Origin of the sequence: Nostoc sp. (assembly GCF_036916655.1) — a bacterium.
Taxonomy (GTDB): Bacteria; Cyanobacteriota; Cyanobacteriia; order Cyanobacteriales; family Nostocaceae; genus Nostoc.
In genome coordinates this window covers 1-168,960 of record NZ_JBALFY010000030.1, presented here as the reverse complement: position 1 = coordinate 168,960, position 168,960 = coordinate 1, and the positions used below count along the sequence as shown (strand labels likewise).

Sequence of the window (168,960 nt, the reverse complement as noted above, 5' to 3'; positions counted from 1 at the left end):
CACCCAAAAAGCTATTTCTAAGACAAAATTCAACATCTTCCAGACATCGCGCTTCCTTTGTTGGCAATGTGAAGAAATATTTCGCCAACAGCATCGTTTCTGGTACAGAAAACCAAGGCTTTTTGGTAGAGACATTTCGGGGAGTACAAGTCTTAAAAACTACCCAAGCTACACCCCAAGCCTGGGAAGAATATCAAGGAAATTTTGGTCGTCTGGCTAACTTGGGGTGGAGTACCATGCAGCTAGGACTTTACAGCAGCACTGTTACTAGTGTTCTTTCAACATTTATTAATATTGGTATTCTCTGGATTGGTAGCTATTTAGTAATTAATCGGACTTTAACAATCGGACAATTGATTGCCTATAACGGCATGAGTAGCAATTTTCTCGGCTTTTTGAGTTCTGCCATTGATTTAGCGGATGAGTTTATCACTTCTCAAATAGTTATTCAACGTCTGACAGAAGTTATTGATGCTACACCAGAAGATGAAAATGATGTTAAAAAGCAGTGGATAGAAATTCCTGGAAATATAGATATTACTTGCTCTGAAATTAATTTTCACCACACAGGGAGAGTTGATTTACTGCAAGATTTTTCCATAACTATTCCTGGGGGACAAGCAATTGCTCTAATTGGTAAATCTGGTTGTGGTAAAAGTACCCTAGCAAAATTGATTCCTGGTTTATATACAATTCAATCAGGCAATATTCGCTATGGTTTTTATAACCAGCAAGATATATCTTTGGAATGTTTGCGGCAACAAGTGGTTTTAATACCACAAGAAGCCCATTTTTGGAGTCGGTCTATTCTGGATAATTTCCAATTTAGTTATCCTCACCTTAGTTTTAGAGATATTATTATCGCCTGTCAAATCACTGGTGCTGACGAATTTATCAGCGAACTACCTGATAAATATCAAACTGTCTTAGGAGAATTTGGGGCTAATCTTTCTGGTGGACAAAAGCAAAGACTAGCTATAGCTAGAGCCATAGTTACTAACCCACCTATTTTAATTTTAGATGAGTCTACCAGCGCCCTCGATCCAGTGAGCGAAGCAGGAATACTAGATAGGCTTTTAGAGTATCGCCAGGGTAAAACTACTATTTTTATTAGTCATCGTCCTAGAGTGATTCAGCGTGCAGATTGGATTATTTGTTTAGAACAAGGACGGTTGAAAATTCAAGGGACAGTAGAAGATTTGCGACAAGTTAATGGGGAGCATTTAGACTTTTTGGATGATGTAACTTTGAGTCTTTCAGATGCGATAGATCGCGTCTCTATATGAGGATTTTGGGCTTACATGAACTGTATTGGCTAATATCTTCACCTGTTTTTCAATTTTGAAGTGTCTAACTATGGTTAACGTTCACAACACAGACTTTTTACAACCAATTCAAACAGATGAATTTCTGCCACCGATTAGTCGTTGGATTACCTTTGGTGGACTCTTTGTTTTCTGCGTTTTAGGACTAGCGATTCCCGTCGCCACAGTTGCCAAATATAAGGTGACAGTCAAAGGGCAAGCATCTGTCCGTCCATCTGGGGAATTGCAGATTGTGCAAGCGGCAACTGAAGGCCGAGTTATGCAGATTCATGTCAAAGAAAATCAAGTTGTCAAAGCCGGAGATGCGATCGCCATTATTGACGACTCCCGCTTACAAACGAAAAAAAGCCAACTGCAAACTAATATTGAGCAAGCTAAGTTACAGCTAGTGCAAATCAAGGCTCAAATTCACACTTTTAACAGTCAAATTGTCGCCGAAACTGCTAAAGTTAACCGAATTATCACTACTACTAAGGCTGCATTAAGCGCTAGCCAGCGCCAATATCAGGATAAAAAAATTACTACTGTGGCTGAATTCCAAGAATCTCAAGCTAATGTGCAAATAGCTCAACAAGAATTGCAGATTGGCAAAACACAGTTAGAAACAGCACAAGCTAATCTCTATTCTACTGAGGCCGCTTGGAATGCAGCGAAGTCAAAGCAAAATCGATATGAGAGTGTAGCGCAAGCAGGAGCATTGTCTAGGGATAAATTAGAGGAAGCGCGGTTAGCTACAAAACAGCAAGAACAAGCTGTAGCAGCACAAAAAGCAGTTGTGGAGGCGCAAAAGCAAACAATTGAGCGATCGCAACAAGCAATATATGCTGCGATCGCTAAAAATAAACGTGCGAAAGCCGCCTTAAATCCCAGTCATGCAGAAGTAGAAATTGCGACTGAGCAGATAGCGCGAGAAAAATACGCAGGTGAAAGTAACAAAGCCGCTTTAGAAAAAGAACGGCAAGGAATGATCAAGCAACAAATTGAAGTAGAACAACAGCTAAAGCGTGACAATAGGGAACTCAAGCAAGTGGAAAATGAACTTAATCACACCACTATCACTGCTACTGCTGATGGTATCATTTCTAAGATAAACTTGCATAATCCCGGTCAAACTGTGCGTCCTGGCGAAGAAGTCTTGCAGATTGTCCCCAGTCATGCAAAGCAGATTATCAAGGCAGTAGTGGCATCTGAAGATAAAAGTAAGCTCAAAATTGGTCAACAAGTTCAAATGCGGGTTAGTGCTTGTCCCTACCCAGATTATGGCACTCTCAAGGGTAAGGTCGAGGCGATTTCTCCAGATACCATGACTTCCCCAAACAATACAAATGGATCTCCTTCTTATGCCAATAGCACTCCGAAAGAGGCTGTCTCAGGTGCTTTTTATCACGTGACTATTGAGCCGGAAAGTCTGTTTTTAGGTAAAGGTAAAAATCTGTGTCCCATTCAGTTGGGAATGGAAGGTAGAGTAGATATTATTTCTCGTGAAGAAACGGTATTGCAATTTTTCTTGAGAAAAGCGAGGTTAATTGCAGATGTGTAATGCTAAACGAAATAATTACAATTTCAGGACTTGAAGTTTTTTATAAATTATTTCTCGTAAAATCTTTTGTTTTTCTCAGCGTTCTCTGCGCCTCTGCGGTTAAAAAGTAATTAATTTTAACCGCAGAGGCACAGAGAACACAGAGAGAAGAGGTTAAAATAATTCGTAACTGAATTTTTCACTACGAATTACGAATTACGAATTACGAATTAGTTAATACGGCCACTTCCAGTCACGAATTTCCGGCACATCATCGCCGTATTTCTGAATGTAATGCTTGTGTTCAATCAGCTTATCCTGCATCTGCTGTTTCACATAAGCTGCCCTAGATCCTAGTTTGGGGACGCGATCAATTACATCAATTACTAAATGGAAGCGATCTAAATCGTTGAGAACAACCATATCAAAGGGAGTGGTAGTGGTTCCCTCTTCCTTGTAGCCACGCACATGGATATTTTTGTGATTAGTGTGGCGGTAGGTTAGGCGATGAATCAGCCAGGGATAGCCATGAAAGGCAAAGATAACGGGTTTGTCGGTGGTGAAAAGTGTGTCAAAATCTTTTTCACTCAAACCGTGGGGATGTTCCGTTTTTGGCTGGAGTGTCATCAAATCGACTACGTTCACTACCCGCACTTTTAAATCTGCAAAGTGCTGACGCAAGATGTCTACAGCCGCTAAGGTTTCTAAGGTGGGAACATCCCCAGCGCAAGCCAGCACTACATCTGGATCGCCGCCTTCGTCGTTGCTTGCCCATTCCCAAATGCCGATGCCTTTGGTGCAGTGCTTGATGGCTGCATCTATGTTGAGATATTGCAATGCTGGCTGTTTTCCAGCAATGATGACGTTAACATAGTTGCGGCTTTTGAGACAATGGTCAGTTACCGATAGCAGAGTGTTGGCATCGGGGGGCAAATAGACGCGAACAATCTCGGCTTTTTTGTTAAGTACATGGTCGATAAAACCAGGGTCTTGGTGAGAGAAGCCGTTATGGTCTTGTCGCCAAACGTGAGAGGTGAGTAGGTAATTAAGAGAAGCAATCGGTCTGCGCCAGGGAATATGTTTGGTGGTTTTCAACCATTTGGCGTGTTGGTTGAACATTGAATCAATGATGTGGATGAATGCCTCGTAGCAAGTGAAAAATCCGTGACGACCTGTGAGGAGGTAGCCTTCTAACCATCCTTGGCAAGAAGTTTCGCTGAGAATTTCCATCACCCGACCATCGGACGAAAGGTGGTCATCTTCGGGGTAAATCTCGGCTTCCCAAACCCGGTCTGTAACTTCTAACACAGGGTCTAGGCGATTAGATGCTAATTCGTCAGGGGCGAAGATGCGGAAATTGCTACTTTCTTGGTTAAGTCGCATGATATCCCGCAGGAATTTGCCGGTCACTTTGGTAGCTTCTGCGATCGCTTTCCCTGGTTCAAGAACATCTACAGCATAGTCCTGAAAGTCCGGGATATTCAGGTCATGCAGCAAAATACCGCCGTTAGCGTGGGGATTGTCACCCATGCGTCGATGCTTTTTGGGGGCTAGTTCTGCTAGTTCGGGAATCAGTGTGCCGTTGCTGTCGAAGAGTTCTTCTGGTTTGTAACTCTTCATCCAATCTTCTAGGAGTCTCAGGTGGTCTGGCTGTTTGGCTATATTACCAAAGGGAACTTGGTGCGATCGCCAAGAACCTTCAGTTTTTTTGCCATCCACTTCTTTAGGCCCTGTCCAACCTTTGGGGGTTCGCATAACAATCATCGGCCACTGGGGACGTTCCGTGAAACCATGTACGCGGGCTTCCCTTTGGATACTTTGAATTTGGGCGATCGCTGTTTCTAGAGTTGCCGCCATCTGCTGATGGACATCTGCGGGATCGTCACCTTCTACAAAGTATGGTTTGTAGCCGTAACCTACAAATAAACTCTCCAACTCATCATGACTAATCCGTGCCAGTGTCGTTGGGTTAGCAATTTTATACCCATTCAGGTGCAGAATCGGCAGTACAGCACCATCACGTACAGGGTTAAGAAACTTGTTGGAATGCCAGCTAGTTGCTAAAGCACCTGTTTCGGCTTCGCCGTCACCGACAACAGCAGCAACAATTAAGTCAGGGTTATCAAAGGCAGCACCGAAAGCGTGGACAAGGGCATAACCTAATTCCCCACCTTCGTGGATCGAACCAGGAGTTTCGGGTGCAACGTGACTAGGAATACCACCGGGAAAAGAGAACTGTTTAAAAAGTTTCTTGATTCCCTCAGCATCCTGGGAAATATTGTGGTAATACTCAGTATAAGTGCCTTCTAAGTAAGTATTGGCTACTAGTCCAGGGCCTCCATGACCGGGGCCAGCAATGTAGATTGTGTTTAGGTCATATTTCTTAATCAGCCGATTCAGGTGAACATAGATAAAGTTCAGCCCTGGTGTTGTTCCCCAGTGCCCTAAAAGTCTGGGTTTAACGTGTTCCAGCTTTAGGGGTTCTCTCAGTAGCGGATTGTCCAGTAGATATATTTGCCCAACGGAAAGATAGTTAGCTGCACGCCAATAGGCGTTAATCTTCCGTAATTCTTCATCTGTTAAAGGCTTTGTTTGTGGAGTCGTTGCTAATGTCATTATCGACACTCCATTCCAAAAGGATTTTGATGGATTCATCCGTAAGTAATTATACTGCTTTTCCAGATGATGACCATCTACCCATGATAAATTTTTCCAGCCTTCTTGACTAAATTCTTTGGCTTTGGGCACAGGTTGGAAAGCGATGTCTACGATGGATTACACATCTCCTCGCATCAAACTGCGTCCTCTTGTTGAAGTTGAGATATATAATCAGTTAAAACGGATTCTGCAAAAGCTAAATCTTCATTAGCAAACTCAGTTTTCAATGCAGCAGCCTCAACATCAGAAATAGCATCCCAATGCTGAGTTAGTTTTTTTTTCTGGAGAGAGATAGCAAAATCTAATACTTCTTCTTGACTAGACTTGGGCAATTGGGACAATATTTCCAGTAGTTGGCTGTGAATAGTTGCTGTTGGTTTTTCTGGCATTGCCACACTTCCTAGATTAATAAATAAAGTATGTACTCTAATTTTCTCATGCTTCAAGCTTTGCTTTTCCTTGAACTATCCAGTACAGCAAAACTAGCTAGAGACAGATCAAGGAATAACCTAATTATTAATTTCCAATAATCCAGGCGGTGGCGTGATTTCAATACGATTAGATTTCAAGTCTACTATTGGGGCGATCGCTTCCACAAATGGAATCAAAACAGTCTTTTGCTTTTTGTCGCCAGCCAATGATTCATGCAACTTGACTTCTAACAAATCATTGCCGGCCGGGATGATATCTACCACCGTACCAACGAGTTCGCCAGATACCTGCATGAAGACTTCCAAGCCAATCAAATCGAGGACATGATATTCATCTTCGCCTAATTGGGGGCGAGCGCTAGCTGGCACCATTAATGTACAACCACGCAACGCCTCTGCCTGATCGCAATTTCCCACACCAGCTAATTTGATTACATACAAGTTTTTGTTACTGATATAACGTCCTGTCAATAATTCGATTGGTTGCGGTTCTGTATCATCTGAACGCAATAACCAACGTTTTCCTGGCACTTCAAATCTTTCGGGAAAGTCTGATATAGGATAAACCCGTAATTCTCCCGACAATCCTTGAGGGGAAACAATCTTACCAATTTCTAACCAATCGTCGAGATTGGGGGCTGGGGACTGGGGATTGGGGAAGGTGGGGCCTCCTCTGGGGATAAGGGGTAATGGGGATTGGGGACTGGGGATTGGGGATTGGGCATTTTGAATTTTTGAATTTTCTCCTACTCTCTTGCCCTTTCGCTTCTCTGCCCTTTTGCTTCTCTGCCCCTCTGCTTTTCTGCCTCCAATCTCTTTATTAGCTTCTTCGCGTTTCATTTCGATTTTTCCTACTAGTACAACACGGCGGAAATAAAGCACTCATTCCAAATCAATGAAACGCTGACGCTGTATTCATTTTTAATTTTTAATTTTTAATTCCGCCTTGCGGTACTAGGCAGTCACAGCTGCACGCTTATAAGCTTCTTCAGCTACTTTTGCTAAACGCTGCATAGCAGTGGCAATTTCCTCGTCGCTGCCGGTGAGGCTGATGCGGAAGCATTGGTGCTTGTGCGCCCACTCTTCCTCTAAACCGGGGAAGAAAGTACTTCCAGGGACAATAATCACACCCACTTGCTTTAATTGTTGGTAAAATTCCCAATCAGTGATGGGTAAATCCTCTAACCACAACCAAGCAAAAATTGCTCCTTCACCGCGATGGAGGAACCAAGGTAAATCCTTGGGCATCGCTTCTTCTAAGCTGGTTTCTAAAACGGTAAATTTATTTTGGTAAAAGGGACGGATGACAGTATGAGAAATTTCCACTAAGCGGCCAGAATTGATTGCATAAGCTGCGATCGCTTGGCCGTAACGTGAAGAATGGAGGCTCATATTTGCCTGAAAACACTCCAGCACTTCAATCCACTTTTCATCCCCAATCGCTATACCAATTCTTTCTCCTGGTAATCCGGCTTTCGATAAACTCAGGCAGTGGAGAATATTATCACCAAATACTGGTGTCATTTCGGTAAAGTTTAATGCTGGGAAGGGAGGCGCATAAGCGGAGTCAATTAACACAGGTAAATTGTAAGGTGCAGCGAGGGCGGCAATCTTTTTCACCTCATCATCGGTGAGGACGTTACCAGTAGGATTACAGGGGCGAGAGAAAAGGACACAACCAGTATTTTCTGTAATCGTAAGTTTGCTGAAGTCGGGGCGATATTTAAATCGGTGGGCAGCTGCATCAATATCGAGAGTTGGTTTGTAGGCAGTTAAGGCTTTTGGAACTAAGCAAATACCACCGTAACCTGTGTAATCAGGACTGAGGGGTAAAACGATTTGTTTTAACTCACCACTGGGGGTGTAGCCACCAAAGGTATTGGCAGCGTAGAAGTAGAGGGTTTGACTGCCGGGGGTGATTAAGATATTGCGATCGCTTAAGTTTAACCCGTAGCGTTTGTTAAAATCATTAGCGATCGCTTCAATCAATGGTGCATAGCCCTGACTTGAGCCGTAGCGGCAAACTACCTCACCATATTCTGGACTAGCAAGAAGTTGTGCAGTACAATCCCGCCATAATTGTTCTACCTCTGGCAAAATCAACGGATTACCAGCACTCAAATTAATAAACTGCCGCCCTGCACCCGCTCGTAATGTTTCGATAATATCCTTCATGATTGCTCTTACGCCAGTCAGGTTGGACATTTGAGCGCCGATTTGAGTTAGGGCAGGGTTCATAAGCTGTAATAAAATATATTAATTGAGGGGTGGACAAATTATTTAGGGTTTGCTGCTGACATCCAGTTTACATCGTTGTCAAAACAGCTGTTGCCGCCTTTAACCAATCTAGCTAGAGAATGATATTTTAACAAAGGTAATAATATTTATCGTTATAGCGGCGATCGTGCTGAGTAAATCCAATGAAGTAATACAAAAGTTTATCATGTGTTTAATATTTATGAGGGGACTGGATACTGGGTACTGGGGATGAGGCGGAGCAGGGAGAAGAATTTTCCCCTCCGCCCCCCGCACCCTGCCCCTCTGCCTCTTTTCAATACCCCATGCCCAATCACAAAGACAAAACGATACAGGAGCGCTGACATTGCAAGTTAAAGCAGCAGTAGCTTACAGTGCAGGTAAGCCGTTAACGATTGAAACCGTTCAACTATCGGGGCCACAAGCTGGCGAAGTGTTAGTTGAAGTGAAAGCAAGCGGGGTTTGTCATACCGACGCCTTTACGCTATCTGGTGATGATCCCGAAGGTTTGTTTCCGGCTATTTTGGGACATGAAGGTGCTGGTGTGGTAGTAGAGGTAGGCGCTGGTGTCACCAGTCTCAAACCAGGAGATCATGTGATTCCCCTCTACACTCCCGAATGTCGCCAGTGCGAATATTGTCTAAGTTTCAAAACTAATCTCTGTCAAGCCATTCGCTTAACTCAAGGACGCGGTGTGATGCCCGATGGCACTAGCCGTTTTAGTCTCGATGGACAAATGATTCATCATTACATGGGTACATCCACCTTTGCTAACTATACGGTGCTACCGGAAATCGCTTTGGCAAAAATTCGCGAAGATGCCCCATTTGATAAGGTTTGTTACATTGGCTGCGGTGTGACTACTGGTATTGGTGCAGTCATCAATACTGCTAAGGTGGAACCTGGAGCAAATGTTGTAGTTTTCGGGTTGGGTGGTATAGGCTTAAATGTCATCCAAGGGGCGCGGATGGTAGGGGCAAATATGATTGTCGGGGTAGATATTAATCCCAACAAACGCGCCTTGGCGGAAAAGTTTGGCATGACACACTTTGTTAATCCTCAAGAAGTAGAGGGTGATTTAGTTCCTTATCTGGTTGATTTAACAAAAGGCGGTGCTGATTACAGCTTTGAATGTATTGGTAATGTCAAATTGATGCGTCAAGCATTAGAATGCTGTCACAAAGGTTGGGGTGTCAGCGTGATTATCGGTGTTGCTGGTGCTGGACAGGAAATCAGTACTCGTCCTTTTCAACTAGTAACTGGGCGCGTTTGGAAAGGTTCAGCTTTTGGTGGCGCTAGAGGGCGTACAGATGTGCCAAAAATTGTTGATTGGTATATGGAAGGTAAGATAAATATTGATGATTTGATTACTCATATCATGCCCATTGAGCAAATTAATGATGCTTTTGAGTTGATGCACAAAGGTGAATCAATTCGCAGTGTGGTAACTTTTTAATTCGTAATTCGTACCTGATGCTTACGCAGAGAGTCCTGTTTCAGATAAGGTTTAAATGTCTATTTGAAACATAATTATGAATTATGATTTTTTAAATTATGTAGACATCACAAATCTGAAAAAAGGCAAAAAAACTGATGCCAAACTTTTATGATATAGACTTCTACACTTGGACTCAAGAACAGGCTAACCTTTTGCGTCATCACCAATGGAACCAGCTTGACCTACCTAATTTAATTGAGGAAATTGAATCTTTGGGAAGAAAGGAACGCCAAGAATTGAGAAATCGTCTTAGTGTGTTAATTGGACATTTGCTCAAATGGGAATATCAACCAAAGGAACGCAGCCGTAGTTGGGTAGCAACAATTAGAGTACAAAGACGGGAAATTATCAAGTTGCTGAACGAAAATCCTAGTCTGAAACCTTACCTTGAAGAGGCACTCCAGGAATCTTATGAAAATGGTAGGGATTTAGCATCAGGAGAAACAAATTTGCCACTCTCAACTTTTCCCCAGCAATGTTTATATCTTTTTGAGGAAATTTTGAGCGATCGCTTTTATCCCGGTGAGTCTACCACAGATGATTTAATGAATTGACACTCCTCAGTCAACTTGATAATACTCCATCAAAGTATCGATCAATTTCTGCTGTAAGTATTTCAAAGTCTACAGGCTTGGTTAAGTGGCATTTGAAACCGGCTTTCAGCGCAAGTTGCCGATCCTCCTGGCCACCGTAGCCGGTGAGTGCAATCAGAATTGAGCGATTAAATTTGGAGTCTTTACTTAGTTCCTGTGCAACGGCGAATCCATCCATTTCAGGAAGTCCGATGTCACAAATAATCACATGAGGCTCAAGCTTCCTGGCAATTTCTACCCCTAAAATTCCATTCTTGGCAATGGAAACTTCATGCCCAAAATACTCAAGTACTGCTTGTAATGATACGGCTGAATCCTCGTTGTCTTCGATGACTAAAATCTTCAACGATTTTTTAGCTGCTTCTGTAATCTCGATGTCGTTGTCTAAGGCTGTAATATCTTCGCATACAGGGAGAGTAACTTTGAATTCTGCTCCCAAATTTATCCCTCTACTTGAGGCTTGAACATTACCGCCATGAAGTTCCACGAGACTTTTTACTACCGAGAGTCCCAAACCTAGCCCGCCTCTTGAACGGTCTAAACTGCGATCGGCCTGGGTAAATGGCTCGAAAAGTTCTGGTAATATTGTTGGGTCTATTCCTATGCCTATATCTCTTACGGATAAGGCCGCCACACTACCTGAGCCATTCTCACTTGGAATAACTGAGAAATCAACCCAGATTGTTCCATCTGGCTGGGAGAATTTTAAGGCGTTATCAAGAAGGTTTCCAAAGATTTGGAAAAAGCGAGTGGAGTCAACATAAGCCCACACGGGCGTGTTTGGCAGGTCTTGGACTACGTTAAGATTCCATCTCTTGATTGCTTGTGCATGGTCGTTGAGACTCAGCCGAACCAATTCCACCAGATTAACTTTCTCAAGGTTTAATGAAATCTTCCCATAAGTGATAGACGATACGTCAAGTAACTCATCGATCAATTTCGAGAGGTGCTTAATCTGGTGCTGCATCATTAAAACTGTTTCCCCTACTGCACCAGTCTCACCCAGCTTTAACTTAAGTAGCTGAACGCCATTGGAAATAGGAGCAACAGGATTCCTCAACTCGTGAGCCAGCATGGCAATAAATTTGTCTTTTAGGGCGTTTTGGTTCGTAAGTTTCTGGAAAAGTTGCACGTTGGCGATCGCAACTGCTGTAGTATCTGTCAAAATCTCAAGGAGTCCGATTTCTTCGGGTGTGGCTAGGTGTCGTGTACTCCAGTAGGCTCCAATTGCACCCAATGGTTCGGAAACCCTGATCGGAACCATCACTAAACTCTTGACAAAAGTCACTTTGTACGCATCAATAGGAATTCGTGCATCTTGGTAAATGTCCTCAATTACGGCTGCTTGTTTATTGAGCATTGCCCAACCGGAGATGCAAGACTTGAGCGGAAAACGCATACCTTTCCACAGCGGCCCAATGGCGTTTTCGTCGACATAGTGGCAACATTCACCATCCCGCAGTACAAAAGTGACTCCATCCGCATTTGTGAGATCGCGAGCTGCTAAACGCACAATCTCAATAATTTCTTCTATAGTCCGCACACAAGCCAAATCCTTGACTACCGAAAGTAGCCTGTTGTAAGACGAAATGTTATAGCTTTGAGGTGAATTCTGTTCTTGAGAGATGGAGGTTTGTAATATATTTTTCATAAAAGACTCCGAACAAAAGGGATGTCTGTATAAAAACTCAGGTAAAGCGGGTAGGTTTCAGCAGATGCTTACTCTTAATCGTAATCTTAACTTTAGATATTGAGAGTACAATCTTTTAACGCATTTTTTCTCATAATGTAGTACAAATATTCTTAAGTGAATCAGTGAATATTCGGGAAATGCTCGTGTGTTCTAATGCAACCTCTGATGTTTGATGTACTGCGGTTACGTAGTTAGGAATAAGAATTAATGAAATACAATTTATGTCCCTGGTTTACCTCACCCTCAATCCCTCTCCAATATATCGGAGAGTGAAGCTAGAGACAGGATGAAATTCAATTAACTCTTGTGAGGTGGGCATCTTGCCCGCCCTATGGACTGGGCGGGCAAGATGCCCACCCCACAATATTGGATAATTTATTTCTTGGAGTTCCCTTATTTAGCGATCGCCAAATAATAATCAAATCGCTCCCGGAGTTGTTCAACCGTTAAATTTTGAGTCCAGTACTCTACTAGGGCGTGACCAAATGCCCAAGCGTTGCGATCGGGTGCAGCGGAGTTTTCTAGCAGTAACGGCCAAAGGGATAGCAATTCAAAGTTGCGCGAGTTGGAGTTGCCTGTATTCAAAAGCGAGAAAAGGTCATATCCCATTTGAAGTTTGCCAATCACAATCGGCAACTGTTCCACGGGAATTTGCTCTGCCAACATATATGCTAAAGCTGGAGATCCGGTTGAGAGCGTAGAAACAAACTGGAGGACGGGACTTTTGAGCAATGATGTTAGCCCTTGTGTTGTCGTCATTTGGAAGGTGTAATGGTCGATGATTTTGGCGGTGGCGACGATACGGGCTTCTAAGTTACGCAAAAAGCGGGCGAGACGGAGTTGCTTGGTAGGTGCGATCGCATCGATTAATCCCAACGATAGCGCCTCCACTCCCCAAGGAACTCGATTCGTTTTGCTGTCACCTGTAACCACAGGCAAAACTAGATTACAGAAGTTTCCCAGCAGTTTGGCACGATACTCAGTGGCTTCGCGAATGGCAATTTCTTTGGCGCGATCGCCCCATTCCCAATCATAAGGCGGTCGCCATTCGCGGATGGGACGCAGCCGATCTACTTGGGTAACGATCGCGATCGCAGGTAAATCTGCAACTTCGGTTTTGATATCTTGCAAAAAGTCCACATCCATTTGCAGGGCAGGATCGAGGGCAGGAGTAGCTAACAGCAGCAAATCTGCGTTGATCGCATAATCAAGCACCAAATTTCGGAGTTCGGCACGGTTCACCTGTTCGTAACCAGGTGTATCCCAAAGCGTTAGGGTTTCTCCACCTTGAGTTTGCCATTGATAATTTTGAATGCGATCGGTACTGGGTAAAACATCAACGGCTGCAAGATCCGCCTGAAATAACGTGTTAATCAGGCTACTTTTTCCCGATCCTGTGCGCCCTACCAGCAGAATATTAACGGGCTTTTGCCCAACCACCTCAGCTGGTTCAGCTTGAGTTAAGATTTCTCGGAGTGTTTGGGTTTTTGTCTGGGGTAAAGTTGGTATGGAAACTACGGTTGCTGAAACTGGGCTGCGTCCGTAAAGTGCGATCGCCTGCCGACATAAGTTTCTCAGGGCAGCTTCCCGGAATAACTGGCTCAAATTTCCCAACAATTGCTGAGTTGCTTGATTACTGGAACCCTGGCTAGCTTGTTTTGCCACCGCCGCCACCGGATTTAAAACCCACTGCGCCCAATTCCAAACACGCCAGAATTTTCGGGCTGATGGTTCCAACTTCCGGTAGACTTCATATCCTTGGTATGCTTGTCCCACCGTTACCTGATTGAGGATAGGGGATAACTTTTGCATCCACTGATCCATATCATCCACGGTTCCGCGAATCAGCCCGTAAGCTTGGGGGACATAGATATTCAGCAGAGGATATTGAATTTGAGGATTGTAAATATGAGCGATCGCCACGACTAAATCTTGGCAGCGCGTCCAAAAACTTTGCCAGTCTTCCCAAATGGGGCGATCGCTTTGTGCTGCTTGCAGAATTTCTTGGAGTGCGGTTTCTGCAAGCTTTGTAGTATCACTTCCCACTGGTTGTACTGTATCTTCTGCCGTCGATTCCAGTTCTTCACGGACTTGAGTTAATACAGCTTCTATTTGGTTAACAGCTGGTTGAGTCCATTTGACTAGCAGCCAACGCCAACCCACGAATAAAAGAGTAAACACACCCCAAATCCAATTAATGCCCCATGCGTGAATTTGCGAACCGGCGGATACCAGTAAAAAAATGATGATAAACGCGATCGGGATTGCTAATACAACCCACTGCCACGGTTTTAATCGCACCATTGCCCCATACCTGCTTTGGTTAGACTGCTTATATTGCTATTGTCGATCTAAATCTTGTGGTAAGTTCTGGATTACTGCATGTATTAAAGTGTAATAATAGCTCACGCTGGCTGCTCGTTCATCTGATGCGTTGTGGGAAAAGTGGAGATTTGACTACCTTTAAGATAAGATTTACGTGAATAAATCACCAAAAACTGACTTATGGGCGTTAAATTATGCTTGTAGATTTTACAGTCGAAAACTACCGTTCAATTAAAGAACCTGTAACCCTAAGTGCGGTTGCTCAAAAACAAAGCGATCGTCAGACAAGCCAAAGCAGCAAACGCAAACGGGTAAAGTCAGATCATGAAATTGCACCTGGATACCATGTTGAAGGGTGGGACATTGAGCTTTTACCTGTTCTGGCAATTTTTGGAGCTAATGCTTCAGGTAAGAGTAATGTTATCCAAGCTTTGGATTATTTATTGCTTATGATGTCTAAAGGAATTCAGGAAGCAGTCACATTCCAGAAATTATTTAAATCGGCAAAACTAGATCCTTTCAGGTTAGATATGATCTCTGCTCAAAAACCTACAAAATTTGAATTGAGAACTTTATTTAATAATAATATTTACACCTATTCCTTAGTAATTAATGAAAATAATATAATTTCAGAAAGCTTAGACTATGCCTTAAATACAACTAAGCGTACTCGTCGTTTATTTCATCGCCAATGGGATGAAACCAATAAAAACTTTATATGGAAGACTGGTGAGCATTTTGCTGGCTACCATAATCAACTCCAGGATAATATTAGAGAAAATGAGTTATTTTTTAGCATATTAGTAAAGCTAAAAGTAGATGTAATTGAGTCTATTGTCCGCTGGTTAAAAATTCGCTGGATTGGAATTAATTGGGAAAATCCAAAGTACGATAATATTACATTGATTAAATCACTACAAGGTACTGAAAATTCCATCTCAAATGAAATTATTGAAGAAGTCTTGACTATTTTACAAAAATTCGATACGGGACTGTCAAGAATCGATATGGTAAAGAAGTATGATGATCCAAATGACTACAATATATTTGCTGTACATAACACCGATGACGGTGGTTCAGTTGCTTGGCTTTTTGATGAAGAATCTCTTGGAACACAACGCTTATTTAATTTAGCATTTCGGATAGTAGTAGTAAGGAAAACAGGAGGATTGATAATTTTTGATGAATTAGGCACAAATATTCATCCAAATATTCTAAAACGTATTATCGAAATATTTCAAAATCCTAAAACCAATCCAAGAAGCGCTCAACTGATTTTAACTAGTCATGATAACACGTTACCAAGAAACAACTTGTTACGACGTGATCAAATTTGGTTTACACAAAAGCGCTCTGATCAAAGCACTGAGTTGTATCCCTTAACTGATTTCCATGTGCGAAATGATTTGGCTATTGACAAAGCTTATTTAGATGGTCATTTTGGAGCTGTTCCGTTTCTCCCATCTGAAGAGGAAATGATTTTACAGGATGATGAGCAGTGCCAAGAAAGTTAAATCGCCGCCCACCTAGCAGAAATATTGCTCAGAAAATACTAATTGCTTGTGAAGGAAGTAAAACAGAACCAATTTATTTCAATAGTATCCGCAATGAATTACGTTCGCCAACTTTAGATATTATTGTATTGCCTCATCAAAACAAAACTGATCCACGTAGCATTATTGAAAGACTCATCGAAGAGCGACAGCAGAGAAAAGATAACCAGCAGTGGAGTAAAGAAGATGAGGCTTGGGCTGTTTTTGATGGAGATGAGCATATTGAAAAAAGTCTGGCAAATTGGCAAAGTGCAATAAATCGAGCTACAAGCCAAAAGATTAATCTGGCAATTACCAATCCGTGTTTTGAACTCTGGTATCTAATTCACTTTCAAGACCATTTTGCACAAATCACTCGTGATAGGTTAGTTAATTTGCTTGAAAAGCATATACCCGACTACGACAAATCAATGTGCTTGTATCCAAAACCATTGAAATCGTTAACTGAACAAGCGATTCAACGTGCTGAGAAGATAGCAAAGCAGCTAGAACGTAATGAATTATCTGAGCATTCAAATCCCTGCTGTAGTGGGTTGCCCAAACTGATTAGTAGTTTATTAAGTTTAGAGAATAGTTAGAGAAAGCATTCTGAATCACTTCTTGTAGATCAATACTTTTCCACAGGTATAATCACTAATGAAATTCAGCTGAAAATAAATAATTAAAAAAGGCTTGCGATCAATCCGGTTTCGGCTGAAGCATAATTTAGATCAAATGTTCCAGCCTCCCATAAAAATGTTTTTTGTTGCCGATGAAATTTCCATCAGAAGCTTGGGAATAATAAATCGTGCTAGAGAAACATTTGCAATGAATCTCAGCAGATTAAGTGTGTTTACCATCGGCAATTAAAGGAACAATTTGTTAATGAAAGTGAGTTCATCAGGGATTAAGCTAGGTTTTGCAGTTGTTAGCAGCAGTTGTTTAGCAGCAGTAGCGATCGCTTTCAGTAGCGCCAGTGCAATTGCTGCTCAATTCATCACAATTGAAAGTAGCGGTACTTTATCAGGAACAATCGAACTTCCCAGTAATAATCCCAATTTCAATAACAGTATTACTCGTATTGATACAGATGACACTGGAACTTATTACCGGAACTTAGGTACTAATAATAATCCTAATTATGTGCCTGTATACCAGTCAGACTATTTAAAGGTACAAACACGCTCTGATGGAAGTCTGCATTACTTTGTTGATTTTAAAGGTATTCCAATTGTCTCCTTTGATGGTGTTCTCACATCGCCAGTTCTTTCTGGTGGTCAGTTGACACCCTATAAATACCAGGGACAATTGGCAGGAACTACATTTCAAGGAGTAGTTCAGGATGAATTTAATCTCACAAAGGCTTTCTACACTGGCACTGTCACCGACCCAGACACCGGAAAGCAGTACCAAGGTACTTTTGAAGTGAGTGGATATGGGGAGCGATATAGTAACCCCAATGGTAGTTTAACTCCCACGGTCTTTGATTTTCAGTCCGATATTCCAGGTTTGCCAACCATAACATCTTTGACCATAACTAACGCTACCTTGGCAAATTTGAGAATTAAAGTACCTATAGATGAAACTTCTATTCCAGAACCCGCTAGCCTTCTTGGAACCTTGATGGTAGCTGGTTGTGGTATTCTTTTGAAAAGAAGAAAAGACATCGAACCTAAGAAGATGTTTTGAAACTAAGAGGCTGTTATGAAGAGTGCTGAGTTACATCTATTGTCAGGTAAATAAACCACGCGGTAGGGGCACAGCATTGCTCATTGGTGTCAACTTAACGTGAAAGCAAGCCTAGAACCAGCTTTTAGATTGCCTCGTTCCCAGTCTCCGACTGGGAATGCTTGTCTTTGAGGCTCCGCCTCTCTTTACTGGCGGCAGAGCCACCAGGAGCAGAATTTCCAGCCGGAGGCTGGAAACTAGGTTTCAAAGGAGTTTCAGCTTAAGTTTACACCAGTACTGAGTACTGAACTTCAAAACTCAGTATGGGCTAAACCTTAGCTACCCGCTAACAGCACTGAGTATGGTAAAAGTCCGGCTGAATTGAATCAATCATCTATACGCAATAGTTTGCGGTAAAACGGTTGTGAAAAATCGGTTACGCGATAACGTTTATAGTTGTCCATAAGTTCAATTAAAAAATTAATAAACTCGAAACTAGCCATCATCAGTTCATAACTTAGGTCAGCGTTGCCATCAAACTGAATTCGGCAACGAGTTAAGTCTGAGGGTAGGGTGGCAACATTCCAGGAGGCGACAAAGGGGACATGTTCGCTGGCTTCTATCTTCCGATGTCCCTCCAAGACTCCTTTTTGATAAAGACTGATGGCATAGGGTAAGAAATTGCGCCTAGCGCCCTGAACGTAAGGTAAGTAAACACTGGCTTGTTGTTGAGTGGCAGGCTGAAGTTGCTCAATAGACATTATTAAATATTCCTCAAGTTAGTTTGCAACTGGGGATATTAGTGGCTGTTAGTAGTATTCCCAAAAGATGTGTCTAAAGCATATGGGAAATAGGGAGCAAGGAAGAAGAATTTCCCCCCCGCTCCCTGCCCCCCGCCCCTCTGCCTCTTTTCAATACCCAATAAATGAAGTTCCTGCTAAGAAATATTAAAATTTCGGTTACAATGATGCTGCATTAACTGTTATCGAAGCTGGGAACGGTAACACTAAAAATCCCGACTGTAAAGTGGTGGATAACGTTATTGCAGTTTCTCCCAACAAACAAGCTGCTGCTACCTTGCTATTACTTTGCCTAAACCGGAGTTCTCTTTGGAGAAAGTCCGACTCTACAAGCTTCCTGCCGAAGTGGCTATCAAAGGAATCAAGCCTCTGTCTAAGAGTAGCAAACGTGGTTAATGTCAAGTAATTACGCAGAGTGGCGGTGACAACAAAGGTAATCCCAGTGGCTTTTGGCTTAGGGATAGCGGGTATTGCAGTTTGCCCATTCCGATTAAGATCGGGAAAAGTAGCTTAGGGATATTTGTCCGTAAAATTACTAACTGTAGACAAATAGTGGTTTTTGAATCAAGCAACCTAACCTATGCCAGCGAATTCCTGGCCCGAAGAAGATTCTTATCAAGAGCTTGATCCGCTCAACTCCTTGTTATCTGACCTATCAGTAGATGAGGAGTCGGTGTTAGAGACAGATCCGGTGTCTCTACCATCCCGGTTTCAAGGTCGTAGAGGCAAAGCGGCTCTAGTCTTGACTATCGTCTGGAGTGGCACGATCGCTCTACATTTAGTTTCTTGGGCTTCCATTTTTATTCTAGGACTAACCACCATTCTAGGATTTCATGCTTTGGTGGTAGTGTTTACTAAATCCCGCCGCTATCCAAAAGAAATACAGGGAGATTTGCCTTCTGTTTCTGTGCTGGTGGCTGCGAAAAATGAGGAAGCGGTAATTGCTAAATTAGTCAAAAATCTTTGTAATCTGGAATATCCAGGTGGGCAGTACGAAATTTGGATAATTGACGATCACAGCAGTGATAGCACACCGCATTTACTAGCAGAACTCGAACAGAAACACAACCAACTGAAAGTACTAAGGCGTTCAGCAGAAGCTACTGGTGGCAAATCGGGGGCGTTGAATCAGGTATTGCCGCTGACAAAGGGCGATATCATAGCAGTATTTGATGCTGATGCTCAAGTGACACCAGATTTGCTGCAACAGGTAATACCTTTATTTCAGAGGGAAAATGTGGGGGCGGTGCAAGTGCGAAAAGCGATCGCCAACGCTAAAGACAACTTTTGGACTAAGGGTCAAATGGCAGAAATGGCCCTTGATACCTGGTTTCAGCAACAACGGACTGCCCTTGGTGGCATTGGCGAACTACGGGGTAATGGTCAATTTGTCCGGCGTTCCGCCTTGGAAAGCTGCGGTGGCTGGAATGAGGAAACCATTACCGATGATTTGGATTTGACAATCCGCTTACATTTGGATAAATGGGATATTGAGTGTGTTTTCCATCCAGCGGTGCAAGAAGAAGGTGTGACAAGTGCGATCGCACTCTGGCATCAGCGTAACCGTTGGGCGGAAGGTGGTTATCAGCGCTATCTGGATTATTGGGATTTAATTCTCAAAAACCGCATGGGAGTCCGCAAAAGCTGGGATTTGCTGATTTTTATGCTGATTATGTATATCTTACCAACAGCAGCAATACCAGATTTATTGATGGCGATCGCTCGTCATCGTCCACCAATATTAAGTCCCATCACAGGCTTGTCCATTTCTATGTCGATGGTAGGGATGTTTACAGGTCTGAAACGAATACGTCAAGATCAAAAATTCCCACTTTCCACATATTTTATAATGCTTGTGCAAACCCTGCGTGGCAGTTTATATATGTTGCACTGGTTAGTCGTTATGAGCAGTACTACTGCCCGGATGTCGGTAAGACCAAAGCGGCTAAAATGGGTGAAAACTTTGCATACTGGGCATGGAGAATAGCCCCTTTGGGGAATTAAAAATTAAAAATTAGAAATGCAAAATTACCAAAAATAATTTTGCATTTTTTTTAGGGACTAACAAAAAATAAATTATCCAAAATTATTTGTATGTTCATAGGGGCGCAAGACCTTGCACCCCTACAATGGGATATTTTTTAACTGAAAGTTTTTTATTCATCGTCCACGTCTGCTTCTTCTACCCATTCTGGTGTAGTTATGGAATCGGAGAATTCTGGGAAATCATCTGCAAAACGGATAATTTGTCCGTTGAAAAATTCTGCTATACGTTGAGCTGCGATCGCTACTTCGTCAGGTTCCCAATCAGGTGCGGGTGTTTGTTTTGGGGGTGGAGGCAAAGTTTGCGCCCCATTTCCATTTACCCCATTTTTATTTATGCTATTTCCGTTTATGCCGTTTCCATTTACGCCGTTTCCATTTGCCCCATTTCCATTTATGCTATTTCCATTTTTTGCTGCTGTCGATGCTGGTGGCGGAGTGGTTGGCTGTGGTACTGGCGCTGAAGACGGAACTTGCTGGTTGTAACTGGGTGTAGGTGGTTGCTGAGGGCGAGTAGAGTCTTTTGGTGGAGGATTTTTTTTGGCTGAGGTAGAGTTTGAAGAAATTCCTTTTTCTATATTTATCTGGATTTCACGCTGGAAAGTCTGCTGGAAAGCTGCCGTAATCATCGGTAGATAAGATTTTCCCTTGTCATACCATGCCTGTTTAATCGCAATTCGAGCCATAACACCGTCGAACTCTGTGAGTTGGCTCATTTGACGCAGCATTTCTTGCCTTGATTTTGGCTGGAGGTTAGCAAGCACCTGTTGCCAAACCTGAGTTAAATCAGAAGTTGCTTCCCCAACAACTTCTGAAGTTACTGGTTCAACGTTTGCAGGTGGCGCAGGAACGGATATCGGTTCTGGGGTTGGTGGTGAAACTGAGTTAGCAACAGAATTGTGATTTGTTTGCTGTTCAACTGGGGGAGATGAAGTGACGGGCTGATTTTGGGCAGCCACTTGATGATGGTTTGCAGAATTATGATTTGTTTGCGGTTCAGTTAGAGGTACAGAAGAGACAGGCTGATTTTGGGTAGCCGCTTGATGATGGTTTGCAGAATTATGATTTGTTTGCGGTTCAGCTAGAGGTACAGAAGAGACAGGCTGATTTTGGGCAACTGCTGGAAGATAATTTGGAGATACAGCAGGTGTATTAACTCGTGGCGCGACAATTGGGGCTTGTGGCTGAATATTCGTCGCACTGGGTAACAATCCTAGTAATGTTACCTCCAACCACAAACGCGGCTGGGTGGTATTTTTAATTTGCACTTCAGCTTCTCGCAAGTGTTTCTGTCCCGCCAAAATCCCGCTCATATCGAAGTATTGAGCAAATTCAACCAGCGCTATCCAGGTTTGCTGAGTACAAGCAACCAAATCGTGGCGGTTGGGTGCTGTTTTAGCTATGAGTAAATCGCGGTAAAAAGCAGCGAGATTTTGCAGAATAGTTAGGGGTTCTCGACCACGATCTAGAATGTAGTGAGTACAGTCTAGAACTGCTTCCGGTTTATCTTGAGCGATCGCATTTAAAAGACTCAGCAAGTCCTGTTCGCTCACTGTTCCAACTAAATCCCAAACTCGCTCTGGTGTGACAACACCTGCTAACAAACCCAATTGATCGAGTAGACTCTCAGCATCCCGTAACCCTCCCTGAGCAAGTTGGGCTACCAGGGTGACAGCATCGGGTGAAATATGAATGTTTTCAAAAGATGCGATCGCACTTAAATGCTTGACCATCGCCTCTAACTGAATGCGTCTAAAATCAAACCTTTGACAGCGTGAAATAATCGTTGGTAACACCCGTTGCGGGTCTGTTGTCGCCAATACAAAAACCACGTGTCTCGGTGGTTCCTCTAGTGTCTTGAGTAGCGCATTAAATGCCTGAGTACTGAGCATGTGGCATTCGTCGATAACATAAACCTTGTAGCGACACTGCACAGGGGCAAACTGGGCTTTTTCAATCAACTCGCGGATATTATCGACACCAGTATTACTAGCAGCATCTATTTCAATTACATCTAAGGCGTACCCCTTGGTAATCCCCTGACAAACTTCACACACACCACAAGGTTCAGCCGTGGGCTGATCACCTTTGAGACAATTAAGGGATTTAGCCAGAATCCGGGCACTAGAAGTTTTCCCCGTACCTCTTGGCCCAGTGAATAAGTAGGCGGGGGCGATTTTGGATGTGCCGATCGCGTTCGTGAGGGTGGTGGCGATCGCCTCTTGACCCACCAGTTCAGCAAAACTTTTGGGGCGATATTTGTGGTGCAGGGGTTCATAAGACATGGAAATATAGACTTCAATGCCTTTCAACGTTAATTAGTAGCACCGAGTCGAGTTTAGGATTCAATTATTTTAAACTCTCGTACCTGCTTTGTTTATCGATGTTGCCATAGGTCTTGCACTCAACTCATGCCGTATATTTTGGCACTCAGGAAAGCAAGAAACTAGAGCCGATCCTCTACTATGATTTCAACATCAATGTATGGGAATTATAGCATATCATTTAGTACATTTGTTCTATTTTAGATTGGGTGCAACAGTATGGCAATATCACTAACCATCATTCGATTGCCTGCAATTCGCTGTAAACCGCCTCTAACTCCTGGTGTCTACCACGCAGGATTTTAGAGAAAAGCGATCGCACTTTGCTTGTAATTAGCTATTAGTAGTGCTAATGCGATTATTTTTTTCCTAATAATAATAACTATTGCTGGTACTTTTCTGAGCATTACCAACTATGCCTAATATATTCAACCGAGAAATTTTCAGGTTATCTAAAGCTACTTTTAGGACTGAGGAATTTGTTTTGTGAATCCTGACCACGATCAAAAGCCCATCTGTGTGGGGTGCTATCAGACTAGCATCGGCTAATCCCACCAAGGGAGGGACATCATAAATCACTAGGTCAAAACTATTATGGAAATCTGTCATTAGTTGCTTCATTTTTTGAGAAGAGAGCAACTTTGCAGGATCGGGTGGTATCGGCCCAGCAGTGATTATAGATAATTGGCTCATAGAAGGTAGTTGTCGCGTTACTTCTCCCACTGGCAAGTTTGTAGAAATTAAATTACTTAATCCCCATAGATTATTTAAATTTGATAGGTGGTGAATTGTGGGTTTACGAAGATCGGCATCTACAAGTAGGACTCGTTGCCCCATTGCTGTAGCTATTTGAGCTAGATGAAGGGCAACCGTAGACTTCCCATCACCAGGCATAGCTGAACTAATAACTATGGAGCGAATCGGGCGATCGGAACTGAGTAGTTGAATATTTGTATAAAGTACCCGTAGGGCTTCTGAAAAATTGGAAGAAGAGTCACCATATTCTTGATCTGGTAAAACAGCCAAACTAGCAACTCCCTTAGAAAGAGAATTTGGTATACTTGCTAAGGGAATCTTTTTATTAGAAGTACGATTTTGCTTAGTTTGAACTTGCTTTTCAAAAGGAATATTTCCTAACAATGGCTGTCTGAGCTTTTTTTTAATTTCTTCAACAGTATGGTAGGTATTATCTAACTTTTCTACGAGTAAGACAATACCAACTCCTGAGAGGATACTTGCAACTAATCCCAGGATGAAATTACGTTTGGTTGTAACTGAAGAGATGGGAATATCTGGCGTAGTTGGGGCTTGAAGTAATTGCCAGCCAAGCTCTGTTTGGGATATTTGAATTTGGAGATTTTCGCGGGTTGATAGAAACCGATTTAAACTATCATTTGCAAATTGTAATTTACGCTGTAATTCAGTATATTGTCGTGTTAAAACTGGCATTTGATTGCGTCGTTGCCCAAGTTTATGCTCTATTTTAGTAAGTTCTTGGCTTTGTATTTCTAAGGTTTGAAGTTTCGTCGTTATTTCTGCGAACTTTACATTCAATAAGCGCTGTGTCTCTTGACGGAACAAAGGTAAAAGACTAGCTCGTTTCTCTTTCAATGTTTGGATGGTTGGATTATTTTCCTGCAAACGAGTTGATTCTGTAGCAATCTGAACATCAAAATCACGTATTTGAGTAATCAACTGCTGATATAAAGGAGTATTATTCAGTATTGCCGCCGCTCCATTTTTTTCTTTGAGGATAGCAAGATTAGCGCGAGTTTCAGCTAACTGTAGATCTATTGCTTGTCTTTTTTGCACTAATTCAATAGTTTGTGAAGAAATTTGCGCTACTTGGGTTTCGGGGTCATTAAAAGTGTACTTTTGTCGAAAAAGTTGCAACTGTTTTTGGAGTTGATCTACTCTATTCTGTGTATATGGTAGTTGTTTCTCAACAAACTGAAGCCCTTGACGTAACTTAGTTTGCCTCCTAATTTGGCTATAGTCTAAGTAATTTTCAGCAATTCGCTCTAGGACAAATTGAGTTTTTTTTGGATTCCTACTTTGATAACGAACTTGTATTATCTTTGTCTCACCTAACCGAGTAATTTTTAGATATGCTAGGAGAGAATCATAGCTAATTTCTGGATAGGAAGCTTGCAACTGTTTCAGAGTACTTCTCAGTAGTTCAGGACTCTTAAGAACCTGAATTTGGCTTTCATAGTCTAGATTAGACGTTCCTAAATTAGGGTCTTTGACAACATCCACAGCTTTAGTGTCATCATTTACAGGTTCCACTAAGAGTTGAAAACTACCTTCATATTCTGGAGGCTTCCGATTGACCACTAAGCTAATCACTACAATTGTCATCATAGCAATTGTTACACCAGCCATGACTAGCGCTCGTCGTTGTAAAACACTTAAAAATTCTTGAAAGCTTCTGTCGTCTCCTTTTTCCTCATCCCAGGACACAAGTTGGTTTTGGGGAAATGGAGGTACGGGATTATTACTGCGATCAAAACTGGAGGATTGGGAAGAAGAATTCTCCATCATCTATTTTATGTTTGATAATACACTGGACAGGATTAAATAGACTTATCCGTAAGTGGGAAATGCATACGGTAAAATAATTTCAGCAATTACTGTAGTCTAGGACAACTGCATCATGTCAATAAGAATAATGTATTGTCAATAGACCTAAAATATAGTCTCATTAATCCATACTTATTGACAAAAACTTTCGCGTAGACGTAGATCGTTGTAGACATCGCATTAGGTCTTGGAAAGTAAATCAAACGATAAATGCTGATTTTTTCGTTGGTTCTTAACCTTGGTTGCGATCGAGAGTAATTTAGATGTGTTTGCCCTGTATTGTAGGGGTATTTGTGTTAGTCTAGCTTTTTCTAGACATTGATAGAGTCGGTATTGCAAGAATAGTAGCTTTGAGTATAACTTATGGCTAAGTTATCACTATTATGGGACTACAATCAATTCGTGTTCACGAAGAATCTTACGTAATTCTTGATATTTCTGATTTAGTCTAAAGAGAATATTTTCTTGTATAAAAAAGTACGGTATTTAATAGTGTAAAACACTCACTAGTATAATTAAATATAGTTTTGTACTTAAGAATGCGAATTTTACTTACTAAATTACATTAAATTATTTTCTCATCAAAATAGTTTATAAGTAGGTCGGTAGAATAAAACCAAACTATATTAACAAAAATAAACGAGCTGAAACCCTCTTGCTTACTGCCTCCTGCCGATGCTTGCAGACTCGCTACCGTTACGTTATCCTGCCTTATCCCAACGACAAATATTGACGCCCACATACTTATTTCAATTCAATGTAAGTACAGGCAATAGCCAAGCAAGTAAAATCGAAAAATAGATATAAATTATACACGCGAATAAAAGATATCTGCGATAATCTTTCAACATTTAAGTCCTGATAGTCGAAAAAATGTTAGTTTTATAAAGATTTAAATTAGATATGTTTTTAAAATATAAATTTTTCATGAAGGAGTTGATTTTATATTTAAACGTGATATTGTAAAAATCGAATATTACATCTAACGAAAGGTAGAAATAAAAGTTCTATTAATAATGACCAAAGGTAAAAAACATTGCTCACAAAAAAACTTAAATAGAGTCCGATGCAAAAAACAGTGACTGCTCTAGTGTTATGTATTCAGTCTATGTAGCTGAGTAAATACAGACTAATAAAAAGAAAGATACTTTTGGAAAATTTTGGAAGTTGAAGCAAGTACTGTAGTAGTTTATATAGAAGTGCTTACTACAGCAAATTAATATCTCTACTTTCAAATAGTTTGTAGCGGTTTATTTGCCCCATCTGTGGTATCTTAATCTATACCCTTAGATAAGTATACATACAATTTAAAAAGGATAAATATTCTATAAGTTAGTAAGGCTAACTTATAGAATAAATATGCCTAATACATAAGCTTTATAAGTCTTTTACAAACGACTATTAAGCTTTATAGTCTAACTAACTAAAATACTAATTGGAAGCTAGGTAATGGCTTAACTTATTCCATTAAAGTATTTAAATAATAAGTTTATAAATAAAGACTTAGGATATAGCCAATGAGATTTAAAAAATGGATTAATCCAAATTTTTTACAATCCATTTCTACTCAATTAAATGCGAAGACTCAATCTTCTGCAAAAACTCAACAATCAATTAAATTATCTGTAATCACCCAATTTTTTCCTCCAGATTATGCCGCGACAGGGCAGTTGATTGAGGAACTAGTGAAACAGCTAGGAAAGCAAGGGGTGGATATAGAAGTTTTTACAAGTCAGCCAGGATATGCATTTCGTTCTGATACGGCGCCAGCAGTAGAATGGGCTGATCAAATCCGAATTCAGCGATCGCGTACTGCTCAACTTTGGCCGGGAAGAATTCGTGGTAAAGCTGTTAATGGAGTTTTATATACCTTACGTGCTACCCTCTATCTGCTTAAAGCTTGGCGTCGCAACAATATATTGTTACTAACTACAGCTCCCCCATTTTTGCCAGTGGTTGGATATCTGGCTTATATATTGTTCCGGTTGCCATATATCTGCGTACTATATGACTTATACCCTGATATTGCGATCGCATTAGGCGTAATTCCAAAGCGTAACTGGCTAGTGGGCTTATGGCGTGTAATCAACAAACAGGTTTGGTTAAACGCCAAAGGGATTATAGTACTTAGCCCCGCCATGAAACAGCAGGTAATAGTGCATTGTCCCGAAGTGGCTGAGAAAATTTCTGTAATTCACAGTTGGGCTAACCCAGAAGCGATCGTACCCATTGCCAAGCGAGAAAACTGGTTTGCTTGGAAGTATAACTTAGTTAATAAATTTACCGTACTCTATTCTGGCAATATGGGGCGCTGTCATGACATCGACACCATATTAGAAGCTGCAAAGCAATTACAAGATGAGCCAATTCAGTTTGTTTGCATTGGTGGGGGTGCCAAACGCGATGAATTAATCGTGGAAGTGGAGCGGTTAGGGCTGAAGAATTTTACATTTCTACCTTATCAAGATCAGCAAGTGCTTCCTTATTCCTTAACAGCTTGCGATCTATCACTAGTGAGTGTAGATGCAACTACAGAGGGTTTAGTTGTTCCCAGCAAACTATATTCAGCTTTAGCCTCTGGGCGACCAATAGCAGTCATTTGCTCCGAGACTTCATATCTTAGAGAACTGATGGCTGAAGCCAACTGTGGCGGGACATTTGACAATGGGGATGGCCAAGGTTTAGCGCAATTTATTCGCTTTCTCAATCGAGATCTACAAATAGGAGATCAGATGGGCAAAGCCGGTCGCCAATATTTGCGATCGCACTTCACGCCTAAAGTTATCTCTCAACAATACTTGCATGTTTTACAACAAGCACTATTTTCTGATGAGAGAATAACTGTGTCTCAAAGTGATGTAAAGTAAGTAAGAATATCAGGATTAATTGAATATTGTTGCTCTATTTTTTAGGAGTTGGACTTCGATGGTCTTATTGATCTCAGTCCCTCCAACATAGCCTTCCTTGCTCATAGTTTTTTGTCTATACAGGAGGTTAAATTGCAGAGAAGGTGTGATCGAAATCGGAAACGTTCCAAACGACGGGCTATTTATTGCCCCATTCATAGCTGCTATATCGATAGTGTCAGTCAGAAATATAAAATGTTTGCTGATCAAGCAGGTCAATTACAGCAACGAGGCATGAGTCGGCGGAATGCTTTGATGTTAGTAGCAAACCAAACCACAGTATCTATAGAAGGAGAATGGTTAGAAGCTTTTTGGTGTGAAGAATGTCAGCAAACAACTTGGTATCACATTCGGAAGTGTGGCGATCGTAGTTATGAAATTTCAGTAGCGCCAACAGAGCTTTGGCAGCAAGTCACAGGGGTGATTGACTCTCTAGGAAATCCTTCCGTTGGAGAGTTTACGCGTAAGAGCGCCAGACAGGTTGGTTATCAAGGTCTTAAAGGTTTCCAGTTTGTGAGTTAAGTGTTATTTAGTGCCATTTTATTAAAGATATTAATCTTCAATCAAGAACTATGAATAGTCCAAAAATTGTCTACCAACAGGAGTTAGTGATTGAAGCTGGACGCACAGAGCAACAGTATTGGAAAGATTTATGGCGCTATAGAGAATTATTCTATTTTCTTGCTTGGCGTGATATTTTGGTGCGGTACAAGCAAACTGCGATCGGCATTGCTTGGGCACTGATTCGTCCGTTTTTGACAATGGTAGTTTTTACAGTTGTATTTGGACAATTGGCAAAGTTGCCTTCACAAGGTGCGCCTTATCCAATTCTGGTATTCTCAGCAATGTTACCCTGGCAATTCTTTGCCAATTCCCTCTCTGAGTGCAGTAATAGTTTGATTGGCAATGCCAATTTAATATCAAAGGTATATTTTCCTCGTTTAATTGTACCGACAAGTGCAGTAGTAGTTAGCTTTGTAGACTTCCTCATATCAGGGATAATTTTATTGGGATTAATGGCTTGGTATAACTTTGTCCCCAGTTGGCGAATTCTCACACTACCAATATTTATCGCCATTGCTTTTGCTGCTTCAATGGGGGCAGGATTGTGGTTTGCCTCTTTAAATGTCAAGTATCGTGACTTCCGTTATATTGTACCGTTTATTGTGCAGTTTGGTCTGTATATCTCGCCTGTGGGATTTAGCAGTAGTGTTGTTCCAGAAAAATGGCAATTGCTATACTCTTTAAATCCAATAGTAGGAGTGATTGATGGCTTCCGTTGGGCGATTTTAGGGGGTGAATCGAAGTTATATTTACCGGGTTTTTTACTGTCTTTAGCACTAGTTTTTTTATTATTATTCAGTGGAATTTTGTATTTTAGAAAGACTGAACGGACATTTGCAGATGTGATTTAAAGGAATAAGATTGACTGAATTTAAAATTGCGATCACTGCTAACCATTTTTTATTCAACTAGATAAGCACAACATCTTTGTGACAAAATAAACAGCCAATGTCTGACACTGTTATTAGAGTTGAGAACCTGAGTAAAAAATATATTATCGGGTATCAGCAGCAAGAACGCTACACTACACTGCGCGATATAATTGCGAATGGTGCTAAAGGTTTACTTAAACCGTTTCAAAATAGAAAATCCGACATCCAAAACTCCCAAGAAGAGTTTTGGGCATTAAACGATGTGTCATTCGAGATTAAACAGGGTGACCGAGTTGGGATCATTGGGCGAAATGGTGCAGGGAAATCTACGCTTTTGAAAATTCTCAGTCGCATTACTGAACCTACACAAGGAAGTATCAAAATTCAGGGGAGAGTTGCTAGTTTGTTAGAGGTAGGTACAGGCTTTCATCCAGAGTTGACAGGTAGAGAAAATATCTATCTCAATGGTGCAATTCTGGGGATGAGTAAGGTAGATATTAAGCGTAAGTTCGATGAAATTGTGGCATTTGCAGAGGTGGAGAAATTTTTAGATACGCCTGTGAAACGGTATTCATCGGGAATGTATGTCAGGTTGGCCTTTGCGGTGGCAGCGCATTTAGAACCGGAGATTTTGATTGTAGATGAAGTGTTAGCAGTAGGTGATGTGCAGTTTCAGAAAAAGTGTTTGGGAAAAATGGAGGATGTCTCAAAAAACGAAGGACGAACAATACTATTTGTTAGTCACAACTTAGGAGTAGTTCAGACATTTTGCAGTCGTAGCATTTTGTTGGAGCAAGGAATGGTATTAGCTGATGATACGACAGATAAGGCAGTAGGCACTTACCTCAGAAATTTAGAAAAAGCATCATCACATAATCTTTTAGAACGGACAGATCGTAATGGTAATGGTAAAGCAAGACTTGTTCATATAGAAATTTCTACTGGTGGAAGTTATTCCTCAGTTACTTTAACAACAGGTTATTCTGCTACTTTTATTTTTTATATTACTGAAATTCATTCTGGATTGTCTTGTTCTTTTACAATCTATGACCAATATGGTCAGCCAGTTACATATTTTGACTCTATCATGTACTGTCAAGATGATATGACAAATGCAGGCAAAGAGGCAAAGTTTATTTGTGATGTTGATGAACTTTTACTAATCCCTGGTCGCTACAGGATCAATGCGGCACTCATGTGCAATAAAGAACTTTTTGACGATGTTAAAGGTGCGGCCTTTTTTGATATTGAAGAAGGGAAAATACGAAATCGTCCTGTATTAAAAGACCCTGGATTTGGTAATGTTCTCATACCACATCGATGGACAACACCAATATAAGTAAGTTTGAATAATTATATTTTTCCTATGAAGTAGCCAATTTTGCGGCTGGTTATAAGCGAAATTAATGTGTTGTTTGTACTTGGTACAATCTGCCAATTAGCCTCGAAAGTAGTGTTAGTCTTTGGCAGTCTCTAGTTCAGCTAACTGTTATTGAATACTTAAAAATAGCAAAAATGACGAGTGCAAGCAACTACTATCTATGACAATAATCAAGGAATTGAGTTATGAGAAAAATTCTAGTAGCAGGTTGGTTTAGTTTTGAAAACTGCGGCGTCACGGCCGGCGATGTCATGGCAAAAGATGTTGCCTGTCAATGGCTTGAAAGTGCTGGTTATGAATATGATGTGGCACTGGTTCCTCCTTTCGTTGGTGGTGTAGATTGGCGTTCAGTCGAAACTAATGATTATTCACACACTGTTTTCGTGTGTGGACCTTTTCTATACGCGAATCTATCTATTAATTTTTTAAAAAGGTTTGATTCCTGCCGTTTAATTGGACTTGATTTATCAATGTTCGATCCAATTAATGTTTGGAATCCTTTTGATGTACTTTTGGAAAGAGATAGTTCTGTCTGTTCCCGTCCTGATATTTCCTTACTATCACAGCAAGTAAAAGTTCCTGTTGTTGGTATTATTCTGGTAGAACCACAATACGAGTATCAAAACAAAGATAAATATCAACTTGCCAATGCAGCTGTTGAGCGATTGATTGCTTCGCAAGATATGGTTGCTGTTCCTATTGATACTCGTTTATTTCCTAACACTACTAATCTACGTAATGCTGCTGAGGTAGAATCTCTGATTGCACGTATGGATTTTGTCATCACAACCCGTTTACATGGGACTGTTTTAGCTATCAAAAATGGAGTTCCGCCGATTGTGATTGACGGAATTTCGGGAGGCGCTAAGGTTAGCCGCCAAGCAAAAACTTTGGGCTGGGATATTATATTTTCTGTGGACAATTTAAATGATGAGGAATTACAGAAAGCTTTTAATTATTGCCAGACAGAAGAAGCACGTTTCAAAGCAAGAGAATGTTGTAATCGCGCCATCAATGCGGTTGAAGAAATAGGTGATAAATTTATTAAAGCCTTAGATTCAGAAGGTTCAGCCAGTAGCAGGGTTTGGAATGAGGAAGCTATGAATAAATCTTTCTTAGAACCTATAAATGCCAACAGACTAACTATTCGTGGCTTGGTTATGAATAAAGTGAGAATTTTTAAGAACAGAACAATGACTACACTTAGAGTAGCTTTAGGCAAAAAGTAACAGATATATTACTCCCTTTATGGACTCTAATAAAAAATACAATAGTCTTATAAAGTGTATTCCTTATCTTTCTATAGATTGGATTTTGAGCTTTTGCAGTTTCCTATCAATCCTTAATTTTCAGGCTGTAGCATAACAAAAGCTTAGAACAAAAGTAACTTACAGATTCGCATTAGTATTAGGGAGTGTTTAGTAATGTATAAAATATCATTCAAAAAAATAGTAAAACAAATTTTACCAGATCCTATATATCGCCAATTTAAGGGTTTACCCCCTGCTAAAGGAATGGTCAATTTTGGCAGTTTCCGACGCTTAAAACCTATTAGTTCTTGCTATGGGTTTGATCGCGGACAGCCAATAGGTCGCTACTACGGCGAAAATTTTCTTGCCCGCCATGCTGATGATGTTAGAGGGCATGTGCTGGAAATTGGAGATTCCCCTTACACACGTAAATTTGGCGGTGATCGCGTCACTAAAAGTGATGTTCTGCATTTAGTAGAAGGTAATCCAGAAACAACCATTATTGGCGATCTAACAAACGCTCCACATATTCCTGATAATACCTTTGACTGTTTTATCTTATATCAGACACTCCAACTGATTTATGACTTACCAGCAGCTATCAAGACAACTTACCGTATTCTTAAACCTGGTGGAGTTGTATTGGTATCTATTCCAGGGATTATACAAATTGCAGATCCAAGTTGGAACGATTACTGGTGTTGGTCTTTTACAACAGCATCAGCACAACAGCTATTTGCCGAGGTTTTTCCAAAGGACAATATTACGATTGAGGCTTTTGGCAATGTACTGGCAGCAATCTCTGCGTTACAAGGAATGGCAGCAGAGGAACTGCGTCCAGAAGAACTAAATTATAAAGATCCTGCATATACAGTATCAATTACCGTTAGAGCAGTAAAGCCCAATACCATAATGTGAAGATTGCTAAGATTTGCAAATTACACTGAATATACAGCACCTTAATAGTCTAAACATTATAGAACCGTATTGAGTGCGATCGCTTTGGGAGCACATCGCGTTAACTGAGAAATTGGAACAATCAAATCTAGATGATCACAACTGTGAGTACCAGGTCTTAATTTAAGCTAGAGCCGTGAAATAGTGAAAGCAATGATTCTAAGCAGATTCAATAACAAAGTAAAACAAAAAGTCTCGCACTTAAAGAATAAAATTTTTCCTGGTGCTCTCATTTTAATGTATCACCGTGTAGCTGAAGTAGATTCAGATCCTTGGTCACTATGTGTTACACCCAAAAACTTCGCTGAACAATTAGAAGTTTTAAGAGAATACGGCTATCCATTGCATTTACAGCAATTGAAACAAAAGGTTAGCGACCGCCAACTACTAAATCGGTCGATTGTAGTCACATTTGATGATGGTTATGCCGATAACTTCTATAATGCCAAACCCTTATTAGAAAAATACGACATCCCCGCAACAGTTTTTGTTACTACTGGTGGTATTGACCAAAAGCAGGAATTTTGGTGGGATGAGCTAGATCGACTATTATTACAACCTGGCACCTTAGCTGACTTACTCCAGTTAAATATTAATGGTAGAATCCACCAATGGGAATTGAGAGAAGCGGTTCACTACAGTGAAGCAGATCGGCAGCGCGATCGCAATTGGCGGATGGAAAGAAAAGCAGAAGAAGATCCTACCGTGCGCCATACCCTCTATCGCTCACTGTATCAAATGTTGCAGTTTTTGCCTGTGTATGAGCGAAGTAAGCTGCTAGATGAACTAAGTCTCTGGGCAAATGCTAAACCTGTAAGTCGAGTAACCCATCGTTCCCTTTCCAACGAGGAGATGGTTGGATTAGAAGACGGGGGACTGATCGAAGTTGGTGCCCACACGGTAACACACCCATTTCTTTCTCAACTTCCAATTGCCTCCCAACGGGATGAAATTCAGCAAAGTAAAGACTATCTAGAAAAAATTTTAGGGCATCCAATAACGAGTTTTTCCTATCCCAATGGTAGTCATACAACCCTGACTACTTCCATTGTCCAGCAAGCAGGATTTACCTGCGCTTGTTCCAGCATAATTGGCAAAGTTAAGGGAGATAGTAACTTTTTTCTATTACCTCGTGTTGTAGTTGAAGATTGGGACGGCGAAACCTTTGCTCGGTGCTTGTCAAGATTGATATCTTCATAAATTATGATCAACAAATTTAAAACCATTATAGGAATTTATAAAAATATAAATTTGTTCAGCACCCTGTTAGTACGTGCAAAAATCCGGAATACTAACATCTCAATTTATCGCAATCTCCATTTATATCTGGCTAAAAACGCTACGCTCAATGTAATAGGCAAGCTAGAAATTGGATGCCAGTGGGAACATGGAAGGTATTATCCCTCTCAATTAGTTATTGTAAAAAACGCAAATTTAGAAGTCAGGGGCAGTTTTACTATACTTACTAATTGCAACATTTGGATCAACGAAAATGCTGTGTTAATCCTTGGTAGTGGATTTATCAACAATGGGTTAAATATGTCCTGTTTTAATAAGATTGAAATAGGTAATAATGTCGCCATTTCAGAAAATGTCACTATTAGAGACAGTGACGATCATTATATAAACTACAAAAATATAAATTCAGCACCAATCAAAATAGGAAATAATGTTTGGATTGGCATGAACGTCACAATTCTCAAAGGAGTTACTATTGGTGATGGATCTGTGATAGCTGCTGGTTCTGTTGTGAATAAAGATGTGCCTCCCAACACCCTAGCTGCTGGGATTCCAGCTTGTGTAAAAAAGACTGATGTCAGATGGCATTTGACTTCACCACAAAAGATTTAGATATCTTAGATTTCATTACTCAACATCTTCTCAATTAAAGATATGAATAAAAGAGACACATCTGATAAACAAAGGATATGAATAATAGTAAACCATTGGTCTCTTGCATCATCATATTTTTTAATGCTGGTGAGAAATTCTTTGTAGAAGCAATAGAAAGCGTATTTGCCCAAACTTACGAACGCTGGGAACTATTACTGGTAGATGATGGCTCTACTGATGGGAGTACAGAAATTGCCCTACACTACACACAAAAATATCCCGAAAAAGTCTATTACCTGGAACATGAAGGACATCAGAATCGCGGCATGAGTGCCACACGTAATTTGGGTATTCGTAATACTAAAGGTGAATATATTGCATTTTTAGATGCCGATGACATCTGGTTGCCAAATACCTTGGAGGAACAGACTGCTATCTTTGATTCTCATCCCGACGCTACTATGGTTTTTGGACCGATTCAGTGGTGGTATAGCTGGACGGGAAATCCTGAAGATCAACAACGTGATTATCTAGAACAACCTTATGAAGAACTGAAAAAGCTGGGTATAGAGACTGATACTGTAATCCAGCCGCCAACGCTATTTCTGCTTTTATTACAAGGAAAAATTAGCATATCAGGAATGCTGGTACGGTGGCAGGTAATAGAACAAGTCGGTAGTTTTGAAGACACATTCCGAGGTCTTTATGAAGATCAAGTTTTTTGTGCCAAGGTCTGTCTCCAATTGCCCGTGTTTGTTGCAAACAAGTGGTGGTATAAGTATAGACAACATCCAAATAGCTGTTGTGCGATTGCAGAAAAAAGTAAAAAAGAGTATTGGCACTTGCAACGTCCAGTTTTTTTGAACTGGTTAGAGCAATATTTATCTAAACAGGGGTACAAGTACACTGAAGCTTGGGAGGTAGTTCAAAAGCAGCTATGGTCATATCGCAACCCAGTCTTAAACTCTCTGTTAAACCATACTCACCACATTATGAGCCGGATTAAACAGAAACTGAAGCGCATAGCGTCACAAATATTACTTATCAAAGCAGAAAAATTTAGAATATGAAAAACTTTCTTTATGAATAAGAAACCTTTAGTTTCCTGCATTATCATCTTCTTTAATGCAGGTGAGAAGTTCTTTATCGAAGCAATAGAAAGCATATTCGCCCAAACTTACGACAAATGGGAACTTTTGCTAGCAGACGACGGTTCAAGTGACGAAAGTAGTGCCATTGCTTTACGATATGCCCAGCAATACCCCGAAAAAGTCCGCTATGTGGAACACGAGGGACACCAAAATCGTGGGATGAGCGCAACGCGGAATCTGGGTATTCGCCACGCGCAAGGAGATTATATAGCCTTTTTAGACGCTGATGATATTTGGGTGCCACACAAGCTAGAACAGCAAGTACCAATTTTAGAATTACATCCTGAAGCCGCAATGCTCTATGGAAGAACTCAATTTTGGTTCAGTTGGACAGAGAATAATCTCATAAGTTCGTGGAACCCCATAAATGAACAAGGCGACTTTATGACAATAACTAGCATCCAATTCGATCGGTTACTTAAACCGCCAACACAACTTCTTCTATTTTTACAAAACAAAGAAATTTATCCTTGCACATGCAGTATTTTGATACGTCGTCAGGTCTTTGATGATATTGGAACATTTGAAGAGAATTTTCGCAACGCCCATGAGGACATGGTTTTTCACTCCAAAGTCTTTCTGAAAGCGCCTGTGTATGTGTCTAGTGAGTGTTGGGATAAATACCGAATGCATCCAGATAGCTACTGGCGACGTGCAGATATGCAAGGAAAAGGAGTAGAGATACGCCGTATTGGACATATAAAATACCTCACTTGGCTAGAGAATTATCTATCTGAGAAAGAAATTAAAGACCCAGTGGTTTGGAAGGAGTTAAAAAAAGCACTATGGCCCTATCGATATCCTCTGTTGCACGGGATAGTTCATAGCCACGGCTTGATAAAAATCATCGGGCTAGGAAAGCGAATAGCAAGGTGGATGTTGCCCACTTCCATTCGACTGTAGCCAAAGAGCTATAGCGCTTCTGGGTTGAGTGCAATACAGACCTAAAATGAAGTAATGGAGAACTGTCATAATGCATTTTCTTGTCACTGGTGGGGCAGGTTTTATCGGCTCTCACCTGACAGAGCAACTGTTAAGAGAAGGCCACAGTGTCACTATAGTTGATAACCTCAGTACAGGCCAATTAGAAAACCTACCTGAACATCCTCGCCTCAAATTATTACTCAAAAATTTACTAGACTGTCAGCCAAAGGATTTTCTTCAGACCATTGATGGAATAGCTCATTTAGCAGCGACTCCATCAGTAACTCAATCTTGGGATGAACCATTAGAATCTCATCATAATAACCTTTCGGCGATGATTTCTGTTTTAATGCTTTGCCAAAATTTAAATATCCCTAGACTTGTATTTGCAAGTTCAGCAGCGGTGTATGGGGATAAAGCCTATTTACCCATTTCCGAAGAACAACTAACAAACCCGATTTCTCCTTACGGATTACAAAAGTTGGTAAGTGAACAATACGCAAATTTATTCGCTCAAAAATCAAATATATCTTTTATCGCACTACGGCTATTCAATGTATTTGGGCCTCGTCAAGACCTAAACTCACCATATTCTGGCGTAATTTCTATCTTTACTAAGGCTTTCCAAAAAGGTCTACCCATTACTATTTACGGAGATGGTAAACAGACAAGAGATTTTATTTTTGTTCAAGATGTAGCAACTGCTTTTACAAAAGCTCTAACTACTCACCTTTCTCCTGGTTCTTGTATAACTTGTAATGTTGGTACTGGTCAAGAAACTACCTTGCTGGAATTGGTTAATCACTTAAAAATTTATTTCCCTCAATGGAACTCAGAAATTCATTTTAAAAATTCCCAACCCGGAGATATTAAACATTCCCAAGCTGATATATCAAAAATATTGTTGTTGTTAAATTTTAAACCTCAATGGTCAGTTGCATCTGGCATTAGGATTTTATTAAATCATTCTCAAACAGTTATAAAATAATTTATATGAGTGAGCAACATCCTTATCGAGCTACTATTGTACCTGTTTCCAATGAAACACCGAGACCTTTATGGTCTGTAATGATTCCTACCTATAATTGTGCCAATTATCTGCGTGAAACACTGGCTAGTGTATTAGCACAAGATCCGGGAGCAGATGTCATGCAGATAGAGGTGATTGACGATTGCTCTACCAAAGATGATCCAAAAGCGGTTGTTGAAGAATTAGGTCGTGGTCGTGTTACTTTCTATCGCCAACCGGCGAACATTGGCTACATCAGAAATTTTGAGACTTGCTTACAGCGATCGCGTGGAAAATTGATTCATCTACTGCACGGTGATGATTGCATCAGAGATGGCTTTTATCGCAAAATGCAACGAGCTTTTGAGCAAAACCTGAATATTGGTGCTGCTTTTTGCCGTCATATCTTTATGGATCAAAATAGCCATTGGCAATTTCTTTCTCCGTTGGAGCAGCCTAAAAGTGACATTTTGAGCAATTGGTTAGAACAAATTGCTATGCAGCAGCGTATTCAAACACCGTCTATTGTAGTGCGGCGTAATGTATATGAACAACTTGGCGGGTTTGATCGTCGTTTTTCCTGCTGGTGTGAAGACTGGGAAATGTGGATTCGTATTGCTGCACACTATCCAGTGTGGTACGAAGTTGAGCCACTAGCTTTATACCGTAAAAGTTCCACTTCTTTAACGGGAGAATCTCTACGTACTGGTAAAAATATTCAAGATTTCCGCAAAGCATCTGAGATGGTACGAGAATATTTGCCAAAGCAGCGTGCCAATCAAATCACACAAAAAGCATTAAATTGTTATGCCTTTTTCGCTCTTGATTGTGCAACCGAATTAGCAGCTAAAGGTGATACATACGGTGCTATAAATCAGATGAAAGAAGCTTTAATGTGCAAATTGTCGTTTAAGCTTATTTTACTTATATTAAAATTAAGTATAAAATTAATATATCGAAACAGCCTAGATAAAATACGTAATTTTAATCTAAATTATATTTCTTAAATATTTTTTATATTCAAAATAGCAATCATGTCTGTGTAAAATAAATTAAAAACCTTATACCTATAATTGACTAATATCATATCACAAAATATAACCTAATAAATATATTATGAAACCAATAATTACTGTTATCACCTGCACCCACAATCCTCGAATTAATTATCTTGACAAAGTGCTAGCGGCACTAAAATCTCAAACTCTCCCACTAGATCAATGGGAATACTTATTAATCGACAATGCCAGCCAAAAATTACTTTATTCAAAAATTGACTTGAGTTGGCATCCCCAAGGTCGCCACATTCGAGAAGAACAATTGGGTTTAACTCATGCTCGATTACGAGGTATTAAAGAAGCAAGAGGTGAAACCCTAGTATTCGTGGATGACGATAATATTTTAGAAGCAGATTTTTTGGAAAAGGCATTGCAGATTGCAAAAGATTGGTCAATACTGGGAGCATGGGGAGGGCAAATCATACCATACTTTGAAGAACCACCTCCAGAGTGGACAAAGCCTTATTGGCCACTCTTAGCTATTCAGGAATTTGATCGAGATCGATGGTCAAACTTATTACATCAATATGAAATAGTTCCTTATGGAGCTGGTCTGTGTATACGTAAAATAGTTGCTGAAAAGTATGCCAAGTTATTGTACAACCAACCTGAACGAGCAAATATGGATCGTAAGGGTAAACTACTTATCTCTGGTGGAGACATTGATTTGGCGTTGACAGCATGTGATGTAGGTTTAGGTATAGGACAGTTTACATCTTTAAAGGTAACTCATTTAATTCCAAGTTTTCGTCTCCAAGAAGATTATTTATTAAGGTTAATGGAAGGGATAAATTACTCGTTAATTATGTTGAAGTATTTCCGAGGTCAAATGCCGAGTAAGATTTCTTGGCGAAAAAAGCTATTACAATATTATACCAGTTGGCAAATGAGTAGTAAAAACCGCCGCTTTTATAATGCTTCAATAAAAGGTGAAACTTTAGCTATTCAAGAAATTTATGCAATAAATATTGGTCATTAGCTAATAAATTTTGTACATAATAGACCAAAGCTTAGGAGAAAGATGAAAGAAAAACTTCAACAAATCAGGGATAATTTTTTCCCATTTTTTAGCAAATACTATTTGTATAAAATACTCAACTTTTTTTTGATGCCATTTTTTAGTTCATTTAGCCCTAAATGGCTGCTACGAAGTGCAATACAAAGAACTCAAATAAAATATTTAAATCTGGGAGGATATCGTTCAACAGAAAACTACTTGAATATTCAACTTTCTCCTGTTGAACTCTATGGAATTCCGACAACCCAACACACTACAGTGTCTTTACATTATGATGAAGTGCAAGGAATTGTAGTGCAGCAAATACGCAAACTAACCTCTCCCACTACCAGTCTACATTACAATATTCTTAAAGGCTTGCCATTAGATTCTGATTCTTTGTTAGGGATTAACATGAGTCATATTCTTGAACATTTCACTCGTGATGAGGGGTTAAAAGTCTTGAAAGAGTGTAACCGAATTTTAGTACCAGGAGGTGTATTGCGAGTTAGTTGCCCAGATTTGTTGATTTATGCCAAAGCTTATATTGCTCGTGATTCCAGTTTTTATAACAGCAGTGCAATTCGTATCGCTTGCTGCTATGAAGGTTTGAATACTTATGGAGATAAATTTATTAGTAAAGCTTACGATAATGAGAATGGTCATAAGTGGTTTTATGATGCAGAAAGTGCTATTGAATTATTGCAAATTGCAGGGTTTACAAAAATAGAACAACGTAAAATTTATGATAGTTCTTTACCGAGTATTGAAAACATAGAACCAGAGCATCGGCAAGCGGAAAGTTTTTATCTGGAAGCAATAAAATAATTTTACTTAAATTTGTTCAATTTATTTAGAAATCAATATGTCTAAAGTCTCGGTGATCATTCCTAACTACAATCGATCTGATTTGATTGGAATAACACTTGAGAATATGTTGTCCCAGACACTAAAACCAACAGAAATTATTGTTGTGGATGACGGTTCAACAGATAATTCAGTAGAAGTTATTCGCTCTTTTGGTTCCAAAATAACTTTAATTTGCCAAACCAATCAAGGGCCAGGAGCAGCTCGGAATGCAGGATTAAAGGTTGCAACTGGAGATTATATACAGTTTTTTGATAGTGACGATCTGTGTTCTTTGAATAAAATTGAGTGTCAAGTTAAGGCATTGGAAGCATCTAGTGCTGATATAGCTTACAGTCCTTGGGCTAAGGTTTACATAGACCATCAACAGATTAGTTTTGAAAATCATGTCTTACAACAGAGACAATTACCCTTGAGCAAAAACCCTATCATCTGGTTTTTACAAACTTGGAATATTGTTTTTCAAGCCTGTATGCTGAGACATTCATTTATTAAGCGAGTTGGTGCTTACAGAACTGACTTAATGCCTTCAGAAGATTCTGAATTTCTGTTTCGTTTGCTATTACACAAGGCAAAACTTGAATTTGTTCCTGACTGTCTTGTGCTTTATCGCCTGCATTCAATGGGTCAAATTACTGCTAGTGGTACAAGCCAAAATCATAGAATTGTAGATTGGAATAATTTTTTAAGTATCATCGAAGCTCAATTAAAAGAAAGTTATCTCCAAATTGACCCGCTTACTAAGCTGATATTTGAAGCTGGAATGTATCAATCTTTCAAATATTTGAGCAATGTTCCAGATATTTCTCAGGATATAGCTAAAAAAAAGCGTCTTCATTACTCTCCACTCAGAAAAACAGTATATGGAACACTCAATTTCTACAGGCGTATTGAGGCCGGTTTACGTGGTAGAGTAACTGGTTCGCGGTATTTATATCCATATCAAACTTCCTATCCTACTGAATTTCAGTATCAACTTATTCGGGATATGGGCTATGAATCTGTACTTAGCTAACAAAGATCAATCTCTAATAGATTAGATTTTAAAAAATTGCAAGGAGAGTAGTTTTGCCGTGAAGAATATTTTCTGGCAATCTACTTAATCCCTAACAAAAGTAACCACCTATTTTTTGGAAAGATTTTATGAAATTTGGTATTGTTGTAACTACTATTTATGGTGGTGAATTCATCAATGACTATTATGACCACTTCCTCGCTAATGGTGTTCTAGATAAAGTTAATTTCTACGTAGTGGGTGATTTATCAACTCCAACTAGTTGCCGAGAGCAAGTGGAGAAGTACACAAAGCAGGGGCTACCTTGGTATTACTTAGACCCAGAGGAGCAAAATGAGTTTCTCAAGCCTTTCCCGAAACTTGCTGCGGAAATTCCTTGGAAGACTGACAACCGACGCAATGTAGGGTTTCTGATGGCTTATCGCGATCGCTGTCATACAATTATTGCCATTGATGACGATAATTATCCCCTAAAGGATTGGTTTTTTTTAGCAGGACATTCTGCGGTTGGTCAAGAAGTTTCTCTATTGACAGCAGTAGGACATAACAACTGGTTCAATTTATGTTCCATGATGGAGGTTCAATGTCCTTCTTTAGGAAGTGGAGAAACAGTTTATGCCAGAGGTTTTCCTTATCAACGTCGTCAGCTTGCCTGTTCCCAAATTAATGCCGAAATTTCTACGGGAATTGTTGCTATCAATGCAGGTCTTTGGTCTGGCGATCCAGATGTTGACGCTGCAACTAGATTGGTAACTCGCTGTATTGCTAAAGAAAAATTTACCAGTGATTATTTACTGGCTCCAAATACTTTGATGCCCATAAACACCCAAAATACTGGAATTATTCGAGATGCTATCCCAGCTTACTATTATGTCAAAATGGGTCATCCAGTTGGGGGAATGAAACTAGACCGTTTTGGTGATATATTTAGCGGTTTTTTTGTGCAAAAGTGTGCCCAAGCAGTTGGGCATAGTATCAAAGTTGGCTCACCCGTTGTTGAGCATCGCCGCTCTCCTCATAACCTCTACAAAGACCTTTGGAATGAGTTAGCAGGTATGATCGTCATTGATGATATGTTGCCTTTACTAGAAAGTCCATTGTCTCCTTCTCAAAACTATAGTGATGCAACAGTTGAATTGGCAGAGCGAATTGAAGAATGGTCAGCAAAGCAAGAAGGATTTCTCTGGGATGATTCCTTAAAAAATTATTTCAAAAATGTGGCTGGTAATATGAAGCTATGGGTAGAGGTATGTCACCAGTTAAACTAACGTTTACACTCGTCACTACTGTATTAAATGACCGTGAAGGATGTGCAGCTTTCTTTAACCAAATGGAAGCACAGACTTATCTACCTGACGAAATTGTGATTGTCGATGGTGGATCAAAAGACGGTACTTGGGAATTTTTGCAAAACTATAAATCCAATCAACCTTACTCATTGCGTGTAATTCAAGATATTGGCTGTAATGTCGCTCGCGGTCGAAATTTAGCGATCGCCCAAGCAAAACATGACATAATTGTTTCTACAGACATTGGTTGCACTTGGGAAACTCAGTGGTTGGAAGAGCTAGCTAAACCCCTATTTGCGGATAGTCAATTAGAAGCAGTAATGGGCAGTTGGCAAGTTCGTCCTGAAGACCTAAAAAGTAAGTGGGCAAGGTCTGAATATACCTTACTCAAAGGACTAAAATTTATTGCTAATCCCACCTCTCATGCTTCTTCACGCTCAATTGCCTATCGCAAGTCTTTATGGGAGAAAATTGGTGGATATCCAGAAGATTTAACCTTAGCAGGGGATGACATGGTATTTGCTCTCCTGTTACATCGAACAACAAATCGTGTGACTGCTGCCCCCATCCCACGTTGTTACTGGGAGCGTCCTGTAACATTGAAATCTTTTTGTGAAGAAGCTCGCCGGAACTTTCGTGGTGGTGGAGAGGCAGGTATTTGGTTAGATTATGGACTTATGGTAGGTGGAAGGCTATTACTGGAACCTTTGCTACTGTTCATCGGTTTAGTCTGTTTACTTTTTGCTTTCCCAATTTGGATTGGGTCACTTTTTCTGATCGGTTTTCTCGTTAGTGTCGGACTACGATTAATGCGATTAGCATCAACTATATGGCGTTTTAAAGCATACGAAGATTCAGATATATGGTTGCGGATTTTTGTTTTTGAATACATGACTAAATTTTGGAGTGTAGTTGGGTATTGGGAAGGATTTTGGTCTGGATTGAAGCATTGCCAAGAATGCAGACAAAGACTTCATAGCGTAAAACTAAAAACGGTTGTCTGATGAAACTTCTCTACTACTCGCCAGCTAGTTATGGTGGTATTGCTGATTATGCCCATGAACAAGCTAATGCTTTAGTTGATTTGGGAGTCGATGTTATTTTACTGACTACTCCTAAATACCAAACCGATAGAGGAGAGAAATATAAAGTTGTTCCCCTCTTGCAGGAAATGGCTTTGACTCAACCACTACCTCATAAACTTTTAAAACCAATTTATTCTAGTACTGTAATTCTAAATAATTTTACTCAATTAGCTAATTTTATTGAGGAAAATAATTTTAAATATGTTGTACTTGGTTCTTATGTAGAATATTTGGCACCTTTATGGTCTGGTCGCTTGAGGCAGCTAGTAAAAAAAGGAGTTGTCTTTGCTGCTATTGTACATGATCCTGTACGTGATTTTGTTGTTGGCCCTCATTGGTGGCATCGTTGCTCGATTGCTTGTGGTTATTCGTTTCTTTCCCAAGCCTTTGTTCATGAATCTATTAAACTGGATACAGTTCGACCCATGCCTAAACTACAAACAACTGTGATTCCTCAGGGAATATATCACTTTGCTGATGCAAATAAGTCGCGGCAACAAATGCGAGTCAGTCTTGACTTGCCCCTTGATGCTAAAGTTATGCTAGCTTTTGGACATATCAGGGATAACAAAAATCTCGACCTCGTGATTCGGGCAATGGTTAATTTTCCTGATTTATACCTAGTTGTAGCAGGCAAAGAACAGTCATCAGCGCAACGACCTGTATATTTTTATCAGGAGTTAGCTAAAAAATTAGCAGTTGCAGAACGATGTCGTTGGGAAATACGATTTATTGCAGATACAGAAATCGGTAACTTTTTCATAGCTACCGATATTACTGTATTGACTTACAGTAGTATTTTTCATTCTGCCAGTGCTGTTTTGAATACTGCTACTAATTATCGTCAAACTTGTCTTGCCTCATCTGGTGAAGGTTCTTTACGCTCTGTAATTCAGAAGTATGATCTGGGAGTTTGGGTTGAGCCAGATGATGTAGATGCAATTGTAAAGGGGATTAAAAAAATATTAGAAAATCCTCCTAATCCTCAATGGGAGAGATACCTTCAGGAAAATTCTTGGTATCTGAATGCTAATATGGTTTTGAAATCATTTAAAATAAACGCATAATTATTAATTAATTTATAAGAGTAAATATTCAATATGTCCACAATTAATACTATTATTGAGTTAGGTAGTAACGCTAATAAGGGTGTGAACTTTAGAGATAAACTGGTTGCTTTTCTCGTGGCTGGTTTAACTGCAATGGGTTTTTACCGTGTCAAGTTACGCAAATGGTGGATCAAGTGGATCAATAATTTTGCAGAAAAAGATTTTGTTCAGATCCGATTGTATATCCAGAATAAATTAATATGTTTCTGTCTGCGCCAAGGTAATGAAGCAGATTACCTAATTGGTGGTGAATTAGTTAGGGGAGGTTATGAAGTCCCTAATTTTATACCTAAATTTATTATTGATGGCGGAGCTAATATTGGGATGTTTGCAGTTCATGCTGCCAGTTACTTTCCCGAAGCAAAGTTAATCTGCTACGAACCCGATACAACTAACTTTCAACTACTTCAAAAAAACTTGGCTTTAAATAACTTACTTGTGAGGATACATCCATTGGGTTTGTGGTCAAAGAACACTACCCTTTATTACCATGCTCAGTCTTCGCATACAGGCTTTATTAACGAAAAACCTCCAGGAGTTCCTATTCCTTGTACTCTACCTGAGATTGAATCTGATTGTTGGCTCAAGTTAGATATAGAAGGAGGTGAATATGAAGTACTACCAGCGATCCTAACCAAGGGTCAATATCCTCGTTGGATTAGCCTAGAAATTCACGAATTTGATACTAAAGGTGAGTCTCTAATTTCCTTGTTGCGTGAGCATGGTTATATTATTAAAGGTGGTGAAGATGCCACTGTTAACTGTACTGTTATTTCAGCATACCGAAATTAAGTCGCTTTCTCTGATACACTCTTGAACTTGAAAATTTTTGCTGGCAGCGTTTTAAGTTACAGCTATAATCATCTGATTGGAAACTTGCCATCCCGTAAAATCCGCATAACTTATCTAAAAAGTTATTTAGCAGCGGTGGGACAAGGTACTTCTGTACAAATGAGATGTCAGTTTCTCAACGGCAGAAAAATTTTTTTGGGCGATCGCAACGTCATTAATTTCGGCTGTCTGTTTGATGGCCGCCACTACCAGATTCGCACTGGCTGTGATGTCTCCATTGGCCCGGAAGCTTCAATTTTAACACTGGGACACGATCCGCACTCACCAGAATTTGCAGACAAAGGTGGGGATGTAATCATTGGCGATCGCGTCTGGATTGCTTACAGAGCAATAATTTTACCAGGAGTGATGATTGGCGAGGGAGCAGTTGTAGGTGCTGGTTCAGTAGTGACAAAGGATATAGAGCCATATACTGTAGTAGCTGGTAATCCAGCCCGATTTATCAAGAAGCGATCGCCCGATTTGCACTACACTTTAAACTACCAACCGTGGCTATTTTGAACATTCTAGGCATCTAAAATTTCAGGTAGTTTTATTAAAAATAAACTGAGTATTCAGCTACTGTAAGATATTTCATACCACTTCTGGCTAGATTTTTTAAATCTAAGTGTTAGTTTCTCGCCTCGTCCACTGAGCAATCTGTCGCTTTGGCATTGAATAGTATCAGAATTTTGAGGTAGTTTGACTTTCTTGTTAATACTGCCACCTGTCACTAATACTTCTTGTCCGTCTACATAACTACTAATACTCATGCCTATTGTTATAACTGCGCTGTTAGTGGTATTGCTTAACACTACTTCTTCACACTTTGGAGTGATAATATATGGTGTTTCTTGTCCCCACCATAAAATGTAAGATCCTTGAGTATCACATCTTTCCACATTGATATATTGATTATTTCTGAATAAAGGGCGCTCATTAGTAAGGTTAGCCGGTTGCTCAGGCGTACGACAATTTTTAAAAATATTATTTTCTATTACTATATTTGTTAAATCTGCATAATATAAAATACAGCCAACCATCGGAGCATTATTACTTCCCTGGTGGTAATTATTTTTGATTACTACATTAGATAATTTACCAAAAAGGTAAGCCGTAGTTACTGGAACTGTTTGCCCATAAATTTCATTTTGATAAAATTCAATATTTTTATTTATGCCACTAGTTAATAAGGCGTTCTTCACATCATAGAATTTGTTTGTTGTCACAACGAAATTGCTTGCCCCTCCAAAAGGACAAATACCTGAAGGAGAGTTATAAAAATTACAGTTAGTGATTGTTACTTTACGACCTAATGGAAACATACCTTGCGCTACAACTAAGCCATGACCTATAGAATCTTTAAATACACATTTATCAAAAGAATAAGACTTATTTGGTGAGATAGGTGCATTTTCAACCCAGGCAGTTGCTGTATTAACAAATTCACAATTAGTCACAGTTAGATTAGCATCTACACTCAGCATTGAACCATTGGAATTTGCTAATTTTGTATTTGATATGGTAAGTTTACCAAGCCAGAGTCCACCATTGTAAATTACCTCTCCTCTAAAGTCATGTACGTAAACAGAATCAATAGTAATATTGTCTAAGTGCTTATCGAAATCTAAACATATACCTTTATGAGTAATATCCCACCCATCTCCAGTTTTGGTGTTAGCAGGCCAGGCGTTATTACCAGTAAATCCCGTTGTACCTCCTTGTAATTCCAGATTTTTGATTGTAATGTTTTTCCTTGGGTAGAGGGAATTGTCAGTGCCTTTAATCATAATCCCATGACCCCTCACAACTTGTCTGTTAATAACAGACCAAGAACCCCTACTCTCAATAATAGTTTTGCCAATACCATCACCAAGTAACGTAATATTGTCATAGTTGATGACAATTGAAGATGGTGAATTAACTGTTAAATTTTCCGGTGTTACTTGGTAATAGCCCTTGGGTATATAGATAGTTCCTCCACCTTGCTGACCAACAGTATCAATGGCTTTTTGAATTGTTTTTGTATTAGCTGCAATAATATAAGCTTGGTTAGTCTTACCACTCACAAGGTTTCCAAATGCATAAACATTCACAAAGTAATTTGGTGGTGTTTGAACAAGTAAAATCTTATTGTTATTTGTGCTTTTCTGCGCTATTCCTGCTGATGTATTGGTCAGTAGTGTATTTAGTGTACTTACTACCGATCCAAAACCTGCATAAACCAAAAAACTACGACGATCCATATATTTAACTTCCTAATAATTTCAACAAAATTAAATTTGATGTTTTTGTGTTTATTCGTGTTTATAAATAATTATGTTTATACTTGTCTATAACTTTAATATTACCAAATTTGACAAGTGTTTTTCCCAAGTCAAAATTCTCTAAACAAGCATGTGACTTCTTATATATACACAAACAACTCACTTCTTTGCAAAGTGCTATCTATATTTAGATAGTTTAGTCAATAACACTAAATGCACACAATAATTGGCAAGCTTAATCTTAGACTTTTACTTCATTACCCTGCTAAACTCATTAATTCTTCAACATCATAATGCTGCCTTTAATTTTACTGTAAGAGGAATTTTACTGAAAACTTTAGCATAACTTAGAATTTTACAAAATAAATTAAGTAAATTTACGTCTATACACACTGATATTATAAAATTTCCTAATTTCATAGGAAGAATAAAATTTTTGCAGAGTCTAAATTAAACCCCGTCCATTTTGAAACCTGGAGTTTTTAAGGAGAGTATATTGTTCGGTCTTGGCTGGAGTTCTGAACTTTACCCTAATACCAAGAAACTAATATGACAGAATTGCAAAAACCAAAATTCCAAAAGCAAATCATATCTCTAAATCTCCGAAGCCTTGATGCCTTACGTGGCTTTTTGGCTATTTATGTATTAGCTGGACATTCTCGCTGGCTTCTCTGGATAGGAAATATTGGATGGTCTCAATATCCCCACTCTTGGTATGCAGAAATTCTGGTTTACGCTTCTGCAAGCTTACGATATGGGCACGAAGCTGTAATAATTTTCTTTGTTCTTAGCGGTTTTTTTATTCATTTAAGAGTATCTAAGCAGTTAGCTAAAAGTAAAACTTTTCAGCTAAATATCAGAAATTTCTTCCATCGTCGCTGCCACCGCTTAGTACCTCCCTACATACTTGCTCTTGCTTTAACAACTATTTTAGATTTAGTAGGTCGTTTTTTATATCCCATACTTTATACTTCTTTGACTGGCGATCTTTTACTCGATCAAAATTTTTTCAGAAAGGAATTTTCTGTTGCTTCTGTCCTTCCTGCACTATTCATGTTGCCTAGTAGCATGGGGAAAGACTTTGGTAGCAATGGCCCTCTTTGGTCTCTGGCTTATGAAGTTATCTACTATCTACTTTATCCTTTATGGTTGAAACTTCGTTATTTCGGAGCATTACCTGCTTATGGGACAGGAGTAATTGTTGCAGTTTTAGGACAATTATTCTTCATGCCAAGTTTTGCTACTCAAGTCCTAATTCATTATCCAATATGGTTAAGTGGTGCATTAATCGCAGAAATTATATCTCAAAAAAAATTTATATTTACAAAAACAAATATTTGGATTAGCGGATTATTGTTATTAGTCGCTTTGATCGCTACACACTTTACTCTAGCATCGCCATTACTAATTTTGGTTTATGCTGTACTAGGTTCTACTGTAGTTCTGTTAATCACAAATTTACCGTTATCAATTTGCCAACATCCTGTTCATAAATATTTCGAGATTATAGGCATAGAATCTTATACTATTTATATTTGTCATTTTCCTATTCTTACACTTATTAGTGCGTGGACATTTGAAGTTTTACATGGTCGTCCAGCACATGGATTCTTAGCCCTGGGGGGAGGATTATTTACTTTATTGGTTTGCCATATTTTATTCCTGTTATGTGAACGTTATTTTCTGCACTCCAGATTAAAGATAAACGACTAACCATTAAAGGTGTAATTACCGAAAAGGCAGGGGAGTAGAGGGCAGGGAGCAAGGTAAAAAGATACGCTCAGTTCTTCTGCCACAGGGGTTCCAGAGCTAATGAATTTATTTATGCCCAAAAATAAAAATATTTATTTCGAGATGCACAGCACGAAAAATAATACGTTCTTAGCTCAGAGCCAATACATTTATGTATGGGGTTCTCCCCCCTGCCCCCTCTCCTCTTCATTGACTTAAAAAATGTATTTTATATATGATTGAAAAATTTTCGTCTTGGATTTGCTGTCAACTGGGAGCGCGTGAGCATTATGCTATTCCCCGATCGCTACACAAGGCTGGACTATTAGCGCACTTCATCACAGACGTATGGATTCCGCCCCATTCTTTACTACATGGACTACCTAAACCTTTGTTAGTTAATCTACGGGAAAGATTCCACGCAGATTTAGCTTCATCTCCTGTTCACGCCTTTACTAGCTCGTTAATTAGCTTTGAAATAGCTCAAAGAATTCAAAAAATGACTGGATGGGAACTGATAATTGCACGCAATGATTGGTTCCAAGAAAATGCAACCCGCGCACTATACAAGCTTGACGACCATCTATCTAGTCTCAATTCTCGCCCAACGTTTTTTGCCTACAGTTACGCTGCTTTAAAACTATTCCGCTACGCCAAAGCTAAAGGCTGGCGCACTATCCTTGGTCAAATCGATCCAGGCCCATTGGAGGAAAAGTTGGTTATGGAAGAACATACCAGACATCCTACTTATCAATCGAACTGGCAACCAGCACCATCTCACTACTGGACTAGATGGCATCAAGAATGTTTGTTAGCTGACAGAATCGTAGTTAACTCGCTGTGGTCAAGTCAAGCCTTACAGCAAGTAGGTATACCTGAGCATAAAATTGACATCATTCCTCTTGCATATCAACCACCTGAACAAGCAGATGATTTTGTGCGAACTTACCCCGCTGTTTTCTCAAGTGAACGTCCCCTGCGGGTGCTCTTTCTGGGACAAGTAATTTTGCGAAAAGGTCTTGCTGCAATACTAGAAGCTGCTGAACTCCTGAATAACCAGCCTATAGAATTCTGGATGGTTGGTTCTCAAGGTATTTCTATATCCCAAGCATCTCATGGTAAATTACAGTGGATTGGTTCAGTTTCTAGAAGTGCTACAGCTATGTACTATCAGCAGACAGATGTTTTGCTGTTTCCGACTCTTTCTGATGGCTTTGGACTGACTCAATTAGAAGCTCAAGCTTGGAAAATGCCAATTATTACTTCTAGATTTTGTGGTGAGGTGGTAAAAAATCAAGTTAATGGATTGATTTTACCCGAAGTTAGTGGGCAAGCGATCGCTCAAGCTCTCGATTTTTGCTTAAATAATCCTTGGCAATTAGAAGCCTTCGCTAAAAAATCTACCGACACTTCAAGTTTTAGCCTGTCGCGATTGCAGCAATCTCTCCAAGCTCTGTCTTATGCCGTTGTTTGAATTTCCCGATTTAGCCTTCATCCAAATTGGACTAATCATTTTTAGTGGAATTTGGATGGTGTGGCGAAATGACGAAGTACCGCTGTTTATCACTAGTTTTCTATTTTACATTAGCTCTTACCGATATTGGGCAGTTATTAGCGGCTTTGGGAAGTGGGTTAGCCTTGGTAATTTAGGCGGCTTTAATTCAATTACAACAGAAGCAGCTCTCGTTGCCTTACATTACATGGCCTTTGGGGAAATTTGCCTAATAGCAACTTATATATTGTGCCAAAAACAATCTTTGCCAGTTATTATACCTGTTGGCGATCGCTCATTTTTATCGTGGCTGTCTCCTAAAGTCATCAATTTCGGCTTAATTTGCCTACCTGTAGTCTTGTACGTTCGCGTTCGCATAGCTACACAACTAGCAGCAGGACAATCCTTAGCTTTTGATGTTAGTGGCTACTTGTACTTGTTTCCGATGGTTTTAGTGGGAATTGCTACGTTAATCCTTTGTGTATGGAAATTTGGCGGGTTTTCGTCAATTCGCACTAAAGTTATGGCTTTTTCTATTCTGGCAGGTGTGTCTTATTACACCTTTAGCCCTACCAGTCGCTTCCAATTTTTGGGATGGATGCTTGCTAGTGCGATCGTTTTGTCATCTTCCTATCGACCAAAAACTCGTCTGATTATTTTCACTATTATTGCTGTCTTAACTCTTGGTATGTTTGCAGTGGCTGGTGCGATGCGAAGCACAACTTTAGCAGAAGATGCTATAAATCAGGCAGCTTTTGAGCGGGCATTTAGTGCTGAAGATGCTAATATGCTTGATGGTTTTGTCATGATACAGCAGGTCTATCCTGAACGTTTAGATTACTCTTGGGGTATGGAGCATTTAGAAATTGTGATGCGTCCGATTCCGAGAGCTTTGTGGCCAGGAAAACCAGTAGGTGGTTATATGAATAAGCTTAATATCACTACCAATAAAGGCAAAGGGACTTTAGGAATTTCACCATCATTAATAGGTTCATTTTATGCAGAAGGTGGAATTATAGGAATTACTTTCTTCTCAATTGTGTACGGAAAAATATTTGCTTCTATAGTCGTTTATAGTACAAAAATTCATCCCTTTGCTAGCATCTTGGTTCGGGCGATCTTATGTGCCTGTTTAATACCCCTTTTACGTGGCGGAGACTTACCTGGAATTTATGCTTGGTTTGGCATGGCTTTTTGGCCATGTTTTTTGCTTCTCTGGATGAAACGGAAATATTTTAGACAGAGTTATCTGTCAACACATCGTTTTTACTTAAACAACTCGAATTAAAAATTCTAAACACTACTAGCTATGCATATAGTTGTGATTTTCTACAATATAGGAGGTTATCACGCTGCACGATTGCGTGCTGCCTACACAGCCTGTCAGCAAAAAGGCTGGGAACTCAGTGCAATTCAAATTACAGACAATACTAAAGAACATCCTTGGGGTGATGTAGAGCGAGAAATTACATTCCCTCTAAAAACTTTGTTGCCAATAGCGACAACATCTTCCTTAACTCCTCGGACTCAAGAATCTACTATCCCCGCATCTTTATTACCCTCTTTTTTAGATGATTTAAAACCAGATATCCTTGCCATCCCTGGATGGGGATTTCCGATATCTCGTGCTGCACTTACCTGGTGTCAAAAACACAATGTTCCTACTATTGTAATGAGTGAGAGTAAATGGGATGACGAAAAGCGCCAGTGCTGGAAGGAGCAATTGAAATCTTGGCTTTATGTCAGAAAATATAATGCTGCTCTTGTGGGTGGTAAACTACACCGTGACTATTTAATTAAGTTAGGCTTTCCCCATGAGCGGATTTTTCTAGGTTACGATGCAGTTGACAATGATTATTTTACTCAGCAAGCAGAGACAGCAAGACTCGATCCTGTTAAAGCTAGACACAGACAGCCAAAAATTCCAGCTAAACCTTATTTTCTCGTTGTCACCCGTTTAATCAAACGCAAAAATGTATTTCGGCTTGTAGAAGCTTTCACTACTTATCGCCAACAAATCGGAGATGAACAAGCTTGGGATCTTGTAATTTGTGGTAGTGGGGAAGAAGAATCTTTTATCCACAATCTGATTGTTGAACAAAAATTATCAGATTGCATTCATTTGCCTGGTTTTATTACTTACCAAGCAATTGGAGATTGGTATGGCTTGGCTAACGCTTTTGTGCATCCTGCGTTGCAAGAGCAATGGGGCTTAGTGTTGAACGAAGCTTGTGCCGCTAGGTTGCCAGTTCTATGCAGCCGTACTGTGGGAGCTGGGTATGAACTTGTTGACAATGGCAAAAATGGTCTGTTATTCGATCCACAAAGTAGAGAAGATATGACTCGTGCTTTGTTAACTATCCATAAAATGGATTTAGATTTGAGAAGCAAAATGGGATACTTCAGCCAACAAATTGTAGCTAATTATGCTCCTAAAAAGTTTGCTGAGGGTCTTTTAAAAGCTGTTGATATAGTAATAATATCTAGATAAAATCCCAAAAATTTTTCTATTGATTAAGTTATGAAAATTTTATTTATTGCTCCTTATATTGGAGCAACTTATGGTGGAACATCTAAAATTGTCACAGAGCTAGTACAAGCAATTGGCCGTCTAGGTGTTACTGTTGATCTTGTCACAACACATGCTAATGGTTCCAATAATTTAGATGTACCACTGAATGAATGGATTAGTGAGAAATATTATCGAGTGCAGTATTTTAATTGCTGGTATCGAGATGATTTTATCATCAGTCTTTCTTTGATTAACTGGTTATTTAAAAATGTAAATAATTACGATATAGTCCATAGTCAAACAATTTTTGCCCCGATGATTTCAGTTGCCCACTCAATATGTAAATATTTCCAAATTCCATATATTGTAACTCCTCATGGGATGCTAGAACCTTGGGCGCTGTCTTACAAAGCATGGAAAAAAAGAATTTATTATAAAGTATTTGAAAACCCCGGCATCCAAAATTCTAGTGCCATCCAATCTACATCTAGTTTTGAACTAAAAAATATCAATTTTCTCAAATTTAACAACACTGTTTTTGTTCCTAATGGAATTCGCCACCAAGAGTTTGAAACACTCCCAAATCCAGAGCTTTTTTATCAGCAGTTTCCAGAAATTAGAGGTAAAACTCTGATTTTGTTTCTTGGTAGGATTGACCCTAAAAAGGGTCTAGATTTACTAGCTCCTGCTTTTGCCAAAGTTTATAATCAGTTTCCTCACACACATCTAGTTGTGGCAGGCCCAGATAATATCGGATTTATGGACAAAGCTCAGAACTATTTTTTACAGGCAGGTTGTCTAGATGCTGTTACCTTCACTGGTATGGTCAGTGGAGTATTAAAATATGCTGCTTTAGGTGCGGCTAATTTGTATGTTGCTCCTTCTTATTCAGAAGGTTTCAGTATATCCATCTTAGAAGGTATGGCTTCAGGATTACCATGTATAATTACAACTGCTTGCAATTTCCCGGAAGCTGCCAAGGCTAAAGCTGCCTATGTTGTTGAGATTAATATCAATGCTATTGCTAATGCTTTGATTGAGTGCTTAAGTAATCCTCAGCAGGCTACAGAAATGGGCGATCGCGCCCGTAAGTTTATTTTCCAAAACTATACCTGGGATCGTGCTGCTGACAAGTTGATTCAGGTTTATAAATCTGTGATTGACAAAAAACCTTTGCCGGAATTTCTAGGGTAGACTCAAGTGAAAAAATCTAGACTTCCAAAAGTATACCGTTTCATCTGTTTACTAAGTTTAAGTCTCATTTTAGTGCTGTTGAGTATTATACCTATACGTTTAGCGATCGCCATCAACCAAGCACCCCAACCTCAAGCTTTCTTTATTTTAGGCGGCGATCCAGCTAGAGAAAAATTCACTGCCGAACTAGCCGAGTGGTATCCATCCCTAGAAATCTGGGTATCTTCTCCTCCAGATCCTCAAAAAACATATCAAACTTTTCAAGCCGTAGGTATACCCAAGAGTCGTTTACATATCGACATTCAGGCAACAGATACTGTAACTAACTTTACTTCAGTTGTTACTGAGTTCAAACAACGGCAACTCCAACACCTATTTCTCATTACTTCAGATTTTCACATGCCCAGAGCCAAGGCGATCGCCACCTTCATCCTTGGTAGCCAAGGTATTGCCTTTACTCCCATGTCCGTATCATCCAAGCAAACTAACTCAGAATCCCTCCTGCGTATTATTCGTGATATTGTTCGTTCTCTCTTCTGGATTGCCACAGATCATGCAAGAGCCAACCTTTAACTAATTACTAATTCGTAATTCTTAGCAAAACCTTACGCGTAAGAGACTTCTAAAAAATAAATGATCCAAAACACGTGATTGCGTTCGCGTAGCGTCTCGTAGAGAACGAAGCGAAGCAATGACAATTGGGCATTTTTTTACGTGAAGTACTCTAATTGTCTATCTTGGTGGTATAAATCTTTAACTAATTAATAATTGCGAACTACTTTAACCTACTCTTGCTTACCTCCTTCCTATATGCGTCTAGATCAATATACTGTTAGCAACTATACTCCAGGCGCACCATACTGGAAGCAAATTCTTTGGTACTTTGCGGGGTCTCCCTTAGTTGAAAGTTATTGGCTCCCACTTTCAGCATTAAAAATTTGGATACTCCGCAGTTTTGGAGCTAAAATCGGCCAAGGTGTCCGCATTAAACCTGGAGTGCGGGTAAAGTTTCCTTGGCGGTTAAACATTGGTGATTTTGTTTGGATTGGGGAAGGTGCGTGGATAGATAACATCGCTCCTGTCACTATCGAAAGTCATGTTTGCTTGTCTCAAGGGGTATACCTCTGCACAGGAAATCATGACTGGAATCATCCCGATTTTAAATTGATTTATGCTCCAATCCATATTCAAGAGAGTAGTTGGATTGCTGCCAAGTCCGTAATTGGCCCAGGAGTTACTGTTGGTCGGGGAGCAATATTGACTTTAGGTGGCGTTGCGATGAAATCACTAGAGCCAATGACTATTTATGCGGGCAATCCGGCTCAACCCATTAAGCAGCGAAAGATTTGATATGCAATTTTTGTGATCGCATCCCATAGTTCCGTTTGCTACAAATTTGCTAAATAGTCTGAATTCCCCACCAAATTTTCTAGTCCCCATTTCCTTATTCAATTAGCAATCCAAGCTAGCTCGTATTTAAATTATTCTACAGCTTCCCACTTTCTCGCCCAGAGTCTTTAAATAATCTACGTCTAATTATCCAACCACTCTTACTATTTTGGTTTATTTATCCCTGGTTAAGTATTTTCCCTAATTCACACTTATTACTAGGATTCAATCATTTAATTGCTGCAATGAATCAATTTAAACCTGGTTATGCTTCTGGATAATTTAACTTATTTACTACTTGCTTATTCCGGAAAGTGACAGAAGAGGGATGTAGTATAAACACAATGTTTACGCAATTAGCTTCATGAAATCTTTATTTTATTGAACGCCCTTAGCTCCCCATCCCCTGTGGGCTAAGGTGTACACACAAGTCCTAAAAACCTTGTTTGATAGGACTTTCCTCAATATACCCTGACTACGATCGCCTATTTTAGAATACAGCGAGTTTGAAAACACGCTCTAGGCTTGTCTGCTAGCTAACAAAATCTTTGTGGGCAGTGACAAGCATCTGAGCTTGTCTTAAAACGTTTCCGAATAAATAAATAGGAATCTGCCAAGCTGCAACAGTAACTTCTTTGACAATATCCTGTACACTAATTGCAATTAGTTCATGCTCTGGTGGCTCACCCTCAATTGTGCCAGACCAAGTAAAAGCTAATAAAAAGTCATCGTCTCCAGGCAAGGATGCAATCAAACATTCCTCTGGTGTTGGCTGGCAAATAATTCCGTGATCGTTTGCAAGTTCTACTAGTCTTTGAAATTTGTTTACGTTCGTCATTTTTCTTTTAGATGTGATTCAATTTCAGTTTTAAAAGAAATCATGTTTTGAACTCCACAACTAAACTTAGTTGCTTCATACCATAAATTACGAATTACGAATTATTAAGGAGTTATTGGAGTTGGGTTAGGCTTAAGTTCAGAATCTTATCGCGATCGCCTGGTTTTATCAGCAACATTTGTTACTTTTTTAAAAAATCTCAACTACCTACTTTTTCGGGCTAGCCCATTTATATACACCTCTCTTTGTTAGCATTTCAATATGATTGATACTCTCATTTCACCCAAGCTGACGCAGTGTATTTAAAATTGCGATCGCTTTTGGCGGAACAGCTGTAAACCGAAGCAGAAAAAGATGCTCATCAATATTAGATTGTTGGATCACCTTGGCATAGATATATTCTTCTTCTATGGACATTTCTGCTTCAATCAATAACTTGAGTTTGAGATTGCTCAAAAGATGTAAAGAATGTGGCGATGTCTGCTGACAAGACGCTGGGCATCTACGCAGCTGCGCCCCTTTTTCTGAAAGGCTAATCAAGTTACCTATAAATACTGTTCCCACGGCATATTTACCCTGTAAAATGGTATATTCCACAGGCACTTCTTGATTGAGAATGACTATTTCTTGATCATCTTCAGGCAAGAAGAAATTATATTTACCGCCAATGCCACGAATTTCACAAATTGTCACAGGATGCTTTATCCCTTTAGGTTCTATTTGTAATTGTCCAGCAATTTGGAGGTCAATATTGGCATCTTTACAGGTATTTTCGGAAATTAAAATCTGTCCTCCCACTGTATAAGACTCAATTCGGGCAGCCAAATTAACATGGCTGCCAATAACTGTATATTGAGCGCGTTTTTGAGAACCTACATTTCCTGCCACAGCTTCACCTGTATTAATCCCAATTCCCATTTCGAGGATTGGAAAATTCATTTGCTGATTTTGTTTGTTTACTTGCTCCATTGCTAACTGCATAGCAATAGCACAGGCGATCGCTCGTTGAGAATCATCTTTGCGACTAATTGGTGCACCAAAAATCACAAAAATACCATCACCCATAAACTCATTAATTGTGCCTTTATACTGATTAATCACATCTGTCATTGTTCCCAAATAAAGATTCAAAATCTTTACTACTTCTTCCGGGGGCAATTGTTCAGAAATAGCTGAAAATCCTCTTAAATCCGATACGAGAACCGTAACTTTTCGCCGTTCTCCCCCTAGCTTTAAGCCAGAAGGAGTTTCGAGGATATTGGCGACGATTTCATCAGTGAGATAGCGACCGAGGGTTTTTCGCATCTCGGTAGCACTTTGAGCAATATACTGAGTGAGTGCGATCGCAGAACCGACAAATGCCAGCAATGAAGGTACAACAGGAATCCACCAACCAATAATAAACGCCAGAAAACTGCCGCCAACTAAACTACCACCTGCCAGAAAAACACTAAAAATTAGCGTTTTCTGGTTGCTACTGTGGCGTTGTAGCCAACACAAGCTAGCACCAATAATTGACCAAATCAAAATCAATAGCCATTCTAGTGGGTCAGGTAAACACTTGATTGGTGGGCGACCTTCTATTGCTGCACTTAAAATTTGACTAATCACATTACCATGAATTGTTACACCCGCCATTCGTTCCGGGTCAGTCAATACATTACTGCTGTAAGGCGTATAGAATAAATCCTTCAAACTCTCGGCGGTAGCACCAATTAATACCACCTTGTCTCGCATTAAATCGGGTGGGATGCGGTTCTCTTGCACTTCGGTAAGAGAGACTTTAGCAAACTGCTGTATCCGTCCTCGGTAGTTCAAAAGTACTTGATAACTCCCGGCATCTGCTCGGACATAACCACCATCATTAGGTTCAAAAATCGGGAAAACACCCCGATTTAACTGTAAGTAATTAGAGTTAGTTACTGATGGCTTTGCGGTAATACCTTCAGGTTTCAAGTACAACAATGCTAGTTTTAACCCAAAGCTTTCTAGAATCTCGTTATTATTTAAATTTACGTACAATAATGCTCGTCGAATTTTGCCATCTCCATCTATGGGTAAATCATTCGACCCAACTTGATGAAGTTTCTTGAGTTCTGGAGACGAATCAACCGCCGAACTATCAATAGTATCAGAGACTTTTTGGACTCCAATCAAATTAGGAGTAGATTTAAATACCTTAAGTAATTCTTGATGACCGGGATTGACAGGTAAATCACGATAAATATCTAAACCGATCGCTCTGGGTTTTTGTTGTTTGATTTTCTCTAACAAACTGGCAAGTTTTCCATCAGACATAGGCCACTGACCCTGCTTGCGGATATCTGCCTCATTAATCTCAACTATGACAATGCGGGTATCAGCCGACTCTTGTGGACGGAGGAGAAAAAATTGATCCAGTGCAGCCAATTCAAACAATTGCAGTAATCCAGTCAAGCGTATTGCAATTACCAGGGCTGTAATATTAGGAACAGCCAGTAAAACACCACGCCATTGCCAGATTCGCGGTTTCAGCTTTGCCCACATAATATTTAGTACTGAGTGCTGAGTTGGGAGTTGGGAATTTTCCCTCAGCCCAATGCCCTTATTTCCTAGATGTGCAACAATCGATCAATGGTTCGGAAGCGATCGCACTCAAACCAACTGACTTGAAAAATTGTCTCCAATCCAGCCTCGCCTTAAAATTATTCGGCTCGGTCTCGTGTAACTGCACTAAACTAGTCAGCGCTTCATGCCAAATCCCCGCTTCTGCATAGATGGTGGGCAACTTATGTAAATTTGCCTTTGCTAAAGCCTCCGACAAACCTAATTCTGGTTGAGTGCGTTCCACCCAACCATCTACAGTGGGGTTTTCACTAGAGTCTTGAGTATCACAAGCAATTGTTAGATACCAATGATAAGTTTTACCTACAGCGAGTGCAGGAGCAGTGTCAGGAAGTTTGAAGTTAATAATTCCGGGTTGATCTGGAAGTGTAAAAGATGTTTCATAAAATACGTTCTGGTCTTTATCCAAGAGCAGAAACTTGGCTGTTTTGACTGGAGATGGAGGTACATACCAGAAAAATGTTGGATGTTCAGCAAATGTCAACCCTAATTTATCTGGAGGGATTAAGGGAGTTATTAGTTTTTTACCTGTTAGACAAGAACTACCACGGGTAGAACCACCAGCACTTGCAGGAGGTTTTCCCCGCTGTGGCGGCTTAAATGTCTGACTAATTTGCCAAGTTTTATTGGGATGGTAGGACTGAGCCTGTACTTCTGCTGTTAAGGCAGAAAACAAAGACAAAGGCAAGGAAAAGGTTACAAAATATAATATATATGGTTTAATCCATTTCATATTAAAAATGTCTGGGTGCTAGATTATTCGAGATAAATAAAGTATTCCCAAAAGCAGAGCCAGATTTTTCACTACAGCATAGCTTAAGATTGGCAGGTATCTGAATCAACTGTTTGTCACTTGTAGAGAGCGTCATTTTGAATTGATTTCCCCCTGCTCCTTATCGCTCAAGATATGGGAATATATAAGGTTGTAGCTAACCGCCTACGTAGAGGTCTAAAGTGGATACCATTGCAATTCCTGCTCTAAATCGGCCAGTGGACGCCACGGTAGAAATTCCTGGTTCTAAAAGTCTTACCAATCGGGCGTTGCTTGTCGCTGCTTTAGCGCAAGGTGACTCCATTTTAGAAAATGCCTTATTTAGTGAAGACAGCGAGTATTTTGCTAAATGTTTAGAGCAATTGAGTATTCCCATAACTCTAAATCCTCATCTGGCTCAGATTCAGATTGTGGGAAGGGGAGGTGATATTCCAGCTAAACAGGCAGATTTATTTGTGGGTTTATCAGGTACTACAGCACGGTTTATTTCGGCGCTGGTAGCACTGGGTAATGGCGAATATCGGCTAGATGGCGTTCCTCGGATGCGAGAACGACCGATGGGTGACATGCTGACGGTGCTGCAAACAGGTGGAGCCACTGTTAACTTTGAGGGAAACTCTGGGTTTATGCCCTATACCCTCTATAGCCAGGGATTCGCTGGCGGAAATTTTCGCTTGAAAGCTAACCAAACAAGTCAGCAACTTTCGGCATTGCTGATGATTGCACCTTACGCTCAACAGGATACGATTTTTGAGGTTGAGGGTACACTGGTTTCTCAGTCTTATATCAAAATGACCTGTAGCCTCATGGCAGATTTTGGCGTAGAGGTGATTCAAATTGGCGAGAATCAATTTCAGATTAAAGCAGGTCAACGTTATCAAGCTCGACATTACACAATAGAACCTGATGCGTCAAATGCTTCTTACTTTTTTGCCGCCGCCGCCGTCACGGGTGGACGGGTGCGCGTCAAACATTTGACCAAACAATCCTGTCAGGGTGATATTCTCTGGCTGAATGTTTTAGAGCAGATGGGTTGCCAAATTAAGGATTCGGATGATTACACTGAAGTGACGGGGCCGAAGCAATTGCAAGGCATCGACATTGATATGAATGATATATCAGATTTGGTGCAAACATTAGCTGCGATCGCGCCCTTTGCTAGTTCACCAATTACTATTCGTAACGTAGAACATATTCGATATAAGGAAACCGATCGGATTCAAGCTGTTGTCACAGAATTGCGTCGGTTAGGGGTTAAAGTGGAAGAATTCGCCGATAAACTGAGAATTGAGCCTAGCCCTATTACTCCGGCGGCAATTGAAACCTATCACGATCATCGAATGGCGATGGCTTTTGCTGTCACAGGTTTGAAGGCTCCAGGGATTGTAATTAAAGATCCTGGTTGTACAGCGAAGACTTTTCCAGATTACTTTACCCGATTCTTCCAAATGTTAGAACAATAAGAGATTGACCAGTATTCTCTTAGGGTGTGTTATGCCGGAGGCTAACGCACCAACTGTTCTTACAGCCGCCATAACACTGAATCAACTCAAGTTACCTTTTTGCTTTATTTTGGGAATCCTAAATTAATGATAGTAGGGGCGTACATCTGTGCGTCTCTGTCTATATACCACGCAAGTCATTCGTTAATAAACTATGGCAATTATTGGAATTGGTGCAAAATATCAGATTTTTCCGGTTGAGCCAAAATATAAGTGAATAATTACTTTACATCGAATATGTATAGCTAAAACTCATGGATATACCCCAGCGCGTATCAGTCCGCTACAAAGACGCGTCCTTCAACAGTAATGAAATCCGCTTAAGAACTTTTCGGCTTGGGTTGCAAATATGGGATGAACAAACCAAACCTAGAAAAACAGAGCTTTATCAATTTATATCCTCTTGCTTGAAACAAGTTGACCGCCAAGATCGTTTTATGTTTTCTCTGCTATTCATAGAATTAACAGACCTCATACGCAATTCTGCGCTGGAAAGGGGAACAAAAGAGGTTCTGATTAAAACAGCTTTTAGAGAATTTGCTTGTGCGATAACAGACTTTGAAGACGTTGCCAAATAAGGTTGATGGGGGTGTAGGTATTGTTTAGGCGTAGCTCATCCCAAGCATTGCCCATAACTCAGCTAACCTAATCTAGTAGGATATCTATAGTAAACAGCTTTCCTATCGGATTAGTTTTTTTGGCTGAATGCGCGGATAGGTAGGTGTTGGAAATGGGGTAACTACAAAAATGCCTGAATTGCCCTATATGCAAGAATTTCAGAGCATTAGTATTTATAAAGCATCCGCGTACCTTATGTAGACTAGTTTTCAGGCATTTGCCTCTAGCCAAATCGCAACTCCTCGTGTTATGATTTTTCCATTCGCGCAACCGAACCTTGAAAACCAAATAAGACAAGGCTTTCAGAAGCCCGCAATTGCAATTAACTAAAATCCCTATTAGGGATTGAAACTTAGGTGGAAGAGTAGGAGGCTTGGGGGGAGGAGGAATTGCAATTAACTAAAATCCCTATTAGGGATTGAAACTCGCTCAAAACAAAGGGTTCCATAACGCGATCTCGAAGGAATTGCAATTAACTAAAATCCCTATTAGGGATTGAAACTTGCCTATGATTTGTAGGTATTAGCACCATAGAGTATTGCAATTAACTAAAATCCCTATTAGGGATTGAAACACTAGAGCAACTGTTGCAAAACATCAAGCAAGATCATTGCAATTAACTAAAATCCCTATTAGGGATTGAAACGGCTATGAGGCTGATGATATAGCAGCTACCTTTGTATTGCAATTAACTAAAATCCCTATTAGGGATTGAAACTAGCCAACCTGAACTTAGAAACCGTGATATGTCGTTATTGCAATTAACTAAAATCCCTATTAGGGATTGAAACTATTCTGATATAAACGGCTGCATATTTAATATGTAGATTGCAATTAACTAAAATCCCTATTAGGGATTGAAACACTCTTTAACGTCAGACGTTTATTAAGCTGCAACATTGCAATTAACTAAAATCCCTATTAGGGATTGAAACACGCTTGACCGACATGAAAAGTACCCGATATGCTATTGCAATTAACTAAAATCCCTATTAGGGATTGAAACGATACCCATGTTGATGTTCAGTTCCGCCAACTTATTGCAATTAACTAAAATCCCTATTAGGGATTGAAACTCCTTGTGGTGGGCGTTGCCGATGTAATAAGCTTCCATTGCAATTAACTAAAATCCCTATTAGGGATTGAAACATCACATGAGATGAGAACTCAAGAATTGATAAGTATTGCAATTAACTAAAATCCCTATTAGGGATTGAAACAGCGCTGACAGTTGGTGGCATCGATGAGAACTGGAATTGCAATTAACTAAAATCCCTATTAGGGATTGAAACGAGTGCTTGCCCAGCAGTACCCTTAGCAGTTGTAGCATTGCAATTAACTAAAATCCCTATTAGGGATTGAAACTTCAATTCCTCACAAACATAAGTAGTAAAGTGTATCATTGCAATTAACTAAAATCCCTATTAGGGATTGAAACTATCAAGTGGTGGGAGTGGTGGTACAAGTAGTGGTGGATTGCAATTAACTAAAATCCCTATTAGGGATTGAAACTCTGTAAAGCTGTAGCCATTGTGTTAGCTACGTCAAATTGCAATTAACTAAAATCCCTATTAGGGATTGAAACCATTTCAGTACAGATATCTCCATACATCCAGATTTATTGCAATTAACTAAAATCCCTATTAGGGATTGAAACAAAACTTAGAAGCATTAGTAATTAAATCTTTTCTATTGCAATTACCTAAAAACCATCTAAAAAGAAATTACTTTGCGATCGCGCAAAAACTTACCGCTTATATTGCGCGGAGCATCAGTAGCCAACCAGATTGCAGTGTCAGCACCTTCTTCTGGCGAACGGGGTGCTGATGAACCACCCATATCTGTTCTCACCCACCCCGGACAAATAGAATTGACGACGATCCCTTTGGAGTCTAAAGCTTGTGCCAACATAATTGTTGCGCCATTTAATGCCAGCTTCGATAGGCAGTAACTTGGGACATCGGCAGATAAGTCTGATAATGCTCCATATCCACTTGAAACGTTAACAACTCTGGCATCGGAGGATTTTTCCAATAGGGGTAAAAATGCCTGTACCATCCGAATTGGGCCAAAAGTGTTGGCATTGATTGTGGAATCAAGCAACTCACGAGAAATAGTCAGAATATTTATATCCTTGTCTGGATACACGCCAGCATTATTGATCAAAACATCTAACCGATCGATCTTTTGGTGCAGGATCTTGACTGCTTGATTGATAGAGCGATCGTCGGTGACATCCAATTCGATGGGAATTACCTTGCCTGGAAGTTTCTCAGCCGCAAGTTTGGCGTTATCGAGCGATCGCGAAGTGATAATTATTTCATAGTCTTTTGCCAGTAAACCTTGAGCGATCGCAAACCCAATCCCTCTGTTACCACCTGTAATTAATATCCGTTTGTCTGGCATGGATTTCATCTCAGTATTTTATGTCCAGTTATTTTTTGACTATTTTGCTAATTCTAGTTGTTCACAAAATACCATAGACGCGATGAATCGCCGTCTTGAAAATAATCCGTCTTTCGTCTTGACCGCGATTTATCGGATCTTTACGTATAATTTTCATTAAAAAAGCTTAACCGACCATGTTTAATTAGTATATTGTTTGACTGAAAAATATTTCAGCTATTTGTCATTCCTGTGACAAAAGTATGTCTTTATTTTGAAGATTTGTAAAATTGAAATTTTAAAGCTTTTATCAATCTTAAGTAAGATTTATGGTATATTCAGAGCAAGTTAGGTTGTTGATTAAATTAGAATTTTGAGTTAATCAATCTATTATGACTTAAATAATAAAAGCCTGATAAGTAATAATTTAAGTAGCCATTTTTTAGTTTTTGTAAATATCCATTTGGATATATATCAACTGAGATGATGGTTATTTTAGTGAATATTTGACATTTGGAAAAAATAATTAGCGATGCCTGCTCTGTCTCTAAACAACCAAAATTTACCATACCCTGACCCTCTACACCCTATCATTGTCCACTTTGTAATCGCGATGGTACTTTTTTCTTTTGTGTGCGATGTGCTGGGCTATTTCACACGTAACGTGCGTTTATTTGAGGTGAGTTTCTGGAATATGTTTGTGGCTTCAGCAGCTATCTTTTTAGCGGTGATTCTTGGTCAGTTTGAAGCAGGTTTGGCGAACATCTACCCAGCAGTTCAACCAACATTAAATTTTCATACAGTGATGGGTTGGTCGTTGGCGGCTATTGTTGTTGGCATTACAGCTTGGCGTTTCGTGATTCGCAAACGCACTCCACGGAAAGTACCGCCTGCTTATTTGGGTGCTGCAACGTTTTTAGTCTGCTTAGTATGCTTGCAAGTCTATCTAGGAAGCAAGCTAGTTTGGGTGTATGGGTTACACATTGAGCCAGTTGTGCAAGCGATGAAGCAGGGAGTTTCGCCGTGAACTGGCAACTTATTGAGCAGTTGAGGTTGAGGCTGAATGCTAACGGATTACCTTATGAGATTCCCATACATCCGCAACTGGTGCATTTAACATTGGGTTTGTTGATTATTGCCATTATTTTTGATATCGCAGGAGCGCTTTTTGCTTTAGAAAAACCAATCTTCAAATTTTTAGGTCTGCCTGCCCTGCGTTCTGGTTTCTTTGATGTCGGCTGGTATAACCTCATAGGAGCAGCTTTTATCAGCTTTTTCACAGTTGCAGCAGGTTTTTTCGAGCTACTGCTAGCAAATCCACCAGTCGATCAAAAGAGCGTTTGGGGGTTAACTGCTGGTTGGACGATGCTTTTGCATGGTTTGGGTGGCGTTTTGCTGTTGGGAGCGATCGCAGCCATGACAATATGGAGAGGTTTGCAACGCTATCGCTGGCGTAAGGATGCTTCCAGGCAAGTGCAGTGGAGTTACTTGTTAGCAGGTATTGCAATATTGGCAATATTATTCGTTCATGGAACTTTAGGGGCACAATTGGGAGAAGAGTTTGGAATTCATGTTACTGCTGCGAAGTTACTCCAAGAAGGTAGAAACCCAAATTTACTACTCAAATAATCAAGCAATAAGCACTCTTACATGAAATTATTATGTTTAGCGTTTTTGAATATGTACTAATAACATTTTATGTAGCAGTGCTGCTAATTGTCAGTCGGTGGATTGGACAACAGGCGTTTTCTTGGATGCCTCCCCAAGCGACAGCAGAAGCACAACGGGTAGATGATTTATTTAGCTTTTTAGTCTCAATTGGAGCATTTATCTTGCTAGGGCTGGTTGGTGTTATTGTATATGCGATCGCTTTCCATCGCGCCCCCCCGGAAGACTACACCGAGGGACACCCTTCTAGAGGTAATGGGAAGTTAGAAATATTGTGGACAGCTACCCCAACTCTGTTAGTAATATGGATTGCCTTTCAAAGCTTCAATATTTATCAGCAATTAAATATTCTGGGTTTAAACCAAATAGTGCATTTGCACACACCATTAGAATCTGCGCCTGCCTACGCCGCGAACGTCAGCGATATTCCCAAACCTGCATCTGAAACAATTGATGTTTTCGTTAGGCAATGGGATTGGTCTTTTCGCTATCCAAATAACCTTACCACTAAGGAATTACACTTGCCGCTCAATCGCAGCACTCGCTTAAAGATGCAGGCAGAGAAAGTAATCCACGGCTTCTACATTCCTGAGTTTCGCTTAAAGCAAGATATTGTTCCAGGGCGCAATATTGACATTGTGATTACACCCATTCGCTCAGGTAAATATCGACTGAAAGATTCTCAATTCAGTGGTGCTTATTTTGCCTTGATGGAGGCAGATGTATACGTTGAATCCCTTGATAAATATAATCAGTGGCTCGCGCAAACAATCTCTAGCGAAACTACAAACACTAAAAATCAGGCAGTTGCCGAAAACATCCAACCACCAAAGACATTATTTAAAAGCGGCTGGTACACCGTCGCACCTGCTCAACCTGCTATAGCGAATCAAAGGAAGATAGATAATGACACATGATTTAAGTGAAGCTATAGCCAACAATAGAGAACCTGAGAATAACTGGCGGGAATATTTCAGTTTCAGCACCGACCATAAGGTAATCGGTGTTCAGTACATGGTGATGACCTTCATTTTCTTTCTTCTCGGCGGGCTGTTGGCGATGATTATCCGGGCTGAGTTGCTTACCCCAGAAGCAAACTTAGTTGACCGCCCCCTCTACAATGGTTTATTCACCATGCACGGGACAATCATGATTTTTCTGTGGATTATACCCTTCAATGCAGGTCTTTCTAACTTCTTAGTACCACTGATGATTGGAGCGCGGGATATGGCTTTTCCCCTGCTCAACGCCATTTCTTTTTGGATTCTACCACCAGCCGGTCTGCTACTACTGTCTAGTTTCTTGCTACCTAACGGGACTGCACAAGCTGGCTGGTGGTCTTATCCGCCAGTTAGTCTGCAAGTTCCAGCAGGTCAGTTGATTAACGGTCAATTTATTTGGATAGTTAGCCTAGTGTTAATTGGCATCTCCTCAATTATGGGGGCTGTCAACTTTGTTACAACTATCTTTTGGATGCGATCGCCAGGGATGACATTTTTTCGGATGCCCGTCTTTGTGTGGTCAGTTTTTAGCGCCCAGTTATTGCAGCTGATTAACTTACCTTCTTTGACGGGTGCATTGATACTGCTGTTGCTTGACCTCTCCTTCGGTACACAATTTTTTAAACCGGAAGGAAGTGGCGATCCCATTATTTACCAACATTTATTCTGGTTCTATTCTCATCCAGCAGTGTATATCATGGCGCTACCAGCCTTCGGTATTATTGCGGAAGTTCTGCCAGCCTTTTCTCGCAATCCCCTATTTGGTTATCGGTCAGTGGCGATCGCAACTTTAGGTATCGCTGGGATTAGCATTTTCGTTTGGGTGCATCACATGTTCACCAGTGCAACCCCCGGCTGGATGCGGATGACCTTCATGGCCACTTCAATGTTAGTTGCTATACCCACAGGTGTGAAGGCATTCGCTTGGACTGCCACAATCTGGAGGAGCAAATTGCATCTAGAGACACCAATGTTATTTGCAATGGGAGGTGCAGCGATGTTTATTTTTGGTGGTGTCACTGGTGTAATGCTTGCTGCCACGCCATTTGATATCCACGTCAATAATACTTATTTTGTCGTCGGTCACTTCCACTACATCGTTTTTAATACCATTACGATGGCAATCTTCGCCGGAATTTACTATTGGTTTCCCAAAATAACTGGCAGGATGTACGCCGAGGGTTGGGGTAAACTGCATTTTTGGTTAACCTTTATTCCTGCCAATATCACCTTTTTCTCCATGCACCCATTAGGTTTGCAAGGAATGCTACGCCGAATTTCTTCCTACGATCCCCAGTATCAGGGATGGAATGTTATTGCTAGCCTGGGATCGTTCTTGCTGGGAGCATCTACGCTGCCCTTTATTGCTAACATTGTCGGTTCTTGGCTATATGGAGCGAAGGCAGTTGATAATCCTTGGCACGCTACAGGATTGGAATGGACAACTTCTTCACCACCTCCGCGAGATAACTTTGAAGAGATTCCTATTGTCAACAGGCCTCCTTACGACTACGGCGATCCAAAATATTCATTCGTGGAAAATTCTGATAATGATGAGTGATTTCGTTTCTTGATAAAGCTGCGCTAAATTTGAGCTTTTTTTTAACGCAAAGGTACGCGGAGGTTTTTTAAAGATAATTCGCTATGTCCGAAAAATCAGATGGAACCTGAATTTATTAATTACGAATTATGCAACATCGCAGCATCCATTTAGATGAAAGTCCGATCCGTTTCGACCGATGGCGGCGACGCTTACCGAATTGGTTACAGCGCTTTCTGCCGAGTGGTGGCGGGAGTCATGAAGATCATCACGGCAAAGGAATGTTTGGGTTTACTGTGTTCTTGTTGTCGGAAAGTATCATTTTTTTGAGTTTTATCTTTACTTATGTTGCTTTACGACTGAATACTAATAACTGGCTACCACCCGGTATTTCTGGGCCAGAATTGTCTAAGATCGTGATTATTAATACAGTAGTTTTACTTTCTAGTAGCTTTGTTATTCAACTAGCAGAAAATGCTCTCAAACGAAATCAACTCAGGAAATTTCGCTGGCTATGGCTAATCACGATCGCAATGGGAACCTACTTTCTAATTGGTCTGTTAATTGAGTGGAAAAATCTCGATTTTAAGCTCACTACAGGATTAGTTGGTTCCACATTCTACTTGCTGACAGGTTTCCACGGGTTACACGTTCTGGCGGGTGTTGTGCTTCAGATAATTATGCTGATTCGCTCATTCATTCCAGGCAATTATAAGAAAACTCACTTCGGTGCAAGTGCGACTACTCTCTTTTGGCACTTTGTTGATGTAGTTTGGGTCTTCCTATTCTCGCTTCTCTACCTTTGGCGAGCATAAAAAGTTCAGTTCACCAAGTATTCTCAGGAGTAATTAATTTTATGAATTTATTCATGCAAGAACTACCAACCTCAGAACTCGCCCCAAAAGCAGTTCAAGAAACTCCCACACCAGGTAAAGATCCACTCATTGCACAAGGTTTACAAAAAGAGCAATACATTGGCATTATTGGGCTAGCGATCGCTCTAATTGCAGCTGTAGGATTTTTTAGTCGCAGAGTCGAATATGCTATTGGTTTCGCTTTATTCCTCAGCATCTTCTTAATTGCGTTATTTTTATTCATATAGTTAGCGAATTAGTCATTTGTAAATACAAATAACTAATAGAGATATGAGTGAAAATGTCTGCCGCCTCCCTTGCTGGTGGCAGAACCGCATTGAGCAGCATTTCCCGATTCTGGCATAGTTATATTTGGGACTTTCTAGGTTTTTTGAACCCAATATTTTTAGCTTGCCGCGCTACTACAGATGTTATAAGTGTTTAAATTAAGCTGATATTAGTAGCGTACTACTGAATATCTTATCATACTTAAATATCTCTATACACACATAATTTTGCGAAATAATCTGTAGTTTTATGTACAAAATTAGATGCGCCTACCCTGGATATTTAATTAACTTCATCAGATATCTAAATTTATCAAAAAAGTTCTAATTTTCGACTCTTTATTTGCGGCTCTGCGTCAGACAAAAAAAATCTGAATTAAAATGTGTAACATACTAGCAAATTCCTGATTCTACAAGACTTTGGAGAATATTTTATGAACAGCCCAGTTTATCAAACTGTTATTGTCGGTGGTGGCTTCACCGGCTTATTTACAGCCTTAAATCTAGCTCACGAACATTATCCTCGCTCTGTAATTTTGATCGATCAAAATGAACGCTTTTGCTTTAAGCCGTTACTCTACGAATATTTCAGTAGCGAGATGGATGCTTTTCAAGTAGTACCGCGTTTTTCGGAATTACTTAAAGGTAGTGGTGTGATCTTTGTTCAAGATGCGGTGGAATCCATAGACTTACATGAACAACAAGTTAAATTAGCTTCGGGAAACTCCTATAACTACAGTAACTTAGTATTAGCTTTGGGTAGTGTCACTGGTTATCATCATCTTGAAGGTGCTAAAGAATACGCTTTCCCCTTTTGGACAGAAGCAGATGCGATCGCTCTCGATCAGCATTTAGGCGACTGTTTGCAAAAAGCAATCCAAACCGAAGATATAGAACAACGTCGTCAACTGTTAACAATAGTCGTAGTTGGTGGTGGTGCAAGTGGTATAGAAATGGCAGCAACATTAGCTGATTTAGTCCCACATTGGTATACCGCTTTGGGAGGAAATTCTAATGAAATTCGGGTGATACTGCTCAATCACGGTCAAGAAATCCTCAATGGTGATGTTAACGATCCTCTGCGCCCAATTGCTGAAAAAGAATTACAAAAACGCACGATTCCAATTGAAATTCTCAAAGGTGCAGAAGCCACTAAGATTCATGCTAACGCCATTGAATATAAGCACAATGAGCAAATTGAGACGTTGCCAACAAGTACCACAATCTGGACAGCTGGTACTTCTATTCATCCACTAATTAAAAATTTACCAATTTCTCAAGAACATCGAGATCGTCGCGATCGCCTTCTAGTTACTCCCACAATGCAACTACTCGACTTTCCAGAAGTCTTTGCCGGCGGGGATTGTGCAGCAGTTCCAGATAACTCACTACCGCCAACAGCCCAAGTTGCTTATCAACAAGGAGCCAATATTGCCCAAAATTTGAAAGCGATCGCTTTCGGCGAAGAACTTAAACCAGCAAAGGTCAATATCCGTGGAACTCTCTTGAAATTGGGGTTAAATAATGCTGCTGCTAACCTTTTCAATGTTTTTGAAGTTGCAGGCGAATCCGGGCATTTAATCCGCCAAGGCACTTATTTAACCCTATTACCGACACCATCTCATGATTTAAAAGCTGCTAGTGAATGGCTAGATGAAGAGATTTTTCACCATCACCTTGACCCCCATGATGTGGGCAAAAAAGTTGTCCAAGCAGTGGAAGTAGTTGGCGCAGGAGTTATGGGCGTTTTAGCTGCAAGAAAACTATTAAAAATGTTGGGGAATAAAAGCAGTGTAACCTAAGGTTGTTGCGTAAGTCCTAATATTGTGAAACCATAGCTTGTGACTTGCTAACACAACTGCAACTAGCCTATTTCTAGCTTAACCTAGAAACAAGTACTGGTACTGGTAACAATAATGACGCAATCCCCAAATTCAGGAAACAATCAGGAACCATCTAATCCTCGTCTATGGCTCCTGCTTTTACGACGTACCAGTTTAGCTGTGGGTGGGGTTTTGCTAATTGGCATTATAGTTGGTTTTTGGTGGGCGAGAAGTTATGTATATAAGGATTTAGCCCCGTTAGTACAGCAAAATCTCCAACAATTGTTGGGGCGTCCAGTCAAAGTTGGGGAAGTTGAACGTTTTTCGCTAACTAGTCTGAGATTTAGCTCTCTATCGATACCAGCAACTCCCACCGATCAAGATCGGGTGGTAGCAAAAGCCTTAGAGGTGCAGTTCTCGCCGTTACAGCTTATCCTTAGCCGAAAACTGGCTTTAAATGTCACGTTGGTTCAACCCAACGTCTACATTCAACAGGATAAAGATGGTCGTTGGGTAACAGCCAAAGTTAAGGCTGCGGAGGGACAAGGCTTTATTCAAACTGAGTTGGAGACACTGCAAATTCAAGATGGCAATGTTGAGTTGATGTCATTCGCCGCACCCACTAAACCGAAAGGCTCAGTAATATTAGATCGTGTTGGTGGTGTTGCCCGATTTTCAGACCAAAATCAAAGGATCGGTTATGACATTAATGCTCAACTCACCAGGGGAGGTGCTGTTAAAATTGTTGGCGAAACCCAAATAAAAGCTCAACAAACTAACCTCCAACTGCAAGCACAAAATTTACAAGCATCTGATATTAATCGATTAATTCAATTACCGATCGCTTTGCAAGGAGGATATTTAAACGCTGATTTAGGCGTTCAGATTCCTCCAAAACTCTCAGACGTAACGATTACAGGAACCGCGACAGCTAATCAAATCACTGCGAAAATTCCAAATATTCCTCAGCAAGTTTCTAATTTTAATGGGAAATTTCTATTTCAGGGTCAGACAGTTGCTTTAGATAATCTAAGTACGAATATTGGCAAAGTTCCCATTCTGGCTAATGGAACAATTAATTCTCAAACAGGTTTTAATGTTGCCGCTCAGATCAAACCAGTTAGTGCGAAAAATATCTTAGATACTCTAAAAGTCAATTCGTCAGTCCCAGCTAGTGGCGAAATTCAAGCAAATATTCAAGTATTAGGCGCACTTACACAACCTGTTCTCAGTGGTACAGTAAGCAACACCAAACCTATTCAAGTTGACCGCCTTCAATTTAAAAGCATCAATACTGATTTCCGGTTGAATGTCTCTCAAACTGCATCTCAACTTACTGTTTCCAATCTGAAAATAGTCCCCGTAGCTGGTGGTCAAATTATCGGCAGCGGTCAAGCTAATGTAGGAAGCAAAGATGGGGTAATATTTAATGCTCAAGCTGATGGGATCTCAGGAGATATACTAGCACGCAGCTATGGCGTTACTCTACCGATCGCAGTTGGCAATGTTTCTGCAAAAGCTCAAATTTCTGGCTCACTTAGCAAACAGCCCTTGAACCTTAATGTTTCCAATGTTCGGGTAACACCAGCCGCCGGAGGGCAAATCACAGCTAATGGTCAAATTCAACTAGCTCCCCAAGGTCAAGTAGGTGTAAATATACTAGCTCAAGGTATCCCAGGAAATGCGATCGCTCAAGCTTATGGTATTTCAACTCCCATTAATGTTGGTGGTATATCTGCGAACGCGAAAATTTCTGGTTCTCTGGGTACACCGTTAAACGTCAATATTTCTCGCGTTCAAGCAAATCCAGAGGTGGGAGGGCAAGTCACAGCTAGCGGACGAGTTCAGCTTGCACCCCAAGGTAGGGTATCGTTAAATGTGCAAGCAAAAAATATACCAGGGGATGCGATCGCACGAGCCTACAATTCCTCACCCTCCATCACCATTGGGAATGTCTCGGCAAATGCGAATATTTCCGGCACTCTGAGCAATCTGCAAACAGTAGCGCGAGTGCAAGCGCCCAACGCCACCTATCCTACTACCGGACGGGTTGTTGTTACCAAACAAGGAGAGAATATTCTTTTCCCCGATGCGGTTTTGAACGTCGCAGGTGGGACAATTCGGGCCAGAGGTGAAGTTGCTCAAGAACGTTGGCAAGGGGGTGTCCAAACTTCTCAAATTCAACTCAACCGATTCTCACCCCAACTACGAGGACGGCTCAATAGTAATATTCAGTTAGCAGGCACAACAAAATCTTTCCAGCTAGCCGATATTCGCGCCGCCGGACAAATCCGCCTATCCCAAGGAGTAGCATTGCTGGCAAAACCACTCACCGCTCAATTTCAGTGGAATGGACAGCAGATTATCGTTGAAAACGCAAGTACCCCAGGATTGAGTGCTAATGGTGCGATCGCTATTCAGTCTCCCCCAACTGGCGCACCCCAAATTGCCGGATTTAATTTAAATGTACTGGCGCAGAATTTCAACTTACAAAATACTGGCTTCAAAGTTCCTGGTGACGTTGCAATAGCAGGGCTACTGGATTTTAATGGAAAAGTTACAGGTACTCCAGATGTACCGCAAGCTAATGGCAATATCCGACTGCGGAATTTCAATGTAAGTAACTTGGCGTTTGACCCACTTTTAACCGGAAAGGTGAATTTTCAAGGGGGACAAGGGGCAACTTTGCGATTAGCTGGGAAACAAGACCGGATTGCGCTTAACTTAGGTGCAGATTATCGTCCCACTTCATTTTTAGTTAAACGCGATGAGGCAGTTACTACAGGTAGAACTGAGGGAGATAACTTATTTATCAATGCCCAACAGTTTCCCATCGCTCTGGTTGGCGGCTTTTTACCCAACAATCAATTGAAACCATTGGCGGGACAGCTATCGGGTAATTTAGTTGTCAATCTGAGTAATTATGCCATTGCGGGGGATGTAGCGATCGCAGGGCCTCGCGTTGCCAGAGTTGCAGCTGATGAATTTCGCGGCAGGATCAATTATGCCGATGGTACTGCTAGCTTGGCTAATGGTCTATTGCGGATTGGCGATAGCAACATCGCTCTCAGTGGCAATGTGCAAGCAGGGAATGACCCGAAATTTCAATTCCAAGCTAATTTTGCTCAAGCCAAAATCCAGAGACTTTTACAAGCGTTTAATATCTTCGACTTTCAAGACCTTAGTACCGGGTTGCAGCCTCCCACCTTAGCGGGAGCAGAAGCACTTAACACTGAGTCTATCAGTTTGCCCAATGCAGACTTGAAAACACAGCTAACATACTTCTCGAATATTACAACAGCCAATGCCAAACAACAGCAACTAGAAACAAAACAAACCCGATCTTTGCCCAGCCTTGCAGAATTAACAGGTGCTTTAAGTGGAGCAATTACAGCCAATGGCTCGTTAAAATCTGGGTTGAATGTCGGCTTTAATTTTCAAGGTGCAAACTGGCAATGGGGTGAATATTCCATCAATCAAGTGCTTGCTCAAGGCAATTTCGCCGATGGTATCGTTACACTTTCGCCCTTGAGTATTGGGATAAATCAAGGACTAGTGGCCTTTTCAGGACAGTTAGGAACTGAACAACTATCTGGAAAGTTGAATGTAGCAAGTTTACCCTTATCACTTTTAGAACCTTTTATCGAAAAATATCCCATAGATATCACTGGTAATGTCAATGCTGATGCCACCTTAGCGGGTAGTTTACAAGACCCTAGTGCCAAAGGCAAAGTAACTTTAGCGAATGCGACTCTTAACAAACAACCCGTGCAAACAGGAGAAGTGAACTTTGATTACAACAAAGCTCGTTTGAATTTTGATAGCACCTTACTAGTGACAGGAACGCAGCCAGTTGCAATTACAGGTAGCGTCCCGGCTCCCTTACCTTTTGCCAAAGTGCAACCAGATAGTAATCAAATCAACATCGATGCCAATGTGCAAAATGAAGGATTGGCATTGTTAAATCTGTTGACTAACAATCAAGTTGCTTGGGTAGACGGTCAAGGAAAAGTAGATTTAAATATTCAAGGTACTTTAAACGAACCAATTATTAACGGAAATGCCACACTTAATAATGCTACCTTTCGCGCTCAAGCCTTATCCGATCCCCTCACGAATGTGACTGGAACAGCGCAATTTAATGGTAGAACGGTAAGCGTTGAAAATATCCAAGGTAATTATAATCAAGGGCAAGTGACTGCATCAGGCATCCTGCCAATTTTTGATTCTCAGCAAACCGCAGCGAATCCTCTGACAGTATCAATCGCAGACAAACTCAATTTTAAGCTTGCAGGACTGTATGAAGGCGGCGTCGGCGGTGATATCGTCATTCGGGGAACAGCATTAAAACCTGTAATTGGTGGAGAGATTAAACTGAGTGATGGTCAGGTGATTATTGGCAACTCGGCTACTGATAATAAAAAATCAGCAGCGACAGCAGAGGCTAATACTAACGTCATAAATCTAAATAGAGAAGAGGTTAACCCTAACACTACACCGACAGCAGACGGAAGCGCTAACCCAGTGGCGACAACAGGCGGAAGCACTAACCCAGTGGCGACAACAGGCGGAAGCACTAACGCAGCAACTCCAGCCAATCTACCTATAAAATTTGCAGATTTAAAGTTGATTTTAGACAAGGATATTCGTGTTACCACTCAGTCTTTACTAAGCTTTGTACCAGGAGGAGCCGCATTCAGTCAGCCCCTATTGAGCTTTGACGCTAAAGGCGATTTGACCATTAATGGTACATTAGCCAAGCCGCTTCCTGAAGGAGTCATTCGTTTGACAGGAGGAAGAGTCAGCTTATTTTCTACTGAGTTCACCTTAGCGCGGGGCTACGAACAAACTGCGCGATTTATTCCAAGTCAAGGACTTGACCCGACTTTGGATGTCCGACTGACTGCAATTGTACCGGAAGCATCAGCAATAAACAGTCGAATTTTGGAATCACCACTGTCTGCGGAAATCAGCGATGCTTCTGTAAACAACTTTGGAACTTTACGTACCGTTACCGTTCAAGCTACTGTAAACGGGCCAGCTAGTGAATTGGGCAACAATTTAGAACTAACGAGTCAACCTAGCCGTAGTAAAGGAGAAATAGTTGCTCTGCTAGGTGGCTCAATTCTCGGTTCTTTCGGTCAAACAGATGCAGGCCAAGGGCTGACTAATTTCGCTAGTTCTACCATTTTAGGTAGTTTACAAGGAACTATTACTGCGATCGGACAGGCTGTTGGTTTTAGTGAATTTCGGATATTTCCGACTCCATCTACCAATGAAACAACAAGAACTTCAGTTCTTAATTTATCAGCAGAAGGTGTGTTTAACATCAATAGAAATTTCTCTGCCTCTTTATCACGCGCTCTTTCTAGTAACGACTCTTTCCGTTACAACGTGCTTTATCGACTCAATGACGAAATTCTCATGCGAGGCTCAACTAATTTGGGGGATGAAAATCAATTCCAAGTTGAGTATGAAAGCCGATTTTAGAGGATGTATGCCAACGGACAAGGAGGTTAGGACATTAACTGATGATAAAACCTATATACAAACACACTTTCAACCCAGTCCCCAGTCCCCTACTATATTACATAATTTTTAGTTTTCTCCTCGCAGGTGTCGATCAAAAAATCGTGTAAGTTGATGCCAAGCATCTTCCGCCGCCAAGGGATTGTAGTCGGATCGTTCGTGACAAAAGAAACCATGTCCCGCATCGGGATAAACTTTTAGGGTGTAGTCTTTGCCCAGTTCTTGAAACCGCAATTTTATTTGTTGAATGCGATCGCCTAAAATAAACTGATCGGTTCCACCGAAAAATAGATAGATAGGTACTGTAATATCTTTCACTGCATCAATCCACTCATCGGCGACCATACCGTAGAAGGGAGCCGCTGCGGCAATTTCCTTTGACAACTTACAAGCTGTGAAAAAGGTTAAACCGCCACCCAGACAGAATCCGGTTACGCCGATGCGATGGGGGTTGACTGCTGGGTGTGACTTTAAATAGGCTAATGCAGCTTGAATATCGTTTACCATTGGCTGGCCGAAATCCAAGCGCCACATCATGGCCATTGCCCGATCAACTTCGTCGTAGCCAAATTTGTTGTCGGGCAACTCGCGGTAATATAGATCGGGGATGATGACTACATATCCTTCTTGGGCGATTCGGGCTGCGACATCTTGGATATGTGACGTTAAGCCAAATGCCTCCATCAGCAGTAGAATGGCAGACTGAGGCTCAGGATGAGTTGGTGTAAACAAAACAGCGGGCATCTGTCCATCTGGTGTGGAAATTAACACCTCAGTTTGTTCAATTGGCATCTTCTTTCTCCGATAGAATCTGTTGTTAATAGCTTAAAAACTAGCAATTGAGGATTCTAGAAGAAAGTTGCGGGATTTTAGTATATTATTGCGATCGCACTTGTCGGAGTTGTGTTGGTGTGACACCAACCTGGCGTTTAAAGCATTTTGTCAAATGGCTTTGATCGGAAAAACCCGTTTGCGTCGCAATATCCGCAATGCTCAGATTGCTGTGCTGTAACAAATGTTTTGCCTTTTCAATTCGGCGTTGTAGGATATATTGGTGGGGTGTAATTCCCATCCGTTGCTTAAACAGACGTAGAAAATAGTAGGGACTGAGTTGTGCGATCGCACTCAATTCAATTAGCTTCAAGTCTTGATAGAGATACTCATGAATATAGTCTGTGATTTTTTGCAACGTTCCTTGAGATAATCCATCTGAATAACTAGAAAGCTTTGGTTGCGTGCTGCAATAGTTCCGTAAAAGGTGAATTGCTAATGTCGTTTTGAGACTGTCAATCAGCAAATCACCGCCAATTTTGCCTGACTCTAATTCATCTCTCAAACTTGAAAAAATTCCTTGAATCAGCACATCTTGCTGACTCATAAACCGAGGCGTGAGTTCAATGCTGCCACCAACAAAATCCTGACCCACCAATTGGAGAAGTGCAGGTTCAATTGCCAAAACCATAAACTCAACTGAAGTATTCCAGTTACAGCGATGGGAAATCCCCGCCGGAATTATTGCAATATCTCCATCTCTGCGCCTTTCTGGCTCCAGCTTTCCATCTAACCATCGCTCTCCTGATGCCATTTTGCGATCTTCTAGTTCTCCTGGTGAGCCAACAAGCCCACAAGCAATGACATGCATCGTATGTTGATGTTCAGCGATTTCAAATTTTGGCTGTTGGTAAACTTCTAGATGCAGGTGACTCCAGCCAGAACTTGAGAGAATAGAGGATTTCGGCAATAGTGAATTAGCAGCATTCTCTTGGCGGTAATCAATAACTGGCACTTTCATTTTATTGAAGGAGGCAGGAGGCAGGGCGCAGGGGGCAGGGAGCAGGGGGCAGGGGGAGCATTCGACCTTGGATAATGGCTATTGTGGGGTGGGCATCTTGCCCGCCCTATGGACTGGGCGGGCAAGATGCCCACCCCACAGGAGTTGATTGGATATTTTTTTATATGGAAGTCCCTAATCGCCTGGGCTTTTCAAACAACCTCTTAAACCCAGGCTCGATAATCAACTTTTTGAAGGAAATAAATGTTGCTTTACCACATCTAGGCGCGAACAGTTCCAATAATCGATATGGGAGACAATCAAACCATCAGAGTTAAGACCTAATTCACTCCAACCAGGAATAGAGATCCTTGGCTTCCAAGGGAGAGGAGTATTCCAACTGAGTGTCCACTCAGTTTTGATTGTGTCTCCTAAACGTTGAATATTATGTACATCCATCTTGGGATTTAAAAACCAAGTTTGGATAAAATTAATCATTTCTTTATAACGTTTAACACCACGAAATTTATTCAGAGGGTCTTGAAAATAAACATCTGGAGCATAAATATTATAAGTTTGATTGATTGGGAATCTTTGATAGTCTTCTTTGAGGATTTCAATGATATCCATGAGAAATAAATATATGTGTAAATTGGTTTAATATGAAAACTGAAAAATGGAAATTAACCCTCGTTCCATAAACGTTCTAACTGACGCCGCCAAGCATTTAAGACTTCTTCTCGCCCTTCTGAGGTTTGATTGATTTCACCCATCATTCCTTCTGCGTAAAAGCGTTCTAAGCTTTGCATAGTCGCTTGCAGAGATTGCCCTTGCTGTTTTGCTGCCTGAATAATTTGCCGGATGCGGCTTTCAATTAGTCGATTAAAGACATTATCTAATCTGGCTTGATAGAGAGATGCAAGTCGGTTAATTGCATTGGACAAATCTGCACTTACTAAAGTGCTACTGTGATGTTGAAATACCCCCCAAATTACCCCTTCATATAAAGCGTAACGTACTTCTTGAGTGTCATCGAAGTTAGCTTCTAGGAACTGTTCTAAAAATGGCTGGGCTTCTTGGATGGGCAAAATAGGCAGTAAAACTCGCAGCCAAGTATTATCTTCGGAAAGCAGCACCAATAGCCGAAAAGTAGAAGTGTCTACTTGCCACGATCCAGGAGCAATGACTACAAGAGCCGATGTGCCAAATAATTCTGTGAGCGTACCCGCAATTTCTTCAGGTGTCATAACCCTTTATCTATATATAGCCTCTAGATTAGCGCAGAGGTGCATCAGCTTATTCAATCGCTCCCATTAGTTTTAATAGTATATGCTGTACAGGTGTTAGACCTGTTACATCTGTGATATTCAACCCTGTACACAGTTTGTAATTGATTACCCGCAAACAGTCGCCAGTGCTTACATCCCAAATACGGATGGTTTCATCATCACTGCTACTGACAATGTGCTGACCATCGGGAGAAAACGCCACTGATAAAACCCCCTCTTCATGTCCAACAAATGGTTGACCAATAGGGTTACCATTCACATCCCATAACCGTACTTTGTTGTCATAACTGCCACTGACAATGCGCTGACTATCGGGAGAAAACGCCACTGATAAAACCCCCTCTTCATGCCCAACAAAGGGTTGACTAACAGGGTTGCTATTCATATCCCATAACCGTACTGTCTTGTCATAACTGCCACTGACAATGCACAGTCCGTCTGGGGAAAATACCACTGAATTAACCCCCTTTTCATGCCCAACAAAGGGTTGACCAATGGGGTTACCATTCACATCCCACAACCGTACTGTCTTGTCATAACTGCCACTGACAATGCGCTGACCGTCGGGGGAAAACGCCACTGAATTAACCCAATCTTCATGCCCAACAAAGGGTTGACCAATAGGGTTGCCATTTACATCCCACAACCGTACTGTCTTGTCATAACTGCCACTGACAATGCGCTGACCGTCGGGGGAAAACGCCACTGAATTAACCCCCTCTTCATGCCCCACGAAAGGTTGACCAATGGGATTACCATTCACATCGCGTAACCGTACTGTCTTGTCCTTACTGCCACTGGCAATGCGTTGACCGTCTGGGGAAAATGCTACGGAATATACCACAGAATCATGCCCCATAAAGGGTTGACCAAAAGGGTTGCCATTTACATCCCACAAACGTACTGTCTTGTCCCTACTGCCACTGATAATGCGTTGACCATCTGGGGAAAACGCTACTGAATCGACCGCAGAATCATGCCCAACGAAGGGTTGACCAATAGAGTTACCATTTACATCCCACAATCGTACTGTCTTGTCCCTACTGCTACTGACAATGAGCTGACCATCGGGGGAAAACGCTACTGAATCGACCGCAGAATCATGCCCAACGAAGGGTTGACCAATAGAGTTACCATTTACATCCCACAACCGTACTGTCTTGTCATAACTGCCACTGACAATGCGGTGACCATCGGGGGAAAATGCCACTGAATAGACCAGAGAATCATGCCCAACAAAGGGTTGACCAATAGAGTTACCATTTACATCCCACAACCGTACTGTCTTGTCTCTACTGCCACTAACAATTCGCTGACCATCTGGGGAAAATGCTACTGATGTAACCCAATCTTCATGCCCAACAAAGGGTTGACCAATAGAATTACCATTTACATCCCACAACCGTACTGTCTTGTCCCTACTGCCACTAACAATTCGCTGACCATCGGAGGAAAATGCCACGGAATAGACCCAATCTTCATGTCCCACGAAAGGTTGACCAATAGAGTTACCATTTACATCCCATAACCGTACTTTGTTGTCATGACTACTACTGACAATGCGTTGACCGTTAGGGGAAAACGCCACGGAACTGACCCAATCTTCATGCCCCACGAAGGGTTGACCAATGGGGTTACCATTCACATCCCACAATCTTACTGTCTTGTCAAAACTGCCTGTGACAATGTGCTGACCATCGGTGGAAAACACCACTGATGTAACCGCAGAGTCATGCCCTTGGAAGAATAATAAGACCCTAGCAGAGGATGCTTGCCAGACTTGTACAGTACCCTTACTATCTCCAATCACCAATTTTTTGCCATCTGGACTAAATGCCACCGACCAGACAGCTCCTAGAAGTGGCGAAAATAAGGAGTTTGTGAGATTTGCTCCCATCAAATTTATCCACCGCAAGCTGGCATTAGCAAAGTTTACGTCTGTAATAACAGTATGGCTGAGATCAGATTTTTCTAGACTATAAGGATTTCTTGCTAGTAGTAATTTCACTAGGTTGCCACCTATATAACCCACCTGAGTCTGGGTTTTGCCACGGGTTGACTGAATTAGTGCGAGCAACCGTTGTTTAAATACTTGCTCATCTAACATTGGCACAGCTAAATCCAGCACAGCTCTTGCCAAGGGAGCCGTACCACAATAATTAGATAATTTTTCTAAAGATACTTTGGCGAATGAATTTAGCGGTGCTACTGGGAGCGGTTGCCTATCTTCCCCACACTGTCGTTGAAAGTATTCTGACCAAGTGTAATCTTGTGGTGGAAGAGTATTGTCTAAATGAGACTGTGCTTGAGCCAGTTTTGTGAAGTCGGGAGCTAAAATTCCTAACTCTGCCACCAGCTTGTAGGCAGCAAAAAATTCCAATAACGAACGATGGGCAGGGCTGTAGTCTCCTTCCGCATTACGAATCAGCATTGTTTGCCCCATCATGTCGTAATGCCAGTGGTCTAAATCTTTTTCTTCTTGGACTACAGCAGGAAATAAACGCCGAATCCGGTCGGGGAATTCTTTGTAGTTCATGCTCATCTGGTCTGTTGAGAGCATTTCCCAGGACAACTCACACAAAAAATAGAGCTTATCTGCCAATGAGGTAAAGGTACGGTTGGTTTTAATATCTCTCTCCATCTTGTGCCGCACAGCATATAAATATACCCGTGATATATCAACTGGCTTGCCCGCCTCAATCTCTGGCAAAGCTTCTATAATTAGTTCCGTCATTACCGGACGACGTGCCAAATCCCGCAATGTCGGATTACTCATTATCTGTTCTACGGTTTCTGGTTCAGCACGAAACGCTAATACTTGCCGAATTTGCTCGTCATCAAATTTTTCTAATTCCAGCACTTCAAAGCGCGGTGTCTCTAGAGGCAAGTTAATTGTAGATGCTTGCAATTCTGCACTTAGCAAAGCCCTGCCTTCTTTAGCTTCGGGGAAATGTTCGGTGCGACAGGTGAGAATTACCTTTGCCCCTGGTACTACTACTTTGGCTAGTTCCCAGAAGTTGTTGATCATTTCTTGGCGATTGACTCTAGCTGCCATTTCATCAAAGCCATCAAAAATCAACAACACTTTACCCATGCGGTTGAGTTGCTCAAAGGCAGAATAACCAGGCAGTGGGATTTCATGCTTGCGGAAAAAGAATTCCGAAAATAGCGATTCTACACTGACTGCTTTGGCATAGTCCCGTAAAGGTATGACTAATGGCAGACGTGGGCGTTCTACTCCCCGGCGTTGAGCATCCCGATAGCGTTGCAGGGCAGTCCAGGCATAATGCAACCCAAACCAGGTTTTGCCAGTGCCAAATTCACCCAAAATAGAAAGGTGTTCTTTGGCAGGATCATCAAGCCATCGCTCAACATAACCATCAATCCAACCATCAGCTTGAGCGTAACGGCTCATGCCCATTTTCTGCTTTGAGGTGGGATCGAACTCCTCTTTGGTACAAGCTAGGGGTACATAAGTGTGGTCAATTCCCCGTTGCTTGATTTCATTTTCTAACCAGTTGAGGTAGACATTAAAATCGGCATCTCGATCTAGCAACTCATCAAGGGTGTAGCAAAATAAATGTTGATTTTCTTGCTTGTTTACCTCATCTTTAGCAGCGCGACTGACACGGCGATTGGTGATTAGCCAACCTATATCTGTTTTTCGAGCATTTACTGACTGTCGCAAGGCAGCAACATCTGCCATTCCGGCTTCTCCTGTAATGCCGCGCACCAAAACTCGGTTATACCCCTTTTTCTCTATAGGGTTATTGACATTAATAATCCACTCCAAATAATTTTCATTGCTAATTTCACCTTTTTCAAAGCCATAACGTAAGGCAGTGAACCAAGCCCGTAATTGCTCTGCTAATTTATCTGTCTGATTTGGTTGACTCGGAGTTTGTACAGTAGATTCAACAGGTTGTTTATTTGTTGTTTCTTTCCTAAAAAAGAGATTAATACACCCCAAATTGTTAGAAATGAATTTTTGGGGTGCTGCTTCTAATTCCTGCCGCAAGAATGTTACTAGTGTTTCGTTCGTGACCCATTGGTTAGATACATCAGCTAAGTCAAATCCGCGCAAAATAGCGCTAGTGAGTACGCTACTGGCTCCACTCACGTTTTCATGGGCTAGCTCAAATTCTCTAGAAGCGACAATAAAACAGCGATCGCGTGTATTTCCGCGATCGCCTGGATCGGCTTCTGTAAAATTGAGTAGTTCCCCACTGTAACAACAGTCCAACCAAATAATCTGCTGCCGTACTGGGCTTTCTTGCAATAACTCACGCAGCCACTTTAATTGCAGTCCCCAGTTCCCATCACAATCGGTATCACTGGTAGCTAGAAAACCTTCTTTAATGCGTCCTTTGCTGCGAAGACCATGCCCTGAGAAATAGAACAGGGCTGTATCTGGAACGCTTTTACCTTCAGGATAAAAGAGTTGTTCTAAAGCATTCTTTAAATCTGACACCTTGATTTCCTGGTTTGGTGATATGCGTGGTGCATCACCTTCAAACGGATCTAGGAATTGTGGCAATCGCTTGACATGAAAATTTCCAGCTTCACTGAGTCGCTTGGCGATCGCTTCGGCATCGTTAGCAGGCGATCGTAACGCTGACAATCCTGGGATATTATACTGATTAATGCCAACTACTAAAGCATCCTTACTCATTAATATGCGACTTTTTATAAAAGTTCTGGAAAATTTATCAATATCCTAGCTATTGTTTGATTTTAATTGTATTTTCACAGGCAAGAATCGAGTAAATATTTCTTACTAAATATTTACCCATGAGAGTCACTTTTCCTTTAGAGGCGTAAATATTGGTCTGTCGCCATCTAAACCTCGTAACAAATAGATTGTCAATTGCTGACCTAATTCTTTTTCTTGCTTCGGATTAATAGGTATTCGCCAACGAAGAGATTTGTAAAGTTCTAAGCGATACAAATCAAACGCAGATTCCAATAAGTTACAGTAGACACTTGCGGCATCAACTGCCCAGTAATAAGCAAAGATTGCTCCCAAAAAAGCGGCAGGGATAGCCCACCAAGCCCAAACAGTCCAAACGATAAACAGCAAACTCCACAGCCAAAAACGGGCTGCTGTATTCAGATTTGACCGTGCTTCCTGTAATTCTTTCTTCACTCCATCCGGTAATAGTAGCCAGAGGCGAGACCAGCAAATTACAGCATCTAAGCCATACTTATCAGAAGGGCGGCTTTCAGATGCTCTGAGAATATTACCTAACTTTGTAGGCATTAACCTATTAAGTTGAGATGGAAACTGCATAAGTTGTCCATCCAGCGTTACATATTCCTCTAATTCTTCGTCAGTTATTTGTTTATCTTTTTTATTAGCCAGCGTTTGCCAACGATTTTCTTTTCGTTTAAAGTCATGCTTTTTTTGCTGTATCATCCAGCCTCGTAAGAAAAGTAAGGGAGACAGCCAATTAGGCCAATAGCCTTCTAAAAATCTGAGAATAAATAAATCGAACCTTTGAACCACAAAACCTGAGACAGCAATAATCAGCAAACCACTTACCATCACAGCAATCAACAAAGATTCTGATTGCTGTTTAAGCCAGTCTTCCAAGGGTTTTCTACCAAAACGCCACACCCAAGCTAGTAATCCCCCAATCCAGAAAACAAAGGCTGGTGTTAGTATGTTCGCAGCCCAGTTTTCTGCCAGCTTTCCACCCAGACTTTCCAAAAATTTGGTTGGCATATTTTGTAACTAATCAGCAGGTATTAGTGGGACATTATGAGTCGGACAGTTTGGTATCTTTGCTCCGACAACGCGACGATACCAAGTATAATCGTCCCCTTCAGGACATCTATATTTTGAAGCGGATATTGGTTGACTTTTACCTGGAAGTTCTTCAAAACCTTTTGATACCTGTTTTGTACTGAGAAACTCAGCTATCCAGTTGCGAGTATCTGGATAACTTTTGAGCATTGCTAAAATCTGGTCATGAACTGGCTCCCCTGCTTTAGCTTGTACCAACAGTTCAGACAATTGGCGGTCTACTTGAACCGCATCATCTCCTAAAATTTCTGGAAGAAAGGGACGAATCGAGCGACTTCCCTCTAGAATATCTTCAGGTTCAAACACCACAATTTAAAACCTCATTATGTAAAATTAATGGCTAATTCTTTTACATATACACTGAAACAGATTACCATAATTAATTTTTGAGCATAGATAAAAGACAATTTTTAGTCTAAAAAGATAATGGGGCGCACAGTTAGCTGTACGCCCCCACGAATGAATGTATTCCACGGAATTGAAATATGTGATTTAAGTGATTGAATTGCTCAAAAACACGATGCCGATCGCACACAAAGCGAAGCCAGCAATACTCATTTTCCAGGATAAAGTTCGGTTGATTTCTCCCATACCCATTGCCATACCAATTTCTCTAGCACTCATGGCAACTGCAAACAGAGTTAAGGTAATACCTAGTATATATGCAACTACTGATATTATTTCTGTACCAACAATAGATTCAGCATTCGCGTAACCCTGAAATAAACCAGCACTAATACTTACCAGAGCAAGCACCATCAAGTTTAGTTGATTTGGCATCATCAGCATAGTACCAAAAACAATGGTAGAGAGAGCAATGGCTATTTCTGTGCCTGGTAAATCTAGCTGCAATAAATGAATTACAATGCCCAAAACTGTTGCGAAGATAAAACATCCAGCGATCGCACCGCCACGGACAAACACAGATGAGAGTAAGCCAATTGCAACAATACCAACTAAACAATTTAAGCTAATTACTGGATCTGCCAATCCCCAGAGAAAGCCTTCCCAGGCGTTAGAGATACTATGGTCAACTGGTGTACCACTCAATGAACTCAGTAAGCTAATTAAAATTAAAGCTGCGATCGCCCCAATATGGCGAGGCATTAACTTCGAGGTATGAAGTTCCTTTGAGACAGAGGATTCTGATAATTTAGTCTTGAACATCACTATAGGCCAAATTAGTTTTTTCGGTAATCTATACTACCCATCTACTCCAAAAAACTAACGTAGTAAAAAAAGTATTAGGCGACTGGAAGTCGCCCGATGAGTAATTAAGGGACTGACAAATAAAAAAATATTCAATTAACTCTTGTGGGGTGGGCATCTTGTCTGCCCTTCAAACAGACTCGATCAGAATCGGAATCTCAATGATGAACTCTGTGCCTTGAAGCGGTGCAGAAATACACTTGAGTTGACCACCATGTTTGTTAATAATTTGGTAGCTAATCGACATTCCTAAACCTGTACCTGAACCAACAGGTTTAGTTGTAAAAAACGGGTCAAAAATTTTTTGTTTTACTGCTTCTGTCATACCGCAGCCATTATCAGCAATCCGAATTATCACTTTATTCGTGTCTAAAACCTCAGTGCAAATGCGAATATGGGGATTGTTATTTATCAGTTCTTGGTTGCCAGTTGTTTTTACATTTACCGCTAACAAATTGCAACCAACGATTGATTCTCTCAAAGTATCAATAGAATTATTCAGGATATTCATAAATGCTTGATTGAGTTGTCCAGCATAGCACTCAACTTGAGGCAAATTGCCGTATTCTTTTATCACTTGAATATCTGGATGATTTCCTTCACCTTCCAAGCGATTTTGCAAAATTAAGAGAGTACTATCAAGACCTTTGTGGATATCAACTGCTTTTTTTTCTGCTTCATCTAACCGCGAGAAGTTACGCAAGGATAAAACTAGGTTGCAAATGCGCTGAGTTCCCATTTTCATGGAAGATAAAAGTTTTGGTAAGTCTTCTTTAATAAAACCAAAGTCAATTTGTTCAATATGAGTTTGAATTTCTGATTCTAAATGGCAATGACATTCTTGATAAAGCGTAATCAAATTGAGTAAATTTATAATATATTCATTGATAATAACGATATTACCGTCAATAAAATTCACAGGATTATTAATTTCATGGGCAATACCGGCAACTAATTGCCCCAATGAAGACATTTTTTCAGTTTGAATGAGTTGAGCTTGCGTATTTTCAAGTTCCTTTAAGGTCAGTTTGAGTTGGGAGTTAGCTACTTCTAGTTGTGCAGGACTCGGTAAAGCTATAGCTTGGGGAATGATGGGTAGCAGTGCGATCGCTGTATATAGTGAGATAATAGCCGTAATAAACTTGATGAAAGTAGATAACCAATAAGTTGGATGCCAAAGCGTCCATACATCCATTACATGGGTTGTACCACAAGAGACGATAAAAGCTCCAAATAATAAAAGTATCCATTTGAAGGGGAAATCTTTTCGCTTGTGGACAAAGTAAATCAGGATGATGGGGATAGAATAATATACCAAAGCAATCAGAGAATCTGAGATGATATTTAGCCACACTAAACTCGGCTTCCAGAGATAACAATGTCCATGTGGAATAAATGAACTCTCATTCAAAAAATTTTGCAAAAGTTCTAGCATACACAGCCAAACGAGGTAACTTGTCATTTAATAGTTGACAGATTATACACGTTGGATAACAAATTGTCCTTAATGTTAAAGGCTGTACTAGTACAAGAAGGCAGAATTGAAGAAGAATTCAGAATTCAGGAGTCAGAATGAAGACCACCAAATTTAAAATTTAGTGGGGGTCTTAAACCCAATTATTTATCCGCCATTCATACAGAAAAAATTGTTGAACTTTGGCTCCTGACTCCTGAATTCTGTTCGATAAACTACCCATTTCAAATTAATGAAACGCTTAGGCTGTATTCATTTTAATTTTTTAATTTTTAATTCCGCCTTGCGGTACTAGTGTAGTAATTCTTCAACTTGATGTTGGCTCCACAAAGTTCTATATAAACCCTGTTGTTTTACAAGTTCTAAGTGATTCCCTATCTGTACAATTTTTCCCTTTTCCATCACAAAAATTCGGTCAGCAATTGCTGCTGCTGATAATTGATGTGTGATAAAAATTACCGTTTTTCTTTCAGTCCCATCGGAGAGGTTTTTGAGGATTTGCGCGGCTGTTTGATTATCTACACTAGATAGGGCATCATCCAAAATTAACACTGGAGCATTGACCAGCATAGCCCTAGCTAAAGCAGTACGTTGTCGTTGACCACCAGAAAGAGTAATACCGCGTTCACCAACAATAGTTTCATATTGCTGGGGAAAATTGTGAATTTCTGATTCAATTTGGGCAAGTTTAGCAACAGATTCTACTTGCTCTTGTTCGCTAACTGGATCGCCGTAGCGGATATTATTTTTGATTGTAGTACTAAATAGAAAGCTATCTTGAGGAACGTAGGCGATCGCACCTCGTAAATCTGCCAAAGCAATCTTAGTAATATCCACCCCATCTAAAAACAATTGTCCTGATTCAATATCTAACAAGCGGGGCAAAGCATTGGCCAAAGTTGATTTCCCCGAACCAATTGACCCAACAATAGCCACAGTTTCTCCAGCCGCAATGGTAAAGTTCACATTTGCTAAAGCTGGAGTCGTTGAACTAGGGTAATTGTAAGTGAGATTTTTCGCTGTCAATTCCCCTTTCAGTTCAGCCACCGACAGATGTATGGCATCGGCTGCATCTTTAATTTTCGGTGTGACAGAAAGAATAGATTCCAGCCTATCAATACTAACTTCACCCCGTTGGTAGGCAGTAATTGTGAATCCTAAAATGGCCGTGGGGAAGGCCAAACGCTCTACATAAATTAACAGTGCTAAAAAGTCGCCAACCTGAAGCGTCCCAGAAGACATCCGCGCCGTCCCTAGCCAGATGATGATCAGTGAACTGATATTAGCTAGCCCGCCAATTAGCGGAAACAATGTATTTCGGATTTTTGCCAGTTCTAGATTAGCAGTCAATAGCTGCTGATTTTTCTTGGCAAAAGCTCGACGCTCGTTTGCTTCTTGGGCATAGATTTTAATTAAGGCAATGCCACTGATATCCTCCTGAATGAGTTCGCTGATGTCAGAGAGTTGCTCTTGGACTGTTGCTTGTTGTTTGCGTAAGCGAGTGCTAAACAGACTCACCAACAAGAACATAAAAGGGTACACTGCCAGGGAGGCTAGTGTGAGATCCACACTAATCGCTAGCATTACTGGCAGTGTTAGGGCATAAGCAAAGGCTGTATTTGCTAAACTCAAGACCGCAAAACCCAACAACCGTTTGATATTGTCTACATCACTGGTAGCCCGACTAATCAAATCGCCAGCAGTATTACTAGCAAAATAAGCAGGCTCCAGCTTGAGTAAGTGTTCAAAAATCCGTTGTTTCAGGTCAAATTCCACTTGACGCCCCACCCCAAATAGCCAAATGCGTGAGGCCATCCGCATTAGCCACATCGCCGAACTGAGTAAGACAATAATTACTACATAATGTAATATTTGGTTCCAGTTGAAGGTTGTTGAGAGCTTATCAACACCAGCACGAATTAACCAAGGGATATAAACGCCCAGTGCATTGACAGACAACAAAGCGAGAATGCCTAAGGACGCCTCCTGCCAATGGGGTCGTAAGTAAGCACTGAGTTTAGCGAGTCGTCGAGATTTTGCCATTAAAGCAATTTTGCAACTTTATCATCCTAGATTAACTGCTAGTCCAAGAAGGCAGCTATGTAGGGGATTGGGGATAAGGGGTAATGGGGATTGGGAAAGAATGGGGTCTGAATCCCTATTTAAATTTTCTCAATCCCCCAGTCTTTAGTTTAGTGAAACCCTTACAAATTCGTAATTCCGAATTTCGGGTAGCGTTACTAAAGCGTGGCATTGCGGTCTTTTTAGTATTTCTTTTTTACTTTATGACCGCTGAACACGCAAGAACCTGTAAATTTCAACGAGATAACTTTCCCAAGTTCTGGTTGTCAATTGCAACGTTTCTGCATTTGGTACAAAATCTTCAAGTCGTAAACCCCGTGTGCGAATATCTTGAGGATTTCCTTGTAAGAGGTAGGGCGGCACTTTCAAATTATAAGAAAGAATGCTATCTCCCATCACATCTGAGATATTCGCTGTGGTGCTTGGTTGCCCTAACGCCACTAGTGTCCCAGATGTGGGTGTAGCAGCTGCTACATAATTTTGATTTGCCATTGCCAGAGGTGCGCGATAAAGGAAATAGGCGACTGCTGGTGTACTTGCCAACAGCAAAATCGTCAGTGCCCAACCGAGCAAAACTCCTCCTGGTTTCTCTATCCCACCTCCTTTGATTTTCTGAGCAGCAAAAATCATCAGTAAAACAGAGGCTCCTAGAGGCTTAAGTGGAAAAGATAGCATCCTCCATAACGACGCCACAGCTGGTTCACTGGGGTTAAGAAATGATAGGGCTACGATTACCAAGATAACGACTAAGATTAATCGCCCAACAAAAGTTCCAGAGGGATAAAATCGCTGGAACAGAGAATATACGATAGTGCCAATCAGCAGCCACAGCAGTACCCGGCTTAGCAATAGAAACATAGATTAACTCTCAAATTTTCTGGTGCGGTGAGCCAGTGTGGTGATGAGGCAGCCCGTTTTGTTCGGGGTTTCCACGCTAGTTCTTCAACGGAGGGAACCCCGGTAATGAACGTAGTGGCTCCCCAGTTGGGACTGCCGTGCATGATTTCCCTGGATAAAACAACTGGCGACTTCTTAGCCATAGCAACGCTAGCAGCGTCACCCGTAAAGGTCAACCTAGAGGTTTCGGGAAATGGATTTATTTGATTGTCAAATTGTAATCGCACTGTTTGACTTAAAATATTTCAAACCTCACACCCAAAGACTACCGTCGTAGTGATTTTAGTGCAATTTTTTGACACTGCGTCTATTATTTATAATTTTCCAGAAGAGTAATCTGGTACCGGTAAACTAAATTAATTGAATAACTTACTCAAAAGGAAAAACTATGCCGCCTGGAAAGCCTACCATTTTGGTAACGGGGGGAGCTGGATATATTGGTTCTCATACGGTGCTTGCTTTGAAGCAAGCGGGTTATAACGTTGTCATCCTTGATAATCTGGTCTATGGGCATCGCGACCTGGTAGAAAGGGTTTTACAGGTAGAACTGATCGTAGGGGATACGGGCGATCGCGCCTTACTCGATCGCCTATTTAAAACCCATGATATTGCCGCTGTGATGCATTTTTCTGCTTATGCCTACGTAGGAGAATCGGTAACTGACCCAGCGAAATATTACAACAATAATGTCCTTGGTACTTTGACCTTGTTAGAAGCGATGCTGACGGCATCTGTAAAGAAATTTGTCTTTTCTTCTACCTGTGCCACTTACGGCGTACCAGAATTCGTGCCCATTCCCGAAAACCATCCCCAAAATCCGATTAATCCTTATGGTGCTACAAAGCTGATGGTAGAACGGATTCTCTCTGATTTTGATGTCGCTTACGGTTTGCAATCAGTGCGTTTCCGCTATTTTAATGCGGCTGGTGCTAATCCCAGTGGCTTACTCGGTGAGGATCATAATCCAGAAACCCATTTGATTCCCTTGGTGCTGATGACAGCTTTAGGCAAACGAGAATCCATCTCAATTTTCGGTACCGATTACCCCACGCCCGATGGTACTTGTATTCGTGATTATATTCATGTTAACGATTTAGCAGATGCCCATATTTTGGGATTGGAATATTTATTAAAAGGTAGTGATAGCGAAGTTTTTAATTTAGGTAATGGCAGCGGTTTCTCTGTGAGAGAAGTCATTGCCGCCGCCGAAGAAGTGACAGGAATTTCCATACCAGTAGAAGAACGCGATCGCCGTCCTGGCGATCCCCCAATTCTCATTGGCACTAGCGAGAAAGCCAGAACAATCTTAGGCTGGCAACCGAATTATCCATCCATCCAAGATATTGTCGCTCATGCGTGGCAGTGGCATCAAAAGCGACACAAGTAATGAGGGCATTGGGCATTGGGCAAAACAGTTCCTCTTTTCCGAGTTCCGTTAGCGGATAGCTAACAGCACTCCTGAAGGGCATTGGGCATTGCATTAATTATTCTTTCTTCCCCTGCCTCCCCTGCCCCTCTGCCCCTCTGCCCCTCTGCCTCCTCCCTACTCCCCACTCCCCCCTCTCGTCCCTCGTAGTGCAACAACTAAGATGGCAATGAATCCGAAGATTGGCAGTGCGATCGCCCAAGTTGGTAATTTCTGAGAATCTCCCTCGGCTAAATCACCATTGACATCTCGTATGTTTCGTGTACTCTCTTGTGTAGATCCACCGGCTACAGTAACTTCAAATTTGAACTCAAAGGGTTTGAATCTTGCCCCAGAGATCGGTTTACCATTCAGTTGCAACTCATAAATACCTGGCTTGGGAAAAACAACTTCTGCACCTGGAATGCCTTGATAGCGTTCGGCTGACACAGGTTTTAACTCTGGTTCTAGCAGTGCAGGCTCTCCGGCTGCATAAGGTTCGGCATAAACAGCCAACTGACAATTACACTGTGATAGGGGAATTACCCTTCCACCTCTGCGGGTAAGTGCAAACCAGGCTTGGCTCGGTTCTCCAGCACGGGGATTATCATTTGGTTCAATATGGATAGTGGCACCGACATCTCCAGCTACTTCCACTTTATGAGCAGATGCAGGGTAAAGATTAGTCATTGATATAACTAAGCAACTCAGGAATAATAAAGTATTTATTGTTCCTTGATTCTGCCAGGAAATGCCTTTGAGTAGGTAATGCCTCTGTTTTTGACTTGTTGGGATGAAGCCAGAAAATAAGGATGATTTACCGTGATTTGGTTGGGGGAACATAAAACTTTTCTACGGCTAACTTTGACCAAAAAAAGCGCGAACGGATTAGCAAGACACTGAGAGTAAAAAATACCAACAGTACTGCCGCTAGTTTATTTCCCCAAGTTGATTGCAAAGAACCCAGGTAATGGGAACCAATCAACACAGTATGGATGGTACTCAAGAGCAAGGCTGGCACACCCAAGAGATGAATCTGTCGCCAACGCTTACCCCAAGATTTCTGCAAAGATTCCCAACTTGTGAAAGCGGCGGGGGACATTAATACCAATGCTACAGCACCCGCAGCCATACCCCACTGAAATTCTCGCGGCATAAAATCAAAGGCGGCAAAATTCCATTGCAATGAGTGTTCTATCATGTGGGCGGTGTGAACCACAGAAAGCACAAAAGATCCCACTCCCAAGCCCCGGCGGTAACGCAGTGGTGAAGCCCACAAGCCACTAATGGGACGCGCAATTAGCGTCAAAATTAAGCAGATTAAGGCAGCGTGTCCGGTGTAATCTACCATTGTGTCACCAGTCCGTAACAAGGTGATAGCGCCAATGGTAAGCGTCACCCAACCGCCTAATCGAAACAACTGACTGCGCCTGTCTTTACTTACCAAAGATGTGGAAACGCCTACACCTAGCATCGTCGGCAGGGTTCCTAAGCCAAAAGCTAGCATTGTTGCCCCACCCATCCATAAATTGCCAGTTTCAGCAGCTTTAATTTGGGCAGCATACAAAAAACCACAGGGCATTAAACCCCAAGTCATCCCCAAAAGCATTGGTGTCCACCATTTGGCTTTTAAGGAAAGCTTAAGCATTCCGGTGCTGAGGCGATCGTGTAAACTACCTTGCAATAGGGGATGTAGCACAGGAATGCGCGGCAGTAAATCGGGCTTTACTTGTCCTAAGCCAAACCAAATCAACATGACACCAGTCAGAATTGCCATCCAACGCCGAAAGTCACTGCCAATACCTGCTAGCTGTCCACCTTGCAGCAATACCGAGCCTAGCGCCCCAATACCCGCACCGACTAAGGCATAGCTCAACATCCGCCCCAGGTTTAGCAAGATATGAAATTTTAATTGCTGCTGCCAAGTATCGGACTTTTCTAAGGTTGATGTGCGCTCTAAGGAAGTTGTGTGTGAAATTTTTGGCTGATGAGACAGAGAAAATGCCACTGTTAAAGGGCCACACATCCCAAAGCAATGTCCAAAACTCCCCAGGAATCCCAGGATTGCGATCAGCAACAAATCTACCATAAAAAAGTCCTGAGTCTTGAGTCTTGAGTATCCGAATAAAGATTTTGAAGAAGTAATCAGAAATTCTTTTCTTTTCTTCTTTACTCAGTAATCCCCTAGTGCGGCACTTTACGCGAAGTTGCGATCGCTGTCAAAAGACAAACCGTCAAACTTGATGTTTACTCTGGGAGTCTCCCATTGTTTTGAAAAAACTGCACCTTAATCATGTTGTAACCATCTGCTTATTATTTCTGCATTGATCGGGGATGGAAGGAAGGTAAGCTTAGAGTTGAGGCGGGTTATTGATCGCCTTATGAGGCTTCTAGCGCCCTCCCGGAGAGTGAGAGAAGAGGGATATTTTGGGTTGCGCTCCGCTCCACTCAACCTACGTTTTATAATTGTGGGGGTGAGCATCTTGCCCGCCCTGGATAATGCAAATTGTATACGTAACAGTTTAATTTAGATAAAAAGTGTGTTAGAGAAGAGAATCCACACCGCTGTCTGATAAAATAGCTTGCAAGATTCTTTACCTCACCTTGGTAAAGGAAAGTTCAATAAAAATAATCTTATAAAATAACGCGAGAGAATAATAACTGAGGTTTTGCTTGGCTCAACCTAGCGTATGCAAGATTTTGAAAGTAATCTCAGATAATATTAGGCGCTGATGGCTTGTTGTTCAGATTCAACTAGCTGATTATTAGGTACATCAAATCTAATCGTACTGGCTGCCCAGTCTTTGAAATCGGGTGCTAGCCAAACTAGTTTAGACAAAATTTCATCATTGACCCACAATATCAAGGGGAAGCGAAACTGTTTCCGAAACTCATCTCGCATGATATTGGTACTGATGATTAGTTGGTTTATGGCCACTACAGATTCTAAACCCCTGACCATCAAAGCATCGGGTTGAGTAGCACCAATTTCAGTTGTAATCGCTGTGTACAGTTTGTCAGCCGTAGGTGAGAGCAAAATTTCGTGGATATCTGCTGATGAAAATTCTGTTAGCAAATTCAGCACTTGCTCCTGTCTTTGAACGCAGTTACAACATGCTAATAACAGTGAAAACTCTCCACCAGAAACCATCATTGCCCTTGCCAGCCTCTTAGTGGCTGCTATGCTGCTAACTGTGCTGTTTTCCGAATTACTTAGGCTAATCATTGCAAAATCCTGCTTTTGATTTTAAAACTAGTTGAGCTATATTCAGTGGTTCTACCCTATTAATTTTTATTTAAAAGTGTTAAATGGGTAAGTTGGATGACCTTTTCTCTGTAATACTAAGTATTATATAACGAACAATCACTTGGTGTATTATCTCATTTTTACAATTAAGGCAGAATGTAAAGGTAGTATCAACACAATATCTGTCAAAGGGGGCAGGCGAAAAATTAGCAATTGAATTATCACTGTATTTTTATAGATTTTCGCATCTACCAACGATTAAGTAATTTTTTCTAATATATAGTTAAAAAAATACTCAGTAAAAGTTTAACAGTAAAGATTAGGAAGTGGGAAAAAACCTAATAGAAATTTTCAATTGCGTTCCTACTTTGACATGGGGTTTCTCTGCTTTTGCCTTCTCCCGTAGTATTTCTAATTCCCCTGCTCCCTGCTCTTAGCAAGAACTGCCTAAACGAGGCAAGGCATCTCACAAAATCGCATCGCTCCCGGACAGGTATTGAGAGTGGAGTAATGAAATGGTATCAGCCCAAGATACAAAATTTTAGCCCATTACAGCAAATTCATCCATTTGATAGAACTTTAGATTGAAGATGTCGCTCCATCAGTCAGAGGACATAGAATATTTAGCTTTCTATGATTGGTTCAGAGTATCTGACTATAACAGCAAGTTGGGAATTTAATTTATTGTTGGAGGTGAATAGAGCAATCCGATTTTATTTCTGAATTACTCGTAGAGGTAAGGGACTGGGGATTGGGAAGAAGGAATAAAGGTGTACTGAGTTTTGTTCAAAAATCAAATATGAGTCCTATAGCTAATGAAAAAATGCGTATAAATTTTTAATTTTTTTGGTTAATTTTTTTAAACCCAATCAGGAATATCACACCATACTCTTCAAAGATTGGAGGTTTGCGGGTAAAGTATTGGCTAAGGTATATAGACAAGCTTTGGTGTTTGGGGATTTCACTAGTTGATACGTAAGGGCACGTCACTGCCCTTACGGGTGTACCTCACGCTTGTCAATAAACGCTATAGCGATCGCTGTGTTGACGATTACTATAGTTTGATACGGCCTGTACCTACCTCCACCTTCTGCGATCCTTCAACGATTTGGTAAAGTTTGTGTTCAAATTTCTGCATACATGCCGACCAATCAAAGTCAAGTATAGAGGGGCGAGCGTGTCTAGTCATGTCTGCTTTCAAGTCAGGATTTTCCAGAATCGCAATTACCTTTTGGGCGAAATCTGTAGGGTTGTTAGGTTGGGCAAGAAAGCCATTATGACCAGGAGTTACCTGTTCTGAGGTTGACGGTGCAACAACCGCAACTAGAGGGGTTCCAGATGCTAATGCCTCGTTATTTGTAGTGCAGAAGTTCTCAGTAACAGAGGGGTTGACAAAAATATCTGCTCTAGCAAACCAACCTAAAAGTTCTGTACCGTGAGACTCACCCCATACAGTAATACTCGATCCAAACTTTTTCGCACGCTCGCGAATTTCTTCATCTAGCGGGCCACTACCAACAATTACCAGATGAACATCAGGGATTTTGGCAGCGATGACTGGAAAGATATCAAGCAATTGGTTGACATTCTTTTCGGGTGTGATGCGTCCGACAAACAAAAGAGTTGGTCGGTTATCATTAGGAATTGGGTCGTAACAGATGTTTCGCGGGTGAAATTTTTCGCAATCGATGCCTTGATAAGCGACATATTCGGCGCGTTGGCATTTCAGTTCTTCGTATTTAGTCAGTTGTTCTTTAGAAGAGAAGTAATTGAAGTCATAAGACTCACTAAATTGCTTGACTAAAACGGGAATGATCGGACGAACCAAATTAAAGAAGCGATCTCCAAAGTAATATTTGATATATGCGACGATATCTGTATGGAAGAGTGATATTATGGGCGTGCCTGTTCGTTTTGCGTATTCAGTGCCAATTGGACGACCGTAGCCTTGCAAGAAAAATGAATATAAACCTCTCATTTGTGCGGCTTCTTCAACCACAATAATGTCGGGTTTGAATTTCTCCAGCAACTTAGTATCACTCCAATGCCGATAGCTCAATGGTTGAGGAAGAGACTTGTAAAATACTAGTGGTTGTGTGGGGAATGCGTAAGCAGAGAAATTAGGGAAAGACTGAATTTCCTCTAAACCTGGCATGGGGCGATCGCCAACATTTTTGGGGTAGCGATCGTTGATTTGTGGATGGATTAGAAAAACCTCATGTCCCTGCTCTAGCAACCAACGAACCCTTTGATGTACTGCGACGGAAACTCCAGTCAAGAAAGGAGCATACAACCCTGTAAATAGTGCAATGCGAAGTTTTTGCTTAGTCATAAAAAAAGGGGAATATTTTACGAAACTGCTGGTTTTGAACTTAGGATTTACACAGCAAATGTTCCATGAACATCCTGATTATTTGGCTCATAAACTCCCACTAATATACTTAGACTAAGGATTGACACATTTTCAATTTGCCTAAATTACCAATAGTGAAAAGGATGTTTTTAATCAGGTCGACAAACTATTAAATCATCCAAAATGCTAAGTCAAAATTCCCCATGATATATTTTTCTAAACTCTTGTCATCAATGCAAATACATTTTGCTAATCAACAAGTAAAAGCGTGTACTCTGACAAGTTTTATAGCTAATATATTTTTACTAAATATAAGATAATATAATTTGAAGACTAGGGAATGTTTAGTGTAATAACTTTCATACCCTAGTTCATATCTAGCGATTAAATTCAAAGAGAAACTTTGCTATCAATAGGTTGATCTAACCATTGATAAGGGCGATATTCGACTAGCCGAACATTCCAGGGCCCTTGAACGCGATAGCTGACGCCGCGCCAGGTGACTGTTGAAACCCACAGGGATGATAGCATCGCTAACCCATAAACCCACTGTGTTAAGGGAATCCCAATTAACATTCTGATGATTGTGGCAGCTGATAATTTTGCGTAGATATGCAACGACTTACCCATAGGCATCGCTTGGTCATTAGCACGAACCACTCGTTGTATCTCTAATTCCAACACCAGCATTATCAAGAGTAATCCAACAGTGTAGACTCCATAGCAAACTAACAACAAAGCCGCAGCTTCCCACTTTGCCTCTAACAACGACTCTAGAACCAAAATGATTAGTAAAGTTGGAAACAAAATGCTTGAAACAGCTTCACTAACAAGAGCTAACCAACGTGGGTGATAGAGTCGAGAATAAAGGATAAGGCGTTTGAGATAGTCTATTAAGTTGAATAAATCAGTCTCTTCACGATTTACGATCAGCAGCGAAGGCACAAACTTTACCTGAAAACCATGTTTTTTCAGGATATCGTGCATCATAAAATCTTCGCCTAAAGCTTGTCCCCACTTATCTAGGAGTCCTGTTTGGCGAAGTACTTCAGTTTTCACAGCCAAAGTCCCACCCCAAGGAATCTGGAAGATAAACATTTGCACTACTGTAGATACATTGCCGACGTAGCGCACTAAAGAACCCCAATATCTACCTGTCGGTACATACCAACGATTGCCTGTTGTCGCCCCGACTTTAGGATCGCCTAGAGGACTGACTAATTCTCGCAGCCAATTCACATGAACTATAGTATCAGCATCTACTAAAGCAACCACCTTGTAGGAGTCGTCTAACTCACGGATAGCTTGAATTAAAGAACTGCATTTGAGACTACAAGTGTTGCGGACTATTCTCAAAGGGCTGATTTGAACGTTGGTTGCTTCTTGCTCTGTGATAGTTTCACTAGCAATTTTCCAGGCGGGATCTTCGTGACTATCAACGATTAACTTTAAATCATACTGTGGATAGTTTTGATTTAGGAGCGATCGCAAACATCTAGGCAAAAATGGATCGGCACCGCGTAGACAAAGAATCACTGCTGTTTTGGGCAACTGGTCATCTGGTAATAAGTTTTTTTTAGATGACCGCAGATACCATATAAAGACAAGCGTTAAACACACCTGAATAACCAGCCAACCCATCAAAGACTTAGACAGAAATGTTGCCAAATCTTCCATTAAATTTTTAATCTCCGACAGAATGAGGGATTGGGGATTGGGGATTAGGGACTGGGGATTGGGGATTGGGATTAGGGACTGGGGATTGGGGATTGGGATTAGGGATTAGGAATTAGGAATCAGAAATATCTTCTAGAAAGCCAGTCCCCAGCCCCCAATCCCCATTCCCTTTACGAATCAAGCGAATATTTCATGATGATGTTGACTGTTGTATTTTTGTTTACAACAAAACTGGCATCACGAAACTTTGGTGTACCTGTTTGTATGGACACAGTTGGATTTTTGGAAATCCCAAAACCTTCTGTGGGAATACCAAAAAAGTCTTTATTGAGTTTGCGATCGCCATTTTGATCGTCAACTACCGCAACAGCATAAGTTCCAGGCTTCAAACCGGAGAATTCTTTTTTTACAGAAGTGCCAGTAATCTTAACGCAGCCGCTTTGAGATCCACTAGAGTTACTCATTGGAAATCCTTTTTCACTTGCGTAAACTCTGAAGCAAATCTCGCCTTTTTGGTGATGTATTCCATTTACTACAACACTTAGGGTTGCAGTTGGCTCTGCATTAACTGTTTTAGCAAAGCTGATGCTCACTAAAGCAGCAAGCAAAACATGAGATAATTGAGATAGTTTCAGCATAGTTTTGTAGTTGCAAGAAATTATTTCGATTCGTTCAGAATGTGACTTGCTCTTGTTTAATTTGTGTTGGCTGCCAACCTTTTCCAAGTCCTTGCAGCACCTTGAGAATATCTTTCAGCAAAAGATATTCTGTTCCTTTTAATTGCTGATGTAGACTTCTATGACAAGACAGGCGCTCATTCAAACTCAGGGAACTACGCCAAATAGAGAGTATATACTCCCAGATGATTCTCCAATGTGGCAATAACGTTTTTCCTTTATTTGCTGAATCAAACCACACTGCATACCCATAAAAATCTGGCAGAATATTCAATGAGGATTTTCGATTTTTCTTTCCTAATAATAAATAATTAGGAAAGAACATACTCATTGATTGTTGTGGGTGACTTCTGGCAAAAAACAGGTATTCAGGGATTTCATAGAATCTACCAAGAATACCAAGTCTTAACAAGAGAATTCCATCTGCATTACCATAACCACCCATTTCTGGTATCCTTCTCAAGGCACTAGCGCGAATTACTCCGTAACATTGATAACATAAATGCTTCGTCAGCAATTCATGAAAACGCTCGTGTGGTTTTAGCGCATCTGCCTTGAGTTTGATATCGTAGTTTTGCAGAAAATTCCCCTGTTCATCAATGAAATATACCTGGGAATGACACAAGATTATCGTAGGATCTTGGTCAAGTACCTCAATACACTTCTTGATAAAATCTGGGGAATGTAAGTCATCATAAGCTGCCCATTTAAAGTACTCACCCGAAGACAATTCAAAAACGCGATTGAAGTTACGCGCGCAACCAATATTTGTATCATTGCGGTAGTAACAAATACGTTGATCTTGCTCGGCATAAGCTCTACAAATTTCCTCTGTTTTATCTGTAGAAGCATTATCTGAAATAATTAGCTCAAAATCTTCAAAAGTCTGAGCCAAGAGTGAATCTATCGCTTGTTTGATAAATCTTTCACCATTATATACAGGTAATCCGATGCTCAATCGTGGCTGATTGCTACTCATAGAAAACAAGTATTCAAAAAATGGTGGATTATTTATGCTTAATTACAGCTAATTGTTAGGTAGATGCAACGGAATAGTTTAGAATTCAGAATCCAGAATTCAGAATAATTAGTGGTGTCCAGATCCCCGATTTATTTAATACGTGGGGGATGTAATTTTTAACAATCTAACAATGATTGAAAAAATCTGTGAACTATTTCACCAAACTTTGAATATCTGTTTTTTGCAGCCATTCATGTGTTAACTGCATTCCTGATTCTAAGTCAAATTTTGGTTTATAATTTAACAGATTTTGGGCTTTGACAATAGAACAAGCATAAGGACGAGTCATAAAATCTATAGACTCTGGTAAAATATCAACTTTTTTCCGAAAAAGTTTTTGCCCTTGAACACGTAGCTTCAGAAACAACTTAATTTCATCCTTCGATAATGAAAGGGGTGCTTGTAACCCTTCCATTGCTGCTAAACGCATAAAATATTCTTTCCAAGAAGTTTCTTGTCCATCGGTGATATTAAATATTTCACCGTAGGTTTCTTTTTCCATCGCCAGAAAGATGCCATCAATCAGGTTATCTATATATAAATGATTGATTACTCCTTTAGCATCATTGGCACAGGCAAATAATTTTTGACGCATCATCAGAATTGGTCTGACTATCCAGGGGATACTTCCAGGGCCATAAACATCTCCAGCCCTAATAACAATGATGCCAAAGTCTGAGGAATTATTCAGTTCTAAAACTGCTGCTTCAGCTTCTATTTTCGTTTGACAATAGGGATTATTCTCGCCAGATAGCGGCCCGGATTCTGTAACACCATTAGGATAGTTAAAACCGTAAACCATCACACTGGATAGATGCACAAATGTTTTGACACCAGCCTGTTTAGCCGCTTTAGCCATGTTGACAGCACCGCCAACATTAACATCACGAAAATGGCTAATTGCACCAGCTTCTTCGGCAATTTGATCTGTATGTAAAATGATATCTACACCCTGACAAGCTTTTTGAGCAATAGCAGAATCGGTGATGCTACCAATAATTACCTCAACACCTAAATCCTGTAATTTTTTACTCTTTTCTGTAGAACTTTGTAATCCACGGACTTTCATTCCCTGCGCTATTGCTAACTCTGCTGTACGCAAACCGATAAATTCATCAATTGCAGTAATTAGAAGAGTTTTGTTGTTGAGATTCATATATTAGTGGGTATGCCAATTTTGGATTTTGGATTAAAATAAAAGCCTAGTAAACTGTGGTGGAGGTTTACTTAGAGTTATTTATCTTGCTTAGAAAATGTCTCCCGGATCTGCGGAGCGGAGTTTATTGATAGCAAGTGCCCCAGAAGTTATACACATTAAAACTGTTGAAGTTAAAACAAGCAGTGCATTATTATTAGTCATTACTATGGGTAGCTTAGTTGCATCTGCTGCAAAACTATACAACAACACAGAAGTAATAAATCCTGGGATATAACCTAAGATTGCCAAAATTAAAGCTTGCTGAAATACCACATTCAGCAAATATCTATTGGCGTAACCTATGGCTTTTAAAGTTGCATAAGCAACGAATTGGGTAGCAATATTGCTGTAAAGAATTTGATAAACAATTACTACACCAACAACCGCAGCCATTGTCAACATCAAGTTAAGTATAAAACCAATGGGTGTTCTAACAGCCCAATATTTTTTCTCAAAATCAATGAAGCCTTGACGTGTGAAAATTTGAACATCATTAGGCAATGTTGCTTGCAAATTCTTCAGTACGTTTTCTGCATTAGTACCAGGTTTGAGGGAAATCAAACCGATATCGATCATATCTGCCGGACGACTATTAGGATTTATCCTCAAGAAAGTTGAGTCACTGACAAGTAAATTGCCGTCTACCCCAAAAGAAGGCCCTAAGGTGAATAAGCCACCAATTCTAACTTTATAGCCAATTAATGAATTGAAGGGAAATATTTCAACTGTTTGTGTAGTATCTCCCGCATTAAATTTTTCAGCTATTGGGCCAAATTCTGGACGAGAACCCCGATCAAAAAGCATGACATCGGGAATTTTGAGTTTGTCTAAATTTTTCTCAACTTCCGGGAGATTTATCACAGGTCTACCTGGATCGAAACCAATAACGTATATTGAATATTTCTCACCAGTTGCCGGATTTTTTAGTTTGGCAAATTGCAAATACATTGGGCTAACTGACTCTACGCCATTAAACCCTAGAGATTGGTATAAACGAGTCCGCGAAAAGCTTTGATTTGAGGTCAAAGATTTATATTGCGAACTAACTAAAAATAAATCTCCTTTGAGATTTTGATGTACTGCGGTTGCGCTGGAATAGAGAGCATCTTGAAAACCAAGTTGCACAAACATTAGCAGCACAATAAAACCAATCCCGGCTACAGCTACTAGTAAACGAACTTTTTGCTGGGCTAGCTGTAGCCATGCTAAAGGAATTTTGAAAATCATGGATTTATTTGTTATTTGTCATACCCTGCGGGAAGGCAAAGCGCCTATGTCATTTGTCATTGGTCATTGGTCATTTGTGAATGACTAATAACTAATGCCTAATAGACTAAATATGAATGGCAACATCCACTTGTAGGTTAGTTAAACGGGCGACCTTTTCACTATCTGCGGCATTATCGATGGAGATTTTGACCTCAATTATTCTGCGGTCTGTATCTGAACCAGGGTTAAGACTGAAGATGCTTTGCTTGTCAACTTGCCAACCAATCTCTTTCACAGTTCCTTTTAATGTTCCGGTAAATGCAGTACTGCTAATGGTGGCTTTTTGTCCTACACGCACTTTTTGAACATCGGTTTGATACACCTCTGCAATCACATACATTTGAGATGTCTTACCTATCTCAGCAAATCCTCTGCTGGTGCTGATGACTTCTCCGGTTTTGGCGTGAATTTTCAAAATTTTGCCGTTAATGGGAGATTTGATATAACTTAAATCCAAGTCGGCTTTTGCTTGTTGCACAGAAGTTGTTGCACTGTTGACTTCGGTTTGTGCAACTTGAACGTCTACACCACGCACTTCGCCTATACTCTTGAGTTGCGCTTCTGCTTGTTTGCGTTGTTCTTGGTATGTATCTTGAGTCCGCTTGAGGGTGGCTTGCGCTTCTGTTAGCTGCTGTTGTGTAGTCTTTAGTTGCAAAGCTTTGGTATCTGCTACAGAAGCCGCGATCGCACCTTGTTTATATAATTGCTGATAGCGATTATTCTCGGCTTGAGCGTTGTCTACTTCCGCCTGGATGCGGTCTATTGTCGCCTGTTGAGTTGCAACATCCCCTTTATATTGTGGCTCTAAACGGGCAATTACAGCCTTTTGAGCATCAACATCTCCGGTTTTACCTCCAGATTTCACCTGCGCTAGTTTAGCTTTTGCAACTTGCAACTGGTCTAAAGCTTGTTGTAATGCGGTTCTAGAACGACCATAATTTTCGAGATAGGCTAATAATTGCCCTGCTTTAACCGCATCTCCTTCTTTTACCAACAGTCTGTCTACTCGTACCCCATTATTAGAAGCAGGAGCAGTCAAAGAAGTAACTTCACCTTCTGGCTCTAAACGTCCCAAGGCTGTCACCGCAACTTTCGCAGGCGTGGCAGCTTTGGGAGGATTTGCTGGCTGTGTCACAACTTTCGGTTTAGACCAATAGGGTGTCAAACTATAGAAAGCGATTAATCCAGCCGCTAAAGTCAGAGAAGCTGCTAAAATTAGTTGCGATCGGCCTACAGGTTTTGTGAATAATCGACTTTCTTTATTTACTGCCATATTTTCATTCCAATTCTGCTTTTTTAGAGAATATCCTGGTTATATTTAGTCGATTAGAATAGACTCATCCGCAAATTACCAAGAGGCTTTTCCTCTAGATTTTCTACCTTAATCAAGTGGATGAATCTAAATTGGTTTTATATGATTTTTGTACGCTTTTACCGCCCAAACTTACCGAAGAAGAATTCAGAATTCAGGAGCCAGAATCCAGAATTGATTCTGTGCGACTGGATGGAGAATTGAGGTTTAAAGCCCGCGATTTTAAACGCGCGTGTTCGCTCTTAGCGTCTCCCCTTCTCCCAAAGAGAGAGGCTGCGCCAAGGGAGAAGAAAAAATTCTTTCCTTACTGAAACCCCTGACTTTATTGCTGGGATATTCTGAATTCTGAATTCTGTCTTCTGACTCCTTCTCATTATTGTGGCGTGAAAATTAATGGCGTGTTACTTCAAAGCTTCCTAAGTTATATCCTAATTTGATATCTCTTCCAGTAGCGTAAAATACAATCGCGCTAGCCAGAAAACTTAATTCTCAAAAACAACGAAGCGCTAATAAAAATGAACTCAAAGGTTGGATAAACTTGTTATTAAGTATCGCGTGAAAATTGAGCTTTGTCAACCAATTGAATTCGCATAAGTCCTGATTCTCTCACTAAAATTTTCATCATAGTTTGATTAGAGACTGAAGTATTTACTCATTACTAATTTAGTATCTAGCAATTAAATACCAGGCAATAGTTAGTTATTAAGCAGATTTGATATTACTAACAGATTATTATTAACAAGGTTGTGTACTATAAGACATTATTGTAGCGATTCGTAGTAGGGGTAATATCCTGCGGGAAGCCGCTTTGCACATGAATTACCTCTACTATGAACACTGCAATTGATTGATTGTAGAGCGGGTAGATAGAAACCCTGAGCTTTGTTTTCGGTTAACTTTTTACTGGAGACTCATTTTACCCATATTATGTTTAGCAAGGAACATACTAAAAATTAACATTTGCTTTATAAATAACCGCTTTACTTCTTGACTTGACTTATATTGAAAAATGACCAGCAACTTTAGTTCAATTATGATGTTTCTCTGAGAGAAAATACTTATGGTTATTCAATTTATCTATGTATTCATTGAATTGTTATTTACTAAAGAACAGATTTGTACTGTTGATTTACTCAAGAGAATATTTCTGTCTAACCCATAGATAAGAGAATCTCTCACACATTTATAGAGTCATAAATTATACTTTTATGCTGATTTTTATTCAAAATTCACATCAGTAAGAGTATCGGGTTATTTATAAAATAACTTTAAAGGAATGATTTAGTTTCTGTAAAGTGTGTTATTGTTTTTATTAATTCAATGCCTTAAAGTAGTTATACAAACTAGTTATTTAATTGATATTTTGACATTAAAAATAACTAAAGATAACTGCTTTGTAATCACCTTACGATCGTTTAATTAGTTTTTCAACTTGCATAAACTCGGATTAAAGGTGGTGTCTTTTCTGTAACGAACTTGTCAACTTTACTGGGTCAAATACCATAAAATATGTTATCCCGGACGTTGAAACTAGCTATGACATTCATCAAGATACAGAACGTTGTCATTAACACCAGCTATATTGTTGTGGTTGGGCTAGATAATCAAACAGTAACGGGAGAAAAAACGCTTCTGTTCTCTTAGCTACTCCTCAGTTTTCATCGCTCCAGTAGGATACCATTGCTCAAAACATTTTAGATTTTGGATTTTGGATTTTTTGGGTTCATCCTGCACTTATTGTAGGTGAAACAAATCTAAAAGACACTTTAAGACTCGCTAACACAAATCTAAAATCCGAAATTGATTGACCCAATATTAAGAGTCTAGCGTTGTATAACATTTTTTCGCGATGTCTACGACGGGCTACGCCTACGCTGCGTACCAAAATCGCCTTCTAAGGCTTTATGAGGGCAGTATGTATCGTGTGGTGTCGATTTGGAGGCAGATAGGATAGCTAGCTGCTAACAAGACGAGAGATTTTCATTATTTAGTAGGCAACAGAATTACTGTAGCTACACAATCCACAGTACTAACTATGCCCTATGTCTGCTTATTCAATTGATACTGCCTTAGCGGAGTTAGAAAGCCTTGTCAATAATTGTGAACAGGCTGTGATGAGGTCTATTGAGGAAAAAAAGATGAAGTCAGATAAGCCAAATAAATCAGTGTCGATCAACAAAATTAACAGACAATTACAACACAATCCTATAGCCATTGTTGGGATGGCTTCTCTATTACCTAAAGCTAGAAATTTACGGGAATACTGGCAAAATATTGTAAACAAAATTGACTGTATTACTGATGTTCCTTCCACTCATTGGAGTGTCGAAGATTATTACGATCCGAATCCCAGAACTACTGAAGATAAAACCTACTGTAAAAGAGGTGGGTTTCTTCCAGAGGTTGATTTTAATCCGATGGAATTCGGTATACCACCTAGCATTTTAGAAGTCACAGATGTATCGCAACTATTAAGTTTAGTGGTTGCGAAAGAGGCGATGGAAGATGCTGGTTATGGCGAAAAACGTGATTTTAACCGCGAGATGGTTGGGGTAATCTTAGGCGTGGCGATGGCCAAGCAATTAGGAATGCCACTTTCGGCGAGATTGGAATATCCGATTTGGGAAAAAGCGCTTAAAAGCAGTGGTTTATCTGACGAAGATACCCAAAAAATCGTTGATAAAATTAAAAGCGCTTATGTGAAATGGGATGAGAACGCTTTCCCTGGAATGTTAGCTAACGTAGTCGCGGGTAGAATTGCCAATCGCCTCAATTTTGGCGGGATGAATTGTGTAGTTGATGCTGCTTGCGCTAGTTCCTTTGGTGCTTTAAAAATGGCAATCAGCGAACTAGTTGAGCATCGTTCTGACATGATGCTAACTGGTGGCGTTGATACCGATAACACCATCATGGCTTACATCTCATTTAGCAAAACACCGGCGGTTTCTCCTAGTGAAAATGTCAAACCTTTCGATGCAAAATCGGATGGGATGATGCTGGGTGAAGGTATCGGGATGATTGTCCTCAAACGGTTAGAAGATGCGGAACGGGACAACGATAAAATATATGCCGTAATTAAAGGTATTGGTACTTCCAGCGATGGACGTTACAAGAGTATTTATGCTCCTCGCAAAGAAGGCCAAGTTAAAGCTTTGGAACGTGCTTATGAAGATGCCGGTTTCTCTCCCGCTACTGTGGGTTTGATGGAAGCACATGGCACTGGTACAATGGCTGGAGATCCGACAGAATTCGGTTCTTTAAAAGACTTTTTTGATGTGCATGATGACAAAAAACAGCACATCGCTTTGGGTAGTGTGAAATCACAAATCGGACACACAAAAGCGGCTGCGGGTGCGGCGAGTTTGATTAAAACTGCTTTGGCACTACATCACAAAGTATTACCGCCGACAATTAACATTACTGAGCCGAACCCCAAACTCAACATTAAAAATTCATCCTTTTATTTGAATACCGAAACTAGACCTTGGATTCGTCCAGAAGGGGAAGCGCCAAGACGTGCGGGTGTAAGTTCTTTCGGATTTGGTGGTACTAACTATCACGTTGTTTTGGAAGAATATGAAGCCGACCAAAATGTGGCTTACCGCTTACACAGTGGCGCTAGTGAAGTGCTGTTGTTTGCTCCCACGGTAGAGGAATTGTTGAGCAAGTCGGAAGAGATTTTAGGTAAGTTGCGATCGCCTGAAGCACCCAGACACTACTCACAATTAGTCAATGAGTGCAAATCACAACAAATTCCCCTCTCTGCTCCCCGATTTGGGTTTGTCGCTGAGAATCTCGAAGAAGCTTGCAAGTTTCTGCAAACTAGCATTGATTGGCTGAAACTCAAAGGTTCAGCAGCATCTTGGGAGCATCCCCAAGGGATTTATTACCGCGCCTCTGGTATGGAGTTGGGCGGAAAAGTTGTCTCTCTATTTTCTGGACAAGGTTCGCAATACCTGGAGATGGGACGCGAACTGGTGATGAATTTTCCTTTGATGCGCCGTCTGCATGGTTATATGGATAGCCTGTTAATCAAAGATAATTTGCAGCCGTTGTCAGAAATCGTTTTCCCTCATCCTGTGTTTGGAGAGGCAGAAAAAAATGTCCAAATTGCTGCTTTGCAACGCACAGAGTACGCTCAACCAGCCATCGGGGTGTTGAGTGCAGGGATGTACAGCATACTGCAACAAGCTGGGTTTAAGTCAGATTTTGTGGCGGGACATAGCTTTGGCGAACTCACAGCGCTATGGGCTGCGGGAGTTTTGAGTACTGAAGATTACTTGTTCTTAGTGAAAGCTAGGGGTCAAGCAATGGCTGCACCCGAAGACCCGGATCATGATGCGGGTAGTATGCTGGCTGTCAAAGAAGATATCAGCAAAGTGGAAGCAGTGTTGAAGCAGTTTCCGCAAGTTGCGATCGCTAATCAAAATTCTCCCACTCAATTTGTCTTGGCTGGGCCTACCGCAGAAATCGCAAAAGTCCGTCAGATTTTGCACGATAAAGGATATACGGCTGTATTGTTACCTGTTTCCGCAGCGTTCCATACACCGCTAATCGCCTTTGCTCAGAAATCATTTGCGATCGCTACCAAGTCTGTCAAGTTCCAAACTCCCAAAATTCCTGTTTACAGCAACGTCACCAGTAAGCAGTATCCCAAGGAAGCCCAAAATATTCAAAAGATTCTGGAAACGCACCTTTCTAACTCAGTGCTGTTCAAGCAGGAAATTGAAAATATCTATGCAGAGGGTGGTACTTGCTTTGTGGAATTTGGGCCGAGGAGAATTCTTAGCAACTTGGTGAAAGAGATTCTTGGCGATCGCCCACATATTACCGTATCTTTGAACCCTAGCGCTCAAAAGAATAGCGATCGCTCTTTGCGAGAAGCAGTTGTGCAATTGCGGGTGATTGGTTTGGCTTTGAATAATCTCGATCCTTACCAACTTCCCCAAACTATCCCCCCAATTGAGACGAAGAAGACATTAAATGTGCGTTTAAACGGCATCAACTACAGATCCGAAAAAACGAAAAATGCCTTCGCTCTTGCTTTGCAGGATGGGCACAAAGTCACATTACCCGCCCCCGAATATTCTGAAGCGGCTCCTTTATTTAGCAGCCCCGGTGTAACTCCACCTGTAGCAGTGATAGAGACTAACGGACATAAAAAACTTACCCCAGCAATGAACGGTGTGACTGCTAGTATCATCACCCAGCCAGAGCAACAGATGAATCCTGTTACCCTGTCACAACCAGTCCAGGAATCTAAGATGCAACCAACGCCAGAAAAACTTACCAATTACGAACAACTTTTAGCAAGTTTAGAATACCTCCTGACACAGTTCCAGGAAAATCAAGCCGAGAATTTACAAGTTCACGGTACTTATCTCAACCATCAAATGGAATACGCCAAAGCGTTTTTCCAACTGATGCAGCAGCAGAATTCTTTGTTGAGTGAAAGTAAATCAACAGCCGAAACTGCCAAAATGAAGCTAGTTGTCATGGAAAGCTTAGAGCGTAGCATGATGCAGTTTCACTCCCAACAAGGTGAAACTCTACGCATCCATGAGCAATATCTCCAAGAGCAACTGGAATATACTAAGAGCTTTTTCCAACTCATCCAGCAAGAGTATTCTCAAATTATCTCTGGTGATGGAGTAACTCAACTTACAGAGAAACTCAGCAATTTCACTCCGTTCACCACAGAAGCACCAGTACCCGCTACTACCAAGATAGTAGAAAGCCAGCCTTTGCCTGTAACTGAGCCTGTAGCTAAAAATGGCTTAAATGTTACCCAAGAACCTCTCCCGGCTGCTGTAGAGCCTGTAGTTGAAACTCCTGTATCCACAGAGACACGAGCGATCGCGTCTCTACTGCCCACACCGCATTTCGCAACTGTCGAGACGGTAGAGCCACCTGTTCCAGTAGTAGAACCCCAGCCTGAAGTTGTAGTCAAAATTAGCTCACCTCCAGTCAACGACGTTGTTGCATTCAAAGCAGAACCAGCACCCACGACAGCTGCACCTGTATCTGGCGCAACCATCGATATTGTTGACTTGGATAAAAACCTCTTAGCCATCACCAGCGACAAGACCGGCTACCCAGTCGAAATGCTGGAAATGGACATGGATATGGAGGCTGATTTAGGAATTGACTCCATCAAACGGGTGGAAATTCTGGGGGCGCTACAAGAAATGTACCCCAACTTACCCAAGCCCAACTTAGAAGAACTCTCAGAAAAACGCACCATCGGTCAAGTTGTCGAGTATCTGCAATCCCACGCTTCCCAAAGTGTTTCGGTAGAAATTGCAATTCACGAAGTGCAACCAGCAACCGAGACTCCAGTAGAGGCTGCACCAGTAGTTGAGGTAGTTACTACACCGGAAGTAAGCGTAGTTGTTGCATTCACCCCAGAACCAGAAGTTGCTCCCGCTACAAGTGATGAATTTGCAAACTTAGGTGAAACCTTGTTAGCCATCACCAGCGATAAAACTGGTTATCCAGTTGAGATGCTGGAACTGGACATGGACATGGAAGCCGATTTAGGAATTGATTCCATCAAACGGGTAGAAATCTTAGGGGCGATGCAAGAAACGTACCCCAACTTACCCAAACCGAATATCGAAGAACTCGGCGATCTCCGCACCATCGGTCAAATAGTTGATTACCTACAGCAGTTGGCTGGAGGTGAAAAAAAAAAGTCTGAACCTGAGTTTGTCCGACAGCAGCCACCCCAATTAGAACATGAACTAGAGCATAATGTCCCGCGCCATCTCGTCAAACTCAAAAGCCTAGCACAGCCCGATTATTTGGATTTCACGTTACCAGAGGGACACATCGGTTTAATCACCGATGATGGTTCCCTCACCACCTATAAATTAGCTGAATCCCTAATCGAGAAAGGCTGGAAAGTAGTAGTTATCAGCTTCCCCCAATCGCTCATCGCCCAGCAAGCGCCTTTACCCACAGGAGTAACCCGCGTCACTTTAGCAAACTTGAGTGAAGAACATCTCCAACAACAATTGCAAGCGATCGCATCTCACTGTGGAGCGATTGGGGCTTTCATCCATCTCCATCCCATCTTTATAGGAAATCACACCGGGAGTATTTCTTATAACGAATCAGAAAAGGCGATCGTCAAGCACGTATTTTTGATGGCGAAACACCTCAAACCCTCTCTCAACGAAGCTGCAAAGCATGGACGTAGTTGTTTCTGCACAGTTGCTCACCTGGATGGAGCCTTCGGTTTAGAGTACAAAGTCAACTTCGGTGCGATCGGCGCTGGTTTATTTGGATTAACCAAAACCCTCAAATGGGAATGGCCCAAAGTTTTCACTCGTGCGATCGACCTAAGCCCCAGACTTGATGCTAAACAGTCAGTACAAAATATCATCGCCGAACTTCACGACCCCAACCTTTATATAAGTGAAGTTGGCTACGGCTCACAAGGACGAGTCACCCTTATCGCCGATTAAAAAGTTGATTAACGCAGTGTGCAACTTTCTCTCGAACCTAACCCCCAACCCCTTCCCTTGTAGGATACTGTTGGTCAATTCATGGTGGGTTTGACCCCTCACCCCTAAAACATTGGTTTGGCGTTGCTTTTCCGCCCTGAAATAAATTTCGGGCTAATAGCTCAAGTCCGTTGAAACGGACTCAAGAGTAATGAGGAATGATGGGTTAGACCCCCTATTAATTCGCCAACAGTATCCTTGTAGGGAAGGGGAGTAAGAATCAAAGCCTCTCTCCCTGTGGGGGAGAGGAATGGAAGCGGGGGTTTCAAGAATCAGTTACACATCAAAACCCAATTTATGCAGGTATTCACGAGGATTTATGACACAAACAGCCCAGCTTAGTCCATCATCTGTCTTTGTCGTGAGCGGCGGTGCAAAAGGGATTACGGCTGAGTGTACTATCAGATTAGCCCAGCACCAACCCTGTAAATTCATCCTTCTCGGTCGCTCTGAACTATTAGAAACCGAGCCAGATTATGCTCAAAATTCTGATGACTCCGCATTGAAAAAATGCATCATGGAAAATCTTCTTTCCCAAGGAGAGAAGCCCACACCCATGAATGTGCAAAAGATATATAACAAAATTACCTCCAGCCGCGAAATTAAAAAGACTCTAGCAGCAATTGAAAAAACCGGAGCTAAAGCAGAATATATCAGCGTCGATGTCACAGATACGCCAGCTTTGCAAGAAAAACTTGCCACTGCTGTGCAACACCTCGGCCCAATTACCGGAATCATCCACGGGGCGGGAAACTTAGCTGATAAGTTAATTGAAAAGAAAACAGAACAGGATTTTGAAAAAGTTTACACCGCCAAAGTGCAAGGATTAGAAAATCTCCTTACTTGCGTTAATCCTAATCAACTTCAGCATTTAGTTTTGTTTTCTTCTGTAACAGGTTTTCATGGAAATATTGGGCAGTCTGATTATGCGATCGCAAATGAAATTCTGAACAAATCAGCCCATATATTTAAACAAAATTATCCCTCATGTCATGTAGTCGCGATCAACTGGGGCGCTTGGGATAGTGGGATGGTGACAGCAGAATTAAAGAAAGTGTTCCAAGAGCGAAACATCGAAATAATTCCCGTTGCAGTTGGGGCACAAATGCTCGTGAAAGAAATGGATAATTCCAATCACGCAACCGCACAAGTTGTTATTGGTAGTCCACTAATTCCACAAGCTACAGAGTTAGATTCAGAACTACGAACCTATCGTATCCGTCGCCAAATGACATTGGAGGCTAATCCATTTTTACACGATCATACTATTGCTGGTTATCCAGTTTTACCAGCAACTTGTGCAATGACATGGATGATCAATACCTGCGAACAACTTTATCCAGGTTACAAATTGTTCCATCACCAAAATTTTAAAATTTTGAAGGGGATTACTTTCAATGAATCCTTAGCAAAGGAACACATTTTAGAAATAGAAGAAATTTCCAAGGTTAGCTTTGAAAACATCGAAATTAAAGCAACAATCTTGAGTAAAAACCCCGAAGGAAAAACTCATTATCATTTTAGCGCTCAACTCAATCTCCAGCAAAAAATCCCCATTGCCCGCCCTTATGAATCAATTAATCTTGAAGAAGATAACATCATCACCACTAAAGGAAAAGCTTTTTATCAAAATGGAGGGGCTACATTATTTCATGGCCCTGCTTTTCAGCAAGTTACAAAAGTCTTAAACATCAGCCCGGAAAAAATCACTACAGAATGTCTTTGGCAAGAAATTAGCGACAAACAACAAGGACAATTTCCAGTGCAATGGATCAATCCTTATACGATTGACTTGAGTATGCACGCGTTATGGATTTGGACACAGCACTTTCATCAAGAAGCTTGTTTACCTGGTAGGGTAGAAAAATATGAACAGTTTGTAGCTACACCACATAACAAACCTTTTTATGTTTCGTGTGAAGTAAAAGCGAAAACAGCCACTAGTGTAATTGCTGATTTTATCATCCATGACCGTCAAGGACAAATATATTCGCGGATGCTCGGTGCCCACGCGATTATTTGGTCGATGAAATTACTCAGAAGCTAATAATTTTTCAGAAATTGTCATTTCTACTTTGCATTTTGGTGTGAGCTTTTTTTTCACCACTCAACAGCTAAATTGCCTCTTTTAAAGTTTGGGGAACAGCGTAAATCCTGCCTGTTTATTATCTCTTGCCTAATACCCAAACATCGAGGATGTCAGTAGTGGAAAAAATCGCCATTATCGGATTGTCATGTCTATTTCCAGATGCTAAAAACCCTGAAGAATTTTGGCAGAATATTGTTACTGAAAAAGATTCAAGATCGTCTGCGACTGTCGAAGAAATCGGAGTAGATGCAACAATTTTTCACCATCCAGTTAAAGGCACACCAGATAAAACCTATTCTCTCAAAGGCGGATACATCCGTAACTTTCAGTTTGACCCTGGTGAATACAATCTACCATCAGAAATTGTTGGTGATTTAGATAATACCTTTAAATGGTCGTTGTATGCTGCTAAACAAGCAATTGTGCATAGTGGTTATTGGGGTAATCAAACTGTTCTCTCAAAATGTGGTGTAATTTTAGGTAATCTTTCGCTGCCGACGAAATTATCTAATCAATTATTCTCTCCAATTTACCAGCAAGCTATTACCCCTGCTGTCAGGGAACTTTTGCAGGATGAAGACTTTGATTTAGCTACTCTCCCAACTGCAACTAAAGCATCTTTGTACAATGCCCTGATATCTGGCTTACCAGCATCTATTATTGCTCAAGCTCTATCTTTATCCCAGATTAATTTATGTCTGGATGCTGCTTGTGCGTCATCATTTTATGCTATTAAATTAGCATCTCATTACTTATGGTCACATAAAGCTGATGTGATGTTAGCTGGAGCCATCAGTTGTGCAGATTCCCTCTTCGTGCGGATGTTATTTTCCGGTGTTCAAGGGTATCCAGAAAACGGTATCAGCCTTCCCTTAGATAAATCCTCTAGAGGGTTAATTCCCGCCGATGGTGTTGGGATGGTGATGCTAAAAAGATATTCTGATGCCGTTAGAGATGGCGATAATATTCTCGCTACTATCTGCGGTAATGGACTCTCGAATGATGGCAAAGGTAAGCATTTACTGAGTCCGAATCCTAAAGGGCAAGTTTTAGCTTTTGAACGAGCCTATAATGAAGCAAAGTTTAGTCCCAAAAGCATCGATTATCTAGAGTGTCACGCCACTGGCACATTGTTAGGAGATACAACCGAATTTAACTCCATAGAAACATTCTTTGGTCAAAATCAAGCTGTGCCTCTGGTGGGTTCTGCCAAAGCAAATACTGGTCACTTGCTAACTGCTGCTGGCATGGTTGGCTTGACTAAAGTGATTTTGAGTATGTCTCATGGTGTAATTCCAGCAACCATGAATGTTTCTGACCCTTTAACATCAGAAAAAGGTACAATTACTGCCGATAAAATTGTTAGAAAAGCTACAGCATGGCCGAATAATAACACATCAATTAAACGGGCAGCTATTAGCGCTTTTGGATTTGGCGGCACTAATTCTCATCTGATTTTAGAACAAGGAAATACAACAGAATCAGTTGAATCAACTCCACCTATTCCACCTACCAAAGTTGCTATTGTCGGCATGGATGCCTTTTTTGGTAACTGCAATGGATTAGATGCTTTTGAACGCAGTATTTATGATGGCACACAACATTTTACTTCCCTACCGCCTCAAAGATGGCATGGTATAGAAAATCAAGAAAGTATCCTGAAGGAGTACGGTTTAACAGATGGAAAAGCGCCAGTTGGGGCATATATCAAAGATTTTGAAATCGATACTTTATCGTGTAAAATCCCACCGAATGAAATCGAAAAGCTAAACCCACAACAATTGTTGCTTCTGAAAGTTAGCGATCGCGCCGTGAAAGATGCGAAACTACAGGAAGGTGGCAATGTAGCGGTTATAGTCGCCGCCGAGACAGAATTCTCTGTGCATCAGTTACAACAAAGATGGAATCTCTCTTGGCAAGTTAAGGATGGCTTACTCAACCAAGGAATTTCTCTACCTGATGAACAGCTTTCCCAACTAGAAACCATTGTCAAAGATAGCATTCACCAACCAGTAGAAATCGGCGAATATGTGAGTCACATCGCCAACATCATGGCGAGTCGGATTTCTGCTTTATGGAATTTCACTGGCCCTGCATTCACCGTCAGCGCTGGCGAAAATTCCGCCCTCAGAGCGTTAGAAGTTGCCCAAATGCTACTCGCTACTGGAGAAGTAGATGCAGTGGTTGTTGGTGCGGTAGATTTAGCCGGTGGTGTGGAAAATGTCTTATTCCGCAGCCAATTTGCCCCAATTAATACGGGTGTAAATACCTTGGGTTATGACCAACAAGCTAACGGCTGGACAGTTGGCGAAGGTGCGGGTGCTGTCGTCCTCAAGCGCTACGAAGCTGCTAAAGAAGATAATGAACGCATCTATGCAGTAATTGATGCCATGAGTTTCGCACAAGGTAATTCTACTTTGAATGACGCTTTGGTAAAACCTGATGCTTCAGCTATCAGCAATGTCTGCAAACAAGCTTTCGAGATGGCGGAGATTCAACCCACAGAGGTTAACTATGTGGAAGTCTTTGGTAGTGGCATTCCCCAGGAGGATGAAGCCGAAATCACAGGTTTACTGCAAGCTTATCCGAAAGTGGGCAATGGTCTGCACTGTGCATTGGGCAGCGTCAAAGCCAATATCGGACACACCTATACAGCATCGGGAATTGCTAGCTTAATCAAAACTGCTCTCTGTCTTTATTACAGGTATATTCCTGCCACACCCAAATGGTCTGGTGTCAAAACACCGCAAGTATGGGAAGGCAGCCCTTTCTATGTGGCAATGGAATCAAGACCTTGGTTTGTCGATAAAGGCAGCACACGCAGAATAGCAGCAATTAATAGCATGGCTATAGATGGCAGCTACGCCCATTTAATCTTATCGGAGGAACCCAGCCAAGAGGAGCGCGACAACAGATATTTGCAACAAATGCCTTTTCATTTGTTTCCTATCGCAGTTAGCGATCGCACCACCATCTCCGATCTTCTCAACAATCTCCAAAATACCATAGAAGCGAGTTCTTCTTTATCAGTTACCGCCAGCGAAACATTCGCTACTTTTCAACAGCATTCTAATCCAAAATACGTCTTATCAATTACAGGACGTAACACAAAAGATTTACTCAAAGAAATTGAATCTGCCCGCAAAGGCATAAATAATGCCTTTGAAAACGGCACAGATTGGCAAACACCACTAGGTAGTTATTTCACAGCGAAACCATTGGGTAAAACTGGAGCGGTTGCTTACGTTTACCCCGCAGCAGTCAATTCTTATATTGGCATTGGTCGCAGCGTCTTCCGCTTATTTCCGAAAGTTTTTGAGGACTTAAAAAGTAACAACCTCTACAATCGGGCTGCCGATGTTGAAAAGCTGGTTTATCCCAGAAGCTTACCTAAATTGACAACCAGACAATTAGAAACTCTCGAAAAGCAATTGTTAGATGATTCACTAGCAATGTTTGAAAGTGAAATCGCCTTTGCTAGATACATGACGGCAATTTTCCGAGATGATTTTCAAGTCAAGCCGCAATCTGTATTTGGGTATAGCTTGGGTGAAACTAGTATGATGGTTGCCCAAGGGGTTTGGAGTAATTTTGAGGGCGGAAGTAACACCTTAAACTCATCACCTCTATTTGGCGATAAATTATCTGGGCCAAAAAATGCTGTGCGGGAATATTGGGGATTAACCGATTCCTCAAACAACAATCTTTGGAATACTTATGTTCTCATGGCTACTCCATCGCAAGTTAGAGAATGCCTGAAACAAGAGAATCGCGTCTACTTAACTCAAATCAACACACCAGAAGAAGTATTAATTGCTGGTGACGATGCCGCCTGTAAGCGAGTGATTGCAACTCTAGGCTGCAATGCTTTCCCCGCACCCTTCGACCATGTGATACATTGTGAAGCGATGCGATCGCAGTACGAGGAAATCAAGAAGGTAAACACCTTACCATCTCAAAATCTTCCTGGTATTGTGTTCTATTCAGCCGCCGATTATCAACCAATTGCACTTGATAGCGATACCATTGCCCACAACATCGCCAAAGGATTGTGCCAAGAACTTGATTTTCCGCAATTAGTTAATCGTGTCTACGGTGATGGAGTCAAAATATTTCTAGAAGCGGGTGCAGGTAATGTCTGTTCGCGATGGATTGACAAAATTCTCGGCAACCAAGAACATATCACCGTCTCTCTAAATCGTAGAGGAATGGATGACCATGCTGCAATGGTCAAAGCATTAGCAAAACTACTCAGTCATCAGGTAAACGTAGATTTATCACCGTTGTACAGTAAAGCTCAAGGAACTGCTAATCAAAATAAAGCAACATTGAGAACAGTTACCTTGGGTGGAAAAGCAATTGCTGCTACAATTTTGAGCGAAGAAAATCGCCAGATTGTTAAAGATTTTGTTGGGGATCTTAGGAGTGAACGTTTCAAAATACAGCATCCAGATATACCTAACATCCAGCAATCTGAAATCACAGATTATCTTAACACTTCCAACCAAATAACCCAAGAAGAAAGTCATTCCCCTAACATCTTGCCTCAGCCAGAAGAAGTAAAACAGAAAAATATCATTGATAACGTTTTTGAACCGAGAGAACAATTACAATCTTCTGAGTCAAGCGCAATTGGGCAGCAAACTTCTCTTTTTTCGCCACCTGTCATCACTAAAAAAATTAGTAGCATCATCAGCATGTTCGATTTAAATAAGACCCAGTATCAAAAGCTCAATGCGAATAATTCAAAGATAACTAAAGCACACACTGCCTTCTTACAAGCTAGACAAGATTACAGTCAACAAATGAGCGAAATCATTCAATTGCAACTAGCTTGCGCCCAAAACTTGCTTAACGACGAATCTTGACATAAGTCTACATACTTCAACCGTCAATAACCTTGGGTAAGGGGAATGATGAACTAAGAAAAGGAAAATATTTCTTCCCCATTCCCCACTCCCCACTCCCCTTTTTTAATAATTGTAATCCGAGGGATAACTGCCGTGACAACCGTAGATACGGTACTAAGTAAACACGATAATGGCCTTAATTTCTCTTCCTGGTCTTATAACAAAAACCAGGTTTGGAAAGGTTCTTTAGAAACTGTATCTTTTGAAAAACAAAGCATCAAAGATAAATTGATGGTGTTAAATAAACCCTGCTACATCGTGAAAGTTGCCGGAAAAATCGGTGTCACTAATGAGGGTTATTTATCCCCTGGTGATAATGGCACAACAGCACAAGTAGAACTGCTAACCTTTGCAGCCCCAATCCGCATTCAACAATTTGGAGATCCGAATTTTCTCTCCTCTTATGGAGTGAAATATGCCTACGTTACCGGCGCAATGGCTGGTGGAATTGCTTCTGAAGAAATGGTCATTGCACTCGGAAAAGAGCAAATTTTAAGTTCCTTTGGTGCAGGTGGTTTAACTCCAGAACGTTTGGAAGCAGCCATAAATCACATTCAGCAAGCCTTACCTCAAGGGCCCTACGCATTTAATCTAATCCACAGCCCCAATGAACCTGCGAGTGAACGCCGGGCTGTGGATTTATATCTCAAATATCAAGTGAGAACAGTAGAAGCATCTGCATTTCTCGACTTGACCCCCAACATTGTTTATTACCGTGTTGCTGGATTGGGTTTGAATAACGCCAATCAAATTGAAATCAAAAATAAAATCATTGCCAAAATTTCTCGTCGAGAAGTTGCGACTAAATTTCTGCAACCAGCACCAGCGAGAATAATCAAAGAACTTCTGGAACAAGGATTAATTACTGAGTTACAAGCAACCCTTGCAGCCAAAGTTCCAATGGCTGATGATATTACCGTCGAGGCTGATTCTGGAGGACATACAGATAATCGTCCCTTGGTTTGTGTGTTACCTTCTATTATTGCCTTACGGGATGAAATTCAAGCCCAATATCATTACCAAACACCGATTAGAATCGGTGTAGCAGGTGGAATTGGCACACCACAATCAGCATTAGCAGCTTTCATGATGGGTGCTGCTTATATAATGACTGGTTCCATTAATCAATCATGCGTTGAATCTGGGGCTTGTGAACATACCAAAAAGTTATTAGCCCAAGCAGAAATGGCTGATATGATAATGGCCCCAGCAGCAGATATGTTTGAAATGGGAGTCAAATTGCAAGTTCTCAAACGGGGTACAATGTTCCCCATGCGAGCGCAGAAATTATTTGAACTCTATCGCGCTTATGATTCCATTGAAAGCATCCCCCTTGCAGAAAGAGAGAAATTAGAAAAGCAAGTTTTTCGCAAAACTATTGCTGAAGTATGGGAAGGAACTGCGGCTTATTTATCCCAAAAGAATCCTGAGAAACTTGGGAAAGCAGTCAATAATCCTAAACTGAAAATGGCATTGATTTTCCGTTGGTATCTAGGATTATCTTCTCGCTGGTCTAGTTCTGGTGAAAAAGGTAGAGAAGTCGATTATCAAATTTGGTGTGGCCCGGCAATGGGCGGTTTCAATGACTGGGTACGCGGTTCCTATCTGTCTGAACCAAATAATCGTGGTGTAGTTGATGTTGCTAATCAAATTATGACTGGTGCAGCCTTTTTGTACCGCGTCCAAAATTTGAAAATTCAAGGGCTGCAAGCTTCCGATTATTACAGTCAATATCACCCTGTTCGTTCTACATCCTTGTTGGAGATTTAAAAATGACTATAAAACAGTCTTTCACCGCAGACGATATTGAAGTATTTTTGGTATCTAATTTAGCTAAGTTGCTAGGAGTCGCAACTGATGAAATAGATGTCAAAGAACATTTAGAAAACTATGGTTTGGATTCAGCCCAAGCAATGATTCTAGTCAGTAACTTAGAAAAGTTACTTGGATTTCAACCATCTCCGTTGCTACTGTGGCATTACCCAAATATTGAAGCTCTTTCACAGCGTTTAGCTGAAGAAGTACAAGATGGTTCGCCAGTTCAAGATACCAAGGTAGTAGCCTCTAATGCCAATACTGCACCCTCTGTTCTAGATTTAGGTGCTGAGGCTGTTCTTGACCCTACTATCCATCCCGGCGCTGCATCTAATGTGCTTGTGGGTGAACCCAAGAACATCTTTTTAACTGGCGGAACAGGCTTTTTAGGAGCCTTTATCATCCGGGAATTGCTACAAGAAACCAATGCGGATATCTATTGCTTAGTGCGTGCTGCTAATGCTGAAGAAGGCAAAAGCAAACTCCAAAAAAATCTAGAGCAGTATGCAATTTGGCAGGAAGAATTTAACTCCAGAATTATTCCGATTATCGGCGATTTATCTCAGCCTTTGTTAGGTATTGGTTCAGAACAGTTTCAAATTTTAGCTGCCAATATTGATACTATTTATCATAGTGCTGCTTTATTGAATTATGTTTTCCCATATTCAGCATTGAAGGCAGCCAATGTTTTAGGCACTCAAGAAGTTTTGAGATTGGCTTGTCAAATTAAAGTCAAGCCTGTACATTACGTTTCTAGTGTCGCTGTTTTTGAATCCACTGCTTATGCTGGTAAGGTTGTTAAAGAGCAGGATGATTTCAATCATTGGGAAGGTATTTATCTTGGTTACTCACAAACAAAATGGGTAGCTGAAAAGTTAGTTAAAATTGCCCGTGACCGTGGACTTCCTGTAACTATTCACAGACCACCACTGATTTCCGGTGATAGCAAAACAGGCATTTGTAACACACATGACTTTATCAATTTGATGACCAAGGGCTGTCTACAAATGGGATATTTCCCTGATGTAGATTATATGTTGGATATGTCACCTGTTGACTATGTAAGTAAAGCCATTGTTTATCTATCACGCCAAAAAGAATCTATAGGTAAAGCTTTCAATTTACAACATCCCCAACCTGCCTCTTTGAGAATGCTAGTTGAGTGGATACGCTCTTTTGGTTATTCAGTTGAAATGATTCCTTACGAAAAATGGCAATCAGAGTTAATCAATAATGTCACTTCTGCTGACAATCCTTTATACACTCTGCGACCATTTTTACTGGAACGTTGGTCTGATGAACAACTGACTATTCCTGATTTGTATTTACAAGCTAGAAGACCTCATATTAGTTGCCAAGACACTCTTCATGCACTAGCAGGTAGTTCTATTGCTTGTCCTCCCATTGACTCTCAATTGTTTATGACTTATACCGCCTACTTGATTCAAAGTGGCTTCTTGAATCTCGCTTAGTAATTCACAACTAGCGTAGTGGAGCAGCAAGGCTAAAATGTTGCAAAAAAATTGTAGGTTGGGGAGCCACTGCGTTGCGCGGGTTCCCCGCGTTGTAGCAAGTGGCGTTGGAGGCTTTGCGTAACCCAACATTCTGAGATATGTTGGGTTGCGCTCCGCTTCACCCAACCTACATCTAATATACTATTTTAGTCTTGCCATGCCACTACAACTACAACAAAACAAGTTTATTTAGTCCAAGCTTTTTAAAACCTACTGAATAGCCAATATCTCAGATGCCAGCAACAACTCATGCATTAACAGCGGCAATATAATTGCCCTGTTTTTTTATGCTCAATCATGTAAATTTTTAGTATTCACCCCTTGACAGAAACAATTGAGGATAGAATGGTTAATGTCGGGCATAAAAGTTTGATTTTACCCCCTGGCTTTTGTGAGCGATCAAAAGCCAAATGCTAGTAATCTGAAATAACCAAACTTATTTAATGCCCAACTTCTTCGATGCATAAGTCCTAAATTTGCGTTTGGACTGCTACATCTATCCAATGCACTAAACAAGCATTTGAAAGGGTAATAACTCAAGATATTTCTTGTAGGTTGAGATATTACGCGTACTTAATTGTAGAGCGAGAATCACTGTAAATGCAACGCAGCTTCATCAAGTTGAATTCACCAATATTCTTACATGAACACAAAACATCAAAATCAGAACAGAAAAACTGCTTTTATTACTGGAGCAGCTGGTGGAATTGGCTACGAATTAGCATGTATTTTTGCTGCTCATAATTATAATCTTGTCTTAGTAGACAGAAACGGGCCAAAGCTTGTAGAAATTGCAGTTAAATTTCAAAAAGAGTTTGGAATTTTTGTCAAAACTATTGTTAAGGATTTATCTACATCAACGGCTCCAGAAGAAATTTTTACAGAGTTACAACTCGCCGATATTAATGTTGATGTGCTGGTAAATAATGCCGGATTTGGTATCTATGGATTATTTCACGAAACAGACTTAGCTGCTGAATTAGAAATGCTACAGGTAAATTTGGTCTGTCTCACCCATTTAACTAAGCTATTTGTAAAGCACATGGTCAAGCAAGGTGAAGGTAAGATATTAAACGTCTCCTCGGCTGCTGCTTTTCAACCTGGGCCTTTGATGGCGGTTTATTTTGCTACTAAAGCTTATATCTTATCGTTTTCAGAAGCGATCGCTAACGAATTAGAAGGTACAGGTGTCACTGTGACAGTTCTTTGTCCAGGCTCAACCGCATCCGCTTTTCATGAAAGAACCGGAATGGCTGACTCTAAGCTGCTCAAGGGTAAGAGGATGATGGATGCACGAACAGTAGCAGAAGTTGGTTTTCGTGCCTTAATGAAGGGGCAAACCATTGTCATTCCTGGTTTACTCAATGCAATACTTGCAAAAAGCGTCAGATTTGTACCTAGAAACTTAGTGACAAAAATTGTGCGAAATATGCAGGAGGATAAGTAAGCTGGTTGTCATTTGTCATTGGTCAATCAGTATTGCCAACACTTCAAATCCCAGCCAAAATTCTCTACCGCAATAGCAGCAACATAATTGTTAGCGGGTACTAGTTCAAATAAACTCCAGTCTTCAGTTATCTGTAACTTGGCTGGTTCTGTGGGAGTTAGCGACACTTCAACTTGTTCTAACTGGGATAGTCCGTCTCCAGTTGCTTTTAAATAAGCTTCCTTGCAAGTCCAATAACGGAAAAATATCTCTTGCTGTTGGTTGGGAGATAGCGATCGCAACATATCATATTCTCTCGGTAAAAAGAACCGTTTGGCAAGAGCTTCCAAGTCAGACATTGGGCGAATATATTCTAGGTCTACACCAATTGGGCGAGTACAATTCACCGCACACAAACCCAAATCTTGGGAGTGAGACAAGTTAAACGCCAGTCCACTATCGGCAAATTTATCTGCTAATACTGGTTTGCCACGCTGTTGATAATTAAACTGAACTTGTGACGGCTTAATATCCAAATAGCGACCTAATATAGTTCGCAGACTACCGCGACCAGCGATGAAATGCTGTCGATGCTTTGGAAAATAGAACCGTTCAGCACGAGCCATTTCGTCACTGGAAAGAGTTGCAGCTAAATTTTGTAGCTGTGATTCTGCTTGGTTAAGGTCTATGCGCCAGACATGAATTTCATCCTGTAATAGAGTTAAATCTGTTGGTGCAGGTTGCCAAATATCATTAGAACCGATCATTGGGTCAAAAAGTCAAGGGAATTGTACTCTAATAGTTTGTTTAATTACGACGATTATTATGGGTGGATTTATGAGATTTTGCACCTCATTTACCTGAAATCTGCTGTATCTCTTCACTGGTAAATAGTTTATCTCCGAAAGTGTTAAATCTGGAACAAAAAAACCTTGTAAAAGCTGGTTAAAAACTATTAGAACAACTTTTGTGGTGAGGATGAATGATTATTAATTTGCGGTACTTTGCCTTTTTTATTCTACTACTGGCAGCACTGCTATTAGCAATTAGGCAAATGAGCATTGCTTTAGATGAACTAGATATTGAACGCTTTACCCTCTGGACAGGTATTGCTTCTGTCATTGCTGGTTTACCAATGATATTGTGGTAGCTTCTGGATTAACCCTTTCGGGGAATTAAAAATTAAGAATTAAAAATTAACATCCCCTTAAATAAATTTAGTTGCTTTCAAGTCAGGACGAGGTATTTCTAAGCTATTCGCTTTTCCTCCAACCATTCTAAAACCCGATTCCATGCCCACCAAGGATCGGAATCCTTTACTTGACGTTGACACTCTTTGCTACTCAAATAGCCAACATGGCCGCCATATTGAGTCAGGAACAAATCTATTGCGGAATTGTGATCGCACGCTTCTTGTAATTCCGGTATGATACTTGGGTCAAAAAGTGGATCGTCAGCAGCATATAAAATCAAGGTCGGTTTCGAGATTTGGGGCAATATTTGTAAAGCACTACTCGCTTGGTAATATGCTTCCACGGAAGGAAAACCAAGTCGCTTAATTACCAGTTCATTGTCAAAACCCCAAATACTGTTCGCCCGTTCAATCGCTTCTGGGTCAAGGCTTCCCGGATGGGCATCATAGATTCGCCATGCCAGTTTTTTTAAATTTTGGGCAATTCCCGCTTCCAAATATCTGCCGAAGGGCTTTGTAACTAGATAAGATAGCGATCGCTGTGAATCCAAACTCGGACAAATCACCATACCACCGCCAATATCGCTATCTTCTAATCCTAAATCTCCATACTCCCGAATCACCTCACCAGCCACCTTCACCGCCCATAGTGCCAATTGCCCTCCTAAAGAAAACCCTGTAAACCAAAATTTCCCCGGACATCCCATTGCCTTCGCGGCGGCGGCAATGCGAACAAAATCTTCCCCCTCATACAAACCATCAGAAGTCAGAGTCGGGGATAAAACGGCCGTTTTCCCGTGGGCACGCCAATCAAATAACACTACAGCATACCCTTGAGCGTAGGCTTTACGTCCTAGCACTCTTAAAAACCATTCCGTCTCTAACTCTCCAGTAATGCCATAAGTACCGATAATCGTGCTGTGAGCATTTTCCGGGATGGCAACCAAGCCAAAAATTGGCACACCTTGGCCACCAATAAAGATTTTTTCGTGATAAGACGGTTCTGGGTCTTTAGTAGTACTTTGCCAGTTACGTTTTCCCCACAAAGCGGTGTATACAGTCATCATCACACCGTTTTGTAAAAACCAAGACGGATTGTAGGGGGGAGTATAACACATCATAGACTATAAGATTTCGTGTAATTGAGTCTTGATTTCACAGTCATTTAATCTTAATATTTATGTAAGATTTAAAAACTTTTTCATCATTGATTCAAAAATCTTTGTATCTATCAAAGGTTGTTAATTATCCTTAATAAGTAGTAATAATTTTTTAAGAATGCCGAGGATTCTTGTCATAGACGATGACCCAGCGATTTCAGAACTAGTTGCCGTCAACTTGGAAATGGCTGGCTACGATGTTAGTCAAGCTGAAGACGGCATCAAAGGTCAAGCGCTGGCTCTCCAGCTACAACCAGACTTGATCATGCTCGATTTAATGTTGCCCAGGGTAGATGGGTTTACCGTTTGCCAACGCCTGCGCCGCGACGATCGCACCTCTGAGATTCCCGTGTTAATGTTGACGGCTTTGAGCCAAACTCAGGACAAGGTGGAAGGCTTTAATGCTGGCGCAGATGACTACCTCACCAAACCTTTTGAAGTTGAAGAACTGCTGGCGCGGGTGCGGGCACTTTTGCGGCGGACTGACCGGATTCCCCAAGCCGCAAAGCATAGTGAGATTCTCAACTATGGCTCATTAACCCTCGTTCCCGAAAGATTTGAGGCAATATGGTTCAATGAGACGGTGAAATTGACTCACTTGGAATTTGAGCTACTTCACTGCTTGCTGCAACGCCACGGTCAAACAGTTTCTCCCAGCGAAATCCTCAGAGAAGTTTGGGGCTACGATCCTGATGATGACATAGAAACGATTCGAGTGCATATTCGGCATTTAAGAACCAAGCTAGAACCAGATCCTCGTCATCCCCGCTATATCAAGACAGTCTATGGTGCTGGATACTGTCTTGAGTTACCCAGTATACCTCCATCAAATGAAGGGGCTTCAGTAACAGTAGTTGAATGAAATTACACTAAATACCCTTAACTAAGCCACGATTTAGGCAAGACTTTCAGAAACTCTTATTCCTTCCCGTTTAGTTAAGGTTATTAGTGAGATTTTTAGATGTGTAGAGATGTTGCATTGCAATGTCTCTATAAACACGACCGACAATTTTCCAGACAAGAGTGAATAGTCAGGTTAGTCCCAATACAGATCAGATAAGCCCAAAACACTTGTAGAGACGGCGATTTATCGCGTCTCAAAAACCCAAAATTGTTGCCAGTAGCTCTAATGGTCAGTTAAGAAAATAATCGTTGAGGCAGGTAGGGGAAGCAGGGGAAGAGAAAAATGCTTAACCCAAGCGTATTGAGGTTAGTCCTCTGGTTGACATCCAACGTGAAAAGTTAGCCAATCTGATAAGGCAAAGCAGAAAATCAAGGTGCTGTTTCTATGGAGAGTGCTGAGTACTTTTTCTTCCCTACGGGACGCTACGCGAACACTCAGGACTCAGCACTCATATCATGTTCTGTAATTTTGGTTTTCACACAAATAGTTGCGTAAACTCATACATCAAATCCACCCTACCCTTACGTAACATGGCTGGATCTAATCTTTCAGTAGTGTTGCAAGTCATCAAGATAACTAACCGTTGCTGCATTTGAATACCAGAGTCATCAATTACACTCTGATATAAAGTGCCGTCTAGCAAACTGAGAATGTGTTCGGTTTTATTATTGTATTGAGCTACTTCCGAAGCACGATTTTGCGCTAGATTATCAGCTTCGTTAATTACTATACAAATACGCTCTATGTAAGTCGGTGGGACAAAGTTAGCGATCGCATCATGATCTAGAATAAAAATTACATACCCCAAAGGTACAAGAATTTCTTTTGCTACTGCCTGTGTCCAGACTGTTTTACCAGTACCCGGCTCCCCATGCACAACAACTGCTAACTGGTTTTGATTCAGAATCGCTTGCTGTACAGTATCAGTAAAGTTTTGGATATCTGCGGGAAATGTCCGAATCGCAAATTGACTATGAACTTTGCCTACACGACTTTGATATCCACTCAGCATCACCGCTAAGTCGTAAGTCGCTTTGTTAATCAGTGGCGCGAGATTTCTCGCCATTAAAGTATATTGTCGTCGCCCGCGATCGTAGGGATCAATTTGCAACCAAATATCATATTTAGACCAGTAAGCATAAACAGTATTGATAACGTCTAAGCGTTCCCAGGTAACAAATTTATCTATAGGTAAATAAAAATCTCTTTCTGAATAATACTGAGTAATAATGTCGGGATTACCCAACACACCTAAAACTCGCAGTACAGTAATTTCTTGCAGTCGGTTAAGAACATAATCAATAGGAATACTACTACGATTTACAAATTGAACAATAGGTGTTTCGGTACTCAAAACATCTTTGTAACGATGATCTGGTGATTCTGGATCTGGCGTGATGTAATTCCAAAACTTTTCAACTTCGTAGCGGGTATTATCAGATACAATACTTAATAAATTAGCCCACCAAGCATAATTATTTCTTCCTAAAATCTCAGCGACATTACTCGCTAAATTCAAACTTTTTTGACTTAATTCGCGCGAGTCACTGTACAATAGTTGCCACAAAAACCCCCAGTCTAATTCTCGGTTAAATGGTCGCCAACCACAAGCCAGCAAGCTTTGCCTGGTATTATTTGTAGGAGTGCCTTCATTGCTTCTAAAATAATCAAAATCCATATTTATTTAGTTATGCAGCGTTAATCGAGTTATTTTGTGTTGAGTAGAATATTTGGAAAAATTTTTATCGAACAGAATTCAGTGGTCAGAATGGGCTAAACCTTAGCTATACGCTAACAGAATGGATTTTGTATGACTGGCGGATAGCGAGTACTTTCGAGTCATGTCTTGATTATGACCAGAGCTTTCGGAGTCTCCGGCTCCGCTCCTGAATTCTGACTCCTGAATTCTTCTTCAATGCGATCTCAACTAATTACGTACAAATGGCAATTTTATTTCCACTGTGCTGTACTGGCTAGGAAGTCTTTTTAATTTAACTCATTCTTTATGTATTACACTATAATACATATTGATTACCTGTGTCAACTTTTTTGACAGAGTAATTGGTGAGTGGGAGTTTACTTTTAACTATTGATGTACCGACACTAGTTATCCACCTTTACAGCAGGACTAATATCAATCTCCGTATAATTGCTCGTAAGATAAAGCACCTAAACCGATGTTTCGCTAACGCTAAAGTTCCTTTTCCTGCTGGCTGGGTTTGTAGTAAAGGCTTTCTTCATTTCTATTTTAAGAGTTAAAGCTTTTACTACAAACCTTTAATTGTTCACGCTTATGAACGTGGAATAAATTGTATGTTATTTAATTCTTATTCCTTACCTACTTAATCAAGTTGAGTATTTGCCATTAATTTCTATGTAGCCTTCTGAAAGATCGCAACCCCATACAGTCGCAGAAGTTTCTCTACGAGAGGCTTCGCCAACGCCAACATTGAGGCTAACATGAATATTTACTTGATCTTTTGACATAATTTGCCGCAACTGTTCCAGATTTTCATTAGTTAAGCTATTAGGATAAACTTTCACATTATCAAAACTGATAACAACTCTTTCTGGATTTATCTGCTGTTCGTCCTCACATTTGCCTATAGCCATAGCAACTCTTCCCCAATTCGGATCTGCTCCATAGACGGCAGTTTTTACTAATGGTGAATTCACAATTGCTTTAGCTACTTTTTTAGCTTGTGCATAGTTAATCGCCGAATCGACAGTTACCTGAATAATTTTGGTAGCACCTTCTGCATCTCGTGCAATTTTCAGTACTAGTTCTTGTGCAACTTCTTGCAATGCAATGGCAAAATCTGATTCTGAAACTTCACCAGCTAAACCGTTAGCTAGAATCACGGCAGAGTCACTAGTAGAAGTGTCAGTGTCTACACTCAGACAGTTAAAGGTTTTATCTATAGTAGAGCGAAAAATAGAACGAAGGCTATTTGCAGAAATTGCCGCATCAGTAAAAAAGAAAGTTAGGAGGGTAGCCATATTCGGCTCAATCATACCGACACCTTTGGCAATTCCTACCAGTTTGGCGTTTCCTATTTGCCGTGTAACTAGTTTTGGTACTGTATCGGTGGTCATAATACCACGGGCTGCGGCATGAAAATCAGCATCAGTTAATTTTTTTCCCAATCCTAATAAACCTGTTCTGATTTTTTCAATTGGGTAACGTCTGCCAATTACACCTGTAGAAGCGATCGCAATATTATGTGCAGCAATTCCAGTTTCAGTTGCAACTAATTGTAGAACTTCTTGAGCATCAGCGATGCCAACAGCACCATTAGCAACATTTGCATTCTTAGATATAACGACAATTGCTTGTGCTTGGGAATCTTTTAAGTTATCGCGGCTAAGAGTAACACTTGGGCCAGCAAAAAGACTTTGAGTAAAGACTCCATCAGCAACACAAGGAACTGATGATTTAATAAATACAAAATCATCTGTTGTATCTCGGATTCCCAAATTAGTAATAAATGCACTAAAACCTTGAGGTGTGGAAGATATATTTGATGACATTTTTCGCAATTTAATAATTTGCTTTAATTATCTCATATCCCCACCCTCACCCAACAATTTTGGATTGTTTGAGTACTATAAAAAGGAGTCAGAATTCAGAATTTAGAATTCAGAATTCAGAATATTCTACCCATAAAGGGATAGGACTCGCTAATGTTGCCCTATTACCCAGTCGTACATAATTCATACTGTTAGCGGATAGCTAAGGTTTAGCCCATTCTGACTCCTGAGTTCTGAATTCTTCTTATAAATCAGTTAAGGTGAGGGTAAATATTGTCCATCCATTGCCACTTTCTACTTGAATATTTCCTTGCAATTGTTCGATTAATTTCTGTACTATAGGTAAACCTAACCCAGAACCACCTTGATTCCAGATGTCTGCATTGGGGACGCGATAAAATTTCTCAAAGATTCGTGGTAACTCCGTTTTGGATATTTCGGCTGAATTACTAATAGTAATAATAGTTTTTGCGGGCACTTCTGAGGAGTTGTGACTTACATTTAGAATAATTTCACCACCCGCAGGTGTGTATTTACAGGCATTATTGATCAACTCTACTAAGATTCGTTCTAAGCTAACACCATCTGAAAATAGCGGTGGGAGATTTGCAGGGAGATTTAACTGTAGAGTTTGCTGATGTTCTTGAATACGGATTTCAAACGGCTCAATCACCCAATTTAACCAGTGTTGTAGAAGTAAGGTGTCAGGTGTAATAACTTGATAGGATGAGCTTTCTAGCCGTTGTAAGTCTAGTAGATCGTTTATTAATCCTAACTCGCGATCGCACTCGCTTTCCATCAGTTCTAAATAACGTTGAGCTTCCTCAGTATTGGTAGATACTTGTATCATTTGAATCATCAACTTGATGTTACTCAGAGGCGATCGCAATTCGTGGGTAACTAAATTCAAAAAGTCATTTTTGAGTTGATTTATCTCTTCCCATTGCACGACAAGTTGCTCTTGCTCAATTTGCTTTTGATGTGCCTCAATCGCTTGTTTACGCTCAGTAATATCTCGAAAGACTAACACCGCGCCTATAATATTATCTTTGTTATCTTTAATTGGTGCAGCACTGTCATCAATTGGTATTTCTACACCGTCTTTAGTAATTAAGATAGTTTCTGCGGGAATACTGACGATAATACCATCTTGTAGAACTTTGATAATCGGACTTTCAACCGGGTGATGAGTTTCTCCATTGGCTATATTAAATACTTCTGATGAATTTCTACCAAAAGCTTCTTCCCGTTTCCATCCAGTCAGATTTTCAGCAACCGGATTCATAAAAGTTATCAATTCTTGCAGATCACTAGCAATCACACCATCGCTGATACTTCTTAAAAGTGCATCTAGCCATTTTTGATTAACTTTTAATTGCCTTTCTAAACCATGTTTAATCAGAGTTATTTCAATATTTGTTTGTAGTTCTTTTTCTTTGAAAGGTTTGAGTAGATAGCCAAATGGCTCAGTTATCTTAGCTCGCGCTAATGTGTTATCATCTGCATAAGCAGTCAAATAAATTACTGGAATATCCAAATGCTTATAGATTTCTTGAGCAGCTTCTATTCCGTCCATTGAACCTTTGAGTTTAATATCCATCAGCACTAAATCTGGCGATATTTCTAATGCTTTATTAATTGCTTCTTCTCCTGAAGAAGCGATCGCAGGAACTATATAACCAAATTTTATCAGTCGATATTGTAAATCTTTAGCAACAATTGCTTCATCTTCGACGACTAATATTTTTGCGTTTGTCATATTTTAGTTATTTTATATTAATGTAAATGTCAGATGACACTCCACTCCCATAGCGCCTTGGATATTGATATTTCCTGAGAGTTGATTGCTTAAAGCATCTACTAGCAGCCAACCTAAAGAGGCTAGATTTTTGAAATTAAAGTTTGATGGTAAACCAATTCCATCATCACTAACTACAAGTGTAACCTGATTTTTATGGTCTTTTTTAAGATTGATAGAAATCGTACCATTTCTACTTGTGGGAAATGCATATTTTAATGAGTTGGATACAAGCTCATGAATAATCAAGCTGCAAGGAATTGCTGTATCCAAACCGAGAAACACGCGCTCGTCGATATTTATTATCAGAGCGATCGCATCTTCATTAACTTCATAAGCAGCAAATAAACTTGCTACCAAATCTCGAATATATTCACCAAAATTAATCTTTGCTAAGTCTTGAGATTGATACAATTTTTCGTGAACTAGAGCCATTGATTCAATTCGCTGCTGGCTTTGCCGGAATATTACCAAATCTTGTTCGTCTTTAATATAGGCAGATTGCAAGTTTAGCAAACTGGAAATAACCTGCAAATTATTTTTGACACGATGGTAAATTTCTTTTAATAACACCTCTTTTTCTAACAGTGATGCTTGAATTTGCTCCTCCCACTGTTGCCGTTCGTTAATGTCTTCAATCACAGAAATAAAATACTTTGGCTCTCCAGAAAGTTCACGCATTAAAGACACAGTGACATTAACCCAAATGATGGAATTATCTTTGCGGAAATAGCGCTTTTCAGTGGAATAAGTTTGAATATTATCTGCTAAAATCTGGTCAACATATTCTAGATCGGTGTTCAGATCGTCAGGGTGAGTAATATCTTGGAAAGTTAGCAACTGTAGTTCTTCGGGTGTGTAACCGAGAATATTACAAAGCCTCTGGTTAACTAACAACCAGCTTCCATCTATTGCTACATGGGCGATACCAACAGCAGCTTGATGGAATGTAGCACGAAATCGGTGTTCGCTCTCTCGCAATGCTTGTTCTATTCGCTGGCGCTCTATAATTTCTGCCTGTAGGGATTCGTTAATCCTAGTTAAGTCTGCTGTGCGCTCCTCAACCTTGCTTTCTAGTTGCTCTAGCAGGGTACTTAATGCTTCCTCTGCCTGTTTACGTTCAGTAATATCCTTTTGTGTACCTGTCATCCGCAGTACGTTACCATCTTCATCCCATAGCGCTTGGCCCCGATCTAAAATCCATTTATAAGTGCTGTCTTTACATTTGACTCGATACTCGGCAACATAAAATGACTTTTTCTGAGCAAAATGATCTTGAACTGTTTGTGTCACCCATTCGACATCATCTGGATGCACTCGTGTTACCCATTCATCTAAATGGTTAGAAATATCGTGTTCTTCGTAACCAAGCATTTCTTTCCAACGAGGTGAGAAAAAAACTTGATTGGTTTTAACATTCCAGTCCCAAATTCCATCATTATTGCCACGTAAAGCTAATTGCCAGCGTTGTTCACTTTCTCTCAACACCTCTTCAGTGCGTATACGTTCAGCAATTTCTTTTGCTAGTTGGCAATTTGCAACCTCTAGTTGAGCAGGACTGGGTAGAGCTAGTACCTGTGGTATTAATGGCACAAGTTCTATAGCTGTCAATACGGAGACAAAAGCGGTGATAGCTTTGAGTAACCCTGATAGCCAATAAGTAGGATACCAAAGCGTCCATACATCCATTAAATGGGTTGTACCACAAGCAACGATGAATATGCCAAACATTAGGAATATCCACCCAAAAGGCATATCTTGCCGTTTACGGACAAAATAGACCAACATTAATGGAATTGAATAATAAGCAAGTCCAGTTAACACATCCGAAACCAGGTGCAGCCATACTAATTCTGGTTTCCAGAGGTAGCAATGACCGTGGGGAATAAACTGGCTAGTAGAGAAAAAATTACTTAAAAATTCCATCATAAAAACCTATACATTGCATAAGTCTTCACCAAAGCCTGAAGTGCGAAGCAAGAAATTTTTAGCCTAAGAGATTGACAATAAATAGATTAGACCTCAAATAGATTAGACCTCTTGTGGGTTAAGCATCCTGTCATTGGGATGAAAGGGAGTAGGGAGTAGGGAGTGGGGGAATGCATTGCCAATCGGAGACTGGGAGCGAGATAATACCTAAAAGCTGTCCGTCAGAGTTTTCCCGTAGTAGCTAGCGGCTACTAGAGCTTCTACATCCTTTACCTGTCATACGTTCTGAGTCTTTTAACCTGATAATATAAGATTTATTGAACTTAAAGTACCGCGATCGCTTTGGTTATTGTTACCGTATATTTTCTGAAATGAGCCATCGATATGATATATATACCTTCAAAAATCACAGTAATATTTCGCTCATATAAGGTAATTATCATTGAGTTTAATACGTAAATACACGTATTAAACCACTTTTAGAAATGTTTGCTACTCCCTTGATGTTTACTTACGCGTAGGATTTAATCGAATAGTCTGAGCGATCGCAACTATTTTCTAAAGAAACTAAACTCGCAAACCAAAGTATGTCAAAACAAGCTCAGTTGAGCCACTATTGACAATTTCGTGTACTTCTCCTGGTTCTATCGCTACGCAGTTTCCCGGAAGCAGGGGGTATTCTTTAGCGTCAACGTGAATTACTCCCGAACCGGCTTCCACAAAGAATACTTCACACATATCTTGGTGCGCGTGTGCTGGTGCGGTTTGTCCAGGAGCAAAACGTGCTTGAGAAAAGTTTGTGAGGTGAGGTAAATCGCCGAAGCGTAGCATCACCTTTTTCTTGATTGCGGCATTGTGAGAAACAGATTCTTCAGGCAAGTCTTGGAGAGAAGTGGTAATCATTCGGGTCTTAAATCATTAGATAATTCCACAATACCCCTAGACCCATCAATCCTGACTCGTTGACCATCTTGCAGAATCCATGTAGCACCGCGAACATCCATGACTGCGGGAATTCCATACTCACGAGCGACGATCGCACCATGAGAAAGTCTTCCACCAGCTTCGGCAATTAATCCGCCAGCCCTTAATAATAATGGTGCCCAGCCGGAATCTGTGTAAGGTACTACCAGAATTGTATCTCGGTTAATCTCCGGCACGTCTTGTAAATTTCGCAACACCTTCACTCTGCCTTCAGCTTGCCCATGACTGGCTCCAATACCTTGTAAAATTTGGTCAGAGTAAACCTCAGAGGGCGCTAAGGGGTGAGGAGGTGTATTGCCGTAGACTAAAAGAGGTACTTGAATAATCTCACTATCTTGCAGGAATTGCGATCGCCTAAATTCCACTAACTCATCTAAGTTGGAATCTTCACCTACAACTAAACGCCGCACTTCATCAAACTCTAGAAAAAAGATATCGTCTGCTTTCCTCAGTAAACCAGACTCTAACCAAATTTTCTCTAAAGCCAGAAAACTCCAACGCAATTCAGCTAAAAGCCGCGAATAAACTTCGGTGACTCGTCCTTTAATATCTACACGCCGTTGGACAAAGCCACGTTTGCGCTTACTGGCAAAGATACTATTAATTGCGTCTTTCGCGCCTGCTTGTGGTTCGTTCCCCTGCATTAACTGGACAAACATCTGCTGAATCATCTGGGGATTCTCCCGCCAAGTGGGAACGGAGATATCAGTTCCCACTTCACTTAGGTAGCCGTAATCCTGAAGCAATTCGTTAAATTCTTGGAGGACTTTTTCTCCCTCTGGGGTTTGCTTTAATTGCTCAAATACCTGTTGTGGTTCAAACTCAGCCAATATCTGCTTGGCATCAGTGGCGATCGCACTAAGCGTTCTTAATGCTGCAATCTCTGGTGTGACGCTATAATCCATTTGGCTATCCTTCACCCGGAAAATCGCCTGTCTCAGGGCAGCACTCAAGGGAGCTAAAATGCTGTAATATGTTCCTCGGTGCAGCAACTCCAGAATAAAGTCAATTCTTGCTAACAGCTGAGAACTATCCAAATTATCGACGTTTTCCACTGCCAACTGCGATAACCCAGGAATGAACAGTTTATAATAATCCTCCTTGAAGTCCTTTTCTAAACTTAATTCCCGCTTCAGCAACTTCCCTAGTCCTGGCAAATTTTCCCAGGTTGACTGCAAGGATGGTTTACTTAATTTAGCTCCTCTGGTTAAAAATTCCAGACTTTCTGGTGGCAATCCCATACGGAGAAAAATATCTCCTAAGAGGGAGGCATTAAAATAGGCTCTGGAGTAATGCAGACTTGCTGTTTCGGTGAAATCTAACCCCAAAGCGCGATCGCCCAAAACTAAAGTAAAAAATTCTCCCCAAACTCCACAAGTTAAGGGACGATTAATCGACCATGTTAAGGGGTGAATGACTCCGGGAATCACTTCGGCGGCGATTTTGCGTGTCCAGATGGGCAGCAGAGTAGTGATTGGTCGAGATTGCAATACCCAAAGCGTTTGACCATCATAACTCCACTCGATATCTTGGGGAGTGCCATGATAACGTTTTTCCAGTCGGTAGGCTAAGTATGCAACTTGTTTGATTAATGCTTGTGGGACTCGTCCTTGACCTTCTAATTGTACAGAGTAAGAATTTTCTGTTTCAACAACAAAAGCGCGATATTGTTCTGGTGTGACTTTTCCCGAAACGACTTGCGTCGCACTGCCTGGAAGGGCTTCAATGATAATTGCATCACCTTGCTGGGTAATGGGATCGCGGCTGAAAGCAACACCAGAATAGACACTCTGGACTTGTTGTTGAATCAACACAGCCATTGCTGTATCATTTGAGCCGCGATCGCGCCGATATTGGATAGCAGAGGGATGATTGTAGGAAGCTTGAACTTGAGCGATCGCTTGTTGTAATGCCTCTGGGCTAGTAACATTTAGAACTGTTTGATATTGTCCAGCAGCAGAAGCGCGTTCAGAGTCTTCTCCAATCGCAGAGGAACGCACTACTAAAGGAGATAATTCTGATGGCTGGAGAAATTCTGTCAACAGTTCGGGATTATCGATTGGCGCGAGTACCCACCCCTTCGGTACTGGATAGCCCCAGCGCTTAATTTGCGATAACGTCGCCGCCTTTTCTCCGACAATGGCAGCATCTAACTCTTCATCTAAAGAAACCATTGTGCGATCGCCGCGTAAAAATTCCAACATTGCTTGCGATTCTGTTTGTGCCTCTTGGGCTGGCAGGTTCATATCATCAGGAATTTTACGATAAATCCAGCCCATTAAACCCGCTAAGGCAACAGCAACAAGTATTCTGGGAATATCGCTAAAGTGCAGAATTGCCACAAACAGAGGGAAAAGAAGCAAAACCCCAAATTTAACCACCTTTCTTGATTGCAGAATTGTAAAACTAATACCTGCAAAGAAAGACACAAACATTGCCACTAGTGGATCGTGTACGACAAATCCCCAGACAACATTTGTCGTACCTGCCCCTCTACCGATCCAGTATCTACCAATTACTAGAGCAATCAGGGCAACCAATTCCCAAGATGATCCATCAGGAAAGAAAGCGCGGGTGAGTAAAACTGCCGCAATTCCTTTAAAAGCTTCTGACAATACTGCCAAAATGCCGACAAATTTACCACCATGATAGAATGCAGCCGATACACTGATATTTTTTGTACCAACTTGTGATAATCGCTTCCGCTTGAGGGCGTAAGTAATCCATTCAATCAGGGGTAATCCACCCAAGAGGGGGCAGATAATTACAATAACTAAGACACCCCAAGGTTCAAACATTCTGGATTTTGGATTTTAGATTTAAATTTTCCATCTAAAACCTCAAATCTAAAATCTAAAGTTTTGCTGAAATTTTTGATGGTTATTAGGGGGCTTTTTATAGGAAGAATTCAGGAGTCAGAATTCAGAATGATGGCTAGGGCATGAACATAGGAGTTAAGTAGATCGGCGTAAATAATTATTGTTGGGATAAGGCAGGGGCAGGGAGAAAGAGAGTTTGAGCCTTGTTTACTTCTCTTTACACAGTTTGGTTTAATTGTGCCGACTTACTTAAAAAACAATCCAAATTGTAGATTTAGAGGTCTACAATCAGCTAGTGGTTTGAATCCCCCAAGGAAAAGCATTCTGGATTCTGAATTCTGGATTCTGTATTCTTCTTCAATTACTAGTTGCTAAATGGACACTTGGCTAAGACGGAAACCGTTTAAGACAAGTGTCCTTCTAGACTACTAATGGTTTTAGTTTAGCGCATAGGCCGCTTGCAGCGCCCAGATGATCAGAGCAGCGATCGATCCCAGAAGCAACACGGTAGAGATAGTGACTACTTTTGGGGAATCTGCACCCTCAAATTTCATAATTCCTCGATTTAAATCGGACATAGCTTTGTAATCCTCTGTTTTTGGAGCATGAAACATTTGTCCGTTTTGATTGTAGTCCTTCTCTTTGCTGATGATGTTAAATTCATTCTAAGAATTTAGGAATGGGAATTGGGGGCTGGGGATTGGGGACTGGGGACGGGGACATGACAATTTTGTAAATTTACCAAAATCGTTACTTGTCATTGCGAATGAAGCGGAGCGGAATAAAGCGATCGCAACATCTGTAATTTGCGATCGCTTTGCTTCACTGCGTTCCACTCGCAATGAATTATGTTTTTACACATTTGGGATGCTCCTCTGGGGGATGAGGGAGACAAGGGGACAAGGAAAATAACCATACCCAATCCCCAATCCCCACTCCCCAATCCCCAATCCCCAATCCCCAATCCCCATTCCCCCAGTATCATTGAAAAGCAACTTGGTATAAGAGGGTATGAGTAGGTGAAAATAGCACTGATCGTAATTTCGGCGGTGGTTGTGGGATTGTTTGTGTTAGTTGAGATCGGACTGCGATCGCTTTTCGGTTTTGGTAATCCCCTAATTTATATTGGTGATGAGCAGATTGGTTATTTATTAGCTCCTAACCAACGTACCCGCCGTTTTGGTAATCGCATTGAAATTAATGAATATTCTATGCGAGGTAGTCAGATCGAAAAGATACCTGCACCTTCTGGATTGCGAATTCTACTATTAGGTGATTCTATCGCTAATGGTGGCTGGTGGACAGATCAGACGAATACAATATCTAGCTTGATAATGCGTTCTCTAGCATCATCCACTAATAGTAATTACCAAGAAGTAGAAGTGTTAAATGCTTCAGCTAACTCTTGGGGCCCCAGGAACGAATTAGCTTATTTAGAGAAATTTGGCAATTTCAACGCGCAAGCAGTGGTGTTATTAATTAATACCGATGATTTATTTGCTACTCTTCCGACTTCTTTGCCGGTAGGACGCGATCGCAACTATCCAGATCGGAAACCGCCTCTGGCGTTAGCGGAAGTTTGGCAGCGTTATATCCTTAAACAAAAGCCAATTCCCGAACTACAAGCCGTGCAAAATGAACCAGGCGATCGCGTGGGGATTAATTTAGAGGCGATCGCTAAAATTCAAGCCTTGACTCGGCACAACAGCCAATTTCTTCTTGTCATGACTCCCTTACTACGAGAAATTGGTGAACCGGGCCCCCGCGATTATGAAATTAAAGCACGTCAGCGCTTGAGCGATTTTACCAAAGCAGAGCAAATTAACTATATAGACTTTTTACCGAATTTCAATTCAACTACCAACCCGCAAGGTTTGTTTCACGATCATATTCACCTCAACTTGCAGGGCAATAAATTTGTCAGTGAAGTTATAGAGCGATCGCTTTTGAAAATACTCAATATCTCCAAAAAATAAATTTTCCCACCCACCTACGGGAGCAATGCGATTTTGTGAGATGAGTAAACAGGGGAAGAAAAAGAAATAAGTGTATAAGCAATCTGTTTCGGTAGTAAAAAGTACTAAATTTATTCTGACTCCTGACTCCTGAATTCTGTTCAATAAAATGCCAAGTTTATCCAACAAACCTTTTGCCGCAAGCTAGAACTGCCCTCTAGCTAAAAATCACGAGCGATCGCCTGAGAATAACTGATAAAGTTGAGCTACGCAAAGTTGAAAACAGTGTTATATGCCTGGGTTTCTATTAGAAGTTGGTACAGAAGAACTACCTGCAAGTTTTCTCAGTGATGCTTTAGTGCAATGGCAGGAACGCATTCCCCAAAGCCTGGAAGCAAACAGCCTCAAGGGCGCAAATGTCCAGGTGTATGGTACTCCTCGGCGGTTGGCGGTATTAATTACAGGGCTACCATCGCAGCAACCAGACCGAGAAGAAGAAATTAAAGGCCCCCCCGCCCAAGCCGCCTTTAAAGATGGTCAGCCGACAGCCGCCGCCGCAGGCTTTGCCAAAAAGCAAGGTGTGGAACTGGATGCGTTGTCTGTTCGCCCCACTGACAAAGGGGAATTTGTCTTTGTTCTGAAAAAAATTATCGGTCGTCCTGTGGCGGAAATTTTGACCGAACTTGTTCCCCAGTGGATTTGGGGTTTAGAGGGTAAGCGGTTGATGCGTTGGGGAAATGGGGATGCGAGGTTTTCCCGACCAATTCGTTGGCTGGTAGCTTTGTTAGATGAGACAGTGCTGCCTCTAGAATTAGTCAATGGTTCTAAAACGGTTCAGAGCGATCGCATTTCTCAAGGTCATCGGGTCTTACATCCTGAATCTGTGACAATTACCCAGGCTACTGATTATGTTACCGCCCTCAAGTCTGCTTATGTCAACGTTGACCCAGAAGAACGGGCAAATCTGATTAAAGAGCAAGTAAATGCAGTTGCAGAAAATTTAGGTGGGTATACAGTAATTTACCCCGATTTGTTAGCAGAAGTAATCAACCTTGTAGAATATCCCTCCGCAGTTGTCGGAAAATTTGAACCAGAATTTTTGGAATTACCAACTGAGGTAATTACTGAAGTCATGGTTACTCATCAGCGTTATTTTCCTGTATTCAAACCAGGGAGTTTTGAACAAGAATTATTGCCCAACTTCATCACCATTTCTAACGGCGATCCGAAAAAATCAGATATTGTTGCCGTGGGAAATGAAAGGGTAATTCGTGCCAGATTAGCTGATGGTAGATTTTTCTACGAAGCTGATTTAACTAAGCCAATAGATAGCTTTTTACCCCAGTTGGAAAAAGTCACTTTTCAAGAAGAATTGGGTTCGGTACGCGCCAAGGTAGATAGAATAGTTCAAATTGCCGAACAAATTAGCAATCAATTAAAACTAGGGGAAAATCAAAGCCAAAGAATCCAACGTGCTGCTTTATTGTGTAAAGCAGATTTGGTGACACAAATGGTATATGAATTCCCAGAATTGCAAGGCATTATGGGAGAAAAATATGCCTTAGCTAGTGGTGAAGATGCCGAAGTAGCAAAAGCAATTTATCAACATTATTTGCCAAAGGGAGCCGGTGATATTTTACCAGGAACACTCACAGGTAAAATTGTCGGTTTGGCAGATAGATTAGATACTTTAGTGAGCATCTTTGGTTTAGGTTTAATTCCCTCTGGTTCATCCGATCCCTTTGCCTTGCGTCGTGCTGCCAATGCTGTAGTTAAAATTGTTTGGTTTGATAACTTGCCGATAAATTTAGATGATTTATTGAAGCAGATAGCAACAGATTTTGCAGCCAAATATCACAAAGAACAGACATCATTAACCACAGCATTACAAGAGTTTTTCTTGCAACGCATCCGCACTTTACTACAAGAAGAAAAGCAGATTGATTACGACTTAGTAAATGCAGTTTTGGGAGAAAATGACCCAGAATACACAGAACGGACGTTAAAGGATTTATTGGATGTACGCGATCGCGCCTTATACTTACAACAAATCCGCAACGACAGTACCTTAGATAACATCTACGAAACCGTTAACCGTTCCACACGATTAGCGGCTCAAGGCGATTTGGATACAAAACAGCTAGAACCAACAACCGTAGTTCGTCAAGAATTATTCCAAAAACCCTCTGAGAGTGCTTTGTATAAAGCCTTAATCGATTCAGTACCGGAAACTCAAGCAGCACAGCAGACACGAAATTATCAACTGTTAGTAGCAGCACTCACAAAAATTGCTCCGGCAGTTAGTAACTTCTTTGATGGCCCAGATAGCGTTTTAGTTATGGACTCCGATCCAGAAATTAAGCGTAATCGGTTACATCTGCTGGGACTAGTTCGCAATCATGCCCGTGTTTTAGCTGACTTTGGTGCGATCGTTAAAAATCTGTAGCGTAGGTCAACAAAAACTGGTGTAATTTTTGCCAATAAACGCTAGTATAGGGAGTGCTTAACCAGGGACACTCTGCTGCAATCTATGCCTAGAGCTACTGTTATTGGATTGGGAAAGTCCGGTGTTGCTGCGGCGAGATTGTTGAAACGGGAAGGTTGGGAGGTAGAGCTGAGTGATGGCAACACCTCCGAAACCCTCCTGAAACAACAACAAGAACTCGCTGCCGAGCAAATAACCGTAAAACTCGGCCAATCTCTAGAATTAAATGGTGCTAATTTACCCCAATTAATAGTCGTTAGTCCTGGCGTGCCTTGGGATATTCCCGTGTTAGTTGAGGCACGCCAGTTAGGTATTGAAACCATTGGCGAAATGGAACTCGCTTGGCGAAATTTACAATCGCTACCTTGGGTAGGAATTACCGGCACTAACGGCAAAACTACTACTACAGCTTTAATTGCTGCCATTTTCCAAGCAGCAGAATTAAATGCACCAGCCTGCGGGAATATTGGCTATGCTGCTTGTGATGTTGCCCTATCTCAGAGGGGCAGGGGGGCAGAGGGGCAGGGGGGCAGAGGTGAAGGAACTGCGATCCAAAATCATGTTGATTGGGTGATTGCGGAAGTTAGTAGTTATCAAATAGAATCTTCCGTCTCTCTTGCTCCCCGGATCGGTGTTTGGACGACTTTCACGCCGGATCACCTCAGTCGCCATAAAACTTTAGAGAACTATTACAACATCAAAGCCAAGCTATTGCGTCAGTCAGAATTGCAAGTATTCAATGGCGATGATACCTACTTGAGCCAGCTAGGTTTAAGTGCTTGGCCTGATGCCTATTGGACAAGTGTCAGAGGCAAAGATTTCCTGATTAGCGAAAAAGGCTTTTACATCGAAGACGGCTGGGTTGTGGAAAAATTGACTGCAACCTCTGCACCAGAAGCGATTGTGAAAGTATCTAGTTTGCGAATGGTGGGAGTACATAACCAGCAAAATCTTTTGATGGCAGTAGCAACAGCAAGATTAGCGGGAATTAATCGTGATGCGATCGCACTTGCAATTCGGGAATTTCCTGGTGTTGCCCATCGTTTGGAGCATATCTGCACATGGGAAGGTATTGATTTCATTAACGACAGCAAAGCTACTAACTACGATGCTGCTGAAGTTGGTTTAGCATCAGTTAACAGTCCAGCGATTTTAATTGCTGGTGGAGAAGCCAAAGCCGGAGATGATACTGCCTGGCTAGCACAAATTCAAACCAAAGCTGCTGCTGTGTTATTGATTGGTTCTGCTGCACCCGCATTTGCTAAACGTCTGCGAGAGGTGGGGTATCACAATTACCATATTGTGGAAACAATGGAAAGGGCAGTTCCCAAGTCGGCAGAATTAGCCAAGCAGTATCAAGCGCCTGTGGTATTGCTATCTCCGGCTTGCGCGAGTTTCGATCAGTACCCAAATTTTGAGGTGAGGGGCGATCGCTTCCGTCATCTATGCCTTGCTTGGGCGGGAAATTATATGTACGTGGCTCCCTTTTAAGGCATTCTTCCAAAAAAACTATGTCCTCAGTAAATTTTGAACAAAGGCACTCATTTACGAGACAAATTAGTTGTTCACAAATCAAATAGGAGTCCTATATGGGAATACTAAATCCAGAAATCATCAGGATTTAGCAGTATGGTTAGCAATCTAATTAGTATTCCCGTTAGTATTCCCGGATATTACATAACTGAAGAACTCTACAACGGTTCCAGAACCCTTGTTTTTCGAGGGTATCGAGAAATCGACTCCTTAAGAGTAGTTATCAAGCTGCTGAAAAATCCTTATCCCAGCTTTAGCGAACTCGTACAATTTCGCAATCAATACACCATTGCCAAAAATCTCAACTTAAAAGGAATCATCCACACCTACAGCCTAGAACCGTACCAGAATAGTTATATATTGGTGATGGAAGACTTTGGGGGAATTTCCCTCAAGGATTATTTCACTAACAATAATAATGTCGCGTCTCTAGATGAATTTTTACAAATAGCCATATCTCTATGTGATATTTTAGATATTCTTTACCGTCAGAGAATTATTCATAAAGATATTAAACCCAGCAATATTTTAATTAACTCCGAAACCAAACAAGTAAAACTAATTGACTTTAGTATTGCCTCTTTGTTACCACGAGAAATCCAAACGCTCATCAGCCCTAATGTATTAGAGGGTACACTTGCTTATATTTCTCCAGAACAAACAGGAAGGATGAATCGGGGAATTGATTACCGGACTGACTTTTATTCTTTGGGTGTAACTTTTTACGAATTGCTCACAGGAAAGTTGCCCTTTGAGTCAAATGAACCAATGGAATTGGTGCATTGTCATATTGCAAAACAAGCACCAGCATTAGTTGACAGCAAAGAAATTCCCCAAGTTATTTCTGATATCGTCATCAAATTGATGGCAAAAAATGCCGAAGATAGATATCAAAGTGCTTTAGGTTTAAAGCATGATTTAGAAAAATGTTTGTACAACATCCAAGAAACTGGTAAAGTTGAAAACTTTGAGATTGGGAAGCGGGATATTTGTGACAGCTTTATTATCCCTGATAAACTTTATGGACGAGAAACCGAAGTAGAAACCCTATTCCAAGCATTCGAGCGCATCAGCACGGGGACAACTGAAATGATGTTGGTAGCTGGTTTTTCGGGTATTGGCAAAACAGCAGTTGTTAACGAAGTTCATAAACCCATTGTTAGACAACGTGGTTATTTTATCAAAGGAAAATTTGACCAATTTAATAGAAATATTCCCTTTTCTGCATTTGTGCAAGCATTCCGGGATTTAATGGGGCAATTGTTAACAGAAAGTGATGCCAAAATCCAACAATGGAAAACCAAAATTTTAGAGGCTGTAGGTGAAAACGGACAAGTAATTGTTGAAGTTATTCCCGAATTAGAAAGAATTATTGGTACTCAAGCACCAGCACAGGAATTATCAGGAACTACGGCACAAAATAGATTTAATTTATTATTCCAGAAATTCACCCAAGTCTTGACTAGTAAAGAACATCCATTAGTGATGTTTTTAGATGATTTGCAATGGGCTGATTCGGCATCACTGAAGTTAATGCAGCTATTAATGGCTGATACAGGATATCTTTTCTTAATTGGTGCATACCGTGATAACGAAGTCAATCCAGCTCATCCGTTAATGTTGACTTTGAGCGAAATTGAAAAAACGTCGGCAACTATTAATACTATTACTTTAGCTCCACTGAATCAAGATAAGGTGAATAAGTTAGTTGCCCAGACACTTAAGTGTGCAGAAAATTTGGCATTACCTCTTTCTAAATTGGTAGAGAAGAAAACTCAAGGTAATCCTTTTTTTGCTACACAATTTCTCAAAGCATTGCATCAAGATGGACTAATTAAATTTGACTTTGATTTAGGCTGTTGGCAATGTGATATTGCAGCAGTGACTCAGCGAGTGTTCACTTCGGATGTGGTTGAATTTATGGCATTACAGTTACAAAAACTGCCAAAATCAACACAAGAGGTTTTAAAGTTAGCTGCTTGTATTGGCAATCAATTTGATTTACAAACATTGGCGATTGTTTGCGAATTATCTGAGGTAGAAACGGCTACTGATTTATGGGCTGCTTTGCAGTCAGATTTGATTTTACCCCAAAGTGAGGTTTATAAATTTTATCAAGATAGTTATGAACACAATCAAATTAACTATCGCTCTGCCCAACCTAGGCATCGCCAGACAGCTAAGTATAAATTCTTGCACGATCGCGTCCAACAAGCTACTTATTCTTTGATTCCTCAAGATCAGAAGCAATCTACTCATTATCGTATTGGCAACTTACTCCTAGAGAATCTCTCAGAGGTCGATAGGGAAAATCAGCTTTTTGAAATTGTTCATCACCTGAATATCGGCAGTTCATTAATTGTTAACCCCTCGAAACGTGAAGAACTTGCCCAGTTAAACTTGGCTACAGGAAATAAAGCCAGAATTTCTACTGCTTATAAAGCTGCTTCTAACTACTTTGTTGCTGGTATTGATTTATTAGCAACAGGCTATTGGGAAAAGCAGTATCAGCTATCTTTAAAATTGTTTCTAGGAAGAGCAGAAGTTGAAACGCTTGCAGGTCATTTTGAGTTGGCATCTAGTTTAATCGAAACAGTTATTGAGCAAACGGATATTTTACTCGATAAATGTGCAGCTTATGAGCTAAAGATGCGAATAAATACTGCCTCTGGACAACCCCAAACTTCTATCGAAACTGCTTTGGTGGCTCTGAACTTATTAGATATTCCATTAGAATCCGAACCTCCTAGCAGTGTTGATTTTGAGCAACTATTAAACCTCCCAGAGATGAGTAATCCTGCCAAACTCAAAGCAATGGAAATTCTCATGTCGGTGATTGGTGCTGCCTATGTTGCCCAGCCCGGACTCATGTTGCCAGTCACCCTAACCATGCTCAAATTATCCACTCAGCATGGCAATTCACCGATTGCTACGTTCACCTATGCTTTTTATGGTGTCTTACTCTGTGGATTTATGGGCGATATTGAACTGGGTTATCAATTTGGTCAACTTTCGCTCAAAATTCTGGAAAAATACGATGCTCGTTTCTTAAAAAGCAAGGTATATGCTCTCTTCTATTCGATGATATGTCCCTGGAAAGAACCTATTTCTGCAACGATTGATGGCTTGCTAGAGTCCATTCAAAGCGGTTTAGACACAGGGGATATAGAATATGCTATGTACAGCTTAAAAGATTACTGCCATTATTATTTCCTAACAGGTGCATTTCTTGATGATGTGAATGCAAAATACGAAAAATATCTGGCATTAAGCCGCAAGATTGAGTATATACATGACGATCTTGCTATCTGGCAGCAGATAGGAATAAACCTGAAAAATTCCCACATTGGAGATGTACAGATTACCCTTGAAAATCTCAATGAGGCAGATACTTTCCATAGTTTGAAAGAGAAGCAATATAATCTACCTTTGTTTAGTGCTTACTTTGCTAAGTGCCAACTAAATTACTTCAAGGGTGACTATGCAAAAGCCATTGAAAATGCAAATGAGGCTAGCATTTACCTTGATTTTGTAATTGGCAAAATCTATCCTACGGTGCATAATTTCTATCTATCGCTGGCACTATTGGGGCTTGTCCAAACATTAGAACCAGAGGAACGTTCAGGATATCTCGATCTAGTCAGGAAAAATCAAAGTCAATTAGAAATCTGGGCTAATCATGCCCCAATGAATATCCTCCACAAATTTTATCTAGTCAAAGCTGAAATTTGTCGAGTTTTGGGAGAGAAAAGCGAAGCCATCGAATATTACGATCGCGCGATCGCTCTCGCCAAGGAAAACGGCTATATCCAAGAAGAAGCCTTAGCCAATGAACTTGCAGCTAAATTTTACCTAGATTGGGGTAAAGAGAAAGTTGCCGCCAGCTATATGCAGGAAGCTTACTACGGCTACGCTCGTTGGGGTGCAAAAGCCAAAATTACCCATTTAGAACAACAATATCCCCAACTACTAGCGGCGATGCTCCCACCCCCTTCCCTTCCCGTTACCCATGAGGGAACCATCGCCCAAACCTTGATGAGAAGTTTCACTAACGTCAATAGCAGCCAGAATTTATGGTTAGATGTTCCGGCGGTAATCAAAGCAGCGCAAGCGATCTCACAAGAAATTGAGTTAGAAAAACTGTTAGCAACCTTGATACAGATGGCGATCACTTCGGCGGGAGCGCAAATCGGTTGTTTAATTCTCCGCCAAGACGAACAATGGTTAGTAGTTGCTCAAGCCGATTCAGAGCAAACACACAGGTTAGAAATCCTCCTCGAACAATGTCAGGAAATTCCCCAAAGTGTTATTTATGCGGTAGCGCGGACACAAGAGACGACTGTGTTTGAAAACTTGAGGGATTCACCACAATTTGCAGGCGATCGCTATGTTACTACCCACCAACCCAAATCCGTGTTATGTACTCCCATTAGCCAGCAAGGAAAATTAATTGGCATCCTGTACTTAGAAAATAATCTTACCACAGGAGCATTTACGAGCGATCGCCTGCAAGTCATTCAACTCCTCACCGCCCAAGCAGCTATTTCCTTGGAAAATGCCCAGTTGTATTGTCAATTAGAGGAATATTCCTATAGTTTGGAGCAAAAAATCTCCGAACGCACCCAAGAACTCACACAAAAAGCAACGCAGCTAGAATCAACATTACAAGAATTACAACGTACTCAATCCCAACTAATTCAAGCGGAAAAAATGTCCAGTTTGGGACAATTAGTTGCTGGTATTGCCCACGAAATTAATAATCCGATTAATTTCATCTATGGCAACCTCGAACCAGCGAGTCAATACGTGACATCCTTAATTGAATTAAATCATTTATACCAAAATAACTACCCACAACCAATCCCAGAAATTGAAGAAAAAATTGCTGATGTGGAACTATATTTTTTAGTTAATGATTTACAAAAGCTGTTTGAATCGATGAAATTAGGAGCAGAACGTATCCGCCAAATTGTTTTATCGCTGCGTAATTTTTCCCGTTTAGATGAATCGGAAATCAAAGCAGTAGATATTCACGAGGGTATTGATAGCACGCTGTTAATTTTACAGCATCGGCTCAAAAATAGTAGCAAAAATACAGAGATTACAATCATTAAAGAATACAGTCAAATGCCTTTAGTTAATTGTTATCCATCTGCTTTAAACCAGGTATTCATGAATATACTCAGTAATGCCATTGATGCCCTAAAAGAATTAGATGTTAATCAAAAACCCACTATTACAATTCGTACTCAAATCCAAGAGCAAAAATATATTTCTATCCAGATTATCGACAACGGGATGGGGATGAACGAATCAGTACGAAATAAGATATTTGAACCATTTTTTACTACGAAACCTGTAGGCAGTGGCACAGGTTTAGGATTGTCAATTAGCTATTCAATTGTCGTAGAACAACATCGAGGTCAGTTAAACTGTATTTCGGCTCCAGGAAATGGTACAGAATTTGTCATTAAAATACCAGTGTAAATTGATTTGCATATCTAAGAATAGGGGTAAAGCAGGACTATTTCAGTCTAGGCATAAACCGCCCAACACTGAAGTGTAGGGCTAATAGCTAAAGTCAGTTAAAACTGACTATAACCAATTCTTAAGTCGTCTAAAGACGACTTTCGCTATTAGAGGATGTTTGAAAAGTTTTGAGCGAATATAATTCGCTACCACACTGGTATTGTCCACCTTTGCGTACTCACACAAAATCAATGTCTTCAACCCACGAAGGTGGGTTTCGTCTGTGTAGCCGCGATTTCTAATCGCCGGGGCTGGTATTAATTTAGACTTTTCAAATAACCTCTTAGACTCAGAATTCATTTTGAGGCGGGCTAGATGAAAATGAAATAGCCCTGGCTGTATAATTGTGTCCCGCCTGAAGTTGATCCACGTACTCATTTTTAATCATTAGCAGCCCATCTATTAAGGATATTTTGGGTTCCCATCCTAATAACTGTTTCATCTTATTATTACTAGCGCACTGATTGACAATCTCTAAATATTTTACTCCTTCTTCAACCTCGACATATTTCTCACCTGGTTTGAAGACACTAATGATACTCTCTATGATATCTCTTACCCTATATTCTTTACCACTGCTAATATTAAATATTTCACCAATAATATTTTGCTTCGGCTCTAATAAGGCTTTGGCTACCACAATAATACCTTCAATAACATCAGAGATATGAATAAAATCTCGCGTATATTCCTGACCGCTTTTTGTCAAACGTAATTCAGGAGTAAGACCATTTTGTAATCTTTGTATAGTACGTGGTACCAGACGTGAACTATTTCTGTCAAGACCCCCGTAAATATTAGCAAAACGCACGATTGCTAATGGTATTTGATAAGTCAGATAATATGATTGCGATATCAAATCCGCACAGATTTTAGAGGTTTCATAGATATTTTTTGCCATCAAAGGTTCATCTTCAAGATAGGGTTTGATTTCGGTTGCATCCCGTCCATAGACCTTATCTGTTGTACTTAAAATCATAGAACATGAGTAAGTACTTTTTCGTATGGCTTCTAATAGAATATAGACTGCACGTATATTGTATTCACAAGTTTGAAAAGGGTTCTCAAAACACCATCCTTCAACTGCAACACCCGCCAGATGGATTACCAGATCAATCTGGCTTGTTAAAATTTTCTGAACCACCTCGTTGTCAGGAATCTCTAAAGAGCTAGTAATAAACTCATCATACCAATGATGATTAGGAGCTTTTACATCCGTTGCTATCAAATAAATATGAGGATAATCTGCTTTGATTTTTTTACATAATTCTGAACTTACGTACCCACTAGCTCCAGTTACGAGCCACACTTTATTGCTTAAGCTGTCTTTTATCTGATCTGAAAACATATAAAACCCAATATTTTTTCTGATGTAGATTTTGTTTGCTTATGCAGCATTTAGATTGAGAAGTAAAAGCCTAATTAGCTTTTTTCTAACTCCATAAATAATGGGCGAATCGGGAGTTAACCGTCTCTGCTGTCAGTGAATGGCGAGTAAAATACTTTGCCATCGGACGGGTGAGCGCTAGTTCGCACCAAAAGACTCGTAAGGCTTTTTGGGTGTCTCGCAAGGCAATTAGATTGACGTGGCGATCGCGGTAAATCTATGAACGAGCGCTTACTTTGCCATTGGCTGATTTCTAAAGTCTTGCTCCTAGTAATCTGTCAATAAATAATTGATGGATAAATACCTGTAGAGACGGCGATTTATCGCGTCTCTCTAACCGTCAAAATGAATTTGACAGACTACTAGACACACGAGGTAATCCAAGCAGTCAACATGCTACAGCAGGCTCTATACCTAAAAGCTCTTCGGAGCAAAACAGCGGTTGTTTGAAAATTGATATCGCCTTTATCTATGGTTTTCTACCACTGACGAGAGAATAGTAACCGGAGGTTGGGGTGACTAATATATCTTCAAATCCACATTCTGTCAGCAATTGATGAAGCTCATCACCTGTGAATTGCTTGCCCTCAGCCATCCAAACCATGCACATCGAAAATGAAGTTGCAACTAAAGGACTATCTTTACTATCTGACAGCAATATTTCATGAAGGTAGATATGACCTCCTTTTGGCAATGCTTCAAAGCTACTACGTGCCAAGTGGAGACATTTTTCTCGCCCCCAGTCATGAAAGATATTACTGAATAAAATTGCATCGTAACCTTTAGGAAAGGGGTCTTTAAAGAAATCTGCTTCTAAAGTATCTATTTGTTCTTGGAGTCTAGCCGAAGAAATGTATTCTTCTGTTATCCTACAAACTACTGGCAGTTCTAAGACAGTGCAACGTATTTCTGGATAATGTTGAGCCAAGGCAAAACTAAAAGCACCAGAGCCACCACCCACATCAAGAAGATGTTTGACATCTGCAAAGTCTCCTGTTTTAGCAGCACATAAGGCGGGAGAGATTGTCTGGCTGTGCATGTGTCTGGTAAAGGCTTTGGCTTGTTCTGGATCTATCTCGTGAGCTTCCCAAATATCTTGATCTTTGTAGATGGTAGACTTATCTTTTTGTAATGCCTCTAGCAGAGATGAGTGAGATAGTGGATTAGTTCGCATTAAATGTAATATTCCACCCCAATAGTAAGGGCTATTGGGAAGGAGGAAATTTCTCGACACATCAGTGATGTAAAACGTTCCTGAATGCTGAACCAGATAACCGATTGATGTCAGGACTCCCAAGAGTGCTTCAGTAGAACGGTTTCCTAAACAAAGGCTTTTCGCTACTTCAGCGGCCGTTGCCGGAGACTTTTCTAATAGAGGAAATAGCCCTAGTTCATCTGCAACAGTAAGCGTAGGAAAATGGAAGATGGACATCCATGTATCCCATAGTAATCGGTCATCACAAGTTGCTGAAGGGAAATTTACTTGTTGAATATATGGTGGCATACGCAGCAGGCTAAGTAGGTGGGCTGCATCAGTGATGGGTTATTGAAGAGAAAGGCTAAGGGAACTGGACAGAAAAAATCATCCCATAGAGGATATCTGCCGAGATAACGGCAAAATGGAACACGTTATCAAGTTATGTAACGCAGATGTTTTAAAATCCCTGATTTTACGTTGTTTCAATATCAGATTGAGCGTGTCATCTCTTGTGAAAACATCTCCTAAAACCGAATTTATTTTGACTCCTTCCTTAACTAAATTAATAACCTAAAATTTTAAAAAAAGGATCAGTAATTATCTATTTATATAAGTACCAAAATATTGGAAATGGGGCTTGAGTAGCAAGCGAGCCGAAAACTGGGATAAGCTTGAAAGTCTTACTATATAGGGCAGGGGAAACGCATCTAATTTGTTTTGACAAAATGTAACTTATATGAATGCAGAAAAAGGAAGTATTGGTAGGTTGATATGAATGTAATAGATGTATATAAAGAAGATTTGATGTAAAATCGGTTCTGTAAGAATCAATAAAATGGGGTGGAAGTGGTATTCTCAATTCATTTGAATGAGACAAAATCTAGAAATGAAGCTACCACCGAAAATCACAATCGCAGATCATTTTAAAGATTTAGAAGACAAGAGAGTTGAGCGTACCAAAAAGCATAAATTAATTGAGATAGTTACCATTGCGATTTGTGCAGTGATTTGTGGAGCAGATAGTTGGGTATTGATGGAGGCTTATGGAAAAATCAAACAAGAATGGCTTAAAAAATTTTTAGAATTACCAAATGGAATTCCATCTCATGACACATTTGCCAGAGTATTTGCGATAATAGAACCCCAACAATTTCAGAATAGTTTTTTGAATTGGATAAAATCTATAAATAAAATTACAGAAGGGGAGGTGATAGCAATAGATGGTAAGACATTAAGGCATTCTTATGATATAGGAAAAGATAAAGGTGCTATTCACATGGTGAGCCAGCGCGTTGCGGGGGTTCCCTCCGTTGTAGCGACTGGCGAACCCGAAGGGTAAGTGCGTGGGCTACTAATAACAGATTAGTGTTAGGACAATGTAAGGTAGAAGAAAAATCAAATGAAATTACAGCGATACCGGAATTAATCAAAGTATTAGATATAGCCGGATGTTTAGTAACAATTGATGCGATGGGATGTCAAAAAGAGATAGTAAAATCAATTGTAGAAAAGTCAAATAAGGAAAGATAATGCGCCACAAAACTTTGCAGTTCTGCGTCATATAGCAGTTAATGCTTTAGGAAAAGAAAAGAGCAAAAAATTGGGAATTATCTGAAGTCAACCAATAGGGCGATTTCCGGGATTGACTGCGTGAATATATTCACTACCCGATCGCGGTCTTCCTCGTTTATAATAAGCTTCTTCTGGTTTACCCCATCCTAGCTGCAAAATCATTTCCAAAAAGTTAGAATTTTCCCACTTGCACAAACTTGCCCACTCTGTTCTTTGAACAATTCTCTCTAAATCAGATGTGACAATTTGTTGGTGTTGTTTACTATTATTGAAACTCAAGTATAAATCCATTCCGATAGTGACTTCATACCAAAATTCTACGATGGAATTTTTAGCGGCTTTTAATATCTCTAAGTCACCATTGAGGGCAATTAACTCAGTATCTATTTCGGGATAGTGCAAGTTTTTTCCTTTAACTGTCACTTCTCGCCAAATAATACCGGAAACTCCATTTTCTTTCTGATACTCGTGAATTGCAGTTTTGAAATCTTGATAGGCAGTAAACTGTTGCAACCCATCAGTGCTGATAAACTGGTCAATTACAGGATTGCCAGAAACTTTTATTTCTAATTTTAGGCGTTTTCCCTTGAGGCAAGCTTGGCGTTCGGCTGCCAAAATTTGAATTAGTTCTTGGGTGGTGTAAACCTTTGACATCAGAATACACTCTATTTAGTCATTGGTCATTGGTCATTAGTCATTAGTCAGTTGCTACGGACTTATAGACTATAGATTAACTTTCTAATCATTATGCTTTGACATCGGCGGTAATGTAGTAACAGATATCACTAAAAATGAGGGTAGACCAATTTGGTCTACCCTATAAGTTATTTAGCTAACTCACTGCTAAACTCATTAAAGGCTCGCCGCTTTAGCTGTGCTGTTTCAGTCCGTGGTAATAAATCAAAGATTTTACGAAATTGATCGTCTATATCTTCAAAAGGTACTTGACCCTTTTTATTCAAAACTACCTCACCTGATTTATTTAACACCACGACTTGAGGAACACTCCCAGCAAAGTAATATCCTGGTTCTGTTGGGTCGTAGCTCTCTTTAGGCGGGATAGTATCTACATTAATCGGCATAATCTCTGCTACCCGACCATAGAATTCCTGTACCCGTGAAATGGAAATGGCATATCTTTTGGAATCGCTACTATCATCCAGATAGAAAGCTAAAAATACGGGTTTATGTTCCGCTAAAGTCTGTGCGAGTGTCTGTCTGGGAGGAACCAATGAACCATTACCAGCATAAACGACAAAGATGTTGCCATCATATAAATCATTATTAAGACCAGCAGATGCAGGTTGCATACTTATAATGAAAAGACTTACAAGCAACAACAGGCATTTGGACAACCACCTTCGCCAGCCAGTAATTTGTTTATGTAAAAAAAGAAACTTTGTGCTATTCATCAAAAAGAACCTTGCAAGCTACTACTTGTTGTGAGTTTGTGCTGAATTTGGCCAACTGGGCTGGATATGTAATTACGCCCACGCACTATTTTTTAAGATAACGCCTACTGAGATTATCTCTCGCAAGTGGCTGGTATCGCTACGCGCAAGTCAAAACAGAGGTAAAGTAGCGCAACAATCCAAAATCTCAAATTGCGAATACTGGCTTTTTCAGCCAGGATTCGCTAAACTCACAAGATTAAATTTGCACTTTTAATTAGCAACCGGCAGAAGACTAGGGTACAGATGTGGGAAACAAAATACAATTCATAGATAGGCTGCGATTGGGTTTCGCGGTGTCAGTAGCAAAGAGTGTGACCTTTATTGTGCGATCGCTCCGTCTGGGTGCTGCTAGTGTGTTACCAGGCTCGATTGCTCGTCGCATTGAACCCAGACTTTTACAATTATTGAGTCAGCAAGTTAAAAACGGAGTGATTTTAATTGCTGGTACTAACGGTAAAACCACTACAGCGCTGCTTTTATGCACGATATTAGAACGCAAGGGTTTTCGTGTCACTCATAATTCTACAGGTGCAAATCTGGAAAATGGCTTGATGACGGCGCTTTTAGAAAGCACCAACTTACTAGGTACGCTAAATACTGATTACGCCATCTTGGAAGTTGATGAAAATATTGTACCAAGAGTATTAGCGCCACTCCAGCCGCGAATCATTCTCTGTTTAAACTTGTTCCGCGACCAACTTGATAGGTACGGGGAAGTAGATACAATCAGTAAGCGTTGGACAAAAGTTATTTCTACCCTACCAGCAGAAACGGTAGTAATTCCCAATGCTGATGACCCAACTTTATCTAACCTCGGTCAGCAGTTACCTCAACGGGTGTTATTCTTTGGCTTGAATGAACCAGAACATTATCTAGAAGCAATTCCTCACGCTGTTGATTCTATTTATTGTCCAAAATGCGGACATTCTCTAGATTACAAGGGTGTTTATTTGTCTCATTTGGGAGATTTTACTTGTCCTAAATGTGGTTTTACTAAAAGTAAACCGACTCTCGAAAGTAATGAATGGTCGCAAATTCTGGTTGGTTTGTACAACAAATATAATACTTTGGCGGCTGCAACTGCGGCTATAGAATTGGGAGTTGATGAAGTAACAATCAGAGATACTATTAATACTTTTCAAGCTGCCTTTGGTCGGGCTGAAGATTTAGTAATTAACGGTAAACGAGTACGGATATTGTTATCAAAAAATCCTGTAGGAACGAATGAAACCATTCGCGTAGTTACTCAAAGCACAGATAAAACCACACTACTGGTATTGAACGATCGCACGCCCGATGGCACTGATGTATCCTGGATTTGGGACGTAGACACCGAGAAATTAGTCGAACGCGGCGGGACTTTAGTAGTGAGTGGCGATCGCGTCTACGATATGGCTCTACGTCTACGTTACAGCCAAAAGTCCCCTGAGAGTAACTTAAATTTGATTGTCGAAGAAGATTTGCGACAAGCGATCGCTACTGCATTAGAGCATACACCAGAGAATGAAACTCTGCACATTCTGCCCACCTATTCAGCCATGCTAGAAGTGCGAGAGGTTCTGACTGGTCGTAAAATTCTTTAAATTTGTCATTTGTCATTTGTCATTTGTCATTTGTGATCGTCCAATTTCCAATTCCCCATTCCCCATTCCCTATTCCCTATTCCCCATTCCCTAAATTTATGACTTCTCAAAATTTAGAATTAACAATTGGTTGGCTTTATCCGACGCTGATGAGTACTTATGGCGATCGCGGTAATGTAATTACTATAGAACGTCGCGCTCAATGGCGGGGATACGATGTGAAAGTATTACCCCTAGATCAAAATTCCACAGCCGCAGATATTAGAACTGTAGATGTCATCGTCGGTGGTGGCGCGCAAGACCGCCAGCAAGAGATTGTCATGCGTGATTTGCAAGGTGCAAAAGCTGATGCAATGCGCGACAAAATCGAAAATGGCACACCAGGAGTATTTACTTGTGGTTCACCCCAATTACTGGGACATTATTATGAACCAGGCTTGGGACAAAGAATTGATGGTTTGGGAATACTCGATTTAGTTTCTGTGCATCCTGGTGAAAATACTAAGCGCTGTATTGGTAACTTGGTAATTGAAGTGACAGCTTCACGTCTAGCGCGAGATTTAAAAGAGATGACGGGTAGCACACCATATTTGGTAGGCTTTGAAAATCACGGCGGACGTACCAAGTTGGGAAAAGTGGAAGCTTTGGGGCGTGTGGTGTACGGTTTGGGAAATAATGGTGAAGATGGGACGGAAGGAGCATTTTATCAAAATGCGATCGCTACTTATTCTCACGGCCCTTTATTACCGAAAAATCCCTTTGTTGCAGATTGGTTAATTCAAACAGCGCTGCGGCTAAAGTATCAACAGGAAATTACCTTAAAACCTTTTGACGATAGCCTCGCTGCACAAGCAAGAGAAGCGATGTTTAAGCGATTGAAAGTGAGTTTACCAAGTGCTGCTGCGGCGAAAGTATAACCTCAGTTCGCTGATTAAGCCTCTCTTCGTGTCGGGGAGAGGTTTGGAGAGGGGTCAAATTTGACATAAAGCGAGAGGGCAAAGTATGACTCAAGCCTTAACCAAACAAGTAACATTTGATGAATTTATCGCCTGGTATCCCGAATCTTCAGACAGGCATTATGAACTACATGATGGGGTAATTGTTGAAATGCCTAAGCCAAGAGGGAAGCACTCAGAGATAGCTGGGTTTATCAATGGTTCTTTGTTTATTGAAATAACCCGTTTGTCAATCCCTTGGTTTATCCCTAAAGAATGCGTCATCAAATCAGTTAACACTGATTCAGGTTATGAACCAGATGTCATAGTTCTTGATAGACAAGCTGTTATGGATGAACCTCGGTGGAAAAAAGAATCTATCATCACGCGGGGTAGTTCCGTCAAGTTGGTTGTAGAAGTTGTTTCAACTAACTGGAGTGATGATTATGCATTGAAGCTTGAAGATTACGAATCTTTGGGCATTCCAGAATATTGGATTGTAGATTATTTAGGTTTAGGTGGTAGGCGCTTTATTGGCAATCCTAAACAACCAACTATCTCGATTTACCAATTAATTGAAGGTGAGTATCAGGTTAAGCAATTTAGGGGAAGCGATCGCATTCAATCCCCAGCGTTCCCAGAGTTGAATTTAACTGCTGAACAGATTTTTCGGGCTGGAGAAGTCGCGTAAACAAGGGCTAAAAAAGTAAAAGAGTATCAAAGACTCGTCCGCGAGTATCAAAGACTCGTCCGCGAGTATCAAAGACTCGTCCGCGAGTATCAAAGACTCATCCGCGAGTATCAAAGACTCATCCGCGAGTATCAAAGACTCATCCGCGAGTATCAAAGACTCATCCGCGAGTATCAAAGACTCGTCCACGAGTATCAAAGACTCGTCCACGAGTATCAAAGACTCGTCCACGAGTATTAAAGACTTGTTCACGAGTGTCAAAGACTCGTCCGCGAGTATCAAAGACTCGTCCACGAGTGTCAAAGACTCGTCCACGAGTGTCAAAGACTCATTCACGAGTATCGAAGACTCGTTTAGAAGTCAATTAAAGCTATTGGTAATGATAAATTATTTTTAGATTCAGTAAAAATTCTTAGCGATCGCGTAGTCTTACACAGGATAGTAGATTGCTCTGATATCTTGCAGCATTCTTAACCCTCTTTTGTCACTCTCCGAAAACATTTGCCATTTCTGGATTCTAGAGCTTTTGTATAGCAAGTGATCGCGCGATTCTTTTCTAATAACAAATACAAGACCAATTTTTTTCTAATAGTATAGCTTGTATTGATTGCCTCATCAGGCTTCTAGCGATCGCCCTCCCGGAGAGTGACAGAAGAGGGTTAATTAGTAACTGCGATCGCCTGAAACTCGAAATTCTAGGAACCAATAGCCAAAGCCACTCAAGTGGACTAAAACCTGTGGCGGTTATTGGGATTAGTGCAAAATATTAGTGGTTGCAAAATTGTCCAGCAAATCAGGGGCATTACATATAACTTTCGTTAACAGGTGAACCTCAGTATGGCAAACACGCCTCAACGTTTCCTTGAAAAAATCCGAGAAGCGAAAAAGAAACGGCTTAAAGAATTAGATTTAAGCAATCATCTGGGTACTCATAACAAGGAAAAATTAACAGAGGTTCCTGCTGAGGTGTTTGAACTGGAATGGTTGGAGGTTTTGAATTTAAGCGGCAACGGATTAAGGACACTGCCAGAAACGATCGCCCGCCTGCCACAACTCACTTTCCTGGATTTAAGCGGCAACCAATTAACGGAGTTGCCAGAAGCGATCGCCAGTCTCCAACAACTCACCACCCTGTATTTAAGCCGCAACCAATTAACGGAGTTGCCAGAAGCGATCGCCAGTTTCCAACAACTCACCACCCTGTATTTAAGCCGCAACCAATTAACGGAGTTGCCAGAAGCGATCGCCCGCTTGCAACAACTCACTGCCCTGGGTTTAAGCTGCAACCAATTAACGACGCTGCCAGAAGCGATCGCCCGCCTGCAAAAACTCACTTACCTGGGTTTAGCCGACAACCAATTAACGACGCTGCCAGAAGCGATCGCCCGCCTACAACAACTCACTTCCCTGAATTTAAGGAGCAACCGATTAACGACACTGCCAGAAGCGATCGCCAGCCTGCCACAACTCACCTACCTGAATTTAAGCGGCAATGCCATCGAAAAGCCACCACCAGAAATTGTTAAACAAGGTCTTCAGGCGATTAAGGATTATTTCCGACAATTGACAACAGAAGGCACAGATTATCTGTATGAAGCAAAGTTACTAATTGTTGGTGAAGGAGGCGCAGGGAAGACAACACTGGCGAAGAAAATTGAAAATCCAAATTATCAACTCCGAGAAGAAGACACTACAAAGGGAATTGAGGTTATACAGTGGCGTTTCCCAATAGAAAATCAGCGAGAATTTCGAGTCAACATCTGGGATTTTGGTGGACAAGAGATTTACCATGCTACTCACCAGTTTTTCCTTACTAAGCGTTCTCTCTACGTTTTAGTAGCAGATACCCGCAAGGAAGACACGGATTTTTATTACTGGTTGAATGTAGTAGAACTGTTGAGCGATAACAGTCCGTTGCTAATCATCAAAAATGAGAAACAAAACCGCCACCGAGAAATCAATGAACGTGAATTACGGGGGCAGTTTACTAATTTGAAGGAGACTTTACCAACAAACCTTGCTACCAACAGGGGTTTAGAACAAGTTTTAGAACAAATCAAGCATTACGTTAAAAGTCTGCCCCATATTGGCAGTCCCCTCCCAAAAACCTGGGTTAGAGTCCGGGAAGCTTTGGAGAGTGACAAACGCAATTACATCGGCTTAGATGAATACCTGAACATCTGCCAAAGAAATGGGTTCACCCAAAGAAATGACAACTTGCAGTTGAACAGCTATCTGCACAATTTGGGAGTATGCTTGCACTTCCAAGAAGACCCACTTTTGAACAAGACTGTTATCCTCAAACCCAAGTGGGGAACTGATGCAGTCTACAAAGTGCTGGATAATGAAAAGGTGATTAGCAATCTAGGCAGTTTCACCCGGTCTGACTTGGCAAACATCTGGTGTGAAGACGAATACGCCACGATGCATGATGAACTCTTGCGCTTGATGATCAACTTCAAGCTGTGCTACGAAATTCCTAGAAGCCAAGGAAAGTATATTGCCCCACAACTGCTATCTGCTAACCAATCCTCATATAACTGGGATGAAACCAACAACCTGATTCTGCGTTACACTTACGACTTCATGCCCAAGGGCATCATCACCCAGTTCATCGTTGCCATGCATGAGTTAATGAATGAACAACAATGTGTCTGGAAAAGCGGCGTTGTTCTCAGCAAAGACCAGACAAAGGCAGAGGTGATTGAATATTACGGTAAGCGGGAGATTAAGATTCGAGTCTCAGGTCGTCACAAAAGAGATTTGATGACCATAGTTACACATGAACTCGATAAAATTCATGACTCGTATCAGCGGTTAAAGTATAACAAGTTAATCCCCTGTAATTGTGACACCTGCAAAGATAGCCAAGAGCCACACTTTTACCCTTTTGAGATATTGCGACAGTTTGTAGCCGATAGGCAAGAACGCATTCAATGTCAAAAAAGCTATCAAATGGTTAATGTCTTGGGCTTAATTGATGATGTGATGGACAGAAAGGAGTTACTGAAAGCAGAACAGCAGATGGGTGGCGATTTTCTGCCTAATTACTCTGAGACAAGAAGGGAAAATGTCGTTGTAACAATTAATAATGTAATTCAGCCATCAAAGCAAGAGAATAATTTTATGACAGAACCATCTAAACAGGAAGATAATTCTAAACCAGAAGTGCAGGTTACGCTTCCGTTTGCGTTTAGAAATGGAATGTTCTATTTATTTGTATTTGTAGTTGTATTTTGTTTAATTGCATTCTTTGGTGGTTCGCTACCATTTCATTATCTAGCTTTAGCAATTATTGGTACAGCAATATTTATCGTCTTAATAGGCGTTCTGCAACTCCGTCAAGATGACCGCCTATCTGAGAAATCTTTTGTAGATTTAACAAAAATGGTACTGGAACAGTTGCCTTTAATTAGTAATATTATTAAGCAGTTTCAAGGCAACAAATAAAAGCCCCGGCGAATGGAATTCGCGGCTATACAAACATAGACGCTTTGCGGCTTCCCGCAGGGTAGTCCGCCTGCGCGGACTAAGAAAAAATTGAGGGTTTGAAACCCACCTCCGTGGGTTTTGTCTGTGTAGACGCGGTTTCTAATCGCCTGGTATTAAATTAGACTTTTTAAACACCCTAAGAGGCTGTTTATTAAACAAAAAAGTGGTTCTGCAATCAGCAGAACCACTAAAGCTTTCGCAAACCTGTTATAAGTTAACGAACTGCTCCTTGATAAGAAACAGTATCAATCGGTTTCATTAGATATAGCCGCAATAACTGCCAGCCATTGGAAATGTAAAGCGGTAATTTTTGGAAGAATTGCAGGAATTTGGGAGTGTTGGAATTAGCGATCGCACCCAACTTCTCATTATTGCTTACACAAACATCCAAGCGCTGATAAAACTCTGGATTTTCTACATCCAGCATCAGCGGGAACACCCTACCTGCATTCTCGTTGGTCTTTTCAATTACATGGATATCGTATTCTCGTGCATCCAGTCCAAGGGTGGCATAAAAGTCCTTGCGTTGGATGTCATTGAGATACATGGTCGCAAACACCGACAATAGGAAGAACCGACTCCACAGCCGTGCTTTCCAATCATTCAACATTTGCGGCTGAGATTTCATGATCGCATCAAAGAAATCGCCGTGACGATTTTCATCTTGACACCAGTTTTCAAAGAACCGGAAGATTGGATAAACCCGGTCTTCGGGATGTGTTTCTAAATGGCGAAAAATGGTGATATAGCGCCAATAACCAATCTTTTCAGAAAGATAAGTGGCGTAGAAGATGAATTTCGGTTTGAAGAAAGTATAACTGCGGCTCTTAGTCAAAAACCCTAAATCTAGGGACATATTAAAGTCCGACAAAGCTTTGTTCAAAAAGCCAGCGTGACGTGCTTCATCCCGTGACATCAGGTTAAAACACTCTGCCAAAACGGGGCTTTTGCCTTTCAAGCGACGACCAAGTTCTTTATACAGCAAAAAGCCGGAAAACTCTGCCGTACAAGAACGTTCTAGAAATTCAACGAACAACTTGCGAGTTTCCCCGTCAATATGATCCCAGGATTGTTCAAACTCGGCATCGCGAACAAAGTGGTGGCGGTTGTAGTCAGTGCGGAACTCTTCGAGAATGGCTTGTAACTCGTCTTCGTTGACGGAGATATCCATCCGTGCCATTTCATCAAAATCGGTAGTATAAAACCGAGGTGTTAACAGGGTTTCTTTTGCCGGGACTTTAATCCCTGGCCGGATTTCTTCAAAGCCTGGTTTTTTGAGGGAATCTACCATGTCTTGATTTCTCTTTCGTCTTTATTATCTTAAGTAGACCTTTCGGGTGACGCTATTACGTCCCTACCGCTACGTTAACGGTAGTTCCTCATGGGGAAACCCCTTTGGCGCTAGCCTCTCCCTTTGGGAGAAGACCGGACTGACTTACCAGAAAGCCAAGGGTAATGCTCTGGCAAACCGTAACAGCCCATAATAATCCAATTGTATAAAGTTCAGTCTACCAAGGTGCGGGTTAGAAACTTATAAGCAAAACATTAAGAGTTGCAACAATAATTCAATGTTTGAGGGATCAACAATCGCAGATTGGCAGTTAAGCAAAGGTAGTTTTAGCGATCGCCATTGTTTCGATTCAGTAAATCAACACGCATTTTCTGTATCTAAAAAGCTATAAATTCAGTAATTTGCCGTGGTTGTTACTACAATAAAAAATTTATGGAGTTTGATGGATTAAAGCGATCGTTAATTTATTAACAATCGACAACTAGCATAATTACTTAAAAAAATTAAATATTTAGTAATATGTTACACTCTTTTCAGTGACTATAGGTTAGTAGGTTAGATAGTTTGAAAAGTTTTGGGCGAATATAGTTTGCTACTACACTAGCATTGTGCGCCTCCGCAGACCAACACAAAATCAGGGTTTTCAACCCACGGAGATGGGTTTTGCCTGTGTAGCCGCGATTTCTAATCGCCTGGGCAAGTAATAAATTAGACTTTTCAAACAACCTCTTAGACAACAAGAGCAAATCCAAAGGGTTGAAAACAAGATGAATCTTGAAAACAATCAGCGTAAAAGCCGACTTCTTGTTTCTTACATCTTGTGTGCAGCCGTCTTTCTAGGATTAGGAGGACTGCACCGTTTTTACAATGGCAAGATCGTAAGTGGTTTATTCTGGCTGTTGACTGGTGGTGTGTTTGGTATAGGGCAGCTTTTAGATTTGTTCATCATCCCTGAGATGGTTGATAAATACGAGCATAAGCTGAGATTAAAAGTAGGTGTATCTCCCTTGGGTGTACCGTTAAATCAAGCAGTGGTTGCCTCTCAAGTCCACGAGCCAACAAGCAACAAACTCATGATTGAACTCATCGAAACGGCAAAAAGCAAGGGTGATAACTTACTCCTCAAAGAACGTTATCGTGCGATCAAACAAATAGGACAAGGTGGTTTTGGTAAAACCTTCTTAGCTGTAGATGAAGATAAACCTTCAAAACCATTATGCGTAATTAAACAATTTTATCCTCAAGCTCAAGGTACTGGCACTCTTGCAAAAGCCATAGAATTATTTAATCAAGAAGCAGTACAGTTAGATTTATTAGGCAAACATCCCCAAATTCCTGAACTACTGGCATATTTTACCCAAGAAAACGAGCAGTATCTTGTACAAGAATTTATCGACGGGCAAAATTTAGCTCAAGAGTTAGCAGATAGAGGTACTTTTAATGAAACGCAAATATGGCAATTATTAAATGATTTATTACCAGTATTACAATTCTGTCACGCCAGAAAAGTAATTCACCGCGATATCAAGCCAGAAAATATTATTTTACGTAAGAGCGAAACCCAACGCAAATTAGTATTAGTAGATTTTGGCGCTGCTAAATCTGCCACTAGCACCGCCTTAAATAGAACTGGTACAAGTATTGGTAGTCCTGAATATGTGGCACCTGAACAAATGAGAGGTAGAGCTGTTTTTGCCAGCGATATTTACAGTTTAGGTGCTACTTGCATTAATTTATTAACTGGGCGATCGCCCTTCGATTCTTATGATATTAATAACGATACTTGGGTTTGGCAGCAATACTTAAAAACTCCTGTTAGTCATAAGTTGAGTCGCATTCTTAACAAGATGCTAGAAAGTATTCCCATTCGACGTTATCAAACAGTAGATGAAGTTCTTAAAGACTTAAATAAACACTCTTGAAGAATTCAGAATTCAGAATGGGCTAAACGCCCCGCTATCGCTAACAGGAGTCAGAATCAAGACGGATGCTAAAAGCGTAGCTTGCTTCCCTGTAAGGGTACAAATAGTCGCTATCCACCAGTAATACAGAATTCATTCTAAATTCTGACTCCTGAATTTTATCGATAATTTAATGCAAAATTTTAGTTATTGATAACGACCCCAATGTTGGAGTCGTCACCTACCATTTCTACGAACTTTAATTATTGTCATTTGTCCTTAGTCATTTGTCCTTTGTTAAAAACTAATGACCAATGACCAATGACCAATGACTAATTTCTACCTAACCACTTTTGACCATCTAATCGCTGAACTAAGCCAAATACCAACAAATCGAGGGTAATTCTGCGCTCATCGATTAAGAATGACTCAAGAGTGCTAGGTTTTTTGCCTTCATTACAAGAAAATCCCTTTTTTCCTTGAATATCTTCTTCGGGGAAATACAGATTAAACTGACGCCGACCAGTTTCCGACCAACTGCCGATAATTTGCCACCATTCTTCGGCGGATTCAAAGCCAGTGATTGGTACTTTCTGCTTGGCAAAAGACACCTGTAAATCTTGCACACCTTTTTGAGCGATCGCTTTTTGTAAAGCTGGCAAGTAGTCTTGCTCAATGAACTGTACAAATGGCTTATCTTCAACAGATGGGGCTTTTTCTTTTTTGGCGGCTTTAGCGGCGGCTGGTTTTTCTTCCGTTGCGTCGGCGGCTGGTTTTTCGCCTACTGCGGGTTTTTCTCGCTTGGGTGGTTTAGCAGCATTAGGATTATCTTCGGGGTTTGCGGCTTTAGGATCTGGCGTGTTGGCAGTAGGGAGGTCTGTGGCTTCGGATGAGTCTGTACTAGGAACTTGATTGTGATTGGTTTCGTCTGCCATTGCTCAGGTCAATCCTTTAATCTAGCTTTGGGAGCGATCGCTCACCTTGATGTATCGGGTATTTTTATTTTGACATACTAGTACCGCAAGGCGGAATTCAAAATGACGCTCTCTACGAGACGCTGCGCCTAGCAAGATCCCCAGAACCGCGACTTCTTGAAGAAGTCGCGGTTCTAGCAGCCCAACAAAATGAATTTGGCAGTTAGAGAGACGCGATAAATCGCCGTCTCTACAAGTTTGGATTTGCGGTTTTAGATATTCAATCCAAAATCCAAAATCCAAAATCTAAAATTCTTCCGCCTCCTTTAAGAGAACTCCACAGAATGATTGATCCAAAAGCTGTCATTGCGAGCGAAACGGAGTGTAGCAAAGCAATCCCAAGATTTTGCGGTTGCTTCATT

114 protein-coding genes, 6 pseudogenes and 1 CRISPR repeat array are annotated in these 168,960 nt (G+C 40.7%); of the genes and pseudogenes, 68 read left to right on the top strand and 52 right to left on the bottom strand.

What is annotated here, in order from left to right; translation table 11 throughout:
* Window positions 1–1,286 (top strand): peptidase domain-containing ABC transporter (locus tag V7L31_RS09470; RefSeq protein ID WP_334695983.1); only part of this gene is annotated, 1,286 nt, incomplete at its 5' end.
* Window positions 1,287–1,356: 70 nt separating this feature from the next.
* Complete coding sequence (locus V7L31_RS09465) at window positions 1,357–2,865, top strand: HlyD family efflux transporter periplasmic adaptor subunit (RefSeq protein ID WP_334695982.1); 1,509 nt, start codon at window positions 1,357–1,359, stop codon at window positions 2,863–2,865.
* A 213-nt stretch (window positions 2,866–3,078) separates the two neighbouring features.
* Here the strand turns inward: V7L31_RS09465 and V7L31_RS09460 are convergent, their stop codons facing one another.
* The 4 genes from V7L31_RS09460 to V7L31_RS09445 all read right to left on the bottom strand — a co-directional run bounded on the left by V7L31_RS09460 (window position 3,079) and on the right by V7L31_RS09445 (window position 8,171).
* Window positions 3,079–5,460, bottom strand: a complete 2,382-nt coding sequence (locus tag V7L31_RS09460; protein WP_334695988.1) for a phosphoketolase family protein — start codon at window positions 5,458–5,460, stop codon at window positions 3,079–3,081.
* A gap of 176 nt (window positions 5,461–5,636) precedes the next feature.
* Complete coding sequence (locus tag V7L31_RS09455) at window positions 5,637–5,891, bottom strand: hypothetical protein (protein ID WP_334695981.1); 255 nt, start codon at window positions 5,889–5,891, stop codon at window positions 5,637–5,639.
* A 120-nt stretch (window positions 5,892–6,011) separates the two neighbouring features.
* Window positions 6,012–6,773 (bottom strand): ribosome maturation factor RimM, encoded by a 762-nt coding sequence (rimM, locus tag V7L31_RS09450; RefSeq protein WP_334695980.1) that lies wholly within the window; start codon window positions 6,771–6,773, stop codon window positions 6,012–6,014.
* A gap of 114 nt (window positions 6,774–6,887) precedes the next feature.
* On the bottom strand, window positions 6,888–8,171 hold the full coding sequence (locus V7L31_RS09445) for a valine--pyruvate transaminase (RefSeq protein WP_334695979.1): 1,284 nt from the start codon (window positions 8,169–8,171) through the stop codon (window positions 6,888–6,890).
* Between the two features lie 364 nt (window positions 8,172–8,535).
* Between V7L31_RS09445 and V7L31_RS09440 the strand changes: the two genes are divergently transcribed.
* Window positions 8,536–9,645 (top strand): S-(hydroxymethyl)glutathione dehydrogenase/class III alcohol dehydrogenase, encoded by a 1,110-nt coding sequence (locus V7L31_RS09440; protein WP_334695978.1) that lies wholly within the window; start codon window positions 8,536–8,538, stop codon window positions 9,643–9,645.
* A gap of 137 nt (window positions 9,646–9,782) precedes the next feature.
* The gene (locus V7L31_RS09435) at window positions 9,783–10,241 is read left to right on the top strand and encodes a DUF29 domain-containing protein (RefSeq protein ID WP_334695977.1); all 459 of its coding nucleotides are present in this window, start codon (window positions 9,783–9,785) and stop codon (window positions 10,239–10,241) included.
* Between the two features lie 10 nt (window positions 10,242–10,251).
* Here V7L31_RS09435 and V7L31_RS09430 read toward each other — a convergent pair whose 3' ends face one another.
* Together V7L31_RS09430 and V7L31_RS09425 are read right to left on the bottom strand one after the other, a co-directional pair.
* A complete protein-coding gene (locus V7L31_RS09430; protein ID WP_334695976.1) occupies window positions 10,252–11,931 on the bottom strand; it encodes a hybrid sensor histidine kinase/response regulator in 1,680 nt (559 codons plus the stop codon).
* A gap of 435 nt (window positions 11,932–12,366) precedes the next feature.
* Entirely contained in the window at window positions 12,367–14,277 is a 1,911-nt protein-coding gene (locus V7L31_RS09425; RefSeq protein WP_334695975.1) for a GTPase family protein, read from the bottom strand.
* A 215-nt stretch (window positions 14,278–14,492) separates the two neighbouring features.
* On the opposite strand from V7L31_RS09425, the gene V7L31_RS09420 reads away from it, so the two are divergent.
* The 3 genes from V7L31_RS09420 (at window position 14,493) to V7L31_RS09410 (ending at window position 17,519) form a co-directional block, all read left to right on the top strand.
* The gene (locus tag V7L31_RS09420) at window positions 14,493–15,812 is read left to right on the top strand and encodes an AAA family ATPase (protein WP_334695974.1); all 1,320 of its coding nucleotides are present in this window, start codon (window positions 14,493–14,495) and stop codon (window positions 15,810–15,812) included.
* Entirely contained in the window at window positions 15,797–16,429 is a 633-nt protein-coding gene (locus tag V7L31_RS09415) for an RloB family protein (RefSeq protein ID WP_334695973.1), read from the top strand. The genes V7L31_RS09420 and V7L31_RS09415 overlap by 16 nt, the downstream gene beginning before the upstream one ends.
* Window positions 16,430–16,715: 286 nt before the next feature.
* On the top strand, window positions 16,716–17,519 hold the full coding sequence (locus V7L31_RS09410; protein WP_334695972.1) for a PEP-CTERM sorting domain-containing protein: 804 nt from the start codon (window positions 16,716–16,718) through the stop codon (window positions 17,517–17,519).
* Window positions 17,520–17,884: 365 nt separating this feature from the next.
* Here the strand turns inward: V7L31_RS09410 and ebsA are convergent, their stop codons facing one another.
* Window positions 17,885–18,259 carry a type IV pilus biogenesis protein EbsA gene (gene ebsA, locus V7L31_RS09405; RefSeq protein ID WP_104905290.1) on the bottom strand — a complete coding sequence of 125 codons (375 nt, stop codon included), beginning with the start codon at window positions 18,257–18,259 and terminating at the stop codon, window positions 17,885–17,887.
* Between the two features lie 619 nt (window positions 18,260–18,878).
* Here ebsA and V7L31_RS09400 point away from each other — a divergent pair.
* Window positions 18,879–20,285 carry a glycosyltransferase gene (locus V7L31_RS09400; RefSeq protein ID WP_334695971.1) on the top strand — a complete coding sequence of 469 codons (1,407 nt, stop codon included), beginning with the start codon at window positions 18,879–18,881 and terminating at the stop codon, window positions 20,283–20,285.
* 169 nt (window positions 20,286–20,454) lie between these two features.
* Here the strand turns inward: V7L31_RS09400 and V7L31_RS09395 are convergent, their stop codons facing one another.
* Window positions 20,455–22,626 (bottom strand): DNA polymerase III subunit gamma/tau, encoded by a 2,172-nt coding sequence (locus V7L31_RS09395; RefSeq protein WP_334695987.1) that lies wholly within the window; start codon window positions 22,624–22,626, stop codon window positions 20,455–20,457.
* A gap of 408 nt (window positions 22,627–23,034) precedes the next feature.
* Entirely contained in the window at window positions 23,035–25,206 is a 2,172-nt protein-coding gene (locus V7L31_RS09390) for a GumC family protein (RefSeq protein WP_334695986.1), read from the bottom strand.
* Between the two features lie 1,559 nt (window positions 25,207–26,765).
* On the opposite strand from V7L31_RS09390, the gene V7L31_RS09385 reads away from it, so the two are divergent.
* The 20 genes from V7L31_RS09385 (at window position 26,766) to V7L31_RS09290 (ending at window position 46,868) form a co-directional block, all read left to right on the top strand.
* Window positions 26,766–28,115, top strand: a complete 1,350-nt coding sequence (locus V7L31_RS09385; protein WP_334695970.1) for a glycosyltransferase family 4 protein — start codon at window positions 26,766–26,768, stop codon at window positions 28,113–28,115.
* 132 nt (window positions 28,116–28,247) lie between these two features.
* On the top strand, window positions 28,248–28,676 hold the full coding sequence (locus V7L31_RS09380; RefSeq protein ID WP_334695969.1) for a hypothetical protein: 429 nt from the start codon (window positions 28,248–28,250) through the stop codon (window positions 28,674–28,676).
* Between the two features lie 50 nt (window positions 28,677–28,726).
* A complete protein-coding gene (locus V7L31_RS09375; RefSeq protein WP_334695968.1) occupies window positions 28,727–29,569 on the top strand; it encodes an ABC transporter permease in 843 nt (280 codons plus the stop codon).
* Window positions 29,570–29,666: 97 nt separating this feature from the next.
* Window positions 29,667–30,929 carry an ABC transporter ATP-binding protein gene (locus V7L31_RS09370; protein WP_334695967.1) on the top strand — a complete coding sequence of 421 codons (1,263 nt, stop codon included), beginning with the start codon at window positions 29,667–29,669 and terminating at the stop codon, window positions 30,927–30,929.
* Between the two features lie 227 nt (window positions 30,930–31,156).
* Window positions 31,157–32,200: a polysaccharide pyruvyl transferase family protein gene (locus V7L31_RS09365; RefSeq protein ID WP_334695966.1), complete on the top strand. Its 1,044-nt coding sequence runs from the start codon at window positions 31,157–31,159 to the stop codon at window positions 32,198–32,200.
* Between the two features lie 195 nt (window positions 32,201–32,395).
* Window positions 32,396–33,139 (top strand): class I SAM-dependent methyltransferase, encoded by a 744-nt coding sequence (locus V7L31_RS09360; RefSeq protein WP_334695965.1) that lies wholly within the window; start codon window positions 32,396–32,398, stop codon window positions 33,137–33,139.
* 276 nt (window positions 33,140–33,415) lie between these two features.
* On the top strand, window positions 33,416–34,378 hold the full coding sequence (locus V7L31_RS09355) for a polysaccharide deacetylase family protein (protein ID WP_334695964.1): 963 nt from the start codon (window positions 33,416–33,418) through the stop codon (window positions 34,376–34,378).
* Window positions 34,379–34,381: 3 nt separating this feature from the next.
* A complete protein-coding gene (locus tag V7L31_RS09350; RefSeq protein WP_334695963.1) occupies window positions 34,382–35,029 on the top strand; it encodes an acyltransferase in 648 nt (215 codons plus the stop codon).
* A 77-nt stretch (window positions 35,030–35,106) separates the two neighbouring features.
* On the top strand, window positions 35,107–36,081 hold the full coding sequence (locus tag V7L31_RS09345) for a glycosyltransferase family 2 protein (RefSeq protein ID WP_334695962.1): 975 nt from the start codon (window positions 35,107–35,109) through the stop codon (window positions 36,079–36,081).
* A gap of 12 nt (window positions 36,082–36,093) precedes the next feature.
* Window positions 36,094–37,065 (top strand): glycosyltransferase family 2 protein, encoded by a 972-nt coding sequence (locus V7L31_RS09340; RefSeq protein WP_334695961.1) that lies wholly within the window; start codon window positions 36,094–36,096, stop codon window positions 37,063–37,065.
* 70 nt (window positions 37,066–37,135) lie between these two features.
* Window positions 37,136–38,074 (top strand): NAD-dependent epimerase/dehydratase family protein, encoded by a 939-nt coding sequence (locus V7L31_RS09335; RefSeq protein WP_334695960.1) that lies wholly within the window; start codon window positions 37,136–37,138, stop codon window positions 38,072–38,074.
* A 5-nt stretch (window positions 38,075–38,079) separates the two neighbouring features.
* Window positions 38,080–39,102, top strand: a complete 1,023-nt coding sequence (locus tag V7L31_RS09330) for a glycosyltransferase family 2 protein (protein WP_334695959.1) — start codon at window positions 38,080–38,082, stop codon at window positions 39,100–39,102.
* 109 nt (window positions 39,103–39,211) lie between these two features.
* Window positions 39,212–40,132, top strand: a complete 921-nt coding sequence (locus V7L31_RS09325; RefSeq protein ID WP_334695958.1) for a glycosyltransferase — start codon at window positions 39,212–39,214, stop codon at window positions 40,130–40,132.
* A 129-nt stretch (window positions 40,133–40,261) separates the two neighbouring features.
* Complete coding sequence (locus tag V7L31_RS09320) at window positions 40,262–40,978, top strand: class I SAM-dependent methyltransferase (RefSeq protein ID WP_334695957.1); 717 nt, start codon at window positions 40,262–40,264, stop codon at window positions 40,976–40,978.
* A gap of 37 nt (window positions 40,979–41,015) precedes the next feature.
* Window positions 41,016–42,032, top strand: a complete 1,017-nt coding sequence (locus V7L31_RS09315; RefSeq protein ID WP_334695956.1) for a glycosyltransferase family 2 protein — start codon at window positions 41,016–41,018, stop codon at window positions 42,030–42,032.
* A gap of 128 nt (window positions 42,033–42,160) precedes the next feature.
* Window positions 42,161–43,300 carry a hypothetical protein gene (locus V7L31_RS09310; RefSeq protein ID WP_334695955.1) on the top strand — a complete coding sequence of 380 codons (1,140 nt, stop codon included), beginning with the start codon at window positions 42,161–42,163 and terminating at the stop codon, window positions 43,298–43,300.
* Window positions 43,282–44,325 carry a glycosyltransferase gene (locus V7L31_RS09305; RefSeq protein WP_334695954.1) on the top strand — a complete coding sequence of 348 codons (1,044 nt, stop codon included), beginning with the start codon at window positions 43,282–43,284 and terminating at the stop codon, window positions 44,323–44,325. Before V7L31_RS09310 ends, V7L31_RS09305 begins: the two co-directional genes overlap by 19 nt.
* Window positions 44,325–45,473 (top strand): glycosyltransferase family 4 protein, encoded by a 1,149-nt coding sequence (locus tag V7L31_RS09300; protein ID WP_334695953.1) that lies wholly within the window; start codon window positions 44,325–44,327, stop codon window positions 45,471–45,473. The genes V7L31_RS09305 and V7L31_RS09300 overlap by 1 nt, the downstream gene beginning before the upstream one ends.
* 33 nt (window positions 45,474–45,506) lie before the next feature.
* On the top strand, window positions 45,507–46,307 hold the full coding sequence (locus V7L31_RS09295; RefSeq protein WP_334695952.1) for an FkbM family methyltransferase: 801 nt from the start codon (window positions 45,507–45,509) through the stop codon (window positions 46,305–46,307).
* 21 nt (window positions 46,308–46,328) lie between these two features.
* Window positions 46,329–46,868: an acyltransferase gene (locus V7L31_RS09290; protein WP_334695951.1), complete on the top strand. Its 540-nt coding sequence runs from the start codon at window positions 46,329–46,331 to the stop codon at window positions 46,866–46,868.
* A 53-nt stretch (window positions 46,869–46,921) separates the two neighbouring features.
* Here the strand turns inward: V7L31_RS09290 and V7L31_RS09285 are convergent, their stop codons facing one another.
* Window positions 46,922–48,592, bottom strand: a complete 1,671-nt coding sequence (locus V7L31_RS09285; RefSeq protein ID WP_334695950.1) for a right-handed parallel beta-helix repeat-containing protein — start codon at window positions 48,590–48,592, stop codon at window positions 46,922–46,924.
* Between the two features lie 570 nt (window positions 48,593–49,162).
* Between V7L31_RS09285 and V7L31_RS09280 the strand changes: the two genes are divergently transcribed.
* The 8 genes and pseudogenes from V7L31_RS09280 to V7L31_RS09245 all read left to right on the top strand — a co-directional run.
* Complete coding sequence (locus V7L31_RS09280) at window positions 49,163–50,326, top strand: acyltransferase family protein (protein ID WP_334695949.1); 1,164 nt, start codon at window positions 49,163–49,165, stop codon at window positions 50,324–50,326.
* A gap of 253 nt (window positions 50,327–50,579) precedes the next feature.
* Complete coding sequence (locus tag V7L31_RS09275) at window positions 50,580–51,818, top strand: glycosyltransferase family 4 protein (RefSeq protein ID WP_334695948.1); 1,239 nt, start codon at window positions 50,580–50,582, stop codon at window positions 51,816–51,818.
* Window positions 51,805–53,124: a hypothetical protein gene (locus V7L31_RS09270; protein WP_334695947.1), complete on the top strand. Its 1,320-nt coding sequence runs from the start codon at window positions 51,805–51,807 to the stop codon at window positions 53,122–53,124. Before V7L31_RS09275 ends, V7L31_RS09270 begins: the two co-directional genes overlap by 14 nt.
* 21 nt (window positions 53,125–53,145) lie before the next feature.
* A complete protein-coding gene (locus V7L31_RS09265; protein WP_334695946.1) occupies window positions 53,146–54,327 on the top strand; it encodes a glycosyltransferase family 4 protein in 1,182 nt (393 codons plus the stop codon).
* Between the two features lie 30 nt (window positions 54,328–54,357).
* Window positions 54,358–55,542, top strand: coding sequence for a glycosyltransferase (locus V7L31_RS09260; RefSeq protein WP_334695945.1), 1,185 nt, complete (start codon window positions 54,358–54,360; stop codon window positions 55,540–55,542).
* Window positions 55,543–55,548: 6 nt separating this feature from the next.
* Entirely contained in the window at window positions 55,549–56,115 is a 567-nt protein-coding gene (locus V7L31_RS09255) for a YdcF family protein (RefSeq protein WP_334695944.1), read from the top strand.
* Between the two features lie 237 nt (window positions 56,116–56,352).
* Window positions 56,353–56,892 carry a WcaF family extracellular polysaccharide biosynthesis acetyltransferase gene (locus V7L31_RS09250; protein WP_334695943.1) on the top strand — a complete coding sequence of 180 codons (540 nt, stop codon included), beginning with the start codon at window positions 56,353–56,355 and terminating at the stop codon, window positions 56,890–56,892.
* Window positions 56,893–57,059: 167 nt separating this feature from the next.
* Window positions 57,060–57,212, top strand: a pseudogene (locus V7L31_RS09245) (IS701 family transposase); the annotation flags it as partial.
* A 251-nt stretch (window positions 57,213–57,463) separates the two neighbouring features.
* Here the strand turns inward: V7L31_RS09245 and V7L31_RS09240 are convergent.
* The 3 genes from V7L31_RS09240 to V7L31_RS09230 form a co-directional block, all read right to left on the bottom strand.
* Window positions 57,464–57,769: a hypothetical protein gene (locus V7L31_RS09240; protein WP_334695942.1), complete on the bottom strand. Its 306-nt coding sequence runs from the start codon at window positions 57,767–57,769 to the stop codon at window positions 57,464–57,466.
* Window positions 57,770–58,048: 279 nt separating this feature from the next.
* Window positions 58,049–60,295 (bottom strand): CHASE2 domain-containing protein, encoded by a 2,247-nt coding sequence (locus tag V7L31_RS09235; RefSeq protein WP_334695941.1) that lies wholly within the window; start codon window positions 60,293–60,295, stop codon window positions 58,049–58,051.
* Window positions 60,296–60,353: 58 nt separating this feature from the next.
* On the bottom strand, window positions 60,354–61,106 hold the full coding sequence (locus V7L31_RS09230) for a DUF928 domain-containing protein (protein ID WP_334695940.1): 753 nt from the start codon (window positions 61,104–61,106) through the stop codon (window positions 60,354–60,356).
* Window positions 61,107–61,327: 221 nt separating this feature from the next.
* Here V7L31_RS09230 and aroA point away from each other — a divergent pair, with 221 nt between their 5' ends.
* Window positions 61,328–62,608: a 3-phosphoshikimate 1-carboxyvinyltransferase gene (aroA, locus tag V7L31_RS09225; protein WP_334695939.1), complete on the top strand. Its 1,281-nt coding sequence runs from the start codon at window positions 61,328–61,330 to the stop codon at window positions 62,606–62,608.
* A gap of 293 nt (window positions 62,609–62,901) precedes the next feature.
* Window positions 62,902–63,225: a hypothetical protein gene (locus V7L31_RS09220; RefSeq protein WP_179064500.1), complete on the top strand. Its 324-nt coding sequence runs from the start codon at window positions 62,902–62,904 to the stop codon at window positions 63,223–63,225.
* Between the two features lie 355 nt (window positions 63,226–63,580).
* Window positions 63,581–64,922: direct repeats of the CRISPR family, unit length 37 nt; unit sequence ATTGCAATTAACTAAAATCCCTATTAGGGATTGAAAC.
* Window positions 64,923–64,978: 56 nt separating this feature from the next.
* Here V7L31_RS09220 and V7L31_RS32580 read toward each other — a convergent pair.
* Entirely contained in the window at window positions 64,979–65,671 is a 693-nt protein-coding gene (locus tag V7L31_RS32580; RefSeq protein ID WP_442944390.1) for an SDR family NAD(P)-dependent oxidoreductase, read from the bottom strand.
* 511 nt (window positions 65,672–66,182) lie between these two features.
* Between V7L31_RS32580 and V7L31_RS09205 the strand changes: the two genes are divergently transcribed.
* The 8 genes from V7L31_RS09205 to V7L31_RS09170 all read left to right on the top strand — a co-directional run bounded on the left by V7L31_RS09205 (window position 66,183) and on the right by V7L31_RS09170 (window position 78,313).
* The gene (locus V7L31_RS09205; RefSeq protein WP_094350762.1) at window positions 66,183–66,677 is read left to right on the top strand and encodes a DUF2231 domain-containing protein; all 495 of its coding nucleotides are present in this window, start codon (window positions 66,183–66,185) and stop codon (window positions 66,675–66,677) included.
* Complete coding sequence (locus tag V7L31_RS09200; RefSeq protein ID WP_334695936.1) at window positions 66,674–67,279, top strand: DUF2231 domain-containing protein; 606 nt, start codon at window positions 66,674–66,676, stop codon at window positions 67,277–67,279. Before V7L31_RS09205 ends, V7L31_RS09200 begins: the two co-directional genes overlap by 4 nt.
* Before the next feature lie 32 nt (window positions 67,280–67,311).
* The gene (locus tag V7L31_RS09195; RefSeq protein ID WP_334695935.1) at window positions 67,312–68,235 is read left to right on the top strand and encodes a cytochrome c oxidase subunit II; all 924 of its coding nucleotides are present in this window, start codon (window positions 67,312–67,314) and stop codon (window positions 68,233–68,235) included.
* Window positions 68,225–69,880 carry a cytochrome c oxidase subunit I gene (locus V7L31_RS09190; protein ID WP_334695934.1) on the top strand — a complete coding sequence of 552 codons (1,656 nt, stop codon included), beginning with the start codon at window positions 68,225–68,227 and terminating at the stop codon, window positions 69,878–69,880. The genes V7L31_RS09195 and V7L31_RS09190 overlap by 11 nt, the downstream gene beginning before the upstream one ends.
* A gap of 128 nt (window positions 69,881–70,008) precedes the next feature.
* Window positions 70,009–70,674 carry a cytochrome c oxidase subunit 3 gene (locus tag V7L31_RS09185; RefSeq protein WP_334695933.1) on the top strand — a complete coding sequence of 222 codons (666 nt, stop codon included), beginning with the start codon at window positions 70,009–70,011 and terminating at the stop codon, window positions 70,672–70,674.
* 41 nt (window positions 70,675–70,715) lie between these two features.
* Window positions 70,716–70,961 carry a hypothetical protein gene (locus V7L31_RS09180; protein ID WP_334695932.1) on the top strand — a complete coding sequence of 82 codons (246 nt, stop codon included), beginning with the start codon at window positions 70,716–70,718 and terminating at the stop codon, window positions 70,959–70,961.
* 473 nt (window positions 70,962–71,434) lie between these two features.
* Window positions 71,435–72,802, top strand: coding sequence for an NAD(P)/FAD-dependent oxidoreductase (locus V7L31_RS09175; RefSeq protein WP_334695931.1), 1,368 nt, complete (start codon window positions 71,435–71,437; stop codon window positions 72,800–72,802).
* Between the two features lie 114 nt (window positions 72,803–72,916).
* Window positions 72,917–78,313, top strand: a complete 5,397-nt coding sequence (locus tag V7L31_RS09170; protein ID WP_334695930.1) for a translocation/assembly module TamB domain-containing protein — start codon at window positions 72,917–72,919, stop codon at window positions 78,311–78,313.
* 108 nt (window positions 78,314–78,421) lie between these two features.
* On the opposite strand, the gene V7L31_RS09165 is transcribed toward V7L31_RS09170, so the two are convergent.
* From V7L31_RS09165 to V7L31_RS09115, 11 genes are all read right to left on the bottom strand, one after another.
* The gene (locus V7L31_RS09165) at window positions 78,422–79,144 is read right to left on the bottom strand and encodes a dienelactone hydrolase family protein (RefSeq protein WP_334695929.1); all 723 of its coding nucleotides are present in this window, start codon (window positions 79,142–79,144) and stop codon (window positions 78,422–78,424) included.
* Between the two features lie 85 nt (window positions 79,145–79,229).
* Window positions 79,230–80,144 (bottom strand): AraC family transcriptional regulator, encoded by a 915-nt coding sequence (locus V7L31_RS09160; RefSeq protein ID WP_334695928.1) that lies wholly within the window; start codon window positions 80,142–80,144, stop codon window positions 79,230–79,232.
* A 222-nt stretch (window positions 80,145–80,366) separates the two neighbouring features.
* On the bottom strand, window positions 80,367–80,753 hold the full coding sequence (locus V7L31_RS09155; protein WP_334695927.1) for a DUF2358 domain-containing protein: 387 nt from the start codon (window positions 80,751–80,753) through the stop codon (window positions 80,367–80,369).
* A gap of 53 nt (window positions 80,754–80,806) precedes the next feature.
* A complete protein-coding gene (locus V7L31_RS09150) occupies window positions 80,807–81,370 on the bottom strand; it encodes a hypothetical protein (protein ID WP_334695926.1) in 564 nt (187 codons plus the stop codon).
* A 49-nt stretch (window positions 81,371–81,419) separates the two neighbouring features.
* On the bottom strand, window positions 81,420–86,084 hold the full coding sequence (locus tag V7L31_RS09145; RefSeq protein ID WP_334695925.1) for a caspase family protein: 4,665 nt from the start codon (window positions 86,082–86,084) through the stop codon (window positions 81,420–81,422).
* Window positions 86,085–86,210: 126 nt separating this feature from the next.
* Entirely contained in the window at window positions 86,211–87,137 is a 927-nt protein-coding gene (locus V7L31_RS09140) for a hypothetical protein (RefSeq protein ID WP_334695924.1), read from the bottom strand.
* A 9-nt stretch (window positions 87,138–87,146) separates the two neighbouring features.
* Window positions 87,147–87,527, bottom strand: coding sequence for a hypothetical protein (locus tag V7L31_RS09135; RefSeq protein ID WP_334695923.1), 381 nt, complete (start codon window positions 87,525–87,527; stop codon window positions 87,147–87,149).
* Window positions 87,528–87,710: 183 nt separating this feature from the next.
* Window positions 87,711–88,385 (bottom strand): HupE/UreJ family protein, encoded by a 675-nt coding sequence (locus tag V7L31_RS09130; protein WP_334695922.1) that lies wholly within the window; start codon window positions 88,383–88,385, stop codon window positions 87,711–87,713.
* A 172-nt stretch (window positions 88,386–88,557) separates the two neighbouring features.
* The gene (locus tag V7L31_RS09125; protein ID WP_334695921.1) at window positions 88,558–89,838 is read right to left on the bottom strand and encodes a sensor histidine kinase; all 1,281 of its coding nucleotides are present in this window, start codon (window positions 89,836–89,838) and stop codon (window positions 88,558–88,560) included.
* A 354-nt stretch (window positions 89,839–90,192) separates the two neighbouring features.
* Window positions 90,193–91,944 (bottom strand): ABC transporter ATP-binding protein, encoded by a 1,752-nt coding sequence (locus V7L31_RS09120; protein WP_334695920.1) that lies wholly within the window; start codon window positions 91,942–91,944, stop codon window positions 90,193–90,195.
* 240 nt (window positions 91,945–92,184) lie between these two features.
* Window positions 92,185–92,841 (bottom strand): hypothetical protein, encoded by a 657-nt coding sequence (locus tag V7L31_RS09115; protein ID WP_334695919.1) that lies wholly within the window; start codon window positions 92,839–92,841, stop codon window positions 92,185–92,187.
* A 27-nt stretch (window positions 92,842–92,868) separates the two neighbouring features.
* Between V7L31_RS09115 and V7L31_RS09110 the strand changes: the two genes are divergently transcribed.
* Together V7L31_RS09110 and galE are read left to right on the top strand one after the other, a co-directional pair.
* Complete coding sequence (locus V7L31_RS09110) at window positions 92,869–93,087, top strand: hypothetical protein (RefSeq protein WP_334695918.1); 219 nt, start codon at window positions 92,869–92,871, stop codon at window positions 93,085–93,087.
* Window positions 93,088–93,268: 181 nt separating this feature from the next.
* Window positions 93,269–94,267, top strand: a complete 999-nt coding sequence (gene galE / locus V7L31_RS09105; RefSeq protein WP_334695917.1) for a UDP-glucose 4-epimerase GalE — start codon at window positions 93,269–93,271, stop codon at window positions 94,265–94,267.
* Window positions 94,268–94,423: 156 nt separating this feature from the next.
* Here the strand turns inward: galE and V7L31_RS09100 are convergent, their stop codons facing one another.
* The 10 genes from V7L31_RS09100 to V7L31_RS09055 form a co-directional block, all read right to left on the bottom strand.
* On the bottom strand, window positions 94,424–94,975 hold the full coding sequence (locus V7L31_RS09100) for a hypothetical protein (RefSeq protein ID WP_442944389.1): 552 nt from the start codon (window positions 94,973–94,975) through the stop codon (window positions 94,424–94,426).
* A 127-nt stretch (window positions 94,976–95,102) separates the two neighbouring features.
* Window positions 95,103–96,374, bottom strand: coding sequence for an urease accessory protein UreH domain-containing protein (locus V7L31_RS09095; RefSeq protein WP_334695915.1), 1,272 nt, complete (start codon window positions 96,372–96,374; stop codon window positions 95,103–95,105).
* 633 nt (window positions 96,375–97,007) lie between these two features.
* On the bottom strand, window positions 97,008–97,511 hold the full coding sequence (locus V7L31_RS09090; protein WP_334695914.1) for a hypothetical protein: 504 nt from the start codon (window positions 97,509–97,511) through the stop codon (window positions 97,008–97,010).
* Between the two features lie 1,075 nt (window positions 97,512–98,586).
* Entirely contained in the window at window positions 98,587–99,864 is a 1,278-nt protein-coding gene (locus V7L31_RS09085) for a glycosyltransferase (protein ID WP_334695913.1), read from the bottom strand.
* 411 nt (window positions 99,865–100,275) lie between these two features.
* Window positions 100,276–101,562: a glycosyltransferase gene (locus V7L31_RS09080; RefSeq protein WP_334695912.1), complete on the bottom strand. Its 1,287-nt coding sequence runs from the start codon at window positions 101,560–101,562 to the stop codon at window positions 100,276–100,278.
* A gap of 170 nt (window positions 101,563–101,732) precedes the next feature.
* The gene (locus tag V7L31_RS09075; protein ID WP_334695911.1) at window positions 101,733–102,200 is read right to left on the bottom strand and encodes a DUF2141 domain-containing protein; all 468 of its coding nucleotides are present in this window, start codon (window positions 102,198–102,200) and stop codon (window positions 101,733–101,735) included.
* A 34-nt stretch (window positions 102,201–102,234) separates the two neighbouring features.
* Window positions 102,235–103,218: a glycosyltransferase family 2 protein gene (locus V7L31_RS09070; RefSeq protein ID WP_334695910.1), complete on the bottom strand. Its 984-nt coding sequence runs from the start codon at window positions 103,216–103,218 to the stop codon at window positions 102,235–102,237.
* A gap of 193 nt (window positions 103,219–103,411) precedes the next feature.
* On the bottom strand, window positions 103,412–104,416 hold the full coding sequence (locus V7L31_RS09065; protein WP_334695909.1) for an NAD-dependent epimerase/dehydratase family protein: 1,005 nt from the start codon (window positions 104,414–104,416) through the stop codon (window positions 103,412–103,414).
* Window positions 104,417–104,506: 90 nt separating this feature from the next.
* On the bottom strand, window positions 104,507–105,685 hold the full coding sequence (devC, locus tag V7L31_RS09060) for an ABC transporter permease DevC (protein WP_334695908.1): 1,179 nt from the start codon (window positions 105,683–105,685) through the stop codon (window positions 104,507–104,509).
* Window positions 105,686–105,791: 106 nt separating this feature from the next.
* The gene (locus tag V7L31_RS09055; RefSeq protein WP_334695907.1) at window positions 105,792–107,000 is read right to left on the bottom strand and encodes an ABC exporter membrane fusion protein; all 1,209 of its coding nucleotides are present in this window, start codon (window positions 106,998–107,000) and stop codon (window positions 105,792–105,794) included.
* A 2,081-nt stretch (window positions 107,001–109,081) separates the two neighbouring features.
* Between V7L31_RS09055 and V7L31_RS09050 the strand changes: the two genes are divergently transcribed.
* From V7L31_RS09050 to V7L31_RS09025, 6 genes are all read left to right on the top strand, one after another.
* Window positions 109,082–114,508, top strand: coding sequence for a beta-ketoacyl synthase N-terminal-like domain-containing protein (locus tag V7L31_RS09050; RefSeq protein WP_334695906.1), 5,427 nt, complete (start codon window positions 109,082–109,084; stop codon window positions 114,506–114,508).
* 358 nt (window positions 114,509–114,866) lie between these two features.
* The gene (locus tag V7L31_RS09045; protein WP_334695905.1) at window positions 114,867–116,594 is read left to right on the top strand and encodes an SDR family NAD(P)-dependent oxidoreductase; all 1,728 of its coding nucleotides are present in this window, start codon (window positions 114,867–114,869) and stop codon (window positions 116,592–116,594) included.
* Window positions 116,595–116,752: 158 nt separating this feature from the next.
* Window positions 116,753–121,504, top strand: a complete 4,752-nt coding sequence (locus tag V7L31_RS09040; protein ID WP_334695985.1) for a PfaB family protein — start codon at window positions 116,753–116,755, stop codon at window positions 121,502–121,504.
* A 135-nt stretch (window positions 121,505–121,639) separates the two neighbouring features.
* Window positions 121,640–123,316: a PfaD family polyunsaturated fatty acid/polyketide biosynthesis protein gene (locus V7L31_RS09035; protein WP_334695904.1), complete on the top strand. Its 1,677-nt coding sequence runs from the start codon at window positions 121,640–121,642 to the stop codon at window positions 123,314–123,316.
* A 2-nt stretch (window positions 123,317–123,318) separates the two neighbouring features.
* Window positions 123,319–124,833 carry a thioester reductase domain-containing protein gene (locus V7L31_RS09030; protein ID WP_334695903.1) on the top strand — a complete coding sequence of 505 codons (1,515 nt, stop codon included), beginning with the start codon at window positions 123,319–123,321 and terminating at the stop codon, window positions 124,831–124,833.
* Window positions 124,834–125,518: 685 nt separating this feature from the next.
* On the top strand, window positions 125,519–126,322 hold the full coding sequence (locus V7L31_RS09025; RefSeq protein WP_334695902.1) for an SDR family NAD(P)-dependent oxidoreductase: 804 nt from the start codon (window positions 125,519–125,521) through the stop codon (window positions 126,320–126,322).
* A 26-nt stretch (window positions 126,323–126,348) separates the two neighbouring features.
* On the opposite strand, the gene hetI is transcribed toward V7L31_RS09025, so the two are convergent.
* Window positions 126,349–127,068, bottom strand: coding sequence for a 4'-phosphopantetheinyl transferase HetI (gene hetI / locus V7L31_RS09020; protein WP_334695901.1), 720 nt, complete (start codon window positions 127,066–127,068; stop codon window positions 126,349–126,351).
* A 215-nt stretch (window positions 127,069–127,283) separates the two neighbouring features.
* On the opposite strand from hetI, the gene V7L31_RS09015 reads away from it, so the two are divergent.
* The gene (locus tag V7L31_RS09015) at window positions 127,284–127,451 is read left to right on the top strand and encodes a hypothetical protein (RefSeq protein ID WP_265271957.1); all 168 of its coding nucleotides are present in this window, start codon (window positions 127,284–127,286) and stop codon (window positions 127,449–127,451) included.
* Between the two features lie 98 nt (window positions 127,452–127,549).
* On the opposite strand, the gene V7L31_RS09010 is transcribed toward V7L31_RS09015, so the two are convergent.
* Window positions 127,550–128,614, bottom strand: coding sequence for a YheT family hydrolase (locus tag V7L31_RS09010; protein WP_334695900.1), 1,065 nt, complete (start codon window positions 128,612–128,614; stop codon window positions 127,550–127,552).
* A 157-nt stretch (window positions 128,615–128,771) separates the two neighbouring features.
* On the opposite strand from V7L31_RS09010, the gene V7L31_RS09005 reads away from it, so the two are divergent.
* Complete coding sequence (locus tag V7L31_RS09005; RefSeq protein ID WP_179066820.1) at window positions 128,772–129,515, top strand: response regulator transcription factor; 744 nt, start codon at window positions 128,772–128,774, stop codon at window positions 129,513–129,515.
* 517 nt (window positions 129,516–130,032) lie between these two features.
* Here V7L31_RS09005 and V7L31_RS09000 read toward each other — a convergent pair.
* The 9 genes and pseudogenes from V7L31_RS09000 to V7L31_RS08965 form a co-directional block, all read right to left on the bottom strand.
* On the bottom strand, window positions 130,033–131,235 hold the full coding sequence (locus tag V7L31_RS09000) for an AAA family ATPase (RefSeq protein WP_334695899.1): 1,203 nt from the start codon (window positions 131,233–131,235) through the stop codon (window positions 130,033–130,035).
* A 668-nt stretch (window positions 131,236–131,903) separates the two neighbouring features.
* Complete coding sequence (gene argJ, locus V7L31_RS08995) at window positions 131,904–133,088, bottom strand: bifunctional glutamate N-acetyltransferase/amino-acid acetyltransferase ArgJ (RefSeq protein ID WP_334695898.1); 1,185 nt, start codon at window positions 133,086–133,088, stop codon at window positions 131,904–131,906.
* A gap of 244 nt (window positions 133,089–133,332) precedes the next feature.
* Window positions 133,333–134,847 carry a hybrid sensor histidine kinase/response regulator gene (locus tag V7L31_RS08990; protein WP_334695897.1) on the bottom strand — a complete coding sequence of 505 codons (1,515 nt, stop codon included), beginning with the start codon at window positions 134,845–134,847 and terminating at the stop codon, window positions 133,333–133,335.
* Window positions 134,848–134,859: 12 nt separating this feature from the next.
* Window positions 134,860–135,459 carry a sensor histidine kinase gene (locus V7L31_RS32575; RefSeq protein ID WP_442944391.1) on the bottom strand — a complete coding sequence of 200 codons (600 nt, stop codon included), beginning with the start codon at window positions 135,457–135,459 and terminating at the stop codon, window positions 134,860–134,862.
* 39 nt (window positions 135,460–135,498) lie between these two features.
* Window positions 135,499–135,852 (bottom strand): annotated as a pseudogene (locus V7L31_RS32570) (PAS domain S-box protein); the annotation flags it as partial.
* 105 nt (window positions 135,853–135,957) lie between these two features.
* Window positions 135,958–136,815, bottom strand: a pseudogene (locus V7L31_RS08980) (PAS domain-containing protein); the annotation flags it as partial.
* Window positions 136,816–137,382: 567 nt separating this feature from the next.
* The gene (locus V7L31_RS08975; RefSeq protein ID WP_334695896.1) at window positions 137,383–137,718 is read right to left on the bottom strand and encodes a cupin domain-containing protein; all 336 of its coding nucleotides are present in this window, start codon (window positions 137,716–137,718) and stop codon (window positions 137,383–137,385) included.
* The gene (locus V7L31_RS08970) at window positions 137,715–140,597 is read right to left on the bottom strand and encodes a glycerol-3-phosphate acyltransferase (RefSeq protein WP_334695895.1); all 2,883 of its coding nucleotides are present in this window, start codon (window positions 140,595–140,597) and stop codon (window positions 137,715–137,717) included. Before V7L31_RS08970 ends, V7L31_RS08975 begins: the two co-directional genes overlap by 4 nt.
* Before the next feature lie 458 nt (window positions 140,598–141,055).
* A complete protein-coding gene (locus V7L31_RS08965) occupies window positions 141,056–141,232 on the bottom strand; it encodes a hypothetical protein (protein ID WP_179063510.1) in 177 nt (58 codons plus the stop codon).
* A gap of 405 nt (window positions 141,233–141,637) precedes the next feature.
* Here V7L31_RS08965 and V7L31_RS08960 point away from each other — a divergent pair, with 405 nt between their 5' ends.
* From V7L31_RS08960 to V7L31_RS08945, 4 genes are all read left to right on the top strand, one after another.
* Complete coding sequence (locus tag V7L31_RS08960; protein WP_334695894.1) at window positions 141,638–142,594, top strand: SGNH/GDSL hydrolase family protein; 957 nt, start codon at window positions 141,638–141,640, stop codon at window positions 142,592–142,594.
* A gap of 271 nt (window positions 142,595–142,865) precedes the next feature.
* Window positions 142,866–145,019 (top strand): glycine--tRNA ligase subunit beta, encoded by a 2,154-nt coding sequence (gene glyS / locus V7L31_RS08955; RefSeq protein ID WP_334695893.1) that lies wholly within the window; start codon window positions 142,866–142,868, stop codon window positions 145,017–145,019.
* A gap of 84 nt (window positions 145,020–145,103) precedes the next feature.
* Entirely contained in the window at window positions 145,104–146,549 is a 1,446-nt protein-coding gene (gene murD / locus V7L31_RS08950) for a UDP-N-acetylmuramoyl-L-alanine--D-glutamate ligase (protein WP_334695892.1), read from the top strand.
* A gap of 138 nt (window positions 146,550–146,687) precedes the next feature.
* Window positions 146,688–152,078: a trifunctional serine/threonine-protein kinase/ATP-binding protein/sensor histidine kinase gene (locus V7L31_RS08945; protein WP_334695891.1), complete on the top strand. Its 5,391-nt coding sequence runs from the start codon at window positions 146,688–146,690 to the stop codon at window positions 152,076–152,078.
* Between the two features lie 331 nt (window positions 152,079–152,409).
* Here the strand turns inward: V7L31_RS08945 and V7L31_RS08940 are convergent, their stop codons facing one another.
* Window positions 152,410–153,468 (bottom strand): NAD-dependent epimerase/dehydratase family protein, encoded by a 1,059-nt coding sequence (locus V7L31_RS08940; protein WP_334695890.1) that lies wholly within the window; start codon window positions 153,466–153,468, stop codon window positions 152,410–152,412.
* Window positions 153,469–153,976: 508 nt separating this feature from the next.
* A complete protein-coding gene (locus V7L31_RS08935; RefSeq protein WP_334695889.1) occupies window positions 153,977–155,011 on the bottom strand; it encodes a methyltransferase in 1,035 nt (344 codons plus the stop codon).
* 580 nt (window positions 155,012–155,591) lie between these two features.
* Here V7L31_RS08935 and V7L31_RS08930 point away from each other — a divergent pair.
* Window positions 155,592–156,217: pseudogene (locus tag V7L31_RS08930) on the top strand (ISAs1 family transposase); the annotation flags it as partial.
* Window positions 156,218–156,322: 105 nt separating this feature from the next.
* Here V7L31_RS08930 and V7L31_RS08925 read toward each other — a convergent pair.
* Together V7L31_RS08925 and V7L31_RS08920 are read right to left on the bottom strand one after the other, a co-directional pair.
* The gene (locus V7L31_RS08925; protein WP_334695888.1) at window positions 156,323–156,931 is read right to left on the bottom strand and encodes a hypothetical protein; all 609 of its coding nucleotides are present in this window, start codon (window positions 156,929–156,931) and stop codon (window positions 156,323–156,325) included.
* 170 nt (window positions 156,932–157,101) lie between these two features.
* Window positions 157,102–157,689, bottom strand: coding sequence for a thylakoid membrane photosystem I accumulation factor (locus V7L31_RS08920; protein ID WP_334695887.1), 588 nt, complete (start codon window positions 157,687–157,689; stop codon window positions 157,102–157,104).
* 287 nt (window positions 157,690–157,976) lie between these two features.
* On the opposite strand from V7L31_RS08920, the gene V7L31_RS08915 reads away from it, so the two are divergent.
* The 4 genes from V7L31_RS08915 (at window position 157,977) to V7L31_RS08900 (ending at window position 164,390) form a co-directional block, all read left to right on the top strand.
* A complete protein-coding gene (locus V7L31_RS08915) occupies window positions 157,977–159,314 on the top strand; it encodes a Mur ligase family protein (RefSeq protein WP_334695886.1) in 1,338 nt (445 codons plus the stop codon).
* A 98-nt stretch (window positions 159,315–159,412) separates the two neighbouring features.
* Window positions 159,413–160,231 (top strand): type 1 glutamine amidotransferase, encoded by an 819-nt coding sequence (locus V7L31_RS08910; protein WP_334695885.1) that lies wholly within the window; start codon window positions 159,413–159,415, stop codon window positions 160,229–160,231.
* Between the two features lie 85 nt (window positions 160,232–160,316).
* Entirely contained in the window at window positions 160,317–160,940 is a 624-nt protein-coding gene (locus V7L31_RS08905) for a Uma2 family endonuclease (RefSeq protein ID WP_334695884.1), read from the top strand.
* A gap of 837 nt (window positions 160,941–161,777) precedes the next feature.
* A complete protein-coding gene (locus V7L31_RS08900) occupies window positions 161,778–164,390 on the top strand; it encodes a COR domain-containing protein (protein WP_334695883.1) in 2,613 nt (870 codons plus the stop codon).
* A gap of 256 nt (window positions 164,391–164,646) precedes the next feature.
* Here the strand turns inward: V7L31_RS08900 and acsF are convergent, their stop codons facing one another.
* Entirely contained in the window at window positions 164,647–165,723 is a 1,077-nt protein-coding gene (acsF, locus tag V7L31_RS08895; protein ID WP_334695882.1) for a magnesium-protoporphyrin IX monomethyl ester (oxidative) cyclase, read from the bottom strand.
* A gap of 46 nt (window positions 165,724–165,769) precedes the next feature.
* Here acsF and V7L31_RS08890 point away from each other — a divergent pair, with 46 nt between their 5' ends.
* From V7L31_RS08890 to V7L31_RS08880, 3 genes and pseudogenes are all read left to right on the top strand, one after another.
* Window positions 165,770–165,916, top strand: coding sequence for a hypothetical protein (locus V7L31_RS08890; RefSeq protein WP_334695881.1), 147 nt, complete (start codon window positions 165,770–165,772; stop codon window positions 165,914–165,916).
* 574 nt (window positions 165,917–166,490) lie between these two features.
* Window positions 166,491–166,655, top strand: a pseudogene (locus V7L31_RS08885) (NINE protein); the annotation flags it as partial.
* Window positions 166,656–166,823: 168 nt separating this feature from the next.
* Window positions 166,824–167,642, top strand: a pseudogene (locus V7L31_RS08880) (protein kinase domain-containing protein); the annotation flags it as partial.
* 314 nt (window positions 167,643–167,956) lie between these two features.
* Here V7L31_RS08880 and V7L31_RS08875 read toward each other — a convergent pair.
* Window positions 167,957–168,559 (bottom strand): DUF2996 domain-containing protein, encoded by a 603-nt coding sequence (locus V7L31_RS08875; RefSeq protein WP_334695880.1) that lies wholly within the window; start codon window positions 168,557–168,559, stop codon window positions 167,957–167,959.
* Window positions 168,560–168,960 lie beyond the last annotated feature (401 nt).

Coding starts and splice junctions, on each gene's coding strand:
- V7L31_RS09465 (WP_334695982.1), top strand. CDS start 1,357: ATGGTTAACGTTCACAACACAGACTTTTTACAACCAATTCAAACAGAT.
- V7L31_RS09460 (WP_334695988.1), bottom strand. CDS start 5,460: ATGACATTAGCAACGACTCCACAAACAAAGCCTTTAACAGATGAAGAA.
- V7L31_RS09455 (WP_334695981.1), bottom strand. CDS start 5,891: ATGCCAGAAAAACCAACAGCAACTATTCACAGCCAACTACTGGAAATA.
- rimM (WP_334695980.1), bottom strand. CDS start 6,773: ATGAAACGCGAAGAAGCTAATAAAGAGATTGGAGGCAGAAAAGCAGAG.
- V7L31_RS09445 (WP_334695979.1), bottom strand. CDS start 8,171: ATGAACCCTGCCCTAACTCAAATCGGCGCTCAAATGTCCAACCTGACT.
- V7L31_RS09435 (WP_334695977.1), top strand. CDS start 9,783: ATGCCAAACTTTTATGATATAGACTTCTACACTTGGACTCAAGAACAG.
- V7L31_RS09430 (WP_334695976.1), bottom strand. CDS start 11,931: ATGAAAAATATATTACAAACCTCCATCTCTCAAGAACAGAATTCACCT.
- V7L31_RS09425 (WP_334695975.1), bottom strand. CDS start 14,277: ATGGTGCGATTAAAACCGTGGCAGTGGGTTGTATTAGCAATCCCGATC.
- V7L31_RS09420 (WP_334695974.1), top strand. CDS start 14,493: ATGCTTGTAGATTTTACAGTCGAAAACTACCGTTCAATTAAAGAACCT.
- V7L31_RS09410 (WP_334695972.1), top strand. CDS start 16,716: ATGAAAGTGAGTTCATCAGGGATTAAGCTAGGTTTTGCAGTTGTTAGC.
- ebsA (WP_104905290.1), bottom strand. CDS start 18,259: ATGTCTATTGAGCAACTTCAGCCTGCCACTCAACAACAAGCCAGTGTT.
- V7L31_RS09400 (WP_334695971.1), top strand. CDS start 18,879: ATGCCAGCGAATTCCTGGCCCGAAGAAGATTCTTATCAAGAGCTTGAT.
- V7L31_RS09395 (WP_334695987.1), bottom strand. CDS start 22,626: ATGTCTTATGAACCCCTGCACCACAAATATCGCCCCAAAAGTTTTGCT.
- V7L31_RS09390 (WP_334695986.1), bottom strand. CDS start 25,206: ATGGAGAATTCTTCTTCCCAATCCTCCAGTTTTGATCGCAGTAATAAT.
- V7L31_RS09385 (WP_334695970.1), top strand. CDS start 26,766: ATGAGATTTAAAAAATGGATTAATCCAAATTTTTTACAATCCATTTCT.
- V7L31_RS09375 (WP_334695968.1), top strand. CDS start 28,727: ATGAATAGTCCAAAAATTGTCTACCAACAGGAGTTAGTGATTGAAGCT.
- V7L31_RS09370 (WP_334695967.1), top strand. CDS start 29,667: ATGTCTGACACTGTTATTAGAGTTGAGAACCTGAGTAAAAAATATATT.
- V7L31_RS09365 (WP_334695966.1), top strand. CDS start 31,157: ATGAGAAAAATTCTAGTAGCAGGTTGGTTTAGTTTTGAAAACTGCGGC.
- V7L31_RS09360 (WP_334695965.1), top strand. CDS start 32,396: ATGTATAAAATATCATTCAAAAAAATAGTAAAACAAATTTTACCAGAT.
- V7L31_RS09355 (WP_334695964.1), top strand. CDS start 33,416: ATGTATCACCGTGTAGCTGAAGTAGATTCAGATCCTTGGTCACTATGT.
- V7L31_RS09350 (WP_334695963.1), top strand. CDS start 34,382: ATGATCAACAAATTTAAAACCATTATAGGAATTTATAAAAATATAAAT.
- V7L31_RS09345 (WP_334695962.1), top strand. CDS start 35,107: ATGAATAATAGTAAACCATTGGTCTCTTGCATCATCATATTTTTTAAT.
- V7L31_RS09340 (WP_334695961.1), top strand. CDS start 36,094: ATGAATAAGAAACCTTTAGTTTCCTGCATTATCATCTTCTTTAATGCA.
- V7L31_RS09335 (WP_334695960.1), top strand. CDS start 37,136: ATGCATTTTCTTGTCACTGGTGGGGCAGGTTTTATCGGCTCTCACCTG.
- V7L31_RS09330 (WP_334695959.1), top strand. CDS start 38,080: ATGAGTGAGCAACATCCTTATCGAGCTACTATTGTACCTGTTTCCAAT.
- V7L31_RS09325 (WP_334695958.1), top strand. CDS start 39,212: ATGAAACCAATAATTACTGTTATCACCTGCACCCACAATCCTCGAATT.
- V7L31_RS09320 (WP_334695957.1), top strand. CDS start 40,262: ATGCCATTTTTTAGTTCATTTAGCCCTAAATGGCTGCTACGAAGTGCA.
- V7L31_RS09315 (WP_334695956.1), top strand. CDS start 41,016: ATGTCTAAAGTCTCGGTGATCATTCCTAACTACAATCGATCTGATTTG.
- V7L31_RS09310 (WP_334695955.1), top strand. CDS start 42,161: ATGAAATTTGGTATTGTTGTAACTACTATTTATGGTGGTGAATTCATC.
- V7L31_RS09305 (WP_334695954.1), top strand. CDS start 43,282: ATGTCACCAGTTAAACTAACGTTTACACTCGTCACTACTGTATTAAAT.
- V7L31_RS09300 (WP_334695953.1), top strand. CDS start 44,325: ATGAAACTTCTCTACTACTCGCCAGCTAGTTATGGTGGTATTGCTGAT.
- V7L31_RS09295 (WP_334695952.1), top strand. CDS start 45,507: ATGTCCACAATTAATACTATTATTGAGTTAGGTAGTAACGCTAATAAG.
- V7L31_RS09285 (WP_334695950.1), bottom strand. CDS start 48,592: ATGGATCGTCGTAGTTTTTTGGTTTATGCAGGTTTTGGATCGGTAGTA.
- V7L31_RS09280 (WP_334695949.1), top strand. CDS start 49,163: ATGACAGAATTGCAAAAACCAAAATTCCAAAAGCAAATCATATCTCTA.
- V7L31_RS09275 (WP_334695948.1), top strand. CDS start 50,580: ATGATTGAAAAATTTTCGTCTTGGATTTGCTGTCAACTGGGAGCGCGT.
- V7L31_RS09270 (WP_334695947.1), top strand. CDS start 51,805: ATGCCGTTGTTTGAATTTCCCGATTTAGCCTTCATCCAAATTGGACTA.
- V7L31_RS09265 (WP_334695946.1), top strand. CDS start 53,146: ATGCATATAGTTGTGATTTTCTACAATATAGGAGGTTATCACGCTGCA.
- V7L31_RS09260 (WP_334695945.1), top strand. CDS start 54,358: ATGAAAATTTTATTTATTGCTCCTTATATTGGAGCAACTTATGGTGGA.
- V7L31_RS09250 (WP_334695943.1), top strand. CDS start 56,353: ATGCGTCTAGATCAATATACTGTTAGCAACTATACTCCAGGCGCACCA.
- V7L31_RS09240 (WP_334695942.1), bottom strand. CDS start 57,769: ATGACGAACGTAAACAAATTTCAAAGACTAGTAGAACTTGCAAACGAT.
- V7L31_RS09235 (WP_334695941.1), bottom strand. CDS start 60,295: ATGTGGGCAAAGCTGAAACCGCGAATCTGGCAATGGCGTGGTGTTTTA.
- V7L31_RS09230 (WP_334695940.1), bottom strand. CDS start 61,106: ATGAAATGGATTAAACCATATATATTATATTTTGTAACCTTTTCCTTG.
- V7L31_RS09220 (WP_179064500.1), top strand. CDS start 62,902: ATGGATATACCCCAGCGCGTATCAGTCCGCTACAAAGACGCGTCCTTC.
- V7L31_RS32580 (WP_442944390.1), bottom strand. CDS start 65,671: ATGCCAGACAAACGGATATTAATTACAGGTGGTAACAGAGGGATTGGG.
- V7L31_RS09205 (WP_094350762.1), top strand. CDS start 66,183: ATGCCTGCTCTGTCTCTAAACAACCAAAATTTACCATACCCTGACCCT.
- V7L31_RS09195 (WP_334695935.1), top strand. CDS start 67,312: ATGTTTAGCGTTTTTGAATATGTACTAATAACATTTTATGTAGCAGTG.
- V7L31_RS09190 (WP_334695934.1), top strand. CDS start 68,225: ATGACACATGATTTAAGTGAAGCTATAGCCAACAATAGAGAACCTGAG.
- V7L31_RS09185 (WP_334695933.1), top strand. CDS start 70,009: ATGCAACATCGCAGCATCCATTTAGATGAAAGTCCGATCCGTTTCGAC.
- V7L31_RS09180 (WP_334695932.1), top strand. CDS start 70,716: ATGAATTTATTCATGCAAGAACTACCAACCTCAGAACTCGCCCCAAAA.
- V7L31_RS09175 (WP_334695931.1), top strand. CDS start 71,435: ATGAACAGCCCAGTTTATCAAACTGTTATTGTCGGTGGTGGCTTCACC.
- V7L31_RS09170 (WP_334695930.1), top strand. CDS start 72,917: ATGACGCAATCCCCAAATTCAGGAAACAATCAGGAACCATCTAATCCT.
- V7L31_RS09165 (WP_334695929.1), bottom strand. CDS start 79,144: ATGCCAATTGAACAAACTGAGGTGTTAATTTCCACACCAGATGGACAG.
- V7L31_RS09160 (WP_334695928.1), bottom strand. CDS start 80,144: ATGAAAGTGCCAGTTATTGATTACCGCCAAGAGAATGCTGCTAATTCA.
- V7L31_RS09155 (WP_334695927.1), bottom strand. CDS start 80,753: ATGGATATCATTGAAATCCTCAAAGAAGACTATCAAAGATTCCCAATC.
- V7L31_RS09150 (WP_334695926.1), bottom strand. CDS start 81,370: ATGACACCTGAAGAAATTGCGGGTACGCTCACAGAATTATTTGGCACA.
- V7L31_RS09145 (WP_334695925.1), bottom strand. CDS start 86,084: ATGAGTAAGGATGCTTTAGTAGTTGGCATTAATCAGTATAATATCCCA.
- V7L31_RS09140 (WP_334695924.1), bottom strand. CDS start 87,137: ATGCCAACCAAATTTTTGGAAAGTCTGGGTGGAAAGCTGGCAGAAAAC.
- V7L31_RS09130 (WP_334695922.1), bottom strand. CDS start 88,385: ATGTTCAAGACTAAATTATCAGAATCCTCTGTCTCAAAGGAACTTCAT.
- V7L31_RS09120 (WP_334695920.1), bottom strand. CDS start 91,944: ATGGCAAAATCTCGACGACTCGCTAAACTCAGTGCTTACTTACGACCC.
- V7L31_RS09115 (WP_334695919.1), bottom strand. CDS start 92,841: ATGTTTCTATTGCTAAGCCGGGTACTGCTGTGGCTGCTGATTGGCACT.
- galE (WP_334695917.1), top strand. CDS start 93,269: ATGCCGCCTGGAAAGCCTACCATTTTGGTAACGGGGGGAGCTGGATAT.
- V7L31_RS09100 (WP_442944389.1), bottom strand. CDS start 94,975: ATGACTAATCTTTACCCTGCATCTGCTCATAAAGTGGAAGTAGCTGGA.
- V7L31_RS09095 (WP_334695915.1), bottom strand. CDS start 96,374: ATGGTAGATTTGTTGCTGATCGCAATCCTGGGATTCCTGGGGAGTTTT.
- V7L31_RS09090 (WP_334695914.1), bottom strand. CDS start 97,511: ATGATTAGCCTAAGTAATTCGGAAAACAGCACAGTTAGCAGCATAGCA.
- V7L31_RS09085 (WP_334695913.1), bottom strand. CDS start 99,864: ATGACTAAGCAAAAACTTCGCATTGCACTATTTACAGGGTTGTATGCT.
- V7L31_RS09080 (WP_334695912.1), bottom strand. CDS start 101,562: ATGGAAGATTTGGCAACATTTCTGTCTAAGTCTTTGATGGGTTGGCTG.
- V7L31_RS09075 (WP_334695911.1), bottom strand. CDS start 102,200: ATGCTGAAACTATCTCAATTATCTCATGTTTTGCTTGCTGCTTTAGTG.
- V7L31_RS09070 (WP_334695910.1), bottom strand. CDS start 103,218: ATGAGTAGCAATCAGCCACGATTGAGCATCGGATTACCTGTATATAAT.
- V7L31_RS09065 (WP_334695909.1), bottom strand. CDS start 104,416: ATGAATCTCAACAACAAAACTCTTCTAATTACTGCAATTGATGAATTT.
- devC (WP_334695908.1), bottom strand. CDS start 105,685: ATGATTTTCAAAATTCCTTTAGCATGGCTACAGCTAGCCCAGCAAAAA.
- V7L31_RS09055 (WP_334695907.1), bottom strand. CDS start 107,000: ATGGCAGTAAATAAAGAAAGTCGATTATTCACAAAACCTGTAGGCCGA.
- V7L31_RS09050 (WP_334695906.1), top strand. CDS start 109,082: ATGTCTGCTTATTCAATTGATACTGCCTTAGCGGAGTTAGAAAGCCTT.
- V7L31_RS09045 (WP_334695905.1), top strand. CDS start 114,867: ATGACACAAACAGCCCAGCTTAGTCCATCATCTGTCTTTGTCGTGAGC.
- V7L31_RS09030 (WP_334695903.1), top strand. CDS start 123,319: ATGACTATAAAACAGTCTTTCACCGCAGACGATATTGAAGTATTTTTG.
- V7L31_RS09025 (WP_334695902.1), top strand. CDS start 125,519: ATGAACACAAAACATCAAAATCAGAACAGAAAAACTGCTTTTATTACT.
- hetI (WP_334695901.1), bottom strand. CDS start 127,068: ATGATCGGTTCTAATGATATTTGGCAACCTGCACCAACAGATTTAACT.
- V7L31_RS09015 (WP_265271957.1), top strand. CDS start 127,284: ATGATTATTAATTTGCGGTACTTTGCCTTTTTTATTCTACTACTGGCA.
- V7L31_RS09010 (WP_334695900.1), bottom strand. CDS start 128,614: ATGATGTGTTATACTCCCCCCTACAATCCGTCTTGGTTTTTACAAAAC.
- V7L31_RS09005 (WP_179066820.1), top strand. CDS start 128,772: ATGCCGAGGATTCTTGTCATAGACGATGACCCAGCGATTTCAGAACTA.
- V7L31_RS09000 (WP_334695899.1), bottom strand. CDS start 131,235: ATGGATTTTGATTATTTTAGAAGCAATGAAGGCACTCCTACAAATAAT.
- argJ (WP_334695898.1), bottom strand. CDS start 133,088: ATGTCATCAAATATATCTTCCACACCTCAAGGTTTTAGTGCATTTATT.
- V7L31_RS08990 (WP_334695897.1), bottom strand. CDS start 134,847: ATGACAAACGCAAAAATATTAGTCGTCGAAGATGAAGCAATTGTTGCT.
- V7L31_RS08975 (WP_334695896.1), bottom strand. CDS start 137,718: ATGATTACCACTTCTCTCCAAGACTTGCCTGAAGAATCTGTTTCTCAC.
- V7L31_RS08970 (WP_334695895.1), bottom strand. CDS start 140,597: ATGTTTGAACCTTGGGGTGTCTTAGTTATTGTAATTATCTGCCCCCTC.
- V7L31_RS08965 (WP_179063510.1), bottom strand. CDS start 141,232: ATGTTTCATGCTCCAAAAACAGAGGATTACAAAGCTATGTCCGATTTA.
- glyS (WP_334695893.1), top strand. CDS start 142,866: ATGCCTGGGTTTCTATTAGAAGTTGGTACAGAAGAACTACCTGCAAGT.
- murD (WP_334695892.1), top strand. CDS start 145,104: ATGCCTAGAGCTACTGTTATTGGATTGGGAAAGTCCGGTGTTGCTGCG.
- V7L31_RS08945 (WP_334695891.1), top strand. CDS start 146,688: ATGGTTAGCAATCTAATTAGTATTCCCGTTAGTATTCCCGGATATTAC.
- V7L31_RS08940 (WP_334695890.1), bottom strand. CDS start 153,468: ATGTTTTCAGATCAGATAAAAGACAGCTTAAGCAATAAAGTGTGGCTC.
- V7L31_RS08935 (WP_334695889.1), bottom strand. CDS start 155,011: ATGCCACCATATATTCAACAAGTAAATTTCCCTTCAGCAACTTGTGAT.
- V7L31_RS08925 (WP_334695888.1), bottom strand. CDS start 156,931: ATGTCAAAGGTTTACACCACCCAAGAACTAATTCAAATTTTGGCAGCC.
- V7L31_RS08920 (WP_334695887.1), bottom strand. CDS start 157,689: ATGAATAGCACAAAGTTTCTTTTTTTACATAAACAAATTACTGGCTGG.
- V7L31_RS08910 (WP_334695885.1), top strand. CDS start 159,413: ATGACTTCTCAAAATTTAGAATTAACAATTGGTTGGCTTTATCCGACG.
- V7L31_RS08905 (WP_334695884.1), top strand. CDS start 160,317: ATGACTCAAGCCTTAACCAAACAAGTAACATTTGATGAATTTATCGCC.
- V7L31_RS08900 (WP_334695883.1), top strand. CDS start 161,778: ATGGCAAACACGCCTCAACGTTTCCTTGAAAAAATCCGAGAAGCGAAA.
- acsF (WP_334695882.1), bottom strand. CDS start 165,723: ATGGTAGATTCCCTCAAAAAACCAGGCTTTGAAGAAATCCGGCCAGGG.
- V7L31_RS08875 (WP_334695880.1), bottom strand. CDS start 168,559: ATGGCAGACGAAACCAATCACAATCAAGTTCCTAGTACAGACTCATCC.